The following is a 226247-nucleotide window of genomic DNA, read 5'->3' on the forward strand; positions in this document are numbered from 1 at the left end:
ACCCAGTGGGGTTTCTTTTTTTTCCCCCCCCCCCCCCCCCCCCCCCCCCCCCCCCCCCCCCCCCCCCCCCCCCCCCCCCGGCACCGGACTCTAGAAGGACTGCATTATGCGTATCGTCGTTGCACTGGGCGGTAACGCCCTGCTCCGCCGTGGTGAACCCATGACCGCGGACAACCAACGCGCCAACATCCGCATCGCCACCGAACAGATCGCCAAGATCCACCCCGGCAACCAACTGGTGATTGCCCACGGCAATGGCCCTCAGGTCGGCCTGCTGTCGTTGCAAGCGGCGGCCTACACCCAGGTTTCGCCCTACCCGCTGGACGTGCTAGGCGCCGAGACCGAAGGCATGATCGGCTACATCATCGAACAGGAACTGGGCAACCTGCTGGACTTCGAGGTGCCGTTCGCCACCTTGCTGACCCAGGTGGAAGTGGACGCCAAGGACCCGGCATTCAAGAACCCGACCAAGCCCATCGGCCCGGTCTACAGCAAGGAAGAAGCCGAGAAGCTGGCCAAGGAAAAAGGCTGGGCCATCGCCCCGGATGGCGACAAGTACCGCCGGGTAGTGGCCAGCCCGAAACCCAAGCGCATCTTCGAGATCCGTCCGATCAAGTGGCTGCTGGAAAAAAGCAGCATCGTGATCTGCGCCGGCGGTGGCGGCATCCCCACCATGTACGGCGAGGATGGCAAGCTCAAGGGCATCGAGGCCGTGATCGACAAGGACCTGTGCTCGGCGCTGCTGGCCGAGCAACTGGAAGCCGACCTGCTGGTGATCGCCACCGACGTCAACGCGGCGTTCATCGACTTCGGCAAACCGACCCAGAAGGCCATCGGCCAGGCCCACCCGGACGAAATCGAGAAGCTGGGCTTTGCCGCCGGCTCCATGGGGCCGAAGGTCCAGGCCGCCTGCGAATTTGCCCGGCACACTGGCAAAACCGCAGTGATCGGTTCACTCTCGGACATCGAAGCGATCGTCCAGGGCAAGGCCGGCACCCGCATCAGCACCGCGCAACCTGGCATCAGTTACCTGTAAGACGCTTGCAGTGAAAACTCGGGGCAGGCCCGGCGCCTGCCCTCATTTCAAAGCCCTGGAGGAGAGAAGCCTATGGCCATGTTTGAGCCCGGTCACCTGCATATCGAGCGCCATGCGCTGAACAAGGACGACTTCAGCTACAACCTGTGCATTGACTACGAAGTGGCCCACGACCCCAAGGAGGGCAAGGGCATGATGTTCACCCTGCACGGCACCATCGAAGACAAGTCCCTGAAGGAGCAGTTCTTCCTGGCCAAGGACCTGGCTTTCGACTTCGCCCGCCACGCCACCCGCCTCGCCCAGCAGCACGGCCTGCCCAAGAGCGCCAGCATTGCCTCGATGCACAAGTACTACGACGAAATGTTCGAGGACGTACGCAAGCAACTGGACGTCAAGCCCGGCGACCCGGTGAAACCCGAGCACCTTGCATAACCCCCGATCCCCTGCTGGGGCCGACGTGCCGGCGAACTGACCACGGCCCTGCATCGCTGCCCGGCCCGCCTTCTCCGGCTAGCCGGCTCCTGCGGCATGCGTGACGATTTCGACTAAGCCCCTGCCCCAAGGCATACTGGCCACCCTCCGCTTTGCAGAACCGTCAGTCACCCCATGCGTATCCACGTCAGCTTCATCGACCGCGTCGGCATCACCCAGGAAGTCCTGGCCCTGTTGGGCGGGCGCAACCTCAACCTGGATGCGGTGGAAATGGTGCCGCCCAACGTCTATATCGATGCCCCGACCTTGAGCCCCCAGGTGCTGGAAGAACTGCGCGATGCGCTGTTCAACGTACGTGGCGTGCAGGCGGTGACGGTGGTGGACATCCTTCCCGGGCAACGCCGGCACCTGCAACTGGACGCCCTGCTGGCGGCCATGACCGATCCGGTGCTGGCCCTGGACAGTGCCGGCAAAGTGCTGCTGGCCAACCCGGCGCTGATCGCCCTGTATGGTCGCGAACCGGCCGGGGAAAGCGTCGCCGAGCTGTTTGCCGACCCCGCACTGCTGGAGGCCCTGCTGGAAAACGGCTTTCGCCTGCCGCTGCGGGAAATCACCGTCAATGGCCAGACCCTGCTGCTGGACGCCACTCCCATTACCGACGCCGGTGCCCTGCTGACCCTGTACCCGCCCAACCGCATCGGTGAACGGCTCTCGGCCCTGCATCACGACCACGCCGAAGGCTTCGATGCCCTGCTCGGCGAATCACCGGCGATCCGCACCCTCAAGGCCCGGGCGCAGCGGGTCGCAGCGCTGGACGCACCACTATTGATCCAGGGTGAAACCGGCACCGGCAAGGAACTGGTGGCCCGCGCCTGCCACGCCATCAGCGCCCGCCACGGCGCGCCGTTCCTGGCCCTGAACTGCGCGGCACTGCCGGAAAACCTGGCCGAGAGCGAGCTGTTCGGCTATGCCCCCGGCGCCTTCACCGGCGCCCAGCGCGGCGGCAAGCCGGGGCTGATGGAGCTGGCCAACCAGGGCACGGTGTTCCTCGATGAAATCGGCGAGATGTCGCCCTACCTGCAGGCCAAGCTCCTGCGCTTTCTCAATGACGGCAGCTTTCGCCGGGTCGGTGGCGATCGCGAGATCAAGGTCAACGTGCGCATCCTCAGCGCCACCCATCGTGACCTGGAAAAAATGGTCAACGAAGGCACCTTCCGCGAAGACCTGTTCTATCGCCTCAACGTGCTGAACGTGGAAGTGCCACCGCTGCGCGAACGCGGCCAGGACATCCTGCTGCTGGCCCGCTACTTCATGCAGCAGGCCTGCGCGCAGATCCAGCGGCCGGTATGCCGGCTGACACCGGGGACCTACCCGGCGCTGCTGGGCAACCGCTGGCCGGGCAACGTGCGGCAATTGCAGAACGTGATCTTCCGTGCGGCGGCGATCTGCGAGAGCAACCTGGTGGACATCGGTGACCTGGACATTGCCGGCACCTCGGTAGCCCGCCAGAACGATGCCGAAGTGGCCAGCCTGGAACAGGCCGTGGAAGCCTTCGAGAAGGGGCTGCTGGAAAACCTCTACGTCAGTTACCCCTCGACCCGGCAACTGGCCAACCGCTTGCAGACCTCCCATACCGCGATTGCCCACCGCCTGCGCAAATACGGCATTCCCAGCAAGGCCTGAGCTTGCGCCTGCCGCTCTGAAAGCGACCTCCATCTGTACTGAAAGCGCTACAGTGGAACGATTTCGCTACAAAGCCTTGCAATCGCAGCCGTGCAAGGCTTTGATCCTCAAAGCCTTTTTTCCGCACCCCGTGCTGTAGCGTTTTCGCTACGGCCGTGAAATTCCATTCTCTACAAAAAACACTCAACCCCTTGATTTACAACGGCCAAATAAATATTGGCCGTGTTCTTGCTATGGACATTGCCATTCGGCTCGGCGCTGTCCGAGCATTCAATCGCGTCCACCAGACGAGTCTGGCCCCTGAGGAGTTTCCATGAGCGAGTTGCGTTTTACTGAAGATCACGAATGGCTGCGTACCGAAGCGGATGGCAGTGTCACCGTCGGCATTACGGCTTTCGCCCAGAACGCCCTGGGTGATGTGGTGTTTGTGCAACTGCCGGAGCTGCAGGGCTACGACAAGGGCGCCGAAGCCGCCACCGTGGAATCGGTGAAAGCCGCCAGCGGCGTGTACATGCCCCTGGACGGTGAAGTGGTCGCCACCAACCCGGCCCTGGAAGACAGCCCGGAACTGGTCAACGAAGACCCGCTGGGCGAAGGCTGGTTCTTCCGCTTCATCCCTGCCGATGCCGCTGCCGTTGGCCAATTGCTGGACCAGGACGCCTACGACCGCCTGATCAAAGCCAGCGCCGAAGCCTGAGGAGCCGCCATGACCGTCAACCTGAGCACCGCCAACGAATTCATCGCGCGCCACATCGGCCCGCGCCAGGGCGATGAGCAAGCCATGCTCAATAGCCTCGGCTTCGACTCCCTGGAAGCCCTGAGCGCCAGCGTGATTCCCGAGAGCATCAAGGGCACCAGCGTGCTGGAGCTGGGCCAGGGCCTGAGCGAAGCCCAGGCCCTGGCCTCGATCAAGGCCATCGCCGCCAGGAACCAGCTGTTCAAGACCTATATCGGCCAGGGCTACTACAACTGCCATACGCCGTCGCCGATTCTGCGCAACCTCCTGGAAAACCCCGCCTGGTACACCGCCTACACCCCGTACCAGCCGGAAATCTCCCAAGGTCGCCTGGAAGCCCTGCTGAATTTCCAGACCCTGATCAGCGACCTGAGCGGCCTGCCGATCGCCAACGCCTCGCTGCTGGACGAAGGCACCGCCGCCGCCGAAGCCATGACCTTCTGCAAGCGCCTGAGCAAGAACAAGGGCAGCCACGCCTTCTTCGCCTCGCAGCATTGCCACCCACAGACCCTCGATGTGCTGCGCACCCGTGCCGAGCCCCTGGGGATCAACGTGGTGGTGGGCGATGAGCGCAAGCTGACCGACGTCAGCCCGTTCTTCGGCGCCCTGCTGCAATACCCGGCAAGCAACGGTGACCTGTTCGACTACCGCGAGCTGACCGAGCGTTTCCACGCTGCCAACGCCCTGGTGGCCGTGGCCGCCGACCTGCTGGCCCTGACCCTGCTGACCCCGCCCGGGGAATTCGGCGCCGACGTGGCCATCGGCAGTGCCCAGCGCTTCGGCGTGCCCCTGGGCTTTGGTGGCCCGCATGCGGCCTACTTCGCCACCCGCGATGCCTTCAAGCGCGACATGCCCGGCCGCCTGGTGGGCGTCTCGGTGGACCGTTTCGGCAAGCCGGCCCTGCGCCTGGCCATGCAGACCCGCGAGCAGCATATCCGCCGCGAGAAGGCCACCAGCAACATCTGCACCGCCCAGGTCCTGCTGGCCAACATCGCCAGCATGTATGCCGTGTACCACGGTCCCAAGGGCCTGACCCAGATCGCCCAGCGCATTCACCAGCTGACCGCGATCCTGGCCAAGGGCCTGGTCCAGCTGGGCTTGACCGTGGAGCAGGAAAGCTTCTTCGATACCCTGAGCCTGCACGCCGCTGGCCGCACCGCTGCGCTGCACGACAAGGCTCTCGCCCAGGGCATCAACCTGCGGGTGATAGACGCCGAGCGCCTGGGCCTGTCCCTGGACGAAACCACCACTCAAGCCGACGTTGAAACCCTGTGGAGCCTGTTGGGCGATGGCAAGGCCGCGCCGGACTTCGCGGCACTCGCGGCGGCGGTCACCAGCGCCATCCCCGCTGCCCTGGCACGCCAGTCGGCGATCCTCAGCCACCCGGTATTCAACCGCTATCACTCGGAAACCGAGCTGATGCGCTACCTGCGCAAGCTGGCGGACAAGGACCTGGCCCTGGATCGCACCATGATCCCGCTGGGCTCCTGCACCATGAAGCTCAACGCCGCCAGCGAGATGATCCCCATCACCTGGGCCGAGTTCGGCGCACTGCACCCCTTCGCTCCCGCCGAGCAAAGCGCCGGCTACCAGCAACTGACCACCGAACTTGAAGCGATGCTCTGCGCTGCCACCGGCTACGACGCGGTGTCGCTGCAGCCCAACGCCGGCTCCCAGGGCGAGTACGCCGGCCTGCTGGCCATTCGTGCCTATCACCAGAGCCGTGGCGACGAGCGCCGCGATATCTGCCTGATTCCCTCCTCGGCCCACGGCACCAACCCGGCCACTGCCAACATGGCCGGCATGCGCGTGGTGGTCACCGCCTGCGACGCCCGCGGCAACGTCGACATCGAGGACCTGCGGGCCAAGGCCATCGAGCACCGTGAGCACCTCGCCGCGCTGATGATCACCTACCCGTCGACCCACGGCGTGTTCGAAGAAGGCATCCGCGAAATCTGCGGCATCATTCACGACAACGGCGGCCAGGTGTACATCGACGGCGCCAACATGAACGCCATGGTCGGCCTCTGCGCCCCGGGCAAGTTCGGTGGCGACGTGTCCCACCTGAACCTGCACAAGACCTTCTGCATTCCCCATGGCGGTGGCGGCCCGGGCGTCGGCCCGATCGGCGTCAAGTCGCACCTGGCGCCCTTCCTGCCCGGCCATGCCGCGCTGGAAAACAAGAAAGGCGCGGTCTGTGCCGCTCCGTTCGGCAGCGCCAGCATCCTGCCGATCACCTGGATGTATATCAGCATGATGGGCGGCGCCGGCCTCAAGCGCGCCTCGCAGTTGGCGATCCTCAATGCCAACTACATCTCGCGCCGCCTGGAAGAGCACTACCCGGTGCTCTACACCGGCAGCAACGGCCTGGTGGCCCACGAATGCATCCTCGACCTGCGTCCTTTGAAAGACAGCAGCGGCATCAGCGTCGATGACGTGGCCAAGCGCCTGATCGATTTTGGCTTCCACGCGCCGACCATGTCGTTCCCGGTGGCCGGTACCCTGATGATCGAGCCCACCGAAAGCGAATCCAAGGAAGAACTGGACCGCTTCTGCGACGCCATGATCCGCATCCGCGAAGAAATCCGCGCAGTGGAAAACGGCGCCCTGGACAAGGACGACAACCCGCTGAAGAACGCTCCGCACACCGCGGCCGAACTGGTGGGCGAGTGGTCCCATCCATACAGCCGTGAACAGGCGGTGTACCCAGTGGCATCCCTGGTGGAAGGCAAGTACTGGCCGCCGGTTGGTCGGGTCGACAACGTGTTCGGCGACCGCAATCTGGTGTGCGCCTGCCCTTCGATCGAGAGCTACCAGGACGCGTAAGCCGTCCATCACTGGAGAGCCGTGCCCCTGCAGATACCGCGTATACCTGTAGGAGCCGGCTCGCCGGCGATGAGCGATAACGCATCAATCGGGTAGAGCAGCGGCGCCTGTATCGCGGGCAAGCTAGCTCCTGCAAGTGCTTGCTTGCCGATCAATACAATAAGAAACCGGAGAACCAACATGTCCCTGAGCGTGTTCGACCTGTTCAAGATTGGCATCGGCCCCTCCAGCTCCCATACCGTCGGCCCGATGCGCGCCGCCGCGCGTTTTGTCGAAGGCCTGCGTCGCGATCAACTGCTGGCCAGCACCACCTGCGTCAAGGTCGAGCTGTACGGCTCGCTGGGCGCCACCGGCAAAGGCCACGGCAGCGACAAGGCGGTGCTGCTGGGCCTGGAAGGCGAGCACCCGGACACCGTGAATACCGAAAACATCGCCGCGCGCCTGCAGGAAATACGCAGCAGCGCGCGCCTCAACCTGCTCGGCGAACACAGCATTGCGTTCAACGAGAAAGAACACCTGGCAATGATCCGCAAGCCCCTGGCCTATCACCCCAACGGCATGATCTTTCGCGCCTTCGACAGCGCCGGTTTGCAGATCCGCAGCCGCGAGTACTACTCCGTTGGCGGTGGTTTCGTCGTGGATGAAGATGCCGCCGGGGCCGATCGCATCGTTGAAGACACCACCCGCCTGACCTTCCCTTTCCGCAATGCCAAGGAACTGCTGCAACATTGCGCTACCTATGGCCTGTCCATCAGCCAGGTGATGCTGACCAATGAAAGTGCCTGGCGCCCGGAAGCTGAAACCCGCGCCGGCCTGCTGAAGATCTGGCAGGTGATGCAGGACTGCGTGGATGCCGGCTGCCGCAACGAAGGGATCCTGCCCGGCGGACTCAAGGTCAAGCGCCGCGCCGCGGCCCTGCACCGCCAGTTGTGCAAGCACCCGGAAGCGGCGCTGCGCGATGCCTTGTCGGTGCTGGACTGGGTCAACCTCTATGCCCTGGCGGTGAATGAAGAAAACGCCAACGGCGGACGGGTGGTCACAGCCCCCACCAATGGCGCGGCCGGAATCATTCCGGCGGTGCTGCACTACTACATGCGCTTCATTCCCGGGGCCAACGAAGACGGGGTGGTGCGTTTTCTCCTCACCGCCGCAGCCATCGGCATCCTCTACAAGGAAAACGCCTCGATCTCCGGCGCCGAAGTCGGCTGCCAGGGTGAAGTGGGCGTGGCCTGCTCGATGGCGGCCGGGGCCTTGTGCGAGGTCCTCGGCGGCAGCGTGCAGCAAGTGGAGAACGCCGCGGAAATCGGCATGGAACACAACCTCGGGCTGACCTGTGACCCCATTGGCGGGTTGGTGCAGGTGCCCTGCATCGAGCGCAACGCCATGGGCTCGGTCAAGGCCATCAATGCGGTGCGCATGGCCCTGCGCGGCGACGGGCAGCACTTCGTCTCCCTCGACAAGGTCATCCGCACCATGCGCCAGACCGGCGCCGACATGAAAAGCAAATACAAGGAAACCGCCCGTGGCGGTCTGGCCGTGAACATTATCGAGTGCTGATACGCAGCCTGTATCCGCACGTTTTTTCAGGAGTTGCCCATGTCCACCGAAACACTGTTGAAAACCCCGCTGCACAGCCTGCACCTGGAACTCGGCGCCCGCATGGTGCCGTTCGCCGGCTACGACATGCCGGTGCAGTACCCGCTGGGAGTGATGAAGGAGCACCAGCACACCCGTGAACAGGCCGGGCTGTTCGATGTGTCCCACATGGGGCAGATCCTGCTGCGCGGCGCCAATGCCGCCCAGGCCCTGGAGACCCTGGTGCCGGTGGATATCATCGATTTGCCGGTGGGCATGCAGCGCTACGCCATGTTCACCAACGAACAGGGCGGCATCCTCGATGACCTGATGGTGGCCAACCTGGGGGACGAACAGCTGTTCCTGGTAGTCAACGCCGCCTGCAAGGACCAGGACCTGGCCCACCTGCGCCGCCACCTGGGCGAGCAATGCGACATTCAACCGCTGTTCGAGGAACGGGCCCTGCTGGCCCTGCAAGGCCCGGCTGCGGTCACGGTGCTGGCGCGCCTGGCGCCGGAGGTGGCGCAGATGACCTTCATGCAGTTCAAGCCGGTGACCCTGCTGGGCGTGGACTGCTTTGTCAGCCGTTCGGGCTACACCGGCGAAGACGGTTTCGAAATCTCGGTGCCGGCGGCCCAGGCGGAAAAACTCGCCCGTGCCCTGCTGGCCGAGCCGGAAGTAGCGGCCATCGGCCTTGGCGCCCGCGACTCCCTGCGCCTGGAAGCCGGCCTGTGCCTCTATGACCATGACATGAACAGCGACACCACGCCGATCCAGGCCAGCCTGCTGTGGGCCATCTCCAAGGCACGTCGTGCCGATGGCGCCCGCGCCGGCGGCTTCCCCGGTGCCGAGGTGATCTTTGCCCAACAGCAAGGCGGTGTCAGCCGCAAACGCGTCGGCCTGCTGCCCCAGGAACGCACACCGGTACGTGAAGGTGCAGAGATCGTCGACGCCGAAGGCAAGGTTATCGGCAGCGTGTGCAGCGGCGGTTTTGGCCCGACCCTGGGCGGCCCCTTGGCCATGGGCTACCTCGACATAGAGCACTGCGCACTCGATACGCCAGTTGCAGCAATAGTTCGTGGGAAAAAGGTGCCAATGCTTGTAAGCAAAATGCCATTCGTGCCACAACGCTACTACCGCGGCTGAGGGACTGTTTCTATAAGTAACGCGGTTGCGTTAAAAGTGCACTAATCTGTAACGCAACCGCCATAAAACAGTGCATATTTTCGATACTGAACTTCACTTATAACGCCCGAAAACAATTGAACAACTCTATCGAATAAGCCCCGTACGCTAGTTCCGCCAAACCTCGGCAAGCTGAGTAAAACCGGGGCTTCGCGGGGCTTGTTTTTTCTCCCATAGTTGGCGTAGAGTTTCCCCACTGTGTTTGCATGGGTCGCTTGGAATCGTGACCTGGGCAGTAGCTAACAAGTTTGCTACAACCCGTTCGACGTCTCTTACTTTCCTGCAACCCAGCCCAGTACTCTTTCATGAGAAAGAGACTGTCATTAATTTTTTAGCGTCAAAGGAAATAAGAAATGTCCCAACGTCAGAGCGGTACCGTCAAGTGGTTTAACGACGAGAAAGGTTTTGGTTTTATCACTCCAGAAAGCGGTCCGGATCTGTTCGTACACTTCCGCGCCATTCAGGGCAACGGCTTCAAGAGCCTGAAAGAAGGCCAAAAAGTGACCTTCATCGCTGTGCAAGGCCAGAAAGGCATGCAGGCTGACGAAGTACAAGCAGAAGCTTAATCGTCTGTAACGAAAAAGCCCCTGATGCTGACATCAGGGGCTTTTTTGTGCGCGCAATTCCGTAAAATGGCTTCTTTTTTCAGTCGAGAGCCTGTCATGTCGAAACATCTGCTAAGCCCCCAAGGCGAGTTCCCCGCCGCCGGCCTGGGTCGTCGCCTGGCAGCGATGTTCTATGATTTCCTGCTGTGCGTTGCCCTGCTGATTGTCACGGGCGGCGTCTACAAGCTGATCCAGATGCAGATCATCGGCGAGGCGCGGATGCGTACCCTGACCGAATCCGGCGCCCTGGACGGTGACCCGTTGTACTCCACGGTGCTGCTGTTCGTACTGTTCGGTTTCTTCGCCAAGTTCTGGACCCACTCCGGCCAGACCCTGGGCATGCAGGTCTGGGGTATCCGGGTGCAGAACGCCGACGGCAGCCGTATCAGCCTGTGGCAGGCACTGTTGCGCTTCATGGTGTCGATCGCGTCCTGGCTGTGTGCCGGCCTGGGCTTCTTCTGGGTGCTGGTTGACAAGCAGAAACGCAGTTGGCACGACATCTACTCCAACAGCCAGCTGGTGCGCATTCCCAAGCAGAAGAAGTAAGCCCGCCGCCTACAAAAACGCCCCGACAGATCGGGGCGTTTTTTTAAGCGAGCAGAAGAATCAATCAGGCGTTGCCCGCCAGTTTCATCCGCGCGGCCTGGGTGAAATCCAGCATGCGCTTCAGAGGGCGGAGCGCATTGGGGATCAGCGCCGGGTCGACGCTGATCTCGTTGCTGCCATCCTTCAGGCACTGCAGGGTACGCTCCAGGGTATTCATGGCCATCCACGGGCAATGGGCACAACTGCGGCACGCCGCACCATTGCCGGCCGTCGGCGCCTCGATGAACACCTTGTCCGGGCACAGCTGCTGCATCTTGTAGAAGATGCCGCGGTCGGTGGCGACGATGAAGGTCTTGTTCGGCAGGCGCTGCGCGGCAGCAATCAGCTGACTGGTGGAGCCCACCGCATCGGCCAGTTCGATCACCGAGCTGGGGGACTCCGGGTGCACCAGAATGGCCGCATCCGGATACAGCGCCTTCATGTCTTCCAGCTGCTTGGACTTGAACTCCTCGTGAACGATGCAGGCACCGTCCCAGAGCAGCATGTCGGCACCGGTCTGGCGCTGGATGTAGGTGCCCAGGTGCTTGTCGGGGCCCCAGATGATCTTCTCGCCGTTATCCATCAGGCTTTCGACGATTTCCAGGGCGCAACTGGAGGTCACCACCCAGTCGGCACGGGCTTTGACCGCCGCCGACGTGTTGGCATAGACCACCACGGTGCGCTCGGGATGCTGGTCGCAGAAGGCCGAGAACTCTTCCACCGGGCAGCCAAGGTCAAGGGAGCAGGTGGCTTCCAGGGTCGGCATCAACACCCGTTTTTCAGGGTTGAGAATCTTCGCCGTCTCACCCATGAAGCGGACCCCGGCAACCAGCACGGTCTTGGCCGGATGGGCATTGCCGAAGCGGGCCATTTCCAGGGAGTCGGACACGCAGCCACCGGTTTCTTCGGCCAGGGCCTGAATCACCGGATCACAGTAGAAGTGTGCAACCAGCACCGCATCCTGAGCCTTGAGCTCGGCAGCGATGGCGGCACGCAGATGGGCCTCTTGCGCAGCGCTCAAGGGTTTGGGCTGCTTGGCGTCGAGGTGGGCTTGAACCAGAAGGCGTTCAGAAATTTGCGTCATGTTCGCAAGACCTGCAGGCGCTTGAGGCGCGAAAGTCGAGTATACCACCGGCTCCGGACCGCTTAAGGCCCCGCCGGGAGAGTGAGTTCATCAGGTACGGACAACATTGGAGCCGCGCAAGGCTACAGAATATCCAGGGTATTCAAAAGCCTATTCTGCCCAACAGCCGCGCCCTACCCTGCCGGCGGCGCCTGCACCCGGGCGAAAGCCACCGTCACACACAACCCGCGTTTGGCCCGTTGGTCGGAGTAATCCAGCCAGACCCGGCCGGCATGCCGATCGGCAATGGCCTTGACGATGGCGAGCCCCAACCCGGAGCCCACTTCATCGCTGCCCAGCCCGCGATGGAAAGGGTCGAACACGCGCTCGCGCTCAGCCACGGCAATACCCGGCCCCAAGTCGCTGACCTGCAGCAGGATCTCGTCCTGCACCTGGGCCACCGACAGGTCTACCCGCCCACCTTGCGGGGTATAGCGGATGGCGTTGTCCACCAGGTTCTTCACCAGGGTCAACAGGTCCTCCTGGCTGATCAGCACCTGCCTGTCCGGCCCACCTTCCAGGCCGATGTCGATCGCCTTGGCCTCCGCCAGGGGCAGCAGGTCCTCCAGCACCCGGCGGTACACCCCGTGCACCGAGACCGGCTCAATCCGGCCATTGATGGCCGATTGTGCAGACGCCAGCCCGAGCAATTGATCGATCAGCTTCCTGCCGCGCTCGATCCCCCGGCGCAACAGTTGCAGGCGCTCCCGAGCCAGGCTGGGCATCTCCACCGATGCCAGGCGCTCGGCCTGCAGGGACAAGGCCGTCAGCGGCGAGCGCAATTCATGGGCGGCATCCGCCACGAAACGCCGCTGCGTCGTCATGGACTGAGTCACCCGCAGCAACAGGCGATTGATGGCCCGCACGAAAGGCCGCACCTCGGTCGGCAGATGGCGCTCGTCGATCGGGTGCAATTCCTGCTCGTCACGCAGATCGATCTCGGCCGCCAACTGCTCGATGGGACGAAACAGTTTGCGCACCAGATCGGCAATCACCAGCAACAGCACGGGAAACAGGATCAGGAAGGGCAACAGTCCACGCCAGGCGCTTTCCCGCGCATCCCTGTCACGAGCGCCGGTTTCCTGGGCCACGGCAATCCGCAGGCCGGCGCTGGTGGTCTTGACCAGCACCCGAAACGGCTCGCCGCCCACCGCCAGGGTCGACAGACCGTCCGCCAGGGTGGTGGGCAGCGGCAGGGGGATTTCGGCATCACTGTCCGCCGCCGCCCTGGCGCCATCGGCCAGGTATTGAACGACCACCCTGGATTCCTCGTTATCGTCGGCGACGACCTGCCCCGGCGGCGGGTAGGCCAGGGTCATGTGCTGGCGCTCGAACAGCGCGGCCACCTGGCGCAGGGTGTTGTCCTGCATCTCCAGGGCCTCGTCGAAGGCCGAGACATAAGCAAAGACTCCGGCCAGCAGCGCAACGATCAGCACCGCCACTGATAGGGCAATGGACAGCCTGAGCTGGACCGATTCGCTCAGACGTCTTTTGAAACCATCCATCCCATCCCCCTGACGTTCTTGATCACCTGGCTTCCCAACTTGCGGCGCAAGGCATGGATCAGGAACTCCACCGCATTGCTTTCCACCTCCTCGCCCCAGCCGTAGATGCGGTCTTCCAGCTCACTACGGGAAAGAATCGCCCCCGGGCGGATCAACAGCGCCTGCAACAAGGCGAATTCGCGGTTCGACAGCTGCACCGCAGGCTGCTCGAACGAGCTTGCCTGTTTCGATACCGGGTCCAGCGAAACCACACCATTGCCCAGCAGCGGTGCCGCGCTACCGCCTTTGCGACGCATGACCGCACGCATTCGCGCCAGCAGCTCGGCCATGGCGAAGGGCTTGAGCAGGTAGTCGTCCGCGCCGCCGTCCAGGCCTCGCAGCCGGTCATCGAGGCTGTCACGAGCGGTAATGATCAACAGCGGCACCGGGTTGTTACGGCGACGAATACTGTCGAGCACCTGTAACCCGTCCTTGCCGGGCAGGCCGAGGTCTAGCAGCACCTGGTCGTAATGCTGGCTGTCCAGGGCAGCCAGGGCGGTCACCCCATCGCTGACCCAGTCGGCGGCGTAGCCTGCATCCTTGAGGGCGCCCTGTATCGCCTCGGCGATCATCCCGTCGTCCTCCACCAGCAAGATCCGCATAGTGCCTCCGTAGTGAAACAGGCCCGGCCTGCGCTTGAGGAAGGCCGGGCCCGGGTCGAGTCCCCCCAAGGGTAATCACTCGCCTGCCGGTCTGCTGGAAAAGATGAGGGTCAGGCCTTGCCTTGCAAGCGACTGAACGTTGCCAGCAGATCGTCCATCGCCGACTTGCACTCGGCCTGTTGCGGGGTGCCGGCGCGCAGGGCGTCAAGTGCTCGGTCGATGCCCTTGTCCAATACATGCCAGTCACCGGCGGCACGGGGCTTCAAGCCGGCTTCGGCGGAGTCCCAGGCAACTTCCAGATCCTTGATCCGGCGCTTCGCCCCCGCCAGGTCCTGCTTGTCCACCAAGCCGGCCACATCACGGGCAATGGCCTGGAACTCGGCCAGGTCGCCCAGCCTGGAGGCCGTGGCCGCGGTAGCCTGGGCTGAAGCGGCAGTGCCGGGCTTGGGCGCATCGGCAGGCTTGGAACACCCCGCGGCCAGCCCCAGCAGGGCAATCATGGAAAGAGTCGTGGTGTAGCGAATGGCAGAGCGGATAAAGGCCATGATGAGTCCTTGAGTGAAGGTCGGATAATCAGTGGGAAAGGCGCTGACGGTTGTTGACGTTGAGCTGCGCGACGGTCACCAGCAAAAGAATCACGCAGAGGAAGATTGCGCTGGTCCAGGTGGCGCCCAGGCCCAGGCCACCGTAGGTCTTGGCTTGTGTCAGCAGGTCGCCGAGGGCGGCGCCAAACGGTCGGGTGAGGATGTAGGCGATCCAGAAGGTCAGCACCGCATTGCCCCCCAGGCGCCAGGCCACCAGGGTCACGGCAATCAGTGCGGCAAAGATCAGCGCTCCCAGGGTAAAGCCGAGCCCCAGCGCCTCGGTGGCCAGGTCCCCGGCGGCGGTTCCCAGGGCGAAGGTGCAGAGCACGGTGGCCCAGTAGAACAGCTCGCGTCGCGGGGTAACGATCTGGCGGATCGAAAGGTTGCGCTCAACGGCGTACCAGACAGCGAAATTGACCGCCAGCAAGCCTGCAAACACTGCGGTGCTGAGGTACAGGCTGATGCCCAGCTGATCGGTGAGCACATCGGTGATCTGGGTCCCGACGATGCTCACCAGGACCACGCTCAGCCAGTAGATCCATGGCGTGTAGGCCCGGCTGCGGAACTGCGCGAACAGCGCCAGCACCAGCAACAGGGCCATGCCGATGCTGGTCACGCCCTGCCCCAGGCCGGCGTCGACGGCCAGGTAGTCGGCGCAGGTTTCGCCCACGGTGGTGGACATGATCTTGATGATCCAGAAGGACAGCGTCACCTCCGGAACCTTGTTCAGCCAATCGGTCTTGCTCAGCGGCTTCATCGGGTGCCTCTCCATAACGGCGCGTGTATTGGCGCGAAGCAGAGGCTACGAGGGAAAACTTAGCTGGAACTGAGGGCACCCCGAACGGGCCGGCTTCGATCACCAAGCAATGCGCTGCAAGGCCTCAGGGTCCAGCAGCCAGGTGAGTACATCGGGGCTATTGATCACCGAGCCATGGTGGCGCTGCTCGTCCCGCCAGTAGCGATTGTCCTGGGCCGGATCGAGCCCCAGGCCCGGGGGCAGCCCCTCGGCACTGCGCCCGGCGGACAACAGCACATCCACCGCGCGCCCCTTCAGCGGCACCGCCTGCCATTGGGACAGCAGCAGAATATTGCCGTGCACGCACTCGCGATTGACCAACTGCGCGTCCACCAGGTCATCGACGTAGGCATACTGCGGATCGGCCGCCAAACGCCGGGCAATGGCGTCAGGGGCCAACCCTCGAAGCTCGGCCAGCAGCGGCGGGTCCACCAACAGCAGCGGCCTGGCGGGTGCCGTGCTGCGGGCCACGCAACAGGCCGCCACATAAGCGCCGAAGGAGTAACCGAGCACCGCGTCCAGGGTCGTCAGCTCATGCTCTTGGGCAATCTGCCGGGCCAGGTCTTTGACACTGGAATAGGGCCAGTAGTCGCTGTAGTTGACCTGCACCAGCGACACCCGCCCCTTGAGTGCCCGGCCCAGGGCGGAAAAACAGATCGGATGGCCGACGAAGTCGGGAAAGCAGATCAGTTTCATTGACGTTGCCCCGCCGCGACAAAGGATTCGAGAAATGCCCTGGCCTGCGGCTCGGGCAGATAGCTGTTGAGCAGCACTTCGCAGCCCAGCGCCGACTTGATCACCGTCAGGTCGAGCAGGGTCTTGGGCCACTCGCTAACCGGGTTGGCAATCCGCGTTTGCAACCACCGGGCGTCACTGGCCGGCAGCTCGACGAAATTGCACAGGAACGCCGGAGCAAAGCCGTACAGGCCCAGGGCCGCGAGTATTTCCTCGTAGCCCAAGGCCGCCCGGGCCAGCTTGGCATTCAGGTAATCCATGCAGGCCTGTGGCTCGCAGCCTTCGGCGAAGCGCCCGGGAGCCAGGGGCACGGGCACCGTGTAACTGGAGAATCCGCTGATCACCGAACGCTCAGCCCAGGCGAACAATAGATTGACGATCGGCGCCTCTATCCCCAAGCCCTCGGCACAGCCCTGGCGAAACGCCTGCAACAGGTGGAACAGACGCTGCGGCGAGGCCAGCTTCATCGGGTCCATGGCCAGTGCCGCCCGCAACTGCAGCGCCTGGGCAGTGGCCGCCGGCGCCGGGACATCGGCCAGCGGCGCGTACTCCTCGGCCTCTTGCTCCCAGGCCTCGGTGCCGGCATCTGCCAGACGCTCATATTCCTCGGCCTGCATCAGGTTATTGCCGACAAAGGAAAAATCCGCCACCGGCGGCGACTGCACGCCCAGCGCCAACTGTTCCACGCTGCGCAGCAGGCTCAACTGGCCGACATGGTTGCCAAGGATGTGGTGCAACCACAGCCCCAGGTGCAAGGTGCCGTCGATGCGCACCTTGAACAGGCTGCACAGGTCCTGCTCGAACAGTGACAGCGGCCGCTCAAGGAAATGCTCCACGCAGGCCTGCTGGCTGGGAAACTCCGCCACAGGCTCCAGCCACAGGCGCGCCGGCGGCTCGGGGGCCAGATCAAGACAGTACTCGCCCTCGACCCGCGCCACCCGACAGCCCGCCAGTGGATAGCGCTGCTTCAAGCCCTGGGCCAACGCCTGCAGGTCCAGCCCGACGGCCGGCAATTGCTCGGGCCGGAACAGGTAGAGCACGTTGTTGGCCCGTAGATCCTTGTTGAACAGTTCGGCATACACCATCGACAACTGGCTCTTGTTCAAGCCGATCCAGCGGCTGTCGCCGGCAACCGGCAACCGCGCGGAACCGCTGCGCAGCGCCTCCCGGGCGTGGCTGGCCGAGGTGGCGCGGACCACGGCAAAACGCCCCAGGTGAGTATTGATCGAAAACCCCGCATGGGCGGCGGGCAAGGACTCCTGCTCCGACTCGATCACGTAGTACTCCTGCGCACCGCTTTCCAGCAGGGACGCCAGGCCGGGTTGGGCCTGTAGCCAGTCCAGCAACTGGCCCAGGGTGGCCATGCGGTAGAACTGCTCCAGGCCCAGGCCTTCCCAGCCCAAGTGACGGTTCACCGTGCCCACCAGCTTGATCGCCGCCAGCGAGTTGCCACCGCTGTCGAAGAAGCTGCGCTGCAGGTCATGAGCCGACACGCCGAAACGCGCGAGAAAACGCCCTGCCGGCGAGTCGTCCGTTTCAGTGGCCGGCTGCCCGAGACACAGGCGCTGCTTGAGCTCAGCAATATCCAGCTTGCCGGAAGAGCGCAGGGCAAAGCGCTCAACCTCGACAAATCGCGACGGCACCATGAACGGCGGCAGGCTTTGCCGGCCATATTCGGCCAGCACCCGGGGCTCGACCCCAGGCGCCTTGAGGTACACCAGCAGCAACTGCGCTTCGGTTCCCTGGTCATCCAGCAACACCACACAATCGAGCATTCCCGGGTAACGCTTGAAGGCGGCGGCGACCTCGGTCAGCGACAGGCGCTGGCCACGCAGCTTGATCTGGTCATCGCTGCGGCCATGGAAGTGATAGAGCCCCTGGCCATCCCGGGAAACCAGGTCGCCACTGCGGTAGCAACGCAGCGTCCGGCCCTGCCATGGCAGGTCGATGAAGCGCTCCCGGGTCAGCCCCGCATCCCCCAGATACCCCGGGGACAAGCCGCCCCCGGCGATCAGCAGCTCGCCGGGTTCATCCACCTCGCACGGCTGCCCGTCAGGGCGCAGCAGCAACAGGGTGGCATCGTCCACGGCCTGGCCGATGGGAATGTCCCGGGTGCTGTCGAAGCTGCGGGGAATGGCATAGACACAGGTACCCATGGTGTTTTCCGTGGGGCCATAACCGTTGTAGAGAACCAGCTCATCGGCGGCAGCATAGGCCTGGCGGACATGCCCTGCGGACAGGACCTCGCCGCCGACCATCAGCCGCTTGACGCCCCGCAGCCAGCCGCGCTCTATATCGACGAAAGTGTTGAACAGGGTCGAGGTCAGCCACAGGCTGTCGACCCCGGCCTCGTGGATGTAACGATGCAGGTGTTCCAGGGTCAGGGCGCCGGGAACATGGATATGCAATTCGCCGCCATTGAGCAGCGCGGTCCAGATCTCGAACTGCGAGGCGTCGAAGGTCAGGTTCGAGGCGTACAGCATGCGAAAGCCCGGCTGCAGCGGAAAATGTCGCGGCCGGTCGCAGAACCCCAACACCCCGCGATGGGTACAGGGAATGATCTTCGGCGCGCCGGTGGTGCCGCTGGAAAAGTTCACGTACACCGGCTCGGCGCCGCATAGCGGCGGCCAGCACGCAGCCTCGTCCGTGGGCGCGAGCAACTCATCCAGCGCCAGATACCCCGGGCCACCGGCAACCTCCGGCGTGACCCGCCAGCACACGCCACTGCGTTCACACACCGACTGGTTCCACTGGGGCGGGTTGTTGCGGTCCAGATAGCAGTACGACAGGCCGGCCCGCACCATGCCCACCAGCAGCACCAGTTGTTCAATCGAGCGTTCCACCTCCAGGCCCAGGGTGCTGCCAGGCGTCAGGCCCAAGCCCAGCAAGCGGGCCGCCACCTGTGCCGAACGCTGTTCCAGCTCCCGGTAGCTGAGCCGTGCGCCGTTGCAGCTCAGCGCGGTATCCGTGGCATGCCGGGCGAAGATGTCGTCCAGGCACGAAGCAATAGATAGATGAGCCATGCCGTCACGCTTCCCTGTGTTTGATCAGGTTGATTCCAGGGGCGAAGAACGCCGCGCCGTTGTAGTGCGCCAACGCCTGCCCCAGGTCCATCTCGACCCGCTGCAGGTGCTCCAGCCAATCCTTGCCGGCCACCAGGTAGTCGAGGCAACGAGCGATGTTGCGCTCCACCGTGGCCTCCCCTGCCGGGCACTGCACGCTCTTGCGCCCGTGATGGTAGGCATCGTCGCGGTAACCGTTACCGCAGCGGGACACGTTGATGATGTCGATGTTGCCCATTTGCGGCGAGAGCTCCAGGGTCAGGCTGACCCGCCCGACATTCACCAGCCGCGAGCGGCCAGCCCCGTTGCCCTGGGGATTGAGCAGGGCCAGCAACCGCGGGAACAAGGCGCTGATATCAGCATCGATGCACAGGAAGATCCGGGTGAACTGCCCGGCCATCGCCCCCGGCTCGGCCAGCAGGTCGAGCACCTGCACCGGCAGGCCCGGGTCGATGGCGGCGGGGTTGAGGTCCGCGACCCAGATCCGCGCACCATGACAGGCCGCCACCAGGCTCAGCATCTTGCCCACCAGGCCCATGCCCACCACCAGGATCTGTTCCCCCGCCTGCAATTGCGCACGGTCCACCGCATGCACCGCAGTGGCACCCAGGGTGGCGAGAATCGCCTGGTCCTGGGTCAGTGGCGGCGGTACCTTGCACACCAGCCGCTGGGGCACCTGGATCCAGTTGGAATGGGTGGCAATCTTCCAGCCCATGGCCACCACCCGGTCCCCCGGCTGCACGCCTTCGACCTCGGGCCCTACGGCGCTAACCACCCCGGCCGCGCAATAGCCCAGCGGCAGGTGCTCGCCAGTCTCGCGTACCTGCTGCAGGTAATGACGCTCGGTGCCCGGGCTGACCATGGAGTATTCCACCGCCACCTGCACTTCAGTGGCCGCCAGAGCGGCCAGAGGTTCATGCACGGCGATCACGCCGTCGGCGCCACAGGCGGTGAGTGTGTATCGGCTGCTGCTCATCAGGCCTCCCGTCCGGTCAGGCGATCCAGGCACTGGGCAAACCCTGGAAATGAAGTCTGGTAGCAATGCCCTTCGAGGATGGTGGCCTGCAGCCCGTGAGCCAGCAGCAGGACGTGGGCGGTCATCGACAGGCGATGGTCACCGAAAGTCGGGATCGCTCCCTGCACACTGGGCACCTGCCCGCCTTCCACCCGCACGTCGTAGCCGTCGACCTGGTAGTCCAGGCCCAGGGCATTGAGCATGCTGCGGGTGGCGGCGATCCGGTCCGATTCCTTGAAGGTCAGCTCGTAGAGGTCACTGAAGGTCGCGCTGCCGGGCAGCACGCAGCTGATGGCCAGGGCCAGCGGCACTTCGTCGATCATTGCGTGGAACTGGTGCTTGTCGCGCAAGTCGTGAGCCCTGGGCTGGCCACCCCCGCGCAGCAGCAGGCGGCCCACCGGCTCGCCATGACGAATGCTGTCCACCTCCAGGGTCAGGTTGAAACCACAGGCCAGCAGCCAGTTGAAAAAGCCCAGGCGCGTAGGGTTCAGGCACACATTGTCGAAGCTCAGGCGCTGCTGCTCCTGGTGGCGGTTGCACAGCAGGAACAACGCCGCCGGATAGGCAATGGCCGAGGGGTCGCGAGGGATGCTGATCTCCTCGGGAATCGCGCAGTCCCGTGGCTGGTAGTGGATCTGCAACTGCTCGTCCAGCAGCCGGTCGCCAAAACTGTTGATGATGCGCTGGGTGTGATCCCGGGCCACCACCGGGTACCGGATCGACATCGGCTTGCGTGCCGCCACCCCGGCAAACAGCAAGGTGCTGATGGCCTGGGCGCTGCCGATGTGGATCTGCGCCGCGCCGCCGCGGAATGCAGCCTGGTGGATACGGATCGGCAGCGCGCCCGGACGCCCCAGGTACTCCAGGTGGGCGCCCATCTGGTTCAGGGGCTCGACGATCCAGTCGAAGGGGCGGTTGCGCAGGGTTTCGTCGCCATCGACGATGCACGGCACATTGAGCCCCACCAGCATCCCGATCAGTAACCGCGCGGCCGCGCTGGAGGGCCCCAGGTCGACCCGCCGCTCGTGGGTCGCCTGGGCGAACTCACCGCTGATCTCCAGGGTCTGGGGCGTCTGCCCTGGCGTCACCTCAAGGCCCAGTTGCTGCAGGGCATCGAGCAACAGGGTCACCGCCTTGCCGCGGTTCAGGTCCCGCAGGCGCACCGGATGCCGGGCCAGGGCGGCAAACAGGATCATCCGATGGCTGATGGACTTGTCCGATGGCAGGTAGCCGTCGATGTTGGCCCAGACTTGCTGTTGGCGGCCGAGGGTGAAATCGATGGGCCGGTCCGGGTAATCGATCATGGGCTACTCCTGTATTTGGCGGGGTTGATCAGTTCGGCGTCGTCCACCAGCGCTTCGTCCTCGAAGTGGTCGCCCACCCCGGGGCCCGCGGGCAACACCAGCGGCTGGGTTTCATAGAAGCGCCGACGGTTCTTCTTGCGTTCAAGGCCGAGGTTGAAGCCCCCAAGGTCGACTCCCCAGCTTTCCAGCCGGCCATGGGTGATGGCGCTGTCCACCAGGGCCTGGCCCATCTCGGTGCGGATCAGCGCGCGGCCGTGTTTCTGTTCTTCGGAACCGTTGAGGCTGGCTTCGAAGATGTTGGGGTCGCCGTCACACACGCTGACGTCGGCCAGCCCGCTCATCCAGTCACCGCAACTGAGGCAGCGAAAGGTCTTGTTGTCCTTGAGCTTGCCGAGGATCTCCCAGAAATCGATGCCAAAGGTCTGGCTGTCCAGCAAGGTGACTTGCAGCCGGCCGGGGTAATCGCCTTCGCGGTACTTGATATCGCGCACCTGCTGCGGGTCTTGCCCCAGCACCTCGCTGATGATGCTGTGGGTGCCGGCCGGCAGGGTGTTGGAGGAGCAGGCGGTCTCGATCACGCAGATGATCCGGCTGCGGGCCCAGTGGCCGATGGCCGTGTCCCGGCGCTGCAGCTTGCGGATCGCCTGGACGTGGCAGGCCAGCCCCACCACGGCGATGCGCGCGTCCGGCTGCTGTTCGTAGCATTCGCGCAGGGCATTGAGGTAAGGCGCCAGCTGGTAGGTGGACTGGGCATTGTTGATGATCGCCGCTGCAGCGCTGCCCAGTTGCGGCGCGCTGCGCCAGCCCTGCCCTGGATGACGGCCCATGGTCAGGGTCAGGTCCACGTCAAAGTGCTCCCGGGCGGTCAGCAGCAAGGTGGTGGCGGTGCCGCCACTGGCCGAGCGCCGGACTATCTGCGGGTCGGTGGAACGCGCACCGATGGCCTGGCGGCTGATCCCCAGCCAGCGCTCTTCGGCGCGGCGGGTACGGCCGAACAGTTCCAGTTCGGAGCGATCGGTATCCGGCTGCAGCCCCGGGCACACCGCCAGGCACTCGGTGCAGCTTTCACAACTGTCGCCGATGCCCTCCAGCAGCGGCACCACCCGGTCCGGGTCGAAAACGATTACCTGCTGTGGGCACACCAGGGCGCAGGCGCCGCACCCGGCGCACAGATTCTGATCGAGCACCGTCAATTTCAATAACATCCCTGTCATCTTGGATAAGCCTCGTGTGCCGTTTTCCGGGTGCAGCCGGCCGCGCCCCCGCGAACCGGGGACGGGCAAGACCTGCTGTGCTGAAGTGGCCGCTGACGGTCAGATCAAAGCGGGCGTTCCATCTTGATGATCTCGATGGACACCGGGCTGTTGCCGCGGCTGAAGGTGCCCTCGCCGATCTTCTGGAAGCCGTGGTAGGCATAGAAGCCTTCGGCCGTCAGGGTCGCCTCCAGGTAGGCCGAGCTGGCACCGCTGGCCCGCAGCCGAGCCAGCGCCACCTCCAGCAGACGGCTGCCCAGGCCACGCCTGGCCACATCGCCACGGATGAACAGCTTGCTGACCTCATTGCCGTCGAGTTCGACGAACCCTTCGATCTGCTCGCCCTCGGCCAGCCACAGCGATCCCTTTTCCACGGCTTCGCGGTAGGTTTCCGGGGAGCGCCCATCGAGCCACATGCGGATCTGCTGATCGCTGTATTCAGAGGTGCACAGGCGCTCTACCGAGTTGCGGTGGGCCTCGAAAATACCGATCAGATCGTCCGTGGTGGCCTGGCGTATCCGTACATTGCTCATTCAGCTGAACTCCACTTTCTTGGGGGCGGGGTGGTAGCGAAACTTGAAATTGATCAGGCTGCCCAGCATCACCAGGGCACTGCCGAGCATCAGGTGCAGGCTCAGGGGCGTTTCCCCCAGCCACACCGACAGGTAGCTGGCGCCGATGGGGTACAGCACGCCGACATAGCCGGCGTTCTCGGCGCCCATGCGCTTGATCAGGTCGATGAACAGCACGAACACCAGCGCCGAGCACACCACCCCCAGGTACAGCAGGATGCCGAGATCGGCCAGGGTGCCCGGCAGTTGCAAGCCATGGCCGCCCAGCAACAGGCTGACGGCGTATAGAGCGCAGGCCCAGCCGGCCGCCACCTTGTTGATGTGCAAGGTGCCGAGCTGGCAGGTCTTCTGGATGTGCTCCGAAAGCACCGATCCGATGGCCACCGCCAGGAAGGAAGTCAGGCCCAGGGCCACTCCCGCCAGCGACAGCGGCCGCCCCGGATCGCCAAGCATGAACAGCCCCAGCCCGGCGATGCTCACCAGTGCGCCGAGCAGGTTGTGCAGGGCGACCGGCACATGCAGGAACAGGCGCTTGATGCCGATGATGTAGAAAATCACAAAGGCGCTGAGGCAGGCCATCTGCGCACTGCCCAGGTAAGCGGTGGCTAGGTAGGCCAGGCCGATGCCGGCATAGAAGTACACCGCCCCCACCCCGGCCATCAGCAAGTAGGCCTTGCGGGTTACCGGCTGCTGCGGGCCGGCGAACAGCCGTTGCCACAGCCACAGCACCCCGTAGGCAATGAGGAAGCGCAGCATCAGCGAAGAGCCGACATCGCTGTGTTCCACCTGCAGCGAAATGGCGATCCAGTTGGTGGACCAGATCAGCAGGCAGCCGAGGAAAATCAGCACGGCGACCAGTGAACGGGGTTTCTTGTTGTTATCGGGTAAGGCGTTCATGGAGGTTTCTCTAGCTCAAGGCAGCGGTGATCCCGGTCAGCAGCGACTCCAGGCGTTCTTCGCCGAAGACCTGCGGGTCATAGTCGATTTTCAGCAGCAACTCGCCCGCGGCCAGGTAGCCGGTGAACTCCAGGTGATGGCTGGGGCTGCCCTGCATCAGTTGCAGGCTCAAGGGATGCACGCCGACCCGGGCCCCGGGCGGGTTCTCCACGGCGCCCAGGAAGTTGTAGCTGTAGCCGCAATCGAACAGGCCCTTGAGGCGCTCGGCCTCGGGCGTGGCGAAATAACGGTTGCCGAAGCTGTGGGCAATGCCCTGGCTGGCTTGCTGGCCGGCCTTGATTTCCCTGGCGATCTGCTCCAGGTCCAGGCTGGCAACCTGCAGCACCAGGGGGTAGATCACCGTCAGCCAGCCGAACACGCTGTTGAGCTCGGCGCCGCTCTTGTCCAGGGCCCGCCCATGGTCGAGCAAATGGACTTTCTGGAACGGGTTGTCCTCGCTCTGGCTCATGGCGCGCAGGATGGCCGCCAGCAGCAACTGGCTGGTCTCGGCCACACCCCGGGCCCACTGCGGCAGGTCGCGGACCGGCCCCAGGCACAGTTCGGCTCGCCGAAAGGCCTCGCGCCGGGGAAACTCGGGGCGCTGCCCGGTCAACTGCGCGCAGCGATCCCAGGGCAGTGCTTCCCAGAACGCTTCATGGGTCGCCGCGGCATGCTCGCGCTGGTAGCTCTGCTGCCACTCCTCGAAGGCCGTCGGCCGCGGCCAGCTTTGCATGCACTCCAGGCCCTGTCCCAGGCATTCGTCCAGCTCGGAAACCAGCAGCATCCAGGAGTAGCGATCGACCTGGAACTGGTGCCCGGCAATGATCAGGTGATGGCCAGCGGCGTCCTGTTGCTGGCTGAAGCAGAAGAGTTGCCCCTGGCTCAGGGAGATGGCTGCGCAGGTCCGCTGCACCGCTTGCTGCAGATCCGTTCCGGCAGGCTGCAGCCCCTGATCCTGAACGCCCGCCTCGATAAAGTGATGGCGGAAAATTGCCCGCAGCGCCTGGCTGACTCGCTGTGGCTCCTGGCCGGCGGCTATGTCCAGCACCAGGGCCTGGTTCCAGTGATCCAGGTCGCTGATGCCGCGGCTCAGCAGGAAGCGGCGATTGGGCAGGCCCTCGACCTGCGGCCGGGAAACCCCGGGCCGGGCCTTGGCCGCCGCCGCATGCACCGGCAATTGCCCCAGGGCCTGATCCGACAGCAACTCTTCCAGGTCCAGCACCAGGCCCTTTCTCTTCAGCGTGGCAACCACCTGCAAGGCCCGCAGCGAATCGCCGCCATTGTCGATAAAGCTCTTGGCCCGGTCCGGGCTCTGCCCGCCAAGTACCTGGCCGATGGCTTGCCAGAAAGGCTCCGGTGCGGCCTGTGCCGGCTCCGGCGCCGCCATGGCGCGGGCAGCCAGTTGCGCCAACGCCTGCCGGTCGATCTTGTTGTTGCGGTTCAAGGCAAAACGCTCCACCAGCAGGAAGCGCGCCGGCACCCGGTGCGCCGGCAGTGCGGCCCTGGCGGCCTGACGCAGGAGGTCTTCGCCAAGGCTGGCGTCACGGGCAATGACAAAGGCCACCAGGGCCAGGTTGTCCCCGGCTTGATGGGCGATCACACAGGCTTCCCGTACCTGGGCCAGAGCCTTGAGCTCCGATTCCACCTGGACCAGGCTGACCTTCTGCCCGTTGATCTTGACGATGGAATCCTTGCGCCCCAGCAGGCGTATGGCGCCATCGGGCTGGCGGCACGCCAGATCACCGGTGGCGTAACACTGGCGCTGCGAGTCCAGGGGGCTGGGCTGGGTCAGCTCGACGATCAGCCCGCTGGCCGGGTCCAGGCGCCGGGCCACCAGGGAAGAATAGAGCAGCAGTTCACCCACCCCTTCGCCGTAGGGCTGCCCCGGTTCCTTGGCAATGTCCAGGGTGACGCCTTCCACCGGCCGGTCCAGGGCCCAGGTCGGGTCCTGCAGCGTCTGCCCCTGGTCGATGCGGGCGTAGAGCGCGGTGGTGCATTCGGTCGGCCCGTAGGCGTTGAACAGCTGCGAGCCTGGGGCAAAGGCGTGGTTGAAGCGCTGGATGTCCGAGGGGTGGATGATCTCGCCGCCGATCACCAGTTGCTTGGGCCGGGCATAGATGGCGCTCGCATCGCTGTAGAAGGCACGCAGATAGGGCACCGTCATATGCAGCACATCGATGTCATGTTCGGCGATCAGCGCCTCGACTGCGGCGAAGTCATGCTCCCGGGGGTTGAGGCTGCACAGGGTGGCGCCAGTCTTCAGGCTGGCGAAGATGTCCATCAGGCCGGCGTCCCACCCCACGGAAGCCAGTTGCAGCACACGCTGCCCGGGGCCGATTCCAACATAGCCGATGTAGTTGTCGATGTGCCGGCCCAGGGCCTCGATGCGCTGCACTATGGCCTTGGGCTCGCCAGTGGAGCCGCTGGTGAAGATCACGTAGTCCTGGCAACGCAACGGGTATTCCCGGCCGGGGGGCACGGGCCGGGGTTGCAGGTGCTGCAGGTCGAGCACCGGCAAGGAACGGGTCAGTTGTGAACCAGGCCGTGTCGTGCCATTGAGGACCAGGTTAACGCCCAGGTGCTGGAGCACCGGCATCAACTCGTCGAGGTTGCTCGCCGGGTCGATGAACACCACTCGCCGGGCGGCGGACAAGGCCGCGATCAACGCCGCATACATGGCCCGGCCATGGCTGGCATACAGCGCCAGCACCGGCTCCGGCAGCCCTTGCAGCTCGGCGCTGACCCCCTCGCGCAACTGGTCGAGCGCGGCAAAGCCAAGGCTGCCCTGGACATCGATGACACCCGCAACATCGGTACCCGCCATGCGGGTAAAAGCCTGCAACATGATATCCCTGCCTTGTTGTTATTAGAGGGAGCGACAAACGCCCTGCAGCGTCTGCATGAATGCCTGGATTTCCTGCTGGGAGATGCTCAGTGGCGGGGTCAGCTTGACCGTCGCCGGATTGCGCCCGCCGGTGCGCACGATCACCCCGTGCTCCAGCAGCCGGTTGCGCAGCGCCAGTACATCAGCGCCCTGGCCCTGGCCCTCGAAATCGAAGGCGAGCATCATGCCGCGGCCGCGCACATTGACCACTCGTGCGTCCTGGGCCCCCAGGCCTTCCAGGGCCTGGCGCAGGTACGCGCCGTTGCTCGCCGCCCACTGCCAGGGTTGTTCCTGGTGGTAGATATCCAGCACCTTGGAAGCCACGGCACAGGCCAGCGGCATCAGGGTGAAGGTGGAGGAATGCTCGGCATAGCCCAGGCAGTCCACCAGTTCCGGGCGGCCTACCACCGCGGAAATCGGCAAGCCATTGCCCAGGGCCTTGCCCAGCACCAACAGGTCCGGCAGCAGTTGCGGGTTGCTGAAAAACGGCGTCCCGGTGCGGCCAAAACCGGTGTAGATCTCATCGAATATGGTGATCACGCCGAAGGTCCTGCCCAGTTCGACAATCGCTTCGAGCAACGCCAGAGGCACCGGATACATGCCCTCCGCTGCCTGGATCGGCTCGATGATCAGCGCCGCGGGCAAGCAATTGGCCTGCTGCGCCTGGCGCAGATCCTCGGCCAGTTGCTCACGCCACAAGGCGGCCAGGGCCGGGTCCTGGTCGGCGTCATAGTCCAGGGCCAGGGCGGTCAGTTGCAGGCTGTCGCCACCGGCCAGGTGCTTGCGAAAACCGCGGTTGGAGGTCACCGACAGGGCGCCCTGGGTCTTGCCATGGAAGGAATTGTGGAAATACACCACGCCCTGGCGTCCGGTAGCGGCGCGGGCGATTTTCAGCGCCACCTCGATTGCCTCGGCACCGGTGACCGCGCCAAACACCGAAGCCTGCGCATAGGGCACCAGCCCCTCCAGCTTGGCGACCACTTCATGGCGCTGCGGGTTGTCGATGTTCCAACCGGTATGGATCAGCAGTTCGGATTGACGCTTGAGGACTTCGACCAGGTCATCGCGCTGATAACCCAGGTTGGCGGCACCGCTGCCACCGGACATGTCGAGGAAGGATTTGCCCTGCTCATCGTAGAGAAAGCACCCCTTGCCACGAATGACGGAAGGGCTGGAGGGGGCACTGCGCCTAACGGATATTGCAACTGCTTCTGTGAACATCCTGTCACCTTGAGTAAGCCGGGCTTGTGACTCACGCACAGACTCAGGGACAGATTCGTACAGGCAGGGCAAAGCCCTGCTGACTGCGAAGTTACCGACCCTGGTATGTGTTCTCCTTGCCAGGGACGCAACCCCTGTCGGCAATGGCGGCAAGATTTACGCGGGAGGCATTTGTGCTGTCAACGAGCCCCGCACTTATTCTGAATTTAAAGCGATAACCCCTGAAAAAAAGGGGGAATTCAGATAAAGCCCCTGAATTTATCAAGGTTTTTAGAGATGAGTCCGGCTACCGGCAAAAGGCCAGCCTCTGCAGAAGAGTTGATATTCAAGCAGTGAGAAGAAGGCAAGCTGAGCAGCTGAGTGGCGGGATCACGGTTTTTTGCAAGGCAAAAAAAAACCCGGAAATCCTCACTTTCGTGGGCCTTCCGGATTTTCTAAACCGCCAAATATGGTGGGTCGTGTGGGATTCGAACCTACGACCAATTGGTTAAAAGCCAACTGCTCTACCAACTGAGCTAACGACCCGCTGTGTGGTGGCGCGTATAATACTGATTTCTAACGGGAATTCAACACCCCATATGAAAAAAATCAAAAATAAGGTGTTGGATCACTGATTCCGGCCGCCCTGAAGCCTTCAGCACGCAAACGGCAGCTGTCACATTTGCCGCACGCGTGGCCGCTATCGTCTGCCTGATAGCAGGAAACCGTCAGCCCGTAATCAACCCCCAGGCGCACCCCGGCCTGGATGATCTCGGCCTTGCTGAGGTTCTGCAGCGGCGCCTGGATACGAAAGCCCTGCCCTTCGACACCGGCCTTGGTCGCCAGGTTGGCCATGCGCTCGAAGGCTTCGACGAACTCGGGACGGCAATCCGGATAACCGGAATAATCCACCGCATTGACACCGATGAAGATATCCCGCGCGTGCAGGACTTCCGCCCAGCCCAGGGCCAGGGACAGGAAGACGGTGTTGCGTGCCGGCACGTAGGTGACAGGAATGCCCTCCCCCGGCGCCTCTGGCACCTCGATGGTGCTATCAGTCAGTGCCGAGCCGCCAATACCGTTGAGGTTCAGGCCGATCACCTTGTGCTCCACCACACCGAGGTCCCGGGCCACGCGCTCGGCGGCGTGCAACTCGGCCCGATGGCGCTGGCCGTAATCGAAGCTCATGGTGTAGCAGCGGTAGCCTTCGACGCGAGCCATGGCCACCACGGTGGCAGAGTCCAGGCCACCGGACAGCAGGATCACGGCACGCTTTTCACTCGATGCTTGTTCAGTCATGTCAGCGCCCCGGCTCGTCATTCCACAGGTATTTATGCAGCTGCAGTTGCAGACGTACTGGCAGGTTGTCGGCGACGATCCAGTCCGCCAGGTCTCGTGCATTCAAGTCATGGTGGCTGGGCGAAAACAGCACTTCGCCGGCGCGTCGCTCAAGACCGTACTGGATCAGCTTGGACACCGCCCAGTCATAGTCCTCGCGGGAGCAGATGACAAACTTGACCTGGTCGTTGGCGGTCAGCAGCTCGATATTCTCGTAGCGGTTGCGGTGCGCTTCCTTGGAGCCGGGAGTCTTGAGATCAAGGATCCGACTGACGCGCGGGTCCACCGCAGAGATATCCAGGGCACCGCTGGTTTCCAGCGAGACCTCGTAGCCGGCATCGCACAAGTGCTGGAGCAAGGGAATGGCATTGGGCTGGGCCAGAGGCTCGCCACCAGTGACGCAGACGTAGCGAGGGCGGAAACCGGCAACCTGCTCCAGCAGGCTATCGAGGGTCCGCTGGCTACCGCCGCTGAACGCGTAGGCACTGTCGCAGTATTGGCAACGCAACGGGCAACCGGTCAGGCGCACAAAAACCGTGGGCAGCCCGGCAGTCCGAGTTTCCCCCTGCAACGAGTAGAAAACTTCGGTGATTCTCAATGTGTCTTGCATAGTCGCCACGGGCGTAACAGCTAAACAGGCTGTCCGCCTCCGTCAGGCACTTCAAGGAACCCCGCCATCGCGCAGATCCCAGGAAGCGTGTTTCAGAAAAAGGGCATGGATTCTAACGAAAAAACCCGCGACAAGCGCGGGTTTCTTGTAACGGAGGCCAACGCACTTACATGCGCTGCAGGTCCCGTTGGGCCAACTGAGCGGCGGAAGTGCCCGGATACTGGGCCACCACCTGCTGCAGGATGCCCTTGACCCGGTCGGTGTGACCGAGACGACGCTCTACGTCAGCCAGCTTGTACAGCGAATCCGGCACCTTGGCGTGCTTGGGATACAGCTGGGAAACCTTGGCAAATGCCTGGCCCGCACCTTGCAGGTCGCCTTTGGCCAGGTTCACTTCACCCAACCAGTACTGGGCATTGCCGGCGTACTGGCTGTTGGGGTACTTGCGCAGGAATGCCGAGAAGGCCTGGCTGGCCTTGTCGAAATCCTTGGCCTTGATCAGGTCGAAGGCAGCATCGTAGTAGAGCTTTTCCTTGGCCGGATCACCGGGTTCGCTACTGGCGGCTGGCGCCTGAGCAGCGGCACCGGCAGCGCTGTTATCGCCACCGGCAGAAGAATTCTCAGGAGTTGCGGCAGGTGCGACACCGCTTCCTATGCGTCGATCAAGATCCTGGTAACGCTCCAGGCTTTCTTGCTTCATCCGCGCTACATCATTTTGCAGAACTTCGATCACACCCTGTTGGCGTGCAATCTGTTCCTGCATTTGCTGCAGTTGCTGGAACAGCTCGCCCTGTGCCGAGACAGGGGTCGAAACCCCTCCCCCGGCATAGGCGCCGTTCGTGCCATAACCCGCTGGCGGATAACTGCTCCCGCTATTGTTATAGCCGGAGTTGTTATCGACCACAGGAACCGCAGACCACGCCGCGAGCGGCGTGAGACTGAGAGCCAAAATAGTTACAGCACGACGGCACGTTCGCATGACGAATTACTTACGCAGTTCGACGCGACGGTTTTGAGCCCAGGACTGCTCGTCGTGGCCAGTAGCAACTGGACGCTCTTTACCGTAGGAAACCAGCTCCAGCTGTGCAGGGGAAACGCCCTGCAGAACCAGGTAGCGCTGAACGGCTTTAGCACGACGCTCGCCCAGAGCCATGTTGTACTCACGAGTACCACGTTCGTCGGTGTTGCCTTCCAGAACAACGCGAGCGCCGTTTGCTTTCAGGTCTTTGGCGTGAACGTCCAGAGCGCGCATGGCTTCTGGCTTCAGGTCCGAGCTGTCGTATTCGAAGTAGAAGGTGGTGATTGCGCGCAGAGCAGCTTCTTCGCTCAGGGAGCCATCAACAGCACCGGTGTTAGCGCCGTAACCAGCGTTTGGATCAACAGCGCCTTCACCGGCATTGTCGCCGCCTTTGGAGGAGCAACCTACAGCCACAGCCATGGCCAGAGCCAGCGCAGCAAACTTACCAAACTTCAACATTTCCATCGTGAAACTCCTAATGAACCCCAGTGTGTTAAGTGAAACATTGTAGCGCCGCGTCAGTTCAGGTAAGGGGACCAGGACGGTTCTCTGACTTCGCCTTGAGCGGTAGGAAGCGGGAGCCTCACACGTCCATTAATGGACACGAGCATCAAGACTCCCCGGCCCTGCTGGCGGGTGGCGTAGATTACCATGGTGCCGTTGGGCGCAACAGTAGCTGACTCATCAAGGTTAGTGTCTGTAAGGATTTTTACGCTACCGCGCTGCAAATCCTGAGCCGCTACCCGGAAGTTGGTGAAACCATCCTGGCGGTGAATCATTACCAGGGTCTTTTCGTCAGCAGAAAGTTTCGGGTTGGCGTTGTAGTTACCAATAAAGGTCACACGCTCGGCGCCACCGCCATTGATATTGCTTTTATAGACTTGCGGCTTGCCGCCACGGTCGGAGGTGAAATAGATGGTGGAACCATCCTTGCCCCAGAACGGTTCGGTGTTGATGCCCGGGCCACTGGTGACGCGGCTGATCTGCCGGGACGCCATGTTCATCACATAGATATCCGGGTTGCCGTCCTTGGACAGCACGAACGCCAGGCGGGTGCCATCTGGCGACCAGGCTGGAGCGCCGTTCAGGCCTTCGAAGTTGGTGATCTGCTCACGACGCCCGGTATCGATGTGCTGGACGAAGATGCGCGGGCGCTTCTGCTCGAACGACACGTACGCAATGCGCTTGCCATCCGGAGCAAAGCGCGGCGACAGGATCGGCTCGCGAGACTGCAACAGGGTTACCGCCCGAGCACCGTCGTAGTCCGAACGCTGCAGGGTGTAACGGGTGTTGTTCACTGAGAAACGCTCAGCCGTCACATACAGCAGGCGCGTAGAGAACGCCCCCTTGATGCCGGTGAGTTTTTCAAAGGACTGGTCGGAAATGTAGTGCGACATGTCCCGCAACTGATCAACGCTACCCGACACGCTGCCGGTCAGCACTTGCTGCTCGGTCGCGACGTTGAACAGCGCGTACTGCACCTGCAGGCGACCGCCGGCTGGAACAATGCTACCGACCATCACGTACTGGGCGCCCAGGGCTTTCCAGTCGCGGAAAATGACTTCGCTGGCCTGGGTCGGCAAGCTGATCATGTTCTGCTTTGGAATCGGTGCGTAGTAACCCGAGTTGCGCAGGTCATCACCGATGATCTGTGCCATGTCGTCCGGCAGCACGCTGCCGCCCTGCCAGCCAAACGGCACTACCGCAATCGGCGTCGCCCGATCACTGCCACTGGTGACCAGAATGTTTTTTTCGTCCGCTGCCGCTATCCCTGCCATACAGCAAATAACGACAAGCATTCCTCGAAGAAGGTTTCTCACAAGGCTAGATCCTCAGGTGTGAATGTCATCTTGAATGAACGATAGGGCGCGAAATCCTTCGGACTCAAACCCTGCATTTCTGTCAAACGCCCAATGTTCTTGACTGCCGCCACCGCCGAAGCGTCGAACGGACCATCACCACTGGACTTGATCACGCTGACCGTGGTCACCGTGCCATCAGGCAACATGCCGATCCGCAGTTCCACCGTCATGCCCTTGCGCGCCGAAGGAGGACGAGCCCAGCCTTCCGCCGCACGAATGCGAATCAGGTCATCGAAACTGCCTGCGACACTGTCACCCACCTCATCCGACTTGGTGGCTTCACGCTCCGGCTTATCGGACAGCAAGTCCGCCAGGGCCTGGGCCTTTTTCTCTTCGGCAGATTTGCGCGCTGCTTCCTGGGCCTTCTTCTTCGCCGCGTCGGCCGCAGCTTTCTTCTTGGCATCCTCGGCGATCTTTTTCTTCGCTTCGTCTGCTTCAGCTTTTTTCTTCGCGTCTTCCGCGGCTTTCTTCTTCGCGTCTTCGACGATTTTCTTCTTCGCTTCTTCAGCGGCCTTTTTCTTGGCCTCTTCTTCAGCAGCTTTCTTGGCTTCTTCTTCGGATTTCTTCTTGGCTATATCAGCCAATTGTTTCTCTTCAGCCTTTTTCGCTTCTGCGGCTTTCTTGGCGTCATCCGCCTTCTTCGCCTCATCGGCTTTCTTGGCCTCATCGGCCTTTTTCGCTTCCTCGGCTTTTTGAGCAGCCTCTTCTTTCTTTTGTTCCGCGGCCTTGATCTCTTCCTGCTCGACCTTCTTCTGCTCCAACTGTTCGGCTTCGGTCTGGCGCGCGGCGGATTTCTTCGCCTCACCCGCAATCTTGTGATTGGTCTGGGTGGTTGCCGGACTCTTGGATTTGAGCTGGTACAGGGTCGCTTGAACGATCGGCTTGGCCGGGGGCAGTTCCGGGGTCATGGCAAAGCTGACGAACAGCATGCCAAACACCAGCACGTGCAGGGCAATTGCCCAGACACTAGGCCAGAAGTAGCTTTCCGAGGCGGACGGCTCTCGCTGTTGGTGCATCAGGGCGCCTCGGTAATCAAGCCAACGTTACCGACTCCGGCTTTCTGCAGGCCGCCCATGGCACCCATCACGGCGCCGTAGTCGACGGATTTATCACCGCGAATGAACACCTGGGTGTGCTTGCCGCCTTCATTGCCGGCACGGATGATCTTGGTCACCGCGTCGGTCATCTGCGGCAAGGTCATCGCCTTGTCCTGTTGCTTTTCGGTGTCGACTTCGCTGCCAAGGTTCCAGTAGTAGGTCTTGTCAGCCTTGATCGAGATGGTCAGCACCTGGGTGTTGTTGTCCTGGGGCAAGGCTTCGCTGGAAACCTTGGGCAGGTCAACTTTCACGCCCTGGTTGAGCATCGGCGCGGTCACCATGAAGATAACCAGCAGTACCAACATCACGTCGATGTAAGGCACCACGTTCATCTCGGCAACCGGCTTGCGTTTGTGGCGAACTCGGGCCATGGGTTTTACCTGCTCACTCTTCGCTGGTGTGCACTTTACGGTGCAGGATCGCCTGGAACTCGTCGGCGAAGGTGTAGTAACGGCTGATCAGCGTCTCGCCACGAGCGGCGAAGCGGTTGTAGGCGATCACCGCCGGGATGGCCGCGAACAGGCCGATGGCCGTGGCGATCAGTGCTTCGGCGATACCCGGGGCTACGGTAGCCAGGGTCGCTTGCTGGGCCTGAGCCAGGCCGCGGAAGGAGTTCATGATCCCCCAGACGGTACCGAACAGGCCGATGTACGGGCTGACGGAACCGACAGTGGCGAGGAACGGCAGGCTCTGCTCGAGCTTTTCTTCTTCGCGGGAAATCGCTACGCGCATGGCACGGGCCACGCCTTCCATGACTGCTTCAGGATCGACCCCCGGTTGCTGGCGCAGGCGGGAGAACTCCTTGAAACCGGCACGGAAGATCTGCTCCACGCCGGAATCCGGATCAGGGTTGCTGCCCGCCTGGCGGTACAGCTTGGACAGGTCGATACCGGACCAGAAGCGCTCTTCGAAGCTCTCCAGGGCACGTCGACCGGCACGCAGCAGATTGCTACGCTGAAAGATCATGATCCATGAAGTCACCGATGCGGCAACCAGGGTCAGCATTACCAACTGCACTACAACGCTGGCATTGCTGACCAGGCTCCACATGGAGGAATGGTCGACGACGTTAGCTTCCACGCTTTATCTCCTGCTCTGAGTGTGTACCCGCGCTGCTCTCGTCGGCAAAGGCCGTACGCAGAGCGTCTGGAATGGCGCGGGGTTTGAAATTGTCGGCGCGCACACAGGCCACCAGGAACTGCCCTTCACAGAGCAGTGCATTGTCTTTGGCTCGCCTGACCTGCTGAGTGAAGCGCAGGCTGACCCGGTTCAATTCGGTAACTTGGGCACTGACCAGAAGTTCGTCGTCCAGTCGCGCCGGCGCGTGATAACGCGCTTCGCTGGAGTGCACGACAAATAACAGGTTCTCCCCCACCAGCTGCGACTGGGCAAAGCCCAGGTGTCGTAGCCGCTCGGTTCGAGCCCGCTCCATAAACTTAAGGTAATTAACGTAATACACGATGCCGCCGGCATCGGTGTCCTCGTAATAAACGCGACAACGATGTGCGAACGGCTCAAGCCCGTTTTGCGCGCGCATACTCTAGTGCTTACTCCTCAGGTTGCCAATCCGGCCAGGCAACTGTTTTTTCATTCTTGTACGACTTTTCGTGATGTTTTAACCATGCCAGTCCCTAGGACAGCACAAACCCCGAATAAATCGACAAAGAGCGGGTTATTAATCGTCCACGGCATCGAGGAATTCGTCTACCACGGGCATGTCCCCCATTCGTGACGGAATGTTAAGACCGAAGTGCAGGTAGGCATGCCGGGTCACCACACGGCCACGGGGGGTGCGCATGATATAGCCCTGCTGGATCAAGTACGGCTCCAGCACATCCTCGATGGTATGGCGCTCTTCACTGATGGCCGCAGCCAGGCTGTCGACCCCCACCGGTCCGCCGTCGAACTTCTCGATCATGGTCAGCAATAGACGTCGGTCCTGGTGGTCGAAGCCACGCTCATCGACGTCCAGCAGGTTCAGCGCCAGGTCGGCGATCGGTTTGGTGATATGCCCCTTGGCCCGCACCTCGGCGAAATCCCGCACCCGACGCAGCAGGCGGTTGGCGATCCGCGGAGTGCCCCGGGCACGGCGCGCGACCTCGAAGGCGCCTTCCGGATCCAGGGGCAAACCAAGAATGCCGGCGGAACGGCTGACAATGGTTGCCAGGTCCGCAGTGCTGTAGAACTCCAGGCGCTGGACGATGCCGAAGCGGTCCCGCAGCGGGTTGGTCAGCATCCCCGCACGCGTGGTTGCCCCCACCAGGGTGAACGGCGGCAGATCGAGCTTGATCGAGCGCGCCGCAGGGCCTTCGCCGATCATGATGTCGAGCTGGAAATCTTCCATGGCCGGGTACAGCACTTCTTCGACAATCGGCGAAAGCCGGTGAATCTCGTCGATGAACAGTACGTCGTGAGGCTCAAGATTGGTCAGCAAGGCCGCCAGATCACCCGGGCGCTCCAGCACAGGGCCGGACGTACTCTTGATCGACACCCCCATTTCCTCGGCGATGATGTTGGCCAGGGTGGTCTTGCCCAGGCCCGGGGGACCGAAGATCAGGGTGTGGTCCAGGGACTCGTTGCGCCCACGGGCGGCCTGGATGAACAGCTCCATCTGCTCGCGCACGCTAGGCTGGCCGATGTAGTCGGCCAGGCTGACCGGACGAATCGCCCGGTCCTGGATTTCCTCGCGCTCACGGGGGCCCGTGGCGGCGATCAGACGGTCGGCTTCAATCACTTAAATCATTCCCTTCAGGGCTCGGCGGATCATGTCTTCACTGCTCAAGCCTTTGTCTTTGATCGCGGATACGGCCTTGCTGGCTTCCTGCGGCTTATAGCCCAGGGAGATCAGCGCGCTGACCGCGTCCGACTCGGCGCTGGCCACTGGCGCCGGCGCATCCGGCTGGTTCGGCACCAGGGCGAACATGCTCGGCACGGCTTCCCAGGCCTTGAAACGGTCCTTGAGTTCTACCAGCAGGCGCTCGGCGGTCTTCTTGCCGACTCCGGGCACCTTGGTCAGGGCCGAGGTGTCCTGGGCCTGCACGCAACGCACCAGCTCATCCACCTCAAGGCTGGACATCAACGCCAGGGCCAGTTTCGGGCCCACACCATTGAGACGGATCAACTCGCGGAAAAAGTCTCGCTCGCGCTTGCTGGCAAAACCGTAGAGTAACTGCGCATCCTCGCGGACGACCAAATGGGTGTGCAGGGTCAGAGGCTCGCCGACCGACGGCAGGCGATACAGGGTGGTCATCGGCACTTCGACTTCATATCCCAGCCCGTTTACATCAAGAATCAGGTGCGGCGGCTGTTTCTCAGCCAGGGTGCCGCGCAAGCGTCCAATCACGTTTCAGATCCTTAGGCGATGGCCAGCCCGCAGCTGGCGACTCGTTGGGCGAGCGTCTGCGCCGGCTACCCAGGCGCAAAACGCTCAACCCCTAAAATGACTGCGCTGATGCTATCAGAGACGCAGGCGGCCGCCACGACTGCGTGCTGTCCCCAGACCATGGGGCAGCAGGCTGGAACGGGTATGAGCGTGACAGATGGCAATGGCCAGGGCGTCCGAGGCATCGATCTGCGGCTTGGTGGTCAGCTTGAGCAGGTGCATGACCATCATCTGCACCTGTTCCTTGTTGGCCCCGCCAGTGCCGGCCACGGCCTGCTTGACCTGGGTGGCGGTGTACTCGGCAATCTCCAGCCCCTCTTCGGCACCGGCAACGATCGCAGCCCCCCGCGCCTGGCCGAGCTTGAGCGCCGAGTCGGCGTTGCGCGCCATGAACACCTTCTCGATCCCCATGGTCACCGGACCGTAGGCCTGGATCACTTCACGCACCCCGCGATAGACGATCTGCAGCCGGTCGGGCAGCTCGCCAGCCCCGGTACGGATACAGCCAGAGGCCACGTACACACAGCCGCGCCCCGTGTCTCGAACCACGCCATAACCGGTAATGCGCGAACCGGGGTCGATGCCAAGAATAAGAGTCATAACGCCTGCTGCTTGAATAAAGAGGCTTGCCGGCCAGGACCGGAACAGCGAAAAGGCAGAAGCCGGAAGCGCCCTGCCGCGCAATGATCACGGCTTCGCACCTCCGGCCTCAAGGTTAGTGCAATTGAATCAGCCGAGTTGCTCGGCGACCGACTCGGGAATATCCGCGTTGGAATAGACGTTCTGCACATCATCCAGGTCTTCCAGCATGTCGATCAGCTTGAGGACCTTCTCGGCGCCTTCCAGGTCCAGTTCGGCACTGGTGGTCGGCAGCATGACGATTTCCGCGTCCGCAGCAGTAAAACCCGCCGCTTCCAAGGCATTGCGCACGCCATAGAAACCGGCGAACGAGGTGAACACGTCGATCGAACCGTCTTCGTTGCTGACCACATCGTCGGCATCGGCTTCCATCGCCGCTTCCATCAAGGCGTCTTCATCGACACCTTCGGCGAAGGTGATCTGCCCCTTGCGCTCGAACAGGTAGGCCACCGAACCGTCGGTACCCAGGTTACCGCCACACTTGCTGAAGGCATGACGAACAGCTGCCGCGGTGCGGTTGCGGTTGTCGGTCATGCACTCGACCATCACCGCCACGCCGTTGGGGCCATAGCCTTCATAGGTCAGCTCGACCACATCGTCGCTGCCGGCAGCGCCGGTGCCACGGGCGATGGCCCGGTCGATGATGTCGCGGCTCATGTTGGCACCCAGAGCCTTGTCCAGGGCCAGGCGCAGGCGTGGGTTGGAGTTGGGATCGCCGCCGCCCTGACGGGCCGCGACGGTCAGCTCACGAATCCACTTGGTGAAGATCTTGCCTCTCTTGGCATCCTGACGCTCTTTGCGGTGCTTGATGTTCGCCCACTTGGAATGACCTGCCATAACTTGCTCCAAATTCTCTTTGAAACATTGCCCACGCCGCCTGGCGGGTGCGGGCAACAAAAACTCGACCCATAGAAAAAGCGCACCCGAAGGTGCGCCTTATCGGGCCGGCTTATTCAGCCTTGGGCTGTTCGCGCAGGCGGATGTGCAGCTCGCGCAGAGCCTTGGCATCCACCAGACCCGGTGCCTGAGTCATGACGCAGGCCGCGCTCTGGGTTTTCGGGAAGGCGATCACTTCGCGGATCGACTGGGCGCCGGTCATCAGCATCACCAGGCGGTCCAGGCCGAAGGCCAGGCCACCGTGCGGCGGCGCGCCGTACTTGAGGGCGTCCAGCAGGAAGCCGAACTTCTCTTCCTGTTCCGCTTCGCTGATGCCCAGCAGGCGGAATACCGCTTGCTGCATTTCCTTGCGGTGGATACGGATCGAACCGCCACCCAATTCGGTGCCGTTCAAAACCATGTCGTAGGCGCGCGACAGAGCGGTAGCCGGGTTGGCTTCCAGTTCTTCCGGCGAGCACTTCGGCGCGGTGAACGGGTGATGCAGGGCGGTGAAGCTGCCGTCGTCGTTCTCTTCGAACATCGGGAAGTCGACAACCCACATCGGCGCCCATTCGCACGTCAGCAGGTTCAGGTCGTGACCGAGCTTGATACGCAGCGCGCCCAAGGCTTCGCTGACGATCTTGGCCTTGTCGGCCCCGAAGAACACGATGTCGCCGTCGACCGCGCCCACGCGATCGAGGATCACGTTCAGGTTGGCTTCCGGAATGTTCTTGACGATCGGCGATTGCAGGCCTTCAACGCCTTTGGCGCGCTCGTTGACCTTGATGTAGGCCAGGCCCTTGGCGCCGTAGATGCCGACAAACTTGGTGTAGTCGTCGATCTGCTTGCGCGGCATGCTCGCCCCGCCTGGAACGCGCAAGGCGGCGATGCGGCATTTCGGATCGTTGGCCGGGCCGCTGAACACCTTGAACTCCACTTCCTTGAGCTGGTCGGCAACGTCCACCAGTTCCAGCGGGTTGCGCAGGTCCGGCTTGTCGGAACCGTAGCGACGCATGGCCTCTTCAAAGGTCATGTGCGGGAATTCGCCGAACTCCAGACCCAGCACTTCCTTGAACAGGTTGCGGATCATGCCTTCGGTCAGGCCCATGATGTCTTTTTCGTCGAGGAAGCTGGTCTCGATGTCGATCTGAGTGAACTCAGGCTGACGGTCGGCACGCAGGTCTTCGTCGCGGAAGCACTTGGCGATCTGATAGTAGCGGTCGAAGCCGGCCACCATCAGCAGTTGCTTGAACAGCTGTGGCGATTGCGGCAGGGCGAAGAAGCTGCCGGCGTGGGTGCGGCTCGGCACCAGGTAGTCGCGGGCGCCCTCTGGGGTGGCGCGGGTCAGGATCGGGGTTTCCACGTCGAGGAAACCGTTCTCGTCCAGGTAGCGACGGATGCTGGTGGTCATGCGCGAACGCAGGCGCAGCTTCTCGGCCATTTCCGGACGGCGCAGGTCGATGAAGCGATAGCGCAGACGGGTTTCTTCACCCACGTCCGAGTATTCGTTGAGCGGGAACGGCGGGGTTTCCGCCTCGTTCAGCACTTCCAGCTCGTAGCCCAGGACTTCGATCATGCCCGAAGCCATGTTGGCGTTGCCGGCACCGGCCGGACGCAGGCGTACCTTGCCGGTGATCTTGACCACGTATTCGCTGCGCACGCGGTCGGCGGCGGCGAAGGTTTCAGCGCGGTCCGGGTCGAACACCACCTGGGCCAGACCTTCACGATCACGGATATCGAGGAAGATCACCCCGCCGTGGTCACGGCGACGGTGGACCCATCCGCAAAGGGTTACTTCCTGACCTTCCAGGCTTTCGTTCAGTTGGCCGCAATAATGGCTGCGCATCATGGTAGTGGTTTCACTTCTCGTAATTCGAAATTCGATGGAGGCCTTGCGCACCTCAAGGTGCCGGATAGTGCAAGAACTCGCGCGTGTCGTTCAACTTAGTCAGCTTTGTCGCCACCGGCCAGGTTCTTCTTGGAGCCGGTCTTGAAGTCGGTTTCGTACCAGCCGGTGCCGCTCAGGCGGAAACCAGGCATGGACAGCATCTTTTTCAGCTCGGGCGCCTGGCAGGCTGGGCAGTCGACCAGCGGCGCGGCGCTGATCTTTTGAATGGCTTCCAGCTGATGACCACAGGAAGCGCATTGATAGTCGTACATGGGCATGGGGGGCGTCTCGGCAATCCAGATTACTGCTTGAACTACAGCCAGAGCCCACGCCAAAGCCCGGGCTACGTAGCAAAGAGCGGGATTATATCCATTAAATCGGCCCTGTGCAGCCGTATGACCCCATCGCGGGCGTCACCGACCGTCAGGCATCTATCCGGGCTGCAACCCCGGAAGGTCTGGAGAACGCAGGTGCTGCCTGCTGGTCGAGGGTGCGAACGGCGTACGGGACGCCATTCGCAAGAGCGGGCTTAACGGTTTTCCAGCAGAGAGCGCAGCATCCACGCGGTTTTTTCATGCACCTGCATGCGCTGGGTCAGCAGATCCGCCGTGGGCTCGTCGCTGACCTTGTCCAGCAACGGAAAGATGCCCCGGGCGGTGCGGGTCACTGCTTCCTGGCCGGCGACCAGTTGCTTGATCATTTCCTCGGCGGCAGGCACCCCTTCCTCTTCCTTGATCGAAGACAGCCGGGCATAGATGGAATAGGCCCCCGGAGCCGGGAAGCCCAGGGCGCGAATGCGTTCGGCGATCAGGTCCACTGCAAGGGCCAGTTCGTTGTACTGCTCTTCGAACATCAAGTGCAGGGTACGGAATTGCGGGCCGGTGACGTTCCAATGGAAATTATGGGTTTTCAGGTACAACACGTAGGTATCCGAAAGCAGACGGGAAAGACCGTCGACGATGGATTTACGATCTTCTTCGCTGATACCGATATCAATTGCCATGTTTCTCTCCGTTATCGGGATGGATTCACCCATTCATCTGCCGGACCACTCTAGCAAGAGTACCGCCCCTGCGCCGCCCAGGATCGTCAATCGGCCTGCGGTGGATTGTCCCGTGGCCCGGCCCGGGATAAACCTCACTGAGTTCGAGTCAGGTCAGACAGCAGCAGAAATCCGACGTTCCTTGGAAAAATCACCGCCATCTGTCTAGAACAGGCTTTTGCCCGATTCTCCGAGCTCGGCCTGCAGAAGCGCTCATTTGTACGCCCGGGCCAAGCCCCGCTGCTGATTTGAGAAGGCCTGGGCTTTGCTGTTAAATAGAGCCCGTGTCGCTGTTGCCTATTTCTTCGGCCAGCGCGCATAGGCTGACACCGCGTACGTAACCACCGCCTCACCTATTTGTTCAGAAGCGAACCGTGCGTGATCAGCTCCTCCTTGTGCTTCCTTCTTAACGTGAGTTAATCAAAATGTTGAAAATCGTCCACCTGCTGACAGGCATTGCAGCTTTGCTGCTGTCCTTGATTCCGAGTCTGAGATCTGACGCGGTTCCCTACCTGCAACAACCCGATGCTCTTTACCTGGCCCTTTTCGGCCTGCTCAACCTGATCCTGGCTCCAGTTATTCCCTACTGGAACAAAGGCTCTCGTCATCACCTGCAAAATCTGGTCAGCGCCCTGCTGGTGCTGGTCGTTGTACTGCAAACCCTCACCCTGCTGGCCCCCATGCCAGTCATTGGTGGCCAACCGGCGGTTCTGGTCAGCTTGCTGACTGCACTGATCGCCGTAGTCCTGCACCTGGCCATCAGCTTCTACAAGTCATCACCTTCCGCTTCCGCCACGCCAAGCTACGATATGAGCAATCGTGATACCGGTACCGTGAAGTGGTTCAACACCTCCAAGGGCTTCGGTTTTATCTCCCGGGATTCCGGCGATGATATTTTCGTGCACTTTCGCGCCATTCGCGGAGAAGGCCATCGCGTCCTGGTGGAAGGCCAGCGCGTGGAGTTCTCGGTAATGAACCGTGACAAGGGCCTGCAAGCCGAAGACGTGATTGCCGCGCTGCCGCGCCGCTGATCGGTCGCCCATAAAAAAACCGCGCCCAGGCGCGGTTTTTTTATGGGCGGCCGATCCCCCTCAATAATGAGGGGGTGGCGCTTCCTCTTCGAACGACTCGAACTGCCCGACCATTTCTTCCTGGCGCTTGAGCAATGCCGCCATCTGCAACTGCAGGCGCTCCACTGCCCTCTGCTGCGCCACCAGCACATCGTTCAAGGCCTGAATGGTGTCATCCTGAAACGCCAGGCGGCTCTCCAGGTCGGTTACACGCTCTTGCAGACTCATGCCTCACCCCTCCAGAAACTGAAAATCATCGGTCAGCACCAACCGCAGGCGTTCACGGATCGCCGCCACTTGCTCGGTGCTGTAAGGCTTGGCCGGATGCTTGCCCCATACCGGTGCCGGCCATGCCGCATCATCACGCCTGCGCACGATCACGTGCATATGCAGTTGGCTCACCACATTGCCCAACGTCGCCACATTCAACTTGTCGGCATCGAACGAGTCCTTGAGCAACTCGGCCAGCGCGGTGGTTTCCTGCCATAGCTGTTGCTGGTCGGTGACATCCAGTTGAAACAACTCGCTGATATCCTCGCGACGCGGCACCAGGATGAACCAGGGATAGTTGGCGTCATTGGACAGCAGCAACCGGCAGAGGGGGAAATCCCCGAGGGTCAATGTGTCTTGTTGCAGCCGTGAATCTAAAGTGAACACCGCGTTTACTCCCGCTCAGCTTGTTTCAGCCCGGCGTCCAGTAGACGGACTCCTGCCAGGCGACAGACGCGCAGCATACCTGCGAATGCCCTGCGCTTCATGACCAATGAGCCAGAGACCGGACAGCACACACCCAGGCACGGCAAGGAGCCGATCGCGATGCAAAGGCCACGCCCCACAGCAGGACATTTTCTCGTGCCTCGCACCATTTGCGCCCACAACCCGCAGACCATTCGGAAAATGACCCGAGCCAACCCTTGCGCCCCTTATTTTGCCTGGGCCTGACTGTATGAATCGTGCACAGCGTTGCAAAAGTTTTGCACCAGAATCGCACAGGCGGTCTACGCTAAATTCCTCAAGCATCCGCCGTTTACTCACTTTGCAGTGTGCAGCGGTAACGTTTCGCCGCACTGTGCAACTTAATGCACAGCCCTGCACCAGGAAAACCACCGAGTCAAGCCAAACAAAACGCCCCTTGAAACAGCGGTTTTATGCGGTTTTTACAGGACCGAACGGCTCTTTGAAGAAAAATGGGTGGCTAGATTCAGTTTGTGCACGCTTGTTGCATTCAACCCCGCATCGTCTGCAACGGTCTAACGGAAGTCAGGCCTTACAGACTCATAATAATAGTGGCAGGGCTGCCCCGCGGTGCTTTTTAGAGTGTGTGCATGGGGACTTGTTTCCTTCATTCTCGGCTTCGAAAAACACTGCTGAAAGTTGTCGGCCTGGATACAGACTGACTGCAGAATTACGACGCCTATCGAGCAAATTGCGACAGGGCCGTAAAGAAGCTGAAAGGATAGATAGGCAAGTATCGCCAACATTGTCAGCGTGATATAAGTTTGCGCCGACACAAAAAGAAAGAGCCGCCCAGATAAAAAAACAGGTGGGACGGCAGTACTCTTCTAAAAACCAAAGGAGCAAATCACGATGCGCGTGATGAAGTGGAGCATGATCGCCCTGGCTGTATCAGCAGGCACCTCGCAGTTTGCAATTGCATCCTCCCAGGACGATGCAAAAGGCTTTATCGAAGACAGCACCCTGACCGCGAAAACTCGCGCAATGTACATGAACCGTGACTATAAGGACGGCGTTGGTAACGTGCGTCGTGGTAACGGTACTTACACCACAGGCACTGACGATAAAACCAGCGGCTACCGTCAAGACACCGGTATCAGCGAACTGCTCACCTATCAGTCCGGCTTCACTCAAGGCACCGTCGGCTTCGGCGTCGATGCCATGGCCATGGGCAGCGTGAAACTCGACGGCGGTTCGGGTCGTGCGGGTAACGGCCTGTTCGCCACCAATGGTTCCGGCGAGCCTGAAAACACCCAGTCGAAACTGGGCGGCGCTGCGAAGTTCCGCATCTCCGATACTGTACTGAAATACGGCAACCAGTTCGTATCCAGCCCAGTATTTACTACAGACGACGGCCGTCTGTTGCCTGAAGTTGCCACCGGTACCCTGATCACCAGCAACGAAATCAAGGGCCTGGAACTGATCGGTGGTCGCTTCACCGCATTGAGCGCCCAGACCGGCATGGGCCGTGACAGCATCAACGGTCGCAGCCGCGTTACTGGCAAACAGAACCCGGGCCTGAGCTCTGCAAACATCGTAGGTGCTACCTACTCGGGTCTTGAGAACTTCATTTTCGCCGTGCACGCTTCCGATGTTGAAGACTACTGGAAGAAGCAGTACTTCAACGTCAACTACACCCTGCCGCTGAGCGAAAAACAATCTCTGAACTTCGACTTCAACGGCTATCGCAGCAAGGATGATGGTAAGAAGCTGGCTGGCGACCTGGACAACCGCGTCTGGAGCCTGGCAGCTGCCTATAGCATCGAAGCCCACAAGTTCACCGTGGCTTACCAGCAGTCCAGCGGCAAGACCGGCTACAACTACGGCGTTGATGGTGGTGGCACCGTTTACGTAGCCAACTCTGTGCAGATCTCCGACTTCGTGGGCGAAGACGAAAGATCCTGGCAGGCTCGCTACGACCTGAACATGGCCTCCTTCGGCGTGCCAGGCCTGAGCTTCATGACTCGCTACATTCGCGGCAGCAACGTTACCGTTGCTGACTCCAGTGACGGCAAAGAGCATGAATGGGACGTAGAAGCCAAGTACGTGCTTCAGGAAGGCCCGGCCAAAGACCTGTCCTTCCGTCTGCGTAACGCGATCTATCGTGGTACCAATAGCGATTACCGCGCGACCAACTACGACAACCTGAACGACCTGCGTCTGATCGTAGAGTACCCACTGAGCATCTTGTAATTCACGGCTCAGCGGATTGCTTTAACACGCAGTACTAATAAGAACCGCCAACCTGAGCCAGGTTGGCGGTTTTTTTTGCCTTGCAAAAGTACCCTATTGAACCCGCCGATCAAGATAGCAAGCTAACTAATAAAGTAGGCTTCAATAGCTACTTCAGACCTTGCCGATTCGAACTTACATAGTTGCCAAGTCCGAACTTGAAAACAAACAAGGGGCTGATAGCCCCTTGTCTTGAACAACATTAGCTGACCGAACGGCCAGGTCATGAAACTGACTTATTGCGCTGCTGCTTCCTGAACCACTCGAATCACCCGTTGTGGAAAAGGAATATCAATGCCCGCTGCCTTCAAGCGATCACGGGACAACTCATTGAACTGGAACAGCACGTCCCAATAGTCCGAAGTCTTGACCCATACCCGCAGCGACAGGGTAATGGCGCTATCGCCCAGGGTAGAAACCACAGCTACCGGGGCCGGATCGGCCAGTACCCGCTCATCCTTGGCCAGTTCCAGCAACACCTCGCGGGCCTTCTGCAGGTCCGCGTCATAGTCCACACCCACGTCGAACACCACCTTGCGGGTCGGCTGACGGTTGTAGTTGGTGATGATGCCGTTGGACAGGTTGCCGTTGGGCACGATCACTGTCTTGTTGTCACCGGTACGCAGCACGGTGTGGAAGATCTGGATGCTGTCGACGGTACCGCTGATGCCCTGGGCTTCGATCCAGTCACCGATACGAAACGGGCGGAACAGCAGGATCAATACCCCACCGGCGAAGTTCGCCAGGCTGCCTTGCAGCGCCAGGCCGATGGCCAGGCCGGCAGCACCGATCGCGGCCACGAAGGAGGTGGTTTCGACACCGATCATCGAAGCCACACTGACGATCAGCAGGACCTTGAGAATGATGTTGGCCAGGCTGCTGATAAAACCTTGCAGCGCCAGGTCGGCATTGCGCAGGGCCAGCAACTTGCCCACTTTGTGAGTCAGTTTGTTGATCAACCACCAGCCGATGGCCAGGGTGATGACAGCCAGCAGCACCCGGCTGCCGTATTCCATGATCATTGGAATCCAGGCCTGGGAGGCCCGGACCAGATTGTCTACTTCAGCGTTCAAATCCATCTATTTCTCCAGATTCCCGGGGTTGCGGCGCACATGACTGACAGGCAGAACGACCAGCCCCGCGGGAGCTCAATCGTTTCTGCCATTCCTCCGGCCTCGGACGCCAATAAGCTCTAGAGGTTCCCGGAGAAGCCGATCAATCGCGGAAGTTGTTGAATTGCAGCGGCATGCCGAACTCTTTGGCACGCAGGGCGGCGATGGCCTCTTGCAGGTCGTCACGCTTTTTGCCGGTCACCCGTACTTGCTCGCCCTGAATGGCGGCTTGCACTTTCAACTTGGCGTCCTTGATATGGGCGACGATTTTCTTCGCCAGTTCTTTATCGATACCTTCCTTGAGGACCGCTTCCTGCTTCATCACCTTGCCCGAGGCATAAGCGTCCTTGACCTCCAGGCACTGCACGTCGATCTTGCGCTTGACCAGGGCCAGCTTGAGAATCTCGATCATCGCTTCAAGCTGGAACTCGGCCTCGGCGGTCAGGTTGACGGTCAGCTCCTTGTCCTTGAACTCGAAGCTGCCCTTGCCCTTGAGGTCGTAGCGGCGATCCAGTTCCTTGACGGCGTTTTCCACCGCGTTGGTGACTTCGTGCTTGTCCAGTTCGGATACCACGTCAAACGACGGCATGTAATCTCTCCAAATAAAAAGGGGCGCTGTTCAAAACATCGAACACGCCCGGCTTGCGGTTAAAATCCGCGCTCATTATAACGGGTCTTTCCCCTCCTTCACCCCGCGCCCTCCCCCGGGCGGCCAAACAGAGCGAAAACCTGATGTCCACCACCTGGCATGTTCTCGGCGCCGGCAGCCTCGGCACACTGTGGGCCACCCGCCTGGCCCGCGCCGGCTTGCCGGTACGCCTGATTCTGCGTGACGCCGCCCGCTTGCAGGCCTATCAGGCGGCCGGCGGCCTGACCCTGGTAGAACAGGGCCAGAGCAGCCTGCTGGCAATTCCTGGAGAAACCAGCACCAGCAGCGCCCCCATCCAGCGCCTGTTGCTGGCCTGCAAGGCCTACGACGCCGAGGCGGCAGTGGCCAGCATCGCCCCGCGCCTGGCGCCGGGAGCCGAACTGATCCTGCTGCAGAACGGCCTGGGCAGCCAGGATGCCGTGGCCTCCCGAGTGCCCCAGGCACGCTGCATTGCCGCCTCCAGCACCGAAGGCGCCTTCCGCGATGGCGACTGGCGCGTGGTCTTTGCCGGCCACGGCTACACCTGGCTAGGGGACTCGGGGCACCCCACTCCGCCGATCTGGCTCGACGAATTGGCGGCCAGCGGCATTCCCCATGAATGGAGCACCCAGATCCTCACCCGGCTCTGGCGCAAGCTGGCACTCAACTGCGCGATCAACCCACTGACGGTACTGCACGACTGCCGTAACGGTGGCTTGCAGCAGCATCATTGCGAAGTGGCCACCCTGTGCGCCGAGCTGAGCGAGCTGCTGCAATGCTGCGGGCAACCCGCCGCAGCGCAAAACCTGCAACAGGAAGTGGAACGGGTGATCCTGGCCACCGCCGCCAACTATTCCTCAATGCACCAGGATGTCAGCAACGGGCGACGCACCGAAATCAGCTACCTGCTGGGTTACGCCTGTGAAGCCGCTGCCCGGCATCGCCTGCAACTGCCCCATCTGCAGCAGTTGCAACAGCGCCTGGTGAACCAGCTGCAGCAACGCGGATTGCCCAGCGCCTGAGCAGCGGCTACGCTCCCCACTTGCTCATTTCCAGCGATATAGCCGATGCCATTGCGCCAGCGCCTCGAAAACCTGCCAGTGGGCCAAAAGCTCCTGGCCGCCCTGCTTGTCCTGCTGACCACCGTTCTGCTGGTCGCCAACCTGACCTTTATCAGCGCGGCCTACTGGATCTCCCAGGAAAGCATGGCGCCCCAGGCGCTGCAGACCATTGGCCGCCTGGTGTCCAATCCGACCCTGGCGATCCAGGCGCTGAACTCCCCCGAAGATGCCGAGAAGCTGCTCAACGAACTCGACAGCTATACCCCGCTGCGGGCAGCCGCACTCTATGACGGCAAGGGCCAGCGCCTGGCCCAGTTGCAGCACGGCGAACGCCTCAAGCTGCCCGAACGCTACCGGCACATCGAAGCCTGGCAAATGACCGAGTTTCGCAACAACCAGGTCATCACCCTGCCCCGCCCGGGCCAGGCCCCCGGCCACCTGCTGCTGGTGGCCACCAGCGAACTGCCGATGGCCTTCTACACCGGCACCCTGACCGCCAGCCTGGGAATCCTGATCTTCAGTGTGCTGCTGTGGCTGGTCATCGCCCGGCAGATCAAGCGCCTGATCACCCAGCCGATCCATCAGCTCGAGGAACTGTCGCGCCAGGTCACCCGCGAGGAGAACTACGCCCTGCGCGCAGCCCGGGGCAACCACGATGAAATCGGCAGCCTGGCAGAAGCCTTCAACACCATGCTGTCGCGCATCGAAGCTCGCGAGCAGCAGCTCAAGCGCGCCCGGGACGACTCCCAGGCCGCCTACGACCAGGCCCAGGGGCTGGCGGAGGAAACCCGCCATACCAACCGCAAGCTGGAACTGGAAGTCCAGGTGCGCAGCAAGATCGAGAAGAAGCTCACCGGCTTTCAGAACTACCTCAACAGCATCATCGACTCCATGCCCTCGGCGCTGATCGCTCTGGATGAACAGCTCTACGTCACCCAGTGGAACCAGGAAGCCAGCGCCCTGTCCGGCACCCGGCTCGACGAAGCCCTGAACCAGCCGATCTTCCTCGCCTTCGAACCGCTCAAGCCGTTCCTGCCGCAGCTCAAGGAAACCGTCGAACAGCACACGGTGACCAAGGTGGAGCGGGTCACCTGGTTCAAGGACGAAGAACCCAAGCACTACGCCCTGACCTTCTACCCCCTGATGGGGGGCGCCGGACGCGGGGTGGTGATCCGTATCGACGACATCACCCAGCGCCTGTCCCTGGAAGAGATGATGGTGCAATCGGAGAAAATGCTTTCGGTGGGCGGCCTCGCGGCCGGCATGGCCCATGAGATCAACAACCCGCTGGGAGCGATCCTGCACAACGTACAGAACATTCGCCGACGACTGTCTGCCGATCTGCCAAAGAACCTTGAGCACGCGCAGCAGATCGGTGTTGAACTGCAGACCGTCAATCGCTACCTGGAAAGCCGCGAAGTGCCGCAACTGCTCGATGGCATTCAGCAGGCCGGAGCCCGGGCGGCGAAGATCGTCACCCACATGCTCAGCTTCAGCCGGCGCAGCAACCGGCAGATGGCCCCCTGCGACCTGCCGGCGCTGATCGACCAGGCGGTGGAGATCGCCAGCAACGACTTCGACCTGGCCATTGGCTTCGACTTCAAGGGCCAGGCGATCATTCGCCAGTTCGACCCGAACCTGGGCCCGGTTGCCGGCACTGCCAACGAACTGGAACAGGTGCTGCTCAACCTGCTGAAAAACGCCGCCCAGGCCATCCATCAGCGCGAAGATGACAGCGAACCCGGACGTATCATCCTGCGTACCCGTTTGAATCCGCCCTGGGCAGAGATCCAGGTGGAGGACAACGGAATCGGCATGAGCGAAAACGTGCGCAAGCGTACCTTCGAGCCCTTCTTCACCACCAAGGAAATCGGCCAGGGCACCGGGCTCGGCCTGTCGGTGTCGTACTTCATCATCACCAATAACCACAAGGGGCAGATGGAGGTGCAGTCCACTCGCGGGCAGGGCACTTGCTTCACCTTGCGCCTGCCCCTGGCCAGCAGCCAGCCGCTGGTCCAAGAACCGTTACCACTGGAGAACTGAACATGGGCTTTCGCTTGTCGAAGATCTACACCCGCACTGGCGACAAAGGCGAAACTGGACTGGGGGATGGCCGTCGGGTGCCCAAGGATCACCCTCGGGTCGAAGCCATTGGCGAGGTTGATACCCTGAACAGCCAATTGGGCCTGCTACTGGCAGGCCTCGGTGAGCAGAGCGGTGACTGCCCCGGGCTCGAAGAAGTGATCACAGTGCTGGCTCCCTGTCAGCATCGGTTGTTCGACCTGGGTGGCGAGCTGGCGATGCCGGTCTATCAGGCACTCAACGAGGCCGAAGTACAGCGCCTGGAGGCGGCCATCGATCTGTGGAACGAGGAGTTGGGCCCGCTGGAGAACTTCATCCTGCCCGGCGGCTCGGCGCTGATCGCCCAGGCCCATGTCTGCCGCAGCCTGGCCCGCAGCGCCGAGCGTCGCTGTCAGCACCTGAATGCCGTTGAGCCTTTGCAAGGGGTTGGGCTGGCCTACATCAATCGCCTGTCGGACCTGCTGTTTGTCGCCGCCCGACTGATCGCCAAGCGCCAGGGCATTGCCGAAATCCTCTGGCAGGCCGCCGCCAAGCCCTGACCACGCGGCTTGCGGGCGAAAGGGCCTGCAAGCGCCCGACGATGCCTCTCAGGCAAGCCTGCTCCCGCAGACCTGGGCCCAGGCTGCCATTGAGGATGTCTTCAATCCTGCGGCCAGAAGGCGCGGATACCCGCTACACCTTGAGCACCCGCTGCCCAGGCCTGCTGGCATTCGGCGGGCCCCACGCCACCCAGCAGATACACCGGCTTGTTGAAACCGCTGATCAGTTGCTCGGCCTGTTGCCAGCCCAATGGCTGTGCATCCGGATGGGTCTGGGTGGGCTGTACCGGAGACAAGGTCACGAAGTCCACGTCCATCTGCTGGGCCAGGGACAGCTCCTCGGCGTTATGGCAGGAAGCCGCCAACCAGCGATCCTTGCCAAACGGCCGCCCGGCGCTGGCGTACTTGCGCAGTTGCGCCGCAGTGATGTGCCAGCCCGCCGAGGGGAAATCCCCCAGCCATTCGAAGGGCCCCTTGAGCATCAGTTGCGCCTTGCCGGCGCACAGGCCCACCGCATCCACCGCCAGGTCGCGGTATTGCGGGTCGTAGCCGCCGGGCGCCCGCAGTTGAATCAGCTTGCAGCCCTGGGCCACGGCTTTTTGCATGCCTCGCAGCAGGGTCGGGGTTTCCAGCCCTTCCGGGGTGATCAGGTATTGGGCTGGCAGACGCGCGGCAGCGACAATCGGCTGATTGGCCGCGGGGAACTCATAGTCGGCCAGCTCACGAGCAGTGACCCAGGCCAGAGGTTGCCCTTCGGCGCCGTGAGGCTCACCGCTGAACGCCGAGACTTCCCAGACATCCAGCAGTACCTGCTTGTCCGGATAATCGTGCTGCACCTTGATCAGCGGGCGCGCTGCGGTGACGGCGATGCCCAGTTCTTCCTGTAGCTCGCGGGCCAGCGCGGCTTCGACCGCCTCCCCGGGCTCGACCTTGCCGCCGGGGAACTCCCACAGGCCACCTTGATGTTGAGTATCGGCACGCCGGGCAATCAGGATCTTGCCGCTGGCATCCCGGATAACGGCCGCAGCCACATGTACTCGTTTCACCGCACTACTTCCTCTGCTCAGGCATGTTGGCCAGGCCCTTGCGGGCCGGGCGTTGGATCTGCGCTTCGCCGGCAAGCCGGCTCCTACAGCAGGAGCGGCAACGCCGGCGAGGTTCTTAGGTGCGGTATTCCGCGTTGATCTTCACGTATTCGTGAGACAGGTCGGTGGTCCAGATGGTTTCGCTGCACGCGCCACGCCCCAGTTCGATGCGGATGGTGATTTCTTCCTGCTGCATCACCGCCGCGCCCTGGGCTTCGGTGTAGCTGGCAGCACGGGCGCCACGGCTGGCAATGCAGACTTCGCCGAGGAACACGTCGATCTTGCTGACATCCAGGTCCGGCACCCCGGCACGACCTACTGCCGCCAGGATGCGGCCCCAGTTCGGGTCCGAAGCGAACAGCGCGGTCTTGATCAGTGGCGAGTGAGCCACGGTGTAGCCCACGTCCAGGCACTCCTGGCAAGTAGCCCCGCCGTTGACTTCCACAGTGACGAACTTGGTCGCGCCCTCACCGTCACGGACGATGGCCTGGGCCACTTCCATGCACACCTCGAACACCGCCTGCTTCAGGGCAGCGAACAGCGGGCCCTCGGCCTTGGTGATTTCCGGCAGCTTGGCCTGCCCCGTGGCGATCAGCATGCAGCAGTCGTTGGTCGACGTGTCGCCGTCGATGGTGATGCGGTTGAAGGACTTGTTGGCACCGTCCAGCAACAGGTTCTGCAGCACTTCGCGGGAGACTTTGGCGTCAGTGGCGATGTAGCCGAGCATGGTTGCCATGTTCGGGCGGATCATCCCCGCGCCTTTGCTGATGCCGGTCACGGTGATGGTCACGCCATCATGCTGGAACTGGCGGCTGGCGCCCTTGGGCAGGGTATCGGTGGTCATGATGCCAGTGGCGGCGGCAGCCCAGTTGTCCACGGACAGGTCGTCCAGCGCAGCTTGCAGAGCGCCTTCGATTTTCTCTACCGGCAATGGCTCGCCGATCACCCCGGTGGAGTAAGGCAGCACGGCGCTGGCATCGACGCCGGTCAGCTCCGCCAGCTTGGCGCAGGTGCGGGACGCCGCGGCCAGGCCCGGCTCACCAGTGCCGGCGTTGGCGTTACCGGTGTTGGTCAGCAGATACCGCACCGGGCCTTGTACCCGCTGCTTGGCCAGAATCACCGGTGCGGCGCAGAACGCGTTGAGGGTGAACACCCCCGCCACCGTGGAGCCTTCGGCACAACGCATGACCACCACATCCTTGCGCCCCGGGCGCTTGATGCCGGCCGAAGCGATACCGAGCTCGAAGCCGGCAACCGGGTGCAACGTAGGCAAAGGACCAAGACCAACAGCCATGAATGCGCTCCTCTTATCAGGTGTCTGCACCGTCGTCTCAAAAGACGGTGCCGCAAATGGAAAAACGCCGCGACGGCTGATGCCGTCACGGCGCGGGTGTTTCAGTGTCTGGCGGGGATCTTAGTTGATCTGGCCGTGACAGTGTTTGTACTTCTTGCCCGAACCGCAGTAGCACAGTTCATTGCGGCCAAGCTTCTGCTCGTTGCGCACTGGCGCGGTGGCCAGGGCCACATCGACCTCGACGCCCTCTTCCAGGGCTTCCGGCTGATCCAGCCCCGGTGCCTCGGCGTGTTCGAACTGCATGCGCTGGGCCAGAGCCTCGGCTTCCTGACGCAGGCGAGCCTCTTCCTCGGCCGGGTCTTCGCGACGCACCTGGACGTGGGACAGCACGCGGATCGAGTCGCGCTTGATGGAGTCGAGCAACTCGGAGAACAGGGTGAAGGATTCGCGCTTGTACTCCTGCTTCGGGTTCTTCTGCGCGTAACCACGCAGGTGAATACCGTGACGCAGGTGGTCCATGGTCGACAGGTGGTCTTTCCACAGGTCGTCCAGTACCCGCAGAACAATCTGCTTCTCGAAAGTGCGCAGGGCTTCGGCACCGGCCTGGTCTTCTTTCTCGTTGTACGCGGCGATCAGCTCGTTGAGCAGCTTCTCGCGCAGGGTTTCCTCGTACAGGTGATCGTCTTCGTCGAGCCATTGCTGGATCGGCAGGCTGACACCGAAGCCACTCTGGATGGCTTCTTCCAGGCCTGCCACGTCCCACTGCTCAGGCAGCGATTGCGGCGGGATGTGGGCGCTGACGGTAGCGTTGAGCACGTCCTGGCGGAAGTCGGCGATGGTTTCGCCAATGTTGTCCGCGGCCAACAAGGTGTTGCGCATGTGATAGATCACTTTACGCTGCTCGTTGTTGACGTCGTCGAACTCCAGCAACTGCTTGCGGATGTCGAAGTTGCGGCCTTCGACCTTGCGCTGGGCCTTCTCGATGGCGTTGGTCACCATGCGGTGCTCGATCGCCTCGCCGGACTGCATGCCCAGGGCCTTCATGAAGTTCTTCACCCGGTCAGAGGCGAAGATACGCATCAGGCTGTCTTCCAGGGACAGGTAGAAGCGGCTGGAACCGGCGTCGCCCTGGCGGCCGGCACGGCCACGCAGCTGGTTGTCGATACGACGGGACTCATGGCGCTCGGAAGCGATCACCTGCAGGCCGCCGGACTCCAGCACTTGCTGATGGCGCTTCTGCCAGTCGGCCTTGATCTGGGCGATCTGCTCCGGAGTCGGGTTCTCCAGGGAAGCCACTTCCACTTCCCAGTTGCCGCCCAACAGGATGTCGGTACCACGACCGGCCATGTTGGTGGCGATGGTCAGGGCGCCCGGGCGACCGGCCTGGGCAATGATTTCCGCTTCCTTTTCGTGGAACTTGGCGTTCAGGACCTTGTGCTCGATGCCTTCCTTGTTGAGCAGGTTGGACATGTGCTCGGACGTTTCGATGGTCGCGGTGCCTACCAGCACCGGACGGCCCTGGGTCATGCATTCCTTGATGTCGTTGATGATCGCGGCGTATTTCTCGTCCGCGGTCAGGAACACCAGGTCGTTGTAGTCCTTACGGGCCAGCGGCTTGTTCGGCGGAATCACCATCACCTGCAGACCGTAGATCTGATGGAACTCGAAGGCTTCGGTGTCGGCGGTGCCGGTCATGCCGGACAGCTTGGTGTACAGACGGAAGTAGTTCTGGAAGGTGGTCGAGGCCAGGGTCTGGCTCTCGGCCTGGATATTGAGGTTTTCCTTGGCTTCGATGGCCTGGTGCAGGCCTTCGGACAAGCGGCGACCGGGCATGGTACGACCGGTGTGTTCGTCCACCAGGACCACCTGCCCATCCTGGACGATGTATTCAACGTTGCGGTTGAACAGCTTGTGCGCACGCAGGCCGGCGTAAACGTGGGTCAACAGGCCCAGGTTGTGCGCCGAGTACAGGCTTTCGCCTTCAGCCAGCAGGCCGACCTGGGTCAGCATTTCTTCGATGAACTGGTGACCGGCTTCGTTGAGCTCGACCTGGCGGGTCTTCTCGTCGACAGTGAAGTGACCGGCCTTGGTGACCTGGCCTTCCACTTCCTCGATGTGCTGTTCCAGGCGCGGGATCAGCTTGTTGATCTCGGTGTACAGGCGGGAGCTGTCCTCAGCCTGGCCGGAAATGATCAACGGAGTACGGGCTTCGTCGATGAGGATCGAGTCGACTTCGTCGATCACGGCAAAATTGAGCTCGCGCTGGAACTTGTCTTCCATGCTGAAAGCCATGTTGTCGCGCAGGTAGTCGAAACCGAATTCGTTGTTGGTGCCGTAGGTGATGTCGGCGGCGTAGGCAGCACGTTTCTCTTCAGGCGGCTGGAACGGCGTGACCACGCCGACGCTCAGGCCGAGGAATTCGTACAGCGGGCGCATCCAGTTGGCGTCGCGGCGAGCCAGGTAGTCGTTCACGGTCACCACGTGCACGCCCTTGCCGGACAGCGCGTTGAGGTACACACCCAGGGTCGCTACCAGGGTCTTGCCCTCACCGGTGCGCATCTCGGCGATCTTGCCTTCATGCAAGGTCATGCCGCCGATCAGCTGCACATCGAAGTGGCGCATTCCCATGATCCGCTTACCGGCTTCACGGGCGACCGCGAAGGCTTCGGGAAGCAGTTTGTCGAGGGTTTCACCCTTGGCGATACGGGCCTTGAACTCGGCAGTCTTGGCACGCAATTGATCGTCCGAAAGGGCCACCATTTGCTCTTCGAAGGCATTGACGATCTGTACCGTCTTGAGCATGCGTTTGACTTCACGCTCGTTCTTGCTTCCAAAAAGTTTCTTTAACAAAGGCGCAAACATATCGGCAGGATCTTCCACACATAGGGTTGGAGGGCGGCCCCGTGAGTCGCCCGAGCAGCCCTCATGGCCGCATGCGAACGAGCATTCTACCCGGAAACGATGGTGAGGAAAGTGGCGTTATTCCACGATGCTGGCACAGCGCTGTGACGGGGCTCACCTAAAATAAGGGCTTTTCGCTGAACTTCAAGCCCATTGACCACAGAAGTTAATGATTACGATCAGCAAAGAACCAGAAATTGATCAAAGTACGAACAAGCGATGGCGCCGGCGTGGCGGGCGCTTTCTGCTACCATGGCGCCTCTGTAACTTCAGGTTTCTGATCATGGCATTTCGCCCCCTTACGGCACGCGCTCCCGCCGTTCTTCTTCGCGAAGCCAAGCCTCTGAAAGCCATACTCGGCCACGCCCAGCGCCTGGCGCATCTGCAGCGCCTGCTGGAAAGCCAGCTGCAGCCGGCCGCTCGCGAACATTGCCACGTTGCTTCCTGGCGTGAAGGCAGCCTGCTGCTGATCGTCACCGACGGCCACTGGGCAACGCGCCTGCGCTATCAGCGAAAGCGCCTGCAACGTCAATTGCTGGAGTTCAACGAGTTCAGCAACCTGACGCGCATCCTGTTCAAGGTCCAGCCGCCGACGGTCCAGCAAGGGGCCGCGGGACACACCATGGACCTGTCGAACAACGCCGCTGAAACCATCCAGGCCACCGCAGAGGGCATCACCGACCCCAACCTGCGCGCAGCCCTGGAGCGCCTGGCCAGCCACGCCAAACCGCGGGGCTGACTCAAGCCTGTGCTTCACCGCCGCTTGCTGCCGCCGAGCAGGGAACCCATCAAGCCCCGCACCAGTTGCCGCCCCAATTGATTAGCCGCCTGGCGCATGGCCGACTTCAATGCCTGCCCGGCAGCCGTGCCAAGGAACTCACCCGCCCGGTCGGCCAGGCTGGGCTCTTCAGCCGCTGCTTTGCCAGAAGGCTGCTGATCCTGCGGTGCCAACTCCTTGCGCCCCAGCAACACTTCATAGGCTGATTCGCGGTCGATCGGTTTGTCATAGCGCCCCAGCAGCGGCGAACTGGCGATCAGGGCCTGGCGCTCGGCCTCGGTCAGCGGCCCGATCCGCGACTGCGGCGGCGCCACCAGTACCCGCTGGACCATTTCTGGCGTGCCCTTGTCCTGCAAGGTGCCCACCAGCGCTTCGCCGATGCCCAGCTCGGTCAGTACCGCCAGCGCATCGAAGGCGGGGTTGGGACGGAAACCATCCGCCACGGCGCGCAGGGACTTCTGTTCCTTGGCAGTAAAGGCCCGCAAGCCATGCTGGATACGCAATCCCAATTGAGCCAGGACATTGTCCGGCAGGTCCCCGGGCGACTGGGTAACGAAATACACCCCCACACCTTTGGAGCGAATCAGCCGCACCACCTGCTCCAACCGGTCCTGCAAGGCCTTGGGAGTACCGGCGAACAGCAGGTGCGCTTCGTCGAAGAACAGCGCCAGCAGCGGCTTGTCCGCATCGCCCCGCTCCGGCAGTTGCTCGAACAGCTCGGCCAGCAGCCATAAAAGGAAGGTCGCATAGACTTTCGGCGCCTCATGCACCAGGCGGCTGGCATCGAGCAGATGAATCCGCCCACGACCATCGGCGGCCGGCTGCAGAATGTCCTCCAGCTGCAACGCCGGCTCACCGAACAGTGCTTCGGCGCCCTGCTGCTCCAGGGTCGCCAGGCGCCGCAACAGCGCCTGGCTGGAGCCGGTGGTCATCAACGCAGCATCGTCCCCGAGCAGCTGCGGGTTGTCCTTGAGGTGGTTGAGCAGCGCCTTGAGGTCCTTCAGGTCGAGCAGCAACAGGCCTTCGCGATCAGCCACCTTGAACGCCGCATAGAGCGCCGACTGCTGGCTGTCGGTGAGTTCCAGCAAACTGCCCAGCAGCAGCGGGCCCATTTCGCTCAGGGTGGTGCGCAGAGGATGACCGCTTTGCCCATGGATATCCCACAGGGTCACCGGATAGGCCTGTGGTTGATGCTTGAGCCAGGGCATGCCGGCGATCCGCTCGGCAACCTTGCCCTGGGGGTTGCCCGCAGCACCCAGCCCACAGAGGTCGCCTTTGATGTCTGCGGCAAATACCGCCACCCCGGCATCACTGAAGGCTTCTGCAAGGCGCTGCAGGGTGACGGTCTTGCCGGTGCCCGTGGCGCCCGCCACCAGACCGTGGCGGTTGGCCAGGCGCATGGCCTGGGCGATCGGCAGGCCATCGAGGCCGGCACCGATTACGAGTTGCGATGAGTCAGGCATTTTGTCACCCCTGGTTAATCTTTGGCCTTACACGGTCGATATGAATAAATGATGGATCAGAAGTATCTGAAATAAAGGTCAGGTAATTCCCGTGGGATAGATGGAGATATCAGCTTACTTATAACACCGCCCTTCTGTGCGTTTTTCCAACCCGATGCCCTGGACTCAAAGACCTTAGCGGACACCCCAAGCCATGAACAAAAATCTGCGCTTCAGCCACAAGATCCTGCTTGCCGCCTCGCTGATCGTCATAGCTGCATTTGCACTATTCACGCTCTACAACGATTACCTGCAACGCAACGCCATTCGTGATGATCTGGACAACTATCTTCAGGAAATGGGCGACGTCACGGCAAAAAATATTCAGACCTGGCTCGCCGGTCGCGCCCTGCTGATCGAGAACATCTCCCAGTCGGTGGCCCTCAACACGGACCCTGCGAATGTCAGCAACCTGCTGGAACAGAAATCCGTCAGCTCGACCTTCATGGGGGCCTACCTGGGCAACAATGACGGCACCTTCATCATCCGTCCCAACAGCAAGATGCCGGATGGCTACGATCCTCGCGCCCGCCCCTGGTACAAGAGTGCCGAAAGCAGCAGCGGCTCGGCCCTGACCGAACCCTATATCGACCTGGCGTCCGGCCAGTTGGTGATCTCCATCGTCGACAGCGTGATCAAGGCCGGCCAGAGGATCGGTGTGGTCGGCGGCGACCTGAGCCTGCAAGTAATCACCGACAGCATCAATGCCCTGGACTTCGACGGCATGGGCTACGCCTTCCTGATCAGCGCCGACGGCAAGATCCTGGTGCACCCGGACAAGAACCTGGTGATGAAGACCCTCAAGGACGTCTACCCCCAGGACACCCCCAAGATCAGCAGTGAACTCAGCGAGATCACTGTCGATGGCAAGCCGCGCATTGTCACCTTCACCCAGATCAAGGGCCTGTCCTCGGTGAACTGGTACATCGGCCTGTCCGTGGACAAGGACAAGGCTTTCGCCATGCTCAGCGAGTTCCGCACCTCGGCGATCATCGCCACCCTGACGGCCGTGGCCCTGACCATTGCCCTGCTGGGCCTGCTGATCCGCCTGCTGATGCAGCCGCTGCACGTGATGACCCGGGCCATGCAGGACATCGCCGATGGCGAAGGCGACCTGACTCGACGCCTGAACATCCATAACCAGGACGAGTTCGGCATCCTCGGCACCGCCTTCAACCGTTTCGTCGAACGCATCCACGGCTCGATCCGCGAAGTGTCCTCGGCCACCGAGCACGTCAACGAAGTCGCCCTGCGCGTGGTCAGCGCCTCCAACTCGTCGATGCTCAACTCCGACGAGCAGGCCAGCCGCACCAACAGCGTGGCCGCCGCCATCAATCAGCTCGGGGCCGCCGCCCAGGAAATCGCCCGCAATGCCGCCCAGGCTTCGCAACAGGCCAGCGATGCGCGCAACCTCGCCGAAGACGGCCAGCAAGTGGTGGATCGCAGCATCCAGGCGATGAACCAACTGTCGGACATGATCAGCGCCTCCAGCAGCAACATCGAAACCCTCAACAGCAAGACCGTGAACATCGGGCAGATCCTCGAAGTGATCACCAGCATTTCCCAGCAGACCAACCTGCTGGCCCTCAACGCAGCCATCGAAGCGGCCCGGGCCGGCGAGGCAGGACGCGGCTTTGCCGTGGTTGCCGATGAAGTGCGCAACCTGGCGCACCGCACCCAGGAGTCGGCGCAGCAAGTGCAGGGCATGATCGAGGAGCTGCAAGTGGGCGCTCGCGAATCGGTGAGCACCATGAGCAACAGCCAGCGCCACAGCCAGGACAGCGTGGAAATCGCCAACCAGGCCGGGGAACGACTCAACAGCGTGACCCAGCGCATAGGCGAGATTGACGGCATGAACCAGTCGGTGGCCACGGCGACCGAGGAGCAGACCTCGGTGGTGGAGTCCATCAATATGGACATTACCGAGATCAATACGCTGAATCAGGAAGGCGTGGAAAACCTCCAGGCCACCTTGCGGGCCTGCTCCGATCTGGAGCAGCAGGCAGCACGCTTGAAGCAACTGGTGGGCAGTTTCAGGATCTGAAAGCGCCCAACGCCCTGTCGCCGGCTAGCCGGCGGCAGGCTCAAGCAGGCTTGGGCCGGGATGGCGCCTGGGGTTCCTGCTGCAATTGCTCCCACAACTGCGCGGCATCGGGAAAATCGGTGCCGTCGTCAGGGCTCAACTCATCGGGGTCATAACGGCTCAGGCAACCTTCGCCGAGGGTGGCGGGTGCCTTGGACGTGGCTTTATCCAGTGGATCGGTCATCGGGCTGACCTCGTGAGGTGCAAAACCAGGAGCGGGGTATTGAACCCCCGTGCCTGGTTTTTTTTCAATCAGAACACCACAGTCTTGTTGCCGTGCACCAGCACACGGTCTTCCAGGTGATAGCGCAGGCCGCGGGCCAGGACCATTTTCTCCACGTCACGACCGAAACGCACCATGTCCTCGATGCTGTCGCTGTGGCTGACCCGCACCACGTCCTGCTCGATGATAGGACCAGCGTCCAGTTCCTCGGTGACGTAGTGGCAGGTTGCGCCGATCAGCTTCACACCGCGCAGCGAGGCCTGATGGTAAGGCTTGGCACCGACAAAGGATGGCAGGAAGCTGTGGTGGATGTTGATCACCTTGTGCGCGTACTCGCTGCACAGCTCCGGCGGCAGGATCTGCATGTAGCGCGCCAGCACCACCACTTCGGCGTCGTGCTGCTTGACCAGGCGCGACACCTCGGCGAAGGCCGGCTCCTTGTCCTGCGGGTTGACCGGCACGTGGTAATAAGGAATGCCGTGCCACTCGACCATGCTGCGCAGATCATCGTGGTTGGAAATCACACAGGCGATCTGGCAATCCAGCTCATCGCTGTGCCAGCGGTGCAGCAAGTCGGCCAGGCAGTGGGATTCGCGGCTGGCCATCAGTACCACGCGCTTTTTCTCGGCGGTATCGGTAATGCGCCAGTCCATCGAGAACTCTTCGGCGATCGGCGCAAAGGCCTCGCGAAAAGCCTCCAGGCCAAAGGGCAGTGAATCGGCACGAATCTCGTGGCGCATGAAAAACCAGCCACTGAGATTGTCCGAGTGGTGGCTCGCTTCGGTGATCCAACCGTTGTGGGAGGCTAGAAAGTTACTGACTTTGGCAACGATGCCAACGCGGTCAGGGCAAGAAATCACCAACCGAAAGGTGCGCATGGGGGGGAAACTCCAGAACTTCGCAAAGGTCGCCATTCTAGCGATTGCGCGACAAAACTGCAGTATTCATTGCATCCAGCGCCCCGGGCAGATCACCAAGGGCCGCTCCGGCCCGGCTTAGCGGCCGCTACTCCAGGCGCCGTAATGGCACTTGTAAATAGTGCTTAACTAGTTTGTGAATAACCGGCCCGAATGCATCAACCTATTAAATAGCGAAATGTCTTTTACGCCTAAACACACTAAGAGAGACGAATAAAACAGCGGTATTATGTTTACTTGCTCAAACTCCCTGACTATTATTGCGACACTGTCACCCAGCCACTCAGCGCTCAATAAGGTAGTCCTCATGTCCCTGATCAACGAATACCGTGCCACTGAAGAAGCCATCAAAGAACTGCAAGCGCGTTTGAAGAACCTGTCCCAAGACGACAAACTGAAAGCCGAACTCGAGTTCGAAGGCAAACTGCGCAGCCTGATGGGCGAGTACTCCAAATCCCTGCGCGACATCATCGCCCTGCTGGATCCGGACTCGAAAGTTAAAGCACCTCGCGCCGCGGTTAAAACCACCGGCACCAAGCGCGCCCGTAAAGTTAAACAGTACAAGAACCCGCACAACGGCGAAGTCATCGAAACCAAAGGTGGCAACCACAAGACTCTGAAAGAGTGGAAAGCCAAGTGGGGCGGCGACGTGGTAGAAGGTTGGGCCACCCTGCTGGGCTAAGCCTCTCCGTTGAGCGCCCGGGCTTTGCAGCCCTACAGAGAAAACGCCAGCATGCTGGCGTTTTTTTATGCCCTGGCAACCCGCTCAAGGAGCGGGGCAGCGGCTCAAAGAGCCAGGCGCCGAGTCAGGGCCTGTACATAGTCCTGCCATTGATCCAGAACCTGACGCTGCACCGGGTCCGCACTTAACAGCGATTGCTCAAGCCCTTGCCGGAAACTTTCCAGGGTATTGGGTGCACCGAGTTGCGGATCTAGCAAACGCTGCTGACAAAAAACCAGCCAACGTTCTTGCTCGGCTTTGTTCAATGTTTCTGGAAAGTTGCGGGCACGGTAGCGAAAGAGTAATTCCGGCAAGCGCTCATCATCGAATGGCCATTGTTGCTGGGCCAAGTGCAACGGGTCAGCCTCACGTACTTGCTCACACAAACGCCGGTCACGGTCACCAATAAAACCGTCGTACAACTGTTGCTCCGGGTCATCGCTTGCGGCAAATTCATCCGGCCCATAAATCACCGAAAGTTTATCCCGCCAAACTTCTTGAGCTTCGCTCAAGGCCACAGCCCGACGCTGATATAGCTCCATGTCCAAGTGCAGCCGCTGTTGATCTTCACTGCGCAGAACACTCAATGGCGCCACGACCGGGCAGCGATTGATATGGATGAGTTTCAACGGCACCGGCAACTCGCCTTCGAGCAGATCTTCCCGGCGCGTGTACAAACGCTGGCGCAGGGTTTCGGCGTCCAACTCCAACAGCCCCTGAGGGTCCAGGTGCAGGTCGCAGACAATCAAGGCATTGCGATTGCGTGGATGCCAGGCCAGGGGCAGGACCACGCCGATGTAGTGGCGCGCCGCAGAAAAGCGCCCGGAGATGTGCACCATGGGTTGCAACAGGCGGACCTGATCCATCACCCGCTGCTTGCTGCGCAACTGGAACAGCCAGTCATAGAGTCTGGGCTGTTTGTCGCGAACCAGTCGCGCCAGAGCGATGGTCGCCCGGACATCGGACAGCGCGTCATGGGCCTGGCCGTGATCGATGCCGTTGGCTGCGGTCAGGCGCTCCAGCTTGAGGCTTACCTGCCCCTGCTCCTCGGGCCAGACGATCCCCTGGGGGCGCAACGCATAAGCCGTGCGCACCACGTCGATCAGGTCCCAACGGCTGTTGCCGCCCTGCCACTCCCGGGCGTAGGGATCGAAGAAATTGCGGTACAGGCTATAGCGGGTCATCTCATCGTCGAAACGCAGGGTGTTGTAGCCCACGCCGCAGGTCCCGGGGCGCGCCAGTTGCTCGTGCACCCGGGTCATGAAATCCGCCTCCCCCAGGCCTTGCTCGGCCAGACGGCCAGGGGTGATGCCAGTGATCATGCAAGCCATCGGATGGGGCAGGATATCGTCGCTGGGCTGGCAGTAGAGGTTGACCGGCTCGTCGATCTCGTTGAGTGCCAGGTCGGTGCGGATACCGGCCACTTGCAACGGGCGATCACAACGCGGATTGATGCCGGTGGTTTCGTAGTCGTACCAAAAGAGGGAAGTCACGGCCTGTTCCTGAACTGAAAGACCGCCGCAGTCTAGGCGTTCAGGCGCCGTCAGGGCCAGCCGCACGAACCGGGGCGAAGGCATTGGACTTGGCGAATTCGTAGTTAATGATGTCGTTTGCCCCTCAGACACTGCTAGCATCGGCGCTGGATTTTTTACCAGACCAAGCCGATAAGTTACCCATGCTTGAGACGACAGCAACGCCAAGGAACGCATCGCTGCACCCGCCACTGGATACGCGCTACCAGGTCGAAACCCCCGAGGGCATCGACCTGCCGCTGCGGCCTGCGGGTTTGCTGGTGCGCACCCTGGCCTTCAGTCTCGACCTGGGCATCCGCGGGCTGGTGCTGGGCCTGCTGTTCATCATCCTGGGCTTTTTCGACGAAGTCGGCGTCGGCCTCGGCTCCATCCTGCTGTTCCTCATCAGTTGGTGGTACATGGTGCTGTTCGAGGTGCTGAACCAGGGGCGCTCGCCCGGCAAGCAACTGATGGGGCTGCGAGTGGTGCAGGACGACGGCACCCCGATTGGCTGGAGTGCCTCCCTGACCCGCAACCTGCTGCGCTTCGCCGACATGCTGCCTTTCGGCTATTTCCTCGGCGCCATCAGTTGCCTGCAGCACCCGACCTTCAAACGCCTCGGCGATCTGGCCGCCGGCACCCTGGTGATCTACCGCGAGCAGCCGGTCAAACGCCCCGAACTGCCGCCAGCCGTCCCCCGCACTGCGCCCTTCGCCCTGAGCCTGAATGAGCAACGGGCGATCCTCGGCTTTGCCGAGCGCCAGGGCCAGCTGTCGGCCGAACGTACCCGGGAACTGGCCGGCATCCTCGCACAACCGCTGCATGTACCCAGTGCCCAGGCCACGGCCGAACTCAATGGCATTGCCCGCGGCTTCCTGGGAACCCCATGAAACAAAGCCTTTTCGAACACCGCCACCAGGCGCAATGGCAACAGTTCGAGCAATTGCTCGAGCGTCTGGAACATGGCCGGGCCAAAGCCGAGGAATGCCAGAGCTTCGTCCAGGACTACCGGCGCCTGTGCCAGCACCTGGCCCTGGCCGAAGAACGCGGCTACAGCAGCTACCTGATCGATCCGCTGCAACAACTGGCCCTGCGCGGCCACCAGCAGCTGTACCGACAGCGCAGCGCCTTCGGGGCCAATCTGTTGAGTTTCGTGCTGGCCGGTTTCCCCCGCCTGGTGCGTCAGGAGTGGCGCCTGGTGCTGCTGGCCAGCCTGCTGTTCTTCGGCAGCCTGCTGGCCATCGGGGTGCTGGTGTACCTGTTTCCCGATCTGATCTACAGCCTGGTGAGCCCGCAGCAAGTCAGCGAGATGCAGGGCATGTACGACCCTACAGCCGGGCGCCTGGGGCGGGCCGCCGAACGGGCCTCGAGCGAAGACTGGGTGATGTTCGGCTACTACATCATGCACAACATCGGGATCGCCTTTCAGACCTTTGCCAGCGGCCTGCTGTTCGGCGTGGGCAGTGTGTTCTTCCTGTTTTTCAACGGCCTGATGATCGGCGCCATTGCCGGCCACCTGACCCAGATCGGCTTCGGCCAGACCTTCTGGCCGTTCGTGATCGGCCACGGCGCCTTTGAACTCAGCGCCATTGCCCTGTCTGGCGCCGCCGGGCTGAAGCTTGGCTGGGCCTTGATCGCGCCGGGCCGCCTGACCCGCGGCGAAGCCCTGCTGCAAGCCGCGCGCGTCAGCGTGCAACTGATCTACGGCGTCATCGGCTTCTTGCTGATCGCCGCCTTTGTCGAAGCCTACTGGTCCTCCATGACCTGGCCGGCCGCCTGGGTCAAATACAGCGTCGGCAGTGCCCTTTGGGGCCTGGTGGCGGCCTACCTGACCCTGGCCGGACGTGAATCCCATGCGCCTGAGTGATGCCAGCGTGGTGATCCGCCCCCGCAGCGCCTGGGAGGCCATGGACCTGGGCGTGCTACTGAGCCAGCGTCATCGGCGCTTGCTGATGACCAGTTGGGCCATCGTCAGCCTGCCAGTGTTCGCCCTGCTGAGCCTGCTGCTCTGGGAATCGCCGTCGCTGGCGATCCTGCTGTTCTGGTGGCTGAAGCCGGCCTTCGAACGCCTGCCGCTGTTTATTCTGTCTAAAGCCCTGTTCGGTGAAACACCCAGCCTGGGGCAAGCGCTGAAACAATGGCCTCGCCTGCTCAAGCCGCAACTGCTGGCCAGCCTGACCTGGCGTCGCTTCAGCATGAGCCGCAGCTTCACCCTGCCGGTGGTACAACTTGAAGGCCTGAGCGCCGATGCCCGGCAACAACGCCTGGCGGTGCTGCTACAGAAAAATGCCGGTGCCGCGCGCTGGCTGACCCTGATTGGCATGCACCTGGAAGGCGCCCTGTGGATTGGCCTGATGGTGCTGTTCTACCTGCTGCTGCCACAACAGGTCGAAGTGGACTGGAGCTGGCAGAGCCTGATGATCGCCGCCCAACAGGACTGGCTATGGCTGGAACACCTGACCAACGTCTTCTACGCCCTGGTCCTGGTGATCTGGGAGCCGATCTACGTGGCCTGCGGTTTCAGCCTGTACCTGAACCGACGCACCGAGCTGGAGGCCTGGGACATCGAGCTGGTATTCCGTCGCCTGCGCCAGCGCCTGACCGGTGCCAGCACGCTGCTCTTGCTCGCCGGCCTGCTGTTCCTGGCACCGACCCAAGCGCTCTGGGCCGCCGCCCCCAGCAGTTCCGCGGCCGGCCCCGAGACCCCGCGGCTGCTGCAGCAACCGCTGACCAGCAAGGCCTCCAGGGACAGCATCCAAGCCATCCTGGACAAGCCCTCCTTCAAGAACCAGGAGTCGGTCACTCGCTACCGTTTCGGTGACGAGCAAGCCCAGAAGAAGGACGCCAAGGGCAAGCCTCCAGGCTGGCTCAAGAACCTGCTGGAAAGCCTCGGCAAGGACAGTTTCGGCGGGGTCGCCAAGGGCCTGGAGATTCTGCTCTGGGGGTTGCTGCTGGCGGCTCTGGGCTGGCTGATCTGGCGCTACCGCGATTGGCTGCAGGCCTTCGTCAGCCGTCGTCCGCTGCCGCGCAAGAAACGCCCCGCGGCCATGCCCCAGCAGTTGTTCGGGCTGGAAGTCAGCAGCGAAACCCTGCCCGCCGATGTCGCCGCCCGCGCCGCTGAACTCTGGGCCAGCCAGCCCCGGGAAGCCCTGGGCCTGCTGTACCGGGCGCTGCTCAGTCGCTTGCTGGAAGACTTCCACCTGCCCCTCAGCGTGGCCGATACCGAAGGCCAGGTGCTGGAGCGCATCAAGGCGCTGCAGCAGCCACAATTGGAGGCCTTCAGCATCAGCCTGACCCGCCACTGGCAGAACATGGCGTACGGTCATCAGGTACCCGGCGCCGATCTGCAACCACAACTGTGCGGCGCCTGGCGCAGCCTGTTCGGCCCCGGAGCACAGCCATGAAGCGCTACCTGTGGGGCGGCCTGGTCCTGCTCCTGGCTCTGGTCCTCGGGGCCGGCGGCTATTACCTGTATCGCCATGCCACTCCCTATCAGGAATTGGTCGATCACGGCCCCTCCCCCGAGGCCCGGGCCAACCCCTACCTGGCGGCCGAGATGTTCCTGCGTGAACGTGGCCTCAAGGTACAACACGCCAATAGCCTGGATGTCCTGGCCAGCTTGCCCCCGGCCGGCAACAGCCTGTTGCTGCTGGGAGAGCGCTCGAACATGAGCCCGCCCCAGGTCGACCAGCTCCTGGAGTGGGCCCGCGCCGGCGGCCGCCTGCTCTTCGTCGCCGAGGCCCTGTGGGACGAGGACAGCCAGAAGAGCGGCGACCTGCTGCTGGACCAGGTGCAGATCCACCAGCAGCTCAGCCAGGACCTTGACGAGCCACCGGAGCCGGAAGCCGACGATGCCTATCCGAAGCTGACCAAGGTCTACCTGGAAGACGAACAGGCTCCGGCCTACATCAGTTTCGACACCGACTTCCACCTGGACGACCCGCAAAGCCTGGCGCAATCCTGGGCCAACAGCGGCGTGGCGACCCACATGATCCAGCTTGAATACGGCAAGGGCGCGGTCATCGTGCTCACCGATGCCGATATCTGGAAAGCCCCGGCCATCGGCCTGTACGACAACGCCTGGCTGCTGTGGTACCTCAATACCGATAGCGCTGTGACGCTGCTGTTCAATACCGATCACCCGGACCTCTGGCAGTTGCTCTGGCGCTATTTCCCCCAGGCGCTGGTAGCCCTGGCCCTGCTGCTCGGCCTGTGGCTCTGGCAGGCCGGCATGCGCCACGGGCCGTTGCTGGCTCCAGCCCCCAAGGCGCGGCGCCAACTGCGTGAACACCTGCGGGCCAGTGCCGACTTCCTGCTGCGCCATGCCGGCCAGGGTGCGTTGCTGCAGGCCCTGCAACTGGATATCCGGCGCCGTGCGCGGCGCCGCCACCCGGGCTTCGAGCAATTGCCGGCCGAGGCCCAGTGGGACGTGCTGGCCCTGCTCAGCCAACAACCTGTCGAGGCCATTCGACAGGCCCTGCACCCCTTGTCCGGACAGCGCCTTTCCAGCGTTGATTTCAGCCACCAGGTCGCCCGCCTGCAAACTCTCAGGAATGCCCTATGAGCGAACAACCGATCGAATCCCCCGAGCCTTCCGAGGCCCCACAGCCTCAGGTCCATGCTGCCCAGCAGCGCCAGCGGGCCAGCCAGCTGGCTCAGGCGGTGCGCCTGGAACTGCAGAAGGCGGTGATCGGCCAGGAAGCGGTCATCGATGATGTGCTGACCGCCCTGATCGCTGGCGGCCATGTGCTGCTCGAAGGCGTACCCGGGCTCGGCAAGACCCTGCTGGTACGAGCCCTGGCCCGCTGCTTTGGCGGCGAATTCGCGCGCATCCAGTTCACCCCCGACCTGATGCCCAGCGACGTCACCGGGCATGCGGTATACGACCTGCAGACCGAGCAGTTCAAGCTGCGCAAGGGCCCGCTGTTCACCAACCTGCTGCTGGCGGACGAGATCAACCGCGCGCCGGCCAAGACCCAGGCCGCCCTGCTGGAAGCCATGCAGGAACGTCAGGTCACCCTCGAAGGCCGAGCGCTGCCCATCGCCCAGCCGTTCATGGTCCTGGCTACCCAGAACCCCATCGAACAGGAAGGCACCTACCCGCTGCCGGAGGCCGAGCTGGATCGCTTCATGCTCAAGCTGCGCATGGACTACCCGGATGCCGAACAAGAACTGACCATGGTCCGCCAGGTGACGCGCTCGACCCGCGCCGACATGCTCGACGTACAGCCTCTGCGCACCGTACTCCAGGCCAAGGACGTACTGGCCCTGCAGCGCATCGCCAGCGAACTGCCCCTGGACGAGCAGGTGCTCGATTATGCCGTGCGCCTGGCCCGGGCCACCCGCAGTTGGCCAGGCCTGACCCTGGGCGCCGGCCCCCGCGCCTCCATTGCCCTGGTGCGCGGCGCTCGTGCCCGGGCCCTGCTGCGTGGCGGCGAATTCGTGATTCCCGATGACATCAAGGGCTGCGCCATGGCCGTGCTGCGGCATCGAGTGCGGGTCGCCCCGGAGCTGGACATCGAAGGCCTGTCGGTAGAACAGGTGCTCAAGCAGATGCTCGAACAGATTCCGGCACCGCGCCTGTGAGCCGCCCACGCCAATGAAGCCGACCCGTCTGCTGTTGATCTGGCTGGGTACTTTGACCGGCCTGTACACCCTGCTCGGCGCCGCCCGCGCCCTGGGCAGCGAGGCCCTGCCGCGCCTGGACTCGATTGCCTGGGGCCTGCTGCTGGCGTTGTTGCTGCTGGCGTTGCTGGACGCCCTGCGCCTGCTGCGCGTGGCCTCGCCGCAGATCCAGCGCCAGCTACCCGGCAGCCTGCCCCTGGGCCGCTGGAGCGAGGTGCAACTGGAGATCCTGCACGACTACCGGCAACCACTGGATGTGCAGCTGTTCGACCACCCGCCCCAGGGCCTGGGCTTCGAGCACCTGCCGCAGTCCACGCGCCTGGAGCCGGGGCAGGTCAGCCGGATCGGCTATAACGTGCGCCCACTGCAGCGCGGCCACTTCAATTTCGACCAGTGCGAAGTCAGCCTGCCCAGCCCTCTCGGATTATGGAGCGCCAGGCGCCTGCTCAAGGTGCACGACAGCACCCGGGTCTACCCGGACTTCGCCCGGCTCTACGGCGCGCAATTGCTGGCGGTGGACAACTGGCTCAGCCAACTCGGTGTGCGCCAGCGACAACGCCGCGGCCTGGGCCTGGAGTTCAACCAACTGCGTGAGTTTCGCGAAGGCGACAGCCTGCGGCAGATCGATTGGAAGGCCACGGCCCGCCAACGCGCGCCCATCGTCCGGGAGTACCAGGACGAACGCGACCAGCAGATCATCTTCATGCTCGACTGCGGGCGCCGCATGCGCAGCCAGGATGGCGAGCTGGCGCACTTCGACCACGCCCTCAATGCCTGCCTGCTGCTGAGCTATGTCGCCCTGCGCCAGGGCGATGCGGTGGGCCTGTACAGCTTTGCCGGGGAACGCTCGCGCTACCTTGCACCGGTCAAGGGCTCGGCCCAGTTGAGCGTGCTGCTCAATGGCGTCTACGACCTGGACACCAGCCAGCGCCCCGCCGATTACCAGGCCGCCGCCAGCGAGCTGTTGGCGCGGCAGAAACGCCGGGCACTGGTGGTGCTGATTACCAACCTGCGGGACGAGGATGACCAGGAACTGCTGACGGCGGTCAAGCGCATCGGCCGCCAGCATCGGGTGCTGGTGGCCAGCCTGCGCGAAGAGGTGCTCGACCAGTTGCGCCAGAGCCCGGTGCAAACCCTGCCCGAAGCCCTGGCCTACAGCGCGACGGTGAACTACTTGAACAGCCGCGCCGAGCTGCACGAACGCCTGAGCGCCCACGGCGTCGCCCTGCTCGACGCCCGCCCGGGAGAACTGGGGGCCGAACTGGTCAGCCGCTATCTGAGCTGGAAGAAAGCCGGCAGCCTGTAGCTGCTGCCGAGCGCCTCAGGCCGAGGTCTGCAACGGGTGAAAGCTGAAGTAATGACGCAACGCCTGCTCCAGCTCGACAAACTCCGCACCGGCCCGCAACAGGCTGAAACCGCTGTCGTAGTGGTGCGGCGTCAGGTCCTCATGGCACCAGAGGCAGCAGGCGCTGAAGTCGATGAACTGCACCTGGCCGTCACCGCCGGGGACTTTCACCCGCAAGTCGAATTCGGCACCGATCAGCATCGGCAACTGGCTGATCAGCATCAGCCCGTCGGCCGACAGGTTGCCAAGGAAACCCACCGGCTTGTCGGTGAAACGATTGAATACTTTTAAAAAGGACGGCAGTTGGTGCCGCTCGATCCGAGGTTCCATGAACATGCTGGGTATCGCTATGAAAGGTCATTAAGCATGACCGCACTAGTGCTTCGGAACAGGCCCTGATATCGGCCCGCCCTCCCGGATTCGATGCGCGAGGAAGACTGCCAGAAGGATTCCAACGCCACTGCCACCAGCCGGGCCGGGGCAGTTTTCGAACAGCCTGTGCAGATGTTAGCTCAAGCACGAGGGGCAATTACACCGCCCCCTAGTGAATCTCTTTTACAACGCCGTGCGACGAACTTGAGCGGCGCCATTTGCCGGGTAGTGCCCCAACTGTTGCAGGGTATCCAGGCGAGCCCGGGCGCGAAACGCGTACTCGCTGGTGGGGTACTGGGTAATGATGAACTGGTAGGTCTGCGCGGCATCGACGAACAACTTCTGGCGCTCCAGGCATTGCCCGCGCAGCATCGACACTTCCGGCTGGATGTAGCGACGGGCACGGCTGTCACGGTCGACCTGGCTCAACTCGAGCATCACGCTCTCGCAGTTGCCGCGGTCATAAGCGCGGTAGGCGTTATTCAAATGATGGTCCATGGACCAGCGGGTACAGCCGACAACACTGACGGCCAGGGCAGCAATGAGTACGAATCGCATGGGGTATCTCCTGTCTTGTGCAGTGTATCGACTCATCGGCAAAAATCTTCAAGGTTGTTGCGGTAAACAAACAAAGCAATAAGTAGTGCAAACGAACAATGACTACAACTTCGGAGCATAGTAGCCTCTCGTTGCGCTTGAACTCAGGAGTCCGTGCATGTCCGTTCGTCGTACCAAAATCGTTGCCACCCTTGGCCCGGCCAGTAACTCGCCGGAAGTTCTCGAACAGCTGATTCTCGCGGGCCTGGATGTTGCCCGTCTGAACTTCTCCCACGGCACTCCGGACGAGCACAAGGCTCGCGCCAAACTGGTCCGCGACCTGGCAGCCAAGCACGGCCGCTTCGTGGCCATCCTCGGCGACCTGCAGGGCCCGAAGATCCGCATCGCCAAATTCGCCAACAAGCGCATCGAGCTGAAGATCGGTGACAAGTTCACCTTCTCCACCAGCCATCCGCTGACCGAAGGCACCCAGGATATCGTCGGCATCGACTACCCGGATCTGGTCAAGGACTGCGGCGTGGGTGACGAGCTGCTGCTGGACGACGGCCGCGTGGTGATGCGTGTGGAAACCGCCACCGCCACCGAATTGCATTGCGTGGTGACCATCGGCGGCCCGCTGTCCGACCACAAGGGCATCAACCGTCGTGGTGGTGGCCTGACCGCCCCGGCCCTGACCGAGAAAGACAAGGCCGACATCAAGCTCGCGGCCGAGATGGAAGTCGATTACCTGGCCGTGTCCTTCCCACGGGACGCCGCCGACATGGAATACGCGCGCAAGCTGCGTGACGAAGCCGGTGGTACTGCCTGGCTGGTAGCGAAGATCGAACGCGCCGAAGCGGTGGCCGACGACGAAACCCTCGACGGCCTGATCAAGGCCAGCGACGCGGTCATGGTTGCCCGTGGCGACCTGGGCGTGGAAATCGGCGACGCCGAGCTGGTGGGCATCCAGAAGAAAATCATTCTGCACGCCCGTCGCCACAACAAGGCGGTGATCGTTGCGACCCAGATGATGGAGTCGATGATCCAGAACCCGATGCCGACCCGCGCCGAAGTGTCCGACGTGGCCAACGCCGTGCTCGACTACACCGATGCGGTGATGCTCTCGGCGGAAAGCGCCGCCGGTGCCTACCCGCTGGAAGCGGTGCAGGCCATGGCGCGGATCTGCGTCGGTGCGGAAAAGCACCCCACCAGCAAGACCTCCAGCCACCGCATGGGCAAGGTGTTCGAAAGCTGCGACCAGAGCATCGCCCTGGCTGCCATGTACACCGCCAACCACTTCCCGGGCGTGAAGGCGATCATCGCCCTGACCGAAAGTGGCTACACCCCGCTGATCATGTCGCGCATCCGCTCCTCGGTGCCGATCTACGCCTACTCCCCGCACCGCGAAACCCAGGCTCGCGCAGCCATGTTCCGTGGCGTCTACACCATCCCGTTCGACCCGGCTTCCCTGCCGCCCGAGCAGGTCAGCCAGGCAGCGATCGATGAGCTGCTCAAGCGCGGTGTCGTAGAGAAAGGCGACTGGGTGATTCTCACCAAGGGCGACAGCTACCACACCACCGGCGGCACCAACGGCATGAAGATCCTGCACGTGGGCGACCCGATGGTCTGAGTCTTCGCCTTGCTGAACAAAAAGCCCCGGTGTCGAAAACACCGGGGCTTTTTCATGCCCGCGTGAAACCGCTGTCCACGGCCTCAGCCCTTGCTGAGAAACCCGGACAACGCGGCGATGGCTTCCGGGGACTGCAGGCGCCGGGTGAATTCCACGCCCTCTTGCTCAATGACCTGGCGCAGTTGTTCGCGGTCCGGCGCCTTCATCAGGCGCTTGCTCACCTGCACCGCTTCGGGCGCCAACTGGCTGAAACGCAAGGCCGCCTCCCGGGCCTTGGCCAAGGTGGCCACACCATCCCCCAGGGCGGCGCTGGCAATCCCCCAGGCGGCGGCCTGTTCGCCACTGAAGCCTTCGCCCAGCAACAGCAACTCCGCCGCCTTGGCCTGCCCCAGCAAGCGCGGCAGGATTAGGCTCGAACCAAATTCCGGGCACAGCCCCAGGTTGACGAACGGCATGCGCAGCCGTGCATCGCGACTGACATAGACCAGATCGCAATGCAGCAGCATCGTGGTGCCGATACCTACTGCCGCGCCGGCCACTGCGGCCACCACCGGCTTGCGACATTGCACAAGGCTGCGCATGAAGCGAAACACCGGGCTGTCGAGGTCCCGGGGCGGTTGCTGGAGGAAGTCGGCGATGTCATTGCCGGCGGTAAAGCATTCGCTGCTGCCGCAGATCAGCACGGCGTTGATCTCGGGATCGCCATCGGCCTCGCTCAGGGCGTCGGCCAGGCGAGCGTACATGGCGCGGGTCAAGGCGTTTTTCTTGTCGGGACGGTTCAGGCGCAGGGTCAGCAGCCCGCCCTCACGTTGCAACTCGATGGCATCGGTCATGGGGATCTCGCTCTGGAAGAATCAGCGCTCAACCACGGGGCAGGAACACATCGGCCAGCAGTTGATTGCGCGGCAGCCCCGCCAGGTACAGGCGCCGGGCGAAGGCTTCGACACTGTCAGGGTGACCGCAGAGTAAGGCCTGGGTTTGCCGGGAAACAAGCCGCAGTTGCGCCAAAGCGGCTGTCAGCTCGGCCCCGGTCCACAGCTCGACGGACAGCTGGGCCCGGTTCGCCGCCAGGGCCGCCAGGGGTTTGGCCAGGTAATGCTCACTGCTGTCATGGGCCAGGTGAATGATACGGATAGGGCCCTGGTGATCCTGGCGCAAGGCCTCGCGCAGTATGCCGAACAGCGGCGCCAGGCCGGTTCCCGCGGCCAGTAGCCAGAGTGGGCGCTGCTGCCAGTCCGGATCGTAGTGCAAGGCGCCGCCCCGCAACTCCCCCAGGCGCATCGGATCGCCCAATTGCAACTGGCGCGCCGCATCGCTGAACTGGCCCGGATGCCGGCAGTCCAGATGGAACTCCAGAAAGCGGTCGTCTTCCGGCAGGCTGGCCAGGGAATAAGGCCGGGCGATCTGGCCGGCGGCCCACAGCACCAGATGCTGGCCGGCGCGGTAACGCAAGGGCCGCTGCGGCTGCAGGCGCAAGCGCAGGACCGAGCTCGACAACCAGTCCAGGCCGCTCACCGTCGCAGGCAGGCCATCACGCACAGGGTCGAAGGTCTCGACGTGCAGGTCCTCCACCACCTGGCACTGGCAAGCCAGGCGCCAGCCGAGCCGACGCTGTTCGTCGCTCAAGGCATCTGGCCGGCTATCGCTGGGCAAGCCCTGGACACAATGCACCAGGCAGGCATGGCAACTACCGGCGCGACAACTGTAGGGCACCGTCACGCCAGCCTGATTCAGGGCATCCAGCAAGTTGCTTCCAGGCGCCACCGGCCAGCACCGGCTGCCAACGGTCAATTCAGGCATCGAGGTTTTCCCAGGCCGCAGAGCAACGATTGCGACCGTCGCGCTTGGCCCGATACAGCGCCTGATCGGCGCGTTGCAGGGCATGGTCCAGATCGTCGCCGGCCCGCAGCAGGGTCATCCCCGCCGACAGGCTCAGGTCTCGTACGTTAAGGCCCACCAGTTGCACTTCGGTGAACGCCAGGCGCAAACGCTCGCAGCAGGAGGTCAGGCGCTCGGCGTCACACTCGGGCAGCAGTACCACGAATTCCTCGCCACCGTAACGGGCCAATACGTCGCCATCGCGCAGGCAAGCCGTGGCCACCGCGGCGAAGGCCTGCAGTACCTGGTCGCCGGCAGCATGGCCGTGGAGATCGTTGATGCGCTTGAAATGGTCCAGGTCGATCAGCGCCAGCCCATGCACCTGCTCCTGATCCATGGCTTGCAGCTCGCGGCTGGCAATGCGCAGGAAATGCCGGCGGTTGAACAGGCCGGTCAGTTCATCGGTGGCTACCAGGTCCTCCAGCTGTCGCATCATGCCTCGCAGCGTGTCCTGATGGGCCTGCAAGGCAAAGCGCCGCTGGCGCATGCGTGAGCGCGAAGCCTGGACATAGGCGGCATACAGGCACATCCACACCAGCATCACCAGCAGCACGCAGACCTGCAGCGCGGCCAGTTGCGGATCACCGAGGAGCAGGCGATAGCCGTCCCACAGGTTGACCCCGGCAAAGCAGAAGAAGATCAGCGCCGCGCTGCGCAGATAGGCCCGGCGGGAGAGGTGAAACAGGCCGAACAGCAACGGCAGCAGGTAGAACACCAGGAACACCCCGCGGGCCTGATCCAGATGGGCCATCAGCCAGGTCTGCCAGACGATGCCCAGCACCACCTGGACTTCGGTCAGGCTGGGGTCGGCGAACTGCAGGTTGCGTCCGCTGACGAACACCCAGCACAGCAGCCCCTGGCTGGCCAGCACCAGGCCAGTGCCCAGCAGCGCGCTGCCGCTCGAAGCACGGGAATGCCCCGTGACGACGGCCAGCCAGAACAGCAGCAGGATCAGTGCGTAAGTGCCCGCGGCAATGGCGAAGCGCTTGAATAACAGGCTCTGGATGGCTTTATGGGTCAATCGTTGACTCACCGTGAGAAAGGAGGCTTAAAGAGTTTCCTACCCTGCAGGCCACTTGCCACTTTAGTGCTGAGCCCGGCAAATGACTATTCAAATTTAAAACCCCGTCACCAGGTTTCAGCGCCGACTCAGGCAAGAACAGTGCCCATCCGATGGGCGACTTTGGTTGGCCCGGCCGGCGGGTGTACCCAACCCCCAGGCGAGGTATACTGCCGCGCCTTTTTAGCGTCGCGCCAGTTGTCTGTCCGGCGTGCCTTAGAAGGTGCCTGCATCCGACCGATGCACCCAAGTGCAGGCACCTTATTAAATGTTCCCGTCTTTTAGAGGAGCGCGACTCATGACCGTGATCAAGCAAGACGACCTGATTCAGAGCGTTGCCGACGCCCTGCAGTTCATTTCCTACTACCACCCCGTGGACTTCATCCAGGCGATGCACGAGGCCTACCTGCGGGAAGAATCGCCGGCTGCCCGTGATTCCATAGCGCAGATCCTGATCAACTCGCGCATGTGCGCCACCGGCCACCGGCCGATCTGCCAGGACACCGGCATCGTCACGGTATTCGTGCGCGTGGGCATGGACGTGCGCTGGGACGGCGCCACCATGAGCCTGGACGACATGATCAACGAGGGCGTGCGTCGCGCCTACAACCTGCCGGAAAACGTCCTGCGCGCCTCCATCCTGGCCGACCCGGCAGGTAGCAGGAAAAACACCAAGGACAACACCCCCGCGGTGATCCACTACTCCATCGTCCCGGGCAACACCGTGGAAGTGGACGTGGCGGCCAAGGGCGGCGGCTCCGAGAACAAATCGAAGATGGCCATGCTCAACCCGTCCGACTCGATCGTCGACTGGGTACTCAAGACCGTTCCGACCATGGGCGCCGGCTGGTGCCCACCGGGCATGCTGGGCATCGGTATCGGCGGCACCGCCGAGAAAGCGGCAGTGATGGCCAAGGAAGTGTTGATGGAATCCATCGACATCCACGAGCTCAAGGCCCGTGGCCCGCAGAACCGCATCGAAGAGATCCGCCTGGAGCTGTTCGAGAAGGTCAACCAGCTGGGCATCGGCGCCCAGGGCCTCGGTGGCCTGACCACCGTGCTCGACGTGAAGATCATGGACTACCCGACCCACGCCGCTTCCCTGCCGGTGTGCATGATCCCCAACTGCGCCGCCACCCGTCACGCGCACTTCGTACTGGATGGCTCCGGCCCGGCGAGCCTGGAAGCGCCACCGCTGGACGCCTACCCGGAAATCGTCTGGGAAGCCGGCCCGTCGGCCCGTCGGGTCAACCTCGACACCCTGACCCCGGAAGAAGTGCAAAGCTGGAAGCCGGGCGAAACCGTACTGCTCAACGGCAAGATGCTCACCGGCCGCGACGCTGCGCACAAACGCATGGTCGAGATGCTGAACAAGGGCGAAACCCTGCCGGTGGACCTCAAGGGTCGCTTCATCTACTACGTCGGTCCGGTCGATCCGGTCGGTGACGAAGTGGTCGGCCCGGCTGGCCCGACCACCGCCACGCGGATGGACAAGTTCACCCGCCAGATCCTCGAGCAGACCGGCCTGCTGGGCATGATCGGCAAGTCCGAGCGCGGCCCGACCGCGATCGAAGCGATCAAGGACAACAAGGCCGTGTACCTGATGGCCGTCGGCGGCGCTGCCTACCTGGTAGCCCAGGCGATCAAGAAGTCCAAGGTCCTGGCCTTTGCCGAACTGGGCATGGAAGCGATCTACGAGTTCGAGGTCAAGGACATGCCGGTGACCGTCGCCGTCGACAGCAAGGGCGAGTCGGTGCACATCACAGGTCCCGCCATCTGGCAGAAGAAGATCAGTGACAGCCTGGCGGTAGAAGTGCAGTAAGCCCTTCCTCCGTTCGGCCCAGGCGGCGGTGCTGTTCATTGAATGGCCCGCCGCTTTTTTTATGCACCGCCCTTTCCCGACACTGTCCGCGATCAACGTTAGCCCCGGCGCTCATGCTATCGTTCCCGCCCCCATTGCAGCCTGCCCCGACTCATGGCCCAGATCTCTCGCCCCCTCCGCTTGACGTTCTATATCCTGGTGATTCTTGCTGGCACCGTGCTCAGCGCCGGCCTGGCCATGCGCCATGCAGAACGGCAGACGCTGGTGGAGGAAGCCGCCCGTGCCAATGAGCAGTTGGGGCTGTATGCCAACTCGCTGCATACCCTGATCGAACGCTATCGCGCCCTGCCGGCGGTCCTGGCCCTGGACCCGGAACTGCGCGCGGCGCTGCAGGGGCCTGTGGCCACCGAAACCCAGGATGCATTGAACCGCAAGCTGGAAAAGATCAATGGCGCGGCCCGCTCCTCGACCCTGGAGCTGCTGAACCATGAGGGCCTGGCCGTGGCCGCCAGCAACTGGCGCCTGCCCAGCAGCTACGTGGGCCACAACTACGGCTTTCGCCCCTACTTCAAGCAGACCCGCAGCCAGGGCAGCGGGCGCTTCTATGCGGTGGGCGTGACCAGCGGCATCCCGGGGTATTTTCTGGCCAGCGCAGTCAAGGCCGACAACCAGGACTTCCTCGGGGCCATGGTGGTGAAGCTGGAATTCCCCGAGCTGGAACATGAATGGAGCCAGGGCAACGACACCCTGCTGGTCAGCGATGCCCGGGGCATCGTGTTCATCGCCAACCAGCCCGGCTGGCGCTACCGGCACTTGCAGCCGCTGTCGAGCAACGACCTGGAAGAAATCAAGCTCACCCGCCAGTACGACAAACAGCCCCTGACCCCGCTGCAGCACCAGACGCTGCAACGCTTTGACGACAACAGCAGCCTGGCCCGGGTCGAAGGCCCCGAGGGCCGCGCCAGCTACCTCTGGGAGTCCCTGCCGTTGGCCGCCGAAGGCTGGACCCTGCACCTGCTGCGCAAACCGCCGAATGCCTTCGAGGAAACCCGCAATGCCGGGCTTGCCGCCGCCGGTGCCTGGCTGACCCTGGTGTTCCTGCTGCTGTTCCTCAACCAGCGCTGGCGTCTGGGGAAAGTCCGCCAGCGCAATCGCCAGGAGCTGGAACAACTGGTGGAGGAACGTACCCGCGATCTGCGCACCGCCCAGGAAGGCCTGGTGCAATCGGCCAAGCTCGCGGCCCTGGGGCAGATGTCCGCCGCCCTGGCCCACGAAATCAACCAGCCCCTGACCACCCAGCGCATGCAGCTGGCAACCCTCAGGCTGTTGCTGGATCACGGCCGGGTGGACGAAGCCTACAAAGCCCTGCGCCCACTGGACGACATGCTGACCCGCATGGCCGCCCTCACCAGCCATCTCAAGACCTTCGCCCGCAAGAGCCCCAGTGGCCTGCGAGAACGCCTGGACCTGACCGCTGTGGTGGACCAGTCGCTGCATTTGCTGGAAGCCCGGCTGCGTGCCGAAGACGTCGAAGTGGTACTGCAACTGACCCGCCCGGCCTGGGTCCGGGGCGACGCCATCCGCCTGGAACAGGTGCTGATCAACCTGCTGCGCAATGCCCTGGACGCCATGCAGGACAAACCGCACAAGCGCCTGGAGATCAGTCTCGAAGCCGAAGACCAGCTCTGGCAACTGCGGGTGGCCGACAACGGCGGCGGCATTGCCGAGGAACACTTGCTGAGCGTCTTCGATCCATTCTTCACCACCAAACCGGTGGGTGATGGCCTGGGGCTGGGGCTGGCGGTGTCCTATGCCATAGTCCACGAGCTGGGTGGCCGCCTGAGCGTGGCCAACCAGGAGCAAGGGGCGGTATTCACCCTGAGCCTGCCCATCGACCTGGAGGCCCATATCCAATGCTAAACTCAGTGATCGTGGTGGACGACGAAGCCAGCATACGTACCGCCGTCGAGCAGTGGCTGAGCCTGTCGGGCTTCGAGGTCCAGCTGTTCAGCCGGGCCGAGGACTGTCTGGCGCAACTGCCGAAGAACTTTCCCGGGGTGATCCTCAGCGATGTGCGCATGCCCGGCATCAGTGGCTTGGAACTGCTGGCCCAGGTCCAGCGCCTGGACCCGGACCTGCCGATCATCCTGCTCACAGGCCACGGCGATGTCCCCATGGCGGTGGAAGCCATGCGCGACGGGGCCTACGACTTCCTGGAAAAACCCTTCAGCCCCGACACCCTGCTCAGCAGCCTGCGCCGGGCCCTGGACAAGCGCCGCCTGGTCCTGGAAAACCGCCGCCTGCACCAACAGGCCGACAGCCGGGCCAAGCTCGACGCCACCTTGCTGGGGGTCTCCAGGGCCTTGCAGACCTTGCGCCGCCAGGTACTGGAACTGGCAGCCCTGCCGGTCAACGTGCTGATCCGCGGCGAGACCGGCAGCGGCAAAGAACTGATTGCCCGCTGCCTGCACGACTTCGGCCCGCGGGCCGGCAAGCCCTTCGTCGCCCTGAACTGCGCGGCGATCCCCGAGCAGTTGTTCGAGGCCGAGCTGTTCGGCCATGAAAGCGGCGCCTTCACCGGCGCCCAGGGCAAACGCGTCGGCAAGCTGGAATACGCCGACGGCGGCACGCTGTTTCTCGACGAGATCGAAAGCATGCCCCTGGCCCAGCAGGTCAAGCTGCTGCGGGTGTTGCAGGAGCAGAAGCTGGAACGCCTGGGTTCCAACCAGAGCATCAAGGTCGACCTGCGGATCATCGCCGCCACCAAGCCCGACCTGCTGGACGAGGCCCGTGCCGGGCGTTTCCGTGAAGACCTGGCCTACCGCCTGACCGTGGCTGAACTGCGCCTGCCACCCTTGCGCGAGCGCCGCGAGGACATCCCCCTGCTCTACGAGCACTTTGCCCAGAATGCCGGGGAACGCCTGGGGCGCAGCGTCGCGCCCTTGAACGGCGCGCAACTGAGCCGCCTGCTCAGCCACGACTGGCCGGGCAACGTGCGCGAGCTGGCCAACGCCGCCGAGCGCCAGGTGCTGGGCCTGGGCGAGCCGGAACCCGACGCCATCGAACCCGGCCAGTCCCTGGCGGCGCAGCAGGAAGCCTTCGAGGCCCAATGCCTGCGCGCGGCCCTGAGCCGGCACAAGGGTGATATCAAGGCGGTGCTCAACGAGCTGCAACTGCCCCGCCGGACTCTTAACGAAAAGATGCAGCGCCATGGACTGACCAGGGAACAGTTCCTCAAGGAGGAGTAACCCCTATAGGACCCGGCTTGCCGGAGAATCAGCCTCAAGCCCGGCACCGCCCCCATCGACGCCTTCGCCCACATGCCCAGGGGCACGGCCGCTTTCGGCAATTTCCCGCTTACCCGCAAGGTGCCGATAGGCGGATTTCCGCTCATTACTCCCGCCTCCCCCCCTCTAGCCCGGGCTTCTCGCCCTTGGCACAGGTCCTGCTATAGCCCCAGCAGGCTGCGCTCGCGCGCACTCCACAAAAACAATGAATAGAAGGGTCCTTCATGGATATCTCTAATACCCTGCCTGCCGGGTCGGCGGCTGCGCCCGCCACAGAAAAGACCACCGCCAGCCGCCTGAAGTCGATCTTCAGCGGTTCCGTGGGCAACATGGTCGAGTGGTACGACTGGTACGTCTACGCCGCCTTCTCGCTGTACTTCGCCAAAGTCTTCTTCCCCAAGGGCGACACCACTGCCCAACTGCTGAACACCGCCGCGATCTTCGCCGTGGGCTTCCTGATGCGCCCGATCGGTGGCTGGCTGATGGGGCTGTATGCCGACCGCAAAGGGCGTAAGGCCGCCTTGATGGCCTCGGTGCTGCTGATGTGCTTCGGCTCGCTGATCATCGCTCTGACCCCGGGTTACGAAACCATCGGCGTCGGCGCTCCCATCCTGCTGGTGCTGGCGCGCCTGATGCAGGGCCTGTCGGTAGGCGGTGAATACGGTACCTCGGCCACCTACCTCAGCGAGATGGCGACCAAGGAACGTCGTGGCTTCTTCTCCAGCTTCCAGTACGTGACCCTGATCTCCGGCCAGCTCATCGCCCTAGCGGTGCTGATCGTGCTGCAGAACATTCTGACCACCGAGGAACTGCAGTCCTGGGGCTGGCGGATTCCGTTCGGCATCGGTGCCCTCTGCGCCGTGGTAGCCCTGTACCTGCGTCGCGGCATGGAAGAAACCGAGTCCTTCACCAAGAAGAAGGAAAAGCCCAAGGAAAGCCTGATGCGCACCCTGATGCGTCATCCCAAGGAGTTGATGACCGTGGTCGGCCTGACCATGGGCGGCACCCTGGCCTTCTATACCTACACCACCTACATGCAGAAATACCTGGTGAACACTGTCGGCATGAGCATCTCCGACTCCACCACCATTTCCGCCGCCACGCTGTTCCTGTTCATGTGCCTGCAACCGGTGATCGGTGCTCTCTCGGACAAGGTTGGCCGGCGCCCGATCCTGATTGCCTTCGGTATCCTCGGCACCCTGTTCACCGTGCCGATCCTCACCACCCTGCACACCATCCAGACCTGGTGGGGCGCGTTCTTCCTGATCATGGCGGCGCTGATCATCGTCAGCGGCTACACCTCGATCAACGCGGTGGTCAAGGCCGAGCTGTTCCCTACGGAAATCCGCGCCCTGGGCGTGGGCCTGCCGTACGCACTGACCGTGTCGATCTTCGGCGGTACCGCCGAATACATCGCCCTGTGGTTCAAGAGCATCGGCATGGAAACCGGCTATTACTGGTACGTCACCGCCTGCATCGCCTGTTCGCTGCTGGTCTACGCGACCATGAAAGACACCCGCAAGCATTCGCGGATCGAGACTGACTGAAAACAACAACGCCCGGGTGCAAGGCCCGGGCGCTTTTCGCGATCTGTGGGGAAGCTTTCGCCGGCAAGCCGGCTCCTACAGAGGCTGTACAGGTCAGGAAAGTTCGGCAGCGCCCTGGCGCCCATCGCGGTTCTGGGCCCAGGCCGCCCCCACGATCATCACCAGCAGGATTCCCGCCAATACCGCCGACGAGCCGATGGTGCCGAAATCCAGGCCGCCTTTTTCGTGGGGTTTGGTGAGGAAGTCGCCCAAGGTTGCGCCGAACGGCCGGGTCAATACGAAAGCGACCCAGAACAACAGCACCGACGAGAGCCTGGTGAAGTACTTGAGCAGCACCACCACGGCGATGGTCAAGCCGATCAACAGCGCCCCGCCGGCAAAGCCCAGCCCCGAATCGTCCGCCAGGTAGTCGCCGAGGGCGGTGCCCAGGGTGTTGGAAAACAGGATCGCCATCCAATAGAACATCTCGCCGCGAAAGGTCTGGATCTTGTTGACGTTCAGCGAGTCGCCACTCAGACGCCAGAGCGCGAAGATCGCCAGCAGAATACCGATCAGGATCAACGAGCCACTGGCATAGCCCAGGCCCAGGGTGCGGTCCATGAAATCCGACATGGTGGTGCCGGCGGTACTGGTGGAGAGGATCACGATCCAGTACAGCACCGGGTTGTAGGTCTTGGACCACAGCTGGGTGACCAGGGTCAGCAGGAACACACTGATCAGAATCATCGAGCTGATGGCATAACCCACATTCAGGGTCATCGACAGCAGGTCCCCCGCTGTTTCGCCGAGGGTGGTCGCGCAGATTTTCATGACCCAGAAGGCCAGGGTGATCTGGGGTAGCTTGTTCATTCGCAAAGGTGCTCCAAAGGTCGCATTCAAGGCGGCCTGTCTATGGACTGCAGGCCTGCGCGGAGGCTGAACGTCAAGGGGTGAAAAACAGGTAAGGCGCGGATGAAAAAATCGTTGAAATATTTTCTTACAAGCAATCTGCTCAATTAATGATCAGTTAATGCTGAATGCATAGCCTGCTAATGAATCCAAGTGGGTACTTGGCTCTTCTATGCAGTGAGGCTTGAACGCGGTATTTGGCGGCGAGGGCTGACCTCATAAGCATCGATAAAGCAGATATTTATAAGCATTAATTTGCGCTTTTATATCAACTTTACCGGAGTAGGATTCATCCCAAGCCCAACGCATTCATCTCAACGAACCCGGAGTCACCATCATGAAAAGCAAACTGATCCTCGCCCTGACCCTCTCGGTACTGGCTGCCAACACCTTCGCCGCTGATGGCTACGACCGCACCGGTTCCGCTACCTTCGCCGCCGATGGCTACGATCGCACCGGTTCCGCCACCTTCGCCGCTGATGGCTACGACCGCACCGGTTCCGCCACCTTCGCTGCCGACGGCTACGACCGCACCGGCTCCGCCACCTTCGCCGCTGATGGCTACGACCGCACCGGTTCCGCCACCTTCGCCGCTGATGGCTACGACCGCACCGGTTCCGCCAGCATCAGCTGATTGATGCACCTGACACCACAGCCCGGCCTTGGCCGGGCTTAGTCGTTTCTGGCCAGGGGAAAACACCCACAGCGTGGAACGCTCAAGGGCCAGGACGCTGGAATTGGGCGATTGCGCACTGCACTATGACGCCCTTAACCCGCCCCAAGCAGGAACCTTGAGCCATGCCCGACGATATCCACTTTTACCAACCTGCCCTGGGCCACGGCCTGCCCCACGACCCGTTCAATGCCATCGTCGGCCCGCGCCCCATCGGCTGGATCTCTTCCCAGGATCGCGAGGGGCGCCTGAACCTGGCGCCCTACAGCTTCTTCAACGCCTTCAACTACATTCCACCGATCATCGGTTTCTCCAGCGTCGGGCGCAAAGACAGCCTGAACAATATCGAGCAGACCGGCGAGTTCGCCTGGAACCTGGCCACCCGACCTCTAGCCGAGCAGATGAACCAGAGCTGCGCCGCAGTCCCGGCCGAAGTAAACGAGTTCGAACTGGCCGGCCTGACCCCCGTGGCGTCGAAAATCATCAGCGTGCCCCGGGTAGCCGAGAGCCCGGTGTCCTTCGAGTGCAAGGTCACCCAGATCATTCAATTGCAGCGGGCGGACAAGGAACTGGTGCCGAGCTGGCTGATCCTCGGCGAAGTGGTCGCCGTGCATATCGCCAAGTGGCTGCTCAAGGACGGGATCTACGACACCGCCGCGGCAGAGCCGATTCTGCGCGGCGGCGGGCCGGCGGATTACTTCCAACTGGGGCCAGAGGCTCTGTTCAGGATGCACCGCCCAGGGGCAGTCAAATAGCGCTTGGACTCAGTAGCTCTTCCAGCTCAATTCGCCGTCCTGATCGACGTCGGCCAACTGTTCGAGTTGTTGTGCGGCAGCCTGGTCGGCGTCATGCGCCGTCTTGAATTTCTGCTCATCCAGGACTTTATGAAAGCGTGGTGCGCTTGATGCGCCGAGAGCCTTGACGGCAATGGCGGCGCTGTATCCCCCCTCCCCTGGAACCACAGCGGAAACTGCTTCGTAGTGTGCAAACTCTTTGCGTGCCATGTTGCGAGTCCTGGCCAATGAAAAGTCGGCCATTCTAAACCTTCAACTGGCCAGCTTGTGCACCGGCGCCTGCTGTAGTTGCGGATATTCGCCATGGGCTTGCAGCGCCGACACGGTACTGAAGGTATGAAAATCCAGGCTGTTGACCACCAGGTCCTGCACCAGCTCGGCAAAGATCGCCATGGCCGGGGAATTGAAATAGGCCGTCATCGCCTGCTGGCTGCTCCAGAAACCGGACACCAGCCACAGGTCGGCATCGCACTGCGAATGCTGCAGGGCAAAATGCAGGCAACCACAGGCCTGGCGGGACGGTTCGATCAGGCTGCTCAAGCGCGCACCCAGCTCCTTGGAACGCCCGGCCCGGGCTCGGACAAAGGCCATGTGACTGACGGGAATATGCGTGGACATGTGCGACCCTCCCAGGGTGTTGTCGAGGCAGCCATGGGACGGGCTGCGACAGGATCAACGATACGGGGCAGGCCCTCGCGCGCGTTAGTCGATTTCTGCCGTTGATTTGCCCAATCCTGCGACAAGCCCTTTGCTCCCTCCCCGACTCCGCGCCATTGGGCAAAAGCATGACAACGGTGTTTCAAGCAAGTGAAGCTCAGGAGCATCGGCTGATCTTGCCTATCGCGCGCGCAAGCAGCAGGATCAGGCAAGTTTTACGCAGGATTCGCCTACCCGCGCTTCTTGCACAAACTTAAGCTGTGCCGACTGCAAACACTCGGAGGCTGCCCCATGCCATCACTGGAAACCCCGCCACCGCCCCTGGCCCCGGAGATGGAACGGCAGCGCGTGGAACTGGCCGCGATCATTGCACGCAACACCGCCGAGGACGGCAGCTACGCCACGGCCATCGACTCGTTGTTCGTCTCGCGCCACAGCAGCTCTCATCAATTCGGTTCGGTGCTGGCACAGCCGGCGCTGTGCATCATGGCCCAGGGCCGCAAGGAAGTACGCCTGGCCGATGAAAGCTACAACTACGACCCCTTGAATTACCTGGTGGTCTCGGTTTCCGTCCCCCTGAGCGGCAAGGTGGCGATCGTTTCACCAGAGGAGCCGATCCTGGCCCTGCGCCTGGACATCGACCCCGGGGAAATCAATGCATTGATTGCCGATGCCGGCCCCATCGGCGTACCCGCCCGGCCTACCGGGCGCGGCCTGTACGTGGAGCGCCTGGACCCGGCGATGCTCGACGCGGTGCTGCGCCTGACCCGCCTGCTGGACACCCCGAAAGACATCGCCATGCTCGCGCCGCTGGTACGCCGGGAAATTCTCTATCGCCTGCTGCGCAGCCCCCAGGGCCACCGCCTGTATGAGATCGCCACTGCCAACAGCCAGGGCCACCGGGTCAACCAGGCCATCAAGTGGCTCAACGGCAATTTCGTGCACCCGTTGCGCATCGATGATCTGGCCCGGGAGGTGAACCTGAGCGTCTCGACCCTGCACCACCGCTTCAAGGCCATGACCGCCATGAGCCCGCTGCAGTACCAGAAACAGTTGCGCCTGCAAGAAGCCCGGCGGCTGATGCTGGCCGAGGGGCTGGAGGCTTCGGTGGCGGGCTATCGGGTGGGTTATGAAAGCCCGTCGCAGTTCAGCCGCGAGTACAGCCGCTTGTTCGGCGCGCCGCCGTTGCGGGATATGGCGCGCCTGCGGGTGAGCAACTGAGGCCTGCCTAACGAGCGCGGATCACATGCTTGATTTCCTGAAAGGCCTGTAGCCCCCAGGGCCCCAGTTCACGACCGATGCTGCTCTGCTTGTAGCCGCCCCACGCCGTCTGGGGAAAGATCACCTGGGGCGCATTGATCCACACCAGACCGGCCTGCAGGGCATTGGCCACTTGCTCGGCATGCGCTGCATCCGCTCCCACTACGCTGGCCACCAGGCCGAACTCGCTGTCATTGGCCATTTCGATGGCCTGCTGCTCGTTGCTGAAACTGCGCACGCAGAGCACCGGGCCAAAGATCTCCTCACGCCATAGCGCACTGTCCAGCGGCACCTCGGTGAACACCGTGGGCTGAATGAAATACCCCTGCTGCAAGCCGGCCGGGCGGCCACCGCCGCAGACCAGCTTGGCCCCCACATTCAAGCCTTCCTCGATATGGGCCTGCACCCGCCGGTATTGCACCTGATTGACCAGCGCGCCCATTTCCACCTCGGGGTCGAACGGGTCGGCCACACGAATGGCTTCGGCCCGGGCCTTGAGGCGCAACAGGAACTCATCGGCCAACTCATCGGCCACCAGCACCCGGCTGGTGGCCGAGCACATCTGCCCGGCGTTGAAGAAGCCGCCGCCACAGGCCAGTTCCACCGCCAGATCCAGATCGGCATCCGCCAGCACCAACAACGACGACTTGCCCCCCAGCTCCAGGCTCACGCCCTTGACGGTTTCCGCCGCGCGCTGCATCACCTGGACCCCCACGGCGTTGCTGCCGGTGAAGGAGATTTTCGCCACTCGCGGGTCGGCTGCCAGGGGCGCGCCCACTGCCAGGCCGGTGCCGCAGACCAGGTTGAACACGCCCCGGGGCAAGCCGCTGCCGGCGATGATTGCCGCCAGTTCCAGCTCCGGCAACGGGGTGACTTCGGAAGGCTTGAGCACCACGCTGCAACCGGCGGCCAGGGCCGGAGCGAGCTTCCAGGCGGTGGTGACCATGGGGAAGTTCCACGGCACGATCAGCCCGACGATGCCACAGGGCTCGCGGCGCAGGCGGGCACTGAAGGCCTCGCTGGGCAGTGCCACGTTGGCGTCCTGAGCGGCATCCAGGCCTTCGGCCAGCCCGGCGTAGTACTCGAAGGTGGCAATCACATCGTCCACATCCATGGCGGCCTCGAATTGCGGCTTGCCGTTGTTGCTCGACTGCAGGTGCATCAGTTGCTCCCGGCGTTCGGCCACCCCGGCCGCAATCCGTCGCAGGACCGCGGCACGTTCAGCCCCGCTGCTGTGCGACCAACGCGCAAGGCCGGCGCTGGCAGCGCACAGCGCCTGCTCCACGGCCTCGGGACCGCCACCGGCAACCTGGGCCAGTACGCCCTCGGTGCTGGGGTTGATCACCTGCAGATGCTCGCTGCCCGCCAACCATTGGCCGTCGATGTACAGTCCGTTCAACAGGGGGTGCGCGCTCATGCCTGTACTCCTTGGGTCCAGCGGTTCTGATCGACCTCTATCAGGGTCGGGCCCTGGCGATCCGCCGCCGAGCGCAGCGCCGCGCGCAGTTGCTCGACGCTGTCGATGCGCTCGGCGGCGCAGCCCAGGCCCTTGGCCACGGCAATGAAATCCGGGGTGTAGATGTCGACGCCCACCGGCTCGATGGCGCGGTTGACCATGTATTTCTTGATCTCTTCGTAGCCCTGGTTATTCCACAGCAGGACGATGATCGGGGTGCGAGCCTCCACCGCGCAGGCCAGTTCCGAAAGGGTGAACTGCAAACCGCCATCGCCGATCAGGCAGGCCACCGGCCGTCGCTGGCTGGCGTGCGAACCGCCGCCGAGCCAGGCGCCAATGGCCGCCGGCAAGGCATAACCCAGGGTGCCGTACCCGGTGGAGGAGTTGAACCAGCGTCGTGGCTGCTCGGGGTTGAAGGTCAGGTTGCCGCTGTACACCGGCTGGGTGGAATCGCCCACCAGGACAATCTCCGGCAGTTCCTGGACCACGGTCTGCAGAAACAGGGTCTGGGCCTGGGTCGGGCCGTCCCAGAGCTGGCTCAGCTCACTGCGCAAGGCGGCGGCGCGGACCTGGCCCCAGTCGCTGCGACGCGCTGCCAATTCCAGCCCGGCAAGTTGCGCCAGCAGCGCTTCGGCAGCGATCCGGGCGTCGGCCACCAGTGCCACTTTCGGCGGATAGTTGCGCACGGTCTGGTCGGCATCGATATCGATACGCAGCAGGGTAGCGGGAATCTCGAAACCACCGGCGAAGGTCACGTCGTAATCGGTTTCCGCCAGCTCGGTGCCAATGGCCAAGACCACATCGGCCTCTGCCACCAGGGCCCGGGTCGCCACCATGGACTGGGTGGAACCGATCAGCAGCGGATGCGCCGAAGGCAGCATGCCCTTGGCATTGATGGTCAGGGCCACCGGCGCTTGCAACAGCTCGGCCAGGCGGGTCAGGGCCGGAGCGGCATCGATGGCGCCCCCGCCCGCGAGAATCAGCGGCCGCTTGGCACTGGCCAGCAGTTGGCTCATCTGCGCGACAGCGGCCGGGGCGGCGCCGGCGCGGGCGATCTGCACCGGCTCGCTGGTCAACAGGTGGTCGGCGTCCTGGACCAGCACATCGAGGGGAATCTCGATATGCACGGGGCGTGGGCGCCCGGCCTGGAACAGGGCAAAGGCCCGGGCCAGCACCGCTGGCAACTCGTCGGCACACATCAGGGTGTGGGAAAACGCCGCCACGCCACTGACCAGCGCACTCTGGTTGGGCAGCTCGTGGAGCTTGCCGCGCCCGCCCCCCAACTGGCTGCGGGCCTGCACGCTGGAGATCACCAGCATGGGAATCGAATCGGCGTAGGCCTGGCCCATGGCGGTGGTGATGTTGGTCATGCCGGGGCCGGTGATGATGAAACACACACCGGGCTTGCCGCTGGTTCGGGCGTAGCCGTCGGCCATGAAGCCGGCACCTTGCTCGTGGCGCGGAGTCACATGATGGATGGGCGAACGGGCCAGGCCGCGATACAGCTCCACGGTGTGTACCCCGGGAATGCCGAACACCTGCTCGACGCCATAACCTTCCAGTAGCTTGACCAGTACTTCACCGCACGTCGCCATCTCATCGCCCTTCTTATTGGAGGAAAACCGCACGTCGGCCACAGGCTGGAAAACGCCTGCGGGCGCCGATAGAGGGGCTATTGGAACGGTGGGCCTGTAGCCGCAACAATGGATAAAAAGTCATACTAGCCATGTCCCCACGTCATGCCTCGGCCAGCCATGAAACGCCTTCCTCCCTTACCCGCGCTGCACACTTTTCTGATCACCGCCCAGTGCTGCAACTTCACTCGCGCCGCCGAGCAGTTGCACATCACCCAGGGAGCGGTGAGCCGGCAGATCGCCGGGCTGGAAAGTCACCTGGGCTATCCGTTGTTCCTGCGCCAGGCCCGGGGCCTGAGCCTCACGGCCGAGGGGCTGGAATGGCTGCCACGGGTGCAGCAGGTGTTCGAAATGATCAATGGCGCGGTGGACGAGATCGGCGGCCAGAAGCGCAACCTGCGGCTCAAGGCCCCGACCTGCGTGATGCGCTGGCTGCTGCCGCGGTTGCTGCAGTGGCAGAAGGAGCGCCCCGATGTGCCGGTGCAACTGACCACCACCATTGCCCATGGCGTGGATTTCGGCCGCGAGCCGTTCGACGCCGCGGTCATGTACGGCGCGCCACCGGCACCGACCCTGGGCTCGCGACACCTGTTCAATGAACAGCTGACTCCGGTCTGTTCCCGGCCCCTGCTGGAAGGCCCGGTGCCGCTGACGAGCCCCAGAGACCTGCAACAGCACCTGCTGCTGCACCCCTCCCATGATCAGCGGGACTGGCAAACCTGGCTCAAGGCCGCTGGCACGCCCCTGGACACCCTGGGCAAGGGCCAGCACTTCGAGACCCTGGACCTGGCGATGTCCGTGGCCTCCCAGGGCACAGGCGTGGCGATTGGCGACTGGGCATTGATTGGCGATGACCTGAGTGCCGGGCGGCTGGTCATGCCCTTTGAATTGAAGGTGCCGACAGGGCAGGCGTATTACCTGGTGTACCCGGAGCGCCCGGGGCCTTCGCCGGCCCTGCAGGAACTGCTGGACTGGCTGGTGGAACAGGCCCGGCAGCGCTGAAATACCGGCAGACAGCGAAAAGCCCCGCGAGGGGCCTTCAACGCTTGCCGGAACAACCCGTTAGCCGCCTGCAACAGGCGGCTAACGGGTCAATCGGCCAGTGATCAGTAGCCGACGGTGAAACGCTGACGGCTATGGGCCGGCTTTTCCACCTCGTCGAGCATGGCGATGGCGTAGTCGGCAAAAGTGATCCAGCTACGGCCCTCTGCGCTGACCAGCAGGTCGTCCTGGCCCAGGCGGAAGTGCCCGGTACGCTCACCCTCGACGAACTCCGCCGATGGCGAAAGGAAGGTCCAGTCCAGGTCCTGCTCCTTGCGCAGGGTCTCCAGGTACACCCCGCCGGCGCTGGCTTCGGCCTTGTATTCCTCCGGGAAGCCCGGGCTATCGATGACCTTGCTGCCACCCGGCAGCAACAGCGAACCGGCACCGCCTACCACCAGCAGGCGCTTGACCCCGGCCTTTTTCACCGGGTCGATGATGGCATTGGCAGCGATGCTGGAAAAATGCGCCGCGCTGATCACCACATCGTGACCGGCCACCGCCGCTTGCAGCGCGGCACTGTCGGCCACATCCACATCGCGGCTGACCACGCCGGCACGCGAACCGATCTTCGCCGTGTTGCGGGCGATGGCGGTCACGCTGTGGCCGCGACGCAGGGCTTCTTCCAGCAGTTGGCTACCGACACGGCCGGTGGCACCAATGATTGCGATCTTGCTCATGACATGTCTCCAGTTGGCTAAGAGAGTACAGAGGCATCCGCCCCCACAAGGGAGCGGGTCAAACCGTTTTCACCACTTCATTTCGCCCTTGGCGACCTTGGCGCTCAGCTCCAGGGAGCTGTCCTCGCCCAGGTCCGGGTAACGCTTTTTCATGGCCGCGATCAGCTCGGCGGAATCCTTGGCCTTGGCGGTTTCCTCGTCGAAGGCCTTGATGTAGTCCGCGGTGAAGTGCACCGGGGCCAGGGAACGCGCGCTGTCACCGAGGAAGTGCCCGGGGATCACGGTCTTGGGTTGCAGGCTGTCGATGGTCTTGAGGGTAGCCAGCCAGTCCGCATGGGACTGCGGGGTCTGGGTGTCGGCCATCCACACGTGGATGTTTTCCGCGACCACCACGCCACCGACCACCGCCTTGATCGACGGGATCCATACAAAGCTGCGGTCCGGCTGCTTGCCGTCCAGGCCAATGACGTCGAGCTTCTGCCCTTCCAGGGTCAGGCTGTGGCCCTTGAGCACGCCCGGCACGATGGTCTTGGCCGGTACGTCAGCACCCATTTTCGGGCCCCAGAACGCCAGCTTGCCATCCACCGTGGCCTTGATGTGATCCACGGTCGGCTGCGAAGCCACCACCTTGGCGTCGGGGAAGGCGGCGGTCAGGGTGTCGAGGCCGAAGTAGTAGTCCGGGTCACCATGGCTGATGTAGATGGTGGTCAAGTGCTTGCCGCTGGCGCGGATCTTGTCCACCAGTTGCTGTGCCTGGGACTTGCCGAACTGGGCGTCCACCAGGATCGCGTCCTTCTTGCCGCTGACCAGCACCGAGGTCACCGGGAAGATTGCGTTGGCGCCCGGGTTGTAGACATCCAGGCTCAGGGTCGGCTCGGCGGCCGCGGCATGGGCGGCAAAGCCCAGGGTGGCAGTGGCCAGCAGCAAGCGTTTGAGTGAAGTGAATCCGATCATGAGGGCAGCTCCGGCATCTGTTGGCTGGGTTGGGATGGACAGAGCTTAGTTGCCAGACTCGTTACAAAAAATGCGATGCTTGAACATAGTTTGTTTCTGAAAGCGGGCAAATCATGGATCGTCTCCAAGCAATGCGGGTCTTCGTCACCGTCGTCGACCTGGGCAGCCAGTCGGCCGCCGCCGATCACCTGGACCTGTCGCGTCCGGTGGTGTCACGTTATCTGGCGGAATTGGAGGACTGGGTCGGCGCCCGGCTGATGCACCGAACCACGCGCAAGCTCAGCCTGACCGCCGCCGGCGGTGAGATCCTGCCCCGCTGCCGGCAGATGCTGGAGCTGTCCAGCGACATGCAGGCCGCGGTTGGCGAGCCGGACGATGCACCCCGCGGTCTGCTGCGCATCAGCGTCAGTACCTCGTTCGGCCAGTCGCAACTGGCGGATGCCGTGGCCGACTACGTCAAGCGCTACCCGGGGGTCAGCATCGACCTGCAGATGCTCGATCGCACGGTAAACCTGGTGGATGAACGCATTGACCTGGCGATCCGTACCAGCAACGACCTGGACCCGAACCTGATCGCCCGGCGCCTGACGGTCTGCCGCTCGGTGATCTGCGCCTCGCCGGCCTATCTGCGAGAGCACCCCGCGCCCCAGCGGGTGGAGGAACTGAACCGGCACAACTGCCTGACCCACTCCTACTTCGGCAAGAGCCTGTGGCATTTCGAACAGGATGGCGAACAGGTATCGGTGCCGGTGCAGGGCAACATCAGCGCCAACGAGGCCAGCACGCTGCTGCGCACCACCATGGCCGGCGCCGGGATCGCCATGCTGCCCAGCTACCAGGCCGGTGAGTACATCAAGCGTGGAGAGCTGGTACGCCTGCTGCCCCACGCCGAACCGCGCACGATGAACATGTACGCGGTCTATGCCTCGCGCAAGCACATGCCGGCGACCTTGCGCAGCATGCTCGACTTCCTGGTCCTCAGGTTTCCCCAGCAACCGCTCTGGGACGAAGGTTTGTAGATAGATGCACGGCGCTGGCCAGGCTGCTCGATCCAACTGCTGAATACCCTGCCAAACAGGCCGGGCAAGCCCACGCAACTGACCTATGCTGATAACAGTACCCCCTTTAAACCAAAGGGGTATGGGTTCAGAGGTCGTTGCCATGAACGTCAAGACAAGAAGGTACCTGGCCATCTTCATGACCTGCACCGTGACCCTGGCGCTATACGGTACTGCCGCTTATCGCGTGGAGCAGGCGCGCATGCAACCGCGCAACTACGCCAGTTGCAACCTGGAGCGCTGCATGCCCCACAACGCCACCTTGAACGCCCTCAGGTGAGCGTCAGCGAATCGGCGTCCCCGGCCTGATCGGCCTTCAGGCGGTCGCGAAATACCTTGGGCGAGATCCCCTCCCGGCGCCGGAACAGCCGGGTGAAGTTGGTGGGGTCGGAAAACCCCAGGTCCGCGGAAATCTCGTAGATGGTCATCCCGGTGTAGGTCAGCAGCCGCTTGGCTTCCAGTAGCTGGCGTTCGTGCATGATCTGCAGCGCGGGCTGCCCTGCCAGTTCACGGCAGGTGCCGTTGAGGTGCGACACGGAAATGCCCAGCTTGTGGGCCAGGTCCTCGACCTTCACATGCTCGCGGTAATGGGCTTCCACCAACTGGATGAAGCCATTGAAATACTCACGGGCCCGCTGGGGACGCCGGCTGGCACTGCTGCGCTGCAACGCCTGGCGCCCGACCCAGACCACAATCATGCTGACCAGCGCATGCATGAGCATTTCCCGAGCCGGCTGCTGCCCCTGGTACTCCTGCTGCAAGGCGGCGAACAAACCGTTCAGGTACGCCTCGTCTGCCCCCGTCGGATATCCCTCGGGCCTGGCCAGGGTATTTTGCCCCTGCCCCAGTTGGGTTTGCAGATGGCTTACCAGCGGCGCTGCCAGCGTCACCACATAACCTTCTATGTCTTCGGAAAACCGGAAGCCATGGACCGACAGCGGCGGCAGGACCTGGACCATCGATTTGTCCAGCAGGGTACGCTGGCCTTCGATCTCCAGTTCCGCCTGCCCACGGTATACAAACAGCAACTGGCAGAGGTCGGCATGCCGATGGGGCTTGATTTCCCAATGGTGCTCGCGGCTGCGCTGGCTGATGGGCTCGCAATGAAGCAGGTCCGGGGTAGGCCAGTCCAGGCTCTCGCCATAGAGCTTGAACACCGGAATCGACGCAAGGGCAGGCTTGTTCATCACTACAGTCCAGGCCTCAGTGTAACGGGCGACGGGGGCGCCAGCGGGCGAACCATCAGACAACCGCCAGGGCTCTTCGATAAACGAATACGCCCGGGCGAAATGCAAGCAATAGCAACATCAATGGACATTGACCGGGCCGGTGTTCAGAGCACCGGCCCAGTGCCGGGTACTATACAGAATGCGTCCCATTACCAGCTAATTCCCGCCGAATAATCTGCGTTTTCGTCTGACCGCCCAGGTCTTCACAGAGCATCGTTCCCATCAGTTAAGCCCAGATGAAAAATCCCCGGAGACTTCCTTGTATGGCTATCTAGTAGGCTCCTATCTAGTACACTGAAGCGCACTTCCACCGGCCTTGCTCCGCCGGGTCAATCTCTGCCCGCAGGTTCTTTCGTGACCCACTTCCAACAGCCCGTCTCGCCCAAACCGGCCATTCGCAGCGTGCTGATCGCCCTGATGCTGGCGATCTTTCTCGGCGCCCTGGACCAGACCATTGTCGCCGTCTCCATGCCGGCCATTTCCGCCCAGTTCAAGGACGTCGGCCTGCTGGCCTGGGTGATCTCCGGCTACATGGTGGCGATGACCGTGGCAGTGCCCATCTACGGCAAGCTCGGCGACCTCTACGGCCGCCGCCGCTTGATGCTGTTCGGCATGGGGCTGTTCACCCTGGCCTCGCTGTTCTGCGGCCTGGCACAGAACATGGAGCAACTGGTGCTGGCGCGGATTTTTCAGGGTATCGGCGCCGGCGGCATGATCTCCGTGAGCCAGGCCATCATTGGCGACATAGTTCCGCCTCGGGAGCGCGGTCGCTACCAGGGCTACTTCAGCAGCATGTACGCAGTGGCCAGCGTCGCCGGCCCGGTGCTGGGCGGCTACATGACCGAATTCCTTTCCTGGCGCTGGGTGTTCCTGATCAACCTGCCTCTGGGCCTGGGCGCCTGGTGGGTGGCGCATCGCACTCTGATCGGGCTGCCGGTGCCCCAGCGCAAGCCGATCATCGACTACCTCGGTACCGTGCTGATGATCATCGGCCTGACCGCCCTGCTGCTGGGTATCACCCAGGTAGGCCAGGGCTATTCCTGGCGCAGCGCCGAAGTGCTCGATCTGCTGGCCATCGCGGTCATCGTCCTGGCACTGTTCGTCTGGCATGAGCGCCGGGCCCGGGAACCCCTGCTGCCGATGCACCTGTTCACCAACCGCAACGCGCTGCTGTGCTGGTGCACGATCTTCTTCACCAGCTTCCAGGCCATTTCCCTGATCGTGCTGATGCCGCTGCGCTTCCAGAGCATCACCGGCGCCGGGGCCGACAGTGCCGCCCTGCACCTGCTGCCGCTGGCCATGGGTCTGCCAATGGGCGCCTATTGTGCCGGGCGCCTGACCTCGGTCACCGGGCGCTACAAGCCGATGATCCTCAGTGGCGCGCTGCTGATGCCGCTGTCGATCCTCGGCATGGCCCTGGTGCCGCCGCAGTCGGAGCTGCTCAGCGGCCTGTTCATGCTGCTCTGCGGGATCGCCGGCGGCATGCAGTTCCCCACCTCCCTGGTGGGCACGCAGAACTCGGTGGAGCAACGGGATATCGGCGTGGCCACCAGCACCACCAACCTGTTCCGCGCCCTCGGCGGGGCGGTGGGCGTGGCGCTGATGTCGGCGTTGCTGCTGGCCTTGCTCCAGGATTCCAGCCTGGCCCATCTCGGTGGCGCCGGGCTGATGGTTGAAGGGCACTCCGGCAATGCCCTGCTGGAAGGCCTGAACGCCGCCCCCGGCCCGGCGCGGGACGCCTTGCGAGCCGAGTTGCTGACGACCTTCAAGCATCTGTTGCTGGTCAGTGCCGGGGTATCCCTGCTGGGGCTGGCAGCGGCGATCGCCATGCCCAATCGCCTGCTGCGCGGTCGTGAAGACAAGGCGCGTTAACCCACCCCGGGCTCCTGTAGCCGCTTTGGTCGAAGCGCTCCAGCCTTTGCTGAAGCAGCCTGCGGCAGCGGCTGCAGGGCAGCATGATCAAGGGCTGTAGTAGCCCACCGCAACCAGCAGATTCCCTACCTTGCGCAGGTAGGCGTGCTTGTCCTCCACCTTGCCGGTCACCGGGTTCTTCCAGCGGTATTGGTATTCGCCCTGATCCTCGCGAGCCATGAGCGCCAGCATCGGCTCGCCCACCGGCTTGCCTTCGGGATCCCTGATCTTGGCAAAGTCGGTGTTGAGCAAACGCAGGTTGGTGCCATGGGCCAGGTAGCGCCGGCTGTCCATGTCCACCACGAACACGTACAGATCGTCTTCGAGAAAACCGCCCTGCAACTGGTTGATCGCCTTGAGCGTGCCGTTGCGGTCCGTGCTCAAGGCCGTGGCTGCCCTCTCCAGCAATGCCCTGGCCTGCTCGGCCGACGCCCGGGGCTGGTAGTAACCCACCGCCAGGATGCGTTCGCCGACCCGCTGGAAATACACATGCTTGCGCTCGATCTTGCCGTCGGCCCAGTTCTGCCAGCGGTACTCGGCCTGCTGGATGCCATTGCCCTCGGGCGTCTTCAACGCTTGCCTGAACGTCTTGCGCAGGTCCGGCCCCAGGACTTGCGACACATCACGGCCAATCAACGCCGACGAGGGACCGCCACTGGCCAGCATCACGCCTTGGGTATCCACCACGAACACATAGCGGTCGTGGTCGACGAACTCGCCCTGGCGGCTGAAGGCAGCGAATGCCTTGTCGCCCTGATCGTGGTAGTAGCCCAGGGCCTTTTCCAGCAGCGCCCGGGCCGCCGCGCCATCATCCACCGACGGCGCCGCCTGCAGCGGGCCCAAGCACAACAGCAGCAGCCAGCCCACCCAGGTATTTCCAAGCCACAGTCTCATCGCCCGCTCCTCGTTCGTGTTGGCGTTCGAAGAGCGTAGACGGCTGCAGGATATGCGGAAACATTCAGCACACGGGGGGTGAACCGACGCCTTCCCACGCCAGGCGTGGGAAGGCGGCCCCCATCAAGGGCGGGTGTTGATCTGCTGCTGCAGGTTCTGGATCTGGCTTTGCAGCGTGTTGATGTTGCGGGTCACCTGGCCGCGAAAGGCGTCGAACTCGGCAGTGCTGGCACCGTTTTGCGCAGCGGCGGGACGGTTGTCCTGCTGGCTCTTGAGCACGATCAGGTCCTGTTCCAGACGCTCGATGGCGGCGCTCGGATTGCCCTGTTTCTTCAGCGTGGCCAGGTCGGCGCCCAGGCTCTTGAGCTGGGCATCGACCTTGCCGTTGTCGGTCTGGGCGCTTTTCAGGCTCGCCAGTTCACCGCTCAAGGCTTTCACCTGAGCCTGCAACTGGCTGTTGGCTGCTTGCTGCTCGGCGGTCTGCGCGCTCATCTGCGCCAGGCGCTTGTCCAGATCGGTGGCCTGCCCCGCCACGCCCTGCTGCTGGCGGCTCTGGTCCTGCAGGCGGCTCTCCAGTTGCTTGATCTGCAGCTTCAGCGCTTCACTGTCGGTGGTGACATTGGTCTGGCTGGCCACCACCTTGCCGGAGATGTCCTGCAGGCGTCCGGCCGCTTCCTCACTGATCCTGGCGAAGCTTTCCTGGGTCGCCACCAATTGCTGTTCCATCAGCGAAATCTGCTGGAAGCTCCACCAGGCAAGGCCGATGAAGGCAAAGAACAAGGCGCCCACCAATGCCCAGAGCGGGCCGGTGCTGGGGCTCTTGACCTTGACGACGGGCGTGCCGCGCGAATGCACGGAGGTACGCTCGCGGGCAGCGCTGGTGGTGGGGAAGACATCGTCGTCGAGAGGATCGGCGCGCAGACTGGGAACGTCGTCGAAGTCATCGTTTGCATCGTTACGCATGGGGCAACCTTTGTGAAACGCGGTGGTGGCTGAGTGCGGCGAGTATAAACCGCTAATTCGCCCGGCCAATGGACCGGGCCGGGCAAACTCGGTTCAGTCTTTGGTTTCAGCTTATGTCCTGGGCTTTCCACCAGGCGCAGAACTCATCCAGGGCCGCCCACAGGCTGACCTTGGGCTCATAGCCGAGATAATGCCGGGCACGGCTGATATCCAGGGTGAAATTCTTGTTCATGACCTGCATTCCCAGGCGCGACAGAGTCGGCTCCGGTCGCCCCGGCCAGAGCTTGCAGAAACCTTCGTTGAGCGCCGCCACGCCATAGGCCAGGCCGAAGGAGCGATAACGGGTGACTTGCGGCACCTGCATCTGGCGCATCACATAATTGACCACATCCCACAAAGGCACCGGTGTGCCGTTACTGATGTTGTAGGCCTTGCCCAAGGCCGAGCCGCTGGCGTGCAGGCTGCTGAACAACGCCTCGTTGAGGTTGTGCACGCTGGTGAAATCGACCTTGTTCAGGCCGTTGCCGACAATGGCCAGGCGGCCCTTGCGCTGCATCTTCAACAGCCGCGGGAAGATGCTCATGTCGCCGGCGCCGGTGACGAAGCGCGGGCGCAGGGCAAGCACTTCAAGGCCGAACTCCTGGGCGCCGAAGACCTTTTGCTCGGCCAGGTACTTGGTGGCCGCATAAGGATGCCGGAAGCGCTTGGGCACTTGTTCCTCGGTCAACCCCAGGTGATCCCGGCCGTCGAAGTAGATCGAGGGCGAAGACAGGTGCACCAGCCGCTGCACCCGCTGCTTGAGGCAGGCTTCGACCACGTTCTCGGTGACCAGCACATTGCCCTGGTGGAAGTCCTGGTAGCGCCCCCACAAGCCCACGGCACCGGCGCAATGCACCACGCTGTCGACGTCGCGGCACAGCTCGCGCACCAGATCGGCATCGCTCAGGTCACCCTGGACGAACTCAGCGCCACGGCGCACCAGATGCTCCACGGCTTCGGCGCGACGGCCATTGACCCGCACCTCCAGGCCCTGCTCAAGGGCAAAGCGGGCGAAGCGCCCGCCGATGAAGCCGCTTGCGCCGGTAACCAGAATCTTCATGAAATATTCCTAAGAAAGCAGTGACGAGCTACGAGCTACAAGCTGCAAGTTAAAAATCAGTGCGCAAGCTGTCTACTTGCAGCTTGTCGCTTGACGCTTACGGCTGCTCCCAGGGCACCAGCCATTGTGCCGACAAACGTGCCAGGTGCTCGGTGAGCAGCCCCAGCAATTGGCCGCCGTTACGCCAATGATGCCAGTACAGCGGCACATCGATGGGTTTATCCGGCAACAGTTCCAACAGCAGGCCCCGCTCGAGCTGCTCGCGGACCTGCAACTCGGGCACCAGCCCCCAGCCCAGGCCGGCCTCGGTCAGGCGAATGAAGCCCTCGGAAGACGGGCACAGATGATGCTCGAAAGCACCGTCCACGCCCAGGGAAGCCAGGTACCGATGCTGCAGGAAATCGTCGGGGCCAAACACCAGCGCCGGTGTGCGCGGCAACTGCTCGGCACGCACGCCCTGGGGAAAATGCCGGGCGATGAATTCCGGGCTGGCCATGGCCCGGTAGCGCATGGCCCCCAGCAGCAGGCTGCGGGCCCCGGCCACCGGGCGCTCGCTGGCACAGACGCAGGCCGCCACTTCCCCGGCGCGCATGCGCTTGAGGCCGACGGTCTGGTCTTCCACCACCAGGTCCAGGAGCAGATGGTGCTCGGCGCAAAAATCGCCCACTGCGCCAGCCCACCAGGTGGCCAGGCTGTCGGCGTTGAGGGCGATGCGCAAGCGCTCCGGCAGGCCCTCCTCGTCCAGCGCCGGCACCAGGCTTTGCAGGTCGCGCTCCAGCAGGCGCACCTGCTGCACATGGTTGAGCAGGCGCCGGCCGATTTCCGTCGGCGCCGGCGGCGTCACCCGCACCAGCACTGGCTGGCCGACCCGGGCCTCCAGCAGTTTGATCCGCTGGGAAATCGCCGACTGTGACAAACCCAGCACCTGGGCCGCCCGCTCGAACCCTGCCTGCTCGATCACTGCAGCCAAGGCCGAGAGCAACTTGTAGTCGAACATCAGTTTTCCTAATGAGAGATCAGCAATATTGGTTTTTCTTATACAACCCGGGCCGGGAAAATAGCCAGCGTAAAGCCTCAGCAATGCCTCTTCGTTCAAGGATTCCGTTCATGGCCGGTGAAACCTCCCTCGCAACCCTGCTGCGCAGCATGAGCCCGCAGCTCAATGACGGCGAGTACGTGTTCTGCTCCCTCCCCGACCGCAGCCTGCTGCAGGACTGCGAAGTGCTGGGCAGTTTTCGCGAGCGCGAAGGCCTGACCGTGATTCTCGCGCGCCAGCAGGCCGAGCGCCTGGGCCTGGGCTTTGACTATGTAGCCGCCTGGATCACCCTCAACGTGCATTCGGCGCTCGAAGCCGTGGGCCTGACCGCTGCCTTCGCCGGGGCCCTGGGCAATGCCGGGATCAGTTGCAACGTGATCGCCGGCTACTACCACGACCACCTGTTTGTCGGCCAGGCGGATGCCGGGCGGGCCATGCAGGTATTGCAACAACTGGCCGCCGGCGAGGAGCAATAACCATGTGGCAAAGCTATGTGAATGGCCTGTTGGTGGCCTTCGGCCTGATCATGGCCATCGGTACTCAGAACGCTTTCGTCCTGGCCCAGAGCCTGCGCCGCGAGCACCACCTGCCGGTGGCGGCGCTTTGCGTCACCTGTGATGCGTTGCTTGTGGCGGCCGGCGTGTTCGGCCTGGCCACCGTGCTCACCCAGAGCCCGATGCTGCTGGCGGTGGCACGCTGGGGCGGCGCGGCATTCCTGATCTGGTATGGCGCCCAGGCATTGCGCCGTGCCTGCTCGAAACAGAGCCTGCAACAGGGCGAAGGACAGACCGTGCGTTCGCTGCGGGCGGTGATGCTCAGCGCCCTGGCGGTGACCCTGCTCAACCCCCACGTGTACCTGGACACGGTGCTGCTGATCGGCTCGCTGGGGGCCCAGCAGACCGAACCGGGCGCCTATGTGGTGGGGGCCGCGAGCGCTTCGCTGCTGTGGTTCTTCACCCTGGCGCTGGGCGCCGCCTGGCTGGCTCCGTGGCTGGCGCGCCCGAGCACCTGGAGGATACTCGACCTGCTGGTGGCGGTGATGATGTTCAGCGTCGCCCTGCAGTTGATCAGCGCCGCGTGACTTATTCCAAAAGGCTCTGGAACCTCTATCCCACACAGTTGTTGCGTGGTTAAGCCGCACCCCCGGTGCTATGATCCGAACCCTGCGCCGCAAAGAGTACAAACTCCCCGGCGCTTGTCTGGCCGCCCGTGATCGGCCTTGCGCTCACCGCAACTGACCTGATTAGGAGAATCATCATGGCTTTCGAATTGCCGCCGCTGCCCTATGCACACGACGCTCTGCAGCCGCACATTTCCAAGGAAACCCTGGAATACCACCACGACAAGCACCACAACACCTACGTCGTGAACCTGAACAACCTGGTGCCAGGCACCGAGTTCGAAGGCAAGACTCTGGAAGAGATCGTCAAAACCTCTTCGGGCGGCATCTTCAACAACGCAGCCCAGGTCTGGAACCACACTTTCTACTGGAACTGCCTGGCGCCAAACGCCGGCGGCCAACCTACCGGCGCCCTGGCTGAAGCCATCAACGCTGCGTTCGGTTCGTTCGACAAGTTCAAAGAAGAATTCACCAAGACTTCGGTTGGCACCTTCGGTTCCGGCTGGGGCTGGCTGGTGAAAAAGGCTGACGGTTCCCTGGCCCTGGCCAGCACCATCGGCGCCGGCAACCCGCTGACCAGCGGCGACACCCCGCTGCTGACCTGCGACGTCTGGGAACACGCCTACTACATCGACTACCGCAACGTTCGCCCAAAATACGTCGAAGCGTTCTGGAACCTGGTCAACTGGAAATTCGTGGCTGAGCAGTTCGAAGGCAAGAACTTCGTCGCTTAAGTCCGTTTGCAGTGTAAAAAACCCGGCCTGGCCGGGTTTTTTTTGCCTGTGGCAAAGCCGGGATCTTGTCCCGCCCACCTGAAGCGCTAAGATTCATGGCAGGTAAAAAACAACGCCGCCCCTCAAGTTGCAAGGCGTCGCTACCGACACACTATCCACAGCACGAGCAATCCTGATTCTGATCACCCGGGCCTGGCCCGCAGACATCCTGTTCTCGGCACTAATGTCACTTTGACGGCCATCACGGGATTGCCAATACTCATGGCAACTTGACGCTACACGCACGGAACAAGGAATAGCCCTTTGAAGCTGGAACTCAAAAACAGCTTGTCGGTGAAGTTGCTCCGGGTTGTGCTGCTGTCGGCACTCATAGTGGGCGTGGTCCTGAGCTGCGCCCAGATCGTCTTCGATGCCTACAAGACTCGGCAGGCGGTAGCTAGCGATGCCCAGCGCATTCTCGACATGTTTCGCGACCCATCGACACAGGCGGTCTACAGCCTGGACCGGGAAATGGGCATGCAAGTCATTGAAGGCCTGTTCCAGGATGACGCTGTGCGCATGGCCTCCATTGGCCACCCGAACGAGACCATGCTCGCGGAGAAATCCCGCGACCTGCAGAAATCCTCCAGCCGCTGGCTGACCGACCTGATCCTCGGTCAGGAACGCACCTTCACTACGCAATTGGTGGGCCGTGGCCCCTACAGCGAATATTACGGCGACCTGAGCATCACCCTCGACACCGCCACTTATGGCCAGGGCTTCATCGTCAGCTCGGTGATCATCTTCATTTCCGGAGTCCTGCGGGCCCTGGCCATGGGCCTGGTGCTGTACCTGGTCTATCACTGGCTGCTGACCAAGCCGCTGTCGCGAATCATCGAGCACCTGACCACCATCAACCCCGACCGCCCCAGCGAACACCAGTTGCCCCTGCTCAAGGGCCACGAGAAGAACGAGCTGGGGATCTGGATCAATACCGCCAACCAGTTGCTGGCCTCCATCGAGCGCAACACCCACTTGCGTCACGAGGCGGAAAACAGCCTGTTGCGCATGGCCCAGTACGACTTCCTCACCGGCTTGCCAAACCGCCAGCAGTTGCAACAGCAACTGGACAAGATCCTGGTGGACGCCGGGCGCCTGCAACGCCGGGTGGCGGTGCTCTGTGTCGGCCTGGATGATTTCAAGGGCATCAACGAACAGTTCAGCTACCAGACCGGCGACCAGCTGTTGCTGGCACTGGCCGACCGCCTGCGCGGCCACAGCGGCCGGCTTGGCGCCCTGGCGCGCCTGGGGGGCGATCAGTTCGCCCTGGTCCAGGCCGATATCGAACAGCCTTACGAAGCTGCGGAACTGGCCCAGAGCATCCTCGATGACCTGGAGGCCACCTTCGCCCTGGATCACCAGGAAATCCGCCTGCGTGCCACCATCGGTATCACCCTGTTCCCGGAAGACGGCGACAGCACGGAAAAGCTCCTGCAAAAAGCCGAACAGACCATGACCCTGGCCAAGACCCGGTCACGCAATCGGTATCAGTTCTATATCGCCAGCGTCGACAGCGAGATGCGTCGCCGCCGCGAGCTGGAAAAAGACCTGCGCGAGGCCCTGGCCCGGGATCAGTTCTTCCTCGTCTACCAACCGCAGATCAGCTATCGCGACCACCGTGTGGTGGGCGTCGAAGCGCTGATCCGCTGGCAGCACCCCGAGCATGGCCTGGTGCCGCCAGACCTGTTCATCCCCCTCGCGGAACAGAACGGCACCATCATCGCCATAGGCGAATGGGTGCTGGACCAGGCCTGCCGCCAACTGCGGGAATGGCACGACATGGGCTTCAGCGACCTGCGCATGGCGGTCAACCTGTCCACCGTGCAACTGCACCACGCCGAGTTGCCACGGGTGGTCAACAATCTGTTGCAGATCTACCGCCTGCCGCCCCGCAGCCTGGAGCTGGAAGTCACCGAAACCGGCCTGATGGAAGACATCAGCACCGCCGCCCAGCACCTGCTGAGCCTGCGTCGCTCCGGCGCCCTGATTGCCATCGACGACTTCGGCACTGGCTACTCGTCCCTGAGCTACCTCAAGAGCCTGCCCCTGGACAAGATCAAGATCGACAAGAGCTTCGTCCAGGACCTGCTGGATGACGACGACGATGCCACCATCGTGCGCGCGATCATCCAGCTGGGTAAGAGCCTGGGCATGCAGGTGATCGCCGAGGGCGTGGAAACTGCCGAGCAGGAGGCCTACATCATCTCCGAAGGCTGCCACGAAGGTCAGGGCTACCACTACAGCAAACCCCTGCCCGCCCGGGAGCTGGGGGCCTACCTGAAACAGGCCCAGCGCAGCAATGCGGCAATCCTCTGAGCCAGGCACGGCGCTGGCGAACCTGACCCAGCGCAATCCCCTGTTGAATAAGAAATATTTCCAGGCACAACCCTTTACACATAATGCAAATCTTTCGCATTATGTCGCAGCTTTTGCGCGCCCCCGCGCCGTCCACTCCCCTCTCGAAGCAGGATGTTCGCCATGATTCGTATGCCTCTGGCTACCGCCAGTCTGTTGGCCATCGCAATTTCCCTCGCCGGCTGCGGCGAAGGTAAAGACGACAAGGCTGCCGCCCAAGCGCCGACCCCGGCCACCAGCACTGCCACCCCAGCGGCCGATGCAGCCGGCAAGGTCGACGAAGCGGCTGCCAAGGCCGTGGTCGCGCATTACGCCGACATGGTCTTCGCCGTGTACAGCGACTCCGAATCCACCGCGAAAACCCTGCAGACCGCCATCGATGCCTTCCTCGCCAAGCCCAACGACGACACCCTGAAAGCCGCCAAGGCTGCCTGGGTCGCCGCTCGTGTGCCTTACCTGCAGAGCGAAGTGTTCCGCTTCGGCAACACCATCATCGATGACTGGGAAGGTCAGGTGAACGCCTGGCCCCTGGACGAAGGCCTGATCGACTACGTCGACAAGAGCTACGAGCACGCACTGGGCAACCCGGGTGCCACCGCCAACATCATCGCCAACACCGAGATCCAGGTCGGCGAAGACAAGGTCGACGTAAAAGACATCACCCCGGAAAAACTCGCCAGCCTGAACGAGCTGGGCGGTGCCGAGGCCAACGTCGCCACCGGCTACCACGCCATCGAATTCCTGCTCTGGGGCCAGGACCTCAACGGCACCGGCCCTGGCGCCGGCGCCCGCCCTGCTTCGGACTACCTGGAAGGTGCCGGTGCCACTGGCGGCCACAACGACCGTCGTCGTGCCTACCTGAAGGCCGTGACCCAACTGCTGGTCAACGACCTGGAAGAAATGGTCGGCAACTGGAAGCCGGACGTGGCCGACAACTACCGCGCCACCCTGGAAGCCGAGCCGGCCGAGACCGGCCTGCGCAAGATGCTGTTCGGCATGGGCAGCCTGTCCCTGGGTGAACTGGCCGGCGAGCGGATGAAGGTTTCCCTGGAAGCCAACTCCCCTGAAGACGAGCAGGACTGCTTCAGCGACAACACCCACAACTCGCACTTCTACGACGCCAAGGGCATCCGCAACGTCTACCTGGGCGAGTACACCCGTACCGACGGCACCAAGATGAGCGGCGCCAGCCTGTCGTCCCTGGTGGCCAAGGCCGACCCGGCCGCCGACGCGGCCCTGAAAGCCGACCTGGCGGCCACCGAAGCCAAGATCCAGGTCATGGTCGACCACGCCAACAAGGGCGAGCACTACGACCAGCTGATTGCGGCGGGCAACGAGTCCGGCAACCAGATCGTGCGTGACGCCATCGCCGCCCTGGTCAAGCAGACCGGCTCGATCGAGCAGGCCGCCGGCAAGCTGGGCATCAGCGACCTGAACCCGGACAACGCCGATCACGAATTCTGATCCGCATTGCGCCAGGCAGAAAGGCGACCCTCGGGTCGCCTTTTTTGTGCCCGCCGCAGCCGTTTGCACAGCCTGCAACATCGTTGCCTGCGCCCCGTCCAGCTTGTCCTGGGTCAAACCAAACGATAATTCCTCTTATTCAATCCAGGCCGCCCTGTTAGACTTTGCGCCCTTGTTTTGCTCGTCTTGCAGGATGTCCGATGCCCTCGTTGCCGCTTCGCTGGTCCGCTCTGTTCATGGCCCTGAGCCTGAGTGCCTGCGATGACGCGCCGCGCTTTACCCAGGCCGAACCTGGAGAAGCCCGGGCGGGCGGCGCGACCACGGTCAACAAGAGCGATCGCAATGCCTTCTCCCTGCCGTCGGCCAACCTGCCACCCACCCGACGCCTGGACTTCAGCGTCGGCAACAGTTTCTTCCGCAGCCCCTGGGTCATCGCCCCCTCCACCACCACCGCCCGCGACGGCCTCGGCCCGTTGTTCAACACCAACGCCTGCCAGAACTGCCACATCAAGGACGGGCGCGGCCATCCCCCGGCGCCGGATGCGCTGAACGCGGTGTCAATGCTGGTGCGCCTGTCGATCCCCGACGATCCGGCCTTTGCCAGGCTCATCGAACAGGCAGGTATCGTTCCGGAGCCGGTGTACGGCGGCCAGTTGCAGGACATGGCCATTCCCGGGGTCGCTCCCGAAGGCCGGGTACGGGTGGACTACGATCCCCTGCCGGTACGCTTCCAGGACGGCACCCAAGTGGAGCTGCGCAAACCCAAGCTGCAGATCACCGACCTGGGCTACGGGCCTATGCACCCGGACACGCGTTTTTCCGCCCGGGTGGCGCCACCGATGATCGGCCTGGGGCTGCTGGAAGCCATTCCCGAAGAGGCGATCCTGGCCAATGCCAGGCCGGCGAATAAAAACGCCATCGCCGGCCGGCCCAACTGGGTCTGGGATGACGCCCTGCAAAAGACCGTACTCGGGCGTTTTGGCTGGAAAGCCGGGCAACCCAACCTCAATCAACAAAATGTTCACGCGTTTTCTGGTGATATGGGCCTGACCACCCGCCTGAGACCCTTCGATGACTGCACCGACGCGCAAACCGCCTGCAAGCAGGCCCCCAATGGCAACGGCCCGGATGGCGAGCCGGAGGTCAGCGACAACATCCTGCGCCTGGTGCTCTTCTATACCCGCAACCTGGCGGTGCCGGCACGTCGCGATGTCGACTCGCCCCAGGTCCTGGCCGGCAAGAACCTGTTCTTCCAGGCCGGCTGCCAGTCCTGCCATACCCCAAGTTTCACCACCGCAGCCAACGCCGCCGAACCCGAGCTGGCCAACCAGGTGATACGCCCCTACAGCGACCTGCTGCTGCATGACATGGGCGAAGGCCTGGCGGACCACCGCACGGAGTTCAAGGCCAGTGGCCGCGACTGGCGCACCGCGCCGCTGTGGGGCATCGGCCTTACCGAAACCGTCAGCGGCCACACCCAGTTCCTGCATGACGGCCGCGCCCGCAACCTGATGGAGGCGGTGCTCTGGCATGGCGGCGAAGCCGAAGGCGCGAAACAACAGGTCTTGACCTTCAATGCCCAGCAGCGCGCCGCGTTGCTGGCATTCCTGAATTCTCTATAACGCTCGACTCACACGTTTTCTCCACAATAAAGGGAGCCCGAACATGTTCCGCCCCAAACTGCTGTTCACCAGCCTTGCCGCACTCGCCCTGGGCGCCTGCTCGCCCCAGGACCCACAAGCCGTGACCTCGGCGGCCATCGCCAAGCAGGTCATCCTGCCGACCTACAGTCGCTGGGTCGACGCCGACCGCCAGCTGGCCATCAGTGCCCTGGCCTTCTGTGAAGGCAAGGAAAGCCTGGACACCGCCCGGGCCGACTTCCTCCATGCGCAAAAAGCCTGGGCCGAGCTCCAGCCGTTGCTGATCGGCCCACTGGCCGAGGGCAACCGCTCCTGGCAGGTCCAGTTCTGGCCGGACAAGAAGAACCTGGTGGGCCGTCAGGTGGAGCAACTGGTCACCGCCAACCCGCAGATCGATGCCGCCGCCCTGGCCAAGTCCAGCGTCGTGGTGCAGGGGCTGTCGGCCTACGAATACATCCTCTTCGACAGCAAGATCGACATGGCCGACAGCGCGCAGAAAGCCCGCTACTGCCCGCTGCTGACTGCCATTGGTGAGCGCCAGAAACAACTGGCCGAAGAAATCCTGTCGAGCTGGAACACCAACGACGGCATGCTCGCGCAGATGAGCAAGTTCCCCAACCAGCGGTACGCCGATTCCCACGAGGCCATCGCCGACCTGCTGCGGGTCCAGGTCACGGCTCTGGATACCCTGAAGAAGAAGCTCGGCACGCCGATGGGCCGCCAGACCAAGGGCATCCCGCAGCCGTTCCAGGCCGATGCCTGGCGCAGCCAGTCGTCCCTGCAGGGCCTGGAAGCCAGCCTCAGCGCTGCCCAGACAGTCTGGGCCGGGGTCGACAACAAGGGCCTGCGCGGCCTGTTGCCTGCCGATCAGAAGCCTCTGGCCGACAAGATCGACGCCGCCTACGCCGCCTCGCTGAAACTCTTCGCCAGCACCCAGCGCTCGCTGACCGAAATGCTCAGTGACGACGCTGGCCGCCAGCAACTCAACGACCTGTATGACAGCCTCAACGTGGTCCACCGCCTGCATGAAGGCGAATTGGCCAAGGCGCTGGGGATCCAACTGGGCTTCAACGCCAACGACGGTGACTGATGATGCTGCGACGTCAGGCTTTGGCACTGGGCAGCCTGCTGCTCAGTGCGGTGACCTTGGGCGGCTGGACGCTGTTCAAGCAAAAGGGCAAGCAGCCCTTGCTGCTTTCGGCCAGGGACGATGGTGACGGCAAGCATTACGCCGTCGGTTATCAACTGGACGGTAAACAGGTGTTTGCCACCCAGGTCGGCCAACGTTGCCATGACATCATCAACCACCCGCAACTGCCCATCGCCCTGTTCGTGGCGCGGCGCCCGGGCACCGAAAGCTACCTGATCGACCTGCGCAACGGCGCGCTCCTGCAGACCCTGACCGCGCAACCGGACCGGCATTTCTACGGACATGCGGTGATCCACAAGAGCGGCGAATGGCTGTACGCCACCGAGAACGATACCCGGGACCCGGGCCGGGGCCTGCTGGGTGTCTACCGCTTCGAGGGTGAGCGCCTGGTGCACAGCGGCGAGCTGTCCACCCATGGCATCGGCCCCCACCAGGTGTCATGGATGCCCGACGGGGAAACCCTGGTGGTGGCCAACGGCGGTATCCGTACCGAAGCCGAAAGCCGGGTGGAGATGAACCTTGACGCCATGGAACCGAGCCTGGTCCTGATGCAGCGCGATGGCACGCTGCTGAGCAAGGAAACCCTGGCCCAGCAGATGAACAGCGTGCGCCACATGGGCATTGCCGGCGACGGCACCATAGTCACCGGCCAGCAGTTCATGGGCGCCGCCCACGAATCCTCGGAACTGTTGGCGATCAAGCGTCCCGGCCAGCCTTTCGCCCCCTTCCCGGTAGCCCAGGAACAATTGCAGGCCATGGGGCACTACACCGCCAGCGTGGCAGTGCACAGCGACCTGCGGCTGGTGGCCCTGACCGCTCCCCGGGGCAACCGCTTCTTTATCTGGGACCTGGACAGCGGTGCCGTGCGGGTCGACGCCCCGCTGCCCGATTGCGCCGGTGTCGGAGCGGTAGCCGATGGCTTCGTGGTGACCTCGGGACAAGGTCGCTGCCGTTTCTACGACTGCCGCCAGACGCAGATCGTGGCCAAGCCCCTGGACCTTCCAGCGGGCCTGTGGGACAACCACCTGCATCTGATCTGATCATTTCCGGGCAAACAAAAGGCCTCGCATTGCGAGGCCTTTTTCTAGGGGCTGAACAAGCTTCAACTCTGGGGTTTCAATCCTTGAGCCATGCCGAACATGAACAGCAACAGATCATGATCGGGCTTGACCGCCACAGAGGCTTTGGCCACCCGCGGCAACGGGCAATGGGCGTCTCCCTGGGCGCTCAGGACCTGCGTGCGCGGCTGCTCCCAGGCAGCTACGGCCAAAGAAGCGACTGCCAAGGCTCCTGCCAGGAACAAACCTCGTGCAATTTCTAGCTTCATCGCTATAAACCTTTGATGGGGCTGCCAAACACCGTCTTGTAAAAGTAGTAGAGCTTTTGCCAGTCCGCGTCATTCCACGACGAATGGCGACGCAGTTGCTTGAGGTCATGGGCTGCGGCCCGGCGGCTGCTCAAGCGCTGGCGGCATTTCTCGAAATCCAGCAATGCGACTCGCACCTGAGCCTGCTCGCCCTCGCCGTCCACCCGTACGAAAACGTGCTTGGCGTACAGGCAACCATGTTGCCAGCGCCCCTTGTGCATGCGCGCCAGGGTCGCAGCCACTGCCTGCAACAAACGATCATGAAAGGCTTCACCATGGCGCTCGCGCCCACCGGCGGCATACCAGTTGTCGACCTCCATGAAGCCCTCCAGCGCTGCGGTGACCAGCAACGCCTGCCATTGTCGCTCCGGGCCACGCCGGGCCCCGCAGAACACCAGTTCCGGGACCTCTACGTCCAGCAGGCGCAGGCCTTGCAGAGCCTCGCGCTCACGCAGGACCGTCGGTCGCCCGAAAGGGTGCAACCAACTGCGATGAATGTGCCCGATCTGCCGCTTGGCATAGAGCAGGCCGCCGCTACTGCTTTGAATGCGTTGGACGCCGCTCTCGCCGCCTCGACGCTGATTGGGTTCCTCGACCCATTCACCTTGTTTGTTCCAGAAGTATTCGAAGCAATCTGTGGGCGCGGCATCCAGTTCCGAAGCACATTCAACAGCCATCCTCTTACCTCTTGCGTAATACGTAGACCCGCCACATGGCGTAGAGCGGAAAGAAGTCCAGGTGCTCCTGGACACGAAAGCCGGCTTGCCTGAATTCTTCTTCGACCGTGGCCGCCGGTAACACAAAACGATTCTGGTAACCCTCCTGCCCAACTTCAGCCTGGCGCTTGCGCTCCATGCGCTTGCGTTTCCAGGCCTTGAAGTTGCCATCGACCCACAACGAGATGATCACGCTGTCACGGCTGACCCGCTGAAACTCCCGTAGCAGCGCCATGCGGTGCTCCGCTTGGCCTATGTGGTGCAATAAACGCATGGAGAAAATGCAGTCCACGGCGTTGTCTGGCAAATCAATGGCAAACGCAGAGGTCTGCAAGGGCCGTACCCGTTTTACCACGTCTGCCGGTTGGGCCACCGTGGCGGTACTCAGCATAGCCGCTGAATTGTCAGCGCCAATGATCACTCGATTGGTTTTTTCTGCCAGCAGCGGCCAGAAACGACCGGCACCGCAGGGCAGGTCCAGTACCAGCCCGGGCTCTCCCGCCAGGGCCAGCGCAGTACGGGCCAATTGTTCGTCACGCTTGTGGGACAACTGCCGCGCCAGACCATCCTGGTGCTTGAGCAGGTATTCCTGGGCGTGTTGGGCATCGTATTTTTCGGAAAATTCCAGCTTGATCGGCGTAGCCATCATCAAAGTCTCCTGCAACTGATGGCGCCACCTTAAGCAGCGACGTGTCAGCGACAGGTCATCCCTTTGTGAAAACTTCGTACCGTCCAACGAGGAAATATTTCAGGGTTTTACAGGCTGAGGACAGTGGCCTGGGGCCACTTAAGAGGAAAAAACGACAAGTGACCGGCCCCGTAAAACAGGGCCGGGAAAGAACAATCAGGCCTTGGCCGAGTTCAGCTGAACGAAAAAACGACAGCCATTGGGCGTCATGGTAGTGAGGCTGACAGTCCAGCCCTGGTTCTCGCAGATCCGCTGCACCAGGGACAGCCCCAGCCCCAGGCCTTCCCCACGCTTTTCATCGCCCCGCACAAACGGCTGGAACATTGCCTCGCGCTTCTCCTCGGGAATGCCCACGCCGCTGTCCTCCACCACGAATCCATCGGGCACCAGGCTCAGGCGGATGAAACCCTGTTCGGTGTAGTGCAAGGCGTTGCGCAGCAGGTTGCCCATCACCGCATGCAGGAAGGTGGCGTTGTAGCGATTGTCACCTGGGGTTCCGGGCTCGAAGATCAGCTCGAGCCCCTTGGCCTCGATGGCTTCGCGCCAGATACCGGTCAAGTCACTGGCCGCCTGGCTCAGGCTCAGCTGCGGCGACATGCTGGCATCTTCACGCTGGGCTCGGGCCAGCATCAGGAACGTCTGCACCAGCTCGCGCATCTCGTCGCAAGCACGAGCGATGCGTTCGACCTGGGCTCGCCCACGGGGGTCCAGCCGTGGATTCTCCAGCAGCAGCTCGCAGGAAGTGGCCAGAACCATCAATGGCGTGCGCAGTTCGTGACTGACGTCGCTGGTGAACAGCCGCTCGCGGCTCAAGGCCTGGCGCAAGCGGCCCAGGGTTGCATCGAAGGCAATGGCCAGCTCTCCTACCTCATCTGCCGCGTAGTCCGGCGCCAGGGGCGGAGCCAGGCCCAGCAGTTGATCCCGGTGGCGCACCTGCCGGGCAAGACGCACTACCGGCGCCATCACCCGGCGAGCCAGGATCCAGCCGAGAAACACCGCCAGCGCCAGGCTCAGGACAAAACCTACCAGCACCACGGCGAACAGCACCCGCTCGCGCTCTTCGAAATCGCTCTGGTCCTGCAGCAGCACATAGCGCCGACCGTCCACCACCTCGACCATGGCGTGATAGGACAACTCCTCGCGGAACACCTCGTGGAAACCCGGATCCAGATGGCGCAAATCCTTGGGCAGCTCGAAGTCGCCGCGCCCGCCACTGTAGTAGAACAACTGGTCGGGCTCGGGACGGTGGCTCCAGTCGCCGACGTTATCCATCAGCAACAGGCGTTGCAGGTCACCGCCCAGGCCTGCGGAGATGAGCTTCTCCTCCACCAGGTGCACCGTCGCCACGATACCCATGGCGAACGCCCCCGCCACCAGTGCGCTCATCAACGCAAAGGCGATGATGATGCGCTGGGCAAGGCTCTGCTTAAACTCCATCTCGGCCCTCGGCCAGGCGGTACCCGACACCGTGCACGGTGTGCAGCAGCGGCTTGGCGAACGGCTTGTCGATCACCTGGCGCAATTGGTGAACGTGGCTGCGCAGGCTGTCGCTGTCCGGGCAATCGTCGCCCCACAGGGCTTCTTCGAGGATCTCCCGACGCAGCACATGGGGGCTTTTCTGCATCAGCACCGCCAGCAGCTTGAGGCCCACGGGGTTGAGCTTGAGCAAGCGGCCTTCGCGGGTGACCTCCAGGGTATCGAGGTCGTAGCTCAGGTCGCCAACCTGCAGCGACCGACGGCCACCACCCTGGGAACGGCGCATCACCGCCTCGATACGCGCCGCCAGTTCCGAGAGAGCGAAGGGTTTGAGCAGGTAGTCATCCGCCCCGGACTTGAAGCCCTGAAGGCGGTCGTCGAGCTGGTCGCGGGCGGTGAGCATGATCACCGGAGTATCACGCCGGGCGTCTTCGCGCAGGCGCTTGCACAGGGTATAGCCATCGATTCCCGGCAGCATGATATCGAGCACGATCAGGTCGTAATGCTCAGTGGCCGCCAGGTGCAACCCGGACAGGCCATCCTGGGCGCAATCCACGGTATAGCCCTTGAGCCCCAGGTAGTCAGCCAGGTTGGCGAGAATATCGCGGTTGTCTTCAACCAGTAGAATTCGCATCGGCACTCTCTCCGTACAGGGTTACGGCCATCTTGGCTCGCGCAGCTTAAGGCCAAGACCGGCTCGCCGCCAGCCTTGTCGGCCGGTGCCTGGCAGAGTTTTCCCGAGCCTGGGGGCTTAACAATATTTTCACCAGCGGTTCACAAGCTGACTACAGGGACAACCCCAGACTGCGGGCCATTTGCCCCCAAGGAACACCCTCTGATGGATCTTCTCAAGACAGCTCCGGCGCGTTTCGTGCTGCTGCTGACCAGCACCTGGCTGGCGATTTTCCTGCTGACCCGCGGCATTTTGCTGCTCACCCACCTCGACGAAGCCGGTAGCGGCTGGCTGCCGCTGTTTGGCGTCGGCCTGCTCTACGACCTGGGTTTCCTGGCCTATGCCGCCCTGCCCCTGGGCCTGTACCTGGTGCTCTGCCCACCCGCCCTGTGGCGTCGACGCGGCCACCGCTGGCTGTTGCAGGGCCTGTTCAGCCTGAGCCTGTTCGCCATGCTGTTCACGGCCGTGGCGGAGTGGCTGTTCTGGGATGAATTCGGCGTGCGCTTCAACTTCATCGCCGTCGATTACCTGGTGTACTCCGACGAGGTTCTCAACAACATTCTCGAGTCCTACCCGATCGGCCTGTACATGAGCCTGCTGGCCCTGGCGGCAATCGCCCTGAGCCTGGCCCTGCGCAAGCCCCTGAAGGCTGCGCTGGATGCGCCCTTGCCGCCTCTGCGTGGCCGCCTGCTCAGTGCCCTCGGCCTGCTGCTGGTGGCCGGCGCCAGCCTGCAACTGCTCAGCCAGGACAGCCCGCGCAGCCAGGGCGGCAACGCCTATCAGAACGAACTGGCGAGCAACGGCCCCTATCAGTTCTTTGCCGCCTTTCGCAACAACGAACTGGACTACCAGCAGTTCTATCGCAGCCTGCCCGCCGATGTGGTGGCCCGCCAGATGCGCGCCGAACTGAATGAACCCAATGCCCGCTTCATCGGCAAGGACCCGCTGGATATCCGGCGCGCCATCGACAACCCGGGGGCTCCACGCACCCCCAACATCGTCCTGGTGACCATAGAGAGCTTCAGCGCCAAATACATGGGCAGCAACGGCGACGACCGCAACCTGACCCCGAACCTGGATGCGTTGCGCGCACAGAGCCTGTACTTCAACAACTTCTACGCCACCGGCACCCGCACCGACCGCGGCCTGGAAGCCATCACCCTGGCGATTCCCCCCACCCCGGGGCGCTCCATCGTCAAGCGCATCGGTCGTGAAAGTGGTTTCGCCAGCCTTGGCCAGCAACTGCGGGCCGTGGGTTACGACAGTGTGTTTGTCTATGGCGGCCGAGGTTACTTCGACAACATGAATGCCTTCTTCAGCGGCAACGGCTACCGCGTGGTGGACCAGAGCAGCGTCGAGGAATCCGAGATCCACTTCAAGAACGCCTGGGGCATGGCCGACGAAGACCTTTACACCCAGACCCTGAAGCTGGCGGACGCCGACTACGCACAGCAGCGGCCCTTCCTGTTGCAACTGATGACCACCTCCAACCATCGCCCTTACACCTATCCCGATGGCCGGATCGACATCAAGTCCGGCAAGGGCCGGGACGGCGCGGTCAAATACACCGACTACGCCATTGGCGAGTTCCTCAAGGCAGCCCGCCAGAAGCCCTGGTTCGACAACACCATTTTCGTGTTTGTCGCCGACCACACCGCAGGCAGCGCGGGCAAGGAAGACCTGCCCATCAGCAACTATCAGATTCCGTTGTTCATCTATGCGCCCAAGTTGATTCCGGCGCGGGAAAATGCACAGCTGGCCAGCCAGATCGACCTGGCGCCAACCCTGCTGGGCCTGTTGAACCTGGACTACGAGTCGACCTTCTTCGGACGCAACCTGCTGCAGGACAACCCCCTGCCTCCCCGGGTGCTGGTGGGCAACTATCAGCACCTGGGCCTGTTCGACGGCCAGGACCTGGCGATTCTCAGCCCGCGCCAGGGGTTGCGCCGGCATGACCAGGCCCTGGGCGCCAGCCAGGAATCCCGGGTAGCGGACAGCGATCCGTTGATCCAGCGCGGCATCAGCTACTACCAGAGCGCCAGTTATGGCTTCAAGCAGCAATTGCTGGGCTGGAAGGCGCCCAAGGCAGCGGCGGATGAACTGAGCCAGCGCTGAAGTCGTTCGCGGGCAAGCCCGCTCCTACAGAAGTGGGGCAGGCTTGCCCGCGAAGATCCAGGCGCCCCCCATATCCGGGGCATAAAAAAGCCCCGCCGGCTTTCACCGGCGGGGCTTTTTCAGTACAGGGGTAAGGCTGGCTTACATCATGCCGCCCATGCCACCCATGCCGCCCATGTCTGGCATGCCGCCAGCTGCAGGCTTGTCTTCCACGATTTCAGCAACAGCGGCTTCGGTGGTCAGGATCAGACCGCCGATGGACGAAGCTGCTTGCAGCGCGGAACGGGTTACCTTGGTTGGATCCAGGATGCCCATTTCGATCATGTCGCCGTATTCGCTGGTAGCAGCGTTGTAGCCGAAGTTGCCGGCACCCTGCTTGACCTTGTCCACGACAACGCTTGGCTCGTCACCGGAGTTGGCAACGATCTGGCGCAGTGGAGCTTCGATAGCGCGACGCAGTACAGCGATACCCACGTCCTGGTCGGCGTTGTCGCCTTTCAGGTCGTTGATGCCTTGCAGAGCACGGATCAGGGCTACGCCGCCGCCAGGTACCACGCCTTCTTCAACGGCTGCACGGGTAGCGTGCAGGGCGTCTTCAACGCGGGCTTTCTTCTCTTTCATTTCAACTTCGGAACCAGCGCCAACCTTGATCACTGCAACGCCGCCGGACAGCTTGGCCAGACGCTCTTGCAGTTTTTCACGGTCGTAGTCGGACGAAGTGTCGGCGACTTGTTGACGGATCTGAGTCACACGAGCCTGGATGTCCGCTTCAACGCCAGCACCGTCGATGATGGTGGTGTTTTCTTTGGACAGGATCACGCGCTTGGCGTTACCCAGGTGCTCCAGGGTGGTGCTTTCCAGGCTCAGGCCGATCTCTTCGGAGATGACGGTACCGCCGGTCAGAACGGCGATGTCCTGCAGCATGGCCTTGCGACGGTCGCCGAAGCCAGGTGCCTTGACGGCAGCGACTTTGACGATGCCGCGCATGTTGTTCACAACCAGAGTCGCCAGGGCTTCGCCTTCAACGTCTTCAGCCACGATCAGCAGTGGGCGGCCGGCTTTGGCAACGGCTTCCAGCACTGGCAGCATTTCGCGGATGTTGGAGATCTTCTTGTCCACCAGCAGGATCAGCGGGCCGTCGAGTTCGGCGACCATGGTGTCCGGCTTGTTGATGAAGTAAGGGGACAGGTAGCCGCGGTCGAATTGCATGCCTTCTACGACAGACAGTTCGTTTTCCAGGCCCGAGCCTTCTTCAACGGTGATCACGCCTTCTTTACCGACTTTTTCCATGGCTTCGGCAATGATGTCGCCGATGGAGTTGTCGGAGTTGGCGGAGATGGTGCCGACCTGAGCGATGGCTTTGGAGTCAGCGCATGGCTTGGACAGACCCTTCAGTTCTTTGACGATGGCGATGGTCGCCTTGTCGATACCGCGTTTCAGGTCCATCGGGTTCATGCCGGCAGCGACGGCTTTCAGGCCTTCGTTGACGATCGACTGAGCCAGAACGGTAGCGGTGGTGGTGCCGTCGCCAGCGTCATCGTTGGCACGGGAGGCAACGTCTTTGACCAGCTGCGCGCCCATGTTTTCGAAGCGATCTTTCAGCTCGATTTCTTTGGCAACGGAAACGCCGTCCTTGGTGATGGTCGGAGCGCCGAAGCTCTTCTCGATGATCACGTTACGGCCTTTCGGGCCCAGGGTCGCTTTTACTGCGTCAGCCAGAACGTTGACACCAGTGAGCATTTTCTTGCGGGCGGAATCGCCGAATTTAACTTCTTTAGCAGCCATGATCGATATTCCTTAAATACTGTGTAGTAGCGGGAAAATACGCGGGAAATCAGCCTTCGATAACAGCGAGAATCTCGTTCTCGGCCATTACCAGCAGATCTTCGCCATCGACTTTCACGGTGTTGCTGCCGGAGTACGGGCCAAACACCACTTTGTCACCCACTTTCACGGCCAGCGCACGTACTTCACCGTTGTCCAGCACACGGCCGGTACCTACAGCGACGATTTCGCCACGGTTAGGTTTTTCAGCAGCCGAACCAGGCAGAACGATACCGCCGGCAGTTTTCGATTCTTCTTCGCTGCGACGGATGACGACGCGGTCATGCAGAGGACGAAGCTTCATTGTCGATCTCTCCTAATTGTGGTTTTCAACGGCCGGTGTCGATACCGGCGGGTTAGCAAATCCGGCTTTGCCGGGTGCGGCTCGACAAGCGAGCCGCGGAAGTCTGTCTGGTGTCAGCACCAGAAACCTTGCGGTGACCGTTACATAAGGGCGCATAAGGTTATTACAAGGGCTGGCCGATGAAATTTTTTACATCGCTGGCGCCAAAACGAACACGGCACCCGAAGGTGCCGTGAGACGTGAGCTTCTGACTCAGGAGTCGCGGTGCTCGAATTCGCCTTCGATCACGTTGGGCTCGCGGCCCAGCGGCTGCTGGGGCGCAGGGCCGCCACGGGCGGCACGCATGTCGTCGGCAAAGGCGCGCTGGCGCAGGGCCTGCTCCTCGGCACGCTGGCGCATTTTATTGGCCAGCAGGCGACGGCTGATCGGCAACAGCATCAGCAGGCCGAACACATCGCTGATGAAACCCGGCAGGATCAGCAAACCACCACCCAGGGCCAGCATCAGGCCCTCGAGCATTTGCTGGGCCGGCAGCTCACCACGATTAAGGCTTTCACGGGCACGCAGTGCCGTGGCCAGACCGGCCACGCGCAACACCAGCACACCGAGCATCGAACCGAGAATGATCAGCAGCAGCGCCGGGAAAAACCCGATGGCCGCGCTGACCTTGACGAAGACGAACAGCTCGAGCACCGGGAAAAGTAAAAAGAGCAACAGAAAAGGGCGCATCAAATGGTTTCCTCTGCGGAAGAATGCCTTCCAGTAGACCGTAAATGACGTCGCCAATTCGTGAATTCAAGCACCTAGGGGCGGATTTTTCGGCCATTGATCAGCTCGGGCCAGGAAAACCAGGGCCTCGCGTACTTGTGTCGGCGTATTGCAAGGCGCCTGGAAGGGCAGCCAATACAACGCCTGGCCGATGCGCAGGTGCATGCCTTCGGTATCGATCCCGGCCATCTGCGCAGGCGCGTTGTCCGGCAACCCGGTCAACTGGACATAGTGGGCAATGGCCTTGGCATGGTCGCTGTTCATGTGTTCCACCATGCTCAGTTCGGCCTTTCCGGCGAAGGGGTTGGCCAGGGTCAGTTGGTCGACCCAGTGGATCGCCCCGAAGCCGCCGATGTAGCGGTGGCGTACCGGCTTGAGCACCCAGAAATCGAAGTCATGGGCCTTGTGGTAGTTCTGTGACTCGGGAAAGTAACGGTAGTAACGCTCGGCTGCGGCTTCGATGGCGGCCTCATCCTCGAGCTTCTCAGCCTCGGCCAGGTAGGTCAGGCGACCGACTGCCTGCACGTCATCGGCATCGCGCTCACCCACCAGCAGCGAGCACTTGGGATCCTTCTGCAGGTTGTGGGTGTGCTGGGCGATACGGCTGATCAGGATCAGCGGCCGGCCCTCGGCGTCCAGGCAATAGGGCACCACGGACCCGAAGGGAAATCCCGGCATGGCCTTGGAATGAGTGGACAGCACCCCGCGATATTCCTTGAGCAGCAGTTCTCGTGCATTCTTGGCAGCTTCAACGCTCACTTTATGACTCCTTATGTAGAATCCGTCGAAAACGGACGGGCGCCTGGAGCATTGTTCCAGCTACGCCAACAGGGCAATTCTCATCTGCAGCCAGGCCAGGTCCGGCCGCCGAACGAGGGTTCCCGAAAAGGACTCCCCTCAAGACCAGCTAGCGGGACATGCGAATGCAACTCACTGACAAAGTAATCATTATCACCGGCGGTTGCCAAGGTCTGGGCCGCTCCATGGCCGAGTATTTCGCAGCCAGGGGCGCGCGGCTGGCATTGGTCGATCTGAACCAGGAAAAGCTCGACCAGGCTGTCGCGGCGTGCAAGACCCACGGCGTCGAAGCCCGTGCCTATCTGTGCAACGTCGCCGATGAAGAGCAGGTGAACCACATGGTGGCCCAGGTCGCCGAGGACTTTGGCGCCATCCACGGCCTGATCAACAACGCCGGGATCCTGCGCGACGGCCTGCTGGTCAAGGTCAAGGACGGCCAGATGACCAAGATGAGCCTGGCCCAGTGGCAGGCGGTGATCGACGTCAACCTGACCGGGGTCTTCCTCTGTACCCGGGAAGTGGCGGCGAAGATGATCGAGCTCGGAAACAACGGCGCGATCATCAACATTTCTTCGATCTCCCGCGCCGGCAATATCGGCCAGACCAACTATTCCGCGGCCAAGGCCGGGGTCGCGGCAGCCACGGTCACCTGGGCCAAGGAGCTCGCGCGTTACGGTATCCGCGTGGCGGGCATTGCCCCGGGCTTTATCGAAACCGAGATGACCCTGGGCATGAAACCCGAGGCCCTGGAAAAGATGACCGCCGGTATTCCCCTCAAGCGCATGGGCAAGCCGGAAGAGATCGCCCACTCGGCGGCCTATATCTTCGAGAACGACTACTACACCGGGCGCATCCTGGAAATGGACGGCGGCCTGCGGGTCTGATCCTGCCGTCGCAACGGGAGGAGCCGGCTTGCCGGCGAAAGCGATCTTGAGGACGCCTTCGCCGGCAAGCCGGCTCCTACATGACTCACCCGCCTGGGGCTTCAGTCGTCGCTGATGGTGATGTTGGGCATCGCCGGGGCGGCCGCTTCTTGCAAGACAATGCGCGCGCCCACATGCCGCGCCAACTCCTGGTAGACCATGGCGATCTGGCTTTCCGGCTCGGCGATCACCGTCGGCTTGCCGCCGTCGGCCTGCTCGCGGATCAGCATCGACAGCGGTAGCGAGGCCAGCAGCTCGACGTCGTACTGGCTGGCCAGCTTCTCGCCGCCGCCTTCGCCAAACAGGTGCTCGGCATGGCCGCAGTTGGAGCAGATGTGCACCGCCATGTTCTCCACCACGCCCAGCACCGGGATGTTGACCTTGCGGAACATCTCCACGCCCTTGCGCGCATCCAGCAGAGCCAGGTCCTGGGGCGTGGTGACGATCACCGCACCGGCCACCGGGACTTTCTGCGCCAGGGTCAGCTGGATGTCGCCGGTGCCTGGCGGCATGTCGATCACCAGGTAGTCCAGGTTGCCCCAGTCGGTCTGGGTCACCAGTTGCAGCAAGGCCCCGGAGACCATAGGACCGCGCCAGACCATCGGCGTGTTGTCATCGGTGAGGAAGGCCATGGACATGACCTCCACGCCGTAGGACTCGATCGGCACGAACCACTTCTGGTCCTTGATCTTCGGACGGGTGCCTTCGGCGATGCCGAACATGATGCCCTGGCTCGGACCATAGATATCGGCGTCGAGAATCCCCACCTTGGCGCCTTCGCGGGCCAGGGCCAGGGCCAGGTTGGCCGCGGTGGTGGACTTGCCCACACCGCCCTTGCCGGAAGCCACCGCCACCACGTTCTTGACGTTGGCCAGGCCCGGGATCTGCGCCTGGGCCTTGTGCGCGGCAATGACGCTGCTGATCTCGACCTTGGCCGAGCTCACGCCGTCCAGGCCCTCGATGGCCAGTTGCAGCATCTGCGCCCAGCCACTCTTGAACAGGCCGGCGGCATAACCCAGTTCCATGCGGACCGTGACCCGGTCGCCCTGGACCTCGATGTCCCGCACGCAGCCGGCGCTGACCGGGTCCTGGTTCAGGTAAGGGTCGGTGTATTGACGAAGGACGGCTTCCACCGCTGCGCGATTGACGGCGCTCATGGGCAACTCCGATAACAAGACAGGAAAATCAGCCGGCTATCCTACGCCGCCGACTCCTTCGTGGCGAGAAAGCTTGCTGCGCACAATGTGCCTGGAAGGGTGAAAATTCCGCTCCGGCGCTTTATAGTGGCCGACCTCCGTTTCATCAAGTAGCCGAGCCCCATGTCCGAGCCACGCAAGATCCTCGTCACCAGCGCCCTGCCCTATGCCAATGGTTCCATCCACCTTGGCCACATGCTTGAGTACATCCAGACCGACATGTGGGTGCGCTTCCAGAAGCTACGCGGCAACCAATGCATCTATGTCTGCGCGGACGACGCACACGGCTCGGCCATCATGTTGCGCGCGGAGAAGGAAGGCATCACCCCGGAGCAGTTGATCGCCAACGTGCAGGCTGAACACTGCGCCGACTTTGCCGAGTTCCTGGTGGATTTCGACAACTTCCACTCCACTCACGCTGAAGAAAACCGTGAGCTGTCGAGCCAGATCTACCTCAAGCTGCGGGACGCCGGGCACATCGCCACGCGCTCCATCACCCAGTATTTCGACCCGGAAAAGAAAATGTTCCTGGCCGACCGCTTCATCAAGGGCACCTGCCCGAAATGCGGCACCGAGGACCAGTACGGCGACAACTGCGAAAAATGCGGTGCCACCTATGCCCCGACCGACCTGAAGGATCCTAAGTCGGCGATCTCCGGCGCCACTCCGGTGCTCAAGGACTCCCAGCACTTCTTCTTCAAGCTGCCGGACTTCCAGCAGATGCTGCAGAGCTGGACCCGCAGCGGCACCCTGCAGGACGCCGTGGCCAACAAGATCGCCGAGTGGCTGGACGCCGGCCTGCAGCAGTGGGACATCTCCCGCGATGCACCGTACTTCGGCTTCGAGATCCCGGATGAGCCGGGCAAGTACTTCTATGTGTGGCTGGACGCGCCGATCGGCTACATGGCCAGCTTCAAGAACCTCTGCAGCCGTCGTCCGGAACTGGATTTCGACGCCTTCTGGGGCAAGGACTCCACCGCCGAGCTGTATCACTTCATCGGCAAGGACATCGTCAACTTCCACGCCCTGTTCTGGCCCGCCATGCTCGAAGGCGCCGGCTATCGCAAGCCGACCGGCATCAACGTCCACGGCTACCTGACGGTCAATGGCCAGAAGATGTCCAAGTCCCGTGGCACCTTCATCAAGGCCCGCACCTACCTGGAGCACCTATCGCCGGAATACCTGCGCTACTACTACGCGTCCAAGCTGGGCCGTGGTGTCGACGACCTGGACCTGAACCTCGAAGACTTCGTGCAGAAGGTCAACTCCGACCTGGTGGGCAAGGTGGTGAACATCGCCAGCCGTTGCGCCGGCTTCATCCACAAGGGCAATGCCGGGGTGATGGTGGACAGCAATGCCGCCCCCGAGCTGACCGAGGCTTTCCTGGCCGCGGCGCCAAGCATCGCCGACGCCTATGAAGCCCGTGACTTCGCCCGTGCCATGCGCGAGATCATGGGCCTGGCCGACCGCGCCAACGCCTGGATCGCCGACAAGGCTCCATGGTCGCTGAACAAGCAGGAAGGCAAGCAGGATGAAGTCCAGGCCATCTGCGCCACTGGCATCAACCTGTTCCGCCAGTTGGTGATCTTCCTCAAACCGGTGCTGCCACTGCTGGCTGCCGATGCCGAGGCCTTCCTCAACGTGGCCCCGCTGACCTGGAACGACCACCAGCAACTGCTGGCCAACCATCAGCTCAACGAATTCAAGCCGCTGATGACGCGGATCGACCCGGTAAAAGTGCAAGCCATGACCGATGCCTCCAAGGAAGACCTGGCCGCCAGCCAGACCGACACCGGTGGCCCTAAAGGCAACGGTGAACTGGTGAAGGACCCGCTGTCCGCGGAAATCGACTTCGATACCTTTGCCGCCATCGACCTGCGTGTCGCCCTGATCGTCAAGGCCGAAGCCGTGGAAGGTGCCGACAAGCTGCTGCGCCTGACCCTGGATATCGGCGACGAACAGCGCAACGTGTTCTCCGGCATCAAGAGCGCCTACCCTGATCCGTCCAAGCTCGATGGCCGCCTGACCATGATGATCGCCAACCTCAAGCCACGGAAAATGAAGTTCGGCATCTCCGAAGGCATGGTGATGGCTGCCGGCCCTGGCGGTGAAGAAATCTACCTGCTGAGCCCGGACAGCGGCGCCAAGCCCGGCCAGCGGATCAAGTAAGGCTGCAGGCTGGACCCCATCCCCCCGTTGCGCCCGGCGCAGCGGGGGGATTTGCATATCTGGCGGGCCCTGCGCCGACGCTGGAGTTTGCCTACTCTTGAAGGACAGCCTGCCCGTACCGGCCCCGACCATGACCGACTTCCTCCTCGCCCTTGTCAGCACTGCCCTGATCAACAACTTCGTGTTGCAGTGGCCGCTGGGCGTCGACCCGCTGCTGCAGGCCCCAGCCGATGGCGCTCGGCTTCGGATCCATGCGCTGGGCCTGGCAACGACGGTCTTGATGCTGGTCAGTTGCGTACTCGGCCATGTTCTCTATCGTGGTGTGCTGGTGCCCTCGGGGCTGCAGTCCTTGCAGCTGTTTGCCTGGCTGTCCCTGAGTGTGCTGCTGATCAGGCCGGCGCTACACTGGCTGCCCCGGGCCCTGCCCGGTTTGCCATTCGATGGCCTCTGGCCCTTGTTGCTGGCCAATGCCGGGATGCTCGGCCTGCTGTTGATCGCCAGCGGGGAAAACCTTGGGCTGGCGACCCTCGGCGCCATGAGCCTGGGTGCCGGGCTGGGCTTCTGGTTGGTACTGAGCCTGTTCAATGACCTGCGCCAGCGTATTTCCACCAACGATATTCCCCTGCCCTGGCAAGGCCTGCCGATCGACCTGATCAGCGCCGGCCTGCTGGCAGTGGCGTTTTTCGGCTTCAACGGACTGCCCAAGACATGAGTCTGATTCAACGCATCGACGCCCTTCTGCCCCAGACCCAATGCGGCAAGTGCGGCCACGCCGGATGCAAACCCTACGCCCAGGGCATCGCCAGTGGCGAGGCCATCAACAAGTGTCCGCCAGGGGGCCAGGAAACCATCGCCGGCCTGGCACAACTGCTCCAGCTGCCGGTGGTAGAACTGGACCACAGCCGTGGCGAAGCCCCGGCGCAGATCGCCCATATCCGCGAGGCCGAATGCATCGGCTGCACCAAGTGCATCCAGGCCTGCCCGGTGGACGCCATCGTCGGCGCGGCGAAGCTCATGCACAGCGTATTGATCGACGAATGCACCGGCTGCGACCTCTGTGTGGCGCCCTGCCCGGTGGATTGCATCGACATGCTGCCGTTGCCCATGGCCCGAGTGCTGCCCATTGTCGGCGGCCTGACCAGCAGCGCCGAGCAGTTGCAGGCTCGCGCCGCCAAACGCGATCACGCCCGGCGCCGCTTCGAGCAGCGCAATGATCGCTTGCAGCGCGAAGAGGCCCGGCGCCTGGCCGAACGTCAGGCCAGGGCCCAGCGCACCACCCAGGCCAGCGACGCCAGCCAGGATCCGGTTCAGTCGGCTATCGAGCGGGTCCGCGCGCAGAAAGCCGCGGCGGCCGATGCCGCCTTGAAAAAGGCCAAGATCGAGCTGGCCATGAGTCGCGCCCAATTGCACAAATCCCTTAAGGCCTTCGGTCATCCGCCGACCTTCGAGCAGCAATCGCAGTTGGTCGTCCTGCAGCGCCAGTTCGAAGTGGCCGAGCAGGCACTGGCCCAACTGGAAACCCAGGCGCCTCCACCGACCGCGCCGGTGGCCCGCGATGCCGACCTCAAGCGAGCCAAGATCCAGTTGGCGATGCGCCGCGCCGAACTGAAAAAGGCCCAGGCCGCAGCAGCCCCCGAAGCCGAACTGCAAACCCTGGCCGCGGCCCTGGCGGTGGCCGAACAGGCGCTGCACGCCGCGGAAGACGCCAGTGGCAAACCGGCACCAGTACTGGAGCGGATCGAGAAACGCCCGATCGCCCCACAACTGCGACAACTGAAGACAGAACTGGCCTACGCCCGAGCCGAACTGAGCAAACTGCAACGCCAGACCGATACCAGCAGCGAACAACTGGCCCAGGCCCAAGCCCGCCTGAGCGAAGCCGAGCGCCAGGTAAACGCCCATGACGTGCCCTGAAACAGTCGATCCGCGCCTGCGCCAGGCCATGCAGCGCGTGCTGCTGGCCACGCTGCCGGGGCTGCTGGTACTGCTGTGGTTGTATGCCTGGGGGCCACTGCTGAATCTACTGCTGGCAGCCAGTGGGGCCCTGGCCATGGAAGCCTTGGTGCTGTTCCTGCGGCGGCGTCCGCTGCAACCTGCCCTCAGCGATGGCAGTGCGCTGGTCAGTGCCACCTTGCTGGCCCTGGCCCTGCCACCCTATTGCCCCTGGTGGCTGCCGCTGAGCGCTGCCGCCAGCGCCGTGCTCTTGGGCAAGCAGGTGTACGGCGGTGTCGGCCAGAACCCCTTCAACCCGGCCATGCTGGGTTATGCACTGGCCCTGCTGTGCTTCCCGCAATCCATGACTCACTGGCCCGCGCCCCATGCCCTGGACCTGCTCGGCGGGCTGCAACAGGTATTCGGCCTGGGAGGCAACCCGCCCCCGGACGCCTGGGCCCAGGCCACGGCGCTGGACAGCCTGCGGATCAACAAGAGCCTGACCGTCGATGAACTCTTTGCCGGCAACCCCGCCTTCGGTCACTTCGGCGGCCGTGGTACCGAATGGGTCAACCTCGGATTTCTGGCTGGCGGCCTGTTTCTGCTGCAACAGCGGGTCATCGGCTGGCAGGCGCCCTTGGGCATGCTTGGCAGCCTGCTGCTGATCAGCCTGCTGTGCTGGAACGGCAGCGGCTCCGACTCCCACGGTTCGCCGCTGTTCCACCTGCTCAGCGGCGCCAGCATGCTCGGTGCGTTCTTTATCGTCACCGAGCCGGTGTCCGGCCCCAAGGCCGCCAAGGCCCGCCTGCTGTTTGGCGTTGGCGTTGGCCTGCTCACCTACCTGATCCGCACCTGGGGTGGCTACCCCGACGGGCTCGCATTCGCCGTGCTGCTGATGAACCTGGCGGTACCGGCCCTGGAGCGCCTGAACTCCGAAAAACCGCTGGAGCGCCCCTCATGAAAGGGGCTCGCAGCCTGTTGCTGCTGATGCTGCTCGGCTCCCTGGGCATCGGTGCCACCCTGTGGCTGCAATATGCCGCCACTCCACGCATAGAAGCCGAACAACGGGCCTTGCAGGTACGCAAGCTGTTGGATGTGCTGCCCGCCGGCAGCTATGACAACCAGCCCCTGGACCAGCCATTGCCCTTGGCCGATGGGCAACTGAGCAACAGTCGCCTGCTCGATGGCTACCTGGCCACCCGCAATGGCCGGCCCAGCGCCGTGCTGCTGCGCAGCCAGGTCACAGGCTACGCCGGCCCCATCGAGTTGCTGATTGCTATCGACAGCCAGGGGCGCCTGCTGGGCAGCAAGACCCTCCGGCAGGATGAGACTCCGGGGCTGGGAGCACGTATCGCCAGCTGGCCCAATGCCTGGCTCCAGGGGTTTTCAGGAAAATCCCGCAATGATCCGGGCGACAGCGCCTGGGCCTTGAAAAAGGACAACGGGCAGTTCGATCAGATTGCCGGCGCCACCATCACTTCCCGTGCGGTGATCAGTGCCTTGCATGATGCCTTGCGCTACTTCGACGAACACCGCGGACAACTGCTCCCTGGAACGCCTCATGAATAAGCCGCTGTCATTGCCGGGGCTGCTGATGCTGCCACCCCTGATCGGGGCTACGGACTCCTGGGTCAAGGCAATCGGCCTGGCCCTGGCCTGGGTATTGCTGATCGGCCTCTACGGCGCCGGCATGCGCTTGTTGCGTCCGCCCATCGAGACCCGCCACCACTGGCTGGCCAGCCTGCTGCTCAGCGCCAGCCTCGGCAGTTGCCTGTGGCTGGCGCTGCAGGCCTGGAGTTATGAGCTGCACCAGCAATTGAGCCTGTACCTGGGCCTGCTGCCCCTGCAATGCGTGGTACTGGAACAGGCGGGCTTCTTCCAGCACCGCAACCGACTGCGCCTGGCCGGCGCTTTCTGTATGGCCCTGATCGGCCTGGGTGCCCTGCGCGAGTTGCTGGGCGCTGGTACGCTGGGCAGCCATCTGGGCTGGCTTGTCGGCCAGCCGGATGCAGGCAATGGCTGGGTCGTGCTGCCACATGGGGGGCTACGCCTGCTGACCCTCGCCCCCGGCGGTTTTATCCTGCTGGGTGCGCTGCTGGCCGCAAAACGAGCCTGGGCCGGCTCCTGGACCTTAAACCGACCGCCTTCGAGGAAATGAATCACCCATGAATGCCGCCAAACGCCTGGAAATCTTTCGCCGGCTACACGAAGACAACCCCGAACCGAAAACCGAGCTGGCCTATTCCTCGCCGTTCGAGCTGCTGATTGCGGTGATTCTCTCGGCGCAATCGACCGACGTCGGGGTCAACAAGGCGACTGCCAGGCTCTTCCCCGTAGCCAATACCCCAGCGGCAATCTACGCCCTGGGCGTCGAAGGCCTGTCCGAATACATCAAGACCATCGGCCTGTACAACAGCAAGGCCAAGAACGTCATCGAGACCTGTCGCCTGCTGGTGGAACGCCATAACAGCGAAGTGCCACAGACCCGGGAAGAGCTGGAGGCTCTGCCCGGAGTGGGCCGCAAGACCGCCAACGTGGTCCTCAACACCGCTTTCCGGCAACTGACCATGGCGGTGGACACCCATATCTTCCGGGTCAGCAACCGAACCGGGCTGGCCCCGGGAAAGAACGTGGTCGAGGTCGAAAAGAAACTCATGAAGTTCGTACCCAAGGAGTTTCTGCTGGACTCCCATCACTGGCTGATCCTCCACGGCCGCTACGTTTGCCTGGCACGCAAGCCACGCTGTGGCAGCTGTCGAATCGAAGACCTGTGCGAATACAAGCAAAAGACTTCCGACGATTGAGCAAGCATTGATTTTGCCGATAGATCGATTGAAAAAATCTTTTTTACCCGCCAGGAGAATATCGATATAAGGAGCGCCAATGGCAGTCCTAGCCTGGAGTCGACCTTATGAGTACTGGCAAAGAACAACTGGACGTAGAAGACGATTTCGTCGCAGCTGAAACAGATGACGCAGAACCGGTGGTCGAAGTGGCGAAAACCAATCTGAGCAAGCGCCGGACCATCGACAATCTCCTCGAGGAACGGCGCCTGCAAAAACAGTTGGCCGATTACGACTTTGACCTCTAGTCACAAAAGAACCTCCCCATGGAGGTTTTTTTGTACCTGTGCCCAGCCGCAAATCTGGCCGGTCAGCCTCCCCGACTGACCGGCTGCGTCGGCACTCAAGCGAGCCCATCCAGCAACACCGTCTCAATGCGCACGTGCTCTAAAGGCTCATATCAACCGATGCCGTTGAGCGAACTCGATCAGATCAACCAGTGAACGAGCATTGAGCTTGGCCAGCAACCGGCGCTTGTAGGTACTGATGGTCTTGTTGCTCAAGCACAACCCCTCGGCAATTTCCTTGTTACTCATGCCGTTGGTGAGTTGTTTCAATACGATCAATTCGCGCCCTGAAAGCAGCTCGATCATCTGCTGCTCACTGCTGATGCCCTGGCTTGAGCGAAAAGTATGCAAGGCCTCGTTGGGGAAGTAGCTGTATCCCGCAAGCACCGCACGCACGGCACTCAACAGCTCGGTGATGTCCTGCTGCTTGCACACATAACCGGCAGCACCGGCCTGCATGCAGCGCATGGAGAAAGGCCCAGGAACTTGCAGGGTCAATACCAGAATCTTGATCGACATACCTCTGGACATCAGCCGGTTTATAACTTCGAGCCCATCAAGTTGCGGAATTCCAATATCCAGAATCAAGATGTCTGGAACATATTCAAGAGCCAACTTCAATGCATCCGTGCCGTTATCTGCTTCCGCTACTACTTCAAGGCCATGGCGCTCCATCAACATGCGCACAGCCAAACGGACAACAGGGTGATCATCCACGATCAATACTCTTTTCATAGGTCCATCTCAGTCCTGAGAGTTTTTTTAGAGCCCGCACAATACCCCAGAGAATTGACTCTGACACCGTGCTACAGAGGGCTACGACCTCACGAGGACGATCCTTACAAACAATACCGAATTGCCTTACAAAACGACCTAGATAAAAGTGGTTCAATATCCAAACCGCCTAGGATCAATCGTCAAATCAGCTACTTTTCGTACTAATAAAACTCCAACCTACAAGCACTCTCGGTAGCGGTACTTGGTACTTCGCCCATCAAGAAGTGGCTCACCTTGCCCAACAGACATTTGCTGATCTGAATTAGGCCTCGACGCTCACTGCAATTAGCCAGGGCAAAAAAAAGCCCCGCTTATCGCGGGGCTTTCTTCAACCACTCAAAGCATCAGACCAGGGTCCGACCCTTGTTCGCGGCAATGCGCATGCGCAGGGCGTTGAGCTTGATGAAGCCAGCTGCGTCCGCCTGGTTGTAGGCACCGCCGTCCTCTTCGAAGGTAGCGATGTTGGCGTCGAACAGCGACTCGTCAGACTTGCGACCGGTCACGATCACGTTGCCCTTGTACAGCTTCAGGCGTACCACGCCATTCACGTGGGCCTGGGAGGCGTCGATCATCTGTTGCAGCATCAGACGCTCAGGGCTCCACCAGTAGCCGGTGTAGATCAGGCTGGCGTACTTGGGCATCAGTTCGTCTTTGAGGTGAGCCACTTCGCGGTCCAGGGTGATGGACTCGATGGCGCGGTGGGCACGCAGCATGATGGTGCCGCCAGGTGTCTCGTAGCAGCCGCGGGACTTCATGCCCACGTAACGGTTCTCGACGATGTCCAGACGACCGATACCGTGTTCGCCACCGATGCGGTTCAGGGTCGCCAGCACGGTGGCCGGTGTCATCTCGACGCCGTCCAGTGCCACGATATCGCCGTTGCGGTAGGTCAGTTCCAGGTATTGCGGGGTATCTGGGGCCTTCTCCGGGGAGACAGTCCAGCGCCACATGTCTTCTTCGTGCTCGGTCCAGGTGTCTTCCAGCACGCCACCTTCATAGGAGATGTGCAGCAGGTTGGCATCCATCGAGTACGGGGATTTCTTCTTGCCGTGACGCTCGATCGGGATCCCGTGCTTCTCGGCGTAGTCCATCAGCTTCTCGCGGGACAGCAGGTCCCACTCGCGCCAAGGGGCAATCACCTTCACACCCGGCTTGAGGGCGTAGGCGCCCAGTTCGAAACGCACCTGATCGTTGCCCTTGCCGGTGGCGCCATGGGAAATGGCGTCGGCGCCGGTTTCGTTGGCGATTTCGATCAGGCGCTTGGCGATCAACGGACGAGCGATGGAAGTACCCAGCAGGTACTCGCCTTCGTAGACGGTGTTGGCGCGGAACATCGGGAAGACGAAATCACGCACGAACTCTTCGCGCAGATCGTCGATGTAGATCTCTTTGACGCCCATGGCTTGCGCCTTGGCGCGGGCCGGCTCGACCTCTTCGCCTTGGCCCAGGTCAGCAGTGAAAGTCACTACTTCACAGTTGTAAGTATCCTGCAGCCACTTGAGGATCACCGAAGTGTCCAGGCCGCCCGAATACGCCAGAACGACCTTGTTAACGTCCGCCATGCCATCACTCCACGGGGTTGTACGGAAAGCCGCCAAGTCTACCGATCCACGCGGATAATTTACAGAGGCGCGACAGCTTATGACGACCAAGCGACAGATTATGTCGAGCGAGCGACGACGACAGCCGTATCAGGAAGTCGCCGCTGCGCTGGATCCGGAAGCCGCCTGAGGCGCTGGGGCCGGCTTTTCGGCAGGAGCGACCCGCTCCAGATGCACATTGACCCGCCGGTTCTTCGCCCGGTTGGCCGCATTGGTGTTGGGGGCCAGGGGATAGCGCTCGCCATGGAAGCGCACCACGATCTGGTTTTCCGCCAGGCCATTGGCCTTGAAGAACTCCATGACCGCCAGCGCACGACGGCGCGACAGGTCACGGTTGGTCAGGCGGTTGCCACTGTTATCAGAGTGCCCGTCCAATTCGACATGATTGACCGTGGGGTCGGCCTTGATGAAGTCCACCATCACTTGCAGCTTGGCCTTGGCCCGGGCGTCCAGGTCGATGCCACCCCCGGGGAAACCGATCTCGGCCTGCTTGACCTGTTCATAGTTCATCGGCAACAGCTTGGCCATGCAGCTTTGATAGTCGCCGTAGGCCTTGCTGAACTTCACCGGCAACAGGCGTACCTCGGACACTCCGCCTTCGCGGGAGAAGTGCCGGACCACCGGGCTGCGCCCCTCCAGCAAACCGACGATCAGACGTCCGGCCTGCATCTGGTTGCTGTTGAACAGCACCCCATCGGTACCGGCCTTGACCGCCCCAAGGTTGATGTCGCCACGCCCCGGCTGCCAGGGGGCGGCGGCCGCAAGCAGGGTCGCGGAACCACCGGCCTGCATGGGGTTGAAACTCTTGAGGCGGAAAATCGCCTGCTCGCCGGCGCGACGAACGAATTCGCCGGAACCGAAATCGGTAACCGGTTGGATCAGGCGGCACTCGAACTTGTCACCTTCGACCGTCCACTCAATGCTCTCCAGGCGAGTCTGGAAAGTGAGAGCCATCGCAGGCAGGCTGGCAAACACACTGAGCAAGGCTAGATAACGCTGGCGCACGGGAGGCTCCACTGACGTGTACAACAGAAAAATCGACAGGCGTTAATACGCCATACCTTCGGGATATCGGTTGCTCGTCGCAAAACTTGATAGCGAGTGCCTGGAAGAGTCTTTTCCGGTAGCATTCCCCCGAGTTTTACCCGCCTGGAACCTCCAATGTCCGACCGCCTGACCCTGCTGCGTCCCGACGACTGGCATATTCATCTTCGCGATGGGGCCGTGTTGCCCAATACAGTCGCAGATGTCGCGCGCACCTTTGGCCGCGCCATCATCATGCCCAACCTGGTACCTCCGGTGCGCAACGCCGCGGAAGCCGACGCCTATCGCCAGCGCATTCTAGCTGCGCGCCCGGCCGGCAGCCGCTTCGAGCCACTGATGGTGCTCTACCTGACCGACCGTACCCAGCCGGAGGAAATCCGCGCGGCCAAGGCCTGCGGTTTCGTCCACGCCGCCAAGCTGTACCCGGCCGGCGCGACCACCAACTCGGATTCGGGCGTGACCAGCATCGACAAGATTTTCCCGGTGCTTGAAGCCATGGCCGAAGTCGGCCTGCCGCTGTTGATCCACGGCGAGGTAACCCGCGGCGACGTCGATGTCTTCGACCGCGAGAAAATCTTCATCGACGAGCACATGCGGCGTGTGGTTGAACGCTTCCCCAGCCTGAAAGTGGTGTTCGAACACATCACCACCGCTGAAGCCGTGCAGTTCGTCAAGGAGGCTTCGGCTAACGTCGGCGCCACCATCACTGCGCATCACCTGCTGTACAACCGCAACCACATGCTGGTGGGCGGTATTCGTCCGCACTTCTATTGCCTGCCGATCCTCAAGCGCAACACCCACCAGGAAGCCCTGCTGGATGCGGCCACCAGCGGCAACGCGAAGTTCTTCCTCGGCACCGACTCGGCACCTCACGCCCAGCACGCCAAGGAAGCCGCTTGCGGTTGCGCCGGCTGCTACAGCGCCTACGCCGCCATCGAGCTGTACGCCGAAGCGTTCGAACAACGCAATGCCCTGGATCAGCTGGAAGCTTTCGCCAGCCTCAACGGCCCGCGCTTCTACGGCTTGCCGGCCAACACCGACAGCATCACCCTGGTCCGTGAAGAATGGACCGCTCCTGCCAGCCTGCCGTTTGGCGAGCTGACTGTCATTCCGCTGCGCGCCGGTGAAAAACTGCGCTGGCGCCTGCTGGAGGATCACTCGTGAGTGACGACCATTTCGACGACGAACAAGAAGGTAGCAGCGGCGGTCCTCGCCATCCGATGGCGGCACGCTTTCGCGGTTACCTGCCGGTAGTCGTCGATGTTGAAACCGGTGGCTTCAACTCGGCCACCGACGCCCTGCTGGAAATTGCCGCAACCACCATCGGCATGGACGAAAAAGGCTTCGTGTTCCCCGAACACACCTACTTCTTCCGGGTCGAGCCTTTCGAAGGCGCGAACATCGAAGCTGCAGCCCTGGAATTCACCGGGATCAAGCTTGATCATCCCCTGCGCATGGCTGTGAGCGAAGAAACCGCCCTCACCGATATTTTCCGCGGGGTGCGCAAGGCGCTGAAGGCCAATGGCTGCAAGCGCGCCATCCTGGTAGGCCACAACAGCAGCTTCGACCTGGGCTTCCTGAATGCCGCCGTGGCGCGCCTGGACATGAAGCGCAATCCGTTCCACCCGTTTTCCAGCTTCGATACCGCCACTCTGGCTGGCCTGGCATACGGCCAGACCGTGCTGGCCAAGGCCTGTCAGAGCGCAGACATCGACTTCGACGGTCGCGAGGCCCACTCGGCTCGCTACGACACAGAGAAGACCGCCGAGCTGTTCTGCGGCATCGTCAACCGCTGGAAACAGATGGGCGGCTGGCAGGATTTCGACGACTGAATAGTCGCTTTCCTTTGCCCCATAAAAAAACCGGCCCTAAGGCCGGTTTTTTTATGCGTGACGCCAAGCCTTACAGCTTGCCGGCGTTCTCGCTCAGGTAAGCAGCAACGCCTTCTGGCGAAGCGGTCATGCCCTTGTCGCCTTTCTTCCAGTTGGCAGGGCAGACTTCGCCGTGCTCTTCGTGGAACTGCAGAGCGTCGACCAGACGGATCAGCTCTTCCATGTTGCGGCCCAGTGGCAGGTCGTTGACGATCTGCGAGCGGACAACGCCTTTGTCGTCGATCAGGAACGCGCCACGGAAAGCCACGCCGCCTTCGGACTCAACGTCGTAGGCCTTGGCGATTTCGTGCTTCATGTCAGCAGCCATGATGTATTGAACCTGACCGATGCCGCCGGCATTGATCGGGGTGTTACGCCAGGCGTTGTGAGTGAAGTGCGAGTCGATGGACACAGCGATCACTTCAACGTTGCGTGCCTTGAAGTCGGCCATGCGGTGGTCCAGAGCGATCAGCTCGGACGGGCACACGAAGGTGAAGTCCAGTGGGTAGAAGAACACCAGGCCGTATTTGCCTTTGATGGCCGAGGACAGGGTGAAGCTGTCGACGATTTCGCCATTGCCGAGAACGGCCGGAACGGTGAAGTCAGGGGCTTGTTTGCCTACGAGTACGCTCATTGGATATCTCCTGGTGTGGACGTAGTAATGAAGAAGAAGGGTTGGCCCCGAGCCTGCCATGCTGATGCGACAGCCCCGTGACGTGCGCCCTCTTCGCAAGGACCGACCATCATACACGGCGTTTTTAAGCTGTCCTTAGTGGTTTTTCCTCTGGCCGGCCTCCAACGCGAAAAATGCGAATGATCTGTCATTAATGCCAAGAAAAGCCGTTCGTCACTCAAGCAAGAATCAGCAACAAAGGGCGTCGAAACCACTTTGACAATCATTCTCGTTAACATTAAGATCCATCGCAATTGAGCCCTAACCAGCGACGGTTCTCATCTTATGTATGTCTGCCTCTGCACCGGTGTCACCGACGGACAAATTCGCGAAGCGATCTACGAAGGTTGCTGCAGCTACCGCGAAGTACGCCAGGCCACCGGCGTTGCCAGCCAGTGCGGCAAATGTGCCTGCCTGGCCAAGCAAGTGGTTCGCGAAACCCTGACCGAATTGCAGAGCAGCCAAGCGGCAATCCCCTACCCTGTGGAATTTAATGTCGCCTGATTTAATCAATAATTAGCGGCGTTACAAACAACCGGACCTGGCGTCCGGTTTTTTTATGCCTGTAATTCAATCGCTTAGAGACAAAACGCGGAACACAAACATTCTTATTCCGATTAATTTTCATATATTATTCAATAACTTAGGTTTGACAGTAATGTTCATGCAGCTCAGACTCTGCCCATGTTCCACTAAATACAGGGCAGGACCCCATCATGAAAGGCGACATTACAGTCATCCAGCATCTCAATAAAATCCTTGCCAATGAACTGGTCGCGATCAATCAGTACTTCCTGCATGCGCGCATGTATGAAGATTGGGGCCTGAACAAGCTGGGCAAGCACGAGTACCACGAGTCCATCGACGAGATGAAGCATGCGGACAAGCTGATCAAGCGCATCCTCTTCCTCGAAGGCCTGCCCAACGTCCAGGACCTGGGCAAGTTGCATATCGGTGAGCACACCAAGGAAATGCTCGAATGCGACCTGCGTATCGAGCGCACCGGCCATGCCGACCTCAAGGCCGCGATCGCCCATTGCGAATCGGTTGGTGACTTCGGCAGCCGTGAACTGCTGGAAGATATTCTGGAATCCGAAGAAGAGCATATCGACTGGCTGGAAACCCAATTGGGCCTGATCGATAAAGTGGGTATCGAGAACTATCTGCAATCGCAAATGGGTGACGAGTAACTCAACTCGTAATACCCGAAGAATAAAAAAGCCCCGCTTCTCTTATGAGAGCGGGGCTTTTTTTATTACGCGGATATGTTCGCGTAACAAACCGAAGCAGAGTGCTTGCCGCAAGTTTCCGAGAATCACACGAGTAGCATGTCGATTCCCGGAAACCCTCGCGAGCAGGCGCGCTTTTACGCTTCGGTCTTGGCAGCGGCTTTTTCGGCAGCGGCCTTGATCAGGCTCTGCAATTCACCGTTGGCGAACATTTCAGCCATGATGTCGCTGCCGCCGACCAGCTCACCGGCCACCCACAGTTGTGGGAAGGTTGGCCAATTGGCGTACTTGGGCAGGTTGGCGCGAATTTCCGGGTTCTGCAGGATGTCCACGTAAGCGAACTTCTCACCACAGCCCATTACGGCCTGAGCGGCTTTGGCAGAGAAGCCGCACTGCGGGGCATTCGGCGAGCCTTTCATGTAAAGCAGAATGGTGTTGTTGGCAATCTGCTCTTTAATAGTTTCGATGATATCCATGGAACACCTCGGCTGAACTTTCCGACTCTGTTGTCGGCACGGTGGCGCATTGTAACGGAATCCTGAGCACCCTGCTCGGCCTCTCCGACAGACATCTCAGGCCGCCTGCACCCTGACCGGCACCCCGTTCAACGCCGCATTTCCCGACAGCACATCGAGCTGGCGCTCGTCGGTCAGGTCATTGGCGCTGCAACCCGGCTGCTCCGTGGCTATGTTCATCTGCACGCCCGGACGCCCATGCCCCCAGCCATGGGGCAGGCTCACAACCCCCGGCATCATCTCGGCGCTGGCCAGCACTTCGACTTCCACCGCGCCGACCCGTGAACTGATGCGTACCCGTTGACCGTCCTGCAAACCCCGGTGAGCCAGATCCTGCGGATGCATCAGCAGTTGGTGACGAGGCTTGCCCTTCACCAGGCGGTGATAGTTGTGCATCCAGGAGTTGTTACTGCGCACATGCCTGCGGCCGATCAACAACAGTTCCCCCTCCTGCGGCGCCTTCAGGGCAGCAAAGCGCTCCAGGTCGGCCATGATCGCCGGCGGCGCAGCCTGGACCCGCCGGTTTTCGGTTTTCAGGCGCTCGGCCAGATTCGGCTGCAGCGGCCCCAGATCGATGCCATGGGGATGCTCGGCCAGCGTCGCCAATGACAGCTTGAACGGCGAGGCGTCGCCATAAGGCCCGGCACGCAGCCCCATATCAATCATTTGCGCCGGAGCGATAGTCGGCTTGAGCGAGCTTTCGGTGCGCTCGGCAAAGGCCTTGGCCAGGCCGACGAAGATCTCCCAGTCGTGCAGTGCACCTTCGGGCTTGGGCAGGATCGCCCGGTTGAAACGGCTGACGTTGCGCACCGCGAACAGATTGAACGTGGTGTCGTAGTGATCATTTTCCAGGGCCGAGGTGGACGGCAGGATCAAGTCGGCATAGCGGGTGGTTTCGTTGATGTACAGGTCGATGCTGAGCATGAACTCCAAGCCATCCAGCGCCTGCTCCAGCTGCCGGCCATTGGGCGTGGACAGCACGGGGTTGCCCGCCACCGTGATCAGCGCCCGTACCTGCCCCTCCCCTTCGGTGAGCATCTCTTCTGCCAGGGCCGACACCGGCAACTCGCCGCCGTATTCCGGAAGCCCGGAAACCCGGCTCTGCCAGGCATTGAAGTGGCCGCCCGAAGTCGCCGCTACCAGATCCACCGCGGGGCTGGTACACAAGGCGCCACCCACGCGGTCGAGGTTACCGGTGACCAGGTTGAGCAATTGCAGCAACCAATGGCACAGCGTGCCGAAGGCCTGGGTCGAGACGCCCATGCGCCCGTAGCAGACCGCTTTGTCGGCCGAGGCGAAATCCCTGGCCAGTTGGCGGATCTGCGGCGCCGCAATGGCGCACAGGGGGCTCATGGCCTCCGCCGTGAACCGGGATATGGCCTGGCGCACCTCGGCCAGCCCATCCACCTGCAAGTGACTGTCGCGGGTCGGCCCCTCTTCGAAGATGCTGTTGAGCAGGCCAAACAGCAGCGCGACATCGCCCCCTGGGCGGACAAACAGATGCTGGTCGGCCATGGCCGCGGTTTCGCTGCGCCGCGGATCGACCACCACTACCTTGCCGCCACGGGCCTGGATCGCTTTCAGGCGCTTTTCCACATCCGGAACGGTCATGATGCTGCCGTTGGACGCCAGGGGATTGCCGCCAAGAATCAACATGAAATCGGTGTGATCGATATCCGGAATCGGCAACAGCAAGCCGTGGCCATACATCAGGTAGCTGGTCAGGTGCTGAGGCAATTGGTCGACCGAGGTAGCCGAGAAGCGATTGCGCGTCTTGAGCTGGCCGAGAAAGTAGTTGCTGTGGGTCATCAGCCCATAGTTGTGCACGCTGGGATTGCCCTGGTAGGTCGCCACCGCGTTGTTGCCATGACGCTGCTGAATACTCGCCAGCCGCTCGGCCACCAGGGCAAAGGCCTCGTCCCATTCGATCGGTTGCCACTCATTGCCAACCCGGCGCACCGGCTGGCGCAGGCGGTCCGGGTCATTCTGGATATCTTGCAAGGCCACGGCCTTGGGGCAGATATGACCGCGGCTGAAACTGTCCTGAAGATCGCCCTTGATCGAGCTGATGCGCGGAGCACTGCCGTCTTCTTCAGTGATTTCCAGGGTCAGGCCACAGATGGCCTCACACAGGTGGCAGGCACGGTGATGGAGAGTCTTGGTCATGGCCAGTCTCTATTGTCTGAGAGCGCAGCGTATTCGCTTGCCGGAAGCAAAAACTATGGGCGCTCCCCTGACAGGACACCAGTGACGTTCGTCCCATGAATTCACGGCCATCAGCCCCGGCCATGATCGGCGCCTTCAGTTGGAGGGCAACCGTGGCGGCCCATCCGCTGAGACGTGGGTGGTTGCATCCACGGCCTCCCGCTCTCCATAGCCACCCGAGAGTTGTGCGAGCAATCGCCAATGCTCGTCCAGGCCTGCACTGAGGCTCATCATCCGGTCGATCATCTTGCGCGCGGCCGCTCGGGTCACCGGATCTTCACTGCGCAGCAGCTCGAAGGAAAACGCCGTCACCGAAGCTGTCATGTCGGTGAGTGCCCGGGCCGTGAGCCCCAAGAGCGTCATCAGTTGTTGCTCCCTGGATTCCATCGTTCACCCGTCCCTGCCACTGATTCGCCTTTATAACCTCAGCACTTTGCATTAGGAAATGTTTCAGGCTGCCAGCCCGCGGATTATCCGGGACGCAGCCCCCGCCCTCCAGGTCAGAAAACGACTGCATGGGCATCACCCGCGCCGCGCTCGATTGCCAAGGCGCGCCGGGGCAGTGTACAAATGCCCGGCTGCTGTCTGGAAACTGGTCTCAAAAGTGCCAGCGCATTCGCGTCCTGGCCTCTCATGCCCATAATCGCCGTAGCACTACTATTGGTAAGACGCGACATTTAATTATAAGATCGCGCCTTCCCCTATTTCGTCGCCCCGTGCGGCTTTCGCCGCAGGTCCAGCCCGTTGTTCGACTAAACAAGGCTTTGAGAATCTGCGGTCCGTTGCAAAAAGGTAGTTAATGATGAGCGCAAGGCACTTTCTCTCCCTGATGGATTGCACGCCCGAAGAGCTGGTCAGTGTGATTCGTCGAGGCATCGAGCTGAAGGACCTGCGTAACCGCGGCGTACTCTTCGAGCCCTTGAAAAATCGTGTGCTTGGCATGATTTTCGAGAAGTCGTCGACCCGAACCCGACTGTCCTTCGAAGCCGGCATGATCCAACTGGGCGGCCAGGCCATCTTCCTTTCGCCACGGGACACTCAACTGGGGCGCGGCGAGCCCATCGGCGACTGCGCCATCGTCATGTCGCGCATGCTCGATGCCGTGATGATCCGCACCTTTGCCCACAGCACCCTGACCGAGTTTGCGGCCAACTCCCGCGTACCGGTGATCAACGGCCTGTCCGATGACCTGCACCCCTGCCAACTGCTGGCTGACATGCAGACGTTCCTCGAGCATCGCGGCTCGATCCAGGGCAAGACCGTGGCCTGGATCGGCGACGGCAACAACATGTGCAACAGCTATATAGAAGCGGCCATCCAGTTCGACTTCCAACTGCGCATCGCTTGCCCCGAAGGGTACGAGCCCAACGCGGATTTCGTAGCCCAGGCCGGCGACCGCGTGACCATCGTCCGTGATCCTCGCGAAGCCGTGCGTGGTGCCCACCTGGTGAGCACCGATGTCTGGACCTCCATGGGCCAGGAAGAGGAGACCGCCAAGCGCCTGCAACTGTTCGCTCCCTTCCAGGTCAACCGCGCACTGCTGGACCTGGCCGCCGAGGATGTTCTGTTCATGCATTGCCTGCCCGCCCACCGCGGTGAAGAAATCAGCCTCGACCTGCTGGACGACCCGCGTTCGGTGGCCTGGGACCAGGCGGAAAACCGCCTCCACGCACAAAAGGCCCTGCTCGAATTCCTCGTCGAGCCGGCGTACCACCACGCATGAGCCAGCCCTTGCTACTGAACCTGCGCAACCTCGCTTGCGGCTACCAGGACCAACGCGTGGTGCAGAACCTCAACCTGCACCTCAATGCCGGGGATATCGGCTGCCTGCTGGGCTCATCCGGCTGCGGCAAGACCACCACCCTGCGCGCCATCGCCGGGTTCGAGCCGGTGCATGAGGGGGAAATCCAGCTGGCGGGCGAGACCATCTCCAGCGCCGGTTTCACCCTGGCGCCGGAGAAACGCCGGATCGGCATGGTGTTCCAGGACTACGCCCTGTTCCCGCACCTGAGCGTGGCCGACAACATTGCCTTCGGCATTCGCAAACACCCGCAGAAAGAGCGGGTGGTGGCCGAACTGCTGGAGCTGGTGAACCTGAAGAGCCTCGGCCAGCGCTTCCCCCACGAACTGTCCGGTGGCCAGCAACAACGGGTGGCCCTGGCTCGTGCCCTGGCTCCCGAACCACAACTGCTGCTGCTCGACGAGCCCTTCTCCAACCTCGACGGCGAACTGCGACGCAAGCTCAGCCACGAGGTGCGTGACATCCTCAAGGCCCGTGGCACCAGTGCGATCCTGGTTACTCACGACCAGGAGGAAGCCTTTGCCGTGAGCGATCAGGTAGGGGTGTTCAAGGAAGGCCGCCTGGAACAGTGGGACACACCGTACAACCTCTACCACGAACCCCAGACGCCCTTCGTCGCCAGCTTCATCGGTCAGGGCTACTTCATTCGCGGCCAGTTGAGCAGCCCGGAATCGGTACAGACCGAACTCGGCTTGCTGCAGGGCAACCGCGCCTACACCTGGCCAACCGGCGGTGCGGTGGATGTGCTGTTGCGTCCGGACGACATCGTCCACGCCCCCGACAGCGCCTTGAAAGCCCGCGTCGTGGGCAAGACGTTCCTCGGCGCCTCGACCCTGTATCGCCTGCAGCTGCCCACCGGCAGCCAGCTGGAATCGATCTTTCCGAGCCACGCCGATCATCAGGTCGGCGCCGATGTGGGTATCCGGGTCGCGGCGGAACACCTGGTGCTGTTCCAGGCCTCGGGCAGTACCGCAGCGCAGATCCCGCAAAGCGACTCAGGGGTGCGCCGCTACAGCAGCGCGCATTGAGCCGTCTTCGCTGGCAAGCCAGCTCCTACGACAGCGCACTGTAGGAGCCGGCTTGCCGGCGAAACACCCAGCACAGTCATTGCAGATGCAACTGCCCACTGGCAATCAGCCGGGCATGCCCACCGATCTTCACCCGCTCACCTTCCAGACGACAAAACAATGCGCCACCTCGGGCAGAGCACTGGTAGGCGCTCAACTGCGGCTTATCCAACCGCTTCGCCCAGTAAGGCGCCAGGCAGCAATGGGTGGATCCGGTCACTGGGTCCTCATCGATACCGATGGCGGGGGCAAAATAGCGCGAGACAAAGTCGTGCTGCTCCCCACGCGCAGTCACGATCACCCCGGGCCAGGGCAGTTTCGCCAGCGCCGTCATATCCGGCCGGCACTCACGCACCGCCTGCTCCGACTCCAGCACGGCCAATAGCTCGTTGGCCCCCAGCAATTCGACGACCTCAAGCCCCAGCGCTTGCGCCACCGCCTCCCGCCCTGCCTGGCTGCTCGGGCTGCGCAGCGGGAAATCCAGCCACAACAGCCCCTCTTCACGGGTGACACTCAGGGGCCCGGACTGGCTGAGAAAGTCGATACGCTGCGCGGTCTGGCCATAAACCTCGAACAACACATAGGCAGTGGCCAGGGTTGCATGCCCGCACAACGGCACTTCCGTCACCGGGGTGAACCAGCGAATCCGCCAGCCCTGGGCCTCACGCACGACAAAAGCGGTTTCTGCCAGATTGTGCTCGGCGGCAATTTGCTGCATCAGCCTGTCATCGAGCCAGGACTCAAGCCGGTAAACCATGGCCGGATTACCCGCGAACGGGCGCTCGCTGAACGCATCGACCTGATGAAACTCAAGCTGCATATCCCTTCTCCGTGAATAACTGGCCCCCAGCATGGGCCCTGGCCCCCAACGGGGGACAGACACAGAAGTCGGGATTTTCCTGCATACAGCAGCGGCCCTGGCCGCAGCCGTTGCGACTCAAGGACGACCGATATCGGCGAACCTGGCCTGGGTATGCTCGGCCAGTACCGCCGGCGCCAGCTCGACTTCCAGGCCACGGCGCCCGGCACTGACAAAAATGCTGGCGAACGGCTGCGCACTGTTATCGATAAAGGTCCGCAGGCGCTTCTTCTGCCCCAGCGGGCTGATGCCTCCCAGCAGGTACCCCGTGGCGCGCTGGGCGGCAGCCGGGTCGGCCATTTCAGCCTTCTTCACGCCCGCTGCGTGGGCCAGGGCCTTCAGGTCAAGACTTCCGACGACCGGCACCACCGCCACCAGCAACTCACCCTTTTCACTGCTGGCAAGCAAGGTCTTGAACACCTGCGCAGGATCAAGATCAAGCTTCTCCGCGGCCTCCAGGCCATAGGAGGCGGCCTTGGGGTCATGTTCGTAACTGTGGATGCGATGTTCGGCGCGAACTTTTTTCAGCAGGTCCAGTGCAGGGGTCATGGCAGCTCCAGGCGAGGAATGAAAAGGCAAAACCAAGCGCGCGAATTTTAGGTCATTCACCAGCAAAAGGCTCTATTCCAAGCCTTGATAACCGGCCCGTGTGCCTACGAAAGCAACCATGCCTGTCGTTCCCGCGACTATGCCCCGGAATCATTCATTTGATTGATATCTATAAAATGACCATCCGTTCACTTTCGACCTTTGACAGCGGTGTTTCTTGTCTATATTTTTTCGTTTCTGAATATCATGCGGTAGATCCAAGGTTGTACCCAGTAGCAAGGCGAGGTCGGAATGGGGATTCCGCCTTCGTTTGAAGTCGCGCTCCATGCCTTTTGCAGCAGCGCCAGACAACAACAAAAATCGAGGTTCACATGACAACTGCTCTGCAACAACCGTCGCTATCGGGCCAATGCATCGCCGAGTTTCTGGGTACTGCGCTGTTGATCTTCTTCGGCACCGGTTGTGTCGCCGCGCTCAAGGTCGCGGGGGCCAGCTTCGGCCTATGGGAAATCAGCATCATCTGGGGGATCGGCGTGAGCATGGCGATCTACCTGACCGCCGGAGTTTCCGGCGCGCACCTGAACCCTGCCGTGAGCATCGCCCTGTGCCTGTTCGCCGATTTTGAAAAGCGCAAACTGCCGTTCTACATCCTCGCCCAGATCGCTGGCGCCTTCTGCGCGGCGCTGTTGGTTTACACGCTGTACAGCAACCTGTTCTTCGATTTCGAACAAACCCACCAGATGGTCCGTGGCTCCCAGGCCAGCCTGGAACTGGCCTCGGTGTTCTCCACCTTCCCCAACCCGGCGCTGTCCACTGCCCAGGCGTTCCTAGTGGAGTTGGTGATCACCGCCATCCTGATGGGAGTGATCATGTCCCTGACCGATGACAACAATGGCTTGCCGCGCGGCCCGATGGCTCCGCTGCTGATCGGCCTGCTGATTGCCGTGATCGGCAGTGCCATGGGCCCGCTGACCGGGTTTGCGATGAACCCGGCGCGGGACTTCGGGCCTAAACTGATGACGTTCGTGACCGGCTGGGGTGAAATTTCCTTCACCGGCGGCCGTGATATTCCGTATTTCCTGGTGCCAATCTTCGCTCCGATCCTCGGCGCCTGCCTGGGTGCTGCGGCCTATCGCGGCTTGATTGCCCGCCATTTGCCCAGCGCTGCTGTCGCCCCGGAGGCCGAACAGGTCACCGAAGGCAAAGTCAAAGCTTCCTGAATCCAGTGGCGCGTGATCCTGCCCAAATCGATCGCGCGCCTGTTCTCACTCCCTTATTTCGTCCAAGGCAATCGACATGACCGACATTCAGAATAAGAACTACATCATTGCCCTCGATCAGGGTACGACCAGTTCCCGGGCGATCATTTTCGATCGCGACGCCAACGTGGTCTGCACCGCCCAGCGCGAATTCGCCCAGCATTACCCTCAGGCCGGCTGGGTCGAACATGACCCGATGGAAATCTTCGCCACCCAGAGCGCGGTGATGGTCGAGGCCCTGGCACAAGCCGGCCTGCATCACGACCAGGTGGCCGCCATCGGTATCACCAACCAGCGTGAAACCACTGTGGTCTGGGACAAGAACACCGGCCGGCCGATCTACAACGCCATCGTCTGGCAGTGCCGCCGCAGCACCGAGATCTGCCAGCAGCTCAAGCGCGACGGCCTGGAAGACTACATCCGCGAAACCACCGGCCTGGTGACCGACCCCTACTTCTCCGGCACCAAGCTCAAGTGGATCCTCGACAACGTCGAAGGCAGCCGCGAGCGTGCGCGCAACGGCGAGCTGCTGTTCGGCACCATCGACAGCTGGCTGATCTGGAAATTCACCGGCGGCAAGACCCACGTCACCGACTACACCAACGCCTCGCGCACCATGCTCTTCAACATCCACACCCTGGAGTGGGACGCGAAGATGCTGGAGGTGCTGGACATCCCGCGGGAAATGCTCCCGGAAGTGAAGTCCTCGTCGGAAATATATGGCCGCACCAAGAGCGGCATCGCCATCGGCGGTATCGCCGGCGACCAGCAGGCCGCGCTGTTCGGCCAGATGTGCGTCGAGCCGGGCCAGGCCAAGAACACCTATGGCACCGGCTGCTTCCTGCTGATGAACACCGGCGACAAGGCGGTTAAATCCCAGCACGGCATGCTCACCACTATCGCCTGCGGCCCCCGTGGCGAAGTGGCCTACGCCCTGGAAGGTGCAGTATTCAACGGCGGTTCCACCGTGCAGTGGCTGCGTGATGAACTGAAGATCATCAACGACGCCCACGACACCGAATACTTCGCCGGCAAGGTCAAGGACAGCAACGGCGTGTATCTGGTGCCGGCCTTCACCGGCCTGGGTGCTCCCTACTGGGACCCCTATGCCCGTGGCGCGCTGTTCGGCCTGACCCGCGGCGTGCGCGTGGACCACATCATCCGTGCCGCCCTGGAGTCCATCGCCTACCAGACCCGCGACGTGCTCGACGCCATGCAGCAGGACTCCGGCGAACGCCTCAAAGCCCTGCGGGTGGACGGCGGTGCCGTGGCCAACAACTTCCTCATGCAGTTCCAGGCCGACATCCTCGGCACCCAGGTGGAACGCCCGCAAATGCGTGAAACCACCGCCCTGGGCGCTGCCTACCTGGCGGGCCTGGCCTGCGGTTTCTGGGGCAGCCTGGAAGAACTGCGGGGCAAGGCGGTGATCGAGCGCGAGTTCGAACCACAACTGGCGGAAGCGGAAAAAGAAGGCCTGTACGCAGGCTGGAAGAAGGCCGTCAGCCGCACCCGCGACTGGGAACCCCACGACGAGGCCAAATAAGCCAAGCCGTGGATTGGTAACCGCTTGTAACTGGTAGGGAGGGGATTCCTGCGGCATCATGGGCAAATTTTGCACGGCAGCCCAAAGGAAGCCCCATGAATCTGCCTCCCCGTCAGCAGCAAATCCTCGATCTGGTTCGCGAACGCGGCTACGTCAGCATCGAGGAATTGGCCCAGCTGTTCGTCGTAACCCCGCAAACCATCCGCCGCGATATCAACCAGCTGGCGGAAGCCAATCTGCTGCGCCGCTACCACGGTGGCGCAGCCTATGACTCCAGCGTAGAAAACACCGCCTACGCCATGCGCGCCGACCAGATGCGCGACGAAAAGCAGCGCATCGGCGAAGCCGTTGCCGCGCAGATCCCCGATCACGCCTCGCTGTTCATCAATATCGGCACCACCACCGAATCCATCGCCCGGGCCCTGCTCAATCACAGCCACCTGAAGATCATCACCAACAACCTGCACGTGGCCTCGATGCTCAGCGCCAAGGATGATTTCGACGTACTGCTCACCGGCGGCAATGTGCGCCGTGACGGCGGCGTGGTAGGCCAGGCCAGTGTCGACTTCATCAACCAGTTCAAGGTCGACTTCGCCCTGGTGGGCATCAGTGGCATCGACGAGGACGGCAGCCTGCTGGACTTCGACTACCAGGAAGTGCGGGTATCCCAGGCGATCATCGCCAATGCCCGGCAGGTGATCCTGGCTGCCGACTCCAGCAAGTTCGGGCGCAACGCCATGATCCGCCTGGGGCCCATCAGCCTGATCGATTGCCTGGTCACCGACCAGCAACCGGTACCGGCCCTGACCCAACTGCTCAACCAGCACAAGATCCGCCTCGAAGTGGTCTGACTGCTCTCCCTCCTGCGGATCCGGCCGCGCTCGAACGACGAGCCTCGACGCTTCATCGCTTTCGAAATCGCCGCGGCCGATCCCGCCATCCAGCCCAAGGCAACAGCAGCGGCTACAGTTACCCGTCGACAATGTTCGAAAACTTTCCTTTAGCGCTGCTTCGATCAGTTTTTTCAATCGAAGCACGCTGGATGCGTGCATCTTTATGCGCTAGTATTTTCGAAAATGAACATTAATGTTCGAATTCAAATATCAAAGTAACACGAGGCCTGTCGATGCCCACTTCTACCTTGCCCGCGCGCCCTCTTTCCGAGGTTTACGATATCGCCGTCATTGGCGGTGGGATCAATGGTGTTGGAATTGCCGCCGATGCGGCAGGTCGCGGCCTGTCCGTGTTCCTTTGCGAAAAGGACGACCTGGCCAGCCATACCTCCTCGGCCAGCAGCAAGCTGATCCACGGCGGCCTGCGCTACCTCGAACATTACGAGTTCCGCCTGGTGCGCGAAGCCCTGGCCGAACGCGAAGTGCTGCTGGCCAAGGCCCCGCATATCGTCAAGCCCATGCGTTTCGTCCTGCCGCACCGGCCACACCTGCGCCCGGCCTGGATGATTCGCGCCGGCCTGTTCCTGTATGACCACCTGGGCAAGCGGGAAAAGCTCGCAGGCTCGCGCAGCCTGAAGTTCGGTGCCGACAGCGCCCTGAAGGCCGAAATCACCAAGGGCTTCGAATACTCCGATTGCTGGGTCGACGATGCGCGCCTGGTGGTGCTCAATGCCATGGCCGCCCGCGAACACGGCGCCCACGTTCATACCCAGACCCGCTGCATCAGCGCCCGCCGCAGCAAGGGCCTGTGGCAACTGGAGCTGGAGCGCGCCGATGGCAGCCTGTTCTCCATCAGCGCCAAGGCCCTGGTGAACGCCGCGGGCCCCTGGGTCGCCAAGTTCATCAAGGACGACCTCAAGCTGGAGTCGCCGTACGGTATCCGCCTGATCCAGGGCAGCCACCTGATCGTGCCCAAGCTGTACGAGGGCGAGCACGCGCACATCCTGCAGAACGAGGACCAGCGCATCGTCTTCACCATTCCCTACCTCAACCAGTTCACCCTGATCGGTACCACCGACCGCGAATACACCGGTGACCCGGCCAAGGTGGCGATCACTGAAGGTGAAACCGATTACCTGCTGCAAGTGGTCAATGCGCACTTCAAGAAACAGCTGAGCCGCAGCGATATCCTGCACAGCTATTCCGGCGTTCGCCCGCTGTGCAATGACGAATCCGACAACCCTTCGGCCGTCACCCGCGACTACACCCTGGCCCTTTCCGGCCATGGCGAGGAGGCCCCCCTGCTGTCGGTGTTCGGCGGCAAGCTGACCACCTACCGCAAACTGGCGGAATCGGCGATGGCGCAGCTGGCGCCGTACTTCAAGCAGGCCAAGCCGAGCTGGACAGCCCAGGCCACCCTGCCCGGTGGCGAGAACATGAGCACGCCACAGGCACTGGCAGAAGCCATCCGCAAGAAGTTCGACTGGGTACCCAGCCAGATCGCCCAGCGCTGGGCCACCAGCTACGGCAGCCGTACCTGGCGCCTGCTGGAAGGCGTGCACAGCCTCAGCGACCTGGGCGAACACCTGGGCGGCGGCCTCTATACCCGTGAAGTGGATTACCTGTGCAGCGAGGAATGGGCAGTGAAAGCCCAGGACATTCTCTGGCGCCGGAGCAAGCTCGGGCTGTTCACCACCGAGGCGCAGCAGCAGCAACTGCAGGATTATCTGCAGAAAGTCGAGCACAATCGCGGCAAGATCAAGGCTGCCTGAGCCACATAGGCAAGCAAAGCCCCTGCACCGGAAGGTCCAGGGGCTTTTTTGTGGGCCCGCAGGATTGAACGTTTCGCCGGCAAGCCGGCTCCTACAATGGCAGGGGCGCGTTCGGTTTTCCGAATGGCGAAGCCGCAGGGGTTCGGATAACCGGATACAGCCGCTGAAATCCCCAGGTCATAAATATTCTATAGGCTTGAAAATCAAGGGTTTGACGATGATCAATGGGTCTGGCACGACTCATGCTCTACACTGTGCGACGAATGCCTGTCGTGCCAACACAACAGGAGCCGTCAAGGCATTCGCTGTATAAAAGAGCCGTCGAACTGGCTTCATAAAAAAAACAAATGTCGAGGAAATATTGATGCGCATCGTTCCCCATCTGTTGGGCGCAGCTATCGCTGCCGCTCTGATTAGCACTCCAGTTTTCGCTGCCGAGCTCACCGGCACACTGAAGAAAATCAAAGAGTCCGGCACCATCACCCTCGGACATCGCGACGCTTCCATTCCGTTTTCCTACATCGCTGACGCTTCCGGCGTGCCAGTGGGTTACTCCCACGACATCCAGCTGAAAATCGTCGAAGCGATCAAGAAAGACCTCGACATGCCTGACCTGAAGGTCAAGTACAACCTGGTCACCTCCCAGACCCGTATCCCGCTGGTGCAGAACGGCACCGTGGACGTCGAGTGCGGCTCCACCACCAACAACGTCGAGCGTCAGCAACAAGTCGACTTCTCCGTTGGCATCTTCGAGATCGGCACCCGTCTGCTGTCCAAGAAGGACTCTTCCTACAAGGACTTCGCGGACCTGAAAGGCAAGAACGTGGTAACCACAGCCGGTACCACTTCCGAGCGCATCCTCAAGGCCATGAACGCCGACAAGCAGATGGGCATGAACGTGATCTCCGCCAAGGACCACGGTGAGTCGTTCCAGATGCTGGAATCGGGCCGCGCCGTAGCCTTCATGATGGACGACGCACTGCTGGCCGGTGAAATGGCCAAGGCCAAGAAACCGACCGACTGGGCCGTGACCGGTACCCCTCAGTCCTACGAAATCTACGGCTGCATGGTGCGCAAGGGCGATGCCCCGTTCAAGAAAGCCGTGGATGACGCCATCGTCGCCACCTACAAATCAGGCGAAATCAACAAGATCTACGACAAGTGGTTCCAGTCGCCGATCCCGCCAAAAGGCCTGAACCTGATGTTCCCGATGAGCGACGAGCTCAAGGCCCTGATCGCCAACCCGACCGACAAAGCGGCTGACGACAAAAAGTCCTGATTCCTGACTAACCTTATCTCCTGAAGGGGCCCTGCCCTTTCAGGAGTCTGTCACTACCTGCTGGCATTTTTTGGAAACACTCGAACCGGTGGTTGTCGAGCCGATCGTGTGTGCCTGATCGTCATGATCAGGCGGGAACGGACGTCCCCGGGCGGGTGCTTGTACATCGAACGATCTGAGGGGTAACCCTAATGAATTACAACTGGGACTGGGGCGTGTTCTTCAAGTCCACCGGCGTGGGCAGCGAGACCTATCTCGACTGGTTCATCTCCGGCCTGGGCTGGACCATCGCCATCGCCGTGGTGGCCTGGATCATCGCGCTGCTGCTGGGCTCGATCCTGGGCGTCATGCGCACCGTGCCGAACCGCCTGGTGTCGGGCATCGCCACTGTGTACGTGGAGATCTTCCGCAACGTGCCGCTGCTGGTGCAGCTGTTCATCTGGTACTTCCTGGTGCCGGACCTGCTGCCGGAGAACCTCCAGGAGTGGTACAAGCAGGACCTCAACCCGACCACCTCGGCCTACCTGAGCGTTGTCGTGTGCCTGGGCCTGTTCACCGCCGCACGGGTTTGCGAACAGGTACGTACCGGTATCCAGGCCCTGCCCCGTGGCCAGGAATCCGCCGCACGCGCCATGGGCTTCTCGCTGCCGCAGATCTACTGGAACGTGCTGCTGCCCCAGGCCTACCGGATCATCATTCCGCCGCTCACCTCGGAATTCCTCAACGTATTCAAGAACTCCTCCGTGGCGTCGCTGATCGGCTTGATGGAATTGCTGGCCCAGACCAAGCAGACCGCCGAGTTCTCGGCCAACCTGTTCGAAGCCTTCACCCTGGCTACCCTGATCTACTTCACCCTGAACATGAGCCTGATGCTGCTGATGCGCCTGGTGGAGAAGAAAGTTTCGGTCCCCGGCCTGATCTCCGTGGGAGGTAAATAATGGAATTCGACTTCTCGGGCATCATCCCGGCCATTCCCGGCCTGTGGAACGGCATGCTGATGACCCTCAAGCTGATGGTCATGGGTGTGGTCGGCGGGATCATCCTCGGTACCTTGCTGGCCTTGATGCGCTTGTCTCACAACAAGCTGCTGTCGAACCTGGCGGGCGCCTACGTCAACTACTTCCGCTCGATCCCGCTGCTGCTGGTGATCACCTGGTTCTACCTGGCGGTGCCTTTCGTGCTGCGCTGGATCACCGGCGAAGACACCCCGATCGGCGCATTCACCTCGTGCATCGTGGCCTTCATGATGTTCGAAGCGGCGTACTTCTGCGAAATCGTCCGTGCCGGCGTGCAGTCGATCCCCAAGGGCCAGATGGGCGCCGCCCAGGCACTGGGCATGAGCTATGGCCAGACCATGCGCCTGATCATCCTGCCCCAGGCGTTCCGCAAGATGACCCCGCTGCTGCTGCAGCAGAGCATCATCCTGTTCCAGGACACCTCCCTGGTGTACACCGTGGGCCTGGTGGATTTCCTCAACGCCTCGCGGTCCAGCGGCGACATCATCGGCCGCTCCAATGAATTCCTGATCATCGCTGGTCTGGTCTATTTCACAATCAGCTTTGCCGCCTCGCTGCTGGTCAAGCGTCTGCAAAAAAGGTTCGCCGTATGATCTCTATCAAGAACATCAACAAGTGGTATGGGGACTTCCAGGTGCTGACCGATTGCAGCACCGAGGTCAAGAAAGGTGAAGTGGTGGTGGTCTGCGGGCCGTCCGGCTCCGGCAAGTCGACCCTGATCAAGTGCGTCAACGCCCTGGAACCCTTCCAGAAAGGCGACATCGTGGTGGACGGCACTTCCATCGCCGACCCCAAGACCAACCTGCCGAAACTGCGTTCCCGCGTGGGCATGGTGTTCCAGCATTTCGAGCTGTTCCCGCACCTGACCATCACCGAGAACCTGACCATCGCGCAGATCAAGGTGCTGGGCCGCAGCAAGGAAGAGGCCACCAAGAAAGGCCTGCAACTGCTGGACCGCGTCGGCCTCGCCGCCCACGCCCACAAGCACCCGGGGCAACTCTCCGGTGGCCAGCAACAACGTGTGGCCATCGCCCGCGCCCTGGCCATGGACCCGATCGTCATGCTGTTCGACGAACCGACCTCGGCCCTGGACCCGGAAATGGTCAACGAAGTGCTGGACGTCATGGTGCAACTGGCCCATGAAGGCATGACCATGATGTGCGTGACCCACGAAATGGGCTTTGCCCGCAAAGTGGCGAACCGGGTGATCTTCATGGACAAGGGCCAGATCATTGAGGACTGCCAGAAAGAAGAGTTCTTCGGCGATATCAGCGCCCGCTCCGAACGTGCGCAGCACTTCCTCGAGAAGATCCTGCAGCACTAAAACCCGCGTTCCTGTAGGCGCCGGCTTGCCTGCGACGGGACGGTATCTGACTCCCCTATCGTCAGTGCCGCCCTGGTCGCCGGCAAGCCGGCTCCTACAGACACTGCGCAGTGGTTGACCCAAGGCATCTGTGATGAAATGCGACCCCACTCTCTATCGCGCCGCGCCGCCATCACTCGCCGTGAAACCCCGCCTGATCCGACATCTGTTCCTGCCGCCCCTGGTCATCCTGCTGATGATCGGCCTGGGCTACGTCGGGTTCTGGATCAGCGAGCACAACGGCATCCGCACCCTCGGCGAAAATGGCCAGCGCCAGCTGGAGCTGCATGCCCGCGCCGTAGAAAGTGAGATCAGCAAGTACACCTATCTGCCGAGCCTGCTGGAACTGGAATCCAGTGTTTCCCAGCTGCTGGGCGATCCTTCGCCGGAACACCGGCAAACCGTCAATCAATACCTCGAAGGCCTGAACCGCCGCAGCCGCAGCCGGGCCATCTATGTCATGGACACCACGGGCCGGGTGGTGGCCACCAGCAACTGGCGTGACGTCGACAGCTACCTGGGCGAAGACCTGTCGTTCCGGGCCTATTACCAGAACGCCGTGCGCGGCCAGCCCGGGCGCTTCTACGGCATCGGCAGCACCAACGGCGAACCTGGCTACTACCTGGCCCATGGCCTGGAAGAACAAGGCAAGATCATCGGCGTGGCGGTGGTCAAGGTACGCCTGGAGGCCCTGGAGGAACGCTGGCAGCGTGCCCGCCTGGAAGCCTTCGTCAGCGACGAGAACGGCATCATCATCCTGTCCAGCGACCCGGCGCGCCGCCTCAAGTCGGTCCGCCCGCTCAGCGACGACACCAAGGAACGCCTGGCCCGCAGCCTGCAATATTACTGGTTCCCCCTCAACGAACTGGAACCCCTGGCCCGGGAACGCCTGGCCGAAGGCGTGGAAAAGCTGACCTTTCCGGCCAACACCGAACTGGTGTCCGACGAGAAAGCCATCAGCTACCTGTCCCAGACCCGGCCCCTGAGCGATACCCCCTGGAACTTCACCCTGCTCACCCCGTTGCAGGACCTGCGCCGCGAAGCCATCAACCAGGGCATCCTGGTGGCGGTGGCCTTTGCCCTGGTGGCCTTTCTGCTGATCGCCTGGAACGAACGGCGCAAGGTCATCGCCACTCGCCTGGCCGCCCGTGAAGCCCTGCAGGAAGCCAATAGCCAGCTGGAACGGCGGATCACCGAACGCACCGCCGACCTGCGGGCCAGCAACGAACGGCTCAAGGGCCAGATCCGCGAACGCCGCCAGGCCGAGGAAACCCTGCGCCGCGCCCAGGACGAACTGGTCCAGGCCGGCAAGCTGGCGGCCATCGGCCAGATGTCCACCAGCATCGCCCACGAACTGAACCAGCCCCTGGCAGCCTTGCGTACCTTGTCCGGCAACACCGTGCGCTTCCTCGAACGCGGCGCCCTGGACACCGCCAGCGCCAACCTCAAGACCATCAATGAACTGATCGACCGCATGGGCCGCATCACCGCCAGCCTGCGCTCCTTCGCCCGCCGTGGCGACGACCAGGGCCAGGCCAGCCTGGACAAGGCCGTTGACGCAGCCCTGCAAGTGCTCAATGCGCGCCTCGAACCCCTGCCCCTGCAACTGCACCGCGACTTCACCGAGCAGACCCTGCAGATCGACCAGACCCGCCTGGAGCAGATCCTGGTCAACCTGATCGGCAATGCCCTGGATGCCATGCAGGCCCAACCGGAGCCGCAATTGTGGCTGGAGGGCGAATTCAGCGAGGGCAAGTACCGCCTGCGGGTGCGCGACAACGGCCACGGCATCGATCTTGAAGCGCGCAAGCACCTGTTCGAACCCTTCTTCACCACCAAACCCGGCGAGCAGGGCCTGGGCCTCGGCCTGACCCTGTCCGCCAGCCTCGCCGCCGCCACCGGCGGCAGCCTGGGGGTGGAACACCCGGCAAGCGGCGGCACCGCCTTTGTCCTCAGCTTGCCCCTGGCAAGCCCCACTCAAGCCGAGCCGATATGAACAACGAGCTGACCGTGCTGATCGTCGAAGACGACCCCCATGTCCTGCTGGGTTGCCAACAGGCCCTGGCCCTGGAAGACATTCCCTGCATCGGTGTGGGCAGCGCCGAAGAAGCCCTGGCCCAGGTCGGTGAAAACTTTCCCGGCATCGTGGTCAGCGATATTCGCCTGCCGGGCATCGATGGCCTGGAACTGCTGAACCGCCTCAAGGCCCGGGACCGCAGCCTGCCGGTGGTGCTGATCACTGGCCACGGCGATATTTCCATGGCCGTGGGCGCCATGCAGAAAGGCGCCTACGACTTCATGGAAAAACCCTTCTCCCCCGAGCGCCTGGTGGATGTGGCCCGCCGCGCCCTGGAGCAACGGGGCCTGGCCCGGGAAGTGACCTCGCTGCGCCGCCAACTGGCCGAACGCAGTTCCCTGGAAGGGCGGATCATCGGCCGCTCGCCGGCCATGCAGAACCTGCGGGAGCTGATCGCCAACGTTGCCGATACCTCGGCCAACGTGCTGATCGAAGGCGAGACCGGCACCGGCAAGGAACTGGTCGCCCGTTGCCTGCACGACTTCAGCCGGCGCCACCAGCAGCAGTTCGTCGCCCTGAATTGCGGCGGCCTGCCCGAGAACCTCTTCGAAAGCGAGATCTTCGGCCACGAGGCCAACGCCTTCACCGGCGCCGGCAAACGGCGCATCGGCAAGATCGAGCACGCCCACCAGGGCACGCTATTCCTCGACGAAGTGGAAAGCATGCCGATCAACCTGCAGATCAAGCTCTTGCGAGTGTTGCAGGAGCGTACCCTGGAGCGCCTCGGTTCCAACCAGAGCGTGGCCGTGGATTGCCGGGTGATCGCCGCCACCAAGTCGGACCTGGACGAAATGAGCCGGGCCAAGGAGTTTCGCAGCGACCTGTACTACCGCCTCAACGTGGTGACCCTGGAACTGCCGCCCCTGCGCGAACGCCGCGAAGACATCCTGCAGTTGTTCGAGCATTTCCTGCAGCAGTCGTCCCTGCGCTTTGACCGCGCGGTGCCGGAGCTGGACAACCAGACCCTGTCGACCCTCATGAGCCACGACTGGCCGGGCAACGTGCGCGAGTTGCGCAACGTCGCCGAACGCTTTGCCCTCGGCCTGCCGGCCTTCAAGAAGCCCGGCAGCAGTGTCGCCCAGGGGCTGGGCTTTGCAGAGGCGGTGGAAGCCTTCGAGCGCAACCTGCTCAACGATGCCTTGCAGCGCAGCGGCGGCAACCTGACCCAGGCCAGCCAGGAGCTGGGCATGGCCAAGACCACCCTGTTCGACAAGGTCAAGAAGTACGGCCTGAGCCACTAACCCAAGGCGCGAGTAACCATGGATCTATTGTTGAAGGCCGCCCTGGGCGCGGCGGTGGTGGTGATTCTGGCGGCCCTGGCCAAGACCCGGAACTACTACATCGCCGGCCTGGTGCCGCTGTTCCCGACCTTTGCCCTGATCGCCCACTACATCGTCGGCAAGGGCCGCTCCCTCGATGACCTGAAGACCACCATCCTGTTCGGCATGTGGTCGATCATTCCCTACTTCGTCTACCTAGCGACCCTGTATGTGATGGTCGACCGCCTGCGCCTGGAAGCTTCCCTGGCAGTGGCTGCCGTGGCCTGGCTGATCGCCGCGACGATCCTGGTCAGCGTCTGGGTGCGCCTGCACGCCTGAGCTCCCGCCCTTCCTGTAGGAGCGAGCTTGCTCGCGAAGCCGGTGCCGCGGTCTGTCGCCGGCCACCCTGGCCCGACCCTTGCATTTACCCGGCAAAGCCCGTCCAGCCTGCGTTCGAGCGGTATCACGCAGTTTTCTGGAGGGCGCTGCCATGGGTAAAGAACACTTTGAATATCTTAGATCTCGACCACAGCCTGACCGCCCAGGAGCCGATCATCCGACGCCTGAACAGCGGCCAGGCGCGGCGTCTCGACCTGCTGGACCTGGGGCCCAAGCTGCGCCTGTGGTCCACCGAGCGCACCTACCGTCACTTCACCGAACGCCTGCGCCAGCGGCCCCGCCACAGCGGCCCGCAGCCGGAAATCTTCTTTGTCGGCTCCGGTGACTATCACCACCTGACCCCGGCCTTTCTCGGCGACCTGCAAGAGCCGGTGAGCCTGATCCACTTCGACAACCACCCGGACTGGGTGCGCCTGGCTCCGCGCCGGCATTGCGGCTCCTGGGTCAACCGGGCGCTGAAACTGCCGCACATCCAGCGCATCGTCACCCTTGGCCCCTGCAGCGAAGACCTGCACAACCCACAACTGCGCGGCGGCAACGTCGCCGCCCTCAAGCACGGCAAGCTGCAGCTGTTCCCCTGGCAGCACGCGCCGTCCAAGGTCTGGGGGCGGGTCGGCGACGGCGCCGGGCACCAGCAGCAGGAAAACCACCTGCATTGGCGCAACCTGGCGGAACTGGACTGGCAGGCCTTTCTCGAACAGATGATCGACAGCCTGCCCACCGAGGCGATCTGGATCACCATCGACAAGGATGTGCTGGCCAGCGAAGACGCCGCCACCAACTGGGACCAGGGCGGCATGCGCCTGACCCACCTGCTGCAGGCCCTGCGCACCCTGGCCGCGCGCAAGCGGATCCTGGGCATCGACGTCTGCGGCGAGTTCGCCCAGCCGGCCTTCAGCAACGCCTTCAAACGCTGGGAAGCCAAGTCCGACCAGCCTCCGGCCGAGCGCTGGAGCCAGGACGACCTGCTGCGCAACTCGGTGACCAATGAAGCCCTGATCTCGCTGTTCGAGGAGCTGTTCCCGTGACCCTGACCGTTGTTCTGCTGGTGGCCTTTTCCATTGTCCTGGACGTGGTCGGCCAGCTCTGTTTCAAACTCGGCCTGGACCGCCTGCCAGAGCTGGAAGGCGGTTTTCGCCTGAACGCTTTCTGGGGCCAGGTGTTCAACGCGCCCTTGCTGTGGTGCGGCATCGGCGCCTACGCCATCGAGTTCTTCGTCTGGCTCGAAGCCCTGTCCCGGGCGCCCCTGAGCCTGCTGTTCCCCGCGGCGGCCCTGGCCTATTGCGGCGTGGTACTGGCGGGCAAGGTGGTGCTGGGCGAGACCGTCAGCCGCCGTCGCTGGCTCGGCACCCTGGTGATCACCGCCGGGGTGATGCTGGTGTGCGTGGCCAGTACCTGAGCCTTGTTCAACGAATAGAAGGAAACGTTTCATGAGTTCGAACACCTCCCACGGCTGGCTGCACGAGCGTCTGGGCACCATCGTGCTCTGGGCCCTGCTCATCGGCTTCGAGAGCGCCGGGCAGATCGCCACCAAGGTTGGCGGCGACCAGTTGGGCCAGATGGATTTCAACCTGCAATGGCTGGCGGCGGTCGCGGTCAACCCCGGGGTGCTGATGGCGATTGCCTGCTATATCGGCGCGTTTTTCGTGTGGATGCTGATCCTGCGGCGCAGCAGCCTGTCCCTGGCCTTCCCCTTGAGCTCCCTGGTATTCGTGGTGGTGCTGCTGGGCTCGTGGCTGGGCCTGGGCGAGCAGATCAGCCTGCTGCACTGGGTCGGGGTCTTTGTGATCATCGGCGGGATTGCCCTCTTGGCGGAGGGTGAAGAGGCCTGAGGGCCTCTTTGCTACAGCGAAGGGACGTTGTGCAGGAGCCGGCTTGCCGGCGAAGGCGATCTTGCCGGCCCCTTCGCTGGCAAGCCAGCTCCTACAGCCACGGGGTTTAGGCCTTGCGGTGGGACACCAGGAAACCCAGGCCGTGGGACACCGGAATCACTCTCACCCCGGCAGCCCGTTGCTGCTCGCGGATCTCGCGGTGGAAAGCCTTGACCTTGGTCCAGTGCATCTTCGGCCGGTAGTGATGCTCGGCGTGGTAGCCGTTGTTCATCCAGATCAGGTTGTACAGCGGGCTGTAGGAGCTCACGCCCCAGGCGATCGGCAGGTCCGGGTTGCCCCCCAGGTGCTCGTAGTAGCCATTGAGCGACGACAGTGACTGCCCCAGGTACCAGAACGGCAGCAGCACCAGCACCGCATGCCAGTCATACAGCGCCAGAACCAGGTAGAAGGCGACCGTGACGCCGATTTCCACCTTTACCCAACGGGCATCATCAGGCCGCTTGCGCTGCATTTCCTGGTAGATCTCCTTGGGGTCGTCGCGGAAAAAGCTCAGGAAGGTGTAGGCCCAGGGATTGTCCGGCTGGCCATCCTTGCCATGCAGGTAGATGGAGAGCGGGTCGACGGTCTTGCCATTGGCGTCCGGCAGATCGGAGTTGCCCCGGTGGTGGCGGTTGTGGATGTCGCGGTACAGGGTCTGGGAAAAACCTATGGTCACCGACAGCAGCAGGTCGAAGCCGCGGTTCATCCACCCGGGGGTGAAATAGGCGTTGTGGATCTGGTTATGGGAAATGCTGTTGATGCTCCACGACAGGCTGACTGCGTAGAGCAGCGCCGCCGGCAGGATGACCCACCAGGACAGGGCGTGGAAATCCAGCACCAACCACAGCACAAAGGCGAAATGCGCCAGGGCCATGGCAATCGGGATCAGGTCCCAGAGGGAATAGGCGAGTAGACGATAGGCAGGTCGAGCCATGAAGAACTTCCTGAGAAATTGAATTCATGGCGACCATTGCAAAGGCCAGACCAGTTTTTGCTGTAGCCGCCCCAGGCCGTGCTCAGGCCTGGACGGCGCCCCTCAGAACTTGTAGCTGATGGCGGTCTGCACCTGCCCCTGGTTGACCTCGCCCTTGTCGCGGACGATGGTGCTGTCGGCGGCGGAGTTGACCAGGCGCGTCCAGCTGGCACTGGCCACCAGCGCCCAGTTGCCCCCCAGGGGGAAGTGGAAATTCTGGCTCAGGGTGAAGTTCTGCATGCCACCGCTGGCGTTGTACTGGCCAATGCCGGAAGCGAGGGACTCCTTGGCGTCGACGCCGAAGAAGGTCTGGCTCTGGCGGCCATCGGCGAAGTGCAGGGTCAGGTTGTTGCTGCCAATGATGCCCAGGCCCAGCGGGTAGCCGATTTCACCCCCGACCTTGCCCAGCACCCCGCCCTGGCCCCCGGCCCCGCCCACCGCCTGGCCCACGGCGGCGAACAGCCGCCAGAAGTCGTCGGGGGCGTACTCGATGAAGGCGCCGATATCGGCCATGTCGCGAACATCCCGCAGGCCGCGCAGCGCACCGTCGGAATTACGCCCCTGCAGGTAATTGATGTAGGGGCCGATGCTCAAGCCATTGCTCTTGAAGGCATCCCAGGTCAGGCCATCGTCACCGTTCAGGCTGACATCTCCCCAATCCAGGTCCATGTACGGCAGCGGCACGGTGTCGTAGCTGCTGCCTGTGGGGTCATGGGGTTGGTAGCCCAGGCCCAGGCCCAGTTCACCGGTGATGCCGGAGTCGGCCATGGCGCCACTGGCGAGGGTCAGGGAGAGCAGGCCGGCCAGTAAGGCGGGGGATGAAAGCCTGGGCATGAATGAGTTTCCTTGTCTGAACATGCGCGCATCAATCATCAGAGCGGCCCTTGGGCGCAAGCACTGATGTTCTTTGTAGGGACCTACAAAAATTGTAGCCAGAACTCTACAAATCCCCCTCCTTCCTCGCCAAGGCCCCAGCCCCGCTGGGTTTTCGCCACTTGGCACAGTCCCTGCTCTACCCCTGCCACAAGCGCAAAGAGCGCTCTTATTCAACAGGTAACAGCAGATGATGCACTGGCATATCGTATGTGACTTCGACGGGACCATCTCCCGCGCCGACGTGATCGATAACGTTCTCCAACGCTTCGCCGACCCCAGCTGGGAAGGCATAGAGCAGGAATGGCTGGACGGTCACATCGGCTCCCGAGAATGCCTCAGCCGCCAACTGGCCCTGGTCAAGGCTTCGCCCGCCGAACTGCTGGGCTACTTCGACAGTGTCGAAATCGACCCCGACTTCCCCGACTTCGTCGATCACGTGATCGGCCTGGGCGCTTCCATCGAAGTGGTCAGCGACGGCATCGAGCAGGGCATCGCCCGCATCCTGGCACGCAACTACGTGACCCTGCTGCCGATCCTCGCCAACCGCCTGCGCCAGGTCGACCACAACAGCTGGCGCATCGACTTCCCCTACGCCAGCGACGCCTGCCGCGCCGCTTCCGGCAACTGCAAGTGCAAATCCACCCCGCGGGGCAAGCGCGTGCTGGTGATCGGCGACGGCCAGTCGGACATGTGCGTGGCTTCCACCGCCGACTTCGTGTTCGCCAAGGATCGCCTGGCCGACTACTGCGAACGCAACAAGATTCCCCATGCGCGGTTCGACTCCTTCGCCGAACTGCCCGCGCTGCTGGCCAAGCTGCCGAACAACGCCGCCAACGCGACCAACTTCTCTCTTGAAACCCAGGAACTCTTCCACCATGTCTGATATCCGCATCGCTACCGCAGAAGACCAGATCCTTCTGGAAAAAGAAGCCAAGTACTGCTCCTACGGCGATACCGTTCACTACATCGAACCACCGCGCATCTTCAGCCGCTGCGAAGGCTCCTACGTCTGGGACACCAGCGACCAGGCCTACCTCGACCTGCAGATGTGGTACTCGGCGGTGAACTTCGGCTACGCCAACCCACGCCTGAACAACGCCCTCAAGCAACAGATCGACACCCTGCCGCAGATCGCCAGCCAATACCTGCACAAAGGCAAGATCGAGCTGTCGGAAATGATCGCGGTCGACGCCAAGAAGAAGTTCGGCCTCGACGGCCGCGTGCACTTCAACGTCGGCGGTTCGCAGTCGGTGGAGGACTCGCTGAAAGTGGTGCGTAACGCCACCAACGGCAAGAGCCTGATGTTCGCCTTCGAAGGCGGCTACCACGGCCGTACCCTGGGCGCTTCGTCGATCACCTCCAGCTACCGCTACCGCCGCCGCTACGGCCACTTCGGCGAGCGTGCGCAGTTCATTCCATTCCCGTACCACTTCCGCGGCCCCAAAGGCATGACCAAGGAAGAGTACGGCAGCCACTGCGTGCAGCAGTTCGCCCGCCTGTTCGAAACCGAATACAACGGCGTCTGGGACCCGAAGGTCGGCCAGAGCGAATATGCCGCCTTCTATGTCGAGCCGATCCAGGGCACCGGCGGCTACGTGATCCCGCCGATGAACTTCTACAGCGAGCTCAAGCACGTGCTCGACCAGCACGGCATCCTGATGGTGGTCGACGAGATCCAGATGGGCTTCTACCGCACCGGCAAGCTGTGGTCGATCGAGCACTTCGACGTCAAGCCGGACGTGATCGTGTTCGGCAAGGCGCTGACCAACGGCCTCAACCCGCTGGGCGGCATCTGGGCCCGTGAAGAGCTGATCAACCCGGGCGTGTTCCCGCCAGGTTCGACCCACTCCACCTTCGCCTCCAACCCGCTGGGCACCGCCGTGGGCCTGGAAATGTTCAAGATGACCAGCGAGATCGACTACGGCGCGATGGTCATGGAGAAAGGCAAGTACTTCCTGGCCGGCCTTCAAGACCTGCAGAAGCGCTACCCGATCATCGGCGACGTCGACGGCCTGGGCCTGGCCCTGCGCTGCGAGATCTGCACCACCGACGGCTTCACCCCGGACAAGGCGACCCTGGACTACATGGTCGAGGAAGGCATGAAGGGCGACATCGAAATCAACGGCCAGCGCCTGGGCCTGATCCTCGATGTGGGCGGCTACTACAAGAACGTCATCACCCTGGCCCCGTCGCTGGAAATCAGCTACGCGGAAATCGACCTGGGCATCGCACTGCTGGATCGCCTGCTGGATCGGGCCATGAAGCGATGAGCAAGGCTGAGATCGATCTGGGCGAAGGCAGCGCCGGCTTCGTTCTCGGCACGGGTCCGGTCGGGGTCTTGTTGATCCACGGCCTGACCGGCACCCCGACGGAACTCCGTCGGGTGGCCCAGGGCCTGGCCAAGGACGGTACGTGCACGGTGTACGTACCGACCCTGCCCGGGCACTGCGGGGACAACAGCGATCTGCAGGCCACCGGCTGGCAGGACTGGTACGAGGGCGTGCGCAAGACCTTCGCCGATGTAGAGCAGCGCCACGAGCAGGTGTTCGTGGGTGGCCTGTCCATGGGTGCGGTGATGTCCATGTACCTGGCCTCCGAGCATCCGGGACGGATCAGCGGCCTGCTGATGTACTCCACCACCCTGAAGTACGACGGCTGGAGCATCAACAAGCTGGCCTTCCTCACCCCGTTGCTGATGAAGATCCCCTTTGGCGTGCACATCTGCCGCTTCGAGGAAAAGCCACCCTACGGCATCAAGAACGAACGCCTGCGGGCCATCGTCGAGAAGCAGATGAAAGCCGGTGAAAGCAGCAATGCCGGGCTCCTGACCATGGAGGGCGTGACGGTGCGCGAATTGCACCGGATGAACGCCGTGGTCAAGAAACGCATGCCGTCGATCCTGACCCCGGCCCTGGTGCTGCACTCCAGCGAAGACGACATCACCAGTACCTGGAACGCCGACTACGTGGAGCGCAAGCTCGGCGGCCCGGTGACCAAGATCCTCCTCGACAACTGCTATCACATGATCACCGTGGACCTTCAGTACCAGCGGGTGATCGAGCTGAGCGCAGATTTCATCCAGCAGCGAGTGGTGGCACCTGCGGTGCGCGAAGACTACCGACAGCTGGCGTGACTTAAGGAAGAGACGTGATAACCGCCCAAGCCTTTTCAACCATCCAGGCCATCGATCGCAGCGCCTGGAATGACTGTTTCCCAGGGGCCCTGGAGGATTGGGACTATTACCTGGCCGTGGAAAAAGCCGCGATCGCCGATTTTCGCTGGCGCTACCTGGCGCTCTACGAGGGTTCGACCCTGGTGGCAGTGGCGCCGGCCTTCACCACCCAGTACCGGCTTGATACCACGGTCTCCGGGCTGGCCAAGCGCTTCACCGAACGCCTGGCACGCCAGTGGCCCGGGGCCCTGGAGCTGCGCCTGTACGCCATAGGCTCGCCGGTGGCCGAACAGTGCAATGCCGGCACCGCCAGCCATGTGCCTGCGCAACGCCGCCAGGAGCTGCTGGAGCAGTTGCTGCAACTGGCGCGACGCGATGCCGACAGCTTCGGCATCGGCCTGATGGCGGTCAAGGATGCGCCGAGCAACGACCGGCAATGGGCTGCCAGTTGCCTGGCCGCGGGCCTGCAAGCCATGCCGAGCCTGCCCACGGCGCTGCTGCCGGTGCCCTTTGCCTCGATCGACGCCTACCTGGGCACCCTGGGCAAATCCACCCGCAAGGACCTGCGCCGCAAACTCCGGACACCGGCGCCACGCATAGAATGGCGACGCCAGATCGACGACGTGCTGCCGGACATCATGCGCCTCTACGAGGCCACCCTGAATCGTAGCGACCTGCAGTTCGAACGCCTGCCGGCAGGCTACTTCACCGGCATCCTCGAGCAGTTGGGGGAACGCGCGGCCTGTGTCCTGTACTGGGTCGACGAGCAACTGGTGGCCTTCAACCTGGTGCTCATCGACCAGCATCGGCTGATCGACAAGTTCTTTGCCCACGACCTCAGTGTCACCCGTGAGCACAATCTGTATTTCCGCAGTTGGCTGGCCAACGTCGACTACTGTATTCAGCAACGCATTCCCCTGTACGAGTGCGGCCAGGCCGGTTATGCCAGCAAGTTGCGCCTGGGTTGCCAGTTCACCGGTAACATGTTGTTTTTCCGGCATCGCAATCCCTTGCTCAATGCCCTGCTCAAACTGATAAAACGCTTTGTCCGCCCGGATCGCTCCGACCCCGCCATGGCTGCTGCAATAAGCGAAAGTACATGACCAGAAAAGATCGTCGCCCTCCTCGCCCCTTCGCCATTTCCCGCTGGAGCCTGCAACGCAAGCTGGTGCTGGCGTTCTGGCTGGTCAGTGTGATTCCCACCATGATCGCCGCGGAACTGGCGGCCACTACCCTGTCGGAAATCTTCGACAGCAACGTGCGGATCTGGCTGCAGGAGTCCACCAAGATCGTCGAGGACGAGATCACCGAAATCCTCCATGACAACGCGCGGATCGCCCAGCTGTTCCTGCGCTATACGCGCCCGCCCACGGACCGCAATGCGGCCAAGCATGACAAGCTCACCGCCGACATCGCCGATTCCATGGGCATCGACGTGGTGGCGCTGATCCGCAAGAACGATCACAAGGTGGTGTTCACCACTGCCGCCGATGACGTGGTGGGGCAGATCAGTACCGCCTCCAATGCCGTGCTGCAGACCATCCAGGTCGGCGGCGTGGCCACCGGGGCGGTAGTCTCGACGTTCCAGACCCAGCTCGACGGGGTCGACTACCAGTTGCTGATCGCCACCTACCTGGACGCCAGCTTCCTCACCAGCGTGGCCGACGTGCATTCCCTGGACCTGCGCCTGTACCTGGCCAAGGCCGATGACTTCTCGGAAATCTTCGCCACCCAGCGCTTCGAGGACCACCCGCCCCAGGTGCCGCACAAGATCGAAGACATCCTGCGCGCCACCCGCCAGCCCACCGAGCAGTTCACCAGCCGCTACAGCGGCCTGTACCGGCCGATCTTCAACGACAGCGGCGACCTGGTGGGGGTGATCTTCAGCGGCCTGCTTCGCCATAGCAGCCTGGTGGGCCTGGTCAACCAGAGCAACCTGTTCATCCTGATCTTCCTGCTCAGCTCGGCAGCCTCGCTGTGCGTCGGCTGGCTGGTTTCCCAGCGCCTGACCCGACCGCTGCGGGGCCTGTCCAAGGGCGTGCAGGCGGTGATCGCCGGCGACTACCGCCAACGGGTGCCGGTGATCGGCGGCGACGAACTGGCGGAGCTGAGCAGCACCTTCAACCACATGACCGAGCGCCTGGGGGAACTGCAGCACCTGGAAGCCCAGTTGCGCCGCCGCGACCGCCTGCATGCCCTGGGCGAAGTGGCCATGGGCCTGGCCCACGAGATCCGCAACCCGCTGGGCATCATCAAGACCGCCACGCAGTTGCTGCACCGCCGGGCCAACCTGCCGGAAAACGACAAGCGCCACCTGGAATACGTGATCAGCGAGGTCAGCCGGATCAACGACCTGATCACCGAATTCCTCGATTTCGCCAAGCCCAGCGCGCCGATACGCGCCACCCAGCTGGCCCGCCCGCTGGTGGAGGAACTGCTGGGCTTCTGCACCCCGGAACTGGCCACCCACAACATCGACGCGCGGATCGACGACCAGGCCCCCGGCGCGACCCTCCACGCCGATGCCCGGCAACTCAAGCAGGCCTGCCTCAACCTGATTCTCAACGCCATCGACGCCATGCCCGACGGCGGCCGCCTGACCCTGGGCATTTCCCAGCGCGACGACGAAACCATCATCAGCGTCAGCGACACCGGCCAGGGCATCGAGCCGGACATGCTGGAACGCATCTTCACCCCATTCGTCACCACCAAGGCCTCGGGCACCGGCCTGGGTTTGGCTAAAGTCTTCTCGATCATGGAAAGCCATGACGGCCATATCGAGTGCACCAGCGAAAAAGATGCTGGCGCCACCTTCAGCCTGTACATTCCGGCCAACGGTGAAGAAGACGACGAGGACAGTGATGACGCATAACCTGCTGGTGGTCGATGACGAGCCGAAACTCTGCGACCTGCTGTCCTCGGCCCTGAGCCAGAACGGCATCCAGGTATTTACCGCAGGCAACGGCCTGCACGCGCTCAAGGTGCTGGAGCAGGAAGACATCGACCTGGTGATCAGCGACTGGCGCATGCCCGGCATGGACGGGCCGCAGTTGCTGGGGGAAATCAAGCAGCGCTACCCGCAGTTGCCGGTGATCGTGATGACCGCCTACAGCACGGTGAAGAATGCCGTGCAGTCCATGCGCAACGGCGCCTACGACTACATCGCCAAACCCTTCGACATCGACGAACTGGACATCACCGTCAGCAAGGCCCTGCAGTTTCGCGACATCCTCAAAGACAACCAGCGCATGCGCGCCGAGCTCGCAGAGCATCAGCAGATCGACAGCCTGGTGGGCGACAGCCCGGCCTTCCGTCGGGTGCTGCAAGCCGTGGATTCGGTGCGCGAAAGCAACGCCACCATCCTCCTGACCGGGGAAAGCGGCACCGGCAAGGAAATGGTCGCCCGGGCCATCCACAAGCACGGCAACCGGGCCGACAAGCCCTTTGTCGCGGTCAATTGTGCGGCCATTCCCGAGGGCCTGCTGGAAAGCGAGATGTTCGGCCACCGCAAGGGCGCCTTCACCGGCGCCGTGGCGGACCGGGTCGGACGTTTCCAGCAAGCCGACAAGGGCACCCTGTTCCTCGACGAAGTCGGCGACATGCCCCTGGCCCTGCAGGCCAAGATCCTGCGTGCCCTGCAGGAGCGGGTGATCGAGCCGGTGGGCGATCCACGGGAGCGCAAGGTGGATGTGCGGGTGATCGCCGCCACCAACAAGAACCTGCTGGAAGCGGTGGCCAACAAGGAATTTCGCGAAGACCTGTACTACCGCCTGAATGTATTCCCGATCCCCTTGCCGGCACTGCGCGAACGGGTCGAGGACATCGCCCTGCTGGCCCGGCACTTTGCCCACAGCCTGGGTGCCACCGCCGGCAAGCGCATCAGCGGCTTCAGCCCCGAAGCCCTGCAGGCCATGGCCAGCTACGCCTGGCCGGGGAATATCCGCGAACTGCAGAACTGCGTGGAGCGGGCCACCATCGTCGCCAGCGGCCAGGTCATCGAAGAAAAGGACCTGCCAGGGTATCTGTTCGGCCCCCAGGCGCAGGGCACAGAGAGCAGCGCAGCCATCAGTGTCGGCCCGCAAGTGCCCAGCGACCTGGAAGCGGCCCTGGCGGAAGTGGAAAAAGCCTACATTCTCGCCGCCCTGCAACAGAGCAACGGTGTCCAGGCGGCAGCGGCGCAGTTGATCGGCATTTCCGAGCGCAGCTTCTGGTACCGGCTGAAGAAACTCGGCATCCAGGTGGACAAGATCGTTCGCTGAAACCGCGGCGCTTCATTCGCCGGCAAGCCGGCTCCTGCACCCAACCGCAAGAGCCGGCTTGCCGCGCTGCCCTAGAGGATGTTGCTGCTATCGAGCGGCTCGATCTGCGCCCAGTGGGAAGTGTCTTCCCGGTGGGTTTGCAGGTATGGCAGCACCGCCGCCAGCAGCGGCGCCTTGAAGGCTTCCTGGAACCGGTGGGCCAGCCCCGGAATCAACTTCAACTGGCTGCCCTGGATCTGCGCCGCCAGGTGCACGCCGTGCATCACCGGCAGCAACGGGTCGGCGGTGCCATGCACCACCAGGGTCGGCACCCGCAGTTGCTTGAGCAATGCCACCCGGCTCGGCTCGGCAAGAATCGCCATGATCTGGCGCTTGACCCCTTCCGGGTTGAACGCCCGGTCATAGGCCACCGCCGCCTGTTGCAAGAGGACCTGGCGGTCATCGCTGACCTTCGGGCTGCCCAGGGCCGCCAGCAGGTCGGCCTGCTGCTCCAGCGCCGCTTCCCGGCTTGGTGCATTGCGCCGCGAGAGCAGTTGCACCAGCGCCGCGTTCGGCGCCGGCAAACCTTCGGCCCCGGAACTGGTCATGATCAGCGTCAGGCTCTCGACCCGCCGCGGCTCCATGGCTGCCAGATGCTGGGCGATCATCCCGCCCATGCTCGCCCCCAGCACGTGGAATTGCTCGATATGCAGGGCGTCCATCAGGCCAAGGGCGTCATCGGCCATGTCGGTCAGGGTGTAGGGCGCCGCCACCGGCAGGCCCAGCTTGTAGCGCAGCACTTCGAAGGTCAGGTTGGCGCTGGCCGGGGCCTGGCGCCAGGTGGACAGGCCGACATCGCGATTGTCGTAGCGGATCACCCGAAACCCTTGCTGACACAGGGCCACCACCACCTCATCCGGCCAGTGGATCAGTTGCCCGCCCAGGCCCATGACCAGAAGCAACGCCGGGTCGGAGGTGCGCCCAATGCTCTGGTAGGCCAGGCTCACCTGCGGCAGGTCGACCCGTTGGGTCGGGACATTGACATCGCAGCGCGCGGCCGCAAAACACAGCGGGCCGAGCAACAGCCCGGCCAAGAGTAGAACAGTCGAAAGAAATCGTACCCGCATGAAAAACACCGAAACGCAGAACCCCAGTGGAGCGCGAGTCTGATGAACCTGGATGATTCGCGCTGCCACAGTTGCGTGACAATTTGATGAAGATTGCCCCAGCGGTACTTTTTCCGCGGCAAGGGTCGGCGCTTGCCCCCGGCACCCGGTGCACAACACACAGGCGCTGTCGCCCGTATCGACAAAGATGCCCGCGAATCGATGAACGCGGGATGGTCGACAGGCCCGTCAACATGAGACAAACTCAACCTTTTCGCCTTAACCACAAAATTCACTCATGGAGATCCTGGTGCTCGAAATCCGTCACCTGAAGACCCTGCACGCCTTGCGCGAAGCCGACAGCCTGGTGGAAGCCGCTGAACGCCTGCACCTGACCCAGTCCGCCTTGTCCCATCAGTTCAAGGAGCTGGAAGAGCGCCTGGGCATGCCGCTGTTCGTGCGCAAGACCAAGCCGGTGCGTTTCACCAGCGCCGGCCTGCGCCTGCTGCAACTGGCGGATGCGACCCTGCCCCTGCTGCGCGGCGCCGAACGCGACATTTCGCGGCTGGCCGGCGGTACTGCCGGGCGCCTGCACATGGCCATCGAATGCCACAGCTGCTTCCAGTGGCTGATGCCGACCATCGATCAGTTCCGCGACGCCTGGCCGGAAGTGGAGCTGGACCTGGCCTCCGGCTTCTCGTTCGCTCCGTTGCCAGCCCTGGCCCGGGGCGACCTGGACCTGGTGGTGACCTCCGACCCCCTGGAGCTGGCGGGTATCACCTACGTGCCGCTGTTCACCTACGAAGCCATGCTCGCGGTCGCCAACCAGCACCCGCTGGCAAGCAAGCCATACGTAGTCCCGGAAGACCTGCTGAGCGAAACCCTGATCACCTACCCGGTGGAACGCGACCGCCTGGACATCTTCACCCGCTTCCTGGAACCGGCGGACATCGAACCGGCCCAGGTACGGACTTCGGAGCTGACGGTGATGATGATGCAACTGGTGGCCAGCGGCCGGGGCGTGTGCGGGATGCCCCACTGGGCCCTGCACGAGTACAGCTCACGGGGTTATGTGAAGGCCAAGCGGCTCGGGGAAAAGGGCCTGTTCGCCACCCTGTACGCGGCGATTCGCGCCGACATGCTGGATGCGCCCTACATGCGCGACTTTTTGCTCACGGCCAAGGACACCTCGTTCTCGACCCTGGACGGCGTCAGCGCCGTACGCTGACCCCAAGCAGGCTTGCCCAGGAGCCGGCTTGCCAGCGAACCGGGGGTCAGCCTTCGGCCGGCAATTGGCGCCACATGTGGATCTTGTCGAAATAGTCCTCGCCCACCCGCACTGCCTGGGGTTCCAGGCCGAACTGGACGAAGCCGCAGCGCTGGTACAGGGCCAGCGCCGCTTCATTGCCGGCCGTCACGGTCAACTGGATCAGGCGCAGCCCTTCGTATTCAGCCGCTTCGGCCAGCAGCCCCTGGACCAGGCGGTAGCCCAGCCCGCTGTTGCGCTGCGTGCCGGTGACATAGAGGCCGAACAGGGTCGCCTTGTGCCGGGCCTTCTCCCGCAGCTCGAAGGCCAGGCCGACGATCCCCAGCAACCGCCCTTCGGAAAACGCCCCCAGCAACAGGTCGAGCTCGCCGTCCAGGCGTGCGGCCCACCAGGCCAGAGGCAGTTTTTCCCGCTCTTTGACGCTGGAGGTGAACGCCTGGGGATGGCGCTCATAGGCCTCGAGCATCAAGGCCCGGTATTGCTCCACATCGTCAGGGGTCAGGCGCTGGATCTGCATGCTCAGTCGAGGGTCTTGTGTCCGGTAATGAATGAAGCGCATTTTATCTTGCCGCCCTGCACTTCATAAATGGCCACGGTTTCCAGGGTGCCGCTGCCGTCGGCGAAGGTGCGGCTGATCAGTTCGTGATCGACCACCACGTTGCCCATGACCGTACGCTGGATCAGCCGGGCATGCAGGTTGGGTTCCTGGAAACGCACCACGGCCCGAGCTCGTATTTCCTCGTGCCCCCTGGCCAGCAAGGTGGCCGGATGTTCGTATTGCCGGGCATCTACGGCATAAGTCGCCAGCCAGGCCTCCAGATCCTTGCGGTTGTAGGCCTGCAGTTGTGCTTCGACCACCGCTTGCGGGCTTGGAAAATCACTCATGCTGGCGCTCCTCGATCAGTTGACGCGACGCTGTTCGAACATCAGGCGCACGGCCAGCCCCGCCAGCACAAAGCCCATGAAATAACGCTGCACCGAGAGCCAGGTGGGGTTGCTGGCAAACCAGGAGGCGATACCGGCGGCAAACAGGGCGATCAGCAGGTTCACCGAGAAACTCACGCTGATCTGGGTCAGGCCCAGGATGATGCTCTGGGAGAACACCGAACCGTGCTCGGGGTGGATGAACTGCGGAAAGATCGACAGGTAGAACACCGCGATCTTGGGGTTCAGGGCGCTGGTCAGAAAGCCCATGGTCACCAGCTTGCGCGGCGAATCCGCCGGCAGCTGCTGGGCTTCGAAGGGCGAGCGCGCGCCAGGCTTGAGGGCCTGCCAGGCCAGCCACAGCAGGTACAGGGCGCCGGCCCACTTGAGCACCTCATAGGCCATGGGCACCGCCATGAACACCGCGGTCAGGCCCAGCGCGGCGGCGAACAGGTGGACAAAGAACCCCGCCACCACCCCCAATAACGACGTCACCCCAGCCTTGCGCCCCTGGCAGATCGAACGGGAAATCAGGTAGATCATGTTCGGCCCCGGGGTCAGCACCATCAGCAGGGAAGCAGCGGCGAAGATCAGGTAGTCGTGGAGTGGAATCATGGCAATCCTTGGCAATGGGAGGGGGTCAGGCGTGGCCCGCTCGGGCCTTGCGATAAAACGGCAAGATCAGATCGCGTGTCAACGGCGCAAGGAACAAATCTCCATCGCCGGCCGGGTCGATCCAGCGTACTTCCTCGATCTCTGCCGCCGGGGTCACCGGGCTATGGATATGGACCAGGAACACCTCGGCCTCCACCACATGCCCCGGCTCGTTGGCCGCCGGTGCCGAGAACTGTTGCAGGTAACGGGCCTGGGCCGGGTCGATGCGCAATCCCAGTTCTTCTTCCAGCTCACGGGCCAGGGCGTGCACCGGCTGTTCACCGGCTTCGATCTTGCCACCGGGCTGCATGAAGGCTTGGGTGCCGCGCTTGCGCACCAGCAGGGTCTGGCCGTCGGCACCGATCAGCAGGGCAGCGGCGATACGAATGATGGAGGGTGCAGCAACGGACGACAGCGACATGGGAATCCGGGAGCCTTGAGAATGAGGGCGCAAGGATCACATGCGCGGCGGCGGCTCGTCATCCGCCGCCGGCATTTTTCGATGTGACCGCCACCCGGCTTCAGGCCCTTGCCTGCTGTTCCTGGGGCAACTTGACGAACACGCTGTAGCGGGCGCCCTCCATGGTTTCAAAAGCGATCAGCTTGTCCACCAGCGGCAGGTTGAGCACCTTGCCGGCGTTGAGCAGCAGCATGCCGTTATCGGCATTCAGGTTGCGCGCCAGGATCATCCCCGCCGCCAGCTCCCGGGTACTCAGAACCTTCACCGAAGGGTCGCCCAGGGTCACGTCGCTGAGGTAGACCGCACACACCTGGATGAAACCTTCCACCAGGTCCGGGTCGTACAAGCGGCCGGCGTACTTGCGGATGAACACCAGGGCCTCGTCGCTGTTCATGTGCCGTTCCAGGATCAGCCCGCACTGCAACTCGATGAAGTCCACCGCCAGCTTGAGCAGCCGCGAGCCCAGGGGAATCGCGTCGCCCTTGAGGTGGTCGGGAAAACCGCTGCCGTCCCAGTGTTCCTGGTGATGGCGGATCAGCCGCGCGGCGTCCTGCACCGGTTCCAGGGTCATCAGCAACGATTCGCTCTGCGCCGGATAGGCCCGATAACGCTCGCGCTGATGGTGATGCAGCAAATCCGCCGGGCTGGTCATCATGCTGTCGCTCCAGCTCAGCTTGCCGATGTTGTGCAACGCCGCGGCCATGGCCAGGTCACGCTGGGCGCCAGGGTCGATGCCCTGGACTTTGCAGTAGGCCCGCACCAGCTCGATGATCCGCCGGTTGGTCTGCTTATCCGCGGGCAAGCGCTGGTTGACCAGCAGGGAAAACAGCTCGGCGCCAGTGGCGTAGCTGTGCTTGAGCTCCTCATAGGCCAAGTCGAGCATGTCGGCGGTCTGCTGCAGCTCCGAGGTGCGTGCCGCCACGCGTTTTTCCAGCAGCGTGTTGAGCGCCTTGAGCTCGGCATTCTGCTGCTGGGCCAGATCCTGCAGGCGCAGGCGCTCGCGCTCGGAGTGCTGATGCTCAAGGGCCTGGCGCAGGGCCAGCAGCAATTCCTGGTCATCCCAGGGCTTGCTCAGGTAACGGTAGATCTCCCCTTCGTTGATGGCCTTGGCAATCAATTTCAGGTCCGGGTCGCCGGTCAGCAGGATGCGGGTGGTGCTCGGGTACTGCTGATGGATACGCGCCAGCAGGGTCGGGCCATCCATCTGCGGCAGATGGGCGGCGCTGATCACCAGGTCCACCTCCCGGCTGGCCAGGAGCTGCAGGGCCTGGGTGGCATCGCGGGCGAAATGCAGCGTGTAGGGAAGCGGGCTGAGCAACTGCTGCAGGCGTTGCAGGATCACTTCCTGGCTATCGACCAGCAGAATCTCGGGTCGGCGTGTGACAGTGGCAACGTTTAGCTCACCCATGAGACACCTCGGGTCAACGTCGATGCACGTGTCCTTCATTGTTAGAGCTGGCAACGGTAATCCCTGTTGCCTGATTGAAGACTAGAAGAATTTCCAATCGAGATAGTGGCTTTTTAATACCATCGGTCCGCTGCGGCTGCGCCGCCAACCGCCTTCAGCGAGTGTTGCGCAGTGGCAACACTCGCCGTGCATGCCGTCACTGGGCGGCTTTGGCGCCGGAACCGAAGGAAGCGAAACGCTTGTTGAAGCCGGCGATGCGGCCTTCGGACTGGGTCTTGCGCTGCTGGCCGGTGTACACCGGGTGCGAGGCGCTGGAAACGTCCAGCGCCACATAGGGGTAAGTCTTGCCGTCGCTGTAGGTGTGGCTGCGATCGGTATCGACGGTGGAGCCGATGAGGAAGTACACGTCGGCAGCGGTATCGTGGAAAAGCACGGTGCGGTAGTCAGGATGGATACCGGGTTTCATGAGGCCTCCTGGGCATCTGGGTGAGCTGGATGCGTTATACAATAACATATCCAAATCACCCAAACGAGAACCGATTGCAATAAGGAAACTGCCGACAGTTCTATGCCGCTTCCTGAAAATCCATTTCCGGAGGCTGGCGGGAGAAACCGCGAGTGAGGAAACCCAGGTACACCAGGCCAATAACCAGCCAGCTCGCCCCCAGGTAGATCGCCAGGTGATCGAGGCTGGACATCAGCCACAGATCGGCCGCCAGACCGATGAGGGGGAAGATCATGAACAGGATCAACTCCCGCAGGCCACGCTGCCGGCCCCCCACCCAGTAATGAAAGATCACCGACAGGTTGACCAGGCTGAAGGCCAGGAAGGCGCCGAAGTTGATGAAGGACGTCGAGGTGGTGACATCCAGCTTCAATGCCAGCAACGCCACCACGGCGCACAGCAGGATGCTGTTGACCGGGGTACCGAAACGCCCGTGCAGGCTGCCGAAAAAGCGCTTGGGCAAGACCCCGTCGCGGCCCATGGCGAACAGCAGTCGCGAGCCGCTGGCCTGGGCCGAAAGCCCCGAGGCGAACTGACCGACAATCAGCCCGATCAGGAAGATCGAGACGAACAGGTCGCCGCCGATATTGCGCGCAATCTCGTAGGCCGCCGAATCCACATCGGCGAACTCGAAGGACGGATGGGCAACCTGGACGAAGTAGGACACCGCGACAAAGATCAGCCCGCCCACCAGGGTAATCAGCATGATCGCCCGGGGAATGGTCCGCCGTGGGTCGCGGGTTTCCTCGGTCAGGGTGCTGACCGCGTCAAAGCCCAGGAACGAATAACAGGCGATTGCCGCCCCGCTCATGATCAGCGGCAGGTGCATCTGCCCGTTGAAGAACGGCGCCAGGGTGAACAGCGGCCGCCCGGCCTCGCCACCAAGGTAGTGGATGCACAGGCCGACAAAGGCGATCAGCACCAGGAACTGCACCAGCATCAGCAGGCCGTTGATGCCGTTGGCCAGTTTCAGGCCAACGATATTGATCGCGCTGGTCACCCCGATGAAAGCCAGCACCCAGACCCACTGCGGTACACCGGGAAACGCCGAATGCAGGTAAGCGGCGCCGATCAGCCAGATGGCCATGGGCAGGAACAGGTAATCCAGCAGCACCGCCCAGCCGGCGATGAAACCCAGCTTGGGGCTGATGGCCTTGCGCACATAGCTGTAGGCCGAGCCGGCCACGGGAAACGCCGCGGCCATGCGCCCGTAGCTCATGGCGGTGAAGAACATCGCCACCAGCGCCGCCAGATAGGCTGCCGGCACCATGCCAGCGGTGGTTTGGGCGAGGATGCCAAAGGTGCCGAGGACAATGATCGGCGTCATGTAAGCGATACCGAACAGCACCACCGCGCCCAATGAAAGGGTGCGTTGCAAGCGAGCCATGAGCGAGTACTCCGCAATTATTAGATTTATGGCAGGACTGAAATGAGTGCAGCAGGGGGTCTTTCTTATGGGATTGGCCGTCCGCGGACGGCCCTTTCAGCGGATCGGAATCAGCAGTTCACGCACGCCATCGCCGTGTTCGAGCACTTCGCCCGCAAGCTTCAGGCGCTGGTCTTCGAGGTAGCGGTAGTCCTGGCGCGCCACCTGCAGTTGCTTGAGATCCAGCTCGACCTTGAACTGACCTTCCTCGCGCCCGGCTTCGAACAGCAGGCTGCCCAGGGGGTCCACCAGGGCGCTGCCGCCGGCGAACAGCAGGCCGCCATCGCCTTCTTCCACTCGGTTGACCATTAGCGCGAACGCCTGGTTTTCCTGGGCCCGGGCCATGATCGCGGTACGGTGGGTGGGCCCGTAGGGGTCCATGTTGCCGTTGGTCACGATCAGCAGTTCGGCGCCCAGTTGCGCCAGGGCCCGGGCGCTTTCCGGGAACTCGATGTCGTAGCAGATCAGCAGGCCGACCCGCACACCGTTCCACAGGCAGGTGGCGTAGCGGTCACCGGGGGTGAACACACCGCGGTCGGACGCCCACAGGTGGGTCTTGCGATAACGCAGGGCGATGCCCTCGGGGGTAATCAGCAAAGTGGTGTTATAGAATCGGCCGTCGTCGTTTTCTGCCATGCCGATCACCACCGCGATATTGCGCGCCCGGGCGGCCTGGATCACGGCCTGCACGGTGGGGCCATCCAGCGGCTCGGCCACGGCGGCCACGGTCTCGGCGCTGGGGAAACCCATCAGGTGGGTTTCTGGAAACACGATCAACCGGGTATCGGCGGCGCAGGCGGCAATGGCCGCCAGGGCCCGTTCCAGGTTGTAAGCTGTGGCGTTATCACGGCCCGCCAACTGGGCCAGTTCAACCTTCATGGGTATTCCTTGTTCTTTGGCTGTGCCGCAGTATGCGCAGCAGCAACCGGCCCGCAAATCACGCAGCCGGGGTAACCCGATAGGGGTAGATGCATGACATTGTCGCTGGATGACATCGCCTGGCACCGCTCGGTGGGGCAGATGATCGAAGCCCTGGACCAGGCCAGTTTCTGGCCCCAGCTGGTGCGCCTGCTGGAGCAGTACGTGAGTTTCGACAGCTGGGTGGCGCTGCTGTTTTGCAGTGAGCGCAAACCCCTGGTGTTCGCCGAATGCCCGGGGGAGGACGGCAGCCCCGACCAGTTGTTCCAGGACTACCTCAACGGCCTGTACCTGCTCGACCCCTTCTACGTTGCCAGCCGCGAACAATCGCGCAGCGGCCTGTTGCGCCTGGCGGAAGTGGCCCCGGAACACTTCCAGCTGACCGAGTACTACCAACGCTACTTTCGTCTGAATGTGGTGGCCGATGAGATCCAGTTCAATTGCCAGCTGGCGGACGGCCGCACCCTGTGCCTGTCCCTGGGTTCGCGACAACGCTTCGCCCCACCCCAGATCGCCCTGCTGTCACTGATCGAGCCCTGGGTGGTGGCCTTGCTGCGCCAGCGCCTGCCCCACGAAAGCATTGAGCAAGACAACCCAGCGCAATTGCATCCAATGCCCGATTGGCGCAGCCAGCTGGACCACTCCATGCAACAACTGCGGGGCGCACAACTCACCGCCCGGGAGCTGGATGTGGGGCGCCTGATGCTCAGCGGTTGCTCCAACAAGGAGATCGCTCGTAAGCTGGAAATCTCCGCCGAAACCGTGAAAGTTCATAAAAAGCACATCTACAGCAAGCTGGGCATCAAATCCCAGTCCGAGCTGTTTTCGATTTTTCTCCAGGCGCAAAGCGCCTGATACCCCTTCAGGGCCGCCCCGGCAGCCCCACACAACAATAAGATCTTGTGCACCCATAAGAATGAGTACTGATAAACGACCTTAATGAGTCCGAACCAAGGAAACCGTATGAGCCTGTCCCTTCTGAGCCGCTACGCCTTCTTTGCCGCCTGTGTGATTTTCACCCTCGCCAGCCTGCCCTTTCTCGAACACGACTGGCTCTGGCCATTCGCCCTGGTCACCGGCCTGCTGAGCCTGCTGGGGATCTTCGACCTGCTGCAAAGCCCGCACGCGGTGCGGCGCAATTACCCGATCCTGGGCAATATCCGCTACCTGGTGGAAGGCATCCGCCCGGAGATCCGCCAGTACCTGCTGGAATCCGACAGCGACGCCCTGCCCTTTTCCCGCGCCCAACGCTCCCTGGTGTACTCCCGGGCCAAGAACGAAAGCGCCGACAAACCCTTCGGCACCCTGATCGATGTCTACCAGTCGGGCTTCGAATTCATCGGCCACTCCATGCGCCCGGCACCCCTGAGTGATCCCAACAGCTTTCGCGTGACCGTCGGCGGCCCGCAATGCACCCAGCCCTACTCGGCCTCGGTGTTCAACATCTCGGCCATGAGCTTCGGCTCCCTCAGCGCCAACGCCATCCGCGCCCTGAACCAGGGTGCCAAGCTCGGCAACTTCGCCCACGACACCGGTGAAGGCAGCATCAGCCCCTACCACCGCGAACACGGCGGCGACCTGACCTGGGAACTGGGCAGCGGCTACTTCGGCTGCCGCACCAGCGACGGCCGTTTCGACCCGGAGCGCTTCGCCGTGCAGGCGCAGAACCCCCAGGTGCGGATGATCGAGATCAAGATGAGCCAGGGCGCCAAGCCTGGCCACGGCGGCATCCTGCCCAAGCACAAGGTGACCCAGGAAATCGCCGACACCCGGGGCATCCGCATGGGCGAGGACTGCATTTCACCGTCGAGCCACAGCGCCTTTTCCACCCCGATCGAGATGATGCATTTCATCCAGCAACTGCGTGAGCTGTCCGGCGGCAAGCCGGTGGGCTTCAAGTTCTGCCTGGGCCACCCCTGGGAGTTCATGGGCATCGCCAAGGCCATGCTGGAAACCGGCATCCTGCCGGACTTCATCGTGGTGGACGGCAAGGAAGGCGGCACCGGCGCGGCCCCCGTGGAGTTCACCGACCACATCGGCGCACCGATGCGCGAGGGCCTGCTGTTCGTCCACAACACCCTGGTGGGCCTGAACCTGCGGGACAAGATCAAGCTCGGCGCCAGTGGCAAGATCGTCAGCGCCTTCGACATCGCCAGCGTGCTGGCCATCGGTGCCGACTGGGCCAACTCGGCCCGGGGCTTCATGTTCGCCATCGGCTGCATCCAGTCCCAGAGCTGCCATACCAACAAGTGCCCCACCGGCGTCGCCACCCAGGACAACCTGCGCCAGCGCGCCCTGGTGGTGCCGGACAAGGCCCAGCGGGTATTCAGCTTCCACCGCAACACCCTCAAGGCCCTGGCGGAAATGCTCGCTGCCGCCGGCCTGCAACACCCTTCGCAACTGGAAGCCAAGCACCTGGTGCGACGCATGTCGGCCACCGAGATCAAGCTGTTCTCCCAGTTGCACGTGTTCCTCAAGCCCGGCGAGCTGCTCACCGGCGAGGTCAACGGCGAGTTCTACTCGCGCATGTGGCAACTGGCCCGGGCCGACAGCTTCGAACCCAACACCGAAGCCGCCGCTTAAGCCCCATTGCCCAGTGCTCCCCGGTTGCCGGGGAGCGCGGGGCGTCACCCAAGGAAGATTGCAATGCTCAAGGTCATCGCTGAAGATTTCATCCAGCCCGAACACCTGGACACCGTGCGCCCGTGGTACGCCGAACTGGTGGAAAAAACCCGCCAGGAACCGCTGTGCATCGCCTACGATCTGTTCGTCGATCAGAAAGACCCCGGGCACTTCATCTTCGTCGAACAGTGGCCGGACCAAGCGGCCCTCGACACCCACTGCCAGACCGAGCACTTCACCCGCCTGGTGCCGCAGATCAATGCTTTTCAGCGCCGCGAATGCCGTGTGCTGTTGATGAACGAGTTCTAGAAAACCCGACCCAGACCTTGCTTGACCGGACCACCGAAAGCAGACCCGACCCCCACTGACCTTTCGGAGACCCGCCATGCCCTTGCTGTCATTCGAACAACTGTCCCGCCAACTGCCAGCGCCCTGGCAATCCACGCTGGTGGGCCAGGTCGGCCCGGCCCGCATCAAGGTGCTGCGCATGGACGGCCAGCCCTACCCGGAAGAAACCCACGACTTCAACGAAGGCCTGTTGGTGACCCAGGGCTGCCTGCACCTGGGCATTGGCCAGGCCGTGGTGGAAGTGGCGACGGGCCAGATGTACCTGGTGGAGGCCGGCCAGGCCCATAGCGTGCTGCCCGGCAGCCACGGCACCCTGGTGATCATCGACGTCTAACCGGCCCCTCGATCGACTCAATCGCGGTAACCACCTGCCCAAGGTCGGTCCGACCAGAGGGCCCATGCACGGAGAAGCCCATGCCTCGTCGTCTGTTTGCAGTGATCGCTTTACTGATGTCCTTCAATAGCGCCTTTGCCGGCGAACGCTGGCAGAGCCTGCCGCCCACACCGGCCCCGGTGGCCGGGGCGCAAGCCGGTTATGCCGAAGTCAACGGCATCCGCCTGTATTACAGCAAGCTCGGCCACGGCTCACCGGTGGTGCTGCTGCATGGCGGCCTGGGTAATGCCGACTACTGGGGGCTCCAGGCCAAGGCCCTGGCCGCCCGGCACACGGTGATCAGCGTCGACAGCCGCGGCCACGGGCGCAGCACCCGGGACGCCCGGCCCTACGGCTACGACCTGATGGCCGATGACGTGATCGCCCTGCTGGACCAGTTGAAGATCCCCCGCGCCGATTTCGTCGGCTGGAGCGACGGCGCGATCCTCGGCCTGGACCTGGCCATGCGTTACCCGCAGCGGGTCGGCAAGGTCTTCGCCTACGCCGCCAACACCCAGACCTCAGGGGTCAAGGAAGGCGTGGAGAACAACCCGACCTTCGCCGCCTACATCGAGCGCGCCGGCCAGGAGTACACCCGCCTGTCACCCACGCCCAAGGAGTACCCGGCCTTTGTCGAGCAGATCGGCCACATGTGGGCCAGCCAGCCGAACTGGAGCGACGCCGACCTGGCGAAGATCAAGACGCCGGTACTGATCGTCGATGGCGACCACGATGAAGCCATCAAGCGCGAGCACACCGAATACATGGCCCAGGCGATTCCCGGCGCCGGGCTGCTGATCCTGCCCAACGTCAGCCACTTCGCCTTCCTCCAGGACCCGGGCCTGTTCAATGCAGCCCTGGAACATTTTCTCGACGGAAAATAGCCCCGGCCATCGCCATGGATGCCCCTCTTTCCAGGGACGTCCACGGCAGGTAATATGCATAAACGCATATTTTAATTGCATTGACGCATCAATCTTCTAAGGTTGTTTGCAGACCCGGTCAACGCAGGCCATCGAGGCTGGCCCAGCGCAGCGTCATGTCCCGGGTCCGGCTACGCGCAGTAGCCCGACACGCAACGACGACACCAGCCGGAGGCTGGATTTCATTCATGGAGGATGAACATGTTAAGTAGCAACCTGACCCCAGGCGACGCTCCCCAGGCCCTGCCCCAGTGCCTGGCCGGCAGCCTGCTCGACCCGCAACTGAGCGAAGTCGATCCACACACCGAAGCTGCGCCCCAGGCCGCTGCCCGGCTCAACTTCAGCGTGCAGCAGCAAACCCAGAGCAACTGGTGCTGGGCCGCATTGTCCGCATCGGTGGGCAACTACTACGGCACCGGTTCCTGGACCCAGTGCGGAGTGGCCAACGCCGAACTGGGCCGCAACTCCTGCTGCAGCCAGCCCGGGCCGTGCAACGTCTACGGCTACCTGGATTCGGCCCTGCGCACCACCCGCTGCTACGGCGGCATGCGTGAGGACCGGATGCAAATGCCGGCCATCGACAACCAGCTCGGCATGGGCCGCCCCGTGGGCCTGCGCTGTGCCTGGTACGGCGGCGGTGCGCATTTCCTGACGATCTACGGCAGCGATGGCGGCTACATCCTGGTGGCGGATTCGATCTACGGTTACTCGACCCGCGCCCTGAACAGTTTCCCCGGTTCCTACAACGGCGGCGGCAACTGGACCCACACCTACTTCACCCGAAAAAACTAGGAGGCGACATGCAACTGACTTACCCCAAGGCGCCTGTCGATGGCGTCCAGCACCTGCGCTCGGCCCTTCAGGCGGCCCTGCAGACCCAGGGTTTCGGTATCAACCGCGGGTTTGCCAAGGCCAGTGCCCGTAACCTGAATCTGTCCCAGGCCTTTCGCGGCTACGCCCTGAGCCTGGAGGACCTGGCCCAGGGCAAGGGGCTGGCCGAGGCCAAGGCCGGTGACTGGCATTACCTGGTGTTCGATGCCGGAGTGTCGATTGCCGATGCGCAGTTGACCGAGGTGGCCGGCAAGGTCGGCTTCTCTGCGCTGAACCATGGCAGCCTGGCGGCGTCCGCCGTCAACGCCCTGGACCTGGCGGAACAGGCGCCGCAACTGCAGGGAAAAAGCTATGAACTGCGCCTGCTGTTCATCTCGGCGCTGCAGGTCACGGCGATCTGGCTGCATGGGCCCGGCGAAGAGGTGCTGATTCCCATCGAGCCGACACCCAAGACCCTGGCCGCCCATCAGCTCCACAGCGAAACGGCGTTGCTCGCCCTGCTGGCGCCGGCGGCGCTGCAGGCCAAGGCCATCTTCGACGCCGATACCAGCGGCACCCTGGGCGGTTGATCCGGGCAAAAAAAATCCGGCGGCCTTTGCAGGTCGCCGGATTTCTGGTCTCAGCGTTTCAGTCCGGGATGCTCAAGCCAGCCGCATCACCCAAGCGCAGGTCAGGACGCCGACCGCGCCGAACCTTGCTGGACATTGGTCGGTTGCAGCTTGAACAGATAGAACAGCACCGTCAGCAGCACCAGGAACGCCGGGCCGACATAGAGCGCCACACGGGTATCCGGGAAGTAGGCCATCAGCCCCACTACCAGTACCAGGAAGGCCAGGGCCAGGTAGGAACTGATCGGATACAGCCACATGCGGTACTTCAGGCCGGCACGTTCTGCCGGGCTCAGGCCCTTGCGGAACTTGAGCTGGGCCAGAAGGATCATCACCCAGGTCCAGATCGCACCGAAGGTGGCGATGGAGGTCACCCAGACGAACACTTTTTCCGGCACCAGATAGTTCAGCAGCACGCCCAGCAGCAGGGCGAAGATCGACAGCAGCAAGGCGCGACGCGGCACACCGTTGTTCGAGGTCTTGGCGAAGCCGGCCGGGGCCTGGCCGTTCTGCGCCAGGCTGTAGAGCATGCGCCCGGTGCTGAAGATGCCGCCGTTGCAGGAGGACAGCGCGGCGGTGATCACCACGAAGTTGATGATGCCGGCGGCGGTCTTGATACCCAGGCGCTCGAAGGTCATCACGAAGGGGCTGCCCTGGGTGCCAATCTCGTTCCACGGGTAGATCGACAGGATCACGAACAACGCGCCCACGTAGAACAGCAGGATGCGCCAGAACACCGAGCCGATGGCGTTGGGAATGGTCTTTTGCGGGTTGCGCGCTTCACCGGCGGTGAGGCCGATCATCTCTACGCCCAGGTAGGCGAACATCACCATCTGCAGGGACATCAGCACGCCGGTCACGCCATTGGGCATGAAGCCACCGTGGGTCCACAGGTTGGAGATGCCCAGGGCCACGCCGTCATTGCCGAAACCGAAGGCGATGATGCCGATGCCGCCGACCACCATGGCGATGATGGTGACGATCTTGATCAGGGCGAACCAGAACTCGAACTCACCGAAGGCCTTGACCGCGATCAGGTTGATCGAGCCCATGCTCACCAGGGCCGCCAGGGCCCAGATCCAGCGCGGCACATCGGGGAACCAGATCCCCATGTACACCGCCACTGCGGTGATTTCCGCAACACAGGTCACCAGCCACAGGAACCAGTAGTTCCAGCCGGTGAGAAAGCCCGCCAGCGGGCCCAGGTAGTCTTGTGCGTAACGGCTGAAGGAACCTGCGACCGGGTTATGCACCGCCATCTCGCCGAGGGCGCGCATGATCACCAGGATCGCCAGGCCGCCAATGATGTAGGACAGCATGATGGCCGGGCCGGCCATTTCGATGGCCTTGGCCGAGCCGAGGAACAGGCCGACACCGATACAGGCGCCGAGGGCCATCAAGCGAATATGCCGTTCGCCGAGTTCGCGTTTCAGCGGGCCGCCCTGAGCGGTCTCGCCGTGGGGCAGTTGGTTGCCAACTGGCATAGAGATACAACCTCATTTTGTTATTGGATATGAACCACCGAGCCTTCGAAGCACCAGCGGATAGCCGAAGCTTGCTCGACCGCACCGGCCTTGTGGGACGGAGCGTCTGGTAGGACAAGACCTGCCAGATCAGCGGGGTGCGCAGTATAAAAAGCTCCCGACAGGGCTTTTCACTCTATAAGTTGCAATATTCAGAGAGAAATCTCGGCAAATACCGCTTTCACGGAGAAGCATTACCTGCTTTTTGCCCTGAAACCTCACTCGGAAAGGGCCGGGAGTATTGCACAGGCCTGGTGCATCGTCATGCCCCTACCTAGGGCGTATTTACCTGGGAAAAGGCTCTACCCTGTGGCGAGGGAGCTTGCTCCCTTGCCACAGAAGCGGGGCCGGGTCGTTTTCACATTTTCTTCACCGACGCCCACCACCGACTAAGCTTCAGGCAAGTCCGATCAATCTGCGTGAATGGATCAATCGACTATGGGCGCTCTGTGGCAGACCGATTCGCATAAGAACGCAGTGCCAAGCCACAGCGAGGACGAAACGCCTTTACCGAAACGCCGCAAATCCCGCCGTTATGCCTGGCGCCTGTTCTGGCTGTTGCTGCTGATCGCCCTGATTGCCCTTGGCTTTGCCGCTGCCCGGGAGATGCGCACCTCGAAACTCCAGGCCCGGGAATTCAGCCGGCTGGCCGCTGACCTGAGCTACTCCCTGGAGCCCGGCCCCAGTGATGCCGTGCTCTATACCGGTGCCGGGCCGTTCGACCGGCGCCTGGGCTACAGCGCCCTGGGGGAGTTCCTGCCACGCTTGCTCAAGCGCGGTTACCTGATCGACGCCCAGACGCGTTTCTCCCCGGCACTGATGGACTACAGCAAAAGCGGATTTTTCGTGCCTTACACCGAAAAGATCCAGGCTGGCCTGTCCATTACCGACTGCCGCGCCGCGCCCCTGTACCAGTTCAATTACCCGCAACAGCTGTATGAGAGCTTTGCCAGCATTCCGCCGCTGGTGGTGCACAGCCTGCTGTTCATCGAGAACCGCGATCTGCTGGCCCCCAAGCCGGCAGAGGCCAACCCGGCGGTGGACTGGCCGCGCTTTGCCAAGGCCGCCTGGTCGCAGATCGCCCGGCTCTTGCACCTGCCGGGGCAGAGCGCCGGGGGTAGCACCCTGGCCACCCAGTTGGAAAAATACCGCCATTCGCCGGATGGCCTGACGGTATCCGGGGGCGAGAAGATCCGGCAGATGGTTTCCGCCAGCGTGCGGGCCTATCAGGACGGCCCACAGACCCTGGAGGCCCGCAAACGCATCGTGCGCGACTACCTCAACAGCGTGCCGCTGTCCGCGGTGCCCGGCCACGGCGAAGTGCACGGCATGGCCGAGGGGCTGCGGGTCTGGTATGGCGCTGACTTCGACAAGGTCAACCAGGTGCTCGGCAGCACCGCCATGGACTCGAAAAGCCTCGCCGCACGAGGGCTGGCCCTGCGCCAGGTGCTGTCGCTGATGATTGCCCAGCGCCGTCCCTCCCATTACCTGGCCAAGGGTCGCGCAGAACTGGCGGAACTGACGGACAGCCATATCCGCCTGCTGGCACAGAACAACGTCATCGACCCGGCGCTGAGCAGCGCCGCCCTGGCCAGCCAGGTGACCTACCGGGACTGGCAGCAGCAGCCGACCATTCAGCCGATCGAGACCAACAAGGGCATCAGCGTCGCCCGCAGCCGCCTCGCCGCCCTGCTCAACCGACCGCTGTATGACCTGGACCGCCTCGACCTCTCGGCCACCAGCACCTTGCAGAGCGACTTGCAGCGCCAGGCCACCGAGTACCTCAAGCACCTTGCGGACCCGGCCTTTGCCGCGCAGATTGGTGTGCTCGGCGAACGCCTGCTGACCCCCACCAGCACCACCCAGGTGCGCTACAGCTTCACCCTGCTCGAACTGACCTCCGACGGCTCGCGGGTGCGGGTGCAGACCGACAGCACCGACCAGCCTTTCGACATCAACGAAGGCAGCAAGCTGGAACTGGGCTCCACCGCCAAGCTGCGGGTGCTGACCACCTACCTGCAGATCATTTCCGAGTTGCACGACAAGTACGCCGGGCAAACACCCGCGCAGTTGAAAAAGATCCCGGTGAACGAGCAGGACCGCCTGAGCCGCTGGGCCCTCGACTACCTGATGCAGACCAGCGACCGCAGCCTGCCGAAGATGCTCGACGCCGCCCTGGACCGCACCTACTCCGCCAGCCCCGGCGAGGCCTTCTTCACCGGTGGCGGGGTGCATCACTTCCACAACTTTCGCAACGAAGACAACGGCCGCAGCCCGACCCTGCGCGATGCCCTGCGCGAATCCATCAACCTGCCGTTCATCCGCCTGATGCGCGACCTGGTGCGCTACAGCACTTATGGCGGCGACAGCAGCAGCGCCGAATTGCTCAAGGACGACCAGAACCCGCGGCGCCAGGAGTACCTGGCACGCTTTGCCGACCGTGAGGGCACCTCGTTCCTGCTGCGTTTCTGGAAGAAGTACCGCAACAAGGACACCCAGTCGCGCCTGGAAACCTTCCTCGACAGCATGCACCCCACGGCAATCCGCCTCGCCGCCGTGCACCGCTACCTGCTGCCGGACGCCAGCCAGGAGAGCTTCAACCGCTTCGTCCGGGCCCACATGAAGAGCGCCAAGGTCAGCGAGAAGCTCACCGACGAGCGCCTGGACAAGCTCTACGCCAGCTACGGCCCCGGCGCCTATGACCTACCGGACCAAGGCTACATCGCCAAGGTCCACCCCCTGGACCTCTGGCTGCTGGGCTACCTGATGAACAACCCGGAGGCGAACTTCACCCAGATCGTCAAGGCCAGCGAGTTCGAGCGCCAGGAGGTCTACAGCTGGCTGTTCAAGAGCCGCCATCGCAGTGCCCGCGACAGCCGTATCCGCACCATGCTGGAGATCGAGGCCTTCCTCGATATCCACCAGCGCTGGCAGAGCGTCGGCTATCCGTTCGACCACCTGGTACCGTCCCTGGCCACTGCTATCGGCAGCTCCGGCGACCGCCCCGCGGCGTTGGCGGAACTGGTGGGCACCATCCTCAACGACGGCGTGCGCCTGCCAACCTTGCGCATCGACAGCCTGCACTTCGCCGCCGGCACGCCCTATGAAACCCGCCTGCTCAACGACCCGGACAAGGGCAAGCGGGTGATGCCCTCGGAGGTGGCCACGGCGCTGCGCGGAGCCTTGTCGCAGGTGGTGGATGCCGGCACCGCGAAACGGGTGTCCGGCAGCTTCAAGCTGGCTGATGGCACGCCATTGGCCATGGGCGGCAAGACCGGTACCGGCGACAACCGCATCGAAGCCATTGGCGCCGGCGGGCGGGTGTTGAGCTCCAAATCCATCAACCGCACCGCAACCTTCGTGTTCTACATCGGCGACCACCATTTCGGCACCCTTACCGCCTACGTGCCGGGGGCCTCGGCCCAGGCCTTCAGATTCACCTCGGCCTTGCCGGTGCAGGTGCTCAAGGGCATGGCGCCGATCCTCATGCCCTACCTGCAACCGGGCAGTGGCACCCAATGCCTGGGCAGCGTGGCGCAACGCTGAATCACGACAGGCAGCCCCCTCTCTCTCCGACAAACGGCAGCTTTGCCGCAGGCAGAAGTGCTTGCGTCATTCTTAAGATATATCTTAAGTTATGTCTAAATCGAAACGGAGATAGAGAAAATGAGAGAGCACCACCACCCTCCCCATCGCGAGCACGGGGACAGCCATGAGATCTTCGAACGCCGCCCGGGCCGCGAACGCGGTGGCCGCGGGCCCCGGGTATTCGCCCCCGGCGACCTGAAGCTGCTGCTGTTGGCGCTGATCGCCGAGCAGCCCTGCCACGGCTACGACCTGATCCGCCAGATCGAAAGCATGTTCGACGGCGCCTACAGCCCCAGCCCCGGGGTGATCTACCCGACCCTGACCTTTCTCGAAGAAAGCGAAATGATCCAGGGCGATGCCGAAGGCGGCAAAAAGCGCTACAGCGTGACCGACGCCGGACGTCTTTCCCTGCAGGAGCAGGCCATCGCCCTGGACGGCGTGCGCATGCGCATCGAGGTCAGCAAGCGTTCCCTGCGCGGACATGATCGCCCCGCTGAAATCCACGAGGCGGTGCACAACCTGCGCCACGCCCTGCAAATGCACCATGGCCGCTGGAGCCCGGAAGAAATCCTTCGGGTGCGCGACCTGCTGAACAACACCGCCAAGGCCATTGTCGATGGTCCTGTGAGCCACCCCGCCCCGGAGAAAAGCCAATGACTGCCAGCCCAGAACTGTCCATCCATCGGGTCATGCACGAGATCAAGCGCCGCCGCCTGGAGGTGCTGCGCGTAGTCGACCTGACCCCGCGCATGCGCCGCATCACCCTGGGCGGCCCTGAGCTGGCCGGGTTCATCAGCCTGGGCAGCGACGACCATGTGAAGCTGCTGTTCCCGCAGAACGCCGAACAGCAAGCCGCCCTGGAAACCCTGGTACTGGGCCCGGGCAAGGACAGCGGCCCGATGCCCGCCATGCGCGACTACACCCCGCGCCGCTACGACCTGGAGTTGGGCGAACTGGACATCGACTTCGTGCTCCACGGCGACGGCCCTGCCTCCACCTGGGCCGAACAGGCCGCACCGGGCCAGTTCCTGCACATCGGCGGGCCACGGGGCTCGATGGTGGTGCCGGATATCTTCGACAGCTACCTGCTGATCGGCGATGAAACCGCGCTGCCGGCCATTGCCCGTCGCCTGGAAGAACTGCCGGCCGGGCGCCAGGTGCTGGCGGTGATCGAGGTGCAGAACGCCGCCGAACGCCAGGCTCTGGACAGCGCCGCCCAGGTGCAGGTGATCTGGGTTGAACGGGACGCAGGCGGGCAGGACCTGATCAGCACGGTGCGCCAGTTGCAGGTGCCGCAAGGCAAGCTGTATGCCTGGGTAGCCACCGAGAGCAAGGTGTCGCGCCAGGTGCGTCGAGTGCTGCTGGATGAGCACCAGCTCAACGACGAATTCGTCAAGGCCGCCGGTTACTGGCGCCTGGACAGCAGCGAAGAAGAATAATCGCGCATCAGGGTAGGAACTGGCTTGCCAGCGAAGGCGGTCCCAAGGGCCCCCTCGCCGGCAAGCCGGCTCCTACGGGGCCCGGGACCGGAGTTTACCCAGCCAGCGGTCCAGCCCCAGCAACAGCAGGGATACCAGGACGAACCCCGCCAATATCCCGAGGGCATTGAGCAGCACCCGGGGGTAGCCCAGCCTGTCCACGGAGATGAAGGGATAGGGGTACAGCCCAAGCAAGTGCCCGCGCAGCAACAGGTAGGCGAAATACACAATCGGGTAGAGCGTCCACCACCCGATGTGCCTCATCCGCAGCCCGCCCTTGGGCACGCAACACCACCAATAGACCAGGAACAGCAGCGGCATCACGTCATGCAGCAACTCGTCCGCCAGCCATTGCCAACCCTGGGGATGCCAGAGGTGGCGCAACAGCAGGCTGTAGGCCAGCCCCACCAGCAGAATGCTCGCCGCCACGGCGCCGCTGACCCAGGGCTGGAGCATGAACGCCTGCCCCTTGGAAACCCGCAGGTTGAGGGCGCAAGTCAGCACGCTGGCCACCAGGGTATTGCTGAGCACGGTGAAGAAACTGAAGAAGTTCACCAGCCCGCCCAGCAGGCTGGCGCCACTGTCCCAGCGCAACAGCAGGATCAGGTACAGCTGGACGGTCAGCCCGAACCAGCCAAGGATCGCCGCCACGGCAATCAGGCCACGCCGAGTGCACAGCCCCGGCAGCAAGAAGCCAGCCATAGGGCTCCTTAAAGCGGGCGCTTGGTGCGTTGCAACTTCACATAGAGTTTCTCGACCTTCTCCCTCGCCCAGGGCGTCTTGCGCAGGAAGGTCAGGCTCGACTTGATGCTCGGGTCGCTCTTGAAGCAGCGGATATCAATGCGTTCAGCCAGCCCCGACCACTCGTAGTGTTCCACCAGCGCCTTGAGGATCTGTTCCAGGGTCACGCCATGCAGCGGGTCGGTGTGGGTGTCGGTCATGCCAGGCCTTTGCGGGAAGAAAATGAGGAAAGCCGCGCACCTTAGCCGAGGGCTTGGCCCCGCGCCAGCACGCTTGAGTAACTGTAGTCGCAGCCCGTCACCGAGGCGATCGGGCATGAACAGCGAAAAGTTCCTGGCTTTTCGAAATAAAAGAGATGTTATATTGTATCAATCAATAACAACTCACCCGCATTTTGGGCACCCCCGTGTCCCGCCTGCTCACTGACTCAAAGCGCCTAGCGCTCTGTTCGCCAAGGAATGACCGATGTCCCGCTCAACTCACCGCCCTTCTCGCTCCCTGCTCTGGCGCCTGTCGCCACTGTCCGCCGCGCTGCTGATCGCCTCCCAGGCCCATGCCGTGGAATTGCCCCAGCAGGTCATCACCGCCAACCCCCTGGGCAGCACCGAACTGGCCGCCCCAAGCACTGTGCTGGAAGGCGACCAACTGACCCTGGAACAAAAAGGCAGCCTCGGTGAAACCCTGAACAAACAGCCGGGCGTGTCTTCATCCTACTTCGGGCCGGGGGCCAGCCGGCCGATCATTCGCGGCCTGGATGGCGACCGGATTCGCATTCTGCAGAACGGCGTCGGGGCCCTCGACGCCTCGTCGCTGTCCTACGACCATGCGGTGCCCCTGGACCCGGTTAACGTCGAGCGCATCGAGATCGTCCGCGGCCCGGCGGCCCTGCTGTACGGCGGTAACGCCATTGGCGGGGTGGTCAACAGCTTCGACAATCGGATTCCCACCGAGGCCATCGAGGGCATCCACGGGGCGGGCGAGTTGCGCTACGGCGGCGCCGACACCACCCGCAGCAGCGCCGGCAAGCTGGAAGCCGGCGATGGCACCTTTGCCCTGCACCTGGATGCCAACTCGCGGCAGTTCAATGACCTGAAGATTCCCGGCTACGCCCGCAGCCGTCACGCTGCGGCCAGTGAAGACGGGGATGGCAAGAAAGGTCGCCTGGGCAACAGCGACGGTCGCCAGGACGGCGGTGCCATCGGCGGTTCCTACACCTGGGACGACGGCTATGCCGGCCTGTCCTACAGCAACTACGACTCCAACTACGGCTCCCCCGCCGAAGAAGACGTGCGCATCCGCATGAAGCAGGACCACTACGCCTTCGCTTCGGAACTGCGCAACCTGCAGGGCCCGTTCAGCTCGCTCAAGTTCAACGCCGGCTACACCGACTACGAACACCGCGAGATCGAGGGCGGCGAAACCGGCACCACCTTCAAGAACAAGGGCTACGAGGCCCGTGTCGAGGCCCGGCACCAGCCGCTGGGCCCGCTCGAAGGGGTGATCGGTGCACAGGTCAACCGCAACGAATTCTCCGCCCTGGGCGAAGAAGCCTTCGTGCCACAGACCGATACCAACAGCGGCGCGCTGTTCATCCTCGAAGAACTGCAAGCCACCGAACGCCTGCGGCTCAGCCTCGGCGGGCGCCTGGAACACACCACCGTGGACCCGGACAGCAAGGGCAACGAACGCTTCGCCCAGGCCGACAAGTCCAGCAGCTTCACCGCCGGCAGCCTGTCCTCGGGGGCGGTCTACACCCTGACCCCGGTCTGGTCCCTGGCCGCGACCCTGGGCTACACCGAGCGCGCCCCGACCTTCTACGAGCTGTATGCCAACGGCGCCCACGTCGCCACCGGCACCTATGAAGTGGGCAGCGCCAAGCTATCGAAGGAAAAAGCCGTGTCCAGCGACCTGGCCCTGCGCTTCGACAACGGCATCCACAAAGGCAGCGTCGGCGTGTTCTACAGCCACTTCTCCAACTACATCGGCCTGCTGGGCACGGGGCGCACCCTCAACGATGAAGGCGAAGAAGATGCGACAGGCATCCCGGAATACGCCTACAGCGGAGTGCGGGCACGCTTCAGTGGGATCGAGGCCCAGGATCGCTGGACCCTGGGGGAAAACGCCTACGGCAAGTTCGCCCTGGAACTGTCCGGCGACTACACCCGGGCCAAGAACCTGGATAACGGCCAGGACCTGCCCCGCATCGCTCCATTGCGCCTGAACAGTGGCCTGCTGTGGGAACTGGACCGCTGGCAGGCACGCCTGGATGTACAACATGCCGCCAGCCAGGGCCGGGTGCCGGACAACGAAAGCGGCACCGATGGCTACACCACCTTTGGCGCCAGTGCCGGTTATCGCTTCGATATCGGACATAGCCAGTGGCTGGCCTTCGTCAAGGGCGAGAACCTGACCAACCAGACCGTGCGCTATGCCAGCTCGATCCTGCGGGATATCGCGCCGGCCGCCGGGCGCAGTGTGGAAGTGGGGTTGCGTACTACCTTTTAAGGCCCTGTTCGCCGGCAAGCCGGCTCCTACACGGCCCCGCAGGAGCCGGCTTGCCGGCCAAGGGCTTAGCGGTAACGCCGCGGGTCAGCCTCGATCAGGCTGGCCAGCTGGGTCAGGGCAAAGCGCAACTCGTCCTGGGTGGTGGGCGACATCAATACCACCCGCACACAACGGGAGCTGGCACCGCGTTCCACCTGGAACTGGCTGCCGCTCATCACCAGCACGCCATTGGCTCGGGCCAGGGTGGCGAACTCATCGCCCGTCCAGGGCTCCGGCAAGGTCAGCCACAGGTGATAGCTGTGGGGCTGGGTCCGGATCTCCAGGCCGGCAAACACGTCCCGGGCAATCGCCTGGCGCGCTGCCGCTTCATTGCGCTGGGTCTGTACCAGCTTGCGGTCCAAGCCTTCGACAATCACATTGCTGGCCAATTGCGCGGTCAGCGGCGACGGCATCCACACGCTGCTACGGACCATGGAACTCAGCCGCGACAGCAGCTTTGGCGGGCTGTAGAGGTAACCCACGCGCAACGCCGGCATGATCGCCTTGGACAGGCTGGTGAGGTACACCGAACGCTGCGGCGCATAGCTCGCCAGCGGCTTGATCGACGGATCGGTGGCGAGAAAGCCGTAGATATCGTCGTCGATGATCAGGAAGTCGAACTCTTCGGCGATTGCCGCAATTTGCGCCCGACGCCTTGGCGACATGATCGCCGTGGTGGGGTTCTGGCAACTGGCGACGCACACCAGCAGCGCCGGTTTTTCCCGCAGGCATTGCTCGCGCAGGGCCTCGGGGAGTATTCCCTCTTCATCCATGGCCACGCCCCGCAGGCGCCGCTCCAGGCCGTGGGCCACGGAGATGATGCCCGGGTAGCAGAGCGACTCGCAAAGCACCAGGTCGCCGGCGTTGCTCAGGGCGCTGATGGCCACCATCAGCCCGTGCTGGGCACCGGAGGTAATGACCACCTGCTGCCAGTTGGCCTCGGGCAAGGAATGCCGCAACCACTGCGCCCCGGCCTCGCGATGAGCCGGGTGGCCTCCATCGGGGGCGTAGTCCAGCGCCCGGCCGAAGTCACTGCTGCGGGCCATGCCCACCAGGGCGCCACGCAACCAGTACTCCAGGGTTTCGCTGTAGGGCTTGATGATCGACAGGTCCAGGGCTTCGGCCTGCCCCAGGGACAGGGACGGAGCGCTGGAACCTTCGGGCAACACCAGCGGCGGCTGCGCCAGCACGTAAGTGCCGCGGCCGACTTCGCCCTGCACCAACCCGCGCCGCTGAGCTTCGCTGTAGGCGCGGCTGATGGTGCCAGGAGTGACATTCAGGGTTACCGCCAGCTCGCGCAGGGTCGGCAAGCGGTCACCATCATTCAACAAACCGCTGCCGATATCCCGCGCCAGGGCGTCGGCGATGGACAGGTAGACCGGTTGATTGAACTCGCTTAACTGGGGAACCCACATGGAGGCTGATGACCATCGGCTGCGTTGAGGTGGACCGGAGCATATCACAGCCATGGATCGCCCCTTAACATCGACTCATTTGGAAAATTGATTCGATCTTCAAGCCAAACTGGCGACTCAAAACCGCTAAAAAATTTTTATATGATCTATAAATCCCTATAAATCATTAAGTTATCAACAAACCACAGCCAACTTCGGTAGAGCCATCCCGAGAAACAATTGAATCGATTCAATTCATTGAAATACACTCAGACAGCACCAACCCAATCGACTCAATCCCTCCCACCCATGCCCAGTCGAGATGCCATGCACAGTCTCAGCAAGGACCTGTCCCTCTCCGCCGTGATCGCCGGCCTGATCGCCGTGATCATTTCCTACGCTGGCCCCTTGATCATCGTGTTCCAGGCCGCCCGCGAAGCCCATCTGCCCAGCGACCAGGTGTCATCGTGGATCTGGGCCATCTCCATCGGCAGCGGCCTCACCGGCCTGCTGCTGAGCTGGCGCCTGAAAGTGCCGGTGATCACCGCCTGGTCCACCCCCGGCGCGGCGCTGCTGGTGTCGATGCTGCCCACGGTGTCGCTGCCCCAGGCCATCGGCGCCTACATCGTGGCCTCATTGCTCATCGCGCTGGTCGGGCTTTCCGGGGCCTTCGACAAGCTCATGAGCCGCCTGCCCAAGGCGATTGCCGCCGCCATGCTGGCGGGCATCCTGTTCCGCTTCGGCGCCGGCCTGTTCACTTCGGTCAGCCTGCAACCGGCCCTGGTGCTGGCGATGATCGCCGCCTACCTGCTGGGCAAGCGCCTGTCACCCCGCTACGCGATCCTCGCGGTGCTGCTGGTGGGCTGCGCGATGGCCGCAGGCCTGGGCGAACTCAATGGCGGTGCCATCACCCTGGCGGTGGCCCAGCCGATCTTCATCGCTCCCGAGTGGAGCTGGCACGCCATCATCAACATCGGCCTGCCCCTGGCCCTGGTCACCCTGACCGGGCAATACGTGCCGGGCATGGCGGTGATGCGCAGCGCCGGCTACAACACCCCGGCCCGCTCGATCATTTCCTGGACAGCCATCACCTCGGCACTGCTGGCGCCGTTCGGCTCCCACGGGATCAACCTGGCGGCCATCACCGCTGCCATCTGCACCGGCCGCGAAGCCCATGAAGACAAGGACAAGCGCTACATCGCCGGGATCGCCTGCGGCCTGTTCTACATCCTCATGGGGATTTTCGGCGCGACCCTGGCCTCGGTGTTCGCCGCCCTGCCCAAGGAACTGATTGCGGCACTGGCCGGCCTGGCCCTGTTCGGCGCCATCAGCGCCGGGTTGAGCGGCGCCATGGCCGACGAAAAACAGCGTGAAGCGGCGCTGATCACCTTCCTGGTCACGGCATCGGGCATGAGCTTCCTGGGCCTGGCGGCCGCGTTCTGGGGGTTGATCTTCGGCCTGGTGGCGCACTTTGCCCTGAGCCACACCCGGCACAAACCCAGCCTCGCCCAGGCCAGCACCCCACGCTGAGCAGAGCCCGGGCCGGGAACTGTTACCGATTGCGAAACTGTTCATGTCAATAAAAGCGCTTTCTCTCCCGGAGACGGCGCTTTATCCTTAGCCCCCTAATAAAGCTGAACCGTTTCATCTTTCCCTTTGAAATCAGTGGCCTGCCGTTCTCGATCAACCTGCATCGATGCTACGCGCCATGCCCTTGCTTCTGCCTATTCCTAGAAAAAGACTTTATCCGAATGCCTATGCCCACTTTTCAGCGTTTAAAAGACAGCGCTGTCCTGACTTCCGTCGCCCTGCCCAAGAGCCTGAGCCTGCTCGGCGCCCTTGGATTTGCCGCCTGCGCCCAGGCCGCACCGGCCTTCGACAGTGACTCACCATGGATGCTCGGCGACTGGAATGGCACCCGCACGGAACTGGCCAACAAAGGCTACGACTTCAAGATCGACTACGTCGGCGAGATGGGCGCCAACCTGCACGGTGGCTACGACCACGACCGCACCGCGCGCTACAGCGACCAGTTTGCCTTCGGCAGCCACCTGGACCTGCAGAAGATCCTCGGCTGGGACGACGCCGAATTCCAACTGACGGTGACCAAGCGCGACGGCGACAACATCAGCAACGACCGGATCAACGACCCGCGGGTCGGCGGCTTCACCTCGGCCCAGGAAGTCTGGGGCCGCGGCCAGACCTGGCGCCTGACGCAAATGTGGTACCAGCAGAAATTCTTCGACCAGAAGCTCGACATCAAGGCCGGCCGCTTCGGCCAGGGCGAAGACTTCAACAGCTTTCCCTGCGACTTCCAGAACCTGGCGTTCTGCGGCTCCCAGGTGGGCAACTGGGCCGGCAGCGTCTGGTACAACTGGCCGGTCAGCCAGTGGGCCCTGCGGGTCAAATACCACCTGAACGCCGAGCTCTACGCGCAGATCGGTGCCTATGAGCAGAACCCCTCGAACCTCGATCGCGACAACGGCTTCAAGCTCAGCGGCAGCGGCACCCAGGGCACACTGTTGCCAGTGGAACTGGTGTGGACACCCAAACTCAACGGCCTGGCCGGTGAGTACCGCGCCGGCTACTACTACAGCAGCGCCAAGGCCAGCGACGTCTACAAGGATGGCAATGGCCAGCCTGCAGCCCTGACCGGCGAGGCCTACCGCAGCAGCTCCAGCAAGCACGGCCTGTGGCTGGGCGCGCAACAGCAGGTCACCAGCCAGGCCAGCGACCACTCCCGCGGCCTGAGCCTGTTCGCCAACGTCACCGCCCACGACAAGAAGACCAACGCCATCGACAACTATGTCCAGGCGGGCCTGGTCTACAAGGGGCTGTTCGATGCCCGGGCCAAGGATGACATCGGCTTTGCCCTGGCCCGGGTCCATGTCAACCCGGCGTACCGCAAGAACGCCCAGGCCAGCAACCAGGCCCGGGCGCTCTACGACTACGACAACCCGAGCTACCTGCCGCCCCAGGACACCGAATACAGCGCCGAGCTGTACTACGGCGTGCACCTGGCCAACTGGCTGACCGTGCGCCCCAACCTGCAATACATCCGCCACCCCGGCGGCGTGAGCCGGGTGGACGACGCCCTGATCGGCGGGATCAAGATCCAGAGTTCGTTCTAAGGCCGACAGGCACACAACGACGCCATTCACAGTTTTCAGCTGAACCAAGCCCGCGCCTGATCGTCATCTACAGTGAACATGCGCGGGAACACTCTAAACGTCACGGAGAACCACACTATGAGCACTGAGGGTGCTTCAAGTCCGAGCCGCTTGCTGCCAAGCCTGCTCGGGATCTTGCTGCTGCTAATGGGCCTGGCCTTGCTGGCCGGGGGGATCAAGCTGAGCATGCTCGGCGGCTCGCTGTACTACGTTTTGGCCGGTATCGGCCTGACGTTGACCGGCCTCTTGCTGCTGGCCGGTAAACGCGCGGCGCTGGGCCTGTACGCCCTGGTACTGTTCGCCAGTACCGTCTGGTCGCTATGGGAAATCGGCCTGGACTGGTGGCAACTGGTGCCACGCCTGTCGCTGTGGTTCGCCCTCGGCGTGGTCCTGCTGCTGCCCTGGTTCCGTCGCCCGCTGCTGCGCGATGGCCCGGCCCCGCTGGGCACCGCTGCCCTGAGCGTGGCCGTGGTCCTGGCCGGTGGCGCCGCCATTGGCAGCCAGTTCACTAACCCTGGGGAAATCTCCGGTGACCTGGGCCGCGACACCGCGGACATGACCAGCACCGCGCCGGCCATCCCCGACGGTGAATGGCAGGCCTACGGCCGCACCGAGTTCGGCGATCGCTACTCGCCGCTGAAGCAGATCACCCCGGCCAACATCGGCAAGCTGCAGGAAGCCTGGCGCATCCGCACCGGCGACATGCCGACCGACAAGGACCCGGTGGAAATCACCAACCAGAACACCCCGCTGAAGGTCAACGGCAAGCTCTATGCCTGCACCGCCCACAGCAAGGTGCTGGCCCTGGACCCGGATACCGGCAAGGAAATCTGGCGCTTCGACCCGCAGATCCAGGGCCCCAACGGCGACGACTTCCGTGGCTGGGCACACATGACCTGCCGTGGCGTGTCGTACTACGACGAAGCCAACTTCAAGAACGCCGACGCCATCAGCCAGCCGGCCACCCTGTCCCCAGCGGGCCAGGCCATCGCCACCAGCTGCCCGCGTCGCCTGTTCCTGCCTACCGCCGATGCGCGCCTGATCGCCATCAACGCCGACACCGGCAAGGTCTGTGAAGACTTCGGCACCAAGGGCGCCGTGGACCTGAAGGCCGGTATCGGCCCATTCACCCCGGGCGGCTACTACTCCACCTCCCCGGCGGCCATCACCCGTAACCTGGTGATCATTGGCGGCCACGTGACCGACAACGAGTCGACCAACGAGCCGTCCGGCGTGATCCGCGCCTTCGACGTGCACGACGGCCACCTGGTGTGGAACTGGGATTCGGGCAACCCGGACGAGACCACTCCGCTGCCGGAAGGCAAGACCTATACCCGCAACTCGCCGAACATGTGGTCCCTGGCCAGCGTCGACGAGAAACTGGGCATGGTCTACCTGCCACTGGGCAACCAGATGCCTGACCAATGGGGCGGCAACCGCACCGCGGGCGCCGAGAAATTCAGCGCCGGCACCGTGGCCCTGGACATCGACACCGGCAAGCTGCGCTGGAACTACCAGTTCACCCACCACGACCTGTGGGACATGGACGTGGGCAGCCAGCCGACCCTGCTCGACATGAAGACTGCGGACGGCGTCAAGCCGGCGCTGATCCAGCCGACCAAGCAAGGCAGCCTGTACGTGCTGGACCGTCGCGATGGCACCCCGATCGTGCCGATCCGTGAAGTACCGGCCCCCACCGGCGCTGTCGAAGGCGACCACACCGCGCCAACCCAGGCCCGTTCGGACCTGAACCTGCTGCCGCCGCCACTGGACGAGAAAGCCATGTGGGGCGCGACGCCGTTCGACCAGATGCTGTGCCGCATCCAGTTCAAGGAACTGCGCTATGAAGGCCAGTACACCCCGCCGTCGGTGCAGGGCAGCCTGATCTACCCGGGCAACGTGGGCGTGTTCAACTGGGGCAGCGTGTCCCTGGACCCGGTTCGCCAACTGCTGTTCACCAGCCCGAACTACATGGCCTTCGTTTCCAAGCTGGTGCCGCGCGCAGAAGTGGCTGCCGGGAGCAAGCGCGAAAGCGAGACCTCGGGCGTGCAACCCAACACCGGCGCGCCTTACGCGGTGATCATGCACCCGTTCATGTCGCCGCTCGGCGTACCTTGCCAGGCTCCGGCCTGGGGCTACGTGGCCGGTATCGACCTGACCACCAACAAGGTGGTGTGGAAGCACAAGAACGGCACCAGCCGTGACAGCTCGCCGATCCCGATCGGCCTGCCGATGGGCGTGCCGAGCATGGGCGGCTCCATGGTTACCGGTGGTGGCGTGGGCTTCCTCAGCGGCACCCTGGACCAGTACATCCGCGCCTATGACGTGAAGAACGGCAAGGAGCTGTGGAAGTCCCGCCTGCCAGCGGGTGGCCAGGCCACGCCGATGAGCTACACCGGCAAGGATGGCAAGCAGTACGTGCTGGTGGTCGTGGGCGGCCACGGCTCCCTGGGCACCAAGATGGGCGACTACATCATTGCCTACAAACTGTCGGAATAAGCTTTACCGGCAGGCATGAAAAAGGCGGCTACCTTCTGGTAGCCGCCTTTTTTTGTGCCGTTCGCCCTCTGCGTAGGAGCTGGCTTGCCAGCGAAGGCGCGGGCCCGGGCGCTGCATGGCTTGCGGGCCTCTTCGCCGGCGAGCCGGCTCCTACAAGGGGCTTGTCATTCCATCTCGCTCGACCGGCAGCCCATCAAAGGACGGTCACCGAAAATTCCTACAACTCACGTCCCATCGCATCACCTTGCCCCTCAAGGGCTCTGCCCTTAAGGTCTGGGGGTCATTGAAAACTCAGTGACAGGGGTGTGGAAGCCCCCCATATCGTCAGGCGCGCAAAGCACCAGCAAATGCCTGACCTGTTTGTAGCCTGCACTTTGGACAAAGCCGTGGAGCAATACATGCCCCTCACCAGCAACGACTACAACATCCCCGCCCTGCTGGTGGACACCCAGGCCCCGCTGGACGCTCTCCACGAAGCCGCCGCGCACCGCATCCGCGCGGCCACCCAGTTGCTGGAGAACATCGCCAGCCACGACAACCTGCAGAGCAACCCGGCCCTGCTCCAGGACTTCGCCCAGCTGTGCGTCATCCCCCTGCGCGATGGCTGCGACCTGCTGGACGTACTGGGCCGACGCCTGCAGGAACAACTGCTGACCTGACCCCGGCTCCAGGACCGGCGGCGCCTCGCCGGTCCTCTCAAGCGGCCCTGCTCGCCTGCCCAGCAGTCCCGTAATTGCAAAGCGACATTAGCCCATTTGTGCTAATCGACCCTCCCCCAACCCGGGGCTATAGTGCCGGGCAACCATCTGATCTCCCCACCGTTGCCAGCCTGCGGTGTCGGGAGCGGCTGCGCCGTTGAAAACACAACAACACCAAGGAAGATTCATCATGAAACTCCAGTCCAGCCTCCGCCCCGTTGCCCTGCTCAGCCTCCTGGCACTCGCACTGGGCGGTTGCGCCATCGCCAAACCGAGCAACGACGACCTCAAGAACCGCGCCCAGATCACCCTTGGCAAGCCGGTTTCCACGGTTTCCAACGTGCGCAGCGACGCGTCCCAGACCTACTTCACCGCCAGCACCAGTGCCGGCGAATACAATTGCGTACTGCCCAGCGGCGGCATGGTCGCCTTCGCCACCATGGGTGGAGCAGTAGCGCTGCCGGCCGAGTGCAGCAAGCAATAAACCGCTAGCCCCTGGCCAACCAGGTTCGCCGCGACGGGCTGCACCGGTGTAGCAGCGGGACAGCGTCGGGCGAGCACCACTCCCTCCTGAAAAGGTCCTGAGTTGATGAAACCCCGTCTCTTCATGGTGACAGGCCTGGCCCTGCTCGCCTGTACCCTGATTGCCTGCGCGCCGCGCCAAGGGCGAACCCTGGACGAATACCCGCCAGTCAAGATTCCCACCGTGCAGTACCCCGACGAGCCCTTCGACACCCAGGCCGCGCGCGCCGCGCTGCAACCCGGCACCGCAACGCTCACCGGCAAGTTCTGTATCGTCGGCAATGACGGTATCGAAGACAGCCGCAACGTCGAGATCTATCTCTACCCGGCCACCCCGCACTTGCAGGCCTGGCACAAGTTGCGCGCGTCCCAACCCGAAGGCGCACCGGTGAGCATGGTCCCCGAAGCCCTGGCCGTGCACCGGGTGACCCGCACCGACGGCAACGGCATCTTCCAGTTCACGGGGCTGCAACCGGGCCGCTACTTCGTCCAGGGCCACGATATGGTGTACGGCACCAGCCGCTGGAACGAGTACGTGGGCACCGGCCAGAGCAACACCAACTACGGGCCGGTGACCACCCACTACTACACCGAGCGCAGTTCGATCTCTTCGTACTCGGGCATGCTGGATGACTTCGTCGAACTGGCCAGCGGCGAGAACAAGAAGCTGACCATGACCAACTACCCCCTGCTTATCCCGTGCCGGACCTGGTAACTGTCTCTGGCGCCGCAGCCCTGTGGGCAGGCACCAGCGGTGCCTCGCGCAGGGCTCGCAAGGTGCTGCGCAGTTCCACCGGCCGCACCGGCTTGGACAGGATGGCGATGTTGCGGTCGTGCAGGGCGGCGTGGATTTTCTCGATGTCGTGCCCGGTGATGATCAGCGCCGGCACTTCCCAGCCCCGCTGCTGACGGATGCTGTCGATGCATTCGATACCCGAGGCCCGGGTGCCCAGGTCATAGTCGGCGACGATAATGTCGCAATCGGTCAGCAGGTTCTCCCCGCTCGATTCGGCCTGGACCACGCAGCCCCAGCGCTCCAGCAGCGCCGAAGTGGCCAGCAGCACGTTACGGTCATCCTCCACCAGACAGACCCGCAGCCCGGTCAGCAAGCCGCTCTGCAACGCCTCGTCACGACCGTGCAAACGCTGTGGCGCGGCCAGTGACAGGCCGTGCAGGCTGACCGTGGTGCCGTGGTCGACCCGCGAACGAATCGTTACCTGCAGGTCAGTCATCTGCCCCAGGCGCTTGACGATGGACAGGCCCAGGCCGACGCCTTCGACGTCCTTGTCCCGTACCTGGCGAACCCGGTAGAACTCATCGAAGATCTTCGGCAGATGCTCCTCGGCAATCCCCCGGCCCTGGTCATAGATGACAATGGCCAGGCCTTGGCCACGCCGGCGCACGCCAATCAGCACCGGCCGTTCCGCGGCGTACTTGAAGCAATTGGACAGTACGTTCTGCACCATGGTCGCCAACAGCCCCGGGTCGACCCGCACCCAATGGGCGCAGGGCCGCAGCCGCAGTTCGACACCGGCCCAGCGCGCCGCCTCGGAATTCTGGCGTACCAGGTCGCGCAGCAGTTCGCCCAGGTGGACGGTTTCGTACTTGGGCTGCACTCGCCCGTTGTCCAGGGTGTAGAGGTCGAGGATCGAGCGGAACAACTGCGAGACGTTGAGCAGCGAACGATCGATGTTGTCCACCAGGCGCCGCTCATCCACCCCCAGGCTGGCTTCGCGCAGGCAGGCGGTGAACAGGCCGATGGAGTGGATCGGCTGGCGCAGGTCATGGCTGGCCTGGGCCAGGAAACGGGATTTTTCCAGGTTGGCGGCAATCGCTTCTTCCGAAGCCAGGCGGGTGCGCTTGAGCAGGATGTGGGCGTACACCGGGATCACCGTGCTGGTGATCATCAGCATCAGCACCATGTAGGGCTGGGCCTGCCAATAGGGGGTCAGCAGGTAGACCATGAACAGCGCGAACAGCGCCAGCACGGTGGCGATGGCCAGGTAGCGCGAGCCGAAACGCATGCCATTGCCCAGGTTGACCCAGACCATCACCGCATAGATCGGCAGCGCCCCCTCGCCGCCTACCACCAGGCCGTAACAGGTGCCGGTGTAGTCATAGACCATGCCCAGGATGCGCCGCGCCGGGTAGTGCCCGGGCCAACGGGCAATGGCCATGCGCAGCACGATCGAACCCAGCATGAACAGGGAAATGTAGATCATCACCGGCACGTAGGGATCCACATCCTGCCCCGGCAGGAAGCCGATCACACCAAACCAGACCAGGGCGCATCCGGCGACGATAATCCGCAGGGTGGCCTGATCGAGTTCACTGTCTTTCTCAACTTTCATGCAATCACCTCCTTGTGCAATATGCGCTGCCGTGGTCTTTTGCCGTTCGGCAAACTGGCCCATCGGACACGACCAGCGGGCAGTTACAACGCCGTGCGCCAAGTTAGCATGCCCACAGGACTGGATGTTTCAAGGAGTTTCAAACATGACATGCCGGATTATCGTCGCCGACGACCACCCGTTGTTTCGCGAAGGCATGCTGCGCACCATCCAGCGCTTGCTGCCCGATGCCGTGCTCGAAGAGGCCGGCGACCTGGCTGCGGTAATGGCCCTGGCCGAGAGCGGCGAGGAGCCGGACTCGCTGATTCTCGACCTACGCTTTCCCGGCCTGACCTCGGTCAGCATGATTGCCGGCCTGCGCCAGCAATTGCCGCGCACCTCGATCATCGTGGTGTCGATGGTCGACAACCAGGACCTGATCGCCGAAGTCATGGCCGCCGGGGCCGACGGTTTCATCGGCAAGAGCATCAGCCCGGACGAGATCGGCCAGGCGATTCAGGCCATCCGCGAAGGCGACGTGGTGGTCAAGTACGCGCCTTCCGGCCTGCTGCTGCCCCTGGACGCCTGCGCCGAAGTGAGCCAGCTGACCACCCGGCAACAGGAAGTCCTGCGCCTGATCGCCCAGGGCAAGACCAACAAGGAAATCGCCCGAGAGCTGGATATCTCGCCGTTCACCGTGCGCATCCACGTGTCTTCCCTGCTGCATACCCTCAAGGTGCCCTCGCGCGCCGCGGCGGCGGTGAAGTTCGCCGGCACCTGGTAAACCGGGACAATCGGGGCCGCGCTATCGGGCGGCCTGCACCAGAATGCCAAGACACGGTTGGTCAGCGCGCGCCGTTAATGCTGGGAAGCCCTGCGCAAATGAGGCAGCATCGGTTCTGGCACGCCGGTATAAACGCCATGGCATTGGGCGGCACGCCAGGAACAGCGTGCTGGCGCGACCGCCCTCGCAGGAGAAAGACATCATGAGTACGGATAAGCGTGATGAGTTGTTTGAACGGTTACACCACTGGTTCGGTGACTCGGAAGCCGCCAACTGGAACGAATACACCACCGAGCAGGTGGCCAAGGGAGTCCTCCACGCCTTTACCCCGGCGCAATGGCAACGCCTCGGCGAAACCCTGCTGTCGCGCCCCGAGTACTGGCAGCACCGCTGCGCGGTGTCCCTGGGAGAGTTGCGCAGCCCGCCGGCCATCGAGCTGCTGAAACGCCTGCTGGTGGATTCGCCCTACCTGGACGTGAGGGTCATGGCGATCTATGAACTGGACTGGTCGGAAGCGGCCATCGAGCCCCGCTATGCGCCCTGCATCCTGGAAATCATGGACAACCTCAGTGAGGAAGGCATAGAGCCGGAACTGCAAAGCCTGTTGACCAAGGCTGAGTCCGCCGCCCCCTGAGCGCGCCCCCTGGATGGCCCCTCGGCCATCCAGCTTTCAGCTCGACACCCGGGAGTTCACCAGCCAGCGCTCAAAGGCCTCGGTCGGCAACGGTCGGCTGATCAGATAGCCCTGTACCGTATCGCAGCCCCAGCTTTCCAGCAATTTCAGGCAATGCTCATATTCCACGCCTTCGGCCACCACCTTGAGCCCCAGCTTGTGGCTCATTTCAATGGTGGAACGCACGATCACCGCATCGCCGCTGGTTTCATCCAGATTGCGGATGAACGACTGGTCGATCTTCAGTTCCTGCACCGGCAGGCGCTGCAACTGCGCCAGGGATGAATAGCCGGTACCGAAATCGTCCACCGACAGGCTGATGCCGCAGCCGCGCAAGCGTTGCAGCACGGCCAGGGCCTGCTCCGGGTCGCGCATGATGGCGCTCTCGGTGATCTCGAACACCAACTGTTCGGCTGCCACCTGATAGCCCTCAAGGTAATCGCTGACCCGTACCTCCAGGCCGTCGTCCTCCAGGTCGCTGGCCGAGATGTTCAGTGACAGGCGTACGGGCAGGGCCCGGCGGTTCCACTCCGCCAGCTGGCGGATACAGGCTTCGATGACCCAGGCGGTGAGGCTGTGCATGCTGCCGGTGCGCTCGGCCAGGGGAATGAATTCCGCCGGCGAGACCACGCCGAACACCGGGTGCTGCCAGCGCAGCAGGGCTTCGGCCTGGTGCAGGTAGTCCCGGCGCAGATCGAGCTTGGGCTGGTACAACAGGAACAGCTCACCTTCGGCGGCCGCCCGGCGCAGGTCGCGGATCAGGCTGATCTGCCGCTGGTGAGCCAGGTCTCGGTCCTGCTGGTAGACCTGCAAGTAACCGGGCTTGAGCGAAGCATCATGGCGGGCGATGGCGGCGCGGCTGATCAGTTCCTCGGCGGACTTGCCGTCGGCGGGGTACACCGCCATCCCCATGCAGATCTGCCGACGCACCTCATCGCCCTGGATCAGTTGCGGCCGGCTGAGCAGGTCATGCAGCCGGTCAGCCATGGCCATGGCCCCGTCCAGTTCGGTGTTCTCCAGCAGCAGGAGGAATTCACTGGCGGTGATCCGGGCCGCCGTATCGCCCTGGGACAATACTTCTCGCAGGCGCCGGCTGAGCTCGCCCATCATCTGGTCCAGGCCTTCTGTGCCAAAGCCTTCGTTGATCGCCCGATAGTTGTCGATGCCCAGGTAGAGCAGCACCACATTGCGCCGGGCGGCAATGGCCTTGGTCAGGCGTTCGATGGCCAGGGCCCGGTTCGGCAGCCCGGTCAGCGGATCATGCAGAGCGTTGTGGGCCAGTTGCCGTTCGCGGGTGGCAATGGCGCTCTGCATGGCGTTGAAGGCATCTGCCAGCACCCCGAACTCGTCGCTGCGCTTGATGGTTACCGGGGCCTGATAGTTACCGGCACCGATGCGTCTTGCCGCCTGGGCCAGGTCCTCCAGGGGCCGCGATACCCGCCGCGCCATCAGCAGGGCGCAGACCAGGGAGACCACCAGCGCCACCATGGCGATCCACATGAACTCCCGATCCAGCGGGGCAAAGGCCTGCAACGCCTGCTCCAGGGGGCTTTGCAGCAAGGCCATGACCCGCGGATCGCCGGCATCCCCGGTATTGGCCAGTTGCAAGGCCTGGTTGAGGAAACGCTGGCCATGGGTCTCGCTCAACTGCGGCAGGGATTGCCACAGGGAGTCGGCCAGGACATTGATGATGGGCGACCAGAAGAACTCCGGCTGGGTGCTGAACAGCTCGCCGGGATGCTGACCATCGACCGTCAGAAACGACACTTCCAGGTTGCTCATGGAGCGCAGTTCCTGGGCAAACAGCTCATCCATGGGAAAGCCCATCACTACCCGGGCGATGGGTAGCGACTCCAGCACTTCCCCCTGGACCAGCAGATAGGGCCGGCCCTTGATTGCGACGAAGAGCATGTGGGTGTTGTGCCGCATGGCCCGGCGCAGGGCCTGGTCGTAGGGAAAGTGCTGGTCCCGGGCGATCACCGGCAGGGTGCTGGCGATGACCCGGCCCTCGGGGCTGAGCACGAACATCTCGCTGGAACGGATGCCGCCGCTATGCTGGGCCAGGGCGGCAAGGATATCCACCGGCTTGCCGCTGAGCACCGCCCGGCGAAACTCGGAATCCACCACCAGCCAGTCGACACCGTACTGCAGGTTGCGACCGCGCAAGTCCAGCAGCCGTTCGAATACCCGGGTGCCGATCTTCAGTTGCAATTGCGCCTGGCGCTCCACCGCTTGGGTGGTGGCGGTCTTGACCGCGAAATACACCGCGGCAATCAATACCAACAGCAATAGCGCCAGCACCCCGACAATCCTTGCCTGAAAGGTTCGGCGCCACTTCATAAGGCTGCTCTCAGTCGCTCCAAGTCCCCGGCGGGCCTTGAAAAGGCCGACGCGGATAACCCCTGCCGGAAGCTGAAAAATCCCTTCTTCATACCCATCCCTCTGAGAAGCTGAATGCGCGCGTCAAATAAATGCCAGCTTCATTCCGGCATTCCGGGCAATCAGATTAATCCTCAAATTACACAAGATCACGCAATAAAACAGGTGACATCGCAGTCATTTTATTGACAACCCATGTCAAACAGCCCCTTCAAGTGAGCTTGAATCCCTTCGCAAAAACCCCCAGGCATGCAGCAAGAACAGCCTAGACCGCGGCTATGCAACGCTTCTCTGCCAGGGCAAGGGGCGATGCAGCGGCATTTCCCACCGCTTCGGAAAAACGCTGAAACCAGTCCCCCATTGAAACCCGCGGCGACCTGCCCCATCTAAGCTGCATAGTCCATCGCGCAGGAGCCTCCATGAGCGACCAGCAAGAATTTCCCGAAGATCCACGTGACTACGTCGATCCGGAAAACACCGAACACCAGGCTGCCCATGGCACCGGCCTGGCCCTGCCCGGACAGAATCTGCCGGACAAGGTCTACATCATCCCGATTCACAATCGTCCCTTCTTTCCTGCGCAAGTATTGCCGGTCATCGTCAATGAAGAGCCCTGGGCCGAAACCCTGGAACTGGTGAGCAAATCCGAGCATCACTCCCTTGCCCTGTTTTTCATGGACACCCCGCAGGAGGACCCGCGGCACTTCGATACCTCCGCGCTGCCGGAGTACGGCACCCTGGTCAAGGTCCATCACGCCAGCCGTGAAAACGGCAAGCTGCAGTTCGTTGCCCAGGGCCTGACCCGGGTGCGCATCCGCACCTGGCTCAAGCACCATCGTCCGCCCTACCTGGTGGAGGTCGAGTACCCCCATCAGCCCAGCGAGCCCACCGACGAGGTCAAGGCCTACGGCATGGCGCTGATCAATGCGATCAAGGAGTTGCTGCCGCTCAACCCGCTGTACAGCGAAGAGCTGAAGAACTACCTCAACCGCTTCAGCCCCAACGATCCGTCGCCCCTGACCGACTTCGCCGCCGCCCTGACCTCCGCCACCGGCAACGAACTGCAGGAAGTGCTGGACTGCGTGCCCATGCTCAAGCGCATGGAAAAAGTCCTGCCGATGCTGCGCAAGGAAGTCGAAGTGGCGCGCCTGCAGAAAGAGATTTCCGCCGAGGTCAACCGCAAGATCGGCGAGCACCAGCGCGAGTTCTTCCTCAAGGAGCAGCTCAAGGTGATCCAGCAGGAGCTGGGGTTGACCAAGGATGACCGCAGCGCCGACCTGGAGCAGTTCGAACAGCGCCTGACTGGCAAAGTGCTGCCGCCCCAGGCGCAGAAACGCATCGACGAGGAAATGAACAAGCTGTCGATCCTGGAGACCGGCTCGCCGGAATATGCGGTTACCCGCAACTACCTGGAATGGGCCACGGCCGTGCCCTGGGGTGTCTTCGGCGACGACAAGCTCGACCTCAAGCACGCGCGCAAGGTGCTGGACAAGCACCACGCCGGGCTCGACGACATCAAGAACCGTATCCTCGAATTCCTCGCGGTGGGCGCCTACAAGGGCGAGATCAGCGGCTCCATCGTGCTGCTGGTAGGCCCACCCGGTGTCGGCAAGACCAGCGTCGGCAAATCCATCGCCGAATCCCTGGGGCGGCCGTTCTACCGCTTCAGCGTCGGCGGCATGCGTGATGAAGCCGAGATCAAGGGCCACCGCCGCACCTACATCGGCGCCCAGCCGGGCAAGCTGGTGCAGGCCCTCAAGGAAGTGGAGGTGATGAACCCGGTGATCATGCTCGACGAGATCGACAAGATGGGCCAGAGCTACCAGGGCGACCCGGCCTCGGCCCTCCTGGAGACCCTGGACCCGGAGCAGAACGTCGACTTCCTCGATCATTACCTGGACCTGCGCATGGACCTGTCCAAGGTCCTGTTCGTGTGCACCGCCAACACCCTGGATTCGATTCCCGGCCCGCTGCTGGACCGTATGGAAGTGATTCGCCTGTCCGGCTATATCACCGAAGAAAAACTGGCCATCGCCAAACGCCACCTGTGGCCCAAGCAACTGGAAAAGGCCGGTGTCGCCAAGACCAGCCTGAGCATCAGCGACAGCGCCCTGCGCACGGTGATCGATGGCTACGCCCGGGAAGCCGGGGTACGCCAGCTGGAGAAACAACTGGGCAAGCTGGTACGCAAGGCCGTGGTCAAGCTGCTGGACGAGCCGGACGCCACGATCAAGATCGCGCCCAAGGACCTGGAGGCTTCCCTGGGCATGCCGGTGTTCCGTAACGAGCAGGTCCTGAGCGGCACCGGGGTCATCACCGGCCTGGCCTGGACCAGCATGGGCGGCGCCACCCTGCCTATCGAGGCCACGCGCATTCACACCCACAACCGCGGCTTCAAGCTCACCGGGCAACTGGGGGATGTGATGAAGGAATCGGCGGAGATCGCCTACAGCTACGTCAGCTCGCACCTCAAGCAATTCGGCGGCGACAGCAAGTTCTTCGACGAAGCCTTCGTCCACCTGCACGTTCCCGAAGGCGCCACCCCCAAGGACGGCCCCAGTGCCGGGGTGACCATGGCCAGCGCCCTGCTGTCCCTGGCGCGCAACCAGCCGCCGAAGAAAGGCGTGGCCATGACCGGCGAGCTGACCCTCACCGGCCACGTGCTGCCGATTGGCGGGGTGCGCGAGAAAGTCATCGCCGCGCGGCGCCAGAAGATCCACGAGCTGATCCTGCCGGAGCCCAACCGCGGGCATTTCGAAGAACTGCCGGACTACCTCAAGGAAGGCATCACCGTGCATTTTGCCAAGCGTTTTGCCGACGTGGCCAAAGTGCTGTTCTAACCCCTTTCGCCGCAAGCCGGCTCCTGCAGGGCCCCCCCTCGCAGGAGCCGGCTTGCCGGCGAACAGGCCATAACCGCCAACCTTTATTCCCCTCCCCACACCGCCCATCATCTTCAGTTATGCTCGCCGTTCGTCATGAATGATCGGAGCTTCCTGACCCATGCCCACACCCCGCCTTCTTGCCCTGCTCAGCCTCGCCCTGCTGACCGCTTGCGCCAGCCAGCCCAAGCAGAACGTCACCGTTGAAAACCAGAGTGAATGCCCGCTGCAACTGCACAGTGGGCAGAACCTGATCCTCACCCTGCCAAGCAACCCCACCACCGGTTATCGCTGGGCGATCCAGGATTCGGCCGGCGGCATCCTGCGCAAGGTCAGCCCCGAGGTCTACAGCAACCCCGAAGACACCGGCCTGGTGGGCAGTGGCGGGCAGTCGACCTGGCGTTTCCAGGCCTTCGCCAGCGGCCAGGGCCGGCTGCTGCTGACCTACCAGCAACCCTGGGCACCGGAAGAGGCCCCGGTGAAGGCCTTCGACTGCTCGATCACGGTGAACTGACATGGGCTGGCTGATACTGGCGCTGATGGGCGCCGCGACCTTCCTCTACGGCGTCAGCGTGCATGCCACCCTGCTCTGCCTGCTGGTCAAGCCACTGCCGGTGCTGGCCCTGCTGGGCTGGCTGCACGATGCACCGCCCGGGGACTACCGGCGCTGGATCATCATCGGCCTGCTGTTCTCGGTGCTGGGGGATGTCCTGCTGGCCTGGCCCACGGACCTGTTCGTGTTCGGTCTCGGAGCCTTCCTGGTGGCGCACCTGGCCTACCTCAAGGCCTACCTCAGTGACTGCCGGCGCCCGGCGCTGCTGCCCTTGCTGGTGGCACTGGCCATTGGCGCGGTGCTGTTGAGCATCCTGATCTCCCACGGCCTGGGGCCGTTGCTGGTGCCGGTGATCGTCTACGCCCTGACCATCAGCGCCATGCTCTGGCGCGCCCTGGCACGCCTCGGCTCAGCGGTGCCCACGCGGTCCGCGGTACTGGCAGCGCTGGGCGCCCTGAGCTTTGCCTTCTCCGACAGCCTGATCGGCATCAGCCGCTTCGTGCTGGCCTTCGACGCCGCGCCCTACCTGATCATCATTTTCTACTGGCTGGGCCAGTGGGGCATTGCCGCTTCGGCGTTCAGCCAGAAGCCGCGCTGAGCCGCCTGCGCCGGCAGGCCGGTCCCTACTCTCCGTAGGAGCCGGCTTGCCGGCGAAAGGACCACACCTTGCGTCGCCCTTGAGCCCCTGAAGGCCCTGCGGGCCTTATCGCAGCCTGCGGCAGCGGCTACAATGCCGCCCTCTTTTTATCTCCATCGCCGGAACCGCCGTGAGCAAAGAACCCGACCGCCTTTTCGCCCAGCCACTGGCCCAGGTGCCCGACTTCGCCTTCAACGAGGATGTGGTGCGGGTGTTCCCGGACATGATCAAGCGCTCGGTGCCGGGTTACCCGACCATTGTCGAGAACCTCGGGGTGCTGGCGGCGCAGTTCGCCCAGCCCAACAGCGTGCTCTACGACCTGGGCTCTTCCCTGGGGGCGGTGACCCAGGCCCTGCGCCGCCATGTGCGCACGGATGGCTGCCGGGTCATCGCGGTGGACAACTCCGCAGCCATGGTCGAACGGTGCCGGGAATACCTCAACGGCCAGGATTCGATGTTCCAGGAGCTGCTGCCGGTGCAGGTGATCGAGGGCGATATCCTGGCCCTGGAATTCCAGCCGGCCTCGGTGGTGGCGCTGAACTTCACCCTGCAGTTCATCGCCCCCGAGCAGCGTCTGGCCCTGCTGGGGCGCATCCGCCAGTCACTGCTGCCCGGTGGCGCGCTGATCCTCTCGGAGAAGCTGCGCTTCAACGATGACCAGGAACACGCCCTGCTCACCGACCTGCACATCGCCTTCAAGCGCGCCAACGGCTACAGCGAACTGGAAATCGCCCAGAAGCGCAGTGCCATCGAAAACGTCATGAAGCCCGACAGCCTCGAAGAACACCGCGAACGCCTGCTGGCTGCCGGGTTCTCGAAAGTCGTGCCGTGGTTCCAATGCCTTAACTTTGCCTCGTTGATTGCCCTGCCATGATTGATCTGTCCCCCCTCGCTCGCCGTCTGGCGGGTACGCCCCTGGCCACCTGGGCCAATGGGCTGCAAGCCCAGCTCGACGCCAAGATGGAAAAAGGCCATGGCGACCTGGAGCGCTGGCAAAGCGCCCTGGATGCATTGCCGAAGATCCAGCCCAGCGAAATCGACCTGATCAATGGCCTGCGCCTGGACACCGACTGCGACGACGCCACTCGGGCGCAGATGCGCACAGCACTGATGGGCCTGTCGCCGTGGCGCAAGGGCCCGTTCGACCTGTTCGGCGTGCACGTGGACACCGAATGGCGTTCGGACTGGAAGTGGTCGCGGGTCGCTCCGCACCTGGACCTTGAGGGCAAGCGCATCCTCGATGTCGGCTGCGGCAATGGCTACTACATGTGGCGCATGCTTGGCGCCGGCGCCCACAGCGTGATCGGCGTCGACCCCAACTGGCTGTTCTTCTGCCAGTTTCAGGCGGTGCAGCGTTACTTGTCGGAGCCTTCGGTGTGGCACCTGCCGTTCCCCTTCGAAGACCTGCCGGCCAACCTGGAAGGCTTCGACACGGTGTTTTCCATGGGGGTCTTCTACCACCGCCGTTCGCCCATCGAGCACCTGCTGGCGCTCAAGGACTGCCTGGTCAAGGGCGGTGAACTGGTGTTGGAAACCCTGGTGGTGGAAGGCGACCAGCATCAGGTGCTGGTACCGGAAGACCGCTACGCGCAGATGCGCAACGTATGGTTCCTGCCGTCCGTACCGGCCCTGGAACTGTGGCTGCGACGGGCCGGTTTCAGCGATGTGCGTTGCGTGGATGTGAGCGTGACCAGCATCGAGGAACAGCGCGGCACCGAGTGGATGAAGTATCAGTCCCTGAGCGACTTCCTGGACCCCAACGACCACAGCAAGACCATCGAAGGCCTGCCGGCGCCGATGCGTGCGGTGATAGTCGCCAAGAAATAACCCGCCTTCCCCCCGCAGGAGCTGGCCGGGCGGCGTTCCGCTTGCCAGCGAAGGCGCCCGCCAGAGCGGCGCAAGGCTCAAGGGCCTCTTCGCCGGCAAGCCGGCTCCTACGGTTTTGTGTAGGCCGCGAACCGGTTTGAGATCAGCGCGCTCGACGCGCCTTGAAGAATTCGCTCAGCACCGTGCCGCACTCCTCGGCCAGCACCCCGCCCTCGTACAGCACCCGATGGTTGAGAAACCCTTGGGTGAAGAACTGCCCCTGGCTCTGCACAATGCCGGCCTTGGGTTCCAGTGCGCCGTACACCACCCGGGCAATGCGCGAATGGACGATCAGCCCGGCGCACATGCTGCAAGGTTCAAGGGTCACGTACAGGGTGCTGCCGGGCAGGCGATAGTTGCTCACCGCCTGGGCCGCTTCGCGGATCGCCACCATCTCGGCGTGGGCGCTGGGATCGCTGCCGCTGATGGGGCAGTTGTAGCCACGGCCGATGACCTGCCCATCCAGCACCAGCACCGCGCCAACCGGCACCTCGCCCAGGGCAGCGCCCTGCGCGGCCAGGGCCAGGGCTTCACGCATGAAGTCCTGGTCGCGGCTGCGGTCGATGATCGGCGCCGGGCGTATCTGGCGCATCACACCACCTCGATGGCGGCCATAAGGCCGGTTTCCATGTGGTCGATCACGTGGCAGTGGAACATCCAGACCCCCGGGTTATCCGCCACCAGGGCGACCCGGGCACGCTCGTTCTTGCCCAGCAGGTAGGTGTCGGTGAAGTAGGGGGTGATCTTCTTGCGGTTCGAGGCGATGACCTTGAAGCTCATGCCGTGCAAGTGGATCGGGTGCTGGTACTGGGTCATGTTCTTCAATTCGAAAATGTAGCTCTTGCCCTTTTTCAGGGTGGCAATCGGGCGGTCGGCGCAGGTCTTGTCGGTGATGTCCCAGGCCTGGCCGTTGATCTGCCACAGGCTTGGCGGCTTGCCATTGTCCACGTTCACCGAGACCGAGCCAACCCATTCGAAATTGAAGTTGAGCTTCTCGGCGTTGTCGAGATCCGGCTCGGCCACGGGGTTGGCCGGCAAGGCAGCGGGCCACTGGGTGGGCGCGTCGTTGTTGGCCACCGAGCGCAAAGTGCCCAGGCGCACCGGTCCGTTGCGCAGGGACAACTCCACACCGGCCGCCGGCGCCTTGATCGCCAGGCAGATGCGCATGCCCGGGCCCAGCCAGTATTCCTTGCCCAAGGGGCGCGGCTCGATGGGGTTGCCGTCCAGAGCGTAGATCTGCGCTTCGACATCCGGGATGTTGATGCGGTAGGTCAGGGTGTTGTCCAGGTTCAGCAGGCGCACCCGGGTGATCTGCCCGGCCGGCAGGTCGATCACTGCCTGGGACACACCGTTGATGGTGGACAGGCGCCCGGCCGTACCACCGCGCGCCGCCTCCCGAGGGATGCTGAAGGGCATGAACGCGCCCTCTTCATCCACGTGCCAGCTTTTCAGGCTCAGGGTGCGCTCGTACTTGAAGCCGGTGGGTTCGCGTTCTTCGATGATCAGCGGGCCCACCAGGCCGCGACCCAGTTCTTCACTGCTGTTCACATGGGGGTGATACCAGTAGCTGCCGGCATCCGGCACGCGGAATTTGTAGTCGAAGTATTCGCCGGGCAGCACCGGCAGTTGCGAGACGTAAGGCACGCCGTCCATTTCCAGGGGCAGGCGGATACCGTGCCAGTGGATGGTGGTGGCCACCGGCAGGTGGTTGATGAAGCGTACCCGCAGCCATTCGCCCTGGCGCACCCGCAGTTCGGTACCCGGCGCCGAAGGGCCGAAGGCCCAGGCCTCGGTCTTGTGCCCCGGCACCAGCTCCACGTCCAGTGGCGCGGCGATCAGCTCGTAATCGTGCCCCGCCTCGGCGTCAGCCATCTTTCCCAGCCAATAACGCGATGCGCCGCCCGCCCCCACGCCCACCACTACCAGACCGGCCAGACCACCGAGTATTTGTCGACGGGTAAAGGACATGGACTCAACTACCTCACGTATCAGCCGCGGGCCCAGGCCCGCAAAAGGCGAATACGATACACCCGCAGTTGAGAAACAGTAAGGCCGGCGCGGCGACGGGACGCAGGCGAGACGGGGAAACGATGGGTGTTTTCGAGAGTCTGCTCGCTGGCAAGCCCGTTGCTCTTGCAGGAGCCGGCTGGCCGTCGAACAGCCCCCTCAGCCCTGCAATCCCAACAGCAGGTGCACCACGCCACCGGCCAGGGGCATCACCGCCGGTACCCCCGCTACGCGCAAGGCACTGCTGTCCAGCAGTTGCGGATCATGCAGCTCAAGGCGCAGGCGGGTCAGGGCCAGGGGTTGCTGGCTCTTGATGTTGGCGCTGCCACCCAGCGCCGCCAGCATTGCGTCATTCAGAACATTGCCGTTGGCCCTGGGGGCCTTCGGCTGATCAGGGATCAGGTCCGGAGTCAGGGCTTTCCAGAACGCGCGTTGCAATTTCTCGAACATTTTCAGTTCTCCAGAACCAGTGAATCGGCTGCGACTTGCTGCTTGTGCAGGTATTCACGTACCTGAACCGCGTCCTCCAGATCGATGATCCGAGCTGCCAGCGCCTGGCATTCGCTCAGATCCAGCTCGCGTACCCGGGCCTTGATGGCCGGAATCAACGGCACGCTCACCGACAGTTCGTCCACCCCCAGGCCCAGCAACAGCGGCACTGCCAGGGTTTCGGACGCCAGTGCACCACAGACTCCGACCCACTTGCCGTGGGCATGGGCGGCCTGCACCGTTCGCGCGATCAGACGCAGCACCGACGGGTGGAAGCTGTCGGCCTGACTGGCCAGGCGCGGATGATCACGGTCCATGGCCAGGGTGTACTGGGTCAGGTCGTTGGTGCCGATGGAGAAGAAATCCACCTCCGGAGCAAAGCGGTCTGCCATCAGGGCCGCCGAAGGCACCTCGATCATGATGCCCAACTTGGGCCTTTCCGCCAGGCCCAGGGCCCGAACCTCGTCATCCAGTAGCTGCCGCGCCTGACGCAGCTCCGCCAGCTGGCTGACCATGGGCAACATGATGTGCAGGCGTGCCTGCCCGGCGCTGGCGAGAATCGCCCGGAACTGCTCCCGCAGCAGTTCGGGACGCTCCAGGCACAGGCGGATGCCCCGCAGGCCGAGAAAAGGGTTGGCTTCACTGTCCATGGGCACATAGGCCAGGGGCTTGTCGCCGCCCACGTCCAGGGTGCGCACCACCAGATTGCGCTCAGGGCCCAGGGCCTGGGCGATGGCCCGATAGGTTTCAGCCTGCTCCTCCAGGCTGGGGGCGTGGCTGCGGTCCTGGTAGAGGAACTCCGAACGCAACAGGCCGACGCCCTCGCCTCCCAGGCTCATGGCCTGCTCGGCCTCCGCCAGAGAGGCAATGTTGGCCGTGACCTCCAGATGATGACCATCGCGGGTCACCGCCGGTTGCGCCGCCTGGGCCAGGTCCTGACGCTGGCGCAGGCGTTGCTGCTGACGCAGGGCCTCCAGTTGCTGCAAGCGTTGCGGGTCAGGGTCCGTATGCAGTTCGCCGCGATCGGCATCCAGCAACACCCGGGTGCCGTTGGCCAGGGACAGGACCCGGGGCGACAGCCCACAGATCGCCGGCAGGCCCAGGGCTCGGGCGAGAATCGCCACGTGGCTGGTGGCGCCGCCGCCGACAGTGGCAAACCCCAGCACCTTGGCCGTGTCCAGGCTGGCGGTCTGCGAGGGCGTCAGTTGCTCGGCAATCAGAATGGCCTGGTCCGGCAAGCTCACGGCATGCTCTTGCACCCCGAGAATCAGCTTGAGCACCCGTTGGCCGACGTCCGCCAGATCCACCGCGCGCTCAGCCAGCAGCGTACTGCCCAGGCCCTTGAACAGCTCGGCGGTAACCTCGATGGCACTGTTCCAGGCAAAGGCGGCGCTCTTGCCGGCGACGATCAGGGCTTCGGTTTGCTGCAACAGGCTCGGGTCGTCGAGGAGTTCCTGGTGGGCACGGAAGATTTCCTGCTGTGCTTCACCCGGGGCATTGTCCCGCAGCTGTTGCAGGCCCCGCACCGCCTCTCGCAAGGCCCGCTCAAGGACTTCACGCTCCTGCTGCGGGTTTGCCGCCCACTCGCTTATCTGCAGGCGCTGCTCAGCCACATGGACCACCTGGCCGACCGCCGAACCCGGTGACGCACAGACACCCCGCAGAACCGTCTCCAACGACTCATCCCGCGCCGCTACTGGCTCAGGACTCGGCGTCGCAGCACTGACGTTCTCGCCACAACCCGAGGCCAGCAGCTCCACCAGAACCTGGATCGCCTGCTCGGCATCCGCACCCGCAGCACTGACCTGCAAGACATCGCCCTGCACCGTCTGCAACGCCATGATCGACACCAGGGACTTGGCATTGGCCGAGTCCTGGCGCCGGTGCAGGCAGATATTCGCGGCAAAGCCCTTGGCGGCCTGGGCCAGCAACGCCGCCGGGCGTGCGTGCAGCCCCTGGGGGTTGCCCAGGATCAGCGGTTTGGAAAACAGCGCCTCTGCTTCAGCGCCCTCGACCTTGGCCCCTTCCTCTGCGCAGGCGGGCTCGATCTGCAACACCGGCTGTCCCAGCTCCACCAGCAGGCTGCCGGACACCAGCCCCGTCACCGCCTCGCCACTGACCACCAGCATCAGGGTCAACAGGCTGCGCGCGTGCCGGGCCAGATAATCAGCATCGAACTCAATCAGCGGCTGGCCTGCCGAGACCTGCTGACCCTCCTCGACCAGACAGGTGAAGCCCTTGCCCGCGAGGTTCACCGTATCCAGCCCGATGTGCATCAGCACCTGCTGGCCCTGTTCACCAGTGATGCTCACCGCATGGCCGCTGCGCTGCAGGTTGCTGATCACCCCGGACAGAGGTGCGCAGAGGGTCTGGGAAGTCGGGTCGATGCACACGCCGTCGCCGATCACCCGGCTGGAAAACACCGGGTCCGGAACCTGGTCCAGGGGCAGCAGCACCCCGGACAGGGGCGCGAGCAATTGCAAGGGTTGGGTTATGGCCATGACGTCACCTGCTAATGATTCCTTGAAGTGCCGATGGAGCGCGAGCCCCGACAGCATCGCTTATTTCCACCAGTACTCGACCTGCAAACCGACGTTCGCCCCGTGTCGGGCAGTGCCGAAGACACCACTGTCGGACAGCGCGGAGCCGGCCGCCAGTTCGTTGGCCGCGCGTTTGGCGGCCTCGTTCCAACTGGCATAGGTGTAATACAGGCGCACCTCGGGCCGCGCCCAGAACTCCGGCCCCTTGGGCGACCAGGTGGGCGCGAAGGTGAACTTGCTGAGTTTGCGGGTGCCACCGGGCGCCTCCACCTGATCGTGGCCAAACTCGGTCACGAGCTTGAACTGTTCGGTGATGGCATAGGCCGGGCGCACACCCAGGGAGATCCAGTTCTGGTCCTGGCCGTCGGGGCGAATGTCCTTCTGATAGACCGCCTCTACCTGGCCGCCGAAGCGCGGGGTGACCTGCCAATCGAAGAACTCCACCAGGCGATAGCTCTTGTTGCCGTCATCCAGGTAGGGATTGCCGGTGTAGCCCAGGCCGGTACCGGGCCCCTCACCGTATTGCAGGGCCAGTTTGTTCTTGCCGCCGAAAAAGTCTTTCTGCACATGCTGGGTGGTGATCGCCCAGCCATTGTGGGCACCACGGCGATCAGGCTTTTCCAGGTAGCTCAGGCCCAGCTCCAGCTCGCCGCCGGGGTTGGTCTGGAAACCGGCAACGTTGAAGTCGTGACGGCTCACGGCCTGCTTCTGGTAGAGATTGTCCTTGCGGGAAAAGGCGTAGCTGTATTTCAGATCGCCGATGCGCACGTCCTCGACCCCGCCGCCGGTGGCGCTCTGGTTCCAGTAGTAGAAGTCGGAAATATGGATGTCGTTACGCTTGTAGTAACGGCGCCCGGCCCACAGCGAGCCGCCATTGAGGCTGGGCAGGTTCGACCACTGGGCGTACATCTGCGGCATGCGCGCCGAGCCGTTTTCGCCCTGGAAGGTCAGGTTGCGGTCGTAGCGGTTGTAGAGCGAGGCCATGCCGTCGACGCTGAGTACCGAACCGTCCTCCAGGGTGTACAGGTCCTGGCGCAGCTCAAGCTCGGCGTACTGCTCGCACTCGTTGCCCAGGCGGTACTTGGAGGGCGCGCCGGGTAGCTGAAAGCAGGATTGCGGGCCGCTGTTGACCGAAGTGCCAAGGCCGCTGCGCAAGTAGCCGGCGAACTCCAGGGCCTGGGCCGGAAAGGGCAATGCCAGGCACAGGCAGGACGCCGCCAGGCCGCGATTTATTGTTGTTTTCATAAGCCACCCCATTATTTTTATTGTGATATTTCGATCCACAGAAGCCGGCTTGCCGACGAACGAAGCCCTGCGCTGTATCTGCAACAGCGCATTCACGGCAGACGCAAACCGCCCGGCAGCTTCTGCGAGGATTGTCAGCAGTCGGTCAGGTGCAAGACGAAGGACTCATAGGGCCGCAGCCGCAAATGCCGGCTGCGGGCGCCATCCCCCGGGTAGTTGCTGATCAGCAGACGCTGCTGCATGCCCGGCTCGATGACCTCCTGCGGCAATTCAACCTCGCACGGCGAACCGTAGAAGTTGTTCACCACCAGCAGTCGCTCGCCCTGCCCTTCCCGCACGTAGGCCCAGACCTGCGGATGCTCGGGCAGCAATTGGCGATAGACGCCGTGCTGGATCAAACCCTGCTCACGGCGCAACGCGATCAATTGGCGATAGTGGTGCAGCACTGATTGCGGGTCGTCGAGCTGTGCCTGGACATTGATCTGGCCAGCGTTGGCCGAAACCTCGATCCAGGGGGTGCCGCTGCTGAAACCGGCATTGGCCCCGGCACTCCACTGCATTGGCGTACGCCCGTTGTCCCGGGACTTCTGCTGGATCGCCGCCATGATGGCCTGCGGCTCTTCACCGGCCTCGCGCTTGAGGCGGTAGATGTTCAGGGTCTCGACGTCGCGATACTGCTCGATGCGCTGGAAATGCGGATTGGTCATGCCCAGCTCTTCGCCCTGATAGACAAAGGGCGTGCCCTGCAGCAGGTGCAATGCGGTGGCCAGCATCTTCGCCGACACCACACGGTGTTCGCCGTCGTCGCCAAAGCGCGAGACCACCCGGGGCTGGTCGTGGTTACACCAGAACAGCGCATTCCAGCCGCCACCGGCCTGCATGCCGCACTGCCAGTCGGACAGGATGCGCTTGAGTTCAAGGAAGTCGAAATCGGCCCGCAACCACTTCTGCTGATTGGGGTAATCCACCTTCAGGTGATGGAAGTTGAAGGTCATGGACAGCTCCTTCGACTCCGGGTTCGAGTAGCGGATGCAGTGTTCCAGGCGGGTGGACGACATCTCGCCGACATTCACCAGGTCATGGCCGGCGAACACTTCCCGATGCATTTCCTGCAAGTACTCATGAACGTTCGGGCCATCGGTATAGAAGCGCCGGCCATCACTCTGGTCCTCGGGGAAGTCCGCAGGCTTGGAGATGAGGTTGATCACGTCGAGGCGAAAGCCGCCGACGCCCTTGTCCCGCCAGAAGCGCATCATCTTGAAGACTTCGGCGCGCACCCGTGGGTTGTCCCAGTTGAGGTCGGCCTGGGTGTGATCGAACAGGTGCAGGTAGTACTGCCCGGTCTGTGCCTCGTATTCCCAGGCAGAGCCGCCGAACTTGGACTCCCAGTTGTTGGGCTCATCGCGCCAGATGTAGAAATCCCGGTAGGGGTTGTCCAGGCTGCTGCGGGCCTGCTGGAACCAGGCGTGCTCGATGGAGGTGTGGTTGACCACGATGTCCAGCATCAGCTTGATCCCGCGCTTGCCGGCCTCGGCGATCAGCAACTCGCAGTCGGCCATGCTGCCGTAGCTGGGATCGATGGCGTAGTAGTCGCTGATGTCATAGCCGTTGTCGCGTTGCGGCGAACGCAGGAACGGGGTCAACCACAGGCAATCGACCCCCAGCCAGTGCAGGTAGTCGAGCTTGTCCACCACTCCCAGCAGGTCGCCGGTGGCCTGCCCTTGGTGGCTGTGAAAACTTTTCGGGTAGATCTGGTAGATCACCGAACGCTGCCAGTCTTGCATGGGGGAATCCTTTGGAAAGTGCGAGGGCATTCGCCGGCGAGCCGGCTCCTGCAGGGCCGGTCAGGCCACTCGGTAGCCGGGACGGATGATCTTCAGGCTCAGGCCGCAGGTCAGGACGAAAGGCACCACCAGGGCGACGACCATACCGATCACGAACATCGGGATGTATTGCGGAATGATCGAGATGAACCCCGGCAGCCCACCGACGCCGATAGCCGAGGCCTGGACCTTGTTCAGCGAGAGGAAGATGCTGCCCAGGGCCGAACCGATCAGCGCGGCATAGAACGGAAACTTGTAGCGCAGGTTGACGCCGAACATCGCCGGCTCGGTGATGCCGAAATAGGCCGAGATCGCCGAGGTCGAAGCCATGCTGCGGTCCCGGGCATTGCGGCTCATGGTGAACACCGCCAGGGCCGCGCTGCCCTGGGCCAGGTTGGACATGACGATCATGGGCCAGATAAAGGTGCCGCCCTGGGTGGAGATCAGTTGCAGATCGACCGCCAGGAACATGTGGTGCATGCCGGTGATCACCAGCGGCGCATAGAGGAGGCCAAAGATCGCCCCACCCACCACCGGCGCCAGGTCGAACAGGGTGACCACGCCTTCGGTGATCAGGATCCCCAGATGGCGGGTCACCGGGCCGATGATCGCCAGGGCCAGCACCCCGGTGACCACGATGGTGGTGATGGGCACCACCAGCAGGGTAATGGCGTTGGGCACCCGGGCCCGCAGCCATTTTTCGATCACGCTCATCACATAGGCTGCCAGCAGGATCGGCAGGATCTGCCCCTGGTAGCCGACCTTCTCGATCTGGAACAGGCCGAGGATGTCGAAGTACGGCAGGCTCTGGCCATCCAGCCCGGCCACGGCCTTGCCGTAGTTCCAGGCGTTGAGCAGGTCCGGGTGCACCAGCATCAGGCCCAGGACGATGCCGAGGATCTCGCTGCCGCCGAAGCGCTTGGCCGCCGACCAGCCCACCAGGGCCGGCAGGAACACGAAGGAAGTGTTGGCCATCAGGTTGATCAGGCTCCACAGCCCGTCCAGGCCCGGGTAGGCCTCGAGCAGGGTCTGGCCCTCGATGAACATGCCCTTGGCACCCAGCAGGTTGTTCACCCCCATCAGCAGGCCGGCGATGATCAGGGCCGGCAGGATAGGCATGAACACATCGGAGAACACCCGCACCAGGCGCTGCATGGCGTGGGTCTTCTGCGCGCCCTTGTCCTTCACATCGGCAATGGTCGAGGCCGCAAGGCCAGTCTGCTCACGCAGCGCCGCATAGACCTTTTCCACTTCGCCGGGGCCGATCACGACCTGGAACAGGCCACCGGTGAAGAACGATCCCTTGACCAGGTCGATCTGGTTGAGCGTGGCGCTGTCGACCCGGCTCGGGTCCTTCAGGGCCAGGCGCAGGCGGGTCACGCAATGGGCAGCCTGCTCGAGGTTGTCGGCGCCACCGAGGCTGTGCAGCAACTCGCTGGCGATCGTTGAATAGTCGTGGCTCATGCTCGTTCTTCCACCTGAGATTTTTGTTATTGGCAGCACGCCGAGGAGGAAACTACTCGTCTGTACGAGTTAAATCAATAACTCGTACAGACGAGTTTGGATTTTTCTTCGAGCCAACGCTCGAAATGTGCTTTTCCGAGCCGACTCCGGCCTGCCAGGTACATGGACAAATACCCCGCGCAGCCCTTAAGGTGCCTGCCTTGAGCACAGCGCGGCACAGAGCCATCCCATGAGCAAATACAACCAGATCTACAGCGATCTGCTTGCCAGCATCACCACCGAACGTCTGGAGCGTGGCGCCCGCCTGCCTTCGGAAAGCGAACTGATGGACAGCTACCAGGCCAGCCGCGGCACCGTGCGCAAGGCCATCGAACTGCTGCAGGAGCGCGGCTTCGCGCAGAAGATCCACGGCAAGGGCACCTTCGTGCTCTCGCCCAATCCCATCGAGTTCCAACTGGGCGGCATCGTCAGCTTCCAGGAAACCTATCCAGGGCTGGGGGATGACGTCAGCACCGAGGTGGTGGAGTTCAGCCAGTTTCCTCTCGAAGGCCCGCTGCGGGCCCATCTGCAAGCCGAAGAAGGCAGCCTGATCACCCGGATCAAGCGGGTCAGGCGCATTGACGGCAAACGGGTGATTCTCGACATCAACCACTTTGTCGCCGATCTGATTCCAGGGCTGGACCGGCAGATCGCCGAGCAGTCGATCTATGCCTACATCGAACAAACCCTGCAATTGAGCATCAGCTACGCCCAACGCACCATCGAGGCCAGCCCGCGGAGCAAGGACGACCAGCAGTTGCTCGACCTGGACGGCCAGAGCCACGTGATCGTGGTGAGCAACCAGACCTTTCTCCAGGACGGGCGCCAGTTCGAGTACACCGAATCACGGCACACCCTGGACAAGTTCTACTTCTCCGACGTGGCGCGGCGCTAAGCCCCACCCTGCCCCATCAGCCCAGCAAGGCCACCAGTTCACCGCTGAGGGGGCCGATGCGCTTCGACTCCTTGGCGGTGTTCACCTGCTGCGCCACCCGCGCCACCTCGATCACCGGGTGCTTGAGGGCGTAGCCGCCCTTGCTGTCCAGCCAGCTCAGGACCTCCGCCAAGTGCCACAGCGAAGCGCTGCCTTCATGGATCGCCAGGGGAAAGCTGTCGGCATGGCCGAGCATCAGCTTGCGCATGTTCTGCCGGGACACGCCGACGATCTCGGCGATCTCGCTGAGGCCGACAAAATCCGGGCTGGCCTCCACCAGCCGCGCTTCGGGAATGATCCGCTTGATATCCCCCAGGGCACTGAGCAGCGCCGCTTCGGCACTCTCGGCCTCGCGACTGAACTCCAGGGCCAGGCGCCCGGCCAGGCCGGTGCCCACCAGGACGTCGGTGCAACCCGCCGCACCGAGGCGCTCCACCAGTTGCAGCGGATCACAGCCCTCCAGCGGCAGCAGGTAGTTGAGGGTGAACAGGTATTCCATGGTGCTTACTCCTTGCGGGCTGCCGGCGACTTGGCTCCACGCAGCTGGTTCAGGGTGCAGTTATCGATCACCCGGCATAACGCCCGGGCGTGCTGGGTCGGGTTCTTCGGCGTGCGCCATACGCTGGTGATGCAAAACTCGCCACAGCGACACACTTCGTTGTTGTACGGACAGTAGATCCGCCCCCAGGCATGACCACCGCCGACCTCGATGCTCCAGCCCTGCCATTCGGCGTAGCGCAGGGCCATTTCAATGTCCTTCTTGGGATGAGTTGCACGAGCCATCCATAGCCTCCAGTATCGCCAGTCACACAAGGTTGTCAACCGACAACCTTGTACCCTCCGATCAAACCCCGCCGCGAACAAGCCGCAGCAAAAACAGGCGGGGGGAGATCCAAGGGTAGAGAGAAGCCCAGGACAAGGGGCCGAGCATGTCTTACGTGATATTGCCGGAAGGCGAAAAAGCGCCGCTTCCAAAGGTCCTGCAACACAAATGCCGATGTGTACCGCAGGCAATCCCCCAGAAACGACAATGGCGATCGACACCCGAAGGTCCCGATCGCCATTGGCTAACGCGAATGGATCAAGCGCCGATCACTCGGCCCCGATCATTCCCACTCAATCGTGGCCGGCGGCTTGCTCGACACGTCGTAGGTGACGCGGGAGATGCCTTCGATCTCGTTGATGATCCGGCCGCTGACGGTTTCCAGCAGTTCGTAAGGCAGGTGCGCCCAACGTGCGGTCATGAAGTCGATGGTTTCCACGGCGCGCAGGGCCACGACCCAGGCGTAACGACGGCCATCACCTACCACGCCCACGGATTTCACCGGCTGGAACACCACGAATGCCTGGCTGACCTTGTGGTACCAGTCGGCCTTGCGCAGCTCTTCGATGAAGATGTGGTCGGCGCGACGCAGCAGGTCGGCGTATTCCTTCTTCACTTCACCAAGGATGCGCACACCCAGGCCCGGGCCCGGGAACGGGTGACGGTAGACCATGTCGTACGGCAGGCCCAGTTCCAGGCCCAGACGACGGACTTCGTCCTTGAACAGCTCGCGCAGTGGCTCGACCAGCTTGAGGTTCATTTCTTCCGGCAGGCCGCCCACGTTGTGGTGCGACTTGATCACGTGGGCCTTGCCGCTTTTCGCGCCAGCCGACTCGATCACGTCCGGGTAGATGGTGCCCTGGGCCAGGTACTTGATGTTTTCCAGCTTGCAGGATTCGGCATCGAACACGTCGATGAAGGTACGGCCGATGATCTTGCGCTTCTTCTCCGGGTCGGCTTCGCCGGCCAGGTTATTGAGGAACTGCTCCTCGGCGTTGGCGCGGATCACCTTGACGCCCATGTTCTCGGCGAACATGGCCATTACTTGCTCGCCTTCGTGCAGGCGCAGCAGGCCGTTGTCGACGAAGACGCAGGTCAGCTGGTCGCCGATGGCCTTGTGCAGCAGGGCCGCGACCACCGAGGAGTCGACGCCGCCGGACAGGCCCAGCAGCACGTTGTCGGTGCCCACCTGGGCACGGATCTGGGCAATGGCGTCCTCGGCGATCTTCGACGGGGTCCACAGCGCTTCACAGCCGCAGATGTCGAGGATGAAGCGCGACAGGATGCGACCGCCCTGCTTGGTGTGGGTCACTTCCGGGTGGAACTGCACGCCGTAGTAGCGCAGGTCGTCGTTGAACATGCCGGCAATCGGGCAGCTCGGGGTGCTGGCCAGGATGTGGAAGTCTTCCGGCATCTTGGTGACCTTGTCACCGTGGCTCATCCAGACATCTAGGCCGAACAGGCCGTCGGCGTCGACGTGGTCTTCGATGCCGTCCAGCAGGCGGCTCTTGCCGACCACATCAACCCGGGCATAGCCGAACTCACGCAGCTCGGAACCTTCGACCTTGCCGCCCAACTGCTCGGCCATGGTCTGCATGCCGTAGCAGATGCCGAAGACCGGGACGCCCAGGTCAAACACCGCCTGCGGGCAGCGAGGGCTGT

General features: G+C 62.9%; 209 protein-coding genes, 1 tRNA gene and 1 pseudogene (1 of these 211 running past the window's edge). 106 read left to right on the plus strand and 105 right to left on the minus strand.

Annotated features, from left to right (window positions below; translation table 11 throughout):
• Positions 1–106: 106 nt before the first annotated feature.
• The 9 genes from arcC (at position 107) to AC1RMG_RS15065 (ending at position 10624) form a co-directional block, all read left to right on the plus strand.
• A complete protein-coding gene (arcC, locus tag AC1RMG_RS15025; RefSeq protein WP_011062891.1) occupies positions 107–1036 on the plus strand; it encodes a carbamate kinase in 930 nt (309 codons plus the stop codon).
• Between the two features lie 72 nt (positions 1037–1108).
• Entirely contained in the window at positions 1109–1468 is a 360-nt protein-coding gene (locus AC1RMG_RS15030) for a DUF5064 family protein (protein ID WP_041119603.1), read from the plus strand.
• Between the two features lie 174 nt (positions 1469–1642).
• Complete coding sequence (gene gcsR / locus AC1RMG_RS15035) at positions 1643–3151, plus strand: transcriptional regulator GcsR (RefSeq protein WP_169892021.1); 1509 nt, start codon at positions 1643–1645, stop codon at positions 3149–3151.
• A 313-nt stretch (positions 3152–3464) separates the two neighbouring features.
• A complete protein-coding gene (gene gcvH / locus AC1RMG_RS15040) occupies positions 3465–3848 on the plus strand; it encodes a glycine cleavage system protein GcvH (RefSeq protein ID WP_011062894.1) in 384 nt (127 codons plus the stop codon).
• Positions 3849–3857: 9 nt separating this feature from the next.
• Positions 3858–6713: an aminomethyl-transferring glycine dehydrogenase gene (gene gcvP / locus AC1RMG_RS15045; protein WP_493169542.1), complete on the plus strand. Its 2856-nt coding sequence runs from the start codon at positions 3858–3860 to the stop codon at positions 6711–6713.
• A gap of 180 nt (positions 6714–6893) precedes the next feature.
• Entirely contained in the window at positions 6894–8270 is a 1377-nt protein-coding gene (locus AC1RMG_RS15050; protein WP_011062896.1) for an L-serine ammonia-lyase, read from the plus strand.
• Between the two features lie 39 nt (positions 8271–8309).
• On the plus strand, positions 8310–9434 hold the full coding sequence (gene gcvT / locus AC1RMG_RS15055; RefSeq protein WP_493169544.1) for a glycine cleavage system aminomethyltransferase GcvT: 1125 nt from the start codon (positions 8310–8312) through the stop codon (positions 9432–9434).
• A gap of 392 nt (positions 9435–9826) precedes the next feature.
• Positions 9827–10039 carry a cold-shock protein gene (locus tag AC1RMG_RS15060; protein ID WP_007977299.1) on the plus strand — a complete coding sequence of 71 codons (213 nt, stop codon included), beginning with the start codon at positions 9827–9829 and terminating at the stop codon, positions 10037–10039.
• A gap of 96 nt (positions 10040–10135) precedes the next feature.
• Positions 10136–10624 carry an RDD family protein gene (locus AC1RMG_RS15065; protein WP_011062898.1) on the plus strand — a complete coding sequence of 163 codons (489 nt, stop codon included), beginning with the start codon at positions 10136–10138 and terminating at the stop codon, positions 10622–10624.
• Positions 10625–10688: 64 nt separating this feature from the next.
• On the opposite strand, the gene nadA is transcribed toward AC1RMG_RS15065, so the two are convergent.
• The 31 genes from nadA to AC1RMG_RS15220 form a co-directional block, all read right to left on the minus strand.
• Entirely contained in the window at positions 10689–11747 is a 1059-nt protein-coding gene (gene nadA, locus AC1RMG_RS15070) for a quinolinate synthase NadA (RefSeq protein WP_015636755.1), read from the minus strand.
• 173 nt (positions 11748–11920) lie between these two features.
• A complete protein-coding gene (locus tag AC1RMG_RS15075; protein WP_065365371.1) occupies positions 11921–13291 on the minus strand; it encodes an ATP-binding protein in 1371 nt (456 codons plus the stop codon).
• Complete coding sequence (locus AC1RMG_RS15080) at positions 13267–13932, minus strand: response regulator (protein WP_019094554.1); 666 nt, start codon at positions 13930–13932, stop codon at positions 13267–13269. The genes AC1RMG_RS15075 and AC1RMG_RS15080 overlap by 25 nt, the downstream gene beginning before the upstream one ends.
• Before the next feature lie 110 nt (positions 13933–14042).
• A complete protein-coding gene (locus AC1RMG_RS15085; RefSeq protein WP_041119609.1) occupies positions 14043–14477 on the minus strand; it encodes a hypothetical protein in 435 nt (144 codons plus the stop codon).
• A 28-nt stretch (positions 14478–14505) separates the two neighbouring features.
• Positions 14506–15273, minus strand: coding sequence for a COG4705 family protein (locus AC1RMG_RS15090; protein WP_077934672.1), 768 nt, complete (start codon positions 15271–15273; stop codon positions 14506–14508).
• Positions 15274–15372: 99 nt separating this feature from the next.
• Positions 15373–16008, minus strand: a complete 636-nt coding sequence (locus AC1RMG_RS15095) for a thioesterase domain-containing protein (RefSeq protein ID WP_493169547.1) — start codon at positions 16006–16008, stop codon at positions 15373–15375.
• Positions 16005–19070 (minus strand): non-ribosomal peptide synthetase, encoded by a 3066-nt coding sequence (locus AC1RMG_RS15100; protein WP_493169549.1) that lies wholly within the window; start codon positions 19068–19070, stop codon positions 16005–16007. The genes AC1RMG_RS15095 and AC1RMG_RS15100 overlap by 4 nt, the downstream gene beginning before the upstream one ends.
• A 4-nt stretch (positions 19071–19074) precedes the next feature.
• Positions 19075–20085: a zinc-dependent alcohol dehydrogenase gene (locus AC1RMG_RS15105; RefSeq protein WP_011062903.1), complete on the minus strand. Its 1011-nt coding sequence runs from the start codon at positions 20083–20085 to the stop codon at positions 19075–19077.
• Entirely contained in the window at positions 20085–21428 is a 1344-nt protein-coding gene (locus AC1RMG_RS15110; RefSeq protein WP_053159880.1) for a 3-phosphoshikimate 1-carboxyvinyltransferase, read from the minus strand. Before AC1RMG_RS15110 ends, AC1RMG_RS15105 begins: the two co-directional genes overlap by 1 nt.
• A complete protein-coding gene (locus AC1RMG_RS15115; protein WP_011062905.1) occupies positions 21425–22633 on the minus strand; it encodes a Coenzyme F420 hydrogenase/dehydrogenase, beta subunit C-terminal domain in 1209 nt (402 codons plus the stop codon). Before AC1RMG_RS15115 ends, AC1RMG_RS15110 begins: the two co-directional genes overlap by 4 nt.
• A gap of 113 nt (positions 22634–22746) precedes the next feature.
• Positions 22747–23214, minus strand: a complete 468-nt coding sequence (locus tag AC1RMG_RS15120) for a GNAT family N-acetyltransferase (RefSeq protein ID WP_019094547.1) — start codon at positions 23212–23214, stop codon at positions 22747–22749.
• Positions 23215–24150: a DMT family transporter gene (locus tag AC1RMG_RS15125; RefSeq protein ID WP_125062103.1), complete on the minus strand. Its 936-nt coding sequence runs from the start codon at positions 24148–24150 to the stop codon at positions 23215–23217.
• A gap of 10 nt (positions 24151–24160) precedes the next feature.
• The gene (locus AC1RMG_RS15130; protein ID WP_493169552.1) at positions 24161–27034 is read right to left on the minus strand and encodes an AMP-binding protein; all 2874 of its coding nucleotides are present in this window, start codon (positions 27032–27034) and stop codon (positions 24161–24163) included.
• A gap of 21 nt (positions 27035–27055) precedes the next feature.
• Entirely contained in the window at positions 27056–28294 is a 1239-nt protein-coding gene (locus AC1RMG_RS15135) for an aspartate aminotransferase family protein (protein ID WP_011062908.1), read from the minus strand.
• A gap of 449 nt (positions 28295–28743) precedes the next feature.
• A tRNA-Lys gene (locus AC1RMG_RS15140) sits at positions 28744–28819 on the minus strand.
• A gap of 63 nt (positions 28820–28882) precedes the next feature.
• Complete coding sequence (queC, locus tag AC1RMG_RS15145; RefSeq protein ID WP_493169554.1) at positions 28883–29572, minus strand: 7-cyano-7-deazaguanine synthase QueC; 690 nt, start codon at positions 29570–29572, stop codon at positions 28883–28885.
• Between the two features lies 1 nt (position 29573).
• Positions 29574–30221 carry a 7-carboxy-7-deazaguanine synthase QueE gene (gene queE, locus AC1RMG_RS15150; RefSeq protein WP_011063011.1) on the minus strand — a complete coding sequence of 216 codons (648 nt, stop codon included), beginning with the start codon at positions 30219–30221 and terminating at the stop codon, positions 29574–29576.
• Positions 30222–30387: 166 nt separating this feature from the next.
• Complete coding sequence (gene ybgF, locus AC1RMG_RS15155) at positions 30388–31200, minus strand: tol-pal system protein YbgF (protein ID WP_011063012.1); 813 nt, start codon at positions 31198–31200, stop codon at positions 30388–30390.
• Positions 31201–31206: 6 nt separating this feature from the next.
• Positions 31207–31704, minus strand: a complete 498-nt coding sequence (gene pal / locus AC1RMG_RS15160) for a peptidoglycan-associated lipoprotein Pal (protein ID WP_003227510.1) — start codon at positions 31702–31704, stop codon at positions 31207–31209.
• Between the two features lie 53 nt (positions 31705–31757).
• On the minus strand, positions 31758–33038 hold the full coding sequence (gene tolB / locus AC1RMG_RS15165; protein WP_015636767.1) for a Tol-Pal system beta propeller repeat protein TolB: 1281 nt from the start codon (positions 33036–33038) through the stop codon (positions 31758–31760).
• 17 nt (positions 33039–33055) lie between these two features.
• Positions 33056–34117: a cell envelope integrity protein TolA gene (gene tolA / locus AC1RMG_RS15170; RefSeq protein ID WP_011063014.1), complete on the minus strand. Its 1062-nt coding sequence runs from the start codon at positions 34115–34117 to the stop codon at positions 33056–33058.
• A complete protein-coding gene (tolR, locus tag AC1RMG_RS15175; protein ID WP_011063015.1) occupies positions 34117–34569 on the minus strand; it encodes a protein TolR in 453 nt (150 codons plus the stop codon). The genes tolA and tolR overlap by 1 nt, the downstream gene beginning before the upstream one ends.
• 13 nt (positions 34570–34582) lie before the next feature.
• Positions 34583–35278, minus strand: coding sequence for a protein TolQ (gene tolQ / locus AC1RMG_RS15180; RefSeq protein ID WP_011063016.1), 696 nt, complete (start codon positions 35276–35278; stop codon positions 34583–34585).
• A complete protein-coding gene (gene ybgC / locus AC1RMG_RS15185; RefSeq protein WP_011063017.1) occupies positions 35268–35735 on the minus strand; it encodes a tol-pal system-associated acyl-CoA thioesterase in 468 nt (155 codons plus the stop codon). The genes tolQ and ybgC overlap by 11 nt, the downstream gene beginning before the upstream one ends.
• Positions 35736–35873: 138 nt before the next feature.
• Positions 35874–36932, minus strand: coding sequence for a Holliday junction branch migration DNA helicase RuvB (ruvB, locus tag AC1RMG_RS15190; RefSeq protein WP_011063018.1), 1059 nt, complete (start codon positions 36930–36932; stop codon positions 35874–35876).
• A complete protein-coding gene (gene ruvA / locus AC1RMG_RS15195; protein WP_011063019.1) occupies positions 36933–37541 on the minus strand; it encodes a Holliday junction branch migration protein RuvA in 609 nt (202 codons plus the stop codon).
• Positions 37542–37655: 114 nt separating this feature from the next.
• On the minus strand, positions 37656–38180 hold the full coding sequence (gene ruvC / locus AC1RMG_RS15200) for a crossover junction endodeoxyribonuclease RuvC (protein ID WP_493169556.1): 525 nt from the start codon (positions 38178–38180) through the stop codon (positions 37656–37658).
• A gap of 129 nt (positions 38181–38309) precedes the next feature.
• Positions 38310–39056 (minus strand): YebC/PmpR family DNA-binding transcriptional regulator, encoded by a 747-nt coding sequence (locus AC1RMG_RS15205; protein ID WP_011063021.1) that lies wholly within the window; start codon positions 39054–39056, stop codon positions 38310–38312.
• A gap of 112 nt (positions 39057–39168) precedes the next feature.
• Positions 39169–40944 carry an aspartate--tRNA ligase gene (gene aspS / locus AC1RMG_RS15210; RefSeq protein ID WP_011063022.1) on the minus strand — a complete coding sequence of 592 codons (1776 nt, stop codon included), beginning with the start codon at positions 40942–40944 and terminating at the stop codon, positions 39169–39171.
• Between the two features lie 95 nt (positions 40945–41039).
• Positions 41040–41261 carry an FmdB family zinc ribbon protein gene (locus tag AC1RMG_RS15215; protein WP_010457489.1) on the minus strand — a complete coding sequence of 74 codons (222 nt, stop codon included), beginning with the start codon at positions 41259–41261 and terminating at the stop codon, positions 41040–41042.
• Between the two features lie 251 nt (positions 41262–41512).
• Positions 41513–41986: a Dps family protein gene (locus AC1RMG_RS15220; RefSeq protein WP_011063023.1), complete on the minus strand. Its 474-nt coding sequence runs from the start codon at positions 41984–41986 to the stop codon at positions 41513–41515.
• A 464-nt stretch (positions 41987–42450) separates the two neighbouring features.
• Between AC1RMG_RS15220 and AC1RMG_RS15225 the strand changes: the two genes are divergently transcribed.
• Positions 42451–43056: a cold-shock protein gene (locus AC1RMG_RS15225; protein WP_011063024.1), complete on the plus strand. Its 606-nt coding sequence runs from the start codon at positions 42451–42453 to the stop codon at positions 43054–43056.
• A gap of 60 nt (positions 43057–43116) precedes the next feature.
• On the opposite strand, the gene AC1RMG_RS15230 is transcribed toward AC1RMG_RS15225, so the two are convergent.
• Together AC1RMG_RS15230 and AC1RMG_RS15235 are read right to left on the minus strand one after the other, a co-directional pair.
• Positions 43117–43323: a SlyX family protein gene (locus tag AC1RMG_RS15230; RefSeq protein WP_011063025.1), complete on the minus strand. Its 207-nt coding sequence runs from the start codon at positions 43321–43323 to the stop codon at positions 43117–43119.
• A gap of 3 nt (positions 43324–43326) precedes the next feature.
• Positions 43327–43752, minus strand: a complete 426-nt coding sequence (locus AC1RMG_RS15235; protein WP_011063026.1) for an HIT domain-containing protein — start codon at positions 43750–43752, stop codon at positions 43327–43329.
• A 930-nt stretch (positions 43753–44682) separates the two neighbouring features.
• On the opposite strand from AC1RMG_RS15235, the gene AC1RMG_RS15240 reads away from it, so the two are divergent.
• Positions 44683–46023 carry an OprD family porin gene (locus AC1RMG_RS15240; protein WP_015636771.1) on the plus strand — a complete coding sequence of 447 codons (1341 nt, stop codon included), beginning with the start codon at positions 44683–44685 and terminating at the stop codon, positions 46021–46023.
• Positions 46024–46298: 275 nt separating this feature from the next.
• Here the strand turns inward: AC1RMG_RS15240 and AC1RMG_RS15245 are convergent, their stop codons facing one another.
• A complete protein-coding gene (locus AC1RMG_RS15245; protein ID WP_011063028.1) occupies positions 46299–47141 on the minus strand; it encodes a mechanosensitive ion channel family protein in 843 nt (280 codons plus the stop codon).
• Positions 47142–47277: 136 nt separating this feature from the next.
• A complete protein-coding gene (locus AC1RMG_RS15250; protein ID WP_011063029.1) occupies positions 47278–47763 on the minus strand; it encodes a YajQ family cyclic di-GMP-binding protein in 486 nt (161 codons plus the stop codon).
• Between the two features lie 143 nt (positions 47764–47906).
• On the opposite strand from AC1RMG_RS15250, the gene AC1RMG_RS15255 reads away from it, so the two are divergent.
• Genes AC1RMG_RS15255 through AC1RMG_RS15265 form a run of 3 tightly spaced genes read left to right on the plus strand, consistent with a single transcriptional unit; the run spans position 47907 to position 51484 of the window.
• The gene (locus AC1RMG_RS15255) at positions 47907–48824 is read left to right on the plus strand and encodes a putative 2-dehydropantoate 2-reductase (RefSeq protein ID WP_125062106.1); all 918 of its coding nucleotides are present in this window, start codon (positions 47907–47909) and stop codon (positions 48822–48824) included.
• 45 nt (positions 48825–48869) lie between these two features.
• Positions 48870–50906, plus strand: a complete 2037-nt coding sequence (locus AC1RMG_RS15260) for a sensor histidine kinase (protein ID WP_493169559.1) — start codon at positions 48870–48872, stop codon at positions 50904–50906.
• A gap of 2 nt (positions 50907–50908) precedes the next feature.
• Complete coding sequence (locus AC1RMG_RS15265; protein ID WP_065365300.1) at positions 50909–51484, plus strand: cob(I)yrinic acid a,c-diamide adenosyltransferase; 576 nt, start codon at positions 50909–50911, stop codon at positions 51482–51484.
• A 101-nt stretch (positions 51485–51585) separates the two neighbouring features.
• Here AC1RMG_RS15265 and AC1RMG_RS15270 read toward each other — a convergent pair whose 3' ends face one another.
• The 3 genes from AC1RMG_RS15270 to secA all read right to left on the minus strand — a co-directional run bounded on the left by AC1RMG_RS15270 (position 51586) and on the right by secA (position 56725).
• Positions 51586–52530 carry a Nudix family hydrolase gene (locus AC1RMG_RS15270; protein WP_011063033.1) on the minus strand — a complete coding sequence of 315 codons (945 nt, stop codon included), beginning with the start codon at positions 52528–52530 and terminating at the stop codon, positions 51586–51588.
• 115 nt (positions 52531–52645) lie between these two features.
• Positions 52646–53863, minus strand: coding sequence for a bifunctional glutamate N-acetyltransferase/amino-acid acetyltransferase ArgJ (argJ, locus tag AC1RMG_RS15275; RefSeq protein WP_015636776.1), 1218 nt, complete (start codon positions 53861–53863; stop codon positions 52646–52648).
• Positions 53864–53983: 120 nt separating this feature from the next.
• Positions 53984–56725, minus strand: coding sequence for a preprotein translocase subunit SecA (secA, locus tag AC1RMG_RS15280; protein WP_011063035.1), 2742 nt, complete (start codon positions 56723–56725; stop codon positions 53984–53986).
• Positions 56726–57047: 322 nt separating this feature from the next.
• Here secA and AC1RMG_RS15285 point away from each other — a divergent pair, with 322 nt between their 5' ends.
• Positions 57048–57503, plus strand: a complete 456-nt coding sequence (locus AC1RMG_RS15285) for a DUF721 domain-containing protein (protein WP_493169562.1) — start codon at positions 57048–57050, stop codon at positions 57501–57503.
• Between the two features lie 14 nt (positions 57504–57517).
• Here AC1RMG_RS15285 and AC1RMG_RS15290 read toward each other — a convergent pair whose 3' ends face one another.
• Positions 57518–59005, minus strand: a complete 1488-nt coding sequence (locus AC1RMG_RS15290) for a helicase HerA-like domain-containing protein (RefSeq protein ID WP_053153471.1) — start codon at positions 59003–59005, stop codon at positions 57518–57520.
• A gap of 193 nt (positions 59006–59198) precedes the next feature.
• On the opposite strand from AC1RMG_RS15290, the pseudogene AC1RMG_RS15295 reads away from it, so the two are divergent.
• Together AC1RMG_RS15295 and AC1RMG_RS15300 are read left to right on the plus strand one after the other, a co-directional pair.
• Positions 59199–60230: pseudogene (locus AC1RMG_RS15295) on the plus strand (HAMP domain-containing protein); the annotation flags it as partial.
• 93 nt (positions 60231–60323) lie between these two features.
• Positions 60324–61088 (plus strand): methyl-accepting chemotaxis protein, encoded by a 765-nt coding sequence (locus tag AC1RMG_RS15300; RefSeq protein WP_370059447.1) that lies wholly within the window; start codon positions 60324–60326, stop codon positions 61086–61088.
• A gap of 40 nt (positions 61089–61128) precedes the next feature.
• Here the strand turns inward: AC1RMG_RS15300 and AC1RMG_RS15305 are convergent, their stop codons facing one another.
• Positions 61129–61311, minus strand: a complete 183-nt coding sequence (locus AC1RMG_RS15305; protein ID WP_011063039.1) for a hypothetical protein — start codon at positions 61309–61311, stop codon at positions 61129–61131.
• A 68-nt stretch (positions 61312–61379) separates the two neighbouring features.
• Positions 61380–62228 (minus strand): formyltetrahydrofolate deformylase, encoded by an 849-nt coding sequence (gene purU / locus AC1RMG_RS15310; RefSeq protein WP_011063040.1) that lies wholly within the window; start codon positions 62226–62228, stop codon positions 61380–61382.
• A gap of 346 nt (positions 62229–62574) precedes the next feature.
• Between purU and mvaT the strand changes: the two genes are divergently transcribed.
• Positions 62575–62949, plus strand: a complete 375-nt coding sequence (mvaT, locus tag AC1RMG_RS15315) for a histone-like nucleoid-structuring protein MvaT (protein WP_011063041.1) — start codon at positions 62575–62577, stop codon at positions 62947–62949.
• A gap of 104 nt (positions 62950–63053) precedes the next feature.
• Here the strand turns inward: mvaT and sbcB are convergent, their stop codons facing one another.
• The gene (sbcB, locus tag AC1RMG_RS15320) at positions 63054–64481 is read right to left on the minus strand and encodes an exodeoxyribonuclease I (protein ID WP_053153474.1); all 1428 of its coding nucleotides are present in this window, start codon (positions 64479–64481) and stop codon (positions 63054–63056) included.
• Between the two features lie 182 nt (positions 64482–64663).
• Between sbcB and AC1RMG_RS15325 the strand changes: the two genes are divergently transcribed.
• The 6 genes from AC1RMG_RS15325 to AC1RMG_RS15350 are packed head-to-tail and all read left to right on the plus strand — an operon-like array spanning position 64664 to position 71430.
• Positions 64664–65389 (plus strand): RDD family protein, encoded by a 726-nt coding sequence (locus tag AC1RMG_RS15325; RefSeq protein WP_011063043.1) that lies wholly within the window; start codon positions 64664–64666, stop codon positions 65387–65389.
• Complete coding sequence (locus tag AC1RMG_RS15330) at positions 65386–66366, plus strand: stage II sporulation protein M (RefSeq protein ID WP_011063044.1); 981 nt, start codon at positions 65386–65388, stop codon at positions 66364–66366. Before AC1RMG_RS15325 ends, AC1RMG_RS15330 begins: the two co-directional genes overlap by 4 nt.
• Positions 66353–67903: a DUF4129 domain-containing protein gene (locus AC1RMG_RS15335; RefSeq protein ID WP_493169564.1), complete on the plus strand. Its 1551-nt coding sequence runs from the start codon at positions 66353–66355 to the stop codon at positions 67901–67903. The genes AC1RMG_RS15330 and AC1RMG_RS15335 overlap by 14 nt, the downstream gene beginning before the upstream one ends.
• A complete protein-coding gene (locus tag AC1RMG_RS15340; protein WP_311166157.1) occupies positions 67900–69063 on the plus strand; it encodes a DUF4350 domain-containing protein in 1164 nt (387 codons plus the stop codon). Before AC1RMG_RS15335 ends, AC1RMG_RS15340 begins: the two co-directional genes overlap by 4 nt.
• Positions 69060–70085, plus strand: coding sequence for an AAA family ATPase (locus AC1RMG_RS15345; protein ID WP_041119656.1), 1026 nt, complete (start codon positions 69060–69062; stop codon positions 70083–70085). The genes AC1RMG_RS15340 and AC1RMG_RS15345 overlap by 4 nt, the downstream gene beginning before the upstream one ends.
• 13 nt (positions 70086–70098) lie before the next feature.
• The gene (locus tag AC1RMG_RS15350) at positions 70099–71430 is read left to right on the plus strand and encodes a DUF58 domain-containing protein (RefSeq protein ID WP_011063048.1); all 1332 of its coding nucleotides are present in this window, start codon (positions 70099–70101) and stop codon (positions 71428–71430) included.
• A 15-nt stretch (positions 71431–71445) separates the two neighbouring features.
• Here AC1RMG_RS15350 and AC1RMG_RS15355 read toward each other — a convergent pair whose 3' ends face one another.
• Positions 71446–71805 (minus strand): PilZ domain-containing protein, encoded by a 360-nt coding sequence (locus AC1RMG_RS15355; RefSeq protein WP_011063049.1) that lies wholly within the window; start codon positions 71803–71805, stop codon positions 71446–71448.
• 219 nt (positions 71806–72024) lie between these two features.
• Positions 72025–72399 carry a hypothetical protein gene (locus tag AC1RMG_RS15360; RefSeq protein WP_011063050.1) on the minus strand — a complete coding sequence of 125 codons (375 nt, stop codon included), beginning with the start codon at positions 72397–72399 and terminating at the stop codon, positions 72025–72027.
• A gap of 157 nt (positions 72400–72556) precedes the next feature.
• On the opposite strand from AC1RMG_RS15360, the gene pyk reads away from it, so the two are divergent.
• Complete coding sequence (gene pyk / locus AC1RMG_RS15365) at positions 72557–74008, plus strand: pyruvate kinase (protein ID WP_011063051.1); 1452 nt, start codon at positions 72557–72559, stop codon at positions 74006–74008.
• Positions 74009–74091: 83 nt separating this feature from the next.
• Here the strand turns inward: pyk and AC1RMG_RS15370 are convergent, their stop codons facing one another.
• Genes AC1RMG_RS15370 through AC1RMG_RS15380 form a run of 3 tightly spaced genes read right to left on the minus strand, consistent with a single transcriptional unit; the run spans position 74092 to position 76907 of the window.
• On the minus strand, positions 74092–74841 hold the full coding sequence (locus AC1RMG_RS15370) for an enoyl-CoA hydratase-related protein (protein ID WP_047288807.1): 750 nt from the start codon (positions 74839–74841) through the stop codon (positions 74092–74094).
• A 28-nt stretch (positions 74842–74869) separates the two neighbouring features.
• Complete coding sequence (locus tag AC1RMG_RS15375; protein ID WP_011063053.1) at positions 74870–75808, minus strand: iron-sulfur-binding ferredoxin reductase; 939 nt, start codon at positions 75806–75808, stop codon at positions 74870–74872.
• On the minus strand, positions 75801–76907 hold the full coding sequence (locus tag AC1RMG_RS15380) for a GGDEF domain-containing protein (protein ID WP_493169567.1): 1107 nt from the start codon (positions 76905–76907) through the stop codon (positions 75801–75803). Before AC1RMG_RS15380 ends, AC1RMG_RS15375 begins: the two co-directional genes overlap by 8 nt.
• Before the next feature lie 337 nt (positions 76908–77244).
• On the opposite strand from AC1RMG_RS15380, the gene AC1RMG_RS15385 reads away from it, so the two are divergent.
• From AC1RMG_RS15385 to AC1RMG_RS15400, 4 genes are all read left to right on the plus strand, one after another.
• Positions 77245–78768 (plus strand): fumarate hydratase, encoded by a 1524-nt coding sequence (locus AC1RMG_RS15385; protein WP_011063055.1) that lies wholly within the window; start codon positions 77245–77247, stop codon positions 78766–78768.
• Between the two features lie 153 nt (positions 78769–78921).
• Complete coding sequence (locus AC1RMG_RS15390; RefSeq protein WP_011063056.1) at positions 78922–80688, plus strand: ATP-binding protein; 1767 nt, start codon at positions 78922–78924, stop codon at positions 80686–80688.
• On the plus strand, positions 80682–82016 hold the full coding sequence (locus AC1RMG_RS15395) for a sigma-54-dependent transcriptional regulator (RefSeq protein ID WP_370057955.1): 1335 nt from the start codon (positions 80682–80684) through the stop codon (positions 82014–82016). The genes AC1RMG_RS15390 and AC1RMG_RS15395 overlap by 7 nt, the downstream gene beginning before the upstream one ends.
• A 263-nt stretch (positions 82017–82279) precedes the next feature.
• On the plus strand, positions 82280–83602 hold the full coding sequence (locus AC1RMG_RS15400) for an MFS transporter (RefSeq protein WP_011063058.1): 1323 nt from the start codon (positions 82280–82282) through the stop codon (positions 83600–83602).
• A gap of 93 nt (positions 83603–83695) precedes the next feature.
• On the opposite strand, the gene AC1RMG_RS15405 is transcribed toward AC1RMG_RS15400, so the two are convergent.
• A complete protein-coding gene (locus tag AC1RMG_RS15405; RefSeq protein WP_015636788.1) occupies positions 83696–84451 on the minus strand; it encodes a COG4705 family protein in 756 nt (251 codons plus the stop codon).
• Positions 84452–84827: 376 nt separating this feature from the next.
• Here AC1RMG_RS15405 and AC1RMG_RS15410 point away from each other — a divergent pair, with 376 nt between their 5' ends.
• The gene (locus AC1RMG_RS15410; protein WP_047288821.1) at positions 84828–85124 is read left to right on the plus strand and encodes a hypothetical protein; all 297 of its coding nucleotides are present in this window, start codon (positions 84828–84830) and stop codon (positions 85122–85124) included.
• A 164-nt stretch (positions 85125–85288) separates the two neighbouring features.
• Positions 85289–85918, plus strand: coding sequence for a flavin reductase family protein (locus tag AC1RMG_RS15415; RefSeq protein ID WP_093408440.1), 630 nt, complete (start codon positions 85289–85291; stop codon positions 85916–85918).
• A gap of 9 nt (positions 85919–85927) precedes the next feature.
• Here AC1RMG_RS15415 and AC1RMG_RS15420 read toward each other — a convergent pair whose 3' ends face one another.
• Positions 85928–86200 carry a hypothetical protein gene (locus tag AC1RMG_RS15420; protein WP_041119660.1) on the minus strand — a complete coding sequence of 91 codons (273 nt, stop codon included), beginning with the start codon at positions 86198–86200 and terminating at the stop codon, positions 85928–85930.
• Between the two features lie 9 nt (positions 86201–86209).
• Entirely contained in the window at positions 86210–86575 is a 366-nt protein-coding gene (locus AC1RMG_RS15425; RefSeq protein ID WP_011063063.1) for a putative quinol monooxygenase, read from the minus strand.
• Positions 86576–86905: 330 nt separating this feature from the next.
• Here AC1RMG_RS15425 and AC1RMG_RS15430 point away from each other — a divergent pair, with 330 nt between their 5' ends.
• Positions 86906–87835 carry an AraC family transcriptional regulator gene (locus tag AC1RMG_RS15430; protein WP_015636791.1) on the plus strand — a complete coding sequence of 310 codons (930 nt, stop codon included), beginning with the start codon at positions 86906–86908 and terminating at the stop codon, positions 87833–87835.
• Between the two features lie 7 nt (positions 87836–87842).
• Here AC1RMG_RS15430 and AC1RMG_RS15435 read toward each other — a convergent pair whose 3' ends face one another.
• Entirely contained in the window at positions 87843–89291 is a 1449-nt protein-coding gene (locus AC1RMG_RS15435) for an aldehyde dehydrogenase family protein (RefSeq protein WP_125062112.1), read from the minus strand.
• Complete coding sequence (locus tag AC1RMG_RS15440) at positions 89288–90925, minus strand: 5-guanidino-2-oxopentanoate decarboxylase (RefSeq protein WP_011063066.1); 1638 nt, start codon at positions 90923–90925, stop codon at positions 89288–89290. Before AC1RMG_RS15440 ends, AC1RMG_RS15435 begins: the two co-directional genes overlap by 4 nt.
• A 159-nt stretch (positions 90926–91084) precedes the next feature.
• Here AC1RMG_RS15440 and AC1RMG_RS15445 point away from each other — a divergent pair, with 159 nt between their 5' ends.
• Positions 91085–91966: a LysR substrate-binding domain-containing protein gene (locus AC1RMG_RS15445; protein WP_011063067.1), complete on the plus strand. Its 882-nt coding sequence runs from the start codon at positions 91085–91087 to the stop codon at positions 91964–91966.
• 104 nt (positions 91967–92070) lie between these two features.
• On the opposite strand, the gene AC1RMG_RS15450 is transcribed toward AC1RMG_RS15445, so the two are convergent.
• Together AC1RMG_RS15450 and AC1RMG_RS15455 are read right to left on the minus strand one after the other, a co-directional pair.
• Positions 92071–92685 carry an NAD(P)-dependent oxidoreductase gene (locus AC1RMG_RS15450; protein WP_493169571.1) on the minus strand — a complete coding sequence of 205 codons (615 nt, stop codon included), beginning with the start codon at positions 92683–92685 and terminating at the stop codon, positions 92071–92073.
• 69 nt (positions 92686–92754) lie between these two features.
• On the minus strand, positions 92755–93639 hold the full coding sequence (locus AC1RMG_RS15455) for an MBL fold metallo-hydrolase (protein ID WP_011063069.1): 885 nt from the start codon (positions 93637–93639) through the stop codon (positions 92755–92757).
• 113 nt (positions 93640–93752) lie between these two features.
• Between AC1RMG_RS15455 and AC1RMG_RS15460 the strand changes: the two genes are divergently transcribed.
• The gene (locus AC1RMG_RS15460; RefSeq protein WP_011063070.1) at positions 93753–94658 is read left to right on the plus strand and encodes a LysR family transcriptional regulator; all 906 of its coding nucleotides are present in this window, start codon (positions 93753–93755) and stop codon (positions 94656–94658) included.
• 142 nt (positions 94659–94800) lie between these two features.
• Positions 94801–94977, plus strand: a complete 177-nt coding sequence (locus tag AC1RMG_RS15465; protein WP_015636796.1) for a hypothetical protein — start codon at positions 94801–94803, stop codon at positions 94975–94977.
• Here AC1RMG_RS15465 and AC1RMG_RS15470 read toward each other — a convergent pair.
• Complete coding sequence (locus tag AC1RMG_RS15470) at positions 94970–95884, minus strand: helix-turn-helix domain-containing protein (protein WP_011063072.1); 915 nt, start codon at positions 95882–95884, stop codon at positions 94970–94972. The two genes, AC1RMG_RS15465 and AC1RMG_RS15470, sit on opposite strands and share 8 nt — an antisense overlap.
• A 396-nt stretch (positions 95885–96280) precedes the next feature.
• Between AC1RMG_RS15470 and AC1RMG_RS15475 the strand changes: the two genes are divergently transcribed.
• Positions 96281–97798, plus strand: coding sequence for an MDR family MFS transporter (locus AC1RMG_RS15475; protein ID WP_041752524.1), 1518 nt, complete (start codon positions 96281–96283; stop codon positions 97796–97798).
• 87 nt (positions 97799–97885) lie between these two features.
• Here the strand turns inward: AC1RMG_RS15475 and AC1RMG_RS15480 are convergent, their stop codons facing one another.
• The 4 genes from AC1RMG_RS15480 to AC1RMG_RS15495 all read right to left on the minus strand — a co-directional run bounded on the left by AC1RMG_RS15480 (position 97886) and on the right by AC1RMG_RS15495 (position 101790).
• A complete protein-coding gene (locus tag AC1RMG_RS15480) occupies positions 97886–98731 on the minus strand; it encodes a cache domain-containing protein (RefSeq protein WP_125062113.1) in 846 nt (281 codons plus the stop codon).
• A 123-nt stretch (positions 98732–98854) separates the two neighbouring features.
• Positions 98855–99694 carry a coiled-coil domain-containing protein gene (locus AC1RMG_RS15485; RefSeq protein WP_011063075.1) on the minus strand — a complete coding sequence of 280 codons (840 nt, stop codon included), beginning with the start codon at positions 99692–99694 and terminating at the stop codon, positions 98855–98857.
• Between the two features lie 106 nt (positions 99695–99800).
• Entirely contained in the window at positions 99801–100793 is a 993-nt protein-coding gene (locus AC1RMG_RS15490; protein ID WP_011063076.1) for an NAD-dependent epimerase/dehydratase family protein, read from the minus strand.
• A 97-nt stretch (positions 100794–100890) separates the two neighbouring features.
• A complete protein-coding gene (locus AC1RMG_RS15495; RefSeq protein WP_015636800.1) occupies positions 100891–101790 on the minus strand; it encodes a LysR family transcriptional regulator ArgP in 900 nt (299 codons plus the stop codon).
• Positions 101791–101900: 110 nt separating this feature from the next.
• On the opposite strand from AC1RMG_RS15495, the gene AC1RMG_RS15500 reads away from it, so the two are divergent.
• The 8 genes from AC1RMG_RS15500 (at position 101901) to AC1RMG_RS15535 (ending at position 111371) form a co-directional block, all read left to right on the plus strand.
• Positions 101901–102305 (plus strand): ACT domain-containing protein, encoded by a 405-nt coding sequence (locus AC1RMG_RS15500; protein WP_125062114.1) that lies wholly within the window; start codon positions 101901–101903, stop codon positions 102303–102305.
• Between the two features lie 2 nt (positions 102306–102307).
• Positions 102308–102910 (plus strand): LysE/ArgO family amino acid transporter, encoded by a 603-nt coding sequence (locus AC1RMG_RS15505; protein ID WP_011063079.1) that lies wholly within the window; start codon positions 102308–102310, stop codon positions 102908–102910.
• 176 nt (positions 102911–103086) lie between these two features.
• Positions 103087–103683 carry a superoxide dismutase gene (locus tag AC1RMG_RS15510; RefSeq protein ID WP_011063080.1) on the plus strand — a complete coding sequence of 199 codons (597 nt, stop codon included), beginning with the start codon at positions 103087–103089 and terminating at the stop codon, positions 103681–103683.
• 303 nt (positions 103684–103986) lie between these two features.
• Positions 103987–106038 (plus strand): putative bifunctional diguanylate cyclase/phosphodiesterase, encoded by a 2052-nt coding sequence (locus AC1RMG_RS15515; protein ID WP_011063081.1) that lies wholly within the window; start codon positions 103987–103989, stop codon positions 106036–106038.
• A 162-nt stretch (positions 106039–106200) separates the two neighbouring features.
• Entirely contained in the window at positions 106201–107541 is a 1341-nt protein-coding gene (locus tag AC1RMG_RS15520) for an imelysin family protein (RefSeq protein WP_011063082.1), read from the plus strand.
• A 200-nt stretch (positions 107542–107741) separates the two neighbouring features.
• A complete protein-coding gene (locus tag AC1RMG_RS15525) occupies positions 107742–109163 on the plus strand; it encodes a di-heme oxidoreductase family protein (RefSeq protein WP_011063083.1) in 1422 nt (473 codons plus the stop codon).
• A 43-nt stretch (positions 109164–109206) separates the two neighbouring features.
• Positions 109207–110271: an imelysin family protein gene (locus tag AC1RMG_RS15530; RefSeq protein ID WP_011063084.1), complete on the plus strand. Its 1065-nt coding sequence runs from the start codon at positions 109207–109209 to the stop codon at positions 110269–110271.
• Between the two features lie 2 nt (positions 110272–110273).
• On the plus strand, positions 110274–111371 hold the full coding sequence (locus tag AC1RMG_RS15535; protein WP_015636803.1) for a DUF1513 domain-containing protein: 1098 nt from the start codon (positions 110274–110276) through the stop codon (positions 111369–111371).
• 62 nt (positions 111372–111433) lie between these two features.
• Here the strand turns inward: AC1RMG_RS15535 and AC1RMG_RS15540 are convergent, their stop codons facing one another.
• From AC1RMG_RS15540 to colR, 5 genes are all read right to left on the minus strand, one after another.
• On the minus strand, positions 111434–111658 hold the full coding sequence (locus tag AC1RMG_RS15540; protein WP_041119677.1) for a hypothetical protein: 225 nt from the start codon (positions 111656–111658) through the stop codon (positions 111434–111436).
• A 2-nt stretch (positions 111659–111660) separates the two neighbouring features.
• Positions 111661–112374 carry a lipopolysaccharide kinase InaA family protein gene (locus AC1RMG_RS15545; protein WP_011063087.1) on the minus strand — a complete coding sequence of 238 codons (714 nt, stop codon included), beginning with the start codon at positions 112372–112374 and terminating at the stop codon, positions 111661–111663.
• A gap of 4 nt (positions 112375–112378) precedes the next feature.
• Positions 112379–113059 (minus strand): class I SAM-dependent methyltransferase, encoded by a 681-nt coding sequence (locus tag AC1RMG_RS15550; RefSeq protein ID WP_011063088.1) that lies wholly within the window; start codon positions 113057–113059, stop codon positions 112379–112381.
• A gap of 198 nt (positions 113060–113257) precedes the next feature.
• Positions 113258–114538, minus strand: a complete 1281-nt coding sequence (locus AC1RMG_RS15555; protein WP_011063089.1) for a sensor histidine kinase — start codon at positions 114536–114538, stop codon at positions 113258–113260.
• Positions 114528–115211, minus strand: coding sequence for a two-component system response regulator ColR (gene colR / locus AC1RMG_RS15560; RefSeq protein ID WP_011063090.1), 684 nt, complete (start codon positions 115209–115211; stop codon positions 114528–114530). The genes AC1RMG_RS15555 and colR overlap by 11 nt, the downstream gene beginning before the upstream one ends.
• Positions 115212–115415: 204 nt before the next feature.
• On the opposite strand from colR, the gene AC1RMG_RS15565 reads away from it, so the two are divergent.
• Positions 115416–117365: an LTA synthase family protein gene (locus AC1RMG_RS15565; RefSeq protein ID WP_493169576.1), complete on the plus strand. Its 1950-nt coding sequence runs from the start codon at positions 115416–115418 to the stop codon at positions 117363–117365.
• Positions 117366–117506: 141 nt separating this feature from the next.
• Here AC1RMG_RS15565 and groL read toward each other — a convergent pair whose 3' ends face one another.
• From groL to AC1RMG_RS15585, 4 genes are all read right to left on the minus strand, one after another.
• Complete coding sequence (gene groL / locus AC1RMG_RS15570; RefSeq protein ID WP_011063092.1) at positions 117507–119150, minus strand: chaperonin GroEL; 1644 nt, start codon at positions 119148–119150, stop codon at positions 117507–117509.
• Between the two features lie 49 nt (positions 119151–119199).
• Positions 119200–119493 carry a co-chaperone GroES gene (locus AC1RMG_RS15575; RefSeq protein WP_011063093.1) on the minus strand — a complete coding sequence of 98 codons (294 nt, stop codon included), beginning with the start codon at positions 119491–119493 and terminating at the stop codon, positions 119200–119202.
• Positions 119494–119745: 252 nt separating this feature from the next.
• Positions 119746–120222, minus strand: coding sequence for an FxsA family protein (locus AC1RMG_RS15580; protein WP_011063094.1), 477 nt, complete (start codon positions 120220–120222; stop codon positions 119746–119748).
• 66 nt (positions 120223–120288) lie between these two features.
• A complete protein-coding gene (locus AC1RMG_RS15585; protein WP_015636806.1) occupies positions 120289–121020 on the minus strand; it encodes a HugZ family pyridoxamine 5'-phosphate oxidase in 732 nt (243 codons plus the stop codon).
• Between the two features lie 164 nt (positions 121021–121184).
• On the opposite strand from AC1RMG_RS15585, the gene AC1RMG_RS15590 reads away from it, so the two are divergent.
• On the plus strand, positions 121185–121943 hold the full coding sequence (locus AC1RMG_RS15590; protein WP_011063096.1) for an SDR family oxidoreductase: 759 nt from the start codon (positions 121185–121187) through the stop codon (positions 121941–121943).
• A gap of 101 nt (positions 121944–122044) precedes the next feature.
• Here AC1RMG_RS15590 and apbC read toward each other — a convergent pair whose 3' ends face one another.
• The gene (gene apbC, locus AC1RMG_RS15595) at positions 122045–123139 is read right to left on the minus strand and encodes an iron-sulfur cluster carrier protein ApbC (RefSeq protein WP_493169578.1); all 1095 of its coding nucleotides are present in this window, start codon (positions 123137–123139) and stop codon (positions 122045–122047) included.
• Between the two features lie 162 nt (positions 123140–123301).
• Between apbC and metG the strand changes: the two genes are divergently transcribed.
• The 8 genes from metG to AC1RMG_RS15635 all read left to right on the plus strand — a co-directional run bounded on the left by metG (position 123302) and on the right by AC1RMG_RS15635 (position 130370).
• On the plus strand, positions 123302–125347 hold the full coding sequence (gene metG, locus AC1RMG_RS15600) for a methionine--tRNA ligase (protein ID WP_047337668.1): 2046 nt from the start codon (positions 123302–123304) through the stop codon (positions 125345–125347).
• Between the two features lie 130 nt (positions 125348–125477).
• On the plus strand, positions 125478–126059 hold the full coding sequence (locus AC1RMG_RS15605; protein WP_493169709.1) for an Rnf-Nqr domain containing protein: 582 nt from the start codon (positions 125478–125480) through the stop codon (positions 126057–126059).
• Complete coding sequence (locus tag AC1RMG_RS15610; protein WP_493169580.1) at positions 126056–127261, plus strand: RnfABCDGE type electron transport complex subunit B; 1206 nt, start codon at positions 126056–126058, stop codon at positions 127259–127261. The genes AC1RMG_RS15605 and AC1RMG_RS15610 overlap by 4 nt, the downstream gene beginning before the upstream one ends.
• Positions 127248–128240 (plus strand): RnfABCDGE type electron transport complex subunit D, encoded by a 993-nt coding sequence (locus AC1RMG_RS15615; RefSeq protein ID WP_401334896.1) that lies wholly within the window; start codon positions 127248–127250, stop codon positions 128238–128240. The genes AC1RMG_RS15610 and AC1RMG_RS15615 overlap by 14 nt, the downstream gene beginning before the upstream one ends.
• Entirely contained in the window at positions 128237–128848 is a 612-nt protein-coding gene (locus tag AC1RMG_RS15620; RefSeq protein ID WP_262211905.1) for an RnfABCDGE type electron transport complex subunit G, read from the plus strand. The genes AC1RMG_RS15615 and AC1RMG_RS15620 overlap by 4 nt, the downstream gene beginning before the upstream one ends.
• Entirely contained in the window at positions 128841–129437 is a 597-nt protein-coding gene (locus tag AC1RMG_RS15625) for an Rnf-Nqr domain containing protein (protein WP_103289367.1), read from the plus strand. The genes AC1RMG_RS15620 and AC1RMG_RS15625 overlap by 8 nt, the downstream gene beginning before the upstream one ends.
• A gap of 7 nt (positions 129438–129444) precedes the next feature.
• A complete protein-coding gene (gene nth / locus AC1RMG_RS15630) occupies positions 129445–130083 on the plus strand; it encodes an endonuclease III (RefSeq protein ID WP_015636814.1) in 639 nt (212 codons plus the stop codon).
• Between the two features lie 107 nt (positions 130084–130190).
• A complete protein-coding gene (locus AC1RMG_RS15635; RefSeq protein WP_011063105.1) occupies positions 130191–130370 on the plus strand; it encodes a PA3496 family putative envelope integrity protein in 180 nt (59 codons plus the stop codon).
• Positions 130371–130517: 147 nt separating this feature from the next.
• Here AC1RMG_RS15635 and AC1RMG_RS15640 read toward each other — a convergent pair whose 3' ends face one another.
• The 3 genes from AC1RMG_RS15640 to AC1RMG_RS15650 form a co-directional block, all read right to left on the minus strand.
• Positions 130518–131144: a response regulator transcription factor gene (locus tag AC1RMG_RS15640; RefSeq protein WP_011063106.1), complete on the minus strand. Its 627-nt coding sequence runs from the start codon at positions 131142–131144 to the stop codon at positions 130518–130520.
• 386 nt (positions 131145–131530) lie between these two features.
• Positions 131531–132748: an argininosuccinate synthase gene (locus AC1RMG_RS15645; RefSeq protein ID WP_011063107.1), complete on the minus strand. Its 1218-nt coding sequence runs from the start codon at positions 132746–132748 to the stop codon at positions 131531–131533.
• Positions 132749–132877: 129 nt separating this feature from the next.
• A complete protein-coding gene (locus AC1RMG_RS15650; protein ID WP_011063108.1) occupies positions 132878–133792 on the minus strand; it encodes a flagellar protein MotY in 915 nt (304 codons plus the stop codon).
• A gap of 156 nt (positions 133793–133948) precedes the next feature.
• Here AC1RMG_RS15650 and pyrC point away from each other — a divergent pair, with 156 nt between their 5' ends.
• Both pyrC and rnt read left to right on the plus strand, forming a co-directional pair.
• Positions 133949–134995: a dihydroorotase gene (gene pyrC / locus AC1RMG_RS15655; protein WP_011063109.1), complete on the plus strand. Its 1047-nt coding sequence runs from the start codon at positions 133949–133951 to the stop codon at positions 134993–134995.
• Positions 134992–135663 (plus strand): ribonuclease T, encoded by a 672-nt coding sequence (gene rnt, locus AC1RMG_RS15660; RefSeq protein WP_011063110.1) that lies wholly within the window; start codon positions 134992–134994, stop codon positions 135661–135663. Before pyrC ends, rnt begins: the two co-directional genes overlap by 4 nt.
• A 70-nt stretch (positions 135664–135733) precedes the next feature.
• Here the strand turns inward: rnt and AC1RMG_RS15665 are convergent, their stop codons facing one another.
• Positions 135734–136336: a peroxiredoxin gene (locus AC1RMG_RS15665; protein ID WP_011063111.1), complete on the minus strand. Its 603-nt coding sequence runs from the start codon at positions 136334–136336 to the stop codon at positions 135734–135736.
• A 324-nt stretch (positions 136337–136660) separates the two neighbouring features.
• Here AC1RMG_RS15665 and AC1RMG_RS15670 point away from each other — a divergent pair, with 324 nt between their 5' ends.
• Together AC1RMG_RS15670 and bfr are read left to right on the plus strand one after the other, a co-directional pair.
• Positions 136661–136879 (plus strand): bacterioferritin-associated ferredoxin, encoded by a 219-nt coding sequence (locus tag AC1RMG_RS15670; protein WP_011063112.1) that lies wholly within the window; start codon positions 136661–136663, stop codon positions 136877–136879.
• A gap of 212 nt (positions 136880–137091) precedes the next feature.
• A complete protein-coding gene (bfr, locus tag AC1RMG_RS15675; RefSeq protein WP_011063113.1) occupies positions 137092–137565 on the plus strand; it encodes a bacterioferritin in 474 nt (157 codons plus the stop codon).
• 176 nt (positions 137566–137741) lie between these two features.
• On the opposite strand, the gene grxD is transcribed toward bfr, so the two are convergent.
• The 3 genes from grxD to plzR form a co-directional block, all read right to left on the minus strand.
• The gene (grxD, locus tag AC1RMG_RS15680) at positions 137742–138080 is read right to left on the minus strand and encodes a Grx4 family monothiol glutaredoxin (RefSeq protein ID WP_011063114.1); all 339 of its coding nucleotides are present in this window, start codon (positions 138078–138080) and stop codon (positions 137742–137744) included.
• 96 nt (positions 138081–138176) lie between these two features.
• Positions 138177–140285: a molybdopterin oxidoreductase family protein gene (locus tag AC1RMG_RS15685; RefSeq protein WP_493169583.1), complete on the minus strand. Its 2109-nt coding sequence runs from the start codon at positions 140283–140285 to the stop codon at positions 138177–138179.
• A 135-nt stretch (positions 140286–140420) separates the two neighbouring features.
• Positions 140421–140711, minus strand: coding sequence for a PlzR type 4 pili assembly inhibitor (gene plzR, locus AC1RMG_RS15690; protein WP_015636818.1), 291 nt, complete (start codon positions 140709–140711; stop codon positions 140421–140423).
• Positions 140712–141126: 415 nt separating this feature from the next.
• On the opposite strand from plzR, the gene argF reads away from it, so the two are divergent.
• On the plus strand, positions 141127–142047 hold the full coding sequence (gene argF / locus AC1RMG_RS15695) for an ornithine carbamoyltransferase (protein ID WP_019096003.1): 921 nt from the start codon (positions 141127–141129) through the stop codon (positions 142045–142047).
• Positions 142044–143153, plus strand: a complete 1110-nt coding sequence (locus AC1RMG_RS15700) for an ABC transporter ATP-binding protein (RefSeq protein WP_011063118.1) — start codon at positions 142044–142046, stop codon at positions 143151–143153. Before argF ends, AC1RMG_RS15700 begins: the two co-directional genes overlap by 4 nt.
• A 76-nt stretch (positions 143154–143229) precedes the next feature.
• On the opposite strand, the gene AC1RMG_RS15705 is transcribed toward AC1RMG_RS15700, so the two are convergent.
• Together AC1RMG_RS15705 and ybaK are read right to left on the minus strand one after the other, a co-directional pair.
• On the minus strand, positions 143230–144012 hold the full coding sequence (locus tag AC1RMG_RS15705) for a PhzF family phenazine biosynthesis protein (protein ID WP_493169585.1): 783 nt from the start codon (positions 144010–144012) through the stop codon (positions 143230–143232).
• 117 nt (positions 144013–144129) lie between these two features.
• Complete coding sequence (gene ybaK / locus AC1RMG_RS15710; RefSeq protein ID WP_011063120.1) at positions 144130–144600, minus strand: Cys-tRNA(Pro) deacylase; 471 nt, start codon at positions 144598–144600, stop codon at positions 144130–144132.
• 371 nt (positions 144601–144971) lie between these two features.
• Here ybaK and AC1RMG_RS15715 point away from each other — a divergent pair, with 371 nt between their 5' ends.
• The 14 genes from AC1RMG_RS15715 (at position 144972) to AC1RMG_RS15780 (ending at position 159292) form a co-directional block, all read left to right on the plus strand.
• Entirely contained in the window at positions 144972–145820 is an 849-nt protein-coding gene (locus AC1RMG_RS15715; protein WP_015636822.1) for an MIP/aquaporin family protein, read from the plus strand.
• Positions 145821–145896: 76 nt separating this feature from the next.
• Positions 145897–147402 carry a glycerol kinase GlpK gene (glpK, locus tag AC1RMG_RS15720; RefSeq protein ID WP_019093252.1) on the plus strand — a complete coding sequence of 502 codons (1506 nt, stop codon included), beginning with the start codon at positions 145897–145899 and terminating at the stop codon, positions 147400–147402.
• A gap of 95 nt (positions 147403–147497) precedes the next feature.
• The gene (locus tag AC1RMG_RS15725; protein ID WP_011063123.1) at positions 147498–148253 is read left to right on the plus strand and encodes a DeoR/GlpR family transcriptional regulator; all 756 of its coding nucleotides are present in this window, start codon (positions 147498–147500) and stop codon (positions 148251–148253) included.
• A 275-nt stretch (positions 148254–148528) separates the two neighbouring features.
• Positions 148529–150067: a glycerol-3-phosphate dehydrogenase gene (gene glpD, locus AC1RMG_RS15730; protein WP_015636824.1), complete on the plus strand. Its 1539-nt coding sequence runs from the start codon at positions 148529–148531 to the stop codon at positions 150065–150067.
• 364 nt (positions 150068–150431) lie between these two features.
• Positions 150432–151346 carry a glutamate/aspartate ABC transporter substrate-binding protein gene (locus tag AC1RMG_RS15735; protein ID WP_011063125.1) on the plus strand — a complete coding sequence of 305 codons (915 nt, stop codon included), beginning with the start codon at positions 150432–150434 and terminating at the stop codon, positions 151344–151346.
• 191 nt (positions 151347–151537) lie between these two features.
• Positions 151538–152284 carry an amino acid ABC transporter permease gene (locus AC1RMG_RS15740; protein WP_011063126.1) on the plus strand — a complete coding sequence of 249 codons (747 nt, stop codon included), beginning with the start codon at positions 151538–151540 and terminating at the stop codon, positions 152282–152284.
• Positions 152284–152955: an amino acid ABC transporter permease gene (locus tag AC1RMG_RS15745; RefSeq protein ID WP_011063127.1), complete on the plus strand. Its 672-nt coding sequence runs from the start codon at positions 152284–152286 to the stop codon at positions 152953–152955. Before AC1RMG_RS15740 ends, AC1RMG_RS15745 begins: the two co-directional genes overlap by 1 nt.
• Entirely contained in the window at positions 152952–153686 is a 735-nt protein-coding gene (locus AC1RMG_RS15750) for an amino acid ABC transporter ATP-binding protein (RefSeq protein ID WP_011063128.1), read from the plus strand. The genes AC1RMG_RS15745 and AC1RMG_RS15750 overlap by 4 nt, the downstream gene beginning before the upstream one ends.
• A gap of 133 nt (positions 153687–153819) precedes the next feature.
• The gene (gene aauS / locus AC1RMG_RS15755; RefSeq protein ID WP_015636825.1) at positions 153820–155721 is read left to right on the plus strand and encodes a two-component sensor histidine kinase AauS; all 1902 of its coding nucleotides are present in this window, start codon (positions 153820–153822) and stop codon (positions 155719–155721) included.
• Entirely contained in the window at positions 155718–157043 is a 1326-nt protein-coding gene (gene aauR / locus AC1RMG_RS15760) for a two-component response regulator AauR (protein ID WP_011063130.1), read from the plus strand. The genes aauS and aauR overlap by 4 nt, the downstream gene beginning before the upstream one ends.
• Before the next feature lie 27 nt (positions 157044–157070).
• The gene (locus AC1RMG_RS15765) at positions 157071–157400 is read left to right on the plus strand and encodes a GlpM family protein (RefSeq protein ID WP_169892259.1); all 330 of its coding nucleotides are present in this window, start codon (positions 157071–157073) and stop codon (positions 157398–157400) included.
• A 167-nt stretch (positions 157401–157567) separates the two neighbouring features.
• Positions 157568–158488, plus strand: a complete 921-nt coding sequence (locus AC1RMG_RS15770) for an arginase family protein (RefSeq protein WP_011063132.1) — start codon at positions 157568–157570, stop codon at positions 158486–158488.
• The gene (locus AC1RMG_RS15775; protein WP_011063133.1) at positions 158485–158859 is read left to right on the plus strand and encodes a DMT family transporter; all 375 of its coding nucleotides are present in this window, start codon (positions 158485–158487) and stop codon (positions 158857–158859) included. Before AC1RMG_RS15770 ends, AC1RMG_RS15775 begins: the two co-directional genes overlap by 4 nt.
• Before the next feature lie 31 nt (positions 158860–158890).
• Positions 158891–159292, plus strand: coding sequence for a DMT family transporter (locus AC1RMG_RS15780; RefSeq protein WP_011063134.1), 402 nt, complete (start codon positions 158891–158893; stop codon positions 159290–159292).
• 106 nt (positions 159293–159398) lie between these two features.
• Here the strand turns inward: AC1RMG_RS15780 and AC1RMG_RS15785 are convergent, their stop codons facing one another.
• Positions 159399–160265 carry a fatty acid desaturase family protein gene (locus AC1RMG_RS15785; protein WP_493169588.1) on the minus strand — a complete coding sequence of 289 codons (867 nt, stop codon included), beginning with the start codon at positions 160263–160265 and terminating at the stop codon, positions 159399–159401.
• Positions 160266–160367: 102 nt separating this feature from the next.
• The gene (locus AC1RMG_RS15790) at positions 160368–161138 is read right to left on the minus strand and encodes a MipA/OmpV family protein (protein WP_493169590.1); all 771 of its coding nucleotides are present in this window, start codon (positions 161136–161138) and stop codon (positions 160368–160370) included.
• A 229-nt stretch (positions 161139–161367) separates the two neighbouring features.
• Here AC1RMG_RS15790 and AC1RMG_RS15795 point away from each other — a divergent pair, with 229 nt between their 5' ends.
• The 6 genes from AC1RMG_RS15795 to AC1RMG_RS15820 are packed head-to-tail and all read left to right on the plus strand — an operon-like array spanning position 161368 to position 168611.
• The gene (locus tag AC1RMG_RS15795) at positions 161368–162063 is read left to right on the plus strand and encodes an HAD-IB family phosphatase (RefSeq protein ID WP_011063137.1); all 696 of its coding nucleotides are present in this window, start codon (positions 161368–161370) and stop codon (positions 162061–162063) included.
• Entirely contained in the window at positions 162056–163450 is a 1395-nt protein-coding gene (locus tag AC1RMG_RS15800; RefSeq protein ID WP_011063138.1) for an aspartate aminotransferase family protein, read from the plus strand. Before AC1RMG_RS15795 ends, AC1RMG_RS15800 begins: the two co-directional genes overlap by 8 nt.
• Positions 163447–164313: an alpha/beta hydrolase gene (locus tag AC1RMG_RS15805; RefSeq protein ID WP_011063139.1), complete on the plus strand. Its 867-nt coding sequence runs from the start codon at positions 163447–163449 to the stop codon at positions 164311–164313. Before AC1RMG_RS15800 ends, AC1RMG_RS15805 begins: the two co-directional genes overlap by 4 nt.
• A 14-nt stretch (positions 164314–164327) precedes the next feature.
• A complete protein-coding gene (locus AC1RMG_RS15810; protein WP_015636831.1) occupies positions 164328–165455 on the plus strand; it encodes a GNAT family N-acetyltransferase in 1128 nt (375 codons plus the stop codon).
• Positions 165452–167224 (plus strand): sensor histidine kinase, encoded by a 1773-nt coding sequence (locus AC1RMG_RS15815; protein WP_011063141.1) that lies wholly within the window; start codon positions 165452–165454, stop codon positions 167222–167224. The genes AC1RMG_RS15810 and AC1RMG_RS15815 overlap by 4 nt, the downstream gene beginning before the upstream one ends.
• Positions 167214–168611, plus strand: a complete 1398-nt coding sequence (locus AC1RMG_RS15820; RefSeq protein ID WP_015636832.1) for a sigma-54-dependent transcriptional regulator — start codon at positions 167214–167216, stop codon at positions 168609–168611. Before AC1RMG_RS15815 ends, AC1RMG_RS15820 begins: the two co-directional genes overlap by 11 nt.
• Positions 168612–168682: 71 nt before the next feature.
• Here AC1RMG_RS15820 and AC1RMG_RS15825 read toward each other — a convergent pair whose 3' ends face one another.
• Positions 168683–169717, minus strand: coding sequence for an alpha/beta fold hydrolase (locus AC1RMG_RS15825; RefSeq protein ID WP_015636833.1), 1035 nt, complete (start codon positions 169715–169717; stop codon positions 168683–168685).
• Positions 169718–170006: 289 nt separating this feature from the next.
• Between AC1RMG_RS15825 and metR the strand changes: the two genes are divergently transcribed.
• Positions 170007–170924 (plus strand): transcriptional regulator MetR, encoded by a 918-nt coding sequence (gene metR, locus AC1RMG_RS15830; RefSeq protein WP_011063144.1) that lies wholly within the window; start codon positions 170007–170009, stop codon positions 170922–170924.
• Positions 170925–170970: 46 nt separating this feature from the next.
• Here the strand turns inward: metR and AC1RMG_RS15835 are convergent, their stop codons facing one another.
• From AC1RMG_RS15835 to AC1RMG_RS15870, 8 genes are all read right to left on the minus strand, one after another.
• Entirely contained in the window at positions 170971–171480 is a 510-nt protein-coding gene (locus tag AC1RMG_RS15835; protein ID WP_053153541.1) for a GNAT family N-acetyltransferase, read from the minus strand.
• 2 nt (positions 171481–171482) lie between these two features.
• Positions 171483–171848 carry a nuclear transport factor 2 family protein gene (locus AC1RMG_RS15840; RefSeq protein ID WP_019093123.1) on the minus strand — a complete coding sequence of 122 codons (366 nt, stop codon included), beginning with the start codon at positions 171846–171848 and terminating at the stop codon, positions 171483–171485.
• A 15-nt stretch (positions 171849–171863) separates the two neighbouring features.
• A complete protein-coding gene (locus tag AC1RMG_RS15845) occupies positions 171864–172502 on the minus strand; it encodes a LysE family translocator (protein ID WP_011063147.1) in 639 nt (212 codons plus the stop codon).
• A gap of 25 nt (positions 172503–172527) precedes the next feature.
• Positions 172528–172962 carry an NUDIX hydrolase gene (locus AC1RMG_RS15850; protein WP_011063148.1) on the minus strand — a complete coding sequence of 145 codons (435 nt, stop codon included), beginning with the start codon at positions 172960–172962 and terminating at the stop codon, positions 172528–172530.
• 100 nt (positions 172963–173062) lie between these two features.
• Positions 173063–174409 (minus strand): response regulator c-di-GMP phosphodiesterase, NosR family, encoded by a 1347-nt coding sequence (gene nosR / locus AC1RMG_RS15855; RefSeq protein ID WP_015636838.1) that lies wholly within the window; start codon positions 174407–174409, stop codon positions 173063–173065.
• A gap of 196 nt (positions 174410–174605) precedes the next feature.
• On the minus strand, positions 174606–174875 hold the full coding sequence (locus AC1RMG_RS15860) for a type B 50S ribosomal protein L31 (protein WP_011063150.1): 270 nt from the start codon (positions 174873–174875) through the stop codon (positions 174606–174608).
• Between the two features lie 100 nt (positions 174876–174975).
• Positions 174976–176301 (minus strand): APC family permease, encoded by a 1326-nt coding sequence (locus AC1RMG_RS15865; protein WP_236203296.1) that lies wholly within the window; start codon positions 176299–176301, stop codon positions 174976–174978.
• Between the two features lie 96 nt (positions 176302–176397).
• On the minus strand, positions 176398–177219 hold the full coding sequence (locus tag AC1RMG_RS15870; RefSeq protein WP_015636841.1) for a carbon-nitrogen hydrolase family protein: 822 nt from the start codon (positions 177217–177219) through the stop codon (positions 176398–176400).
• A 93-nt stretch (positions 177220–177312) separates the two neighbouring features.
• Between AC1RMG_RS15870 and AC1RMG_RS15875 the strand changes: the two genes are divergently transcribed.
• The 7 genes from AC1RMG_RS15875 (at position 177313) to AC1RMG_RS15905 (ending at position 182924) form a co-directional block, all read left to right on the plus strand.
• Complete coding sequence (locus AC1RMG_RS15875) at positions 177313–178113, plus strand: helix-turn-helix transcriptional regulator (RefSeq protein WP_011063153.1); 801 nt, start codon at positions 177313–177315, stop codon at positions 178111–178113.
• 108 nt (positions 178114–178221) lie between these two features.
• Positions 178222–179841 (plus strand): FMN-binding glutamate synthase family protein, encoded by a 1620-nt coding sequence (locus AC1RMG_RS15880; protein ID WP_011063154.1) that lies wholly within the window; start codon positions 178222–178224, stop codon positions 179839–179841.
• Positions 179842–179904: 63 nt separating this feature from the next.
• Complete coding sequence (locus AC1RMG_RS15885) at positions 179905–180189, plus strand: putative quinol monooxygenase (protein WP_019093120.1); 285 nt, start codon at positions 179905–179907, stop codon at positions 180187–180189.
• Between the two features lie 76 nt (positions 180190–180265).
• A complete protein-coding gene (locus AC1RMG_RS15890) occupies positions 180266–180562 on the plus strand; it encodes a cupin domain-containing protein (protein WP_011063156.1) in 297 nt (98 codons plus the stop codon).
• A gap of 80 nt (positions 180563–180642) precedes the next feature.
• Positions 180643–181485 (plus strand): alpha/beta fold hydrolase, encoded by an 843-nt coding sequence (locus tag AC1RMG_RS15895; RefSeq protein ID WP_370057976.1) that lies wholly within the window; start codon positions 180643–180645, stop codon positions 181483–181485.
• 240 nt (positions 181486–181725) lie between these two features.
• Positions 181726–182316 (plus strand): papain-like cysteine protease family protein, encoded by a 591-nt coding sequence (locus AC1RMG_RS15900; protein WP_011063158.1) that lies wholly within the window; start codon positions 181726–181728, stop codon positions 182314–182316.
• Positions 182317–182324: 8 nt separating this feature from the next.
• Positions 182325–182924 carry a hypothetical protein gene (locus tag AC1RMG_RS15905; RefSeq protein WP_011063159.1) on the plus strand — a complete coding sequence of 200 codons (600 nt, stop codon included), beginning with the start codon at positions 182325–182327 and terminating at the stop codon, positions 182922–182924.
• 101 nt (positions 182925–183025) lie between these two features.
• On the opposite strand, the gene AC1RMG_RS15910 is transcribed toward AC1RMG_RS15905, so the two are convergent.
• Positions 183026–184447 (minus strand): amino acid permease, encoded by a 1422-nt coding sequence (locus tag AC1RMG_RS15910; RefSeq protein WP_015636846.1) that lies wholly within the window; start codon positions 184445–184447, stop codon positions 183026–183028.
• 477 nt (positions 184448–184924) lie between these two features.
• Here AC1RMG_RS15910 and AC1RMG_RS15915 point away from each other — a divergent pair, with 477 nt between their 5' ends.
• The 3 genes from AC1RMG_RS15915 to AC1RMG_RS15925 all read left to right on the plus strand — a co-directional run bounded on the left by AC1RMG_RS15915 (position 184925) and on the right by AC1RMG_RS15925 (position 189513).
• Positions 184925–188032, plus strand: a complete 3108-nt coding sequence (locus AC1RMG_RS15915) for a transglycosylase domain-containing protein (RefSeq protein WP_493169594.1) — start codon at positions 184925–184927, stop codon at positions 188030–188032.
• A 120-nt stretch (positions 188033–188152) separates the two neighbouring features.
• On the plus strand, positions 188153–188731 hold the full coding sequence (locus tag AC1RMG_RS15920; protein ID WP_011063161.1) for a PadR family transcriptional regulator: 579 nt from the start codon (positions 188153–188155) through the stop codon (positions 188729–188731).
• Positions 188728–189513 carry a siderophore-interacting protein gene (locus AC1RMG_RS15925; RefSeq protein ID WP_041119708.1) on the plus strand — a complete coding sequence of 262 codons (786 nt, stop codon included), beginning with the start codon at positions 188728–188730 and terminating at the stop codon, positions 189511–189513. The genes AC1RMG_RS15920 and AC1RMG_RS15925 overlap by 4 nt, the downstream gene beginning before the upstream one ends.
• A 72-nt stretch (positions 189514–189585) precedes the next feature.
• Here the strand turns inward: AC1RMG_RS15925 and AC1RMG_RS15930 are convergent, their stop codons facing one another.
• Together AC1RMG_RS15930 and AC1RMG_RS15935 are read right to left on the minus strand one after the other, a co-directional pair.
• Positions 189586–190254 carry a Pr6Pr family membrane protein gene (locus tag AC1RMG_RS15930; protein WP_368994124.1) on the minus strand — a complete coding sequence of 223 codons (669 nt, stop codon included), beginning with the start codon at positions 190252–190254 and terminating at the stop codon, positions 189586–189588.
• A gap of 8 nt (positions 190255–190262) precedes the next feature.
• Positions 190263–190493, minus strand: a complete 231-nt coding sequence (locus AC1RMG_RS15935) for a VF530 family protein (protein ID WP_019093117.1) — start codon at positions 190491–190493, stop codon at positions 190263–190265.
• A gap of 265 nt (positions 190494–190758) precedes the next feature.
• On the opposite strand from AC1RMG_RS15935, the gene AC1RMG_RS15940 reads away from it, so the two are divergent.
• Entirely contained in the window at positions 190759–192798 is a 2040-nt protein-coding gene (locus AC1RMG_RS15940) for a TonB-dependent receptor (protein WP_493169596.1), read from the plus strand.
• A 65-nt stretch (positions 192799–192863) separates the two neighbouring features.
• Here the strand turns inward: AC1RMG_RS15940 and AC1RMG_RS15945 are convergent, their stop codons facing one another.
• Complete coding sequence (locus tag AC1RMG_RS15945; RefSeq protein ID WP_053153556.1) at positions 192864–194252, minus strand: aminotransferase-like domain-containing protein; 1389 nt, start codon at positions 194250–194252, stop codon at positions 192864–192866.
• A gap of 306 nt (positions 194253–194558) precedes the next feature.
• Between AC1RMG_RS15945 and AC1RMG_RS15950 the strand changes: the two genes are divergently transcribed.
• The 6 genes from AC1RMG_RS15950 to AC1RMG_RS15975 all read left to right on the plus strand — a co-directional run bounded on the left by AC1RMG_RS15950 (position 194559) and on the right by AC1RMG_RS15975 (position 201835).
• Positions 194559–195761 carry a benzoate/H(+) symporter BenE family transporter gene (locus tag AC1RMG_RS15950; protein ID WP_493169598.1) on the plus strand — a complete coding sequence of 401 codons (1203 nt, stop codon included), beginning with the start codon at positions 194559–194561 and terminating at the stop codon, positions 195759–195761.
• 227 nt (positions 195762–195988) lie between these two features.
• The gene (locus AC1RMG_RS15955; RefSeq protein WP_011063168.1) at positions 195989–197362 is read left to right on the plus strand and encodes a carbohydrate porin; all 1374 of its coding nucleotides are present in this window, start codon (positions 195989–195991) and stop codon (positions 197360–197362) included.
• Positions 197363–197479: 117 nt separating this feature from the next.
• A complete protein-coding gene (locus tag AC1RMG_RS15960; protein ID WP_015636854.1) occupies positions 197480–199900 on the plus strand; it encodes a glucose/quinate/shikimate family membrane-bound PQQ-dependent dehydrogenase in 2421 nt (806 codons plus the stop codon).
• 347 nt (positions 199901–200247) lie between these two features.
• Positions 200248–200559: a hypothetical protein gene (locus AC1RMG_RS15965; protein WP_019093113.1), complete on the plus strand. Its 312-nt coding sequence runs from the start codon at positions 200248–200250 to the stop codon at positions 200557–200559.
• Positions 200560–200788: 229 nt separating this feature from the next.
• The gene (locus AC1RMG_RS15970; RefSeq protein WP_015636856.1) at positions 200789–201082 is read left to right on the plus strand and encodes a hypothetical protein; all 294 of its coding nucleotides are present in this window, start codon (positions 200789–200791) and stop codon (positions 201080–201082) included.
• Between the two features lie 105 nt (positions 201083–201187).
• Entirely contained in the window at positions 201188–201835 is a 648-nt protein-coding gene (locus tag AC1RMG_RS15975; protein WP_026019976.1) for a carboxypeptidase-like regulatory domain-containing protein, read from the plus strand.
• On the opposite strand, the gene AC1RMG_RS15980 is transcribed toward AC1RMG_RS15975, so the two are convergent.
• On the minus strand, positions 201813–203471 hold the full coding sequence (locus AC1RMG_RS15980) for an ATP-binding response regulator (protein WP_053153562.1): 1659 nt from the start codon (positions 203469–203471) through the stop codon (positions 201813–201815). The genes AC1RMG_RS15975 and AC1RMG_RS15980 overlap by 23 nt on opposite strands.
• 145 nt (positions 203472–203616) lie before the next feature.
• Here AC1RMG_RS15980 and AC1RMG_RS15985 point away from each other — a divergent pair, with 145 nt between their 5' ends.
• Positions 203617–204234 (plus strand): LuxR C-terminal-related transcriptional regulator, encoded by a 618-nt coding sequence (locus tag AC1RMG_RS15985; RefSeq protein ID WP_015636859.1) that lies wholly within the window; start codon positions 203617–203619, stop codon positions 204232–204234.
• Positions 204235–204436: 202 nt separating this feature from the next.
• The gene (locus AC1RMG_RS15990) at positions 204437–204868 is read left to right on the plus strand and encodes a hypothetical protein (protein WP_011063174.1); all 432 of its coding nucleotides are present in this window, start codon (positions 204437–204439) and stop codon (positions 204866–204868) included.
• Positions 204869–204904: 36 nt separating this feature from the next.
• Here AC1RMG_RS15990 and AC1RMG_RS15995 read toward each other — a convergent pair whose 3' ends face one another.
• Positions 204905–207247, minus strand: coding sequence for a putative bifunctional diguanylate cyclase/phosphodiesterase (locus AC1RMG_RS15995; protein ID WP_015636861.1), 2343 nt, complete (start codon positions 207245–207247; stop codon positions 204905–204907).
• Positions 207248–207705: 458 nt separating this feature from the next.
• Here AC1RMG_RS15995 and lon point away from each other — a divergent pair, with 458 nt between their 5' ends.
• From lon to cmoB, 5 genes are all read left to right on the plus strand, one after another.
• Positions 207706–210126 carry an endopeptidase La gene (lon, locus tag AC1RMG_RS16000; protein ID WP_011063176.1) on the plus strand — a complete coding sequence of 807 codons (2421 nt, stop codon included), beginning with the start codon at positions 207706–207708 and terminating at the stop codon, positions 210124–210126.
• 160 nt (positions 210127–210286) lie between these two features.
• Positions 210287–210679 carry a protease inhibitor I42 family protein gene (locus AC1RMG_RS16005; RefSeq protein WP_125062137.1) on the plus strand — a complete coding sequence of 131 codons (393 nt, stop codon included), beginning with the start codon at positions 210287–210289 and terminating at the stop codon, positions 210677–210679.
• A 1-nt stretch (position 210680) separates the two neighbouring features.
• Positions 210681–211316 carry a lysoplasmalogenase gene (locus AC1RMG_RS16010; protein ID WP_011063178.1) on the plus strand — a complete coding sequence of 212 codons (636 nt, stop codon included), beginning with the start codon at positions 210681–210683 and terminating at the stop codon, positions 211314–211316.
• 169 nt (positions 211317–211485) lie between these two features.
• The gene (gene cmoA / locus AC1RMG_RS16015) at positions 211486–212229 is read left to right on the plus strand and encodes a carboxy-S-adenosyl-L-methionine synthase CmoA (protein ID WP_011063179.1); all 744 of its coding nucleotides are present in this window, start codon (positions 211486–211488) and stop codon (positions 212227–212229) included.
• A complete protein-coding gene (gene cmoB, locus AC1RMG_RS16020; protein ID WP_077934716.1) occupies positions 212226–213182 on the plus strand; it encodes a tRNA 5-methoxyuridine(34)/uridine 5-oxyacetic acid(34) synthase CmoB in 957 nt (318 codons plus the stop codon). Before cmoA ends, cmoB begins: the two co-directional genes overlap by 4 nt.
• A gap of 142 nt (positions 213183–213324) precedes the next feature.
• Here cmoB and tadA read toward each other — a convergent pair whose 3' ends face one another.
• The 7 genes from tadA to treP all read right to left on the minus strand — a co-directional run bounded on the left by tadA (position 213325) and on the right by treP (position 222789).
• The gene (tadA, locus tag AC1RMG_RS16025; RefSeq protein WP_011063181.1) at positions 213325–213813 is read right to left on the minus strand and encodes a tRNA adenosine(34) deaminase TadA; all 489 of its coding nucleotides are present in this window, start codon (positions 213811–213813) and stop codon (positions 213325–213327) included.
• Entirely contained in the window at positions 213813–215189 is a 1377-nt protein-coding gene (locus AC1RMG_RS16030; protein WP_015636864.1) for a multicopper oxidase family protein, read from the minus strand. Before AC1RMG_RS16030 ends, tadA begins: the two co-directional genes overlap by 1 nt.
• A 198-nt stretch (positions 215190–215387) precedes the next feature.
• Positions 215388–215678 (minus strand): PTS sugar transporter subunit IIB, encoded by a 291-nt coding sequence (locus AC1RMG_RS16035; protein WP_011063183.1) that lies wholly within the window; start codon positions 215676–215678, stop codon positions 215388–215390.
• Between the two features lie 2 nt (positions 215679–215680).
• Positions 215681–218218, minus strand: a complete 2538-nt coding sequence (gene ptsP, locus AC1RMG_RS16040) for a phosphoenolpyruvate--protein phosphotransferase (RefSeq protein WP_493169601.1) — start codon at positions 218216–218218, stop codon at positions 215681–215683.
• A 60-nt stretch (positions 218219–218278) separates the two neighbouring features.
• The gene (locus AC1RMG_RS16045; RefSeq protein ID WP_011063185.1) at positions 218279–219502 is read right to left on the minus strand and encodes a maltoporin; all 1224 of its coding nucleotides are present in this window, start codon (positions 219500–219502) and stop codon (positions 218279–218281) included.
• 134 nt (positions 219503–219636) lie between these two features.
• Positions 219637–221286: an alpha,alpha-phosphotrehalase gene (gene treC / locus AC1RMG_RS16050; protein ID WP_493169603.1), complete on the minus strand. Its 1650-nt coding sequence runs from the start codon at positions 221284–221286 to the stop codon at positions 219637–219639.
• Between the two features lie 60 nt (positions 221287–221346).
• The gene (treP, locus tag AC1RMG_RS16055) at positions 221347–222789 is read right to left on the minus strand and encodes a PTS system trehalose-specific EIIBC component (protein ID WP_011063187.1); all 1443 of its coding nucleotides are present in this window, start codon (positions 222787–222789) and stop codon (positions 221347–221349) included.
• 229 nt (positions 222790–223018) lie between these two features.
• Here treP and treR point away from each other — a divergent pair, with 229 nt between their 5' ends.
• Positions 223019–223723 carry a trehalose operon repressor gene (gene treR, locus AC1RMG_RS16060; RefSeq protein ID WP_011063188.1) on the plus strand — a complete coding sequence of 235 codons (705 nt, stop codon included), beginning with the start codon at positions 223019–223021 and terminating at the stop codon, positions 223721–223723.
• Between the two features lie 16 nt (positions 223724–223739).
• Here treR and AC1RMG_RS16065 read toward each other — a convergent pair whose 3' ends face one another.
• The 3 genes from AC1RMG_RS16065 to guaA form a co-directional block, all read right to left on the minus strand.
• The gene (locus AC1RMG_RS16065) at positions 223740–224261 is read right to left on the minus strand and encodes a helix-turn-helix transcriptional regulator (protein ID WP_053153583.1); all 522 of its coding nucleotides are present in this window, start codon (positions 224259–224261) and stop codon (positions 223740–223742) included.
• A 5-nt stretch (positions 224262–224266) separates the two neighbouring features.
• Positions 224267–224545: a hypothetical protein gene (locus AC1RMG_RS16070; RefSeq protein ID WP_125062142.1), complete on the minus strand. Its 279-nt coding sequence runs from the start codon at positions 224543–224545 to the stop codon at positions 224267–224269.
• 323 nt (positions 224546–224868) lie between these two features.
• Positions 224869–226247, minus strand: the 3' portion of a protein-coding gene (gene guaA, locus AC1RMG_RS16075; protein WP_011063192.1) for a glutamine-hydrolyzing GMP synthase. The gene runs 199 nt beyond the window's last position; the window shows 1379 of its 1578 coding nt (coding positions 200–1578); its start codon lies beyond the right edge, outside the window — the gene reads right to left on this strand; it ends in the stop codon at positions 224869–224871.

The sequence above is a fragment of the Pseudomonas sp. GW822-FHT04H02 genome, from assembly GCF_058800645.1.

What these genes read in the sequence shown, in the direction of transcription:
- AC1RMG_RS15370 (WP_047288807.1), bottom strand. Translation starts at nt 74,841, where the DNA reads ATGACCGATGCCATCGAGTTGCAACGTGAGGGCGGGCTGCTGACCCTG.
- gcsR (WP_169892021.1), top strand. Translation starts at nt 1,643, where the DNA reads ATGCGTATCCACGTCAGCTTCATCGACCGCGTCGGCATCACCCAGGAA.
- AC1RMG_RS15075 (WP_065365371.1), bottom strand. Translation starts at nt 13,291, where the DNA reads ATGGATGGTTTCAAAAGACGTCTGAGCGAATCGGTCCAGCTCAGGCTG.
- AC1RMG_RS15335 (WP_493169564.1), top strand. Translation starts at nt 66,353, where the DNA reads ATGCGCCTGAGTGATGCCAGCGTGGTGATCCGCCCCCGCAGCGCCTGG.
- AC1RMG_RS15410 (WP_047288821.1), top strand. Translation starts at nt 84,828, where the DNA reads ATGAAAAGCAAACTGATCCTCGCCCTGACCCTCTCGGTACTGGCTGCC.
- AC1RMG_RS15625 (WP_103289367.1), top strand. Translation starts at nt 128,841, where the DNA reads ATGAATAAGCCGCTGTCATTGCCGGGGCTGCTGATGCTGCCACCCCTG.
- AC1RMG_RS15290 (WP_053153471.1), bottom strand. Translation starts at nt 59,005, where the DNA reads ATGCCTGACTCATCGCAACTCGTAATCGGTGCCGGCCTCGATGGCCTG.
- AC1RMG_RS15360 (WP_011063050.1), bottom strand. Translation starts at nt 72,399, where the DNA reads ATGCGATTCGTACTCATTGCTGCCCTGGCCGTCAGTGTTGTCGGCTGT.
- AC1RMG_RS15705 (WP_493169585.1), bottom strand. Translation starts at nt 144,012, where the DNA reads ATGCAGCTTGAGTTTCATCAGGTCGATGCGTTCAGCGAGCGCCCGTTC.
- AC1RMG_RS15915 (WP_493169594.1), top strand. Translation starts at nt 184,925, where the DNA reads ATGGGCGCTCTGTGGCAGACCGATTCGCATAAGAACGCAGTGCCAAGC.
- AC1RMG_RS15745 (WP_011063127.1), top strand. Translation starts at nt 152,284, where the DNA reads ATGGAATTCGACTTCTCGGGCATCATCCCGGCCATTCCCGGCCTGTGG.
- cmoB (WP_077934716.1), top strand. Translation starts at nt 212,226, where the DNA reads ATGATTGATCTGTCCCCCCTCGCTCGCCGTCTGGCGGGTACGCCCCTG.
- AC1RMG_RS15920 (WP_011063161.1), top strand. Translation starts at nt 188,153, where the DNA reads ATGAGAGAGCACCACCACCCTCCCCATCGCGAGCACGGGGACAGCCAT.
- AC1RMG_RS15735 (WP_011063125.1), top strand. Translation starts at nt 150,432, where the DNA reads ATGCGCATCGTTCCCCATCTGTTGGGCGCAGCTATCGCTGCCGCTCTG.
- AC1RMG_RS15840 (WP_019093123.1), bottom strand. Translation starts at nt 171,848, where the DNA reads ATGAGTGATTTTCCAAGCCCGCAAGCGGTGGTCGAAGCACAACTGCAG.
- AC1RMG_RS15835 (WP_053153541.1), bottom strand. Translation starts at nt 171,480, where the DNA reads ATGCAGATCCAGCGCCTGACCCCTGACGATGTGGAGCAATACCGGGCC.
- AC1RMG_RS16045 (WP_011063185.1), bottom strand. Translation starts at nt 219,502, where the DNA reads ATGAAAACAACAATAAATCGCGGCCTGGCGGCGTCCTGCCTGTGCCTG.
- tadA (WP_011063181.1), bottom strand. Translation starts at nt 213,813, where the DNA reads ATGCGCCAGATACGCCCGGCGCCGATCATCGACCGCAGCCGCGACCAG.
- apbC (WP_493169578.1), bottom strand. Translation starts at nt 123,139, where the DNA reads ATGAGCGCCGTCAATCGCGCAGCGGTGGAAGCCGTCCTTCGTCAATAC.
- AC1RMG_RS15240 (WP_015636771.1), top strand. Translation starts at nt 44,683, where the DNA reads ATGCGCGTGATGAAGTGGAGCATGATCGCCCTGGCTGTATCAGCAGGC.
- AC1RMG_RS15215 (WP_010457489.1), bottom strand. Translation starts at nt 41,261, where the DNA reads ATGCCCATGTACGACTATCAATGCGCTTCCTGTGGTCATCAGCTGGAA.
- AC1RMG_RS15225 (WP_011063024.1), top strand. Translation starts at nt 42,451, where the DNA reads ATGTTGAAAATCGTCCACCTGCTGACAGGCATTGCAGCTTTGCTGCTG.
- nth (WP_015636814.1), top strand. Translation starts at nt 129,445, where the DNA reads ATGAATGCCGCCAAACGCCTGGAAATCTTTCGCCGGCTACACGAAGAC.
- AC1RMG_RS15105 (WP_011062903.1), bottom strand. Translation starts at nt 20,085, where the DNA reads ATGAGCAGCAGCCGATACACACTCACCGCCTGTGGCGCCGACGGCGTG.
- AC1RMG_RS15090 (WP_077934672.1), bottom strand. Translation starts at nt 15,273, where the DNA reads ATGAAGCCGCTGAGCAAGACCGATTGGCTGAACAAGGTTCCGGAGGTG.
- AC1RMG_RS15875 (WP_011063153.1), top strand. Translation starts at nt 177,313, where the DNA reads ATGACATTGTCGCTGGATGACATCGCCTGGCACCGCTCGGTGGGGCAG.
- secA (WP_011063035.1), bottom strand. Translation starts at nt 56,725, where the DNA reads ATGTTTGCGCCTTTGTTAAAGAAACTTTTTGGAAGCAAGAACGAGCGT.
- ybgF (WP_011063012.1), bottom strand. Translation starts at nt 31,200, where the DNA reads ATGCGAACGTGCCGTCGTGCTGTAACTATTTTGGCTCTCAGTCTCACG.
- AC1RMG_RS15670 (WP_011063112.1), top strand. Translation starts at nt 136,661, where the DNA reads ATGTATGTCTGCCTCTGCACCGGTGTCACCGACGGACAAATTCGCGAA.
- lon (WP_011063176.1), top strand. Translation starts at nt 207,706, where the DNA reads ATGAGCGACCAGCAAGAATTTCCCGAAGATCCACGTGACTACGTCGAT.
- AC1RMG_RS15100 (WP_493169549.1), bottom strand. Translation starts at nt 19,070, where the DNA reads ATGGCTCATCTATCTATTGCTTCGTGCCTGGACGACATCTTCGCCCGG.
- AC1RMG_RS15800 (WP_011063138.1), top strand. Translation starts at nt 162,056, where the DNA reads ATGTCTGATATCCGCATCGCTACCGCAGAAGACCAGATCCTTCTGGAA.
- AC1RMG_RS15565 (WP_493169576.1), top strand. Translation starts at nt 115,416, where the DNA reads ATGGATCTTCTCAAGACAGCTCCGGCGCGTTTCGTGCTGCTGCTGACC.
- AC1RMG_RS15465 (WP_015636796.1), top strand. Translation starts at nt 94,801, where the DNA reads ATGAACGTCAAGACAAGAAGGTACCTGGCCATCTTCATGACCTGCACC.
- AC1RMG_RS15620 (WP_262211905.1), top strand. Translation starts at nt 128,237, where the DNA reads ATGAAAGGGGCTCGCAGCCTGTTGCTGCTGATGCTGCTCGGCTCCCTG.
- nadA (WP_015636755.1), bottom strand. Translation starts at nt 11,747, where the DNA reads ATGACGCAAATTTCTGAACGCCTTCTGGTTCAAGCCCACCTCGACGCC.
- AC1RMG_RS15885 (WP_019093120.1), top strand. Translation starts at nt 179,905, where the DNA reads ATGCTCAAGGTCATCGCTGAAGATTTCATCCAGCCCGAACACCTGGAC.
- AC1RMG_RS15125 (WP_125062103.1), bottom strand. Translation starts at nt 24,150, where the DNA reads ATGAACGCCTTACCCGATAACAACAAGAAACCCCGTTCACTGGTCGCC.
- AC1RMG_RS15305 (WP_011063039.1), bottom strand. Translation starts at nt 61,311, where the DNA reads ATGACCGATCCACTGGATAAAGCCACGTCCAAGGCACCCGCCACCCTC.
- ptsP (WP_493169601.1), bottom strand. Translation starts at nt 218,218, where the DNA reads ATGGCCATAACCCAACCCTTGCAATTGCTCGCGCCCCTGTCCGGGGTG.
- AC1RMG_RS15635 (WP_011063105.1), top strand. Translation starts at nt 130,191, where the DNA reads ATGAGTACTGGCAAAGAACAACTGGACGTAGAAGACGATTTCGTCGCA.
- AC1RMG_RS15580 (WP_011063094.1), bottom strand. Translation starts at nt 120,222, where the DNA reads ATGCGCCCTTTTCTGTTGCTCTTTTTACTTTTCCCGGTGCTCGAGCTG.
- AC1RMG_RS15510 (WP_011063080.1), top strand. Translation starts at nt 103,087, where the DNA reads ATGGCTTTCGAATTGCCGCCGCTGCCCTATGCACACGACGCTCTGCAG.
- AC1RMG_RS15975 (WP_026019976.1), top strand. Translation starts at nt 201,188, where the DNA reads ATGAAACCCCGTCTCTTCATGGTGACAGGCCTGGCCCTGCTCGCCTGT.
- AC1RMG_RS15890 (WP_011063156.1), top strand. Translation starts at nt 180,266, where the DNA reads ATGCCCTTGCTGTCATTCGAACAACTGTCCCGCCAACTGCCAGCGCCC.
- AC1RMG_RS15480 (WP_125062113.1), bottom strand. Translation starts at nt 98,731, where the DNA reads ATGAGACTGTGGCTTGGAAATACCTGGGTGGGCTGGCTGCTGCTGTTG.
- AC1RMG_RS16005 (WP_125062137.1), top strand. Translation starts at nt 210,287, where the DNA reads ATGCCCACACCCCGCCTTCTTGCCCTGCTCAGCCTCGCCCTGCTGACC.
- AC1RMG_RS15980 (WP_053153562.1), bottom strand. Translation starts at nt 203,471, where the DNA reads ATGAAAGTTGAGAAAGACAGTGAACTCGATCAGGCCACCCTGCGGATT.
- AC1RMG_RS15790 (WP_493169590.1), bottom strand. Translation starts at nt 161,138, where the DNA reads ATGCCCAGGCTTTCATCCCCCGCCTTACTGGCCGGCCTGCTCTCCCTG.
- AC1RMG_RS15255 (WP_125062106.1), top strand. Translation starts at nt 47,907, where the DNA reads ATGTCCACCACCTGGCATGTTCTCGGCGCCGGCAGCCTCGGCACACTG.
- AC1RMG_RS15300 (WP_370059447.1), top strand. Translation starts at nt 60,324, where the DNA reads ATGCTCAACTCCGACGAGCAGGCCAGCCGCACCAACAGCGTGGCCGCC.
- AC1RMG_RS15135 (WP_011062908.1), bottom strand. Translation starts at nt 28,294, where the DNA reads ATGTTCACAGAAGCAGTTGCAATATCCGTTAGGCGCAGTGCCCCCTCC.
- AC1RMG_RS15065 (WP_011062898.1), top strand. Translation starts at nt 10,136, where the DNA reads ATGTCGAAACATCTGCTAAGCCCCCAAGGCGAGTTCCCCGCCGCCGGC.
- AC1RMG_RS16035 (WP_011063183.1), bottom strand. Translation starts at nt 215,678, where the DNA reads ATGTTCGAGAAATTGCAACGCGCGTTCTGGAAAGCCCTGACTCCGGAC.
- glpK (WP_019093252.1), top strand. Translation starts at nt 145,897, where the DNA reads ATGACCGACATTCAGAATAAGAACTACATCATTGCCCTCGATCAGGGT.
- AC1RMG_RS15425 (WP_011063063.1), bottom strand. Translation starts at nt 86,575, where the DNA reads ATGTCCACGCATATTCCCGTCAGTCACATGGCCTTTGTCCGAGCCCGG.
- AC1RMG_RS15395 (WP_370057955.1), top strand. Translation starts at nt 80,682, where the DNA reads ATGCTAAACTCAGTGATCGTGGTGGACGACGAAGCCAGCATACGTACC.
- AC1RMG_RS15545 (WP_011063087.1), bottom strand. Translation starts at nt 112,374, where the DNA reads ATGGCTGTTGAATGTGCTTCGGAACTGGATGCCGCGCCCACAGATTGC.
- AC1RMG_RS15080 (WP_019094554.1), bottom strand. Translation starts at nt 13,932, where the DNA reads ATGCGGATCTTGCTGGTGGAGGACGACGGGATGATCGCCGAGGCGATA.
- plzR (WP_015636818.1), bottom strand. Translation starts at nt 140,711, where the DNA reads ATGGAATCCAGGGAGCAACAACTGATGACGCTCTTGGGGCTCACGGCC.
- AC1RMG_RS15965 (WP_019093113.1), top strand. Translation starts at nt 200,248, where the DNA reads ATGCCTGACCTGTTTGTAGCCTGCACTTTGGACAAAGCCGTGGAGCAA.
- AC1RMG_RS15780 (WP_011063134.1), top strand. Translation starts at nt 158,891, where the DNA reads ATGAGTTCGAACACCTCCCACGGCTGGCTGCACGAGCGTCTGGGCACC.
- argJ (WP_015636776.1), bottom strand. Translation starts at nt 53,863, where the DNA reads ATGGCTGTTGGTCTTGGTCCTTTGCCTACGTTGCACCCGGTTGCCGGC.
- AC1RMG_RS15590 (WP_011063096.1), top strand. Translation starts at nt 121,185, where the DNA reads ATGCAACTCACTGACAAAGTAATCATTATCACCGGCGGTTGCCAAGGT.
- AC1RMG_RS15490 (WP_011063076.1), bottom strand. Translation starts at nt 100,793, where the DNA reads ATGAAGATTCTGGTTACCGGCGCAAGCGGCTTCATCGGCGGGCGCTTC.
- AC1RMG_RS15820 (WP_015636832.1), top strand. Translation starts at nt 167,214, where the DNA reads ATGACGCATAACCTGCTGGTGGTCGATGACGAGCCGAAACTCTGCGAC.
- AC1RMG_RS15685 (WP_493169583.1), bottom strand. Translation starts at nt 140,285, where the DNA reads ATGACCAAGACTCTCCATCACCGTGCCTGCCACCTGTGTGAGGCCATC.
- AC1RMG_RS16010 (WP_011063178.1), top strand. Translation starts at nt 210,681, where the DNA reads ATGGGCTGGCTGATACTGGCGCTGATGGGCGCCGCGACCTTCCTCTAC.
- purU (WP_011063040.1), bottom strand. Translation starts at nt 62,228, where the DNA reads ATGCGCACCTTTCGGTTGGTGATTTCTTGCCCTGACCGCGTTGGCATC.
- AC1RMG_RS15245 (WP_011063028.1), bottom strand. Translation starts at nt 47,141, where the DNA reads ATGGATTTGAACGCTGAAGTAGACAATCTGGTCCGGGCCTCCCAGGCC.
- AC1RMG_RS15030 (WP_041119603.1), top strand. Translation starts at nt 1,109, where the DNA reads ATGGCCATGTTTGAGCCCGGTCACCTGCATATCGAGCGCCATGCGCTG.
- aauR (WP_011063130.1), top strand. Translation starts at nt 155,718, where the DNA reads ATGAACAACGAGCTGACCGTGCTGATCGTCGAAGACGACCCCCATGTC.
- treP (WP_011063187.1), bottom strand. Translation starts at nt 222,789, where the DNA reads ATGAGCCACGACTATTCAACGATCGCCAGCGAGTTGCTGCACAGCCTC.
- AC1RMG_RS15750 (WP_011063128.1), top strand. Translation starts at nt 152,952, where the DNA reads ATGATCTCTATCAAGAACATCAACAAGTGGTATGGGGACTTCCAGGTG.
- AC1RMG_RS15415 (WP_093408440.1), top strand. Translation starts at nt 85,289, where the DNA reads ATGCCCGACGATATCCACTTTTACCAACCTGCCCTGGGCCACGGCCTG.
- ybgC (WP_011063017.1), bottom strand. Translation starts at nt 35,735, where the DNA reads ATGCGCGCGCAAAACGGGCTTGAGCCGTTCGCACATCGTTGTCGCGTT.
- AC1RMG_RS15805 (WP_011063139.1), top strand. Translation starts at nt 163,447, where the DNA reads ATGAGCAAGGCTGAGATCGATCTGGGCGAAGGCAGCGCCGGCTTCGTT.
- AC1RMG_RS15350 (WP_011063048.1), top strand. Translation starts at nt 70,099, where the DNA reads ATGAAGCCGACCCGTCTGCTGTTGATCTGGCTGGGTACTTTGACCGGC.
- AC1RMG_RS15260 (WP_493169559.1), top strand. Translation starts at nt 48,870, where the DNA reads ATGCCATTGCGCCAGCGCCTCGAAAACCTGCCAGTGGGCCAAAAGCTC.
- queC (WP_493169554.1), bottom strand. Translation starts at nt 29,572, where the DNA reads ATGACTGAACAAGCATCGAGTGAAAAGCGTGCCGTGATCCTGCTGTCC.
- AC1RMG_RS15455 (WP_011063069.1), bottom strand. Translation starts at nt 93,639, where the DNA reads ATGATCGGATTCACTTCACTCAAACGCTTGCTGCTGGCCACTGCCACC.
- AC1RMG_RS15085 (WP_041119609.1), bottom strand. Translation starts at nt 14,477, where the DNA reads ATGGCCTTTATCCGCTCTGCCATTCGCTACACCACGACTCTTTCCATG.
- AC1RMG_RS15460 (WP_011063070.1), top strand. Translation starts at nt 93,753, where the DNA reads ATGGATCGTCTCCAAGCAATGCGGGTCTTCGTCACCGTCGTCGACCTG.
- AC1RMG_RS15825 (WP_015636833.1), bottom strand. Translation starts at nt 169,717, where the DNA reads ATGCGGGTACGATTTCTTTCGACTGTTCTACTCTTGGCCGGGCTGTTG.
- AC1RMG_RS15740 (WP_011063126.1), top strand. Translation starts at nt 151,538, where the DNA reads ATGAATTACAACTGGGACTGGGGCGTGTTCTTCAAGTCCACCGGCGTG.
- AC1RMG_RS15555 (WP_011063089.1), bottom strand. Translation starts at nt 114,538, where the DNA reads ATGGAGTTTAAGCAGAGCCTTGCCCAGCGCATCATCATCGCCTTTGCG.
- AC1RMG_RS15120 (WP_019094547.1), bottom strand. Translation starts at nt 23,214, where the DNA reads ATGAGCAATGTACGGATACGCCAGGCCACCACGGACGATCTGATCGGT.
- AC1RMG_RS15900 (WP_011063158.1), top strand. Translation starts at nt 181,726, where the DNA reads ATGTTAAGTAGCAACCTGACCCCAGGCGACGCTCCCCAGGCCCTGCCC.
- AC1RMG_RS15345 (WP_041119656.1), top strand. Translation starts at nt 69,060, where the DNA reads ATGAGCGAACAACCGATCGAATCCCCCGAGCCTTCCGAGGCCCCACAG.
- AC1RMG_RS15850 (WP_011063148.1), bottom strand. Translation starts at nt 172,962, where the DNA reads ATGTCGCTGTCGTCCGTTGCTGCACCCTCCATCATTCGTATCGCCGCT.
- AC1RMG_RS15665 (WP_011063111.1), bottom strand. Translation starts at nt 136,336, where the DNA reads ATGAGCGTACTCGTAGGCAAACAAGCCCCTGACTTCACCGTTCCGGCC.
- groL (WP_011063092.1), bottom strand. Translation starts at nt 119,150, where the DNA reads ATGGCTGCTAAAGAAGTTAAATTCGGCGATTCCGCCCGCAAGAAAATG.
- AC1RMG_RS15285 (WP_493169562.1), top strand. Translation starts at nt 57,048, where the DNA reads ATGGCATTTCGCCCCCTTACGGCACGCGCTCCCGCCGTTCTTCTTCGC.
- gcvT (WP_493169544.1), top strand. Translation starts at nt 8,310, where the DNA reads ATGTCCACCGAAACACTGTTGAAAACCCCGCTGCACAGCCTGCACCTG.
- AC1RMG_RS15870 (WP_015636841.1), bottom strand. Translation starts at nt 177,219, where the DNA reads ATGAAGGTTGAACTGGCCCAGTTGGCGGGCCGTGATAACGCCACAGCT.
- AC1RMG_RS15785 (WP_493169588.1), bottom strand. Translation starts at nt 160,265, where the DNA reads ATGGCTCGACCTGCCTATCGTCTACTCGCCTATTCCCTCTGGGACCTG.
- AC1RMG_RS15700 (WP_011063118.1), top strand. Translation starts at nt 142,044, where the DNA reads ATGAGCCAGCCCTTGCTACTGAACCTGCGCAACCTCGCTTGCGGCTAC.
- ybaK (WP_011063120.1), bottom strand. Translation starts at nt 144,600, where the DNA reads ATGACCCCTGCACTGGACCTGCTGAAAAAAGTTCGCGCCGAACATCGC.
- AC1RMG_RS15605 (WP_493169709.1), top strand. Translation starts at nt 125,478, where the DNA reads ATGACCGACTTCCTCCTCGCCCTTGTCAGCACTGCCCTGATCAACAAC.
- AC1RMG_RS15405 (WP_015636788.1), bottom strand. Translation starts at nt 84,451, where the DNA reads ATGAACAAGCTACCCCAGATCACCCTGGCCTTCTGGGTCATGAAAATC.
- AC1RMG_RS15640 (WP_011063106.1), bottom strand. Translation starts at nt 131,144, where the DNA reads ATGAAAAGAGTATTGATCGTGGATGATCACCCTGTTGTCCGTTTGGCT.
- AC1RMG_RS15500 (WP_125062114.1), top strand. Translation starts at nt 101,901, where the DNA reads ATGGCCGGTGAAACCTCCCTCGCAACCCTGCTGCGCAGCATGAGCCCG.
- tolR (WP_011063015.1), bottom strand. Translation starts at nt 34,569, where the DNA reads ATGGCCCGAGTTCGCCACAAACGCAAGCCGGTTGCCGAGATGAACGTG.
- AC1RMG_RS15430 (WP_015636791.1), top strand. Translation starts at nt 86,906, where the DNA reads ATGCCATCACTGGAAACCCCGCCACCGCCCCTGGCCCCGGAGATGGAA.
- AC1RMG_RS15930 (WP_368994124.1), bottom strand. Translation starts at nt 190,254, where the DNA reads ATGGCTGGCTTCTTGCTGCCGGGGCTGTGCACTCGGCGTGGCCTGATT.
- colR (WP_011063090.1), bottom strand. Translation starts at nt 115,211, where the DNA reads ATGCGAATTCTACTGGTTGAAGACAACCGCGATATTCTCGCCAACCTG.
- AC1RMG_RS16070 (WP_125062142.1), bottom strand. Translation starts at nt 224,545, where the DNA reads ATGGCTCGTGCAACTCATCCCAAGAAGGACATTGAAATGGCCCTGCGC.
- AC1RMG_RS15960 (WP_015636854.1), top strand. Translation starts at nt 197,480, where the DNA reads ATGAGCACTGAGGGTGCTTCAAGTCCGAGCCGCTTGCTGCCAAGCCTG.
- AC1RMG_RS15445 (WP_011063067.1), top strand. Translation starts at nt 91,085, where the DNA reads ATGAAACGCCTTCCTCCCTTACCCGCGCTGCACACTTTTCTGATCACC.
- AC1RMG_RS15505 (WP_011063079.1), top strand. Translation starts at nt 102,308, where the DNA reads ATGTGGCAAAGCTATGTGAATGGCCTGTTGGTGGCCTTCGGCCTGATC.
- AC1RMG_RS15725 (WP_011063123.1), top strand. Translation starts at nt 147,498, where the DNA reads ATGAATCTGCCTCCCCGTCAGCAGCAAATCCTCGATCTGGTTCGCGAA.
- AC1RMG_RS15860 (WP_011063150.1), bottom strand. Translation starts at nt 174,875, where the DNA reads ATGAAACCCGGTATCCATCCTGACTACCGCACCGTGCTTTTCCACGAT.
- AC1RMG_RS15375 (WP_011063053.1), bottom strand. Translation starts at nt 75,808, where the DNA reads ATGCCTGAATTGACCGTTGGCAGCCGGTGCTGGCCGGTGGCGCCTGGA.
- AC1RMG_RS15535 (WP_015636803.1), top strand. Translation starts at nt 110,274, where the DNA reads ATGCTGCGACGTCAGGCTTTGGCACTGGGCAGCCTGCTGCTCAGTGCG.
- gcvP (WP_493169542.1), top strand. Translation starts at nt 3,858, where the DNA reads ATGACCGTCAACCTGAGCACCGCCAACGAATTCATCGCGCGCCACATC.
- AC1RMG_RS15355 (WP_011063049.1), bottom strand. Translation starts at nt 71,805, where the DNA reads ATGTTCATGGAACCTCGGATCGAGCGGCACCAACTGCCGTCCTTTTTA.
- glpD (WP_015636824.1), top strand. Translation starts at nt 148,529, where the DNA reads ATGCCCACTTCTACCTTGCCCGCGCGCCCTCTTTCCGAGGTTTACGAT.
- tolA (WP_011063014.1), bottom strand. Translation starts at nt 34,117, where the DNA reads ATGCACCAACAGCGAGAGCCGTCCGCCTCGGAAAGCTACTTCTGGCCT.
- AC1RMG_RS15115 (WP_011062905.1), bottom strand. Translation starts at nt 22,633, where the DNA reads ATGTTATTGAAATTGACGGTGCTCGATCAGAATCTGTGCGCCGGGTGC.
- AC1RMG_RS15950 (WP_493169598.1), top strand. Translation starts at nt 194,559, where the DNA reads ATGCACAGTCTCAGCAAGGACCTGTCCCTCTCCGCCGTGATCGCCGGC.
- AC1RMG_RS15995 (WP_015636861.1), bottom strand. Translation starts at nt 207,247, where the DNA reads ATGAAGTGGCGCCGAACCTTTCAGGCAAGGATTGTCGGGGTGCTGGCG.
- AC1RMG_RS15220 (WP_011063023.1), bottom strand. Translation starts at nt 41,986, where the DNA reads ATGGCAATTGATATCGGTATCAGCGAAGAAGATCGTAAATCCATCGTC.
- nosR (WP_015636838.1), bottom strand. Translation starts at nt 174,409, where the DNA reads ATGGGTGAGCTAAACGTTGCCACTGTCACACGCCGACCCGAGATTCTG.
- AC1RMG_RS15265 (WP_065365300.1), top strand. Translation starts at nt 50,909, where the DNA reads ATGGGCTTTCGCTTGTCGAAGATCTACACCCGCACTGGCGACAAAGGC.
- AC1RMG_RS15955 (WP_011063168.1), top strand. Translation starts at nt 195,989, where the DNA reads ATGCCCACTTTTCAGCGTTTAAAAGACAGCGCTGTCCTGACTTCCGTC.
- tolB (WP_015636767.1), bottom strand. Translation starts at nt 33,038, where the DNA reads ATGCTTGTCGTTATTTGCTGTATGGCAGGGATAGCGGCAGCGGACGAA.
- AC1RMG_RS15230 (WP_011063025.1), bottom strand. Translation starts at nt 43,323, where the DNA reads ATGAGTCTGCAAGAGCGTGTAACCGACCTGGAGAGCCGCCTGGCGTTT.
- AC1RMG_RS15945 (WP_053153556.1), bottom strand. Translation starts at nt 194,252, where the DNA reads ATGTGGGTTCCCCAGTTAAGCGAGTTCAATCAACCGGTCTACCTGTCC.
- AC1RMG_RS15385 (WP_011063055.1), top strand. Translation starts at nt 77,245, where the DNA reads ATGACCGTGATCAAGCAAGACGACCTGATTCAGAGCGTTGCCGACGCC.
- AC1RMG_RS15390 (WP_011063056.1), top strand. Translation starts at nt 78,922, where the DNA reads ATGGCCCAGATCTCTCGCCCCCTCCGCTTGACGTTCTATATCCTGGTG.
- AC1RMG_RS15530 (WP_011063084.1), top strand. Translation starts at nt 109,207, where the DNA reads ATGTTCCGCCCCAAACTGCTGTTCACCAGCCTTGCCGCACTCGCCCTG.
- AC1RMG_RS15520 (WP_011063082.1), top strand. Translation starts at nt 106,201, where the DNA reads ATGATTCGTATGCCTCTGGCTACCGCCAGTCTGTTGGCCATCGCAATT.
- pal (WP_003227510.1), bottom strand. Translation starts at nt 31,704, where the DNA reads ATGGAAATGTTGAAGTTTGGTAAGTTTGCTGCGCTGGCTCTGGCCATG.
- AC1RMG_RS15815 (WP_011063141.1), top strand. Translation starts at nt 165,452, where the DNA reads ATGACCAGAAAAGATCGTCGCCCTCCTCGCCCCTTCGCCATTTCCCGC.
- AC1RMG_RS15470 (WP_011063072.1), bottom strand. Translation starts at nt 95,884, where the DNA reads ATGAACAAGCCTGCCCTTGCGTCGATTCCGGTGTTCAAGCTCTATGGC.
- AC1RMG_RS15435 (WP_125062112.1), bottom strand. Translation starts at nt 89,291, where the DNA reads ATGAGCGCGCACCCCCTGTTGAACGGACTGTACATCGACGGCCAATGG.
- AC1RMG_RS15340 (WP_311166157.1), top strand. Translation starts at nt 67,900, where the DNA reads ATGAAGCGCTACCTGTGGGGCGGCCTGGTCCTGCTCCTGGCTCTGGTC.
- AC1RMG_RS15865 (WP_236203296.1), bottom strand. Translation starts at nt 176,301, where the DNA reads ATGGCTCGCTTGCAACGCACCCTTTCATTGGGCGCGGTGGTGCTGTTC.
- AC1RMG_RS15550 (WP_011063088.1), bottom strand. Translation starts at nt 113,059, where the DNA reads ATGGCTACGCCGATCAAGCTGGAATTTTCCGAAAAATACGATGCCCAA.
- AC1RMG_RS15610 (WP_493169580.1), top strand. Translation starts at nt 126,056, where the DNA reads ATGAGTCTGATTCAACGCATCGACGCCCTTCTGCCCCAGACCCAATGC.
- AC1RMG_RS16030 (WP_015636864.1), bottom strand. Translation starts at nt 215,189, where the DNA reads ATGTCCTTTACCCGTCGACAAATACTCGGTGGTCTGGCCGGTCTGGTA.
- AC1RMG_RS15845 (WP_011063147.1), bottom strand. Translation starts at nt 172,502, where the DNA reads ATGATTCCACTCCACGACTACCTGATCTTCGCCGCTGCTTCCCTGCTG.
- AC1RMG_RS15615 (WP_401334896.1), top strand. Translation starts at nt 127,248, where the DNA reads ATGACGTGCCCTGAAACAGTCGATCCGCGCCTGCGCCAGGCCATGCAG.
- AC1RMG_RS15130 (WP_493169552.1), bottom strand. Translation starts at nt 27,034, where the DNA reads ATGTTGCAGGCTTTTACCCGCATGGCGGGTACCGATGTTGCGGGTGTC.
- AC1RMG_RS15205 (WP_011063021.1), bottom strand. Translation starts at nt 39,056, where the DNA reads ATGGCAGGTCATTCCAAGTGGGCGAACATCAAGCACCGCAAAGAGCGT.
- AC1RMG_RS16065 (WP_053153583.1), bottom strand. Translation starts at nt 224,261, where the DNA reads ATGGAATACCTGTTCACCCTCAACTACCTGCTGCCGCTGGAGGGCTGT.
- AC1RMG_RS15495 (WP_015636800.1), bottom strand. Translation starts at nt 101,790, where the DNA reads ATGTTCGACTACAAGTTGCTCTCGGCCTTGGCTGCAGTGATCGAGCAG.
- AC1RMG_RS15050 (WP_011062896.1), top strand. Translation starts at nt 6,894, where the DNA reads ATGTCCCTGAGCGTGTTCGACCTGTTCAAGATTGGCATCGGCCCCTCC.
- AC1RMG_RS15110 (WP_053159880.1), bottom strand. Translation starts at nt 21,428, where the DNA reads ATGATCGATTACCCGGACCGGCCCATCGATTTCACCCTCGGCCGCCAA.
- AC1RMG_RS15895 (WP_370057976.1), top strand. Translation starts at nt 180,643, where the DNA reads ATGCCTCGTCGTCTGTTTGCAGTGATCGCTTTACTGATGTCCTTCAAT.
- AC1RMG_RS15795 (WP_011063137.1), top strand. Translation starts at nt 161,368, where the DNA reads ATGATGCACTGGCATATCGTATGTGACTTCGACGGGACCATCTCCCGC.
- AC1RMG_RS15400 (WP_011063058.1), top strand. Translation starts at nt 82,280, where the DNA reads ATGGATATCTCTAATACCCTGCCTGCCGGGTCGGCGGCTGCGCCCGCC.
- queE (WP_011063011.1), bottom strand. Translation starts at nt 30,221, where the DNA reads ATGCAAGACACATTGAGAATCACCGAAGTTTTCTACTCGTTGCAGGGG.
- arcC (WP_011062891.1), top strand. Translation starts at nt 107, where the DNA reads ATGCGTATCGTCGTTGCACTGGGCGGTAACGCCCTGCTCCGCCGTGGT.
- AC1RMG_RS15940 (WP_493169596.1), top strand. Translation starts at nt 190,759, where the DNA reads ATGTCCCGCTCAACTCACCGCCCTTCTCGCTCCCTGCTCTGGCGCCTG.
- AC1RMG_RS15925 (WP_041119708.1), top strand. Translation starts at nt 188,728, where the DNA reads ATGACTGCCAGCCCAGAACTGTCCATCCATCGGGTCATGCACGAGATC.
- argF (WP_019096003.1), top strand. Translation starts at nt 141,127, where the DNA reads ATGAGCGCAAGGCACTTTCTCTCCCTGATGGATTGCACGCCCGAAGAG.
- aauS (WP_015636825.1), top strand. Translation starts at nt 153,820, where the DNA reads ATGAAATGCGACCCCACTCTCTATCGCGCCGCGCCGCCATCACTCGCC.
- treR (WP_011063188.1), top strand. Translation starts at nt 223,019, where the DNA reads ATGAGCAAATACAACCAGATCTACAGCGATCTGCTTGCCAGCATCACC.
- AC1RMG_RS15575 (WP_011063093.1), bottom strand. Translation starts at nt 119,493, where the DNA reads ATGAAGCTTCGTCCTCTGCATGACCGCGTCGTCATCCGTCGCAGCGAA.
- gcvH (WP_011062894.1), top strand. Translation starts at nt 3,465, where the DNA reads ATGAGCGAGTTGCGTTTTACTGAAGATCACGAATGGCTGCGTACCGAA.
- aspS (WP_011063022.1), bottom strand. Translation starts at nt 40,944, where the DNA reads ATGATGCGCAGCCATTATTGCGGCCAACTGAACGAAAGCCTGGAAGGT.
- AC1RMG_RS15060 (WP_007977299.1), top strand. Translation starts at nt 9,827, where the DNA reads ATGTCCCAACGTCAGAGCGGTACCGTCAAGTGGTTTAACGACGAGAAA.
- ruvC (WP_493169556.1), bottom strand. Translation starts at nt 38,180, where the DNA reads ATGACTCTTATTCTTGGCATCGACCCCGGTTCGCGCATTACCGGTTAT.
- AC1RMG_RS15715 (WP_015636822.1), top strand. Translation starts at nt 144,972, where the DNA reads ATGACAACTGCTCTGCAACAACCGTCGCTATCGGGCCAATGCATCGCC.
- AC1RMG_RS15935 (WP_019093117.1), bottom strand. Translation starts at nt 190,493, where the DNA reads ATGACCGACACCCACACCGACCCGCTGCATGGCGTGACCCTGGAACAG.
- AC1RMG_RS15420 (WP_041119660.1), bottom strand. Translation starts at nt 86,200, where the DNA reads ATGGCCGACTTTTCATTGGCCAGGACTCGCAACATGGCACGCAAAGAG.
- pyrC (WP_011063109.1), top strand. Translation starts at nt 133,949, where the DNA reads ATGTCCGACCGCCTGACCCTGCTGCGTCCCGACGACTGGCATATTCAT.
- mvaT (WP_011063041.1), top strand. Translation starts at nt 62,575, where the DNA reads ATGTCCCTGATCAACGAATACCGTGCCACTGAAGAAGCCATCAAAGAA.
- AC1RMG_RS15990 (WP_011063174.1), top strand. Translation starts at nt 204,437, where the DNA reads ATGAGTACGGATAAGCGTGATGAGTTGTTTGAACGGTTACACCACTGG.
- AC1RMG_RS15905 (WP_011063159.1), top strand. Translation starts at nt 182,325, where the DNA reads ATGCAACTGACTTACCCCAAGGCGCCTGTCGATGGCGTCCAGCACCTG.
- AC1RMG_RS15485 (WP_011063075.1), bottom strand. Translation starts at nt 99,694, where the DNA reads ATGCGTAACGATGCAAACGATGACTTCGACGACGTTCCCAGTCTGCGC.
- bfr (WP_011063113.1), top strand. Translation starts at nt 137,092, where the DNA reads ATGAAAGGCGACATTACAGTCATCCAGCATCTCAATAAAATCCTTGCC.
- AC1RMG_RS15250 (WP_011063029.1), bottom strand. Translation starts at nt 47,763, where the DNA reads ATGCCGTCGTTTGACGTGGTATCCGAACTGGACAAGCACGAAGTCACC.
- grxD (WP_011063114.1), bottom strand. Translation starts at nt 138,080, where the DNA reads ATGGATATCATCGAAACTATTAAAGAGCAGATTGCCAACAACACCATT.
- treC (WP_493169603.1), bottom strand. Translation starts at nt 221,286, where the DNA reads ATGCAAGACTGGCAGCGTTCGGTGATCTACCAGATCTACCCGAAAAGT.
- AC1RMG_RS15645 (WP_011063107.1), bottom strand. Translation starts at nt 132,748, where the DNA reads ATGGCGGACGTTAACAAGGTCGTTCTGGCGTATTCGGGCGGCCTGGAC.
- metG (WP_047337668.1), top strand. Translation starts at nt 123,302, where the DNA reads ATGTCCGAGCCACGCAAGATCCTCGTCACCAGCGCCCTGCCCTATGCC.
- AC1RMG_RS15450 (WP_493169571.1), bottom strand. Translation starts at nt 92,685, where the DNA reads ATGAGCAAGATCGCAATCATTGGTGCCACCGGCCGTGTCGGTAGCCAA.
- AC1RMG_RS15325 (WP_011063043.1), top strand. Translation starts at nt 64,664, where the DNA reads ATGCTTGAGACGACAGCAACGCCAAGGAACGCATCGCTGCACCCGCCA.
- pyk (WP_011063051.1), top strand. Translation starts at nt 72,557, where the DNA reads ATGTCCGTTCGTCGTACCAAAATCGTTGCCACCCTTGGCCCGGCCAGT.
- AC1RMG_RS15970 (WP_015636856.1), top strand. Translation starts at nt 200,789, where the DNA reads ATGAAACTCCAGTCCAGCCTCCGCCCCGTTGCCCTGCTCAGCCTCCTG.
- AC1RMG_RS15525 (WP_011063083.1), top strand. Translation starts at nt 107,742, where the DNA reads ATGCCCTCGTTGCCGCTTCGCTGGTCCGCTCTGTTCATGGCCCTGAGC.
- AC1RMG_RS15095 (WP_493169547.1), bottom strand. Translation starts at nt 16,008, where the DNA reads ATGAAACTGATCTGCTTTCCCGACTTCGTCGGCCATCCGATCTGTTTT.
- AC1RMG_RS15910 (WP_015636846.1), bottom strand. Translation starts at nt 184,447, where the DNA reads ATGCCAGTTGGCAACCAACTGCCCCACGGCGAGACCGCTCAGGGCGGC.
- AC1RMG_RS15440 (WP_011063066.1), bottom strand. Translation starts at nt 90,925, where the DNA reads ATGGCGACGTGCGGTGAAGTACTGGTCAAGCTACTGGAAGGTTATGGC.
- AC1RMG_RS15330 (WP_011063044.1), top strand. Translation starts at nt 65,386, where the DNA reads ATGAAACAAAGCCTTTTCGAACACCGCCACCAGGCGCAATGGCAACAG.
- AC1RMG_RS15985 (WP_015636859.1), top strand. Translation starts at nt 203,617, where the DNA reads ATGACATGCCGGATTATCGTCGCCGACGACCACCCGTTGTTTCGCGAA.
- AC1RMG_RS15880 (WP_011063154.1), top strand. Translation starts at nt 178,222, where the DNA reads ATGAGCCTGTCCCTTCTGAGCCGCTACGCCTTCTTTGCCGCCTGTGTG.
- AC1RMG_RS15540 (WP_041119677.1), bottom strand. Translation starts at nt 111,658, where the DNA reads ATGAAGCTAGAAATTGCACGAGGTTTGTTCCTGGCAGGAGCCTTGGCA.